The sequence below is a fragment of the Pelagimonas sp. genome, from assembly GCF_050633425.1.
Lineage (GTDB): Bacteria > Pseudomonadota > Alphaproteobacteria > Rhodobacterales > Rhodobacteraceae > Pelagimonas.
The window spans coordinates 168690-382103 of the sequence record NZ_JBOEGM010000012.1; the positions used below are offsets into that span (position 1 = coordinate 168690).

233 protein-coding genes, 3 tRNA genes, 2 pseudogenes and 3 riboswitches (1 of these 241 cut by a window edge) are annotated in these 213414 nt (G+C 55.6%); of the genes and pseudogenes, 97 read left to right on the forward strand and 141 right to left on the reverse strand.

The annotated features are described in order from the left end of the window. The 6 genes in view from dxs to ACRBB0_RS09955 are tightly spaced (at most 46 nt apart) and all read right to left on the reverse strand, a layout consistent with a single transcriptional unit that may run on beyond the window. Nucleotides 1-533 carry the beginning of a 1-deoxy-D-xylulose-5-phosphate synthase gene (dxs, locus tag ACRBB0_RS09930; RefSeq protein ID WP_431374279.1) on the reverse strand. 1393 nt of this gene lie to the left of the window's left edge, so the window shows 533 of its 1926 coding nt (coding positions 1-533); it begins with the start codon at nucleotides 531-533; its stop codon lies off the left edge, out of view. An 18-nt stretch (nucleotides 534-551) separates the two neighbouring features. Further along, nucleotides 552-1415, reverse strand: a complete 864-nt coding sequence (locus tag ACRBB0_RS09935; RefSeq protein ID WP_431374498.1) for a polyprenyl synthetase family protein — start codon at nucleotides 1413-1415, stop codon at nucleotides 552-554. 46 nt (nucleotides 1416-1461) lie between these two features. After that, nucleotides 1462-1704 carry an exodeoxyribonuclease VII small subunit gene (locus tag ACRBB0_RS09940; protein ID WP_431374280.1) on the reverse strand — a complete coding sequence of 81 codons (243 nt, stop codon included), beginning with the start codon at nucleotides 1702-1704 and terminating at the stop codon, nucleotides 1462-1464. Then, a complete protein-coding gene (locus tag ACRBB0_RS09945; RefSeq protein ID WP_431374281.1) occupies nucleotides 1701-2627 on the reverse strand; it encodes a histone deacetylase family protein in 927 nt (308 codons plus the stop codon). Before ACRBB0_RS09945 ends, ACRBB0_RS09940 begins: the two co-directional genes overlap by 4 nt. A gap of 39 nt (nucleotides 2628-2666) precedes the next feature. Continuing rightward, complete coding sequence (locus ACRBB0_RS09950; RefSeq protein ID WP_431374282.1) at nucleotides 2667-3368, reverse strand: response regulator; 702 nt, start codon at nucleotides 3366-3368, stop codon at nucleotides 2667-2669. Further along, nucleotides 3365-3868, reverse strand: a complete 504-nt coding sequence (locus tag ACRBB0_RS09955) for a MarR family winged helix-turn-helix transcriptional regulator (protein ID WP_431374283.1) — start codon at nucleotides 3866-3868, stop codon at nucleotides 3365-3367. The genes ACRBB0_RS09950 and ACRBB0_RS09955 overlap by 4 nt, the downstream gene beginning before the upstream one ends. A gap of 157 nt (nucleotides 3869-4025) precedes the next feature. On the opposite strand from ACRBB0_RS09955, the gene ACRBB0_RS09960 reads away from it, so the two are divergent. Then, nucleotides 4026-4898, forward strand: a complete 873-nt coding sequence (locus ACRBB0_RS09960; RefSeq protein WP_431374284.1) for a branched-chain amino acid aminotransferase — start codon at nucleotides 4026-4028, stop codon at nucleotides 4896-4898. A gap of 63 nt (nucleotides 4899-4961) precedes the next feature. Here ACRBB0_RS09960 and ACRBB0_RS09965 read toward each other — a convergent pair whose 3' ends face one another. The 8 genes and pseudogenes from ACRBB0_RS09965 to ribA all read right to left on the reverse strand — a co-directional run bounded on the left by ACRBB0_RS09965 (nucleotide 4962) and on the right by ribA (nucleotide 13030). Continuing rightward, a complete protein-coding gene (locus ACRBB0_RS09965) occupies nucleotides 4962-6206 on the reverse strand; it encodes a PAS domain-containing protein (RefSeq protein WP_431374285.1) in 1245 nt (414 codons plus the stop codon). 129 nt (nucleotides 6207-6335) lie between these two features. After that, nucleotides 6336-7181, reverse strand: a pseudogene (locus tag ACRBB0_RS09970) (ABC transporter permease); the annotation flags it as partial. Between the two features lie 14 nt (nucleotides 7182-7195). Then, nucleotides 7196-8467: an ABC transporter permease gene (locus tag ACRBB0_RS09975; RefSeq protein ID WP_431374286.1), complete on the reverse strand. Its 1272-nt coding sequence runs from the start codon at nucleotides 8465-8467 to the stop codon at nucleotides 7196-7198. A gap of 2 nt (nucleotides 8468-8469) precedes the next feature. Further along, nucleotides 8470-8763 carry a DUF1330 domain-containing protein gene (locus tag ACRBB0_RS09980; protein WP_431374287.1) on the reverse strand — a complete coding sequence of 98 codons (294 nt, stop codon included), beginning with the start codon at nucleotides 8761-8763 and terminating at the stop codon, nucleotides 8470-8472. 91 nt (nucleotides 8764-8854) lie between these two features. Then, entirely contained in the window at nucleotides 8855-9961 is a 1107-nt protein-coding gene (locus tag ACRBB0_RS09985; protein ID WP_431374288.1) for an extracellular solute-binding protein, read from the reverse strand. Between the two features lie 107 nt (nucleotides 9962-10068). Then, nucleotides 10069-11181: an ABC transporter ATP-binding protein gene (locus ACRBB0_RS09990; RefSeq protein ID WP_431374289.1), complete on the reverse strand. Its 1113-nt coding sequence runs from the start codon at nucleotides 11179-11181 to the stop codon at nucleotides 10069-10071. 225 nt (nucleotides 11182-11406) lie between these two features. Next, complete coding sequence (locus tag ACRBB0_RS09995; RefSeq protein ID WP_431374499.1) at nucleotides 11407-11913, reverse strand: L,D-transpeptidase family protein; 507 nt, start codon at nucleotides 11911-11913, stop codon at nucleotides 11407-11409. Between the two features lie 28 nt (nucleotides 11914-11941). Then, complete coding sequence (ribA, locus tag ACRBB0_RS10000) at nucleotides 11942-13030, reverse strand: GTP cyclohydrolase II (RefSeq protein ID WP_431374290.1); 1089 nt, start codon at nucleotides 13028-13030, stop codon at nucleotides 11942-11944. Between the two features lie 144 nt (nucleotides 13031-13174). Between ribA and ACRBB0_RS10005 the strand changes: the two genes are divergently transcribed. Beyond that, entirely contained in the window at nucleotides 13175-13861 is a 687-nt protein-coding gene (locus ACRBB0_RS10005; protein WP_431374291.1) for a response regulator transcription factor, read from the forward strand. Nucleotides 13862-14224: 363 nt separating this feature from the next. Here ACRBB0_RS10005 and ACRBB0_RS10010 read toward each other — a convergent pair whose 3' ends face one another. From ACRBB0_RS10010 to ACRBB0_RS10025, 4 genes are all read right to left on the reverse strand, one after another. Then, nucleotides 14225-14572 carry a YigZ family protein gene (locus ACRBB0_RS10010; protein WP_431374292.1) on the reverse strand — a complete coding sequence of 116 codons (348 nt, stop codon included), beginning with the start codon at nucleotides 14570-14572 and terminating at the stop codon, nucleotides 14225-14227. 170 nt (nucleotides 14573-14742) lie between these two features. After that, entirely contained in the window at nucleotides 14743-15255 is a 513-nt protein-coding gene (locus ACRBB0_RS10015; protein WP_431374293.1) for a helix-turn-helix transcriptional regulator, read from the reverse strand. A gap of 21 nt (nucleotides 15256-15276) precedes the next feature. Further along, nucleotides 15277-15579, reverse strand: a complete 303-nt coding sequence (locus ACRBB0_RS10020) for a PepSY domain-containing protein (protein WP_431374294.1) — start codon at nucleotides 15577-15579, stop codon at nucleotides 15277-15279. Between the two features lie 124 nt (nucleotides 15580-15703). Continuing rightward, entirely contained in the window at nucleotides 15704-16147 is a 444-nt protein-coding gene (locus ACRBB0_RS10025; RefSeq protein WP_431374295.1) for a MarR family winged helix-turn-helix transcriptional regulator, read from the reverse strand. 99 nt (nucleotides 16148-16246) lie between these two features. Here ACRBB0_RS10025 and ACRBB0_RS10030 point away from each other — a divergent pair, with 99 nt between their 5' ends. Then, the gene (locus tag ACRBB0_RS10030; protein ID WP_431374296.1) at nucleotides 16247-16675 is read left to right on the forward strand and encodes an organic hydroperoxide resistance protein; all 429 of its coding nucleotides are present in this window, start codon (nucleotides 16247-16249) and stop codon (nucleotides 16673-16675) included. 66 nt (nucleotides 16676-16741) lie between these two features. Here ACRBB0_RS10030 and pnp read toward each other — a convergent pair whose 3' ends face one another. Then, a complete protein-coding gene (gene pnp / locus ACRBB0_RS10035) occupies nucleotides 16742-18889 on the reverse strand; it encodes a polyribonucleotide nucleotidyltransferase (protein ID WP_431374297.1) in 2148 nt (715 codons plus the stop codon). A gap of 224 nt (nucleotides 18890-19113) precedes the next feature. On the opposite strand from pnp, the gene ACRBB0_RS10040 reads away from it, so the two are divergent. Both ACRBB0_RS10040 and ACRBB0_RS10045 read left to right on the forward strand, forming a co-directional pair. Then, a complete protein-coding gene (locus ACRBB0_RS10040; RefSeq protein ID WP_431374298.1) occupies nucleotides 19114-19341 on the forward strand; it encodes an N-(5'-phosphoribosyl)anthranilate isomerase in 228 nt (75 codons plus the stop codon). A 212-nt stretch (nucleotides 19342-19553) separates the two neighbouring features. Next, on the forward strand, nucleotides 19554-20801 hold the full coding sequence (locus ACRBB0_RS10045) for a cation:proton antiporter (RefSeq protein ID WP_431374299.1): 1248 nt from the start codon (nucleotides 19554-19556) through the stop codon (nucleotides 20799-20801). Between the two features lie 89 nt (nucleotides 20802-20890). Here ACRBB0_RS10045 and ACRBB0_RS10050 read toward each other — a convergent pair whose 3' ends face one another. The 3 genes from ACRBB0_RS10050 to ACRBB0_RS10060 form a co-directional block, all read right to left on the reverse strand. Beyond that, nucleotides 20891-21211 carry a hypothetical protein gene (locus ACRBB0_RS10050; RefSeq protein WP_431374300.1) on the reverse strand — a complete coding sequence of 107 codons (321 nt, stop codon included), beginning with the start codon at nucleotides 21209-21211 and terminating at the stop codon, nucleotides 20891-20893. Further along, nucleotides 21212-21574: a hypothetical protein gene (locus ACRBB0_RS10055; protein WP_431374301.1), complete on the reverse strand. Its 363-nt coding sequence runs from the start codon at nucleotides 21572-21574 to the stop codon at nucleotides 21212-21214. A gap of 201 nt (nucleotides 21575-21775) precedes the next feature. Continuing rightward, the gene (locus ACRBB0_RS10060) at nucleotides 21776-22432 is read right to left on the reverse strand and encodes a response regulator transcription factor (RefSeq protein ID WP_431374302.1); all 657 of its coding nucleotides are present in this window, start codon (nucleotides 22430-22432) and stop codon (nucleotides 21776-21778) included. A 117-nt stretch (nucleotides 22433-22549) separates the two neighbouring features. On the opposite strand from ACRBB0_RS10060, the gene ACRBB0_RS10065 reads away from it, so the two are divergent. Next, nucleotides 22550-24418 carry an MFS domain-containing histidine kinase gene (locus ACRBB0_RS10065; RefSeq protein ID WP_431374303.1) on the forward strand — a complete coding sequence of 623 codons (1869 nt, stop codon included), beginning with the start codon at nucleotides 22550-22552 and terminating at the stop codon, nucleotides 24416-24418. A 7-nt stretch (nucleotides 24419-24425) separates the two neighbouring features. Here the strand turns inward: ACRBB0_RS10065 and ACRBB0_RS10070 are convergent, their stop codons facing one another. The 3 genes from ACRBB0_RS10070 to ACRBB0_RS10080 form a co-directional block, all read right to left on the reverse strand. Next, nucleotides 24426-25328: a hypothetical protein gene (locus ACRBB0_RS10070; RefSeq protein ID WP_431374304.1), complete on the reverse strand. Its 903-nt coding sequence runs from the start codon at nucleotides 25326-25328 to the stop codon at nucleotides 24426-24428. Nucleotides 25329-25404: 76 nt separating this feature from the next. Beyond that, a complete protein-coding gene (locus tag ACRBB0_RS10075) occupies nucleotides 25405-26334 on the reverse strand; it encodes a hypothetical protein (protein ID WP_431374305.1) in 930 nt (309 codons plus the stop codon). Between the two features lie 37 nt (nucleotides 26335-26371). Further along, nucleotides 26372-26764 carry a hypothetical protein gene (locus ACRBB0_RS10080; protein WP_431374306.1) on the reverse strand — a complete coding sequence of 131 codons (393 nt, stop codon included), beginning with the start codon at nucleotides 26762-26764 and terminating at the stop codon, nucleotides 26372-26374. Nucleotides 26765-27049: 285 nt separating this feature from the next. On the opposite strand from ACRBB0_RS10080, the gene ACRBB0_RS10085 reads away from it, so the two are divergent. Then, nucleotides 27050-28957: a hypothetical protein gene (locus ACRBB0_RS10085; protein ID WP_431374307.1), complete on the forward strand. Its 1908-nt coding sequence runs from the start codon at nucleotides 27050-27052 to the stop codon at nucleotides 28955-28957. A gap of 463 nt (nucleotides 28958-29420) precedes the next feature. On the opposite strand, the gene ACRBB0_RS10090 is transcribed toward ACRBB0_RS10085, so the two are convergent. Then, nucleotides 29421-29496 (reverse strand) — tRNA-Lys (locus ACRBB0_RS10090). Nucleotides 29497-29631: 135 nt separating this feature from the next. On the opposite strand from ACRBB0_RS10090, the gene dapF reads away from it, so the two are divergent. The 3 genes from dapF (at nucleotide 29632) to ACRBB0_RS10105 (ending at nucleotide 32222) form a co-directional block, all read left to right on the forward strand. Continuing rightward, a complete protein-coding gene (gene dapF, locus ACRBB0_RS10095; protein ID WP_431374308.1) occupies nucleotides 29632-30477 on the forward strand; it encodes a diaminopimelate epimerase in 846 nt (281 codons plus the stop codon). Then, a complete protein-coding gene (gene mtaB / locus ACRBB0_RS10100; protein WP_431374309.1) occupies nucleotides 30474-31739 on the forward strand; it encodes a tRNA (N(6)-L-threonylcarbamoyladenosine(37)-C(2))-methylthiotransferase MtaB in 1266 nt (421 codons plus the stop codon). The genes dapF and mtaB overlap by 4 nt, the downstream gene beginning before the upstream one ends. 81 nt (nucleotides 31740-31820) lie before the next feature. Continuing rightward, nucleotides 31821-32222 carry a DUF1801 domain-containing protein gene (locus ACRBB0_RS10105; RefSeq protein WP_431374310.1) on the forward strand — a complete coding sequence of 134 codons (402 nt, stop codon included), beginning with the start codon at nucleotides 31821-31823 and terminating at the stop codon, nucleotides 32220-32222. Between the two features lie 7 nt (nucleotides 32223-32229). On the opposite strand, the gene ACRBB0_RS10110 is transcribed toward ACRBB0_RS10105, so the two are convergent. Beyond that, nucleotides 32230-32697: a 6,7-dimethyl-8-ribityllumazine synthase gene (locus tag ACRBB0_RS10110; RefSeq protein ID WP_431374500.1), complete on the reverse strand. Its 468-nt coding sequence runs from the start codon at nucleotides 32695-32697 to the stop codon at nucleotides 32230-32232. A gap of 43 nt (nucleotides 32698-32740) precedes the next feature. Beyond that, a riboswitch (FMN riboswitch) is annotated at nucleotides 32741-32883 on the reverse strand. An 81-nt stretch (nucleotides 32884-32964) separates the two neighbouring features. On the opposite strand from ACRBB0_RS10110, the gene ACRBB0_RS10115 reads away from it, so the two are divergent. Genes ACRBB0_RS10115 through ACRBB0_RS10125 form a run of 3 tightly spaced genes read left to right on the forward strand, consistent with a single transcriptional unit; the run spans nucleotide 32965 to nucleotide 35110 of the window. Continuing rightward, on the forward strand, nucleotides 32965-33660 hold the full coding sequence (locus tag ACRBB0_RS10115) for a CDP-alcohol phosphatidyltransferase family protein (protein ID WP_431374311.1): 696 nt from the start codon (nucleotides 32965-32967) through the stop codon (nucleotides 33658-33660). Nucleotides 33661-33708: 48 nt separating this feature from the next. Beyond that, nucleotides 33709-34149, forward strand: a complete 441-nt coding sequence (gene rpiB / locus ACRBB0_RS10120; protein WP_431374312.1) for a ribose 5-phosphate isomerase B — start codon at nucleotides 33709-33711, stop codon at nucleotides 34147-34149. A gap of 55 nt (nucleotides 34150-34204) precedes the next feature. Beyond that, nucleotides 34205-35110 (forward strand): hypothetical protein, encoded by a 906-nt coding sequence (locus tag ACRBB0_RS10125; RefSeq protein WP_431374313.1) that lies wholly within the window; start codon nucleotides 34205-34207, stop codon nucleotides 35108-35110. Nucleotides 35111-35179: 69 nt separating this feature from the next. Here the strand turns inward: ACRBB0_RS10125 and ACRBB0_RS10130 are convergent, their stop codons facing one another. Continuing rightward, nucleotides 35180-35425, reverse strand: a complete 246-nt coding sequence (locus ACRBB0_RS10130) for an accessory factor UbiK family protein (RefSeq protein ID WP_431374314.1) — start codon at nucleotides 35423-35425, stop codon at nucleotides 35180-35182. 196 nt (nucleotides 35426-35621) lie between these two features. Here ACRBB0_RS10130 and lgt point away from each other — a divergent pair, with 196 nt between their 5' ends. The 5 genes from lgt to ACRBB0_RS10155 all read left to right on the forward strand — a co-directional run bounded on the left by lgt (nucleotide 35622) and on the right by ACRBB0_RS10155 (nucleotide 39725). After that, the gene (gene lgt / locus ACRBB0_RS10135) at nucleotides 35622-36521 is read left to right on the forward strand and encodes a prolipoprotein diacylglyceryl transferase (RefSeq protein ID WP_431374315.1); all 900 of its coding nucleotides are present in this window, start codon (nucleotides 35622-35624) and stop codon (nucleotides 36519-36521) included. Next, entirely contained in the window at nucleotides 36518-37606 is a 1089-nt protein-coding gene (locus tag ACRBB0_RS10140; protein WP_431374316.1) for a class I SAM-dependent methyltransferase, read from the forward strand. The genes lgt and ACRBB0_RS10140 overlap by 4 nt, the downstream gene beginning before the upstream one ends. Beyond that, nucleotides 37603-38361, forward strand: a complete 759-nt coding sequence (pgeF, locus tag ACRBB0_RS10145) for a peptidoglycan editing factor PgeF (RefSeq protein WP_431374317.1) — start codon at nucleotides 37603-37605, stop codon at nucleotides 38359-38361. Before ACRBB0_RS10140 ends, pgeF begins: the two co-directional genes overlap by 4 nt. 144 nt (nucleotides 38362-38505) lie before the next feature. Further along, nucleotides 38506-38664, forward strand: coding sequence for a hypothetical protein (locus ACRBB0_RS10150; RefSeq protein ID WP_431374318.1), 159 nt, complete (start codon nucleotides 38506-38508; stop codon nucleotides 38662-38664). A gap of 368 nt (nucleotides 38665-39032) precedes the next feature. After that, nucleotides 39033-39725, forward strand: coding sequence for a Hint domain-containing protein (locus ACRBB0_RS10155; protein ID WP_431374319.1), 693 nt, complete (start codon nucleotides 39033-39035; stop codon nucleotides 39723-39725). A 60-nt stretch (nucleotides 39726-39785) separates the two neighbouring features. Here the strand turns inward: ACRBB0_RS10155 and ACRBB0_RS10160 are convergent, their stop codons facing one another. Then, nucleotides 39786-40790, reverse strand: a complete 1005-nt coding sequence (locus ACRBB0_RS10160) for a LysR family transcriptional regulator (RefSeq protein WP_431374320.1) — start codon at nucleotides 40788-40790, stop codon at nucleotides 39786-39788. Nucleotides 40791-40897: 107 nt separating this feature from the next. Between ACRBB0_RS10160 and ACRBB0_RS10165 the strand changes: the two genes are divergently transcribed. The 12 genes from ACRBB0_RS10165 (at nucleotide 40898) to ACRBB0_RS10220 (ending at nucleotide 52798) form a co-directional block, all read left to right on the forward strand. After that, nucleotides 40898-41815 (forward strand): ABC transporter permease, encoded by a 918-nt coding sequence (locus ACRBB0_RS10165; protein WP_431374321.1) that lies wholly within the window; start codon nucleotides 40898-40900, stop codon nucleotides 41813-41815. Further along, a complete protein-coding gene (locus ACRBB0_RS10170; protein ID WP_431374322.1) occupies nucleotides 41812-42654 on the forward strand; it encodes an ABC transporter permease in 843 nt (280 codons plus the stop codon). Before ACRBB0_RS10165 ends, ACRBB0_RS10170 begins: the two co-directional genes overlap by 4 nt. Before the next feature lie 25 nt (nucleotides 42655-42679). Continuing rightward, on the forward strand, nucleotides 42680-44254 hold the full coding sequence (locus ACRBB0_RS10175) for an ABC transporter substrate-binding protein (RefSeq protein WP_431374323.1): 1575 nt from the start codon (nucleotides 42680-42682) through the stop codon (nucleotides 44252-44254). A 21-nt stretch (nucleotides 44255-44275) separates the two neighbouring features. Beyond that, on the forward strand, nucleotides 44276-45070 hold the full coding sequence (locus ACRBB0_RS10180; protein ID WP_431374324.1) for a creatininase family protein: 795 nt from the start codon (nucleotides 44276-44278) through the stop codon (nucleotides 45068-45070). After that, nucleotides 45067-46716 (forward strand): ABC transporter ATP-binding protein, encoded by a 1650-nt coding sequence (locus ACRBB0_RS10185; RefSeq protein ID WP_431374325.1) that lies wholly within the window; start codon nucleotides 45067-45069, stop codon nucleotides 46714-46716. The genes ACRBB0_RS10180 and ACRBB0_RS10185 overlap by 4 nt, the downstream gene beginning before the upstream one ends. A gap of 39 nt (nucleotides 46717-46755) precedes the next feature. Further along, a complete protein-coding gene (locus ACRBB0_RS10190) occupies nucleotides 46756-47439 on the forward strand; it encodes an RraA family protein (RefSeq protein WP_431374326.1) in 684 nt (227 codons plus the stop codon). Then, nucleotides 47429-48997, forward strand: a complete 1569-nt coding sequence (locus ACRBB0_RS10195; RefSeq protein WP_431374327.1) for a gamma-glutamyltransferase — start codon at nucleotides 47429-47431, stop codon at nucleotides 48995-48997. Before ACRBB0_RS10190 ends, ACRBB0_RS10195 begins: the two co-directional genes overlap by 11 nt. Beyond that, nucleotides 48994-49866 carry an N-formylglutamate amidohydrolase gene (locus ACRBB0_RS10200; RefSeq protein WP_431374328.1) on the forward strand — a complete coding sequence of 291 codons (873 nt, stop codon included), beginning with the start codon at nucleotides 48994-48996 and terminating at the stop codon, nucleotides 49864-49866. Before ACRBB0_RS10195 ends, ACRBB0_RS10200 begins: the two co-directional genes overlap by 4 nt. A 347-nt stretch (nucleotides 49867-50213) precedes the next feature. Further along, nucleotides 50214-50834 (forward strand): hypothetical protein, encoded by a 621-nt coding sequence (locus ACRBB0_RS10205; RefSeq protein WP_431374329.1) that lies wholly within the window; start codon nucleotides 50214-50216, stop codon nucleotides 50832-50834. Nucleotides 50835-51051: 217 nt separating this feature from the next. Continuing rightward, complete coding sequence (locus ACRBB0_RS10210; protein WP_431374330.1) at nucleotides 51052-51321, forward strand: DUF6959 family protein; 270 nt, start codon at nucleotides 51052-51054, stop codon at nucleotides 51319-51321. Between the two features lie 298 nt (nucleotides 51322-51619). Continuing rightward, nucleotides 51620-51907, forward strand: a complete 288-nt coding sequence (locus tag ACRBB0_RS10215) for a hypothetical protein (protein ID WP_431374331.1) — start codon at nucleotides 51620-51622, stop codon at nucleotides 51905-51907. Between the two features lie 258 nt (nucleotides 51908-52165). Beyond that, nucleotides 52166-52798 (forward strand): tyrosine-type recombinase/integrase, encoded by a 633-nt coding sequence (locus ACRBB0_RS10220; protein ID WP_431374332.1) that lies wholly within the window; start codon nucleotides 52166-52168, stop codon nucleotides 52796-52798. Between the two features lie 90 nt (nucleotides 52799-52888). Here the strand turns inward: ACRBB0_RS10220 and ACRBB0_RS10225 are convergent, their stop codons facing one another. The 3 genes from ACRBB0_RS10225 to ACRBB0_RS10235 all read right to left on the reverse strand — a co-directional run bounded on the left by ACRBB0_RS10225 (nucleotide 52889) and on the right by ACRBB0_RS10235 (nucleotide 55388). Next, on the reverse strand, nucleotides 52889-53170 hold the full coding sequence (locus ACRBB0_RS10225; RefSeq protein ID WP_431374333.1) for a hypothetical protein: 282 nt from the start codon (nucleotides 53168-53170) through the stop codon (nucleotides 52889-52891). A gap of 843 nt (nucleotides 53171-54013) precedes the next feature. Then, entirely contained in the window at nucleotides 54014-54607 is a 594-nt protein-coding gene (locus ACRBB0_RS10230) for a DJ-1/PfpI family protein (RefSeq protein WP_431374334.1), read from the reverse strand. A gap of 49 nt (nucleotides 54608-54656) precedes the next feature. Continuing rightward, nucleotides 54657-55388, reverse strand: a complete 732-nt coding sequence (locus tag ACRBB0_RS10235; protein ID WP_431374335.1) for a GntR family transcriptional regulator — start codon at nucleotides 55386-55388, stop codon at nucleotides 54657-54659. Between the two features lie 314 nt (nucleotides 55389-55702). Then, nucleotides 55703-55822, forward strand: a riboswitch (TPP riboswitch). 119 nt (nucleotides 55823-55941) lie between these two features. Between ACRBB0_RS10235 and thiC the strand changes: the two genes are divergently transcribed. From thiC to ACRBB0_RS10270, 7 genes are all read left to right on the forward strand, one after another. Next, nucleotides 55942-57753 carry a phosphomethylpyrimidine synthase ThiC gene (thiC, locus tag ACRBB0_RS10240; RefSeq protein ID WP_431374336.1) on the forward strand — a complete coding sequence of 604 codons (1812 nt, stop codon included), beginning with the start codon at nucleotides 55942-55944 and terminating at the stop codon, nucleotides 57751-57753. Continuing rightward, nucleotides 57750-58718: an FAD-dependent oxidoreductase gene (locus tag ACRBB0_RS10245; protein WP_431374337.1), complete on the forward strand. Its 969-nt coding sequence runs from the start codon at nucleotides 57750-57752 to the stop codon at nucleotides 58716-58718. Before thiC ends, ACRBB0_RS10245 begins: the two co-directional genes overlap by 4 nt. Continuing rightward, nucleotides 58687-58884 carry a sulfur carrier protein ThiS gene (thiS, locus tag ACRBB0_RS10250; RefSeq protein WP_431374338.1) on the forward strand — a complete coding sequence of 66 codons (198 nt, stop codon included), beginning with the start codon at nucleotides 58687-58689 and terminating at the stop codon, nucleotides 58882-58884. Before ACRBB0_RS10245 ends, thiS begins: the two co-directional genes overlap by 32 nt. A gap of 3 nt (nucleotides 58885-58887) precedes the next feature. Further along, nucleotides 58888-59655, forward strand: a complete 768-nt coding sequence (locus ACRBB0_RS10255) for a thiazole synthase (RefSeq protein ID WP_431374339.1) — start codon at nucleotides 58888-58890, stop codon at nucleotides 59653-59655. Continuing rightward, on the forward strand, nucleotides 59655-60248 hold the full coding sequence (locus tag ACRBB0_RS10260) for a thiamine phosphate synthase (RefSeq protein WP_431374501.1): 594 nt from the start codon (nucleotides 59655-59657) through the stop codon (nucleotides 60246-60248). The genes ACRBB0_RS10255 and ACRBB0_RS10260 overlap by 1 nt, the downstream gene beginning before the upstream one ends. Then, nucleotides 60245-61204: a ThiF family adenylyltransferase gene (locus tag ACRBB0_RS10265; RefSeq protein WP_431374340.1), complete on the forward strand. Its 960-nt coding sequence runs from the start codon at nucleotides 60245-60247 to the stop codon at nucleotides 61202-61204. Before ACRBB0_RS10260 ends, ACRBB0_RS10265 begins: the two co-directional genes overlap by 4 nt. A gap of 72 nt (nucleotides 61205-61276) precedes the next feature. Next, nucleotides 61277-61864 (forward strand): hypothetical protein, encoded by a 588-nt coding sequence (locus tag ACRBB0_RS10270; protein WP_431374341.1) that lies wholly within the window; start codon nucleotides 61277-61279, stop codon nucleotides 61862-61864. A gap of 12 nt (nucleotides 61865-61876) precedes the next feature. Here the strand turns inward: ACRBB0_RS10270 and ACRBB0_RS10275 are convergent, their stop codons facing one another. Then, nucleotides 61877-62290 (reverse strand): universal stress protein, encoded by a 414-nt coding sequence (locus tag ACRBB0_RS10275; RefSeq protein ID WP_431374342.1) that lies wholly within the window; start codon nucleotides 62288-62290, stop codon nucleotides 61877-61879. A 261-nt stretch (nucleotides 62291-62551) separates the two neighbouring features. Here ACRBB0_RS10275 and ACRBB0_RS10280 point away from each other — a divergent pair, with 261 nt between their 5' ends. Further along, nucleotides 62552-63241 carry a winged helix-turn-helix transcriptional regulator gene (locus tag ACRBB0_RS10280; RefSeq protein WP_431374343.1) on the forward strand — a complete coding sequence of 230 codons (690 nt, stop codon included), beginning with the start codon at nucleotides 62552-62554 and terminating at the stop codon, nucleotides 63239-63241. Here ACRBB0_RS10280 and ACRBB0_RS10285 read toward each other — a convergent pair. Then, nucleotides 63238-63555 carry an antibiotic biosynthesis monooxygenase family protein gene (locus ACRBB0_RS10285; protein WP_431374344.1) on the reverse strand — a complete coding sequence of 106 codons (318 nt, stop codon included), beginning with the start codon at nucleotides 63553-63555 and terminating at the stop codon, nucleotides 63238-63240. The genes ACRBB0_RS10280 and ACRBB0_RS10285 overlap by 4 nt on opposite strands. A gap of 188 nt (nucleotides 63556-63743) precedes the next feature. On the opposite strand from ACRBB0_RS10285, the gene ACRBB0_RS10290 reads away from it, so the two are divergent. From ACRBB0_RS10290 to ACRBB0_RS10300, 3 genes are all read left to right on the forward strand, one after another. Next, complete coding sequence (locus ACRBB0_RS10290; RefSeq protein ID WP_431374345.1) at nucleotides 63744-64451, forward strand: DUF484 family protein; 708 nt, start codon at nucleotides 63744-63746, stop codon at nucleotides 64449-64451. Then, entirely contained in the window at nucleotides 64448-65392 is a 945-nt protein-coding gene (locus ACRBB0_RS10295) for a tyrosine recombinase XerC (RefSeq protein WP_431374346.1), read from the forward strand. The genes ACRBB0_RS10290 and ACRBB0_RS10295 overlap by 4 nt, the downstream gene beginning before the upstream one ends. A 90-nt stretch (nucleotides 65393-65482) precedes the next feature. Further along, nucleotides 65483-66088: a glutathione S-transferase gene (locus tag ACRBB0_RS10300; protein ID WP_431374347.1), complete on the forward strand. Its 606-nt coding sequence runs from the start codon at nucleotides 65483-65485 to the stop codon at nucleotides 66086-66088. A 78-nt stretch (nucleotides 66089-66166) separates the two neighbouring features. Here ACRBB0_RS10300 and ACRBB0_RS10305 read toward each other — a convergent pair whose 3' ends face one another. Further along, entirely contained in the window at nucleotides 66167-66883 is a 717-nt protein-coding gene (locus ACRBB0_RS10305) for an outer membrane protein (protein WP_431374348.1), read from the reverse strand. Nucleotides 66884-67101: 218 nt separating this feature from the next. Here ACRBB0_RS10305 and petA point away from each other — a divergent pair, with 218 nt between their 5' ends. From petA to ACRBB0_RS10320, 3 genes are read left to right on the forward strand one after another with little or no spacing between them, the layout of a single operon-like run. Then, a complete protein-coding gene (gene petA / locus ACRBB0_RS10310) occupies nucleotides 67102-67683 on the forward strand; it encodes a ubiquinol-cytochrome c reductase iron-sulfur subunit (protein ID WP_431374349.1) in 582 nt (193 codons plus the stop codon). Nucleotides 67684-67695: 12 nt separating this feature from the next. Next, on the forward strand, nucleotides 67696-69021 hold the full coding sequence (gene petB / locus ACRBB0_RS10315) for a cytochrome b (RefSeq protein WP_431374350.1): 1326 nt from the start codon (nucleotides 67696-67698) through the stop codon (nucleotides 69019-69021). A gap of 14 nt (nucleotides 69022-69035) precedes the next feature. Next, complete coding sequence (locus tag ACRBB0_RS10320) at nucleotides 69036-69833, forward strand: cytochrome c1 (RefSeq protein WP_431374351.1); 798 nt, start codon at nucleotides 69036-69038, stop codon at nucleotides 69831-69833. Nucleotides 69834-69893: 60 nt separating this feature from the next. On the opposite strand, the gene ACRBB0_RS10325 is transcribed toward ACRBB0_RS10320, so the two are convergent. Genes ACRBB0_RS10325 through ACRBB0_RS10335 form a run of 3 tightly spaced genes read right to left on the reverse strand, consistent with a single transcriptional unit; the run spans nucleotide 69894 to nucleotide 73070 of the window. Further along, a complete protein-coding gene (locus ACRBB0_RS10325; RefSeq protein ID WP_431374352.1) occupies nucleotides 69894-70595 on the reverse strand; it encodes a thiamine ABC transporter ATP-binding protein in 702 nt (233 codons plus the stop codon). Next, nucleotides 70582-72102 (reverse strand): thiamine/thiamine pyrophosphate ABC transporter permease ThiP, encoded by a 1521-nt coding sequence (locus ACRBB0_RS10330; RefSeq protein WP_431374353.1) that lies wholly within the window; start codon nucleotides 72100-72102, stop codon nucleotides 70582-70584. Before ACRBB0_RS10330 ends, ACRBB0_RS10325 begins: the two co-directional genes overlap by 14 nt. After that, complete coding sequence (locus tag ACRBB0_RS10335; protein ID WP_431374354.1) at nucleotides 72078-73070, reverse strand: thiamine ABC transporter substrate-binding protein; 993 nt, start codon at nucleotides 73068-73070, stop codon at nucleotides 72078-72080. The genes ACRBB0_RS10330 and ACRBB0_RS10335 overlap by 25 nt, the downstream gene beginning before the upstream one ends. A 46-nt stretch (nucleotides 73071-73116) precedes the next feature. Beyond that, nucleotides 73117-73216: riboswitch (TPP riboswitch) on the reverse strand. Between the two features lie 103 nt (nucleotides 73217-73319). On the opposite strand from ACRBB0_RS10335, the gene aroC reads away from it, so the two are divergent. Next, the gene (gene aroC / locus ACRBB0_RS10340; RefSeq protein WP_431374355.1) at nucleotides 73320-74426 is read left to right on the forward strand and encodes a chorismate synthase; all 1107 of its coding nucleotides are present in this window, start codon (nucleotides 73320-73322) and stop codon (nucleotides 74424-74426) included. Between the two features lie 3 nt (nucleotides 74427-74429). Here aroC and ACRBB0_RS10345 read toward each other — a convergent pair whose 3' ends face one another. Beyond that, entirely contained in the window at nucleotides 74430-76496 is a 2067-nt protein-coding gene (locus ACRBB0_RS10345) for a methyl-accepting chemotaxis protein (RefSeq protein ID WP_431374356.1), read from the reverse strand. Nucleotides 76497-76571: 75 nt separating this feature from the next. Then, nucleotides 76572-77474, reverse strand: coding sequence for a DMT family transporter (locus ACRBB0_RS10350; RefSeq protein WP_431374357.1), 903 nt, complete (start codon nucleotides 77472-77474; stop codon nucleotides 76572-76574). Nucleotides 77475-77611: 137 nt separating this feature from the next. Here ACRBB0_RS10350 and ACRBB0_RS10355 point away from each other — a divergent pair, with 137 nt between their 5' ends. Then, complete coding sequence (locus tag ACRBB0_RS10355; protein ID WP_431374358.1) at nucleotides 77612-78076, forward strand: YbjN domain-containing protein; 465 nt, start codon at nucleotides 77612-77614, stop codon at nucleotides 78074-78076. 121 nt (nucleotides 78077-78197) lie between these two features. On the opposite strand, the gene ACRBB0_RS10360 is transcribed toward ACRBB0_RS10355, so the two are convergent. The 3 genes from ACRBB0_RS10360 to ACRBB0_RS10370 all read right to left on the reverse strand — a co-directional run bounded on the left by ACRBB0_RS10360 (nucleotide 78198) and on the right by ACRBB0_RS10370 (nucleotide 80389). Continuing rightward, nucleotides 78198-79313: a site-specific DNA-methyltransferase gene (locus ACRBB0_RS10360; RefSeq protein WP_431374359.1), complete on the reverse strand. Its 1116-nt coding sequence runs from the start codon at nucleotides 79311-79313 to the stop codon at nucleotides 78198-78200. Nucleotides 79314-79417: 104 nt separating this feature from the next. Continuing rightward, on the reverse strand, nucleotides 79418-80029 hold the full coding sequence (rnhB, locus tag ACRBB0_RS10365; protein ID WP_431374360.1) for a ribonuclease HII: 612 nt from the start codon (nucleotides 80027-80029) through the stop codon (nucleotides 79418-79420). Between the two features lie 48 nt (nucleotides 80030-80077). After that, nucleotides 80078-80389 carry a hypothetical protein gene (locus ACRBB0_RS10370; protein WP_431374361.1) on the reverse strand — a complete coding sequence of 104 codons (312 nt, stop codon included), beginning with the start codon at nucleotides 80387-80389 and terminating at the stop codon, nucleotides 80078-80080. A 244-nt stretch (nucleotides 80390-80633) separates the two neighbouring features. Between ACRBB0_RS10370 and ACRBB0_RS10375 the strand changes: the two genes are divergently transcribed. Beyond that, nucleotides 80634-81341, forward strand: a complete 708-nt coding sequence (locus tag ACRBB0_RS10375; protein ID WP_431374362.1) for a DNA helicase — start codon at nucleotides 80634-80636, stop codon at nucleotides 81339-81341. Nucleotides 81342-81414: 73 nt separating this feature from the next. Here ACRBB0_RS10375 and groL read toward each other — a convergent pair whose 3' ends face one another. Continuing rightward, nucleotides 81415-83061 carry a chaperonin GroEL gene (gene groL, locus ACRBB0_RS10380; protein WP_431374363.1) on the reverse strand — a complete coding sequence of 549 codons (1647 nt, stop codon included), beginning with the start codon at nucleotides 83059-83061 and terminating at the stop codon, nucleotides 81415-81417. 69 nt (nucleotides 83062-83130) lie between these two features. After that, entirely contained in the window at nucleotides 83131-83418 is a 288-nt protein-coding gene (gene groES / locus ACRBB0_RS10385) for a co-chaperone GroES (RefSeq protein ID WP_097805481.1), read from the reverse strand. Between the two features lie 249 nt (nucleotides 83419-83667). Between groES and ACRBB0_RS10390 the strand changes: the two genes are divergently transcribed. Both ACRBB0_RS10390 and ACRBB0_RS10395 read left to right on the forward strand, forming a co-directional pair. Further along, the gene (locus ACRBB0_RS10390; RefSeq protein WP_431374364.1) at nucleotides 83668-84966 is read left to right on the forward strand and encodes a hypothetical protein; all 1299 of its coding nucleotides are present in this window, start codon (nucleotides 83668-83670) and stop codon (nucleotides 84964-84966) included. A gap of 59 nt (nucleotides 84967-85025) precedes the next feature. Next, the gene (locus ACRBB0_RS10395; RefSeq protein WP_431374365.1) at nucleotides 85026-85955 is read left to right on the forward strand and encodes an L-lactate dehydrogenase; all 930 of its coding nucleotides are present in this window, start codon (nucleotides 85026-85028) and stop codon (nucleotides 85953-85955) included. A gap of 15 nt (nucleotides 85956-85970) precedes the next feature. Here the strand turns inward: ACRBB0_RS10395 and ACRBB0_RS10400 are convergent, their stop codons facing one another. Together ACRBB0_RS10400 and ACRBB0_RS10405 are read right to left on the reverse strand one after the other, a co-directional pair. Next, nucleotides 85971-87248, reverse strand: coding sequence for a DEAD/DEAH box helicase (locus ACRBB0_RS10400; RefSeq protein ID WP_431374366.1), 1278 nt, complete (start codon nucleotides 87246-87248; stop codon nucleotides 85971-85973). Nucleotides 87249-87507: 259 nt separating this feature from the next. Beyond that, complete coding sequence (locus ACRBB0_RS10405) at nucleotides 87508-88179, reverse strand: DUF2161 domain-containing phosphodiesterase (RefSeq protein ID WP_431374367.1); 672 nt, start codon at nucleotides 88177-88179, stop codon at nucleotides 87508-87510. Nucleotides 88180-88251: 72 nt separating this feature from the next. Here ACRBB0_RS10405 and ACRBB0_RS10410 point away from each other — a divergent pair, with 72 nt between their 5' ends. Then, nucleotides 88252-89247: a TraB/GumN family protein gene (locus tag ACRBB0_RS10410; protein ID WP_431374368.1), complete on the forward strand. Its 996-nt coding sequence runs from the start codon at nucleotides 88252-88254 to the stop codon at nucleotides 89245-89247. A gap of 19 nt (nucleotides 89248-89266) precedes the next feature. Here the strand turns inward: ACRBB0_RS10410 and ACRBB0_RS10415 are convergent, their stop codons facing one another. From ACRBB0_RS10415 to ACRBB0_RS10445, 7 genes are all read right to left on the reverse strand, one after another. Further along, on the reverse strand, nucleotides 89267-91276 hold the full coding sequence (locus ACRBB0_RS10415) for a M3 family metallopeptidase (protein WP_431374369.1): 2010 nt from the start codon (nucleotides 91274-91276) through the stop codon (nucleotides 89267-89269). Between the two features lie 69 nt (nucleotides 91277-91345). After that, nucleotides 91346-92059 carry a hypothetical protein gene (locus tag ACRBB0_RS10420; protein WP_431374502.1) on the reverse strand — a complete coding sequence of 238 codons (714 nt, stop codon included), beginning with the start codon at nucleotides 92057-92059 and terminating at the stop codon, nucleotides 91346-91348. Nucleotides 92060-92085: 26 nt separating this feature from the next. After that, nucleotides 92086-93129 carry a HesA/MoeB/ThiF family protein gene (locus ACRBB0_RS10425; protein ID WP_431374370.1) on the reverse strand — a complete coding sequence of 348 codons (1044 nt, stop codon included), beginning with the start codon at nucleotides 93127-93129 and terminating at the stop codon, nucleotides 92086-92088. Next, nucleotides 93130-93585: a dUTP diphosphatase gene (dut, locus tag ACRBB0_RS10430; protein ID WP_431374371.1), complete on the reverse strand. Its 456-nt coding sequence runs from the start codon at nucleotides 93583-93585 to the stop codon at nucleotides 93130-93132. A gap of 33 nt (nucleotides 93586-93618) precedes the next feature. Continuing rightward, nucleotides 93619-94818, reverse strand: coding sequence for a bifunctional phosphopantothenoylcysteine decarboxylase/phosphopantothenate--cysteine ligase CoaBC (gene coaBC, locus ACRBB0_RS10435; protein WP_431374372.1), 1200 nt, complete (start codon nucleotides 94816-94818; stop codon nucleotides 93619-93621). Nucleotides 94819-94883: 65 nt separating this feature from the next. Continuing rightward, entirely contained in the window at nucleotides 94884-95654 is a 771-nt protein-coding gene (locus tag ACRBB0_RS10440; protein ID WP_431374373.1) for a ChaN family lipoprotein, read from the reverse strand. Further along, nucleotides 95651-96529: an RNA polymerase factor sigma-32 gene (locus ACRBB0_RS10445; protein WP_431374374.1), complete on the reverse strand. Its 879-nt coding sequence runs from the start codon at nucleotides 96527-96529 to the stop codon at nucleotides 95651-95653. Before ACRBB0_RS10445 ends, ACRBB0_RS10440 begins: the two co-directional genes overlap by 4 nt. 209 nt (nucleotides 96530-96738) lie before the next feature. On the opposite strand from ACRBB0_RS10445, the gene ACRBB0_RS10450 reads away from it, so the two are divergent. Together ACRBB0_RS10450 and ACRBB0_RS10455 are read left to right on the forward strand one after the other, a co-directional pair. After that, entirely contained in the window at nucleotides 96739-97605 is an 867-nt protein-coding gene (locus ACRBB0_RS10450; RefSeq protein WP_431374375.1) for a glutathione S-transferase family protein, read from the forward strand. An 82-nt stretch (nucleotides 97606-97687) separates the two neighbouring features. Further along, nucleotides 97688-99202 carry a YifB family Mg chelatase-like AAA ATPase gene (locus ACRBB0_RS10455; protein ID WP_431374376.1) on the forward strand — a complete coding sequence of 505 codons (1515 nt, stop codon included), beginning with the start codon at nucleotides 97688-97690 and terminating at the stop codon, nucleotides 99200-99202. Here the strand turns inward: ACRBB0_RS10455 and ACRBB0_RS10460 are convergent. The 4 genes from ACRBB0_RS10460 to rsmI all read right to left on the reverse strand — a co-directional run bounded on the left by ACRBB0_RS10460 (nucleotide 99172) and on the right by rsmI (nucleotide 102361). Continuing rightward, nucleotides 99172-100026, reverse strand: coding sequence for an alpha/beta hydrolase (locus tag ACRBB0_RS10460; protein WP_431374377.1), 855 nt, complete (start codon nucleotides 100024-100026; stop codon nucleotides 99172-99174). The genes ACRBB0_RS10455 and ACRBB0_RS10460 overlap by 31 nt on opposite strands. 41 nt (nucleotides 100027-100067) lie before the next feature. Next, nucleotides 100068-101003 (reverse strand): glutathione synthase, encoded by a 936-nt coding sequence (gshB, locus tag ACRBB0_RS10465; protein WP_431374378.1) that lies wholly within the window; start codon nucleotides 101001-101003, stop codon nucleotides 100068-100070. A 69-nt stretch (nucleotides 101004-101072) separates the two neighbouring features. Further along, entirely contained in the window at nucleotides 101073-101447 is a 375-nt protein-coding gene (locus ACRBB0_RS10470; protein WP_431374379.1) for a YraN family protein, read from the reverse strand. Then, the gene (gene rsmI / locus ACRBB0_RS10475; protein WP_431374380.1) at nucleotides 101444-102361 is read right to left on the reverse strand and encodes a 16S rRNA (cytidine(1402)-2'-O)-methyltransferase; all 918 of its coding nucleotides are present in this window, start codon (nucleotides 102359-102361) and stop codon (nucleotides 101444-101446) included. The genes ACRBB0_RS10470 and rsmI overlap by 4 nt, the downstream gene beginning before the upstream one ends. A gap of 89 nt (nucleotides 102362-102450) precedes the next feature. Here rsmI and ACRBB0_RS10480 point away from each other — a divergent pair, with 89 nt between their 5' ends. Together ACRBB0_RS10480 and ACRBB0_RS10485 are read left to right on the forward strand one after the other, a co-directional pair. Continuing rightward, a complete protein-coding gene (locus ACRBB0_RS10480; RefSeq protein ID WP_431374381.1) occupies nucleotides 102451-103647 on the forward strand; it encodes a penicillin-binding protein activator in 1197 nt (398 codons plus the stop codon). Further along, on the forward strand, nucleotides 103607-106420 hold the full coding sequence (locus tag ACRBB0_RS10485) for a [protein-PII] uridylyltransferase (RefSeq protein ID WP_431374382.1): 2814 nt from the start codon (nucleotides 103607-103609) through the stop codon (nucleotides 106418-106420). The genes ACRBB0_RS10480 and ACRBB0_RS10485 overlap by 41 nt, the downstream gene beginning before the upstream one ends. Before the next feature lie 413 nt (nucleotides 106421-106833). Here ACRBB0_RS10485 and ACRBB0_RS10490 read toward each other — a convergent pair whose 3' ends face one another. The 3 genes from ACRBB0_RS10490 to ACRBB0_RS10500 form a co-directional block, all read right to left on the reverse strand. Then, the gene (locus ACRBB0_RS10490; RefSeq protein ID WP_431374383.1) at nucleotides 106834-107868 is read right to left on the reverse strand and encodes a fatty acid desaturase; all 1035 of its coding nucleotides are present in this window, start codon (nucleotides 107866-107868) and stop codon (nucleotides 106834-106836) included. Between the two features lie 171 nt (nucleotides 107869-108039). Further along, nucleotides 108040-108777, reverse strand: coding sequence for a CDP-diacylglycerol--serine O-phosphatidyltransferase (pssA, locus tag ACRBB0_RS10495; RefSeq protein WP_431374384.1), 738 nt, complete (start codon nucleotides 108775-108777; stop codon nucleotides 108040-108042). 17 nt (nucleotides 108778-108794) lie between these two features. Next, nucleotides 108795-109463, reverse strand: a complete 669-nt coding sequence (locus ACRBB0_RS10500; protein WP_431374385.1) for a phosphatidylserine decarboxylase — start codon at nucleotides 109461-109463, stop codon at nucleotides 108795-108797. 173 nt (nucleotides 109464-109636) lie between these two features. Between ACRBB0_RS10500 and ACRBB0_RS10505 the strand changes: the two genes are divergently transcribed. Together ACRBB0_RS10505 and murJ are read left to right on the forward strand one after the other, a co-directional pair. Continuing rightward, a complete protein-coding gene (locus ACRBB0_RS10505; RefSeq protein WP_431374386.1) occupies nucleotides 109637-110398 on the forward strand; it encodes a hypothetical protein in 762 nt (253 codons plus the stop codon). 154 nt (nucleotides 110399-110552) lie between these two features. Next, entirely contained in the window at nucleotides 110553-112097 is a 1545-nt protein-coding gene (gene murJ / locus ACRBB0_RS10510; protein WP_431374387.1) for a murein biosynthesis integral membrane protein MurJ, read from the forward strand. A 4-nt stretch (nucleotides 112098-112101) separates the two neighbouring features. Here murJ and ACRBB0_RS10515 read toward each other — a convergent pair whose 3' ends face one another. After that, complete coding sequence (locus ACRBB0_RS10515; protein ID WP_431374388.1) at nucleotides 112102-112788, reverse strand: rhomboid family intramembrane serine protease; 687 nt, start codon at nucleotides 112786-112788, stop codon at nucleotides 112102-112104. Nucleotides 112789-112862: 74 nt separating this feature from the next. Between ACRBB0_RS10515 and trpS the strand changes: the two genes are divergently transcribed. Then, nucleotides 112863-113894, forward strand: coding sequence for a tryptophan--tRNA ligase (gene trpS / locus ACRBB0_RS10520; RefSeq protein WP_431374389.1), 1032 nt, complete (start codon nucleotides 112863-112865; stop codon nucleotides 113892-113894). A gap of 71 nt (nucleotides 113895-113965) precedes the next feature. Here the strand turns inward: trpS and ACRBB0_RS10525 are convergent, their stop codons facing one another. The 5 genes from ACRBB0_RS10525 to ruvC are packed head-to-tail and all read right to left on the reverse strand — an operon-like array spanning nucleotide 113966 to nucleotide 117124. Continuing rightward, a complete protein-coding gene (locus ACRBB0_RS10525) occupies nucleotides 113966-114610 on the reverse strand; it encodes a hypothetical protein (RefSeq protein WP_431374390.1) in 645 nt (214 codons plus the stop codon). Beyond that, nucleotides 114610-114903, reverse strand: coding sequence for a hypothetical protein (locus tag ACRBB0_RS10530; protein ID WP_431374391.1), 294 nt, complete (start codon nucleotides 114901-114903; stop codon nucleotides 114610-114612). The genes ACRBB0_RS10525 and ACRBB0_RS10530 overlap by 1 nt, the downstream gene beginning before the upstream one ends. A gap of 20 nt (nucleotides 114904-114923) precedes the next feature. Continuing rightward, on the reverse strand, nucleotides 114924-115952 hold the full coding sequence (gene ruvB, locus ACRBB0_RS10535) for a Holliday junction branch migration DNA helicase RuvB (RefSeq protein WP_431374392.1): 1029 nt from the start codon (nucleotides 115950-115952) through the stop codon (nucleotides 114924-114926). Between the two features lie 18 nt (nucleotides 115953-115970). Next, entirely contained in the window at nucleotides 115971-116639 is a 669-nt protein-coding gene (gene ruvA, locus ACRBB0_RS10540; RefSeq protein ID WP_431374393.1) for a Holliday junction branch migration protein RuvA, read from the reverse strand. Continuing rightward, on the reverse strand, nucleotides 116636-117124 hold the full coding sequence (gene ruvC / locus ACRBB0_RS10545; RefSeq protein WP_431374394.1) for a crossover junction endodeoxyribonuclease RuvC: 489 nt from the start codon (nucleotides 117122-117124) through the stop codon (nucleotides 116636-116638). Before ruvC ends, ruvA begins: the two co-directional genes overlap by 4 nt. Before the next feature lie 323 nt (nucleotides 117125-117447). On the opposite strand from ruvC, the gene ACRBB0_RS10550 reads away from it, so the two are divergent. Beyond that, the gene (locus ACRBB0_RS10550) at nucleotides 117448-117654 is read left to right on the forward strand and encodes a DUF1127 domain-containing protein (RefSeq protein ID WP_431374395.1); all 207 of its coding nucleotides are present in this window, start codon (nucleotides 117448-117450) and stop codon (nucleotides 117652-117654) included. Between the two features lie 131 nt (nucleotides 117655-117785). On the opposite strand, the gene ACRBB0_RS10555 is transcribed toward ACRBB0_RS10550, so the two are convergent. The 3 genes and pseudogenes from ACRBB0_RS10555 to ACRBB0_RS10565 all read right to left on the reverse strand — a co-directional run bounded on the left by ACRBB0_RS10555 (nucleotide 117786) and on the right by ACRBB0_RS10565 (nucleotide 120398). Next, nucleotides 117786-118130 carry a hypothetical protein gene (locus ACRBB0_RS10555; RefSeq protein ID WP_431374396.1) on the reverse strand — a complete coding sequence of 115 codons (345 nt, stop codon included), beginning with the start codon at nucleotides 118128-118130 and terminating at the stop codon, nucleotides 117786-117788. Nucleotides 118131-118234: 104 nt separating this feature from the next. Beyond that, on the reverse strand, nucleotides 118235-119107 hold the full coding sequence (locus ACRBB0_RS10560; RefSeq protein WP_431374397.1) for a 50S ribosomal protein L11 methyltransferase: 873 nt from the start codon (nucleotides 119105-119107) through the stop codon (nucleotides 118235-118237). Between the two features lie 62 nt (nucleotides 119108-119169). Next, a pseudogene (locus ACRBB0_RS10565) lies at nucleotides 119170-120398 on the reverse strand (MFS transporter). 185 nt (nucleotides 120399-120583) lie between these two features. On the opposite strand from ACRBB0_RS10565, the gene ACRBB0_RS10570 reads away from it, so the two are divergent. Further along, entirely contained in the window at nucleotides 120584-121645 is a 1062-nt protein-coding gene (locus ACRBB0_RS10570) for a YeeE/YedE family protein (protein WP_431374398.1), read from the forward strand. Between the two features lie 168 nt (nucleotides 121646-121813). On the opposite strand, the gene ACRBB0_RS10575 is transcribed toward ACRBB0_RS10570, so the two are convergent. Continuing rightward, the gene (locus tag ACRBB0_RS10575) at nucleotides 121814-122575 is read right to left on the reverse strand and encodes an ABC transporter permease (RefSeq protein WP_431374399.1); all 762 of its coding nucleotides are present in this window, start codon (nucleotides 122573-122575) and stop codon (nucleotides 121814-121816) included. Then, nucleotides 122572-123507, reverse strand: coding sequence for an ABC transporter ATP-binding protein (locus ACRBB0_RS10580; protein ID WP_431374400.1), 936 nt, complete (start codon nucleotides 123505-123507; stop codon nucleotides 122572-122574). Before ACRBB0_RS10580 ends, ACRBB0_RS10575 begins: the two co-directional genes overlap by 4 nt. A gap of 147 nt (nucleotides 123508-123654) precedes the next feature. Between ACRBB0_RS10580 and ACRBB0_RS10585 the strand changes: the two genes are divergently transcribed. Further along, nucleotides 123655-124632: a DMT family transporter gene (locus tag ACRBB0_RS10585; protein ID WP_431374401.1), complete on the forward strand. Its 978-nt coding sequence runs from the start codon at nucleotides 123655-123657 to the stop codon at nucleotides 124630-124632. 62 nt (nucleotides 124633-124694) lie between these two features. Here ACRBB0_RS10585 and hemE read toward each other — a convergent pair whose 3' ends face one another. Continuing rightward, entirely contained in the window at nucleotides 124695-125726 is a 1032-nt protein-coding gene (hemE, locus tag ACRBB0_RS10590) for a uroporphyrinogen decarboxylase (protein WP_431374402.1), read from the reverse strand. Nucleotides 125727-125824: 98 nt separating this feature from the next. Here hemE and hemC point away from each other — a divergent pair, with 98 nt between their 5' ends. Continuing rightward, nucleotides 125825-126781 (forward strand): hydroxymethylbilane synthase, encoded by a 957-nt coding sequence (gene hemC / locus ACRBB0_RS10595; protein ID WP_431374403.1) that lies wholly within the window; start codon nucleotides 125825-125827, stop codon nucleotides 126779-126781. A 115-nt stretch (nucleotides 126782-126896) separates the two neighbouring features. Here hemC and ACRBB0_RS10600 read toward each other — a convergent pair whose 3' ends face one another. Then, on the reverse strand, nucleotides 126897-127880 hold the full coding sequence (locus ACRBB0_RS10600; RefSeq protein ID WP_431374404.1) for an NAD(P)H-quinone oxidoreductase: 984 nt from the start codon (nucleotides 127878-127880) through the stop codon (nucleotides 126897-126899). Between the two features lie 69 nt (nucleotides 127881-127949). Beyond that, nucleotides 127950-128639 carry a COQ9 family protein gene (locus ACRBB0_RS10605; protein WP_431374405.1) on the reverse strand — a complete coding sequence of 230 codons (690 nt, stop codon included), beginning with the start codon at nucleotides 128637-128639 and terminating at the stop codon, nucleotides 127950-127952. 114 nt (nucleotides 128640-128753) lie between these two features. On the opposite strand from ACRBB0_RS10605, the gene rpsU reads away from it, so the two are divergent. Then, a complete protein-coding gene (gene rpsU / locus ACRBB0_RS10610; protein WP_049641104.1) occupies nucleotides 128754-128960 on the forward strand; it encodes a 30S ribosomal protein S21 in 207 nt (68 codons plus the stop codon). A 245-nt stretch (nucleotides 128961-129205) separates the two neighbouring features. Further along, on the forward strand, nucleotides 129206-130951 hold the full coding sequence (locus ACRBB0_RS10615) for an alpha/beta hydrolase (protein ID WP_431374406.1): 1746 nt from the start codon (nucleotides 129206-129208) through the stop codon (nucleotides 130949-130951). A gap of 23 nt (nucleotides 130952-130974) precedes the next feature. On the opposite strand, the gene ACRBB0_RS10620 is transcribed toward ACRBB0_RS10615, so the two are convergent. After that, on the reverse strand, nucleotides 130975-132411 hold the full coding sequence (locus ACRBB0_RS10620; protein WP_431374503.1) for a D-alanyl-D-alanine carboxypeptidase family protein: 1437 nt from the start codon (nucleotides 132409-132411) through the stop codon (nucleotides 130975-130977). Between the two features lie 262 nt (nucleotides 132412-132673). Continuing rightward, nucleotides 132674-133369, reverse strand: a complete 696-nt coding sequence (locus tag ACRBB0_RS10625) for an HAD family hydrolase (RefSeq protein WP_431374407.1) — start codon at nucleotides 133367-133369, stop codon at nucleotides 132674-132676. 138 nt (nucleotides 133370-133507) lie between these two features. Here ACRBB0_RS10625 and clpS point away from each other — a divergent pair, with 138 nt between their 5' ends. The 4 genes from clpS (at nucleotide 133508) to hemF (ending at nucleotide 136647) form a co-directional block, all read left to right on the forward strand. Continuing rightward, a complete protein-coding gene (clpS, locus tag ACRBB0_RS10630; protein WP_431374504.1) occupies nucleotides 133508-133834 on the forward strand; it encodes an ATP-dependent Clp protease adapter ClpS in 327 nt (108 codons plus the stop codon). Between the two features lie 27 nt (nucleotides 133835-133861). After that, nucleotides 133862-134842, forward strand: a complete 981-nt coding sequence (locus ACRBB0_RS10635; protein ID WP_431374408.1) for a methyltransferase — start codon at nucleotides 133862-133864, stop codon at nucleotides 134840-134842. A gap of 67 nt (nucleotides 134843-134909) precedes the next feature. Next, nucleotides 134910-135710 carry an SDR family NAD(P)-dependent oxidoreductase gene (locus ACRBB0_RS10640; RefSeq protein ID WP_431374409.1) on the forward strand — a complete coding sequence of 267 codons (801 nt, stop codon included), beginning with the start codon at nucleotides 134910-134912 and terminating at the stop codon, nucleotides 135708-135710. 46 nt (nucleotides 135711-135756) lie between these two features. Then, a complete protein-coding gene (gene hemF / locus ACRBB0_RS10645) occupies nucleotides 135757-136647 on the forward strand; it encodes an oxygen-dependent coproporphyrinogen oxidase (protein WP_431374410.1) in 891 nt (296 codons plus the stop codon). A gap of 28 nt (nucleotides 136648-136675) precedes the next feature. Here hemF and ACRBB0_RS10650 read toward each other — a convergent pair whose 3' ends face one another. Beyond that, entirely contained in the window at nucleotides 136676-137218 is a 543-nt protein-coding gene (locus tag ACRBB0_RS10650; RefSeq protein ID WP_431374411.1) for an rRNA large subunit pseudouridine synthase E, read from the reverse strand. Further along, nucleotides 137215-137667 (reverse strand): nucleoside deaminase, encoded by a 453-nt coding sequence (locus ACRBB0_RS10655; protein ID WP_431374412.1) that lies wholly within the window; start codon nucleotides 137665-137667, stop codon nucleotides 137215-137217. Before ACRBB0_RS10655 ends, ACRBB0_RS10650 begins: the two co-directional genes overlap by 4 nt. 75 nt (nucleotides 137668-137742) lie before the next feature. On the opposite strand from ACRBB0_RS10655, the gene ACRBB0_RS10660 reads away from it, so the two are divergent. The 7 genes from ACRBB0_RS10660 to ACRBB0_RS10690 all read left to right on the forward strand — a co-directional run bounded on the left by ACRBB0_RS10660 (nucleotide 137743) and on the right by ACRBB0_RS10690 (nucleotide 144379). Continuing rightward, on the forward strand, nucleotides 137743-138636 hold the full coding sequence (locus ACRBB0_RS10660) for a pseudouridine synthase (RefSeq protein ID WP_431374413.1): 894 nt from the start codon (nucleotides 137743-137745) through the stop codon (nucleotides 138634-138636). Between the two features lie 78 nt (nucleotides 138637-138714). Further along, nucleotides 138715-138909, forward strand: coding sequence for a hypothetical protein (locus tag ACRBB0_RS10665; protein WP_431374414.1), 195 nt, complete (start codon nucleotides 138715-138717; stop codon nucleotides 138907-138909). Between the two features lie 12 nt (nucleotides 138910-138921). Then, nucleotides 138922-139752 carry a hypothetical protein gene (locus ACRBB0_RS10670; RefSeq protein WP_431374415.1) on the forward strand — a complete coding sequence of 277 codons (831 nt, stop codon included), beginning with the start codon at nucleotides 138922-138924 and terminating at the stop codon, nucleotides 139750-139752. A gap of 187 nt (nucleotides 139753-139939) precedes the next feature. After that, on the forward strand, nucleotides 139940-140830 hold the full coding sequence (locus tag ACRBB0_RS10675; RefSeq protein ID WP_431374416.1) for a 5-bromo-4-chloroindolyl phosphate hydrolysis family protein: 891 nt from the start codon (nucleotides 139940-139942) through the stop codon (nucleotides 140828-140830). Nucleotides 140831-140856: 26 nt separating this feature from the next. Further along, the gene (locus ACRBB0_RS10680) at nucleotides 140857-142053 is read left to right on the forward strand and encodes a toxic anion resistance protein (protein WP_431374417.1); all 1197 of its coding nucleotides are present in this window, start codon (nucleotides 140857-140859) and stop codon (nucleotides 142051-142053) included. Between the two features lie 5 nt (nucleotides 142054-142058). Continuing rightward, nucleotides 142059-143036, forward strand: coding sequence for a DUF2927 domain-containing protein (locus ACRBB0_RS10685; protein WP_431374418.1), 978 nt, complete (start codon nucleotides 142059-142061; stop codon nucleotides 143034-143036). Between the two features lie 236 nt (nucleotides 143037-143272). After that, complete coding sequence (locus ACRBB0_RS10690) at nucleotides 143273-144379, forward strand: SPFH domain-containing protein (protein WP_431374419.1); 1107 nt, start codon at nucleotides 143273-143275, stop codon at nucleotides 144377-144379. Between the two features lie 3 nt (nucleotides 144380-144382). Here ACRBB0_RS10690 and ACRBB0_RS10695 read toward each other — a convergent pair whose 3' ends face one another. Further along, nucleotides 144383-144760 carry a CZB domain-containing protein gene (locus ACRBB0_RS10695; protein ID WP_431374420.1) on the reverse strand — a complete coding sequence of 126 codons (378 nt, stop codon included), beginning with the start codon at nucleotides 144758-144760 and terminating at the stop codon, nucleotides 144383-144385. A 74-nt stretch (nucleotides 144761-144834) separates the two neighbouring features. Here ACRBB0_RS10695 and ACRBB0_RS10700 point away from each other — a divergent pair, with 74 nt between their 5' ends. Together ACRBB0_RS10700 and dtd are read left to right on the forward strand one after the other, a co-directional pair. Next, a complete protein-coding gene (locus tag ACRBB0_RS10700; RefSeq protein WP_431374421.1) occupies nucleotides 144835-145956 on the forward strand; it encodes a TFIIB-type zinc finger domain-containing protein in 1122 nt (373 codons plus the stop codon). Nucleotides 145957-145966: 10 nt separating this feature from the next. Further along, nucleotides 145967-146410, forward strand: a complete 444-nt coding sequence (dtd, locus tag ACRBB0_RS10705) for a D-aminoacyl-tRNA deacylase (protein WP_431374422.1) — start codon at nucleotides 145967-145969, stop codon at nucleotides 146408-146410. Nucleotides 146411-146465: 55 nt separating this feature from the next. On the opposite strand, the gene ACRBB0_RS10710 is transcribed toward dtd, so the two are convergent. The 6 genes from ACRBB0_RS10710 to ACRBB0_RS10735 all read right to left on the reverse strand — a co-directional run bounded on the left by ACRBB0_RS10710 (nucleotide 146466) and on the right by ACRBB0_RS10735 (nucleotide 157354). Beyond that, nucleotides 146466-147647, reverse strand: a complete 1182-nt coding sequence (locus tag ACRBB0_RS10710) for an HlyD family type I secretion periplasmic adaptor subunit (protein ID WP_431374423.1) — start codon at nucleotides 147645-147647, stop codon at nucleotides 146466-146468. Further along, nucleotides 147647-149821, reverse strand: coding sequence for an ATP-binding cassette domain-containing protein (locus tag ACRBB0_RS10715; protein WP_431374505.1), 2175 nt, complete (start codon nucleotides 149819-149821; stop codon nucleotides 147647-147649). The genes ACRBB0_RS10710 and ACRBB0_RS10715 overlap by 1 nt, the downstream gene beginning before the upstream one ends. A gap of 44 nt (nucleotides 149822-149865) precedes the next feature. Further along, nucleotides 149866-151182 carry a TolC family protein gene (locus ACRBB0_RS10720; protein ID WP_431374424.1) on the reverse strand — a complete coding sequence of 439 codons (1317 nt, stop codon included), beginning with the start codon at nucleotides 151180-151182 and terminating at the stop codon, nucleotides 149866-149868. Nucleotides 151183-151273: 91 nt separating this feature from the next. Then, nucleotides 151274-155356, reverse strand: coding sequence for an Ig-like domain-containing protein (locus ACRBB0_RS10725; RefSeq protein WP_431374425.1), 4083 nt, complete (start codon nucleotides 155354-155356; stop codon nucleotides 151274-151276). Nucleotides 155357-155547: 191 nt separating this feature from the next. Continuing rightward, entirely contained in the window at nucleotides 155548-156639 is a 1092-nt protein-coding gene (locus tag ACRBB0_RS10730; RefSeq protein WP_431374426.1) for a Gfo/Idh/MocA family protein, read from the reverse strand. Between the two features lie 13 nt (nucleotides 156640-156652). Beyond that, nucleotides 156653-157354, reverse strand: a complete 702-nt coding sequence (locus ACRBB0_RS10735; protein WP_431374427.1) for a GntR family transcriptional regulator — start codon at nucleotides 157352-157354, stop codon at nucleotides 156653-156655. A gap of 85 nt (nucleotides 157355-157439) precedes the next feature. Here ACRBB0_RS10735 and ACRBB0_RS10740 point away from each other — a divergent pair, with 85 nt between their 5' ends. The 4 genes from ACRBB0_RS10740 (at nucleotide 157440) to ACRBB0_RS10755 (ending at nucleotide 161620) form a co-directional block, all read left to right on the forward strand. Then, on the forward strand, nucleotides 157440-158594 hold the full coding sequence (locus ACRBB0_RS10740; RefSeq protein WP_431374428.1) for an LLM class flavin-dependent oxidoreductase: 1155 nt from the start codon (nucleotides 157440-157442) through the stop codon (nucleotides 158592-158594). A 112-nt stretch (nucleotides 158595-158706) separates the two neighbouring features. Further along, nucleotides 158707-159594 (forward strand): aldo/keto reductase, encoded by an 888-nt coding sequence (locus ACRBB0_RS10745; protein ID WP_431374429.1) that lies wholly within the window; start codon nucleotides 158707-158709, stop codon nucleotides 159592-159594. A gap of 25 nt (nucleotides 159595-159619) precedes the next feature. Then, the gene (locus ACRBB0_RS10750; RefSeq protein ID WP_431374430.1) at nucleotides 159620-160117 is read left to right on the forward strand and encodes a flavin reductase family protein; all 498 of its coding nucleotides are present in this window, start codon (nucleotides 159620-159622) and stop codon (nucleotides 160115-160117) included. Nucleotides 160118-160300: 183 nt separating this feature from the next. Then, complete coding sequence (locus tag ACRBB0_RS10755; RefSeq protein ID WP_431374431.1) at nucleotides 160301-161620, forward strand: cytochrome-c peroxidase; 1320 nt, start codon at nucleotides 160301-160303, stop codon at nucleotides 161618-161620. Nucleotides 161621-161636: 16 nt separating this feature from the next. Here the strand turns inward: ACRBB0_RS10755 and ACRBB0_RS10760 are convergent, their stop codons facing one another. From ACRBB0_RS10760 to ACRBB0_RS10780, 5 genes are all read right to left on the reverse strand, one after another. Further along, the gene (locus ACRBB0_RS10760) at nucleotides 161637-162098 is read right to left on the reverse strand and encodes an NUDIX hydrolase (RefSeq protein WP_431374432.1); all 462 of its coding nucleotides are present in this window, start codon (nucleotides 162096-162098) and stop codon (nucleotides 161637-161639) included. Between the two features lie 271 nt (nucleotides 162099-162369). Then, nucleotides 162370-162446: transfer RNA gene (locus tag ACRBB0_RS10765), tRNA-Arg, on the reverse strand. 56 nt (nucleotides 162447-162502) lie between these two features. Continuing rightward, nucleotides 162503-163885 (reverse strand): sensor histidine kinase, encoded by a 1383-nt coding sequence (locus ACRBB0_RS10770; RefSeq protein ID WP_431374433.1) that lies wholly within the window; start codon nucleotides 163883-163885, stop codon nucleotides 162503-162505. A gap of 6 nt (nucleotides 163886-163891) precedes the next feature. Next, the gene (locus ACRBB0_RS10775; RefSeq protein ID WP_431374434.1) at nucleotides 163892-165310 is read right to left on the reverse strand and encodes a dihydrolipoyl dehydrogenase family protein; all 1419 of its coding nucleotides are present in this window, start codon (nucleotides 165308-165310) and stop codon (nucleotides 163892-163894) included. A gap of 2 nt (nucleotides 165311-165312) precedes the next feature. After that, nucleotides 165313-166044 (reverse strand): TVP38/TMEM64 family protein, encoded by a 732-nt coding sequence (locus tag ACRBB0_RS10780; RefSeq protein WP_431374506.1) that lies wholly within the window; start codon nucleotides 166042-166044, stop codon nucleotides 165313-165315. Nucleotides 166045-166331: 287 nt separating this feature from the next. Between ACRBB0_RS10780 and rpmH the strand changes: the two genes are divergently transcribed. From rpmH to yidD, 3 genes are read left to right on the forward strand one after another with little or no spacing between them, the layout of a single operon-like run. Beyond that, on the forward strand, nucleotides 166332-166466 hold the full coding sequence (gene rpmH / locus ACRBB0_RS10785; RefSeq protein WP_431374435.1) for a 50S ribosomal protein L34: 135 nt from the start codon (nucleotides 166332-166334) through the stop codon (nucleotides 166464-166466). A gap of 17 nt (nucleotides 166467-166483) precedes the next feature. Continuing rightward, nucleotides 166484-166882 (forward strand): ribonuclease P protein component, encoded by a 399-nt coding sequence (gene rnpA / locus ACRBB0_RS10790; protein WP_431374436.1) that lies wholly within the window; start codon nucleotides 166484-166486, stop codon nucleotides 166880-166882. Further along, nucleotides 166879-167115, forward strand: a complete 237-nt coding sequence (gene yidD, locus ACRBB0_RS10795; protein WP_431374437.1) for a membrane protein insertion efficiency factor YidD — start codon at nucleotides 166879-166881, stop codon at nucleotides 167113-167115. Before rnpA ends, yidD begins: the two co-directional genes overlap by 4 nt. A 7-nt stretch (nucleotides 167116-167122) precedes the next feature. Here yidD and ACRBB0_RS10800 read toward each other — a convergent pair whose 3' ends face one another. Further along, nucleotides 167123-167620 (reverse strand): plastocyanin/azurin family copper-binding protein, encoded by a 498-nt coding sequence (locus tag ACRBB0_RS10800; protein WP_431374438.1) that lies wholly within the window; start codon nucleotides 167618-167620, stop codon nucleotides 167123-167125. Between the two features lie 134 nt (nucleotides 167621-167754). On the opposite strand from ACRBB0_RS10800, the gene ttcA reads away from it, so the two are divergent. The 8 genes from ttcA (at nucleotide 167755) to ACRBB0_RS10840 (ending at nucleotide 175721) form a co-directional block, all read left to right on the forward strand. After that, nucleotides 167755-168615 (forward strand): tRNA 2-thiocytidine(32) synthetase TtcA, encoded by an 861-nt coding sequence (gene ttcA / locus ACRBB0_RS10805; RefSeq protein ID WP_431374439.1) that lies wholly within the window; start codon nucleotides 167755-167757, stop codon nucleotides 168613-168615. Between the two features lie 73 nt (nucleotides 168616-168688). Then, nucleotides 168689-170236: a putative bifunctional diguanylate cyclase/phosphodiesterase gene (locus ACRBB0_RS10810; RefSeq protein WP_431374440.1), complete on the forward strand. Its 1548-nt coding sequence runs from the start codon at nucleotides 168689-168691 to the stop codon at nucleotides 170234-170236. Between the two features lie 184 nt (nucleotides 170237-170420). After that, nucleotides 170421-172238 (forward strand): membrane protein insertase YidC, encoded by a 1818-nt coding sequence (gene yidC, locus ACRBB0_RS10815; protein ID WP_431374441.1) that lies wholly within the window; start codon nucleotides 170421-170423, stop codon nucleotides 172236-172238. Further along, a complete protein-coding gene (locus ACRBB0_RS10820) occupies nucleotides 172235-172978 on the forward strand; it encodes an MOSC domain-containing protein (RefSeq protein ID WP_431374442.1) in 744 nt (247 codons plus the stop codon). The genes yidC and ACRBB0_RS10820 overlap by 4 nt, the downstream gene beginning before the upstream one ends. Beyond that, nucleotides 172975-173631: a ribosome biogenesis GTP-binding protein YihA/YsxC gene (gene yihA / locus ACRBB0_RS10825; protein WP_431374443.1), complete on the forward strand. Its 657-nt coding sequence runs from the start codon at nucleotides 172975-172977 to the stop codon at nucleotides 173629-173631. Before ACRBB0_RS10820 ends, yihA begins: the two co-directional genes overlap by 4 nt. A 56-nt stretch (nucleotides 173632-173687) precedes the next feature. Continuing rightward, on the forward strand, nucleotides 173688-174575 hold the full coding sequence (gene argB / locus ACRBB0_RS10830; RefSeq protein ID WP_431374444.1) for an acetylglutamate kinase: 888 nt from the start codon (nucleotides 173688-173690) through the stop codon (nucleotides 174573-174575). Continuing rightward, a complete protein-coding gene (locus ACRBB0_RS10835; protein ID WP_431374445.1) occupies nucleotides 174572-175228 on the forward strand; it encodes a ferredoxin in 657 nt (218 codons plus the stop codon). Before argB ends, ACRBB0_RS10835 begins: the two co-directional genes overlap by 4 nt. 4 nt (nucleotides 175229-175232) lie before the next feature. Then, nucleotides 175233-175721, forward strand: coding sequence for a SixA phosphatase family protein (locus ACRBB0_RS10840; RefSeq protein WP_431374446.1), 489 nt, complete (start codon nucleotides 175233-175235; stop codon nucleotides 175719-175721). A 2-nt stretch (nucleotides 175722-175723) separates the two neighbouring features. Here ACRBB0_RS10840 and ACRBB0_RS10845 read toward each other — a convergent pair whose 3' ends face one another. From ACRBB0_RS10845 to rpsM, 13 genes are all read right to left on the reverse strand, one after another. Then, nucleotides 175724-176731 carry an amino acid ABC transporter substrate-binding protein gene (locus ACRBB0_RS10845; RefSeq protein ID WP_431374447.1) on the reverse strand — a complete coding sequence of 336 codons (1008 nt, stop codon included), beginning with the start codon at nucleotides 176729-176731 and terminating at the stop codon, nucleotides 175724-175726. A gap of 190 nt (nucleotides 176732-176921) precedes the next feature. Further along, a complete protein-coding gene (locus ACRBB0_RS10850) occupies nucleotides 176922-177638 on the reverse strand; it encodes an ATP12 family chaperone protein (protein WP_431374448.1) in 717 nt (238 codons plus the stop codon). Next, nucleotides 177635-178330 carry an HAD-IA family hydrolase gene (locus ACRBB0_RS10855; protein WP_431374449.1) on the reverse strand — a complete coding sequence of 232 codons (696 nt, stop codon included), beginning with the start codon at nucleotides 178328-178330 and terminating at the stop codon, nucleotides 177635-177637. The genes ACRBB0_RS10850 and ACRBB0_RS10855 overlap by 4 nt, the downstream gene beginning before the upstream one ends. Further along, nucleotides 178305-179360, reverse strand: coding sequence for an RluA family pseudouridine synthase (locus ACRBB0_RS10860; RefSeq protein ID WP_431374450.1), 1056 nt, complete (start codon nucleotides 179358-179360; stop codon nucleotides 178305-178307). The genes ACRBB0_RS10855 and ACRBB0_RS10860 overlap by 26 nt, the downstream gene beginning before the upstream one ends. Further along, nucleotides 179357-179734, reverse strand: coding sequence for a fluoride efflux transporter CrcB (gene crcB, locus ACRBB0_RS10865; protein ID WP_431374451.1), 378 nt, complete (start codon nucleotides 179732-179734; stop codon nucleotides 179357-179359). The genes ACRBB0_RS10860 and crcB overlap by 4 nt, the downstream gene beginning before the upstream one ends. A 30-nt stretch (nucleotides 179735-179764) precedes the next feature. Next, nucleotides 179765-180313, reverse strand: coding sequence for a hypothetical protein (locus ACRBB0_RS10870; RefSeq protein ID WP_431374452.1), 549 nt, complete (start codon nucleotides 180311-180313; stop codon nucleotides 179765-179767). Then, a complete protein-coding gene (locus tag ACRBB0_RS10875) occupies nucleotides 180310-181623 on the reverse strand; it encodes a replication-associated recombination protein A (protein WP_431374453.1) in 1314 nt (437 codons plus the stop codon). The genes ACRBB0_RS10870 and ACRBB0_RS10875 overlap by 4 nt, the downstream gene beginning before the upstream one ends. 2 nt (nucleotides 181624-181625) lie before the next feature. Continuing rightward, nucleotides 181626-182999 (reverse strand): trypsin-like peptidase domain-containing protein, encoded by a 1374-nt coding sequence (locus tag ACRBB0_RS10880; RefSeq protein ID WP_431374454.1) that lies wholly within the window; start codon nucleotides 182997-182999, stop codon nucleotides 181626-181628. Between the two features lie 151 nt (nucleotides 183000-183150). Continuing rightward, entirely contained in the window at nucleotides 183151-184221 is a 1071-nt protein-coding gene (locus tag ACRBB0_RS10885; RefSeq protein WP_431374455.1) for a 3-deoxy-7-phosphoheptulonate synthase, read from the reverse strand. A 359-nt stretch (nucleotides 184222-184580) separates the two neighbouring features. Further along, entirely contained in the window at nucleotides 184581-185000 is a 420-nt protein-coding gene (rplQ, locus tag ACRBB0_RS10890) for a 50S ribosomal protein L17 (protein ID WP_299925149.1), read from the reverse strand. Between the two features lie 146 nt (nucleotides 185001-185146). Beyond that, nucleotides 185147-186163, reverse strand: coding sequence for a DNA-directed RNA polymerase subunit alpha (locus ACRBB0_RS10895; protein WP_431374456.1), 1017 nt, complete (start codon nucleotides 186161-186163; stop codon nucleotides 185147-185149). Nucleotides 186164-186276: 113 nt separating this feature from the next. After that, nucleotides 186277-186669 carry a 30S ribosomal protein S11 gene (gene rpsK, locus ACRBB0_RS10900; RefSeq protein WP_431374457.1) on the reverse strand — a complete coding sequence of 131 codons (393 nt, stop codon included), beginning with the start codon at nucleotides 186667-186669 and terminating at the stop codon, nucleotides 186277-186279. A gap of 15 nt (nucleotides 186670-186684) precedes the next feature. Further along, nucleotides 186685-187053, reverse strand: coding sequence for a 30S ribosomal protein S13 (gene rpsM, locus ACRBB0_RS10905; RefSeq protein WP_099248478.1), 369 nt, complete (start codon nucleotides 187051-187053; stop codon nucleotides 186685-186687). A gap of 302 nt (nucleotides 187054-187355) precedes the next feature. On the opposite strand from rpsM, the gene ACRBB0_RS10910 reads away from it, so the two are divergent. Continuing rightward, nucleotides 187356-187754: a BLUF domain-containing protein gene (locus ACRBB0_RS10910; RefSeq protein ID WP_431374458.1), complete on the forward strand. Its 399-nt coding sequence runs from the start codon at nucleotides 187356-187358 to the stop codon at nucleotides 187752-187754. A gap of 250 nt (nucleotides 187755-188004) precedes the next feature. Here the strand turns inward: ACRBB0_RS10910 and ACRBB0_RS10915 are convergent, their stop codons facing one another. The 16 genes from ACRBB0_RS10915 to rpmC all read right to left on the reverse strand — a co-directional run bounded on the left by ACRBB0_RS10915 (nucleotide 188005) and on the right by rpmC (nucleotide 196761). Continuing rightward, entirely contained in the window at nucleotides 188005-188649 is a 645-nt protein-coding gene (locus ACRBB0_RS10915; protein ID WP_431374459.1) for an adenylate kinase, read from the reverse strand. Then, nucleotides 188646-190007, reverse strand: coding sequence for a preprotein translocase subunit SecY (gene secY, locus ACRBB0_RS10920; RefSeq protein WP_431374460.1), 1362 nt, complete (start codon nucleotides 190005-190007; stop codon nucleotides 188646-188648). The genes ACRBB0_RS10915 and secY overlap by 4 nt, the downstream gene beginning before the upstream one ends. 110 nt (nucleotides 190008-190117) lie before the next feature. Beyond that, complete coding sequence (gene rplO / locus ACRBB0_RS10925) at nucleotides 190118-190588, reverse strand: 50S ribosomal protein L15 (protein WP_431374461.1); 471 nt, start codon at nucleotides 190586-190588, stop codon at nucleotides 190118-190120. A gap of 388 nt (nucleotides 190589-190976) precedes the next feature. Next, nucleotides 190977-191192 (reverse strand): DUF1127 domain-containing protein, encoded by a 216-nt coding sequence (locus tag ACRBB0_RS10930; protein ID WP_431374462.1) that lies wholly within the window; start codon nucleotides 191190-191192, stop codon nucleotides 190977-190979. 705 nt (nucleotides 191193-191897) lie between these two features. Continuing rightward, on the reverse strand, nucleotides 191898-192275 hold the full coding sequence (locus ACRBB0_RS10935) for a COG4315 family predicted lipoprotein (RefSeq protein ID WP_431374463.1): 378 nt from the start codon (nucleotides 192273-192275) through the stop codon (nucleotides 191898-191900). A gap of 154 nt (nucleotides 192276-192429) precedes the next feature. Further along, a complete protein-coding gene (gene rpmD / locus ACRBB0_RS10940; protein WP_431374464.1) occupies nucleotides 192430-192618 on the reverse strand; it encodes a 50S ribosomal protein L30 in 189 nt (62 codons plus the stop codon). A gap of 3 nt (nucleotides 192619-192621) precedes the next feature. Further along, nucleotides 192622-193197 carry a 30S ribosomal protein S5 gene (gene rpsE, locus ACRBB0_RS10945; RefSeq protein ID WP_431374465.1) on the reverse strand — a complete coding sequence of 192 codons (576 nt, stop codon included), beginning with the start codon at nucleotides 193195-193197 and terminating at the stop codon, nucleotides 192622-192624. 152 nt (nucleotides 193198-193349) lie between these two features. Further along, entirely contained in the window at nucleotides 193350-193709 is a 360-nt protein-coding gene (gene rplR / locus ACRBB0_RS10950; RefSeq protein WP_431374466.1) for a 50S ribosomal protein L18, read from the reverse strand. Nucleotides 193710-193721: 12 nt separating this feature from the next. Continuing rightward, on the reverse strand, nucleotides 193722-194255 hold the full coding sequence (gene rplF / locus ACRBB0_RS10955; protein WP_431374467.1) for a 50S ribosomal protein L6: 534 nt from the start codon (nucleotides 194253-194255) through the stop codon (nucleotides 193722-193724). Nucleotides 194256-194265: 10 nt separating this feature from the next. Next, nucleotides 194266-194658 (reverse strand): 30S ribosomal protein S8, encoded by a 393-nt coding sequence (gene rpsH, locus ACRBB0_RS10960; RefSeq protein ID WP_431374468.1) that lies wholly within the window; start codon nucleotides 194656-194658, stop codon nucleotides 194266-194268. A 13-nt stretch (nucleotides 194659-194671) separates the two neighbouring features. Beyond that, nucleotides 194672-194977, reverse strand: a complete 306-nt coding sequence (gene rpsN, locus ACRBB0_RS10965) for a 30S ribosomal protein S14 (protein ID WP_097803760.1) — start codon at nucleotides 194975-194977, stop codon at nucleotides 194672-194674. A gap of 14 nt (nucleotides 194978-194991) precedes the next feature. After that, nucleotides 194992-195570 carry a 50S ribosomal protein L5 gene (gene rplE, locus ACRBB0_RS10970; protein ID WP_431374469.1) on the reverse strand — a complete coding sequence of 193 codons (579 nt, stop codon included), beginning with the start codon at nucleotides 195568-195570 and terminating at the stop codon, nucleotides 194992-194994. After that, on the reverse strand, nucleotides 195570-195875 hold the full coding sequence (gene rplX, locus ACRBB0_RS10975) for a 50S ribosomal protein L24 (RefSeq protein ID WP_431374470.1): 306 nt from the start codon (nucleotides 195873-195875) through the stop codon (nucleotides 195570-195572). The genes rplE and rplX overlap by 1 nt, the downstream gene beginning before the upstream one ends. Nucleotide 195876: 1 nt before the next feature. After that, entirely contained in the window at nucleotides 195877-196245 is a 369-nt protein-coding gene (gene rplN, locus ACRBB0_RS10980; protein WP_299925099.1) for a 50S ribosomal protein L14, read from the reverse strand. A gap of 75 nt (nucleotides 196246-196320) precedes the next feature. Next, nucleotides 196321-196551, reverse strand: coding sequence for a 30S ribosomal protein S17 (rpsQ, locus tag ACRBB0_RS10985; protein ID WP_431374471.1), 231 nt, complete (start codon nucleotides 196549-196551; stop codon nucleotides 196321-196323). Nucleotides 196552-196554: 3 nt separating this feature from the next. Continuing rightward, nucleotides 196555-196761, reverse strand: a complete 207-nt coding sequence (gene rpmC, locus ACRBB0_RS10990) for a 50S ribosomal protein L29 (protein WP_431374472.1) — start codon at nucleotides 196759-196761, stop codon at nucleotides 196555-196557. 278 nt (nucleotides 196762-197039) lie between these two features. On the opposite strand from rpmC, the gene ACRBB0_RS10995 reads away from it, so the two are divergent. Then, the gene (locus ACRBB0_RS10995; protein WP_431374473.1) at nucleotides 197040-197309 is read left to right on the forward strand and encodes a hypothetical protein; all 270 of its coding nucleotides are present in this window, start codon (nucleotides 197040-197042) and stop codon (nucleotides 197307-197309) included. Between the two features lie 26 nt (nucleotides 197310-197335). On the opposite strand, the gene ACRBB0_RS11000 is transcribed toward ACRBB0_RS10995, so the two are convergent. Both ACRBB0_RS11000 and ACRBB0_RS11005 read right to left on the reverse strand, forming a co-directional pair. Next, nucleotides 197336-198016, reverse strand: coding sequence for an HTTM domain-containing protein (locus tag ACRBB0_RS11000; RefSeq protein ID WP_431374474.1), 681 nt, complete (start codon nucleotides 198014-198016; stop codon nucleotides 197336-197338). After that, the gene (locus ACRBB0_RS11005; RefSeq protein ID WP_431374475.1) at nucleotides 198013-198468 is read right to left on the reverse strand and encodes a hypothetical protein; all 456 of its coding nucleotides are present in this window, start codon (nucleotides 198466-198468) and stop codon (nucleotides 198013-198015) included. The genes ACRBB0_RS11000 and ACRBB0_RS11005 overlap by 4 nt, the downstream gene beginning before the upstream one ends. A gap of 190 nt (nucleotides 198469-198658) precedes the next feature. On the opposite strand from ACRBB0_RS11005, the gene ACRBB0_RS11010 reads away from it, so the two are divergent. Both ACRBB0_RS11010 and ACRBB0_RS11015 read left to right on the forward strand, forming a co-directional pair. Continuing rightward, nucleotides 198659-198985 carry a hypothetical protein gene (locus ACRBB0_RS11010; protein WP_431374476.1) on the forward strand — a complete coding sequence of 109 codons (327 nt, stop codon included), beginning with the start codon at nucleotides 198659-198661 and terminating at the stop codon, nucleotides 198983-198985. Continuing rightward, nucleotides 198979-199659 carry a hypothetical protein gene (locus tag ACRBB0_RS11015; RefSeq protein WP_431374477.1) on the forward strand — a complete coding sequence of 227 codons (681 nt, stop codon included), beginning with the start codon at nucleotides 198979-198981 and terminating at the stop codon, nucleotides 199657-199659. Before ACRBB0_RS11010 ends, ACRBB0_RS11015 begins: the two co-directional genes overlap by 7 nt. 49 nt (nucleotides 199660-199708) lie before the next feature. Here ACRBB0_RS11015 and ACRBB0_RS11020 read toward each other — a convergent pair whose 3' ends face one another. The 14 genes from ACRBB0_RS11020 to ACRBB0_RS11085 form a co-directional block, all read right to left on the reverse strand. Continuing rightward, entirely contained in the window at nucleotides 199709-200383 is a 675-nt protein-coding gene (locus ACRBB0_RS11020) for a hypothetical protein (protein ID WP_431374478.1), read from the reverse strand. Beyond that, nucleotides 200370-200993, reverse strand: coding sequence for a TIGR02466 family protein (locus ACRBB0_RS11025; RefSeq protein ID WP_431374479.1), 624 nt, complete (start codon nucleotides 200991-200993; stop codon nucleotides 200370-200372). The genes ACRBB0_RS11020 and ACRBB0_RS11025 overlap by 14 nt, the downstream gene beginning before the upstream one ends. Before the next feature lie 71 nt (nucleotides 200994-201064). Next, a complete protein-coding gene (locus tag ACRBB0_RS11030) occupies nucleotides 201065-202051 on the reverse strand; it encodes a hypothetical protein (protein WP_431374480.1) in 987 nt (328 codons plus the stop codon). A gap of 96 nt (nucleotides 202052-202147) precedes the next feature. Continuing rightward, entirely contained in the window at nucleotides 202148-202813 is a 666-nt protein-coding gene (locus tag ACRBB0_RS11035; protein ID WP_431374481.1) for a hypothetical protein, read from the reverse strand. 98 nt (nucleotides 202814-202911) lie between these two features. Beyond that, nucleotides 202912-203361 (reverse strand): hypothetical protein, encoded by a 450-nt coding sequence (locus tag ACRBB0_RS11040; protein WP_431374482.1) that lies wholly within the window; start codon nucleotides 203359-203361, stop codon nucleotides 202912-202914. A gap of 70 nt (nucleotides 203362-203431) precedes the next feature. After that, entirely contained in the window at nucleotides 203432-203845 is a 414-nt protein-coding gene (gene rplP / locus ACRBB0_RS11045; protein WP_431374483.1) for a 50S ribosomal protein L16, read from the reverse strand. Between the two features lie 2 nt (nucleotides 203846-203847). After that, complete coding sequence (gene rpsC, locus ACRBB0_RS11050; RefSeq protein ID WP_431374484.1) at nucleotides 203848-204567, reverse strand: 30S ribosomal protein S3; 720 nt, start codon at nucleotides 204565-204567, stop codon at nucleotides 203848-203850. Then, nucleotides 204567-204947 (reverse strand): 50S ribosomal protein L22, encoded by a 381-nt coding sequence (rplV, locus tag ACRBB0_RS11055; protein ID WP_299925061.1) that lies wholly within the window; start codon nucleotides 204945-204947, stop codon nucleotides 204567-204569. The genes rpsC and rplV overlap by 1 nt, the downstream gene beginning before the upstream one ends. Nucleotides 204948-204950: 3 nt before the next feature. Next, entirely contained in the window at nucleotides 204951-205229 is a 279-nt protein-coding gene (rpsS, locus tag ACRBB0_RS11060) for a 30S ribosomal protein S19 (RefSeq protein ID WP_431374485.1), read from the reverse strand. A gap of 3 nt (nucleotides 205230-205232) precedes the next feature. Beyond that, the gene (rplB, locus tag ACRBB0_RS11065; protein WP_431374486.1) at nucleotides 205233-206075 is read right to left on the reverse strand and encodes a 50S ribosomal protein L2; all 843 of its coding nucleotides are present in this window, start codon (nucleotides 206073-206075) and stop codon (nucleotides 205233-205235) included. A 487-nt stretch (nucleotides 206076-206562) separates the two neighbouring features. Next, nucleotides 206563-207174 carry a sulfite oxidase heme-binding subunit YedZ gene (locus ACRBB0_RS11070; protein WP_431374487.1) on the reverse strand — a complete coding sequence of 204 codons (612 nt, stop codon included), beginning with the start codon at nucleotides 207172-207174 and terminating at the stop codon, nucleotides 206563-206565. Nucleotides 207175-207250: 76 nt separating this feature from the next. Beyond that, a complete protein-coding gene (locus ACRBB0_RS11075; RefSeq protein WP_431374488.1) occupies nucleotides 207251-207781 on the reverse strand; it encodes a cytochrome b in 531 nt (176 codons plus the stop codon). A gap of 9 nt (nucleotides 207782-207790) precedes the next feature. Beyond that, a complete protein-coding gene (locus ACRBB0_RS11080) occupies nucleotides 207791-208681 on the reverse strand; it encodes a VOC family protein (protein WP_431374489.1) in 891 nt (296 codons plus the stop codon). Nucleotides 208682-208755: 74 nt separating this feature from the next. Next, nucleotides 208756-209184, reverse strand: coding sequence for a DoxX family protein (locus ACRBB0_RS11085; protein WP_431374490.1), 429 nt, complete (start codon nucleotides 209182-209184; stop codon nucleotides 208756-208758). Nucleotides 209185-209309: 125 nt separating this feature from the next. On the opposite strand from ACRBB0_RS11085, the gene ACRBB0_RS11090 reads away from it, so the two are divergent. Together ACRBB0_RS11090 and ACRBB0_RS11095 are read left to right on the forward strand one after the other, a co-directional pair. Continuing rightward, nucleotides 209310-210206, forward strand: coding sequence for a LysR family transcriptional regulator (locus ACRBB0_RS11090; RefSeq protein ID WP_431374491.1), 897 nt, complete (start codon nucleotides 209310-209312; stop codon nucleotides 210204-210206). 103 nt (nucleotides 210207-210309) lie between these two features. Next, a complete protein-coding gene (locus ACRBB0_RS11095) occupies nucleotides 210310-210903 on the forward strand; it encodes a hypothetical protein (RefSeq protein ID WP_431374492.1) in 594 nt (197 codons plus the stop codon). Nucleotides 210904-210995: 92 nt separating this feature from the next. Here ACRBB0_RS11095 and nusG read toward each other — a convergent pair whose 3' ends face one another. The 4 genes from nusG to ACRBB0_RS11115 form a co-directional block, all read right to left on the reverse strand. After that, nucleotides 210996-211529 (reverse strand): transcription termination/antitermination protein NusG, encoded by a 534-nt coding sequence (gene nusG, locus ACRBB0_RS11100; protein ID WP_431374493.1) that lies wholly within the window; start codon nucleotides 211527-211529, stop codon nucleotides 210996-210998. A 190-nt stretch (nucleotides 211530-211719) separates the two neighbouring features. Then, nucleotides 211720-211917 (reverse strand): preprotein translocase subunit SecE, encoded by a 198-nt coding sequence (gene secE / locus ACRBB0_RS11105; RefSeq protein ID WP_431374494.1) that lies wholly within the window; start codon nucleotides 211915-211917, stop codon nucleotides 211720-211722. Nucleotides 211918-212018: 101 nt separating this feature from the next. Next, complete coding sequence (locus ACRBB0_RS11110) at nucleotides 212019-213050, reverse strand: AbrB family transcriptional regulator (RefSeq protein ID WP_431374495.1); 1032 nt, start codon at nucleotides 213048-213050, stop codon at nucleotides 212019-212021. Between the two features lie 146 nt (nucleotides 213051-213196). Then, nucleotides 213197-213272 (reverse strand) — tRNA-Trp (locus tag ACRBB0_RS11115). Nucleotides 213273-213414 lie beyond the last annotated feature (142 nt).

Genomic DNA, 213414 nt, shown 5'->3' on the forward strand with positions numbered 1-213414 from the left:
AACATACGTTTTTTCAGGTGACCGGCGTTGTTCATCGCCTCAAAGGCCATCCCGCCGGTCATCGCGCCATCACCGATGACGGCAATCGCATCACCATGCCCTGTCGCGCTATGCCCCCCCAAATCGGCGGCCACTTTGAACCCCAAAGCCGCGCTGATCGAGGTCGAACTATGCGCCGCGCCGAACGGATCATAGGGGCTTTCACTGCGCTTGGTGAAGCCCGAAATGCCGCCTTGTTGACGGATAGTGCCCATCTTTTCACGACGACCAGTCAGAATTTTATGCGGGTAACACTGGTGGGACACGTCCCAAATGATCTTGTCTTGCGGGGTGTCAAACACCGCGTGCAAAGCAACCGTTAGCTCAACAACCCCAAGGCCCGCGCCCAAATGCCCGCCGGTTTGGGACACTGTCGAAATCGTCTCGGCCCGCAATTCGTGCGCCAGACGGGTCAGTTCGGCATCAGAAAACTGTTTCAGATCGGCGGGTGTGTTCACCCGGTCCAAAAGCGGGGTTTCTGGCTTGGTCGACATAACGTCCTCCGGGGGCGGTTAGCTACGGCGGGAAATAACGAAACGAGCGGCCTCTCGCAAGCAATCGCCATTATCACCGTAAACAGATAGCGCATCACAGGCTTGGGTCACCAGCTCAGAAGCGCGGCGTTTCGCCCCGTCGAGACCAAGGTGCGAGACAAACGTGGCCTTACCGCGCCCCGCATCTTTACCCACGGCCTTGCCCATTTCGGCGGCATCCCCTTCGACATCCAAAACGTCGTCCCAGATTTGAAAGGCAAGGCCAAGGCAGTCGCCATAGATATCAAGCTGATGCCCGGCATCGCCTGCCATAGTCGGACCAACTTTGCAGGACCATTTGAGCAAAGCCCCGGTCTTTCCGGCCTGCAACTGCGTGATCTGGTCCAAAGACAAAGGTGTTTCAGCGGTTTCGGCCAAGATGTCCATTTCCTGACCGCCAACCATGCCACGGATGCCAGCCGCAACAGCTAATTGCTGCGACAAGATCAGCCGGTTTTCTGCTGAGGCTTGAACATGAAACACCAACTGAAACGCCAAAGCCTGCAATGCGTCACCCGCCAAAACAGCGGTGCTTTCGTTCCACTTTTTGTGCACAGTTGGTTTGCCACGGCGCAGATCGTCATCATCCATGCAAGGCATGTCATCATGGATCAACGAATAAGCATGCAACGCTTCGATCGCGCCAGCAGCCGGTGCCGCATCATAGCGATCAAAACCAAACAGGCGAGCGCTCTCAATAGACAAAAACGCCCGAAGCCCTTTGCCCCCATCCACCGCATAGCGCATTGCATCCGCGATTGGGCTATCCAGCCCAGACAGATGAAACAAAATCTGACCTTGGGCATATTCCGACGCATGGGCCAAAGCCTCAGGAAACGGCATGATGCCCTTGTCAGGGGTGCGGGTCACGGTGAAACTCTGCACTGAATCAGGACGCGTCTAGCGGCTTCAACCCCGCCGGGTTGCCATCACCATCCAGTGTGATCGCGGCAACTTTTTCTTCGGCTTCTTTGAGCTTCGCCTCGCAATGGGCGCGCAATTTGGCCCCGCGATCATAGAGGTTGATTGACGCCTCAAGCGCCACATCGCCGCGCTCTAATTGGCCAACCACCTGTTCCAACTCGGCCATGGCCTGTTCAAATGTCATCTCTGCAATCGCGTCGTCGCTCATGCGCCTGCCTCCATCAATGCCTCAACATGCGCCTTAGTTGACGCAGCGAGGGCCTGCAAATCATACCCACCCTCAAGAGTCGATACCACGCGGCCCTGTGCAGTTTCTTCGGCGATTTTGCACAGCTCTTGCGTAAGACGGCGGAAATCTTCGGTTGACCAGTTCAACTGCGCCAAGGGATCGTCCTGATGGGCGTCAAACCCGGCGGAAATGATCACGAGCTCAGGCGCAAATTCGCGCAATTTTGGAAAAACCTTAGCCTCATAGGCGGTCCACATTTCGGCCCCCGTGCTTTCAGGCGGCAGAGGGACATTTACGATTTGACCGTGTTTGCCACGTTCATTGCGATCCCCAGTGCCCGGCCAAAGTGGCATCTGTTGGCTGGTGATCAGCAAGGCGCGCTCTTCATCCCACAGCAAATCCTGTGTGCCATTGCCGTGATGCACGTCGAAATCAACAACCGCCACACGAGACAGACCATGATGATCCAACGCATATTTCGCCGCCAACGCCGCGTTGCCAAATAGGCAAAAACCCATCGGGGTCTGCTTTTCCGCGTGATGACCCGGCGGGCGAATTGCGCAAAATGCATTTTGCACCTCGCTGCCCAGCACCATATCCACCGCTTTGATCACCGCCCCCGCAGCGCGAAACGCAGCATTGACCGAGCCCGGTGACAGCCAGGTATCGGCATCCAATTGGGCGTGCCCGGCGACTGGTTGTGCAGCCTTTAATCGATCCAAATGAGATTGCGGATGAACCCGCAGCACATCAGCATCCAAAGCCAAAGGCGCAGCAACCCGTTGAACATCCAACCCCGCCAACGCGTGCAAAACATGTTCCAACCGGGCCACCTGCTCTGGGTGCCCGTCGGGTGTGACATGATCCAAACAATCGGCATGCGTGATCAATGCGGTCGTCATAGAGGCCCCCTGGGGTTTGGTCGTGGAAATGGCATAGCGTTAGTCAGGTGCCAGCATATAGCCAGCGCCCCGAACCGTCTGAAGGTAACGCGGCTGTTTCGGGTCCGCTTCAAGTTTGCGTCGCAACCGGGTGATCTGAACGTCAACCGCGCGTTCTTGAGCCTGCCCTTTGTCACGCCCAAGGTCTTCGACCAAATTAGCGCGGCTTACCGGCTCACCGGGGCGAGCCGAAAATATCCGCATCAACTGGCTCTCTGTTGCGGTCAGGCGAATAAGGTCTTCACCACGCCACATTTCGCCGCGTTCAATATCATATCGAATATCACCCAAAGTCAGAAGCTTGGGCGCGGCGTCATCCGAGGCCGGTTCAGGCATCCGACGCAAAATCGCATTGATCCTTAACAGCAATTCTTTGGGTTCAAACGGCTTGGCCAGATAGTCATCCGCGCCGGCTTCCAGCCCTTTAATTCGGTCTTCTGTCTCAGCCCGCGCCGTCAAAAGCAAAATCGGGGTGCCCGACGTTTCACGAATGCCGCGTGTCAGGCTGACCCCGTCCTCGCCCGGCATCATGACGTCCAACACGATCAAATCGAAATCAAGCCCTGCCAAAATGCGCCTAGCATGGGCGGCATCACGGGCTGCGCTGACCAAAAAGCCATTTCTAATCAGAAACTTCTGCAAAAGTGTGCGTATACGTTCATCGTCGTCGACGATCAACAAATGCGCGTCTAGTTCGCTCATGATCGGCCCTCCCTCAGACGTTGATACTGCCTGCGCATCTCAGGGTCCATCATCGACTCTAGCACTTTTCGAAAGCCCGCAACCGCTTCTGGCCCGGCTTGCTTATAGGCGGCACGCATCCGAGCGCGTTGTGCATCCGACAATTGTCGCTCCAATGCATTTCCCTCTTCTGTCAAATGCAAATGCCGCTCGCGCCGGTCGTTACGACCCACTTTGCTTTCGACCAGACCATCATCAATCATCGTGCGCAACACACGGTTCAGCGATTGTTTGGTTACGCCCAAAGTGTTGAGAAGGTTATTTACCGTGGTTCCCGGTGCCGCATGAATGAAATGCAACGCTCGGTGATGGGCGCGCCCATAGCTTAACCCTGCCAAAATGCGGTCAGGGTCTGCGGTAAACCCGCGATAAGCAAAGAACATCGCCTCTGCCCCCTGCCGCAATTGTTCATCTGTCAAGAAGAGAAGAGTCTCGCCACTGCTGCTATTGGGATCTGCCATTTTGGGCCTCTTTCGCTCTGTTTAGAGGCATTTTAAGTCAGCCTTGTTGACATTCCAAGAAGGAACTGTTAGCGAATCCCAGATTTTGCGCAACTTTATGTCCGAACTGGACCGAATGCACGCAACATTCTTAAATTTGAGCGCTAGGAGACACAAAATGGCTGATGGAGCATATGACGACCGCGATGGTAAAATCTGGCTGGATGGCGAGATGGTGGACTGGCGCGCTGCCAATGTGCATGTCCTGACGCACGGGCTGCACTATGCCAGTTCAGTGTTCGAAGGTGAACGCGCTTACAACGGAAAGATTTTCCTTTCGCGTGAACATTCGGAACGTCTGCATTTTTCCGCCGGTGAGCTGGACTTTGAGATTCCTTTCTCAGTCGATGAGATTGAAACGGCCAAGGCCGAAGTCTTGAAAGCAAACAGTTTGACCAACGCCTATGTACGTGCCGTTGCTTGGCGAGGTGCCGGGGAAGATATGGGTGTCGCGTCAGCACGCAATCCTGTCCGTCTGGCAATCGCGGCATGGGAATGGGGCAATTACTATGGTGATGCCAAGTTTAAAGGTGCCAAGCTGGACATCGCGAAGTGGAAGCGGCCGAGCCCAGACACCATTCCGGTTCACGCAAAAGCGGCTGGACTGTACATGATTTGCACCATCTCAAAACACGAGGCAGAGGCAAAGGGGTGCTCAGACGCTCTGTTCATGGATTACCGCGGATATGTTGCCGAAGCGACGGGAGCGAACATCTTCTTTGTCAAGGACGGTGAAGTTCACACGCCAAAGGCCGATGTTTTTCTCAACGGGTTGACCCGCCAAACTGTTATCAAAATGCTCGAAGAGAAGCAGGTAAAGGTGCATCAACGACACATTATGCCCGACGAACTGGATAGCTTTGAACAGTGCTGGCTGACCGGCACCGCTGCCGAGGTTACCCCTGTTGGTCAAATTGGCGAGTTCACTTTTGACGTTGGTGACCTGACCAAAGACATTGTCGATAGTTACGAAAAACTGGTCCGTAGCTGAACTGCTTATGAAATGCAAAGGGCGGGAGATTTCCCGCCCTTTTGTTTTGCCTGCATGCTCCGATTAGATCAGAGAGCGCAACATTGATGTGTTGCCTTGAATAACAGAATTCAGTTCAACAATGCGGGCCAAGCGCTGTTCGATTTCGTTCTGACAGTCATCCAACTGGTCAACAATACCTGACAGGGCCGTTCCAGAATTCGAGAGGGAGGCGCTTTCGATTTTGCACATCATCCGTGTTGAGCTAAGCCCGGTTACGTATCGCTTCATATCCAAGACACTGCGCCCAAACCGCTTGGCCTCATTTTCGACACTGCTCAACGCTTCCGCCGTCTGTTCAAGGTACTTCTCACGCAGCTTATCAAGCACTTTTGTTTCGGCTTCTCGGTCGATTTCTTCGGGAAAGTCATTCACGTTGTTGCGAAGAAGTTCGATCATCTCTTGCTCAAGAGCCATCGCAAAGCCAAGGAATTGCCCCTGCAAAATCGCGTCCCGGATGCGGGCAAAAACACAGGCATCCCCATCAACAAATGTCGAAACCCAGGTCGACATCTCTTCTAACATTTGACTGTAGTTTACCGAAATAGCGCTGATCGGTCCCCCAGCGTTTTCCAAGCGTGACGCGATAATTCGCATATTCATCGGAACGGTTCGAATGGCCTTGAAGGCTTCGGTCATCTCAGTCGTTTCGGTTTCAACCTGCGCAATCGCCCGTGACATGTCCAAAAAACGCTTTTGCAGTTGATCAATGGGCCGGCCCAAACTACGTGCGCGCATTTCAAACTCAGTGGCAATTGCCGCGGCTTGAAATGACGGATAAGTGCCAAGCCCGCGCTCGTTGAGTTTTTCCAATAGCAAATCGGCACTGGCTTGAGGGGACATTCCCTTTTCTTCTTCTGCCAGCATCTCTTGATAAATTTCGGTAACCGTCTGGAGCATATCCGAGCTTGGCTTGATCCGTGTCGAAATGTACCCGCCTTCGATCGGTGACATCAAAGCCAAGACCCAGTAAAAACGGCCGTCTTTACGCTTGTTTTTCACATAAGCGGCAACGGTGTTTCCGGCCTTTAGTTGTTCCCAAGCCAAATAGAAGAGGCCTTTGGGCATATCTGGATGGCGAACAATCTTGTGCGGGGCACTGCGGAGCTCATCCCATTCAAATCCTGCCACTCTCAGGAAGACGGAGTTGCCTGCTTCGATAACCCCACGGTCATCCGTCCGAGAATAGAATAACTCAGACAATTGGAATTGCGCCTCAGACGTCGTGGCCTTGGCCTCGGCAGCAAATTGTGGGTTCAGTTCTGTCATTGCAGGTTCCTCAGACACCGGGTTTCCCAGAACAATCGTCGCCAAGCCTTTCGAAAAAATGAAAACCGCAGCCCTGACTTCAGGACTGCGGCACATAAATTGTCGAAAATTGGATCGAAACCCCGTTATTTAGCCTGGACTCATGCCCCGTAACCGTTCTGAGCGGCGTCGTAAGAGTTCGACCGTTGTTAGCAAACAGATTGAAATCGCGACCAAAATCGTCGCCACAGCAAGAATTGTTGGGCTGATTTGCTCACGCAGTCCAATGAACATCTGCCACGGTAGGGTTTGTTGTTTTGCCGAGCCAACAAAAATCACCACAACCACTTCGTCAAAGGACGTAATAAAGGCGAACAAGCCACCTGAAATCACGCCGGGCAGAATCAAAGGCATTTGCACTCTGAAGAACGTGGTGACCGGGTCAGCGCCCATGTTGGCCGCGGCCCTTGTGAGCGAACGATCAAAGCCGACCAAAGTCGCCGTCACAGTGATAATCACAAAAGGAATACCCAAAGCGGCATGCGCTAGAACCACGCCAAAATAGGTCCCCTGAAGACCAATCCGGCTGTAGAAGAAATACATCCCAGCGGCGGAAATGATCAGTGGAACGATCATAGGTGAGATCAAAATCGCCATAATCGCACGCCGAAACGGAACATGCGGCTGGCTTAGACCGATCGCAGCCAAGGTGCCGAATCCAACCGACAAGATTGTCGCCATCGGTGCAATTTTCAGCGAGTTCCACAGCGCCGTTTGCCAATCCTCAGAGCCAAAGAAATCACGATAGTGTTTCAGGCTGAACCCCTCAGGATCAAGTCGGAGCATTTCCGGCGTGAATGTGAAGAAGTCCTGAGAGTTGAAGCTCAGAGGCATCACAATGATGATCGGTGTGATCAGGAAGGCAAAGATCAGCCCGCAAATCACCCGAAACGTATAGTACCAAACGCGCTGGGGCATCGTGGCATAAGGAGGAATTCCGCTCATATCTATTATCCCAGTTTCACGTTGTCGATGCCGACGATTTTGTCATAGGCCCAGTAGAGTAACAAAACGACCGCCAAGAGGATCGCGCCAAGTGCAGCCGCAAGGCCCCAGTTCAGCGAGGTCGAAATGTGGAAGGCGATCCGGTTGGAGATGAATGTCCCCTTGGTCCCGCCGACCAATGCCGGGGTGATGTAGTAACCAATCGCCAAGATGAAGACGAGGATCGACCCCGCGCCAATGCCCGGCACAGATTGCGGGAAATACACCCGCCAGAAGGCCGTCCAGTTCGTCGCACCGAGCGATTTAGCCGCACGTAGGTAGCTTGGGGGAATGGTCTGCATCACAGAATACATCGGCAGGATCATAAAGGGCAGCAAGATATGGGTCATAGCGACCACTGTCCCGAACTGGTTGTTGATCATCACAAGCCTGTTTTCATCGGCCACGAGACCTATCCAGACTAGGACATCGTTAATAACCCCCTGCTGTTGCAGCATGACTTTCCAAGCCGAAGTTCGCACCAAAAGCGATGTCCAGAATGGCAAAAGTACCAAGATCATCAGAAGGTTGGCTTTGCGCGCGGGTAAGTTGGCCAAAAGCCATGCAACCGGATAGCCCAACATGATGCAGCTCAGAGTGATCATCAGCGACATTTTCATCGTCCGGCCGAACAAAACCGCATAAATCTGTTCGTTTTCCGGGCGCATCTCAGCGCCATCCGGGCCGACGCGCATATCGACAGCGTTCAGGTAATAGCCTGCTGTGACAGGCGGCGAATAGGTTTGAATCGTGCGCCAGACCTGTGGATCTCCCCAGCCCTTGTGCATCTCCAAAAGCGTTTCTTTCCACGGGCCGTCGTTTTCTAGATCCCACTTCTTGGCCTTACGGCCAGCTTTGCGAAACAGCGACGAAACGCCAGGATTTTCGTAGTTCAGCCGGGTGCCGACGCGTGTGTGCGTCTTGGCTTTGGCAGCCTCTTGCAGGTCTGCAGCCATCGCGGCGTAAACCGCTTCATCCGGCAATTCACCGCCATCAGCATCCCAATCCGCCAGCGCGACCACCGTCCGTGGCAACGTTTCAGAAACGATGCTGTTTTCGACCGAGCGATACAGCATGTCGGCCACGGGAAGAATAAAGGTCAACAATACAAAGAGCAGCAGCGGAGCAATAAGCATCAACGCGCGCATCTTTTGGCGGCGCAACGCGCGGGCCAGTGATTTTTTCAGGGGAGTGCCGTCTGCTGCAAGCATCGGGCCAGAGTTGGATGTATCGCTCATGTTTATGCGCCCTCAACTACGTATATCAGGCTATCCGCTGTGCGACGACGAATGTCGGCAACTTGCTGATAATCCGGATCGTTATATGCCTCTAACGCTTTGGCATAGCTTTCGAATTCAATGACGACGTGGCGCTGTGTTGCTGGTGCGTCGCCTTCAACAGTCTGCGATTGCCCGCCCCGGACAACGAACTTCGCCCCAAAGCCTTCAAGGATTGGCGTGTCTTTGACGACATATTCCTGGTAGGCGTCCGGTTCTTTCACGGTGATATGGGCGATGATGTAGCCTTTGGGCATGCGATGCCTCCGTCTGGTCACTCACCCGGCAGCGCACCGCCGGGTGAAAGGATGTAAGGTGGGGTTCTACCCCACCACCCGAAATCGGGAATTACTTAGCCAGCCACGCCTGGAACTTCGCGTCCAGATCGTCACGGTTGTCTGCCCACCATTCGTAGTCATAGATGTGCACGTTCGACGCATTGGCTGGGTCGGTTGGCATATGTGGTGCCATTTCGATGCCCAATTCAGCGTGTTTACCAACCAGTGGTGCCGACGACTTACGCGCAGGACCGTAGGAGATGTACTTGGCCTGATCCGCAAGACGCTGAGTGTCGGTGGCGAACTTGAGGAAGTCCATCACGCGCGCTTTACGATCTGCTGGCAGGTTGGCAGGAACGATCCAGCCATCAAGGTCAAAGGACTGCATGTCCCAGAGCATACCAATCGGCTGGTTCTGCTCGGCGATTGCCGAGAACAGGCGACCGTTGAAGGTCGACCCCATGACAACTTCGCCATCCGCCAGAAGCTGAGGCGTTTCCGCGCCAGCGGTCCACCAAACAACCTGATCCTTGATGGTGTCGAGCTTGGCCAGGGCCTTGTCTACACCTTCAGGCGTGCCGAGCGTGTCATAGATGGCCGATTTTTCGACGCCATCACAGTACAGAGCCCATTCCATGTTGTCGATTGGGCGCTTCTGCAGAGCACGTTTGCCTGGATACGCGTCCATGTCGAAGATCGCGCAGATGTCGGTTGGGGCGTTGTCGCCAACCATGTCTGTACGATAGCCGAATGTGGTCGAGTAAACGATCTGAGGCGCAAAGCAATCGGAAACCAGCAGGTCGCCGAAGTCTTCAGACGCCGGTGTGCCATCGGGTGCGGCTGCCAGATCGGTGTCTGCGTCCAGCTCAACGGCCAGACCTTCGTCGCACAGGCGCATGGAGTCAGACGCTACGACGTCAACCAGATCCCAGGTTACGTTGCCGGTTTCGTCCATGGCGCGCAGCTTGGCGACCGCTTCGCCCGAGCTTTCGTCCCATGTGACTTTCAGGCCGGGGTTCGCGGCGAGGTATGGCTGAACATAGGCTTTGTCTTGGCTGGCTTGGTAAGAACCGCCCCAAGACACGAGTGTCATTTCCATTGCCATATCTTCAGCAACAACTGCGCCAGCAGTCACGGTCAAAGCCGTCGTTGCCAAAAGTGTTTTGGTGAGTTTCATTGGTTACTCCCTTAGTTACCCGTTTGATGAGTGGGGATCAGAGCACGGGCAGCTGGTCCAACCCCTCTACAAGACCCCGCGCCGCGAAGGGCACGAGGCTATTCCGCTTAGATGACGTCCGTCGCGTCGAGCGCGCGGCAGTCTTCTGGCAACCAGCCGATATCGATCATGGTGCCGGGTTCAAGCTTGTCCTGGTCAGGGGCGTTACGTGTCTTAATGATGAAATCATCATTCCCGGCCACCCGAAGGCGGGTGCGGAAAATGTCGCCCATGTAAATGAACTCAAGCACTTCTGCCTTGAGCGTATGTGCGCCCTCTTGCAGACGGTCTTTGTTGATTTCAACGCGCTCAGGGCGGATCGACACGCGGGTTTTCTCGCCCACGGTAGTCACGTTAACCGGCGTCGCATCAAGCATTTCGCCATCTTGCAAACGCACCACACAGGTATCGCCCTTGATCTCGGTCACAACGCCTTCAAGGGTGTTATTTTCACCGATGAACTGGGCGACAAAGCTGTTTTCAGGCTTTTCATAAAGCAGATCTGGTGGGGCAAGCTGTTGGATGCGGCCATCGTTGAACACGGCAACCCGATCCGACATCGTCAGCGCTTCGGTTTGGTCGTGTGTCACGTAAACCGTTGTAATTCCAAGTTCATGCGCAAGATGCGTGATCTCAAACTGCATCTTTTCCCGAAGCTGTTTGTCAAGCGCGCCCAGCGGCTCGTCCATCAACACAAGCTCGGGTTCGAACACCAGCGCGCGCGCCAAAGCGACACGCTGCTGCTGACCACCAGACAATTGCGCAGGACGGCGGCCGCCAAAGGCCCCCATCTCAACCATATCCAAAGCGCGTTTGATTTTCGCTTCACGATCGGATTTGCCCATCTTGCGAACTTCAAGCGGAAAGCTGAGGTTCTCGGCAATCGTCATGTGCGGGAAAAGCGCATAGTTTTGGAAAACCATGCCGATGCCGCGCTTGTGTGGTGGAATATTGTTGATGCTGATACCATCCAAAAGGATGTCACCATGGGTTGCGGTCTCGAACCCGGCGAGCATCATCAGACAAGTGGTTTTTCCAGAGCCAGATGGCCCAAGCATCGTCAGAAATTCGCCCTTGGGCATCGAGAGGTTTAAGTCTTTGACGACGAGCACTTCCCCGTCATAGCTCTTTTGCACGCGTTCAAATGCGACAAACGCGTCGCTGTTTCCCGAATCGGCCAAAGGCACACTCCCTATATATCCGCAGATTTTCTCTGCTGTCTTAGGGACAAACTAAACCCTGTCCGGGCAAGTGTTGCAACCAATTCAATGGAAAATGCCCGGACAAAAGGCGATTACAGGTCATGCGCGCAGATTTGCGGCACTTCACAGCCTATTTCGCCACATCACAGCGGCAAAACAGAACAAAATCCCAAATCCGAATCTCTCAGATCGAGTCAGATAGCGTTAACAAGCTGATCCGTTAGCCAAATTTTTAGGCACCACCAACGAAGTCCCCGGTGTTGCCTTGCGCGCGATCTGCTCTAAATGATCGGGGCGAAAAGCGATGCAACCTTCGGTCCCATAGCCTGGCCGACGCCAGCGATGCAAAAATATTGCCGATCCGCGCCCAGGCTCAGCATGGGGCCAATTCCAATCGGTCAACATAATCAGATCATATAAAGGGTCCGCTCGGCGCAAAGTTTCGTGGCTGGGCGTGTAAGGCGCGCGGACCAATTGATTATAGGCCGCATCCTGAACGTCATCTGACCACAGATCACCGGGACGAATGGGCAAAGCCCATGGGGCTGGCCGCGCCATACGGTCTGGCCGATACAACAGGCCAACAATACGATGTGTGCCGACGGGCGTGGCACCGTCGCCTTCGCGCTTGGCCATCGCAATTCCGCCCTTGCCGATGGAGCATGGCCACATCCGCCCTCGAAAGCGCAAACCTTGCCGTGTCAAAACCATTTTGGTCATGTCAGCCCCTCTCAGACCCTCAGAGCAAATGGCCGGATTTCGCGGCCTTCACTGCCAGATACTTCTCATTCTCAGGCGTCTCGCCGACTTTCAAGGGCACGCGCTCCGTTACGGAGACACCGCAGCGCTCCATCATCGCGATTTTCTTGGGGTTGTTGGTGAGCAAGCGCACCTCTTCAAACCCCATCTTCTGCAATATCTGGGCCCCGAGACGGAAATCGCGCTCGTCATCTTCGAACCCAAGTCGGTGATTGGCTTCGACCGTGTCAAACCCCTGATCCTGTAGGGCATAGGCGCGCATTTTGTTGGCAAGGCCAATCCCGCGCCCTTCTTGATTGAGATAGAGCAAGACCCCTGCCCCTTGGGCCCCCATCGCCGCCAAGGCCGCGTTAAGCTGCGGACCGCAATCGCATTTCAATGATCCCAACACATCGCCCGTGAAACAGGCGGAATGCAGGCGCGCCAGCACAGGTTTGGACCGATCAGGGCGACCGATTTCAACGGCGTAATGTTCCTCGCCACCATCTTCGGGTCGGAAAATATGCAATCGCCCGGCGTGGGCGGCCTGAAGCGGAACCCGCGCCGCAACGACATTATTGAGCGTCGCCAATTCAATCATATGCGGCGACGCGGCCTCGCCCGGTATCAGCGTCAGGTTCTCACGCGCCGACAGCGCCAGCGCCTCTTGAGTGTTTTGCACCAACACCGCAGGCAAAAGCCGCGCAGATTTCACCAAGGTGATCGCCAAACGCTGTAAATCGCAGCTGCCATCCCGCCGGGTTTGCAATGGCCCTTTCATCGGGACCCGCAGATCATCCGCCGGATCTGCCAGCGCCTGAACCCATTCCAGCGCTGCGCCGGCAGGCAAAATCACCCGCGCCACATCGCCATCATAGGCGCGCGCCTTGAGCGTTTCGGCCCGCCGCCCGGTCAGAACCAAATCGACGTCGCCTTGCGATTGCAACAGGTCAAAACGCGCGTCACCGGCGGTTTCAGCGGCCATGACAATCAGCGCCTGACCATATCCGGTCAAAACGACAGGCACACCCACGCGCAAATCGGCCCGCGCACGTGCCAAAATATCATTTAGCTCTGGTCCAAGCCCCAAGGCCCTGTCTCCTTGTAACAATTCGGGCCAAATCCTGAAACATTCACGCAGATCAGACACGAGCGCGTGAAGTGGTTGCAGCATTCCTTGCCGAGATGCCAAAATGATCACATCTGCCTCAAAAGGCAACACGGGAGCCCGTAAATGGCACAGCTAAAAAACATCCTTTTGGTCGACGATGATGACGATCTGCGCGAAGCCTTGGCCGAGCAGTTGATTATGACCGAGGATTTTGAAGTCTTTGAAGCCGACAATGGCACGAATGCCATGATGCGGGCCAAAGAACAGGTGTACGATCTGGTCATTCTGGATGTGGGCTTGCCCGACACTGATGGCCGAGAACTGTGCCGCTTGATGCGCAAACAAGGTGTCAAAGCGCCGATTTTGATGCTGACCGGACATGACACGGATGCCGATACCATTTTGGGTCTCGATGCCGGGGCCAATGACTATGTGACCAAACCATTCAAGTTCCCGGTCCTCTTGGCCCGCATCCGCGCCCAGCTTCGCCAACATGAACAGTCAGAGGACGCCGTGTTTACCGTCGGGCCGTATACCTTCAAACCGTCGATGAAGCTTTTGGTCACCGACGAAGATCGCAAGATTCGGTTGACGGAAAAAGAAACCAACATCCTCAAATTTCTCTATCGCTCAAGCGAAGGCGTGGTTCCTCGCGATACGCTGCTGCATGAAGTTTGGGGGTACAACGCCGGTGTCACCACCCACACGCTGGAAACCCACATCTACCGCTTGCGCCAAAAGATTGAGCTCGATCCCTCGAACGCCCGGTTGCTGGTCACCGAATCCGGGGGCTATCGTTTAGTAGCCTAATGTTAACACTTTTGACCTAACGTTAACCTAGTTGACCCAGATCAAAGCGGTGTGTGCAGTACATCTTTAGATAGGTCAGCATGAGTTCCCGTTGCATGTGCGGGTTACCACATGCACCTCCCTGTTGGACTAAGCCGGGCCTCGTGCCCGGCCTTTTTTTGTCTAAATGGGTAAGGGCTTCGCGCCTTTTGGTATGCTAAGGTGCGACACCGCTATGGCTTTGGCGTCTGCGTTTCTCGTCAGAACATCGCAACACGCACGTCTCATTAGGATCATCACAGTCCGAGCTGCACTCTTGAACACACCCGAACCAAACCGATCAAGCCTGCAATTACATGACAAAGGCGCGGACAGTGTCCCATCCTATGTATCGCTCAGGTATATGCGCACGGCGTCCTGAACATGGCGAAACCTGTCGCCGCCCAAATGTTTGCCGCCATACCAACGCGTCACCACGATGATGTGGTTGCGCAGATCTTCGCGTTCCAGCATTCGCAATATCACCATGCCAGCGCCGCTTTCACCATCATCGTTCTTGAGCGGGGCAATGTCTGTCAGGCAGGCCCAGGTGTTATGCGTCGCCTTGGCGAACTTCTTGCGACGTTTCAGCTCTTTGAGAAAGGCTTTGGCATCCGCCTCGTTTTGGCAAGGCCCGCCCGAGACAGCATACCGCGACCCGCGATCCGAAATGATGTTTTCAAGGACTTTCATCCTGATGTGGGTAATCGTGCAAAGCCCATCAAACAAGATCAAAACGATTTGGGGGCTTTGGCATCTCCAACCAAAGCCCCCGCGGCGCATCCCGTGAGTGTGCAAAAGGAACCGCAACCGATAGGCCCATTTGACATGTTAAAATTATATCTTCAGGGGTAAATGAAGCGTTAACTTCCCCCCTGGCTATCCGTCAGGATAGGGTCGGCCATCAACTCTTCGATGAACAGGCTTAGAAGTTGCAGGTGACCGCTAACGCCCGCCTTACGATACACGGCTGCGGATTGCGCTTTGATGGTCCCGTCTTTCGAACCCCGCAGCGCCGCCATATCAGCAACTGACAATCCCTTGATCGCCAACCGTGCAACATCTTCTTCGGACGGGGTTAACCCCCATTGCGCAAAATGTTCTTGCAAAACCGTCTCAAACGCGCCCGATGCGACCGCAACTTGCTGTTGAAGGCGCGCGTGACTGGCCATCACATGCCGCAATGCCATCGCTGTTACCCCCAAACCAACCGCAAGTCCCGCCGAAACCGCGTATTCAACGGCTTGTGCAAAGGGGCCATCCTGCACCGATTGCCCCCCTACAGCATCCGTCATTGCGTCGAAAACAAAGAAGGCGGTACAGGCGGCTTGAAACAGCAGCAGGGCCCAAAGCGTCACCGGGGAACGCAGCATCATGCGCTCCCCCAATCAACTGGTTTAGCTGTCGTCTTCGTCGTCGTCACCATCATCATCATCGTCGAGCTCCAGCGCAATCACAGCCCCGGTGGCCGGGTCCAATTCCGCTTCATACTCGGCACCATCAAGGATGTATTCAACCTCGATTTCACCATCGTCCAACTCAGTTTCGGTGACCTGCGCGCCTTGCGCCTCTAACCAGGCGCGGATGACCGCCTCTTGAGTGCCGACCTGATCTCCCAGTTGAAGCTGAGCATAGGCCAGCACGGGAACCGAGGCGATCATGGCGGACAGGCCGGCCAGTTTGAATGTTTCGAAAGTCATATAGGGTACTCCTGTTTGCAGTGATTTTCTGTGCCATCGCGGTTTTGCGATGAGTGGCATATGAGGCCCGGCTCAACATTCGCCATGTGCAAAAGGATTGAAAATCAGCGCATTGTACCAAGGTTTACGACTGATCTTTTGGGCTGCCCCTCAGGTTTTCCCGCAACCGAACGATTTGATCGCGCAATTGCGTGGCTTGGTCTTGGTCGAGATCGGTTTGTGCGAAAAAGCACTGGGCAACCTGCTTGGCCGCCGCCTGCATCTCGCGCCCGGCCTGTGTCAAACAAATGCGCACCACACGTTCATCCGTGGCACTGCGCTGCCGGGTCACTAACCCTTTGCTCTCCAGGCGCTTCAAAAGCGGTGTGAGCGTATTGGTTTCCAACATGACCTGCCGCCCCAATTGACCAACCGTCACATCGTCTTGGGACCAAAGGGCCATCAAGACAATGTATTGCGGATAGGTAAGCTTAAGCGGAGCCAACAAAGGCTTGTAAGCCTGCTGCATCGCCTGCGCCGACGAATACAAGGCAAAACAGATCATTTCCTGGGGGGAGAGGTTTTCCATAGCCTCAAAATAAATCGCGCGCGATATGATCGCAACCCTGTTGACTCAATTCCTCAAGTTGCTACTTATATCGCACGCGATATATTCAGGGGCGATACTATGACTGTAGATACAAAGTACTGGACAGATGCCTATGCCACCGGCGGTGGGCGCAATGGGCTGGCAGGGTTGGGAGACGGGGCGTTGACCGCCACGATGGCCTCTCCGGTTGAACTGGGCGGATCGGGCAAAGGTCGCAACCCCGAGGAATTCTTTGCCTTGGGCTATGCCGCTTGTTTTCTGGGCGCGATGCGTTTCGCGGCACAAAATGAGAAGCTTGGCGAGGTACCGGATGACACCAAAGTCACCGCACATGTCGGTGTTGGCCCGCGTAGCGACGGTGGGTTTGGCATTCAGGTGAAGCTAGAGGTCGCCATGCCGGGTGTTGAGGCCGCGATAGCGCAGACCATTGTGGATCGGGGCCACTTTATTTGCCCATATTCCAATGCGACCAAGGGCAATATCGACATCGAAACCACACTGGTTTGATGTGATCCATCTGACGAAAAAGGGCTCCCATCAGGGAGCCCTTTGACTATTAGAAAAGCGACAGAATTACTCTGCGTCGTCTTTCTGTTTCTTAGGCTCAGGAGCCTGCTCTTCGCCAGTGGCCTGATCAACCATTTTCATGGCCAAACGGACTTTGCCGCGATCGTCAAAGCCCAAAAGCTTAACGAAGACTTCCTGACCTTCTTTCAACACATCCGAAGGATGGTTCAGGCGGCGGTTTTCGATCTGAGACACGTGGACCAGGCCGTCACGCTTGCCAAAGAAGTTCACAAATGCGCCGAAGTCGACGATTTTGACAACTTTACCTTTGTAGATTGCACCTTCTTCTGGCTCAGCGACGATCGAGTGGATCATCTCATAGGCCTTCTTGATGCTCTCGCCGTCAGGCGATGCGATCTTGATGATGCCGTCATCGTTGATGTCAACTTTGGCACCCGACACTTCGACGATCTCACGGATCACTTTACCGCCTGACCCGATCACTTCACGGATCTTGTCGGTTGGAACCTGCATGGTTTCAATGCGTGGCGCGTGAACCGAGAACGAGCCCGCTTCGGTCAATGCATTGGCCATTTCGCCCAAGATGTGCAAACGACCCGCTTTGGCCTGAGCCAAGGCTTTGGACATGATTTCAGGTGTGATACCCGCAACCTTGATGTCCATCTGCAGTGATGTGATGCCGTTTTCGGTACCGGCCACTTTGAAGTCCATGTCGCCGAGGTGATCTTCGTCACCCAGGATGTCAGACAGGATCGCGTAATCGCCATCGTCTTCCAGAACCAGACCCATCGCAACACCAGCAACCGGCGCTTTGAGCGGAACACCCGCGTCCATCATGGACAGCGAGCCACCACAAACTGACGCCATCGAAGACGAGCCGTTGGATTCTGTGATCTCAGACACCAAGCGGATGGTGTAGGGGAAGTCGGTTGCCGCAGGCAGAACCGCCTGAAGCGCGCGCCAAGCCAGCTTGCCGTGGCCAATTTCGCGGCGGCCGGGGCCAGACACGCGGCCAACTTCACCAACCGAATAGGGAGGGAAGTTATAATGCAGCAGGAAGTTGGATTTGAAGTTGCCATGCAGCGCGTCGATGAACTGTTCGTCGTCACCGGTGCCCAGCGTGGTCACAACCAAACCCTGTGTTTCACCACGGGTGAAAAGAGCCGACCCATGGGTCCGTGGCAGCAAGCCAGTTTCCGATACAATCGGACGGATTTGATCCAACGCACGACCATCAATACGACGACCGTTTTTGACAACGTCACCGCGCAGCACAACCGATTCCAGCTTTTTCATCGCCGAACCGAGGTTCGCGTCTTCTAGCTGTTCTTCGGTCAGACCGGCAAGAATAGCGTCTTTGGCGGCGGACACAGCCGCAACACGCTCTTGCTTGTCAGTGTTGGCATAAGCGGCGCGCATGCCTTCTTCGCCAGCGGCTTTGACAACTTCGTAAAGCTCTGAATAGTCAGGCGCTTCGAATTCAAATGGCTCTTTGGCGCAGTCTTCGGCCAGATCAACGATCAGGTCGATAACCGGCTGGATCTGCTCGTGGGCGAAAACAACAGCCCCCAGCATCTCTTCTTCGGTCAGCTCATAGGCTTCGGATTCAACCATCATCACGGCGTCTTTGGTACCGGCGACAACAAGGTCAAGACGCTGCTCAGGGTTGTTGCGCAGCTGATCCATATCTTCGACTGTTGGGTTCAGAACGTATTCGCCCTCTTCGAAACCAACACGGGCACACGCGATTGGGCCACGGAATGGCGCGCCAGAGATGGTCAGAGCCGCAGAGGCCGCGATCATCGCAACAACGTCAGGGTCGTTAACAAGGTCGTGGCTCAGAACGGTACACATCACCAAAACTTCGTTTTTGAAGCCAGGGACAAACAGCGGGCGGATCGGACGGTCGATCAAACGGGCTGTCAGTGTTTCTTTTTCGGTCGGACGCGCTTCGCGCTTAAAAAAACCGCCAGGGATTTTACCGGCGGCATAGTATTTCTCTTGGTAGTGCACGGTCAGAGGAAAGAAATCCTGACCCGGCTTTTGTTTGCGAGCAAAAGTTACGTTCGCCATAACGCTGGTTTCACCCAGAGTTGCGATCACGGAACCATCCGCTTGACGGGCAACCTTGCCCGTTTCCAGTGTGAGCGTTTCTTCGCCCCACTGCATGCTCTTCTTCGTTTCTTTGAACATCATCGTATCCTAATTGGGAGCACTGCCGACCCCTGCCGGGGCTCCCGTTTTGCATGACGGCCCCATTGCCGCCGACCCCTTTTCATCTTACGTCACTGCGCGGGGGCCTGCGCGCTGCGTTCCAGATGTGGCTGCGCCATACAGGTTTTCAATGGGTTTGGGAAGGGAATAACGTCCATCGGTTGTTAGCCTGATCTTAACCCTGTTTGGCGTTTTCTCATCCGATGCAAGCCCGCGACCAGAGCCTTTCCCCTGACTGGATTGATCAGGTATTTTCCGCCAGAGCAGTGTCCAAGGGCGGTGTCGTGCGCCGTTCCGTGCTCTGGGTCGAGAACGAAATCGGCCGTGCCCGGTTTATCCAAGAAGTCGATGCGCGCGGATTTCACCTTTTGGAATGTGGCGGGCAATTCATTGTTGTCTGCAACAACGGTCCCATTCGTAAACTCGTCTAGACCTACTCTGGTAGAACCACGACTGAGGTCAGCGCTGATCGAATTTTCGCCGAAAATTCGCCGCCACAATGAGGAAGTACACCCGAACCTGCGAACAAACCTGAACATGGGCCTGAACATGGGCCAGAGCATGAGCTTGAGACCAAATTTCCCCTGCCAATACCTGCTGGGCGTGGTAACAGGCATTGGAAACTCAGATTTTCGGGACCGCTATGAATATTTTGCAGATTGCCTCTTTGCTAATTGTGCTCGCTGGTGTTTTCGGCACCGTCAACTACCTCTTTTTAAAACTGCCATCCGCGATTGGTATTTTGGTCGTCGCTTTGCTAGCTTCCATGGCCACCATGGGCTTTGATCTGGTCTTTCCCGGATGGGGAATTTCAGATCAAGTGCGAAGCGTTGTCCTGGGCATCGATTTCTCAGACGCCCTGTTGGAAGGCATGCTGGGGTTGCTGCTTTTTGCCGGGGCCTTGCACGTCAAGCTCTCCGATTTGAAAGCAGTGTGGCCGACAGTATTGTTGATGGCTACAATCGGTGTTGGCCTGTCCACTGCCATTGTTGGCTTTGGCTTTAGCTGGCTCACAGGCGCGCCCATTTTGATCGCCCTGGTTTTTGGCTCCTTGATCACTCCCACCGACCCCGTGGCCGTACTTGGCGTCCTCAAGGAAGCCAATATGCGCAAATCTTTGGAAACTCAGATTGCGGGCGAAAGCCTGTTCAATGACGGCGTCGCCTATGTCGTCTTCCTCGTTCTGGTTGGCCTGGCCTTTCCCGGCGATGCGCATCACGCCAGCGGAGCAAGCGCAGTGGTTTCGCTCTTCCTGCAAGAAGCGGTCGGAGGCGCGGTTTTGGGCATTGGTCTTGGTTGGCTGGTGTTTCGCATCATGCGCCTTGTTGATGATTATTCACTCGAAGTCCTGCTGACGCTAGGCTTGGCATTTGGCGGGTACGAACTGGCGATTTGGCTGCATGTCTCGGCCCCCATCGCGGCGGTTTGCGCAGGTTTGTTGATTGGCGACATCGGTGCCAAGCACGGCATGTCAGGCGAAACCCGCGAATATGTTGATAAATTTTGGGTACTGATTGACGAAATCCTGAACGCGGTTTTGTTCCTTTTGATCGGGATCGAGGTCTTCGCTGTCCAACTGGAACAAAGCTTCTTGCTCACCGGAGTTATGTCGATTGCCTTGGCATTGGTCGGGCGTTTGGCCGCGGTGGCGGTGCCCGTGCTGATGCTCAAGCCTTTCCGCACCTTTGGACCTGGTGTTATCCAGATCATGACATGGGGCGGTCTCAAGGGCGGTATTTCGGTTGCCTTGGCCTTGTCTCTCCCCGACAGCGAATGGAAGCCGCTAATCCTCACCACGACCTATGTGATTGTCGTCTTCTCGATTATCGTACAGGGTCTGACAGTTGCAAAATTGGCCAACAAAGTCGGGCGTGAACCCGACTTGGTCTAAGCCCAAAGCCGCGCAACTGCGCAGATCAACAAGAGCCCCTGTTTGCCAGCGATCAGACCTTCGCTGGCAATCCACCTCCAGCCCGGCGTTTATTGGGATCGATAATCCGTATCTGCGCTGCGCAACTCTTCGGGCGACGCGCGGCCATCTTTGTTTATATCAACGATGCCAAAGGCAAACCTATAAGCCCCAAACGTCCGAATGGTCATCGCAGTGGGTTGCCCCGCCTTCGCCATCGCTTTGACGAAAACGCGAAATTCAGGCAAGGTGAGCACCCCATCGCGATTGCCATCGGCCCGCACGAATGCGTTGATTTCCATGTCCGTAGCAGAGAACACCTGTGCGCGGGCGGCCACGACCGGCAGCGCACATAAGGCTGCGAAAAGTACAAAAGAAATATGTTTTGTCATTCATTGGCCTGACGTAATTGGAGCTGACGTAATTGGAGCGAACACTGTTGGGGCTGGGTCTTCAATCGGTGCCTCTTGGGCCCAGCGCAGGTAATAAACCTCCCCCAGTTTACCGCGCAAATCCACCGTGGCCAGCACGGAGATTGCGAAATCTCCTGTTGCGTCTTGGGACCAAAATACCAGCTTTTGCCGCATTGGGGCCAAGAATAGACACTCTGACATTCCACTGTCGACAACAACCGTTGGCGGGCCATTGGTGTGATTGCTTATGCCTTTGACCCAACGGCTTTTGACCGGATTTTGCAGACAAAGCTTGACGGTTTTGGCGGTGGTATATCCAGGTAGATGTGGCGCAAAACGCATATCTATCTGATCTCCATGAGCGCTGTGAAAAGACACCATGTCCCGGACCTGAGCCGCGCTGATTTGTGGTAATGCGCATATAACACAGGCCACCATAAGCCATCTGACGTTGAGCACGACGCGCTCCTTGTTTACCGAGTTTGGCAATCAAAGTAGGCAAACCTGTCGTCGAACGGCATGGGGTCGATCCCCCATTTTATGTCACAACTCAGACGCGGGATCCACCAAACCTTCGCGCAACGCATAGGCCATAAGTTGCGGCACCGAATGGACCCCAAGCTTTTGCATCATGCTGGTGCGGTGTTTGTCGACGGTCTTGGCGCTGATCCCCAAAATCTCGGCGATATCCTTGTTCGCATGGCCTGCCAGGATCATGTTCAACACTTGCCGTTCTCGTCCAGTCAGCTGGGGCGCAGCAGCTGTGTCTTTTAACGCATCGACGAAACGCTCTGCGATGTGGCGCTGGCCCCGCAGGATACCAGGTAAACGCCGGTAAAGCTCTGAATTGTCGTCACCTTTGGAAAACAGACCGTCAACGCCGCTCTCGATCAGCGCGCCGATCATGCCTTTGGCCGTCACGCCGGTTAACACGACAATCTTGGTGTTCGGGCTCCAACGTCTGACCTCAACCACGACCTCAACGCCACCGGCCAGCGGCATCTGAACATCAAGCAAGAGCAGGTCTGGCTTATGCTGTCGGGCCAAGGCAATCGCTTCCAGACCGTTTTCAGCCTCGCCCATGACATCAATGCCATCGGGTTCAATCTGGCCCGGGGTTTCTAGCGCCGAGCGCAAACCACTGCGCACTATTGCATGATCGTCCGCGACAACGGCATAGTATTTTCCACGCTCTTTCATTCAAGCAATTCCCCAAAAGGTCCTGCCAAAATGTGCCATGCCCATCGGTTGATACCCAGAGTTTTGGTAGGGATCGCGGTGATTTTTCTGTGGTGCGGGACCGTGCAGGCACAGTTGGTGACACTCGAACCCGGCCACACCGCAACGGATATGGTGCCAGAATTGCGGTATTGGGCGTCGCTTGACCCCGAAGTGAGCACAGCCATCACTGCCTTTCGCGACGGTCATTTTCGGCGGGAATGGCAGACAGTTTCCTATAGCACGCGCCATTCACCAGAGACCTGGACAGCGGTGGAAATCATAAATCAAAGCCCCGATGATGGTCGCGCTGGTGATCGGTTTGTTGTGACGATGGATGCCCCACTTGTCAGCGGAGTCAGGATATTTCTGGTCCGCCAAGGCGGGTTGACCGAGAACCTCACCGATTACTCGATCTTTGCGCCCTTTGATCCGGTGGATCACATCGTAACCCGTCTGCGCACCCCTGACTTTGTCCTAAAACCGGGGGAACAGGTCACTCTTCTCGCGCATGTCCAAACCGGACCGTTCCCCAGTTTCGGCATGGACATCCACAGCCCTGAACATCTGGCCCAAGCCTCGTTTCGGTGGGGTGTCCTGCTGACCGGATTTTATGCATTTGCGCTAAGCTGTCTGGTGTTTTTCTTTGGCTTTCAGGCCGCGATGCGCAGCGCAGTTGGCGTCTGGAACGCCGTGCTTTTTGCGGTTTTTCTGGCGGTTTTGGCGTTTGTGGATGGGTTGTTGTTTCGCACTCTTTATCCCCAACATCCCCAATATGCCTCTGCTATCGGGTTTGGCCTGCTCTTCGCCATGTCGGGGGCGGGGTTTTTGGTCGCCGGGGCCGGCATTGCCCGACTTGCCCCTCAATTGGCGCGTCGGGTGTCTGGATTGGCGCTCCTGTCCTTGGCCGGGTTTTGCCTCGCAATTTGGGTGCCGGGGCCAATTGTGGCCGTGTCGTCATACCTGTTGATCGGGCTGATGTTGGTCGCAAATGTCGTCTCTGCGCGCGGGTTTGCCCAAGACACCGTCGCCCCTCCGGTCGGTGCGATTTGGGTGTCGGGCCTGGCGGTTTTGGGGGCGATGATCGTCATCGGTTTGATGCTCAGCGGGCTTGGCGGGCGTTGGCTTGATGCGCCGAGCGCCATGCGGGTCGTGTTCGCCGCTTTGTTGCTGGCGACAATGACCTTTCTTAGCGCAAACGTCGTCGCCCTGCGCAGACGGCACCTAAGCGCGGTTGAGGCGCGGGTGGTGGCACTAGAAGCCGAAGCCCAGCGCGCCAATGAGCTTTTGGAATCGGAACGCAATTACGCCCAGGCGCGCGACTTGGCCGCCCAGCGTCAACGGCAACTGGCCACCGCCTCCCATGATTTGCGCCAACCGCTGATGTCGTTGCGCATGACCTTTGACAGTCTGGCCAAGGAGATGCAGCCCGAGGTGAAAACTCGGCTGAATGACGCGTTTGACTATTTGGGGGCCTTGGCCACGGGCTATGTGGACGACAGCGTGCCTGAGAGCGAGATGGAGACAGAGCCCGAGCAGCAAGAGAGTGAGCCCTACCCCTTGTCGGTGCCCCTCGGGACAGTCTTGCAAATGTTCGAAGGGGAGGCACAGGCAAAGGGGGTATCTCTTCGTGTGGTGACATGTGACGCCCTGACCACCGCCCCCCCTCTGGCGTTGATGCGGATCGTCACCAATCTGGTGTCCAACGCCATCAAATACACAGAGACAGGCGGCGTCTTGGTGGGGGTCCGCCATGGAAAACGGCTGCGAATTTGTGTGCTCGACACCGGCCCCGGCATGAGCGCAGAGGATATCGCGCAGTTTCGTCAGGCCTATTCCAAAGGCGGCTCGTCGCAGGGGCATGGTCTCGGGCTGGCGGTCTGTTTCGACCTCGCCCGAGAAAACAACATGGATCTCGAAGTCACGAGTGTCCGCGGCAAAGGCAGTTGTTTTTCCCTAACGCTTTAACGCCCCCCTAGGGGCAGTTGCTTTGGGAGACGCGGGTTTCACCGCGATAACACAGGTTCGCGGCCCCCAAGGCTGTCACCGCCCAAACATCGCCGCGCTGTTCCATCAACACCCGAAACGCGCGCCCTTCAACCGAGTCATCCGCCCAGCCCCGACTTAGGATCGTGGCCGACACCTTGGTTCCTAGCTGATGCATCGCAATCTCAATCCGAGCCCGCCCTTCTTCTCCGGCTTGTGTGTTGGGGAAATCCAAATCCAAATGCTCTGCGATCTCTCTTGGATCCTTGAGAGTGAGAGCAGGCGTATCAAGCGGCGCGAACCCCTCTAGTTCATAGTCTGCCCCCAACTGCTCAAGCAGCGATGCGCCTGCACTCTGGTCGGCGGGGTCCTGAGGTGGCCAAAGCCAGATGCGCTCTTCTGTTTCGATATCAACATATGCATCCAAGAGTTCGGGGCCAGCATGATTGATCTGATAACTATGGGAAATTTGACCGTCTGCGATGCCCGGCGCAATCCGTTGGCGTGTCGAAATCACCCGAAAACCCGCGTGAATTTCGGGCGAGGTCACCAAAGGCGTCGCAAATATACGCCCCCGATGAACGCGATAGGGTTTGCCACCGGTTTTTGTGTCTGGCTCTAGGGTAAATTCATGGGTTGGAAAGAACAGCGGGGTCAAATCGCCGTCGACCTCATAGACCATAACATAAACCAAATCGGCAAAGGTAGCGCGACAGCTGATTTGATGCAATTGCCCCTCGCCAAAGCTTTGACTTATGATGTCAGCCTTATCGCTGCATTCACTCGGGGCAATGGCTGAACGCAAAACCCTAAGCGCGTCGTCTTCGGCCGCCTGGGCTGCAACACCGGTCATTCCAGCCAGAACGACCAAGGATAAAGGGATCAAATTCATGAGACAGGTCCTTGAATAAAAGGTTAGGTAAAGGATCGGATGACAGTGGCCCTCTTTTTACCAAGAGGGCCGGGTTTTAGTTCCAGATTTTTGTCAGCGCATAGGTGAGTGCGCCGCCTCCGCCCACGCTGCCAATGCCCACCCCGAGTGAAAATCCCGAGAAGTCAAAGGGTTTGGCAGTGAACCACATATTGACACCAACGCCAGACCCGGCATCGAATTCGGCAATCGAGCCAAAGGCATGACCATCAATCCGGGTGTGACCGCTCCGATAAAACGAGAAGACAAGATCATTGCCCCCGCCAAAGTGGTAGCCACCAGACAGCGAGGTTGTGGTGTAAAGTTGCGGCGTGCCGGTGAAATCGAGATCCATCGCAAAGCCGGTTTCATGAGCCCCACCCGCAAAAAACGCGCCGCAGCTTTCGATCCCGACAGTCACGGTTTTGAAGCCCATCCGTTCAAGTGCATCAAAACTGTCGCGCAGATCGTCATTGTCGCGCAAAATCTTCTGAATGGCCCGGCCATCCTTGTCCTTGATCGCGCCGGCCAGCGCCCTGGCCTCGCGACCATCTGGCAGGGCACGGGTAATGTGCTTGGCGATCCGTGCAATTTCTGGCCCATGTTTTCGGCTCTCGGCAAGGATTTTCTCCTTTTTGCCGCCGCCAAACACACCGCCGACTGTATCCCCGACGGCATCACCGATTTTACCAATCACTGTGCTGCTGGTGGGGACGCAAATGCCTTTCTTAATCGAGAGGTTGGGTTTGCAGGCCTTGCCTTTTGAGATGATCTTGCAGGCTTTTTGCCCCTTGGACCCACAGGGTTTGCAATAGCCGCGCACCTCGCGCAGCCATGTGCCACATTCGGGGCCGGGTTTGTGCCAGGCGCAGGCCTTTTGCCCGTGCCCACCACAGCTTTTGGCTTGTGCCATCGACGCAGGCGCCATTGCCGCAGAGGCCAAACCAAGGGCCAGCACCATCAAGACGTTTTTGATATGAGATTTCATCGGTTTGTCCTTTGCTAATATGGGCGACTGGCGCGGTTTAGTCCCGCAGATCGACTTCGAAGGTGCGGTGGCGCTTGCATTCCTGAAATTCGGAAGACGCCCGTTTCACACCGCTCCATTTGTTGAAATGCTTGTTGTCGGTGCGTGTGCGGTACAAGATCGTGACCTGTGTCTGACGCTCATTTGCGTGTTCGAAATTGCGGGTTACGCTAAAGGATTGACCGGCGGGAATATCCTGATTGCGGATCGGTTCCGATTTCTTGCCGTAACCCGAAATCATGAAGTTTAGATCGATCACCTTGATCAACCCACCGGTCAGGTTTTCGGCAACGACGTACACGTCTTTGCAATTGCCACGGGCATGGCTTGGAGTGGCGACAGCCCCGGCAAGGGCGATAATGGCGGTGGCGAAAATTGTTTTAGCAATCATGGTCTTGGTCCTTATTTATGGTCTTGGTTGTGTGCCGGATCACATCAAAGCTCCGACGTTTGGATTGGGTTAGAATGGCTGTCGATCCGGGGTGTTTTGCCGTTCGACATCCACATCATGCCCAACCCGGACCGGCAGCGGGATCGGGGAAACACCCCATTTGACAACGGGGAAATTGGGGGAAATCCCCCAGTGCCTTGTCCTGCGATTTCGGGCTTAGTTAAGTCAGCAACCGCCCAATCGCGGCGGCCCGAAATTCAAACGTCATGTATAAGGAAAGAGCCCATGCGCCGTTCTAAAACCACATTTTCCGCCCTGTTGCTGATCACCACCTGCCTGTCAGGGTTCGCCAATGCCCAAGCCGCGCCAGAGATCACTCAGATCGAGCTCGGACAGGCCGGGATCGCCCGCTATACAATGAGCGCAGAAACAGACGGCAACGTGATAAGCTTCACCGTCCCCGAGGCCGCCTCAAGCGATGTATTGGCCTCACTGGTTGTCCGCGATCCGGCGGGTGGCGTTGTCGATCTGCAAACCGATACACCGGGATCAGCCGCAGCCGCTTTGCGCGAAACCGCCTTTGCCCATGGTGTGCCCCATGACACCGAACAGCTGCTGGTCGCACTCAGGGGAGAGCCTGTGACCCTCACAACCGCCACGACTAAAATCAGCGGGCAGGTGATGGGGCTGCGTCACTTTTTGGCTGTCGAAGATGGGGAAGCGGTTGATCGGGCGGCTGTGATCGTTTTATCCGAAAATGGTGTCGTCGAAACGGTGCTCACACCGGGTGTTCGGGTTGGCTTTTCCGAACAGATCGCAGAGCGTTTGGCCAAGGCATTGGATGCCGGCCAGGTGACCCGCGCCACCCGCAGCTTTGACCTCACACTTGAGGCCGATACCGCCCGCGCTGTTGATCTCTCCTATGTCACCGAGGCCGCTGCGTGGAAAAACTCGTGGCGCTTGTTGCTGGACGAAGGACGGTTACAAGGCTGGGCCACCTTTGAGAACGTTTCAGGCGCGGATTGGGACGATGTGCAGATGACATTGACCACCGGCTCGCCAGTGGCTTTTCAGCGTGACCTGATTGATCCACGCTTTGTCAGCCGCAGCAAAGATGACAGCCCGCGCCCCGAAGCGATCCAAGTCAAGGCAAGCCCAGCAGGAGTGGGGCTTTTGTCGATGCATAGTAGCCGTGCGCACAGTATCGCACCAAAGTCAGCCCCGGCATCCGGCAGCGCCGCCGCTGGAGATGCTTTGGATAGCAGTGGGATCTTGCGTTACAGCCTCCCTGAGGCGGTGGATCTCAAGGATGGTCGCACCGCAAACCTGATGTATCTTGACCTATCTATCGAACCGGAAATTCGCGGTCTTTATCGCCCGGCCGAGCGTCGCGGCACCATCCTTATGGCGGCCTCGATCACGTCTGATGAGGCGTTGGCTTCGGGCTTGGTATCGGTGCAAGATGAGAACGGTTTCGTCGGCGACGCGCCCTTTCTGGGCATGCAGGCCGGCCAATCAACCCTGCTGCCATTCGCGGCAGTAACCGGCAGTGATATCCTAACGGTTGAGGATCGCGGCATTCGGTTAAAGACGGTTGTGTATCAATCTGGCCGGTTGACCTTAGATTTCGAAGACACCCGCACCACAACATATACCGGTGCCTTGCCCGAAATGGCCGATTTGTTCACGGTTGAGCACCCAATGGGATTTGGCAAGTTGGATAGCGCCACAGGGGAATCTGAACAAATCAACGGCGCGTATCGGGTCACGGCGCCGGTTGAGGATGGCAAAGGCACGGTGACATTGGTTGAACGCAACTCATTTCAGAAATGGGTGCGTCTTGGTACAAGTGATTTTGGCACCATTCTGGCGGATATAGAATCGGGAAAAATTGAGCTGAGCGCGGAGCACCAAGCAGCCTTTGACAAGGCCAGCGCCCTCAAGGGGGATGTAGAAACCGTGCAGCGCGCAGCAGACGCTGCGAAGGCCCGCTACAAGGCCCTGGGCGAAGAGCAAAAGCGGCTGTTGGAAAACCTGAAAAGTGTCAACCAAGAGACCCTGCGTGACAGATATCTGACCGCGCTGGACAAAACCGAGACCGAGATCACCAAAAGCTTTGACGAAATGGATCGTCTCAAGTCGGAACTTCAAGGGTTTGAAAACACATTGCTGGCGATTTTTGCCGATATGTAAACCAAGCTGGATTGTCACCAATCCCGCCCGATGAAACGGCATTCCCTTTTGCGGGGGAGTGTCGTTTTCGCTTACCTGACTGCCGGGTTCACAATCGCTGATCCAAGATGCCCAGCCCAATACCCCCTCGTCAATAATAGTGCTGGTTATGCCCTAGGCATCACAACGCCCTGCACCAGTCTTGCCCGGCTGCGCCTCACCAGGCTCGCTCATAACTAGGAGTCGCCCTTGGCCCCGAACCGTCCGAATGGGTCGCTGCAAAAGAGGCCGTCAATGCTCTGTCGGCCGAAGGTCCGCCCTCATCACCCAATGTCCCTTCACACGCACCCAGGGCTAAGAAGGTTTCACCTAAACTGTTGAATGGGCATGTTTTTCGGAAACCGGCGCATTGGCATCAAACCCAGCGGCCAAAGCGCCAAGTTCCCTCAGCAAGGGACCTCGATCATCTAAGGTATAGAAAAAGTGGTGAGCCGTGCAGGATTCGAACCTGCGGCCAACTGATTAAAAGTCAGTTGCTCTACCAACTGAGCTAACGGCCCACTCTGTTGTGAGGGGCCTTCTAGAAATAAGGGGGGTTAGGGTCAACCCCGAAACACAACCTTTTTGAACCTTTTTCATTTTTCTTTGAAACCGCCTGTTCTGCGCAGCTTCCTTTTGGACGTCGATCTGCCTATATGCCCCCTATGACACAGCAGAATCCCCATACCAGCTTGCCTTTCATGAAAATGCACGGACTCGGAAACGACTTTGTCGTGATCGACGCCCGCGTTCGCACGCATGAGTTGTCCGCTAAGCTTGTGACCGCCATTGGCAATCGCCATTGCGGTGTGGGATTCGATCAGCTGGCCGAAATCACCCTGCGGGCGGGCACGCCGCATCTGACGTTTTATAACTCGGATGGTTCGACATCGGCGGCCTGTGGCAATGCCACCCGCTGTATTGCCCGTTACCTGATGGACGAATCTGGTGCGACCGACCTGACCTTGACCACAGATCGCGGAACTTTGCCGACGATAGATGCTGGCAATGGTCTGGTTTCGGTCAACATGGGCCATCCCCAGCTCAATTGGGATGAAATCCCGCTGGCCCAAGATGTCGACACGCTCGCGCTACCGATTGACGGTGCGCCCAGCGCCACCGGCATGGGCAACCCGCACTGCACCTTCTTTGTCCCGGATGCCGAGGCCATAAATCTCGCAGCGCGCGGCGCGGATATGGAACATCATCCGCTGTACCCTCAGCGCACCAATGTGCAATTCGCCAGCGTCGTCGGCAAAGACCACCTGCGCATGCGGGTCTGGGAGCGCGGTGTCGGTGTGACACTGGCCTCTGGCTCCTCGTCCTGTGCCACCGCCGTCTCGGCTGCGCGACGCGGCCTGACGGGCCGCTCTGTGCAAATTGATTTAGATGGCGGCACGCTCCACATTGATTGGAAAGACGACGGCGTTTGGATGACCGGCGGCACATCTTATGTCTTTGACGGGGCTTTCACCGCCAATTGGCTGAGGGCGAATTCATGACCTCAAACCACACGCCCCCCAAGTTCACCACGCTCGGCTGCCGGCTCAATGCCTATGAAACCGAAGCGATGAAGGATCTGGCCAAACAGGCCGGGGTCGACAATGCCGTGATCATCAACACCTGCGCCGTGACCCAAGAGGCGGTGCGCAAAGCCCGTCAGGAAATCCGCCGCCTGCGCCGCGAAAACCCGGACGCCAAAGTCATCGTGACAGGCTGCGCCGCGCAAATCGATCCCGACAGTTTCGCCGCGATGGAAGAGGTCGACACCGTCATCGGCAACACCGAAAAGATGTCGCCCGAGACCTGGAACGGCCTTGGCCCCAATTTCATCGGCGAATCTGAACCGGTGCAGGTGAATGACATCATGTCGGTTACTGAAACCGCCGGGCATTTGATTGACGGGTTTGGCACCCGATCCCGCGCCTATGTACAGGTGCAAAACGGCTGTGATCACCGCTGCACGTTTTGCATCATCCCCTATGGTCGCGGCAATTCGCGCTCTGTGCCCGCCGGTGTTGTGGTTGATCAGATCAAACGCCTTGTTCAGCAGGGTTACAACGAAGTTGTTCTCACCGGTGTCGATCTTACCTCATGGGGCGGCGATCTCCCCGGAGAACCGCGCCTTGGCGATCTTGTCATGCGTATTCTGCGCCTGACTGACGTGCCGCGCCTGCGCATCTCTTCGATTGATTCGATTGAAGCAGATGACAACCTCATGCTTGCCATCGCCTCCGAGCCACGCCTGATGCCGCATCTACATCTGTCGCTGCAACATGGCGACGATCTGATTCTTAAACGAATGAAGCGCCGCCACCTGCGCGATGACGCCATTCAATTCTGCGAAGACGCACGCAAGCTTCGCCCGGAAATCACCTTTGGAGCGGACATCATCGCAGGCTTTCCAACGGAAACCGACGCGCATTTCGAAAACTCGCTCAAGCTGGTCGATGACTGCGACCTCACATGGCTGCACGTCTTCCCCTACTCCGTGCGGGAAGGCACCCCGGCGGCCAAGATTCCCAACAAGGTCAACGGCAAACTGATCAAGGAACGCGCTGCCAAACTGCGCGCTGCGGGCGACAGTCGTGTGCAATCTCATTTGGCGGCGCAACTCGGGAAAACCCATCAGGTCTTGATGGAATCCGCCACAATGGGCCGAACTGAGCAATTCACCGAAGTACAGTTTGAGGCCGCGCAGCCTGTCGGCCAAATCGTCCGCGCCACCATTACCGGCACAAGAGGGACACAGCTGTTGGCCTAACCTAGGTCTCATACTGGTTAAAAGCTGTCTAAATCATGCCACCCCCTTGTCATGCCGCCCAACTGCAAACACTTTGGGCGCATGACCCAAGGTTTTCCCACGGCCCAAGTTGCCGCTGCATTCGATGCATTCCCAGCGGGGGTTCGCCCGGAACTCGTCGCGCTTAGGACGTTGATTTTGGACGTTGCGGCGGACACGCCGGGGGTTGGTGCGATCGAAGAAACCCTGAAATGGGGTCAGCCATCCTACCACACAGCCCAGACCAAATCGGGCACGCCGTTACGATTGGGCGTGCCAAAATCCGGGGGCTCTGGGCTATTTGTGCATTGCCAGACCCGATTGATTTCGGATTTTCAAGCGCAGTTTCCAAACGGTTTTCGATATGACGGCACCCGCGCTCTGTTGTTTGACCAAGGCGCGAAAGTGCCCAAAGCCCCTCTTGGGCTCTTTATCTCGCGCGCCTTGACCTATCATCAGCGTTGAACCGCGCTTACAGCTTGATCGCCTCGCGGGCTTTGATCACCGCCAAAGCCGCCTCAGCCGCCTCGCGCCCCTTGGTCACGAAATGATCGCGATAGATGCCAATGTGATGGTCCGTTGGCTGAAAATGATGTGGCGTCAAGGACACCGACAACACGGGCACCCCAGTATCCAAACCGGCCCTCATCAGCCCGTCCACCACCGCCTGGGCGACAAAATCGTGCCGGTAAATCCCGCCATCAACCACCAAAGCCGCACAAGCAACTGCGCCATAGCGCCCGCTTGCCGCCAAATCACGCGCGATGAGCGGCATTTCAAACGCTCCCGGCACATCCACAACATCAACCAGATCCGCGTCAATCACGTCGCAAAACCCGGCCAAGGCCTGATCCACAATATCCGCATGCCAAGCGGCCTTTACAAAAGCAAATCGGGTGTGTGTCATCGTTATCTCCTTCGTTTGGACACATCCACCCAAGGCGATCACGACCACAGGCGCGCAGCCATTGGCCACGTTCCTTGTCCGCTCTCTTCCATCCGGACTTTCACCGTCGGCTCCGGTTTCTCACCGGATCTGCTGACACCCGGCAAAACCGGGCCGCTCGCGGGCTCGCATATGCTGCATACCGCCGGTAGGGAATTTCACCCCGCCCTGAGAGTTGCCCACCTGTGCCACGTCACACTGCGCGCGACAAGGTGAAACTGCCTGTTTGCGCCGACCGACGATTTCGTTCATGACGGGGACATGACAGTTCAGACCCGCGCCCTCCTCGTTCACCTCTTCACCGCCACCGGTGCCGTTTTTGCCATGCTTGCGATGTTGGCAGCGGCCCGCGAAGAGTGGTCGTTGATGTTTTTGTGGCTGGTTGTGGCCTTTGCCGTCGATGGCGTCGACGGGCCCTTGGCGCGCAAATACAATGTCAAAACCAACGCACCGCGCTTTGACGGTGTGTTGCTTGACCTGATCATCGACTACCTGACCTACGTCTTCATTCCCGCCTTTGCCTTGTTCCAATCGGGCCTCTTGCCGGGGTGGACCGGATGGTTTGCAATCATCGTGATCACCTTTGCCAGCGCCATGTATTTCTGTGACAACCGCATGAAAACCGCCGATAACTCCTTCCAAGGCTTTCCCGGCTGTTGGAATATGCTGGTCATCGTGCTCTTTGCGCTCAGGCCTGATTTCTGGATCATCCTCGCGCTGGTCACTGTCTTGGCTGTCGCCATGTTCTTGCCACTGAAATTCATCCACCCCACCCGCACCATGCGCTGGCGCAACTTGTCTCTCCCCATGGCTCTGGCTTGGACCTTCTTTGCCGGCTGGGCGGCCTGGGTGGATTTTCATCCGCAAAGCTGGGCGCATTGGGGGCTCAATATCACCTCGATTTATCTACTGTTTGCGGGTATCGCTCAGCAAATCATCCCAGCCAAACCATCCTAGCCAAATCCTGATCCTCCCACCTGATCACCTGCCAAAACGGACACCACAATGACCGCCAACAAACGCATCGCCCTTTCTAGCGACCATGCCGCCATTGAGCTGCGCCAAACCATCGCCAACCACATCAAAGCCCAAGGCTGGGAACCCGTCGACATCGGCCCAACGACGCCCGAAAGCACCCACTACCCCAAGCACGGCCAAGCCGCCGCCGAGCTGGTGGCATCTGGTGACTGCGCGCTGGGCATTATCCTGTGTGGCACAGGCCAAGGCATCATGATGGCGGCAAACAAAGTGCCCGGCATTCGGTGCGGCGTGTGTTCCGACACTTTCTCTGCCGGTATGATCCGCGCCCATAACAACGCAAACATGTTGTCCATCGGTGCCCGTGTCGTCGGTGAAGGCCTTGCGCTTGATATTGTCGATGCCTATCTGGCCACCGAATTCGAAGGTGGCCGCCACGCCACGCGCGTGGATATGATCGAATCCTGACATGACCGGGGCTCCAAACGGGTCACCCTTCCCCTTTTTGACAACGGTGTGACTCATGGAGCTTTGGATAACGATCACGATCGCAGCGGCGTTTCTACAGAATCTGCGATCGACTTTGCAAAAGCACCTCAAAGGGGTCTTGGGTACAACAGGGGCAACCTTTGTCCGGTTTGGTTTCGGACTTCCTTTTGCGCTTTTGTACTGGTCTGTGCTGATCTGGGGTGTCGGCTATGACCTACCGGGCCTGTCCGCAACATTCGCGATTTGGCTGATTGTCGGTGCCCTCGCACAAATCTGCGCAACCTTTTTGTTGGTTCACCTGTTTTCGCTGCGCAACTTTGCGGTCGGAAATGCCTATTCCCGAACCGAACCGATGCAGACCGCAATCTTTGCGTTTGTCCTGTTTGGAACCCAGTTTTCCAGCGGAGCCATTGTCTCCATTTGCATCGCGGTTGTGGGGGTCATGCTCATTTCCGTTGCGCACACCAAGATAACCCTGCGCAATCTGCTGACCTCCATCACAAGCAAAAGCGCGCTCATTGGTCTCGGGGCGGGAACATTGTTTGGCCTGGCGGCTATTGGCTTTCAAACCGCCGCCCGCAGCGTCACGGCTGAGGCTTTTGTCGTTCAGGCCTCCACGACACTTGTCATCGGCATCACGTTTCAAACCGTGGTGATGCTCGTGTTCATGTCTGTCAAAGACCCCGGCGATCTGTTCAAAATGCGACAGGCTTGGAAGCCAGCCTTGGCCGTTGGCTTTGTCGGGGCAACAGCCACCTTTGGATGGTTCGCGGCTTTCACACTCCAACAAGCAGCGCTCGTCAAAGTTGTGGCTCAAATCGAGATGCTGTTTAGCTTCGGATCCAGCATCTTCATTTTCAAAGAGCGGATCAATCGCACGGAAATATTAGGTTGCCTGCTCATCGTCAGCAGCATCACCTGTTTGGTTCTACTGGCATAACGGCCTGACCACCCCAAAGCGGGATGGCGGGTGGGGTGATGTCCGCAGGACGAACGTCACCCTCCATACTTACTTAGACGCAGCCTCAAGCGCATCCAGACGCGCCTTAAGCGCTTCATTTTCTTCCCGCGCTTTTTGCGCCATCGCCCGAACAGCATCAAACTCTTCGCGCGTCACAAAATCGCGATCTGCCAACCAACGATCCATCATCGAACTCATGGCGTTTTCGGCTTCGGTCTTTGCCCCCTGCGCCACGCCCATGGCGTTGGTCATCAGCTGGCCAATATCTTCAAATACCTTGTTGCGGCTTTGCATAGGTCACTCCGGCGTTACATTCCTAGCGTTTCGCGAAATCCAAATGACACAGGCATCACGCAGCGCGTTGAAATCTCCGATTTCAGGCAGCGTTACGTGATTCAAGTTTTTCCGACACCGCTTTGCCCTATATATGGTGCGCAATTGGGCAAGTCACAAGCTTGACTTCCCCCCAAATCCAGAGGCAACAGGACGCATGTTGGCAGCAATCCCCTTCCCGCCCCTCTCGCCTGAGCTCTTTTCAATAGACCTCTTTGGCTTTCACATCGCACTACGCTGGTACGCGTTGGCCTATATCGCAGGCATTTTGCTTGGCTGGCGCTTTACCGTCATGACGGTCAAACGCGCGCGCCTATGGAAAGACGATCAGCCCCCAATGACCCCGGCCCAGATCGAAGATCTGCTCACCTGGATCATCCTTGGCGTAATTATCGGCGGGCGTCTGGGCTATGTGCTCTTCTACCAGCCCGGCTATTACCTCAGCCACCCCACCGAAATCTTGTTCATCTGGCAGGGCGGCATGGCCTTTCATGGTGGCTTCTTGGGCACCGTTGTTGCCGCTTGGATTTTTTGCGCCCGCAACAATATCCCCAAGCTGCCCACAGCTGATATGCTCGCCCTCGCCGCCCCGGCTGGTCTGTTCTTTGGCCGGATTGCCAATTTCATCAATGCCGAACTATGGGGCCGTCAAACCGATGTCGCATGGGGTGTGATCTTTCCCGGTGACCACGCGCAAAACTGCGGCCAACCGCTTGGCGAGCTTTGCGCCCGCCACCCGTCACAACTCTATGAAGCCGGGCTAGAAGGCCTCGCCCTTGGTCTTATTGTCCTGCTGCTGATCACACGCGGAGCCCTCAAAAAACCGGGCCTGCTCGCTGGAACTTTCTTTGCAGGCTATGGTGCCGCGCGTTTCTTTGTCGAATTCTTCCGCCAACCCGATGCGCAATTCCAGTCACCCGGCAACCCACTTGGCCTCGCCTACCACATTGATGGCTATGGACTCACCATGGGCCAAACCCTGACCCTGCCCATGATTGCAATCGGCATTTGGTTCATCCTGCGCGCCACACGGCATGCCTACAAGGTCGCCACATGAGCGCACTAAAAAACATCCTCGCGCGGCAAATAAGCCTCTCTGGCCCGATCACCCTGGCCGAGTATATGACCCAATGTTTACTGCATCCCGATCACGGCTACTACACCACGCGCGATCCGCTCGGCGCGGAGGGCGATTTCACCACCGCACCAGAAATCAGTCAGATGTTTGGCGAACTCATCGGCCTTTGCCTCGCACAATCCTGGATCGATCAAGGTGCGCCCAGCGCCTTTACCCTCGCTGAAATCGGCCCCGGACGTGGCACCCTTATGGCCGACATCCTGCGCGCCACCAGATCGGTGCCCGGCTTTCACGCCGCCGCCAATCTGCATCTGATCGAAGCCTCCCCCACCCTGCGCGCCGCGCAAAAACAGCGGCTGTGCGACCATAGCCCCACATGGCCCGACACCATCGCCGCTCTGCCCGAGGCCCCGCTTTTCCTTGTCGCCAACGAATTTTTTGACGCGCTGCCGATCCGGCAATTCACGCGTGATCCCAAAGGCTGGCGCGAAACCATGGTGGCCTTGGTCGACGACGCCTTGGTCGCGGGCCTCTCAGATCCGGCCCCGATCCAAGCACTTGACCATCGCCTCGACGATACCGAACCAGGCCAAATCGTCGAAACCTGCGCCCCTGCCGCACCGATCACCGCAGAGATCAGCCGCCGCATTGCTGCGCATGGCGGCGCGGCGCTGTTCTTTGATTATGGCGATTGGCAATCACGCGGTGATACGTTCCAAGCCCTGCAAAACCACAAACCTGTGGACCCGTTCGACAATCCCGGTCAGGCCGACCTGACTGCCCATGTGGATTTCGAAGCCATCGCCAAAGCGGCGATGAAGGCCACGACGGGCACCGCATCCGAAATCACCCACAGCACCCTCATCCCGCAGGGCGTGTTTCTCGAACGGCTCGGCATCACGGCCCGCGCCCAATCGCTTGCCAAAACATTGGACGGCCCGGCGCTTGAATCGCATATTTTGGCACATCGCCGCTTGACCCATCCGCAAGAAATGGGTTCGTTGTTCAAAACACTCGCGCTCTTTCCCAAGGGCGCTCCGCTGCCTCCGGGATACGATAAATGACGTTGGAAATCATCACCTCTGATGCTTTGGCCCCGTTTCGACACGGCTTCTTCACCCGCAAAGGCGGTGCCTCCTCTGGCGTGTTCGAAGGTCTCAATTGCGGGGTCGGATCGTCAGATCAGGCCGAGATCGTGGCCATCAACCGGGCCCGCGTCGCCGACGCTATGGAGGTGGCCATCACTGAATTGGCCTCGGTTCACCAAATCCATTCGCCCGATGTGCTTACCGTTTCACAAACACCCTTGCCAGACGACAAACCCAAGGCCGACGCCTTGGTGACCGCAACGCCCGGCGTGTCCCTGTCGATCCTGACTGCAGATTGCCAACCGGTTCTGTTTGCCGACGCTCAGGCCCAAGTGATTGGCGCGGCCCATGCTGGTTGGAAAGGCGCGCGCGATGGAGTGCTTGAGGCCACGATTGACGCCATGATCGCCCTTGGTGCAACGCGCGAAAACATCACGGCCGTGATTGGCCCCTCGATCAGCCAGCGCGCCTATGAAGTTGGACCCGAGTTTCTCGAAGATTTCCTGATGGAAGACCCAGATAACAGTCGCTTCTTTGCTGGTGGCACAGGGGATCGCGCCCAGTTTGATCTTCCCTCTTATGGTTTACACAAGCTGCGGTCCGCCGGGGTTGAGGCCGAATGGACCCGCCATTGCACCTATTCCGATCCAGAGCGCTTCTTCTCATATCGCCGCGCCACCCACGCGGGTGAGGCCGATTATGGCCGCTTGATTTCGACCATCCGCATCTGATGCGATCTATTCGGAAACAATAGAGCGACTGACGCGGTATTATCCCACCTTGGTCACATGTCTGCCCAAATCCGGGGTCAGTATCATTTGAAACAAAGGCGAATAAATCGCCTCAAATGACCCGAGCAGCCCCGGAGACGACCGATGAAGACCAAGATGAAAACCAACACCCGTTTCATCAAATCTATCGTGGCGACCGCCAAAGACACCAAAACCCAAATGCCATGGGAACGCGGTGCCACACGGACAGCCACCCTAGCCCGCCGCCGAGCGGCCCTTCAGGCCCAATTGCGCTCTGCCTGATTCTATTCAAATTGCCACGACATCGCCGCTCTAGACCTCCCCAGACCGGCAAATGTGGCAATTTCGTTGATGATTTCGTGACAATCTTTTCGATTCCGCGGGGATTGATCCCGCCGCTTGGGGCAAAAACGCCCTAATCTTGACGATCCCCTTCGATTGCGGCCTATTCGTGTTCAACGAAACGCGAAACGCAATCGTCCATTTGTCGTTGTTGGTGGGGGCCAGCACGAATGTGACCGACCTGAGTAAAGGGTGATCACATGTCCAGCCTCCGTCACGGCACCTCCAGTATGCAAACTGCTCTCTCCGCACCCATTCCTTCTGGGAATGCGCAACTGGACTCGCAACCTCAACGCGCAACCTCTCTCATGCGCAAATATGAGTGTGCGGCCCTCCTGCCTGACCTGACTGTCTCGTTTCGCCAACATGTGGCCCCTGCGTCCCCTCTGTTCGAAGACTGTGCCAGTGCCTTCGCCCGCGGCACTCTGATCCAAACCGTGCGCGGCCCTGTCGCCGTCGAAGATCTGCTGCCCGGCGATTACATTCAAACCGCCAATGGGGCAGAGCCCGTGACGTGGATCGGCTCGACCACCTATGTGCCCACCACCCTGTCGGGCCGCAATGACACCGCCACCTCGCTCAGCCATCTGACACGTATCACCAGCGATGCCTTTGGTCTTGGCAAGCCGGCCTTTGACCTGATGGTTGGCCCCGGTGCCCGCATGGTTGTGCGCCACGAAAAGCTGCGCGCGCTGCTGGGACAGGACGCGGTTCTTGCCCCGGTCCAAGATTACACCGATGGCGATCGTTTTCTGGAAATCACCCCGGCCGGCACCGTGCAAATGTACCACCTGATGGTGCGCGACCACACCACAATCACCGTTGGCGGCATTGAGATGGAAACCTACCATCCCGGCAAATCCATCGGTCAGGACCTCGGGCACAATATGCGTGCGCTGTTCCTGTCGATGTTCCCCAACCTCACCGACCTGAACGACTTTGGTCAAGTCAGCATGACGCGGTCCACCCGCAAGGTGATTGAACAATTGCTGGACAGTTAAGCAGACAAGCGCCCCATTTGGGGACCCCCAATCGCTCCCCCGGCCCCTGATCAAAGACCATCACAGGTTGATGTCATCCAGAGGTGTCGGAGGGGCCCGCCATAGTTCGGTGGAGGCACATGCCTGTGTTACAAGCGCTGCGAAGTCATCAAATTTCCGCCCGGCTGAGTGGTCGGGCCGGACCATAACCAGTTTTGCGGTCACCTCTGGCACGTTGATTTCGCGATAGACCACGTCTTGGCTGATCGACGAGCGGGTGCTTTCTGGCAACACGGCAATTCCAGCCCCGGATCCAACCAAACAAACGCCTCCGATTGTGTCCGTGAACTCGCCAATGATGTTCGGGGATACGTCGTGCTTCCGAATGGCCGCACGCAATGCAATGCTGTAATCCGTTCCCACGGTGTCCTTGAACAGTACCATTGGTTGCTGGTCCAGATCAGCCAATTCCAGTTTGGTTTTCTGGCAAAGTGGATGGTCCTTGTGAAGCGCCGCACAGAGGCCTTCTTCGCAGATCAATTCGGCCTTGAAAGACCCTGGTACACTGGCAGGCCGGATCAGCGCTATATCCAATTCTCCGGCTTCCATTTTGCGCAGTTGAAGGCCGGTTGTCATCCCGAAAACTTCAACGATTACAGCGGGGTACTTGCGACGAAACGCACGCAGGACAGACGGGAGTATATAGCTCGCGGCAATCCTGATCGCCCCAACCCGCAGCCGCCCGCCTTCTTCACTGCTGGCCGCACGGGCATGGCTGACGCCTTCGTCCAGAGTGGCCAAAATATCGTCGCAATATTCCAGAAATTTCGCCCCAGCCTCGGTCAGGGAAACCCGGCGCGTTGTGCGTTCAAACAGCCGCGTGCCAAGGCGGTCTTCCAACTGTTTGATCTGCTGGCTGTAGGGGGCTTGCGAGATGCCAATGATGTCGGCGGCCCGGCCAAAATGCAATTCGCGTGCGAGGGCCGCAAAGTATCTCAGATGGCGGATTTCGATATTGGCTTGCATGGTGTTCGCTCCGAAATTTTTGCGATCAGTCGCTGAGTCGAGGATGTGGTTCTCAGTCATTCATATCTAAAAACACATAATTTTATACCCACTACAACCTTTTTGCGTCTCAAAATTCTGCCTAGGCTCAAAGTCAACAAGATGAAATTGACCCTGGAGAAACGAATTTGGAGTTCTGGCTCACACGCACATTTCGGATGTCACTGACCCTTATTGTGGTGGTCACATTGACCTTTATCGTGCTGCGAACCTCGTATGATCCGGTGGTTGCCATGCTTGGCCCGGATGCTACGAATCGCGAAGTCGAGCTGTTTCGAACCCGCTGGAATCTCGATAAATCACTGATCGAACAGTATTTCACCTATGTCGCCAACGCACTGCGCGGCGACTTTGGGATTTCCTTTCGCGATGGTCGCCCAGTGTTTGACGTTATCGCCGAGCGGTTCCCCTACACCCTGTGGCTGGGCGCAGTGTCTTACATTTTCGCCATCCTGATCGGTCTGCCTGCGGGCATTCTGGCTGCCCTGTATCGCGGATCACTGTTTGACCGGGCGATCATGGTGATCTCGGTTGTTGGCTTTGCTCTGCCTAACTTTTTCCTGGGCATCCTGATGATCCTGTTGTTTTCACTGGTGTTGCAGGTGTTGCCCGCCTCCGGGGCAAGCTCTTGGGCGCATATCATCATGCCAGCCTTTGCGCTGGGGCTGACACTGGCCGGCATTCTGGCGCGGTTCACCCGCTCGGCGATGCTAGAGGTGCTGTCCAAAACCTACATGTTGGCGGCAGAAGCCAAGGGCATCAGCCCGACCCGCCGCGCAATCTTCCACGCCCTGCCAAACGCCGCCCTGTCGGTGATCACCATCATGGGGCTGATCCTTGGCAACTTGGTTGCGGGCACTGTTGTGGTGGAAACCGTCTTTGCTTGGCCGGGCATTGGTCGCCTGCTGATCAGCGCCATTTCTTCCAAAGATCTGGCGGTGGTGCAGGCGCTGGTCTTTGTCATCGCCGGTGCCATGGTGCTGATCAATTTGATCGTGGACCTGTCCTATCGCTTGCTTGACCCACGCACGAGGAAATCCGCATGACCCGGCGCATCAACCCCATCACCGCCATTGCCGCAGGCTTTCTCGTTATCGTTGCCATTCTGGCCATCCTTGGCCCCTATGCAGCGCCACATGACCCCTATAAACAACATCTTCTGGAGCGCTTAACCGGCCCGTCCTGGACCCAAGATGGCACGTCAGAATTCCTGCTGGGCACAGATCGGCTGGGCCGGGATTTGCTGTCGCGGTTGATTGTCGGGCTGCAAATGTCGGTCGGCGTCGCCCTCTTGGGGACGATCATTGGCGCAGTTGTCGGCACCGCAGTCGGCTTTATTTCTGGCCATTTTGAGGGTTGGATCGATGACATTCTGATGATGATCGTCGATATTCAACTCTCCCTGCCGTTCATCCTCATCGCCCTGACCTTGTTGGCCTTCTTTGGCAACTCGCTGCCGTTGTTCATCCTGCTGATGGGCATGTACGGCTGGGAAACATATGCCCGACTGAGCCGTGGTCTTGTGCTGTCGGCCAAACGACAGGCCTATTCCACCGCCATTGTCTCCCTTGGGGCGACCTCGGCCCGGCTGTATGGCCGCCACATCCTGCCCAATATCGCCAGCGCCTTGATTGTCCAGCTCACACTGACTGTGCCTGCGATCATCTTGTTGGAAACCTCGCTGAGCTTTCTAGGGCTTGGGGTCCAGCCGCCCGACACCAGCCTTGGCCAGATTCTGGGCGAAGGGCGCGATTACCTTGGCTCGGCCTGGTGGATCGCTGTGTTCCCCGGCTTTCTGATTTTCTGCATCACCCTGTCGGTGGGCGTCGTCGGTGACGCGCTCCGCGACAAGTTCGACCCGACGCTCAAAACGCGTCGCACTTAACCATAAAAACAGTGGAGGACTACCAATGATTACACGCCGCACACTACACAAGTACCTTCTGGGTACGACAGCAGTGGCCGTTTCGTCGGCCCCCCGAGCTCTGTTGGCGCAGGAACGTCCGGCTCTGCGCATCGCGGTTGATAACCTGTGGCGCACCATGTCGCCTATGAACGGCCTGTCGACCACCGCCAACCGGATCAACATCAACTTTTACGAGCCGTTCACCGAAGTTGATTGGTTCAACGATCCCACCGGCGCAACGGTGGCACCGAAACTGGCCGAAAGCTGGTCGCGCGATGGCAATGTCTGGCGCTTTAATATGCGTCAGGGTGTCAAATTCCATAACGGCGAAGAAATGACCGCCGAGGACGCCGCCTTTACCCTGTCCGAAGAACGCTATCGCGCAGACGATGCTTATGAGCCGCGCGGCGCTATCTATACCTCGAACTTTGTGCGCGTCGAAGCGGTTGACCGCTATGTGCTAGAAATCGAAACAGATTCCCCTGATCCGAACATGCCGCAAAAGCTGTCTGGCCCACAGGCCAAAGTCGTGCCCAAGGCGCATTACCTGGAGGTCGGCGAAGCCGCCTTTGGCCAGATGCCCGTTGGCACCGGCCCCTACAAAGTAACGCTGTTCCGCCCCGGCGAAGTCATGACGATGGACGCGTTTGACGACTATTGGGGGGCTCCCGCCCCGGCCGCCTCGCTGGAGTGGCGGATTGTGCCGGAATATGCTGGCCGGATCGCCGGTGTCGTTGCGGGCGACTATGATTTCGCCGTCAACGTCCCGTTTGATCAGCAGGAACAGGTGCGCGGCTATGGCAATGTCGAGCTGGTGAACACCACCGCGCCCAACTACGTGATGTTCGCCTTTAACACGCTGCCCGACCCGGTCGATAACCCGCTGGTCGATGTGCGCCTGCGCCATGCGATGATCCAGGGCGTTGATATGGATAGCATCGTCAAAGCTCTGTTCGGAGACGAAACGTTCTTCCCGACCATTCCGTTCAACTTCCCTGATTATGGCGATTTCTACGACCCCGATATGGTCGACCCGCATCCCTATGACCCTGCCGCCGCCCGCGCGCTGGTCGAGCAGACCGATTACGACGGGCAAGAGCTGCTGTGGCACATCACCCGCGGGTTCTATGACAATTATGAAACCGCCGCCGAGATCATGGTCGCCCAATGGGCCGAGATCGGGATCAATGTGAAAATGATGGTGGTCGATAACTTCTCGCTTGCCTATCAGCGTCCCTTCCACCTGTTGAACATGTCCAACGGCACGGCCTTTATTCCGGGCGACCCGTATCAGCCGCTCTGGCTTGACTGGAACCCCAAATCCACCCGTGCCACGCGTGATTGGAAGGTGCTGAAACCCACCGACAAGTTCATCGAGCTGGGCGAGAAATTCGTGAAGTCTGTTGAGTTTGAAGAACGTCGCGCCGCCTATCTGGCGCTGTCCAAAGAATGGCAGGACGTCACGCCGGGCATGTACATGTGGAAACGCCTGTTCAGCTTTGCCCATCGCACCGGCATCGAATGGGCACCGTCCTCGGGCGAGATGCGCATGTACGGCGATTACCTTCGCTTCACCTGATCCCGCAAAAGGCGCACCAAGATGACCCGATCCCACCGCTTAAGCGAACAAAGCTTTTTGGAGTTCCAAGAGGCCATGGCCGAAGATCCGGTCGTCTTGCTGCCCTTTGCCAGTCAGGAAGAACAAGGGCCACATGCCCCGATGGGCGACTACCGGTTAACCCGGAACGTCGCCGACCTGGCGGCGAAGCGGTCGGGGGCGATCGTCGCGCCGACCATTCCCTTTGGCTATGCCGATTTCTTTGGCGCTTTTGCCGGGGGAATCCAACTGCGCACCCAGACCTTCAAGTCTTTGGTCGAAGACGTTGCGACATCTTTTTTGGATCATGGCGTAAACCGTCTGATCATCGTCAACGGCCATACCACCAACAGTTTCCTGATCGACGAGGTGATGCGCAAATTGCAACGCGAACGCGGTGTTTACCTGACTTCGGTCGACATATGGCAATGCCTTGACGCCGCCACATGGCAGAAAATCCATGGGCCGAACGCGGCGGCGGCGCGGGGCCATGGGGCCGATCCGATGACCTCGGTTTATATGCATTTCTTTCCCGATCAAGTGAACCTTGACCGGGTGGAAAAGGCTCCGAATGGCACCGCCTTTGGCCTGCCCACGCGCGGCCCGCGCGGTGTCGGATTTGGCACCGGCACCATCAACATGCCCCTATCTGCCCGTGACGCCAATGAGACCGGCATCCTAAGCGGCGATCCCTCATTCTCCTCGGCAGAAAAGGGCGCGCAGATTGTCGAACATATCGTCGCTTTGCTGTCCGACTTTGTGGCGCATCTGAAAACCCAGGACCCCTGCCAGATATGAACGCTCTGCATCCAGATACCGCCTTCCCCATGCCTGAGACGCCCACCCCGCTTTTGCAGTGGGATGGACTGAGCGTGCCCCTGCCAAAAGGGGCTGACCGCGCGCATGCTGTGGAAAATCTGACCCTCAATTTGCACCGAAATGAGGTCCTGTGCCTTGTTGGCGAAAGCGGATCGGGCAAATCGGTCTCGGCGATGGCGACCATGGGGTTGCTCAAAGGTGAGATGGGCAAAACCAGCGGCGCCATCCGGTTCGACGGCCAAGATATGACACAGCTGAGCCCAGAAGCCCGGCGCAAACTAACCGGGTCAAAACTCTCGATGGTATTTCAAGAACCCATCGCCTCACTTAACCCATTCTATACCGTTGGCGCGCAGGTGTCAGAAACCATTCGCACGCACTCCAACCTGTCCAAAGCGGTTATTCGCGACAAGGTTCTGGCGCTATTCGAAGAGGTCCATCTGCCGAACCCGGAACAGATGTTCCGCGCCTATCCGCATGAACTGTCGGGTGGGCAATGCCAGCGTGTGATGATCGCCTCAGCGCTGGCGCTGGACCCGGCCGTTCTGATCGCGGACGAACCGACCACCGCGCTGGATGTCACGACACAGGCGCAAATCCTGTCGCTCATGCTGGCACTGCGCGACAACCACAAGACCGGCATTTTGTTCATCACCCATGATTTTGGCGTGGTTAGCGAAATCGCCGACCGTGTTGCCGTGATGCGCTATGGCCAATTGGTCGAGGTTGGCCCGCGTGAGCAAATCCTGACCGACCCACAGCACGACTATACCAAGGGCCTTTTGGCCGCCGTTCCCAAACTTGCCCCCCGCGCCGCGCGCCCGGTCAGCGGTGCACCGGTTCTTGCGGTCAACGATCTGGCAAAAACCTATCGCACCGGCGGATTCTTCAAAAAATCCCGCCGCGAGGTAAAGGCCATTGTCGGGGCCAACATCAAAATCCATCGCGGCGAAACCCTTGGGGTCGTTGGCGAAAGTGGTTCTGGCAAGACCACCTTGTCACAATGTATCACCCGCATGGTCGAGCCGAGCCACGGTGAGGTACACATCGCCGGGCAGGATTTTCTGGCCCTGAATGACAAAGATCTACGCGCCGCCCGGCGCAAGGTTCAGATCATCTTTCAAGACCCCTATACCGCGCTCGATCCGCGTCAGAAGGTGGGCGATGCCATCGCCGAAGGCCCGATCATTCACGGCACCAGCCTGCGCGAGGCCACCAAGATCAGCCACGACCTAATGACGGCCGTTGGCTTGGAGCCCAGCGCTATTGAGCGCTATCCGCATGAGTTCTCCGGCGGCCAGCGGCAACGGATTTGCATCGCCCGCGCATTGGCGCTGCAACCTGATCTTCTGATCGCCGACGAGAGTGTATCGGCGCTGGATGTGTCGGTGCAGGCGCAGATACTCGAACTGCTGGCAGATATTCAGCAAGAACGCCAATTTGCAATGCTGTTCGTCACCCATGATCTGCGCGTTGCCAGCCAGATTTGCGACCGGATTTGCGTCATGCAAAAGGGCAAAATCGTCGAAACCGGTGCCCCTGACCAGCTCTTCGAAAATGCGCAAGAACCCTATACCCGCGCGCTTTTGGCCGCTGTTCCCGGTGCCACGCGGGTCTTTGGCTAACGCCAGACCCATGTTGAGATTTTAAAGGATACCAGACCCTTGGTAAGTAAATATGTAGTCGCCGAGATGCCACCACCGTTGCCCACCGATCTGGTCGACGCACTGTCGGGCGTCGAATTGGCCACCATTGGCCATCTGCGACACCGCGGCTTTGTCGATCGCGGGATCGCGGCGATCAACCCGTGCCCCAAAACCCTTGTCGGCACCGCCGTCACTGTGAGCCTGCCAGCCTGCGACGGGGTCATGCTGCATTACGCATTGAACCACTTGCGCCCCGGCGATTTTCTGGTGGTCGATCGTCTTGGCGATGATCGTTACGCCTGTCTGGGCGGCGGTGTGGCATCGCGGATCGCCAAATCCGGCGCGGTTGGCGTGGCGGTCGATGGCCCCTGCACCGACCCAAAGGAGCTGGCCGAAGTGGATCTTGGAATCTGGGCGCGCGGAGTGACTGCATTGACCACACGCGTCACCGATATTGGCGGGGCCTTCAACGTGCCGGTGGCGATTGGCAACGTCCCGGCGTTGCCTGGCGATGTGGTGATGGCTGACAATACCGGCGTTATTGTCCTCCCCCGTGCCGAAGCCTCGGCCGTCGCGCGCGAGGCCATCGCGCGCGAGGCAGCAACAACTGCGTTCCTAAACCTAGCTCCGGCGGACCGGCCTCCGGCCCCTGCGATCGCAATCGTTGAACGCGCCCTGAAAGAGGTGGATCATGACGCCTGACATGTTGAACGCCGCCCGTGTCGAACGTTGGGAGCGCCGCAAGACCGCCGCGCGGTCCAGCAAAGGCATTGTCACCACTCAGCATTACGCTGCCTCGCAGGCCGGTGTGCAAGTGTTGGAAGAGGGCGGCAATGCCATCGACGCCGCCGTCACCGCCGCCTTTACCTTGCAGACCGCCGAACCTTGGATGTCAGGGCTCGGAGCTTGCGGCTATATGCTGGTGGCACTGCCGGACGGTCAGGTTGAAACCATCGAATTCACCGGTCGGTTGCCCGCCATCATCGACCCCGACACCTATGCCCCCGATCCCAGCGGCGCGTTATTCTTCAATGGCAACGCGATCTCGCGCGGTTACAACAATATACGCGGGTTCGCCTCGGCGGCGATCCCCGGATGTGTGCGGGGCTTTGCGACGGCTTTGACCCGCTTTGGCAGCATCTCTTTTGCCCGCGCGCTGACCCCGGCACTGGAACGTGCCCGTGCCGGAATGACCGTCGATTGGCACACCTCGCTGGCCATCGCCCTCGCCGAACAAGCGATCCGCCGCGATCCTGGCCTAAGCAGTGTCTTCCTGCCCAATGGGCATATTCCGCATCCCGGCCAGACCCTTGCGTTGCCCGCCCTTGCTGAAACCCTATCGCGGTTGGTCGCGAATGGACCCGATGAGTTCTATACCGGCCAAACCGCCACCGATCTGGTCGCCGACCTTGAGGCAGGCGGAAATGGCATCACGCTGGGTGATCTGGCCGCCTATCAACCTTTGAAATACCCCGCAAAATCCAGTGCCTTTGGCGATCATCAGCTGCACACTGCGGGCCACACAAGCGCCGGGGCGCGGTTGCATGAAACGATGCGCAAATTCCTAGGCTATCATGGGAACGGCCTCGTCTCACCCAGCTTCTTTACCGCAATGGCACGGGCCATTTCCGATGGGTTTGAGGACGCGGTGAAACCCGCCGTGCCCGCCGATAACGACACCACGGGCAGTACCACCCAGATCAATGCCGTCGACGCCGAAGGACGCTTTGTCGCCATCACCTTTACCCTGTTCAACCGCTTCGGGGCAGGTGCGCTGTCCCCCAAGACCGGGATCATGCTTAACAACGGCATGGCATGGTATGATCCACGCCCCGGTCGCACCACCTCGATGACACCGCAGGCCTATGCCCATTCCAACATGTGCCCTGCCATCGTCACCAAAGACGGCGCGCCAGTGCTGGCCGTTGGGGCGTCGGGGGCAAGCATGATTGTGCCTTCGGTGGCGCAATATATCGCCCTGCATCTCTGCGCCGGGCTTGATGTAGACGAGGCCGCACACCGCCCACGCCTTCACCGCGGGCCGGATGGCAGGATCGTCGCCGATGTGGACATGACTACCGATGAAATCGCCGCATTGCAGGCGATTGGCGAGGTAACACCAATGCAGACCACCGTGATGCCGCGGCCCTTTGGCTCACCCTCAATGATCGGGCGTGGCGCAGACGGCTTTGTCGGCATTCCCGACATTTCCTACCCAGCCGCCTTTGCCGCGGCCTGCGCCGATGGAGGCCCGAAATGACCCTTCCGCAAGACTTATTACAAGCGATCCCCGGCACGCTGCATGTGGTTGCTCCGCAAACGCCCATGGGTCCGCTGGTCTTTGACAGCCCCCATAGCGGCGTGACGCTGCCCAATGATTTCACCCCGGCGGTGGATGCGGCGACGGTCCGGCTGGCCACTGATACCTATGTGGACGAGCTGTTCTCGGGGGCGCCCGACATCGGCGCACCGCTGTTGGTTGCAGAGTTTCCGCGCAGCTATCTGGATGTGAATCGGGCGGTGGATGACGTGGATCTATCCATGATTGCAGGGGGTTGGCCCTATCCCGCGAGGCCCAGCCCGGCAGCAGAACGTGGCATGGGGTTGGCGTGGAAATACGCCTGGGGCGATACGTTAATGCACAACGGCCCGATATCGGTCGCCGAAATGACGCACCGCATCGACACCTATTGGCACCCCTATCACAACCGGCTCAAGGCGTTGCTTGACCATACCTATGCAACTCAGGGCCGGGTCTATCATGTCGATTGCCACTCCATGCCCGCCTATGGCCACGCGCTGTCGCCCGATCCAGCGGGGACAAGACGCGCCGATTTCGTCATCGGTGACCGTGACGGCACGAGCTGCGACCCGGCATTTGCACAATGTATCTGCGATGCCGCAACCGCCCTTGGCTACTCCGTCGCGCGTAACATCCCGTTCAAAGGCGCCGAATTGGTGCGCGCCTACAGCAACCCAGCCCAAAACCGCCACAGCGTTCAGATCGAGCTGAACCGAGCGCTATATATGGACGAAGTCACGCGGGAAAAGACCTCTGACTTCGCAACGCTGCAACGTGACCTAAGCAAAGTCATGCAATCCCTGAAGGATTTCGTTCTCAACACCTGAATGCCCCACAGACCGCCACGCTTTCGCGCCCAAGATCACCCGCTTGGTACAGGTTGCTACCATTAAACCAAAGGGAATGAACACCACGCCGACATCCAGCAAGCTTGATTGGGTAAAGTCAGGTTATTAGCGGACAGAGTTTTACCGAGACGTCCATCACAACATTCTAAAAGGACTACCACGGCTAAAACAATCGTCGTCATAGCCATTTTTTCGGGACGCTTTTTAATTTACCGGAGCGTATTAAATACACACCGGACGAAGTCCGCCCTCGGCTTACGTTATTTGTTTCAGAAGGGGATCAGCGATACCACCAATAGAAACTAAAATCCGACGGAGGCTCGATTGTGCGAAAGAAACGCGTCGCCTTGGGCGGCATTGCCATCTTTGCAGCCGCGGCCAGTCTGCCTGCATATAATTATTATGCTCTGTACCGATCGAAGACCGAAGCTTTCACCGAAATAAACTTCGGAAAGCAAGAGGTCTACATTATTGGGCAGCATGCCACATACATGGCGAAAAAGCTTCAAGAATATTCTAATTTTCACGGATTGGATTTGGTTGTTTTTGGCCCAGATGACGAGAATGAAGCAAACACGGTGCTCGTTTCGCTTTACTCCTTTGACGCTATGGATGAATTACCTGAACACTGGCAACGTTGTGGTGATACCTGCAACGAGGACACACCTGGAGAGTTATACGCCGCCTCTGTATCTAAAGTTGGGCTTTTGGCGAGAACGTGGAAGATCACCTACATCCAAATGAAGCCGTTCGCAGTCGGCGGCACGATTAAGGGCGAAGGTTTCACTTGTGTGATGCAGTTGATGGCATTGGAGGCAAAAACGTTGTTTCCTAATGTAAGTGAGGACGATTTTGACACCTGTCGAGATTTACTTTCCGATTCAGGCGGAACAACTTACCGTTACAACACGTCATTCAACCTGCTCGAAGCCGGAACTAGTTTCTGATCTTACGCTAAGTTAACTTTCGCCTGATGGCTGACCTCGACGGCAATTTTCGGCACCACGCACTTTTGCATTCAAAGCAGCAAATTGACGACTAACTTGCTGAAAACTAATTAATTTTAAGTTACAATGCCGGCTGAGCGGACTTGTCGCCCTTTACTCTATTGTCTCTACGTAGGATGCGTCTTAGTATTCAATTTGAGCGAGGGAAACAAATATTATGCGAGAAGAGCTGGTCGAAATCTACTCCGACACAACCAATGCAGCAGTTCTTAGACATCCTGAGCGAAAGTTCCCCGGAGTTCTCTTGCAGGGAGACACTCTGCATGGACTTTGCCAAAATTTTGATATTGCATTGAAAAAAATAGATCGCAGCAGTGCGGCGTATGAAGAACTGAATGAAATCAGGAACTCACTTTGGACATTGAAGAACAACTACAAGGCCGCCTTAGTAGAGCATGAATTACCCATGCCATTTTCCGAAGTTTGACTCTTTTAATCATCATGCAATGCGTCCGTCTAACTGGCTATAATTGGACACTTTGGGCTCAGACCAGTATCCGAAAAATTTGGCGAGTCAAAACGACGACTTTTTGTATCGAAGGGCGGCAGGGTAGACCAGAACTGTCGTTTATTACTGCAGTGCCAACGTCAGAATTTGAAAGCTTAGAAAATGCGTTCCTACCCCACCCTTAAATATGGCTTTGCAATTGGTTCCTGAACTGAAATGGTGTTATAGTTCCAACTGTTGAGCGCATGCAGGTCATTTTATTAAAGCTGAGGACATCATGACGCAATATCTTTCCGCAGCCATCGCAATTTTGGTTTTGTTCTGCACCAGCCCAGCAGTTGCTGATGACATCAAGCTGGATTGGAATTCGATTGAGTTGGGATTCTTTGAAAAGACTAACAATGAAGGAGCAACATTACATGGGATAGTGGTGTACGTTCCGGGTAGTCGCATTGCTTCTGAGGACGACTTCCTCACGATTGTTCCTGACTTTTGCAGTTCTCGTCTCAAAGACTTATTAGAGTTTTCGATGCAAATAGAGGATGCGCCCGAAGTTTCTTTCTGAAACTACAAATCGATTTCTATGGCCCGAAGGTTGGCGAAAACGAGACTTACGTTTCTCGATCCGCAACAATCGACTTAGTAGTTGGGCAGTGCTCTCTGTAAACGAGAAATTCTAAAAGCCGACTTTCGTGCTACCTGCAGCATCCGTAACTTTGGGCTCACTGCCGACATCAATTTAGGCGCAGCAACCTGTGATATCATGGCATGGTCAACATCGGGTTGTCGATGTGGGAGGGAGTGGTGGAGTGGAGGATCTCTCATGCAAACATCAAACTTACCCGCCATTCGCGCTCTGCGGCCTGCCTGGAACAAGGGGCGGATTGTTGGCCAGAAACGACCTCTAAAACCAAAACATGTTTGGGCGATAAGGGTTCGACTTGAACTCGCCGAGAACCATCGTGATCTGGCGCTATTCAATCTGGCCATCGACAGCAAGCTGCGCGGCTGTGATCTGGTCAAAATGAAAGTCGTCGATGTGATGGCATCCGGGCGGATCAAAGAACGTGCGTCAGTGCTGCAAAGCAAGACCCAGAAACCCGTACGTTTCGAGATTTCCGAAGGCACCAGAACCTCGCTCGAACGATGGATGCAAGAACCTCTTATGATCGGCTCGGAGTATCTTTGGCCTGGCCGTTTCCACGAACGCCTGCACATCTCGACGCGTCAGTATGCGCGGATTGTTCGCGACTGGGTCGTCTCTATCGGTTTGGAAGCCAGTGCATACGGCACACATTCGATGCGCCGCACGAAGGTGACGCAGATCTACAAGAAAACGGGCAACCTGCGCGCAGTCCAACTTTTGTTGGGGCACACCAAAATGGACAGCACCGTCAGATATCTTGGTGTTGAGCTTGAGGATGCTCTTGCCATCGCGGAAGCCATTGAAATCTAAAGCCGCGGGCCGTCTTCGCTGACGGCCCATCGTTGATGAAAACCAGAATTGATGACATTCCATGTCGGCCCCTAGGCCCCTCGTAAAGTCCTAGAAATCATCAAATTCCGGGACGTTTCCGAGCCTGACAAGAAAGTTAGGTGGTCCAACTTCGCCACTGTTTGGGTCTTCACTAATCATATAAGCATCAGCACCTGCGCACGCCTCGGACAAGGCTTCGCGTTCGGCTCTGTTTTGGGCTTCTGCTGCGTTTGAATATTGAAATTGCTTTCCAATCTTCAGGCCTGCTTGCCCGTTACGTCCGGACTTATGTTCCACATATGTCTGGCAGATATAGTGAACTTTTGTTGCGGCGTCGTCTGCTTGCGTCATTGGGAAGTCCTTTGAACGTGTTGTTGCACCATGGACGCTTGAATTATGTAAGCGACAAGAGTGCAATCGTTATTTGGCCGCTTTGGATAAACTTGCCCCATATCCTGACGTGATGGCTCTGTCAGAGTAGTGGACGCTTGTTGTTCGAGGCGCGCATCAAAGCCTTGCTGCGTCGATGCGCTGGCAAGCAATGCCAAGAATTACGCGCGCTGTCCTCGGCGCAGTTGACCCCGATGCTTAGCAACTCGACACTTGCTTTTGCGCCATCTCGCCAAGGCTGTGGGGCATGATCCCGTCACACCGATCACAGCCAGCTCTGTATTGTCGCGCGCGCGACAGACCCGGACGACATCATCTTCTTGGCTAAACATAGGTGTTCAGGTCAGGGGCACCCGCGCGTCATATCGGTTTAGCGCCAGTGTATCACGTCGCTCAAACACGGCTCATCGGCAGCATTGCCAAAGCCGCTACGTCAGCTGCCAAGTCCTTTGCAGATGCTTGATCGAGACCATGCTGCACCCTTATCTGGCCGCAAACCATGGTCAGTCCTGCCACCCCTCATCCATAGCAATTGGGTCCAGTGCGACAACATCGGAAATCTTCCAAAATATCAGAACCTTGCAAGGTGGGGGAGCCGTAGAATGTTCAAGACAAGAGAGCGTGGTCCGCTCTGGCAGGCGATGCGCCTTTGTCACAAACAGACCGAGAAGCAACCACATCCTGTATTGGTTATGGGGACAAGCCGTTATTTTACAACATCGGTCGGAATAGTTCGCGGTTTTGTGGTAAGACGGTCAGAGGAGCGGGATTTTCTTCGGCCGTTGGCACAAACACCTGCTGTGTTTATTTGGCAAACGGATCGTCATGACGATCCTTGTTCCAGATATATTCGCCCCATCCCGCAACTTTCTCGGCCGTCTCATCTCCGTGCATCAGAGCAATGGCTCCAAGCGCCATGTCCATGCCCGCAGACACGCCTGAGGATGTTATAAAGGGACCATCTTCGACCCATCGGGCTGAGTGGACCCAATCAACCTTTGGACCTTGTTGCGCAACCCAGTCAAACGCCAGTTTGTTGGTTGTGGCCTGACGCCCGTTCAACACCCCCGACCGCGCCAGCAACGCACTACCGGTACAAACCGACAGCGTGAATTCCGCTTGATCAGACGCCCTGCGTATCCAGTCCAGAAGCTTGGTATTGTGGACTTCGGCACGCGTACCTCGGCCGCCTGGAACAAACAGAATGTCGAAATCCGGTGTGGCGTTGAGATCATGCGTCGCATGGGCCGCCAGGGTTTGACCGCTCACAACCGCCCCCGTGGTTTCGGCAATCAGTTCCAGCTCAAATTGCTCGGGCAGCAATCCAAACATCTCCATTGGCCCAAACAAATCCAGAAGTTCAAACCCCGGAAAGATCAACGCCCCAATTTTGCGCATGTGAAAACCTCATCACCACCGACCATGAACGGGACCGAGCCCCTCGACCTCACTCTAGTTCAAACTCAAAATCTTGGGTGTATTCTGCTTTGAGAAAGCGACGAAAGCCATCGTGGAACTGTTTGCTGTGCTCATGTGCGAGCCGATCCGCGAGATTGACGTCTTGCGCGGAAATGGCTTCGATCAGGTCAAAGTGAGCTTGGGTGAGCAGATTATTTTTGTCCGATTGCCGAACGTAATCAATGTGCAAATGCAAAATCCGGCGGCCATCATCAAGAAGCCGTTCATAGGCTTTTGCCAAATACGGGTTCCGACCGGCAGCCGCAATTGCGGTGTGAAAATCCCGGTTGGTGGCGGAAATCAGGAAATGATCCTCGGCATCACAGGCGTCCTCAAACGCCAATGCAAGGCGCGTCATCGTGGATAAATCTTCATCGGTGCGATTCTTGGCGGCCAATCGCGTGTTGATCCGTTGCAAGAAATCCAAGGCCTCAACATAGCGCGGGAATTCCTCAAGCTTGACCGGCGCGACGAGGGTTGAGCGATTTGACAACATGTCGACCAAACCATCCGCAGACAAGCGCACCAGCGCCTCGCGAATCGGCGAGCGCGACATGACGAACCGCTCGGCCAGGCTGGTTTCATCCAGCGGCACACCAGGAGCCAGCTGCAACGTTAGAATTTCCTGCCGCAGGGTTTCATAAACATGTTTGGCCCCTGCCCCACGTGTAACCCGTGTGGAAGACTCTCTTTTGGGTTTGTCAGGAGCGGTCGTTCGCATCTTATTCTCGCATGTTTCAGTCACAGCCCAGTCGCCAGTTCATTTTTTGAGACTAGAGCCACGTCGACAACTTGTCGACCATCAGTTTGGCACTGCGGCAATGGAACCGACAAAACCCGAGGGTTTGATCGCGCTTCACCCATAGATTCATCCAACCCTCACCTTCACACACCCGGCAGATGAGCAAAAGCAATTTTGCCTGTCTTTCTCTCTTAGGTACAAGAAAACCCGAAAATGCATGAAAATTGATACTCAAGGCATCATTACCTCTAGAAGATTTCCTGTTGACCGATCTCAATGGCATCGGTTACTCAGCCCTTACGCAGGGGAGTTCCGCCAAAGGAACTGAGAGGCGGATCAGGGGAAACCCGGTGCCGCGACCCTTTGAACCTGACCCAGTTGATACTGGCGTAGGAAGCTAAGCGCGCACCAACGCGGGGGTCGCTCCTCTGAATTTGGGCGTTTGCTGACCAAGGGGGCCTGTACACCTCCTGTTTCCCAAGCCCTCATTCATCTGGTGTCTTTTTGAGTGGATCGCTTGAGGAGCACCGAAATGAACGTCCCTAATCCCAAGATCACCACAGGCGGATTGCCTGCGTCGCGCAAGATTTATGTGAGCGGCGAGATGCACCCTGATATCCGCGTGCCGATGCGCGAAATCGCAACGCACCCAACGGCGGGTGAAGCGCCGCTGCCGGTTTATGACAGCTCGGGCCCCTATACAGACCCTGAGGTTTTGACCGACATCAAACAGGGTCTGCCCCAATTGCGCCGCGCCTGGGTCGAGGCCCGTGGTGACGTCGAAGAATACGAAGGGCGCGAGATCACCTCGGCCGATAACGGGTTTGTAGAAGGTGACCGCCTGACACCCGAGTTTCCGGTAAAACCGCGCCCTTTGCGTGGCAAGGATGGGGCCGCGCCAACGCAGCTGGCCTATGCCCGTGCCGGGATCATCACACCGGAAATGGAATATATCGCAATCCGCGAAAACCAACTGCGCGAAACATCCCCCTGCCACCGCGATGGCAATGATTTTGGCGCAAATATCCCCGATTATGTGACGCCGGAATTTGTGCGTTCCGAGATCGAAGCGGGCCGGGCGATCATCCCAGCCAACATCAACCACACCGAGCTTGAGCCGATGATCATTGGCCGCAACTTCTTGGTCAAGATCAACGCCAATATGGGCACTTCGGCAGTATCGTCGAGCATGGAAGAAGAGGTCGACAAACTGGTCTGGTCGATCCGTTGGGGTGCCGATACGGTGATGGACCTGTCCACCGGCCGCAACATCCACAACACCCGTGAATGGATCATCCGCAACAGCCCTGTCCCCATCGGAACCGTGCCGATCTATCAGGCCTTGGAAAAGGTCAACGGCATTGCCGAAGATCTGACATGGGACGTGTTCCGCGATACGCTGATTGAGCAGGCAGAACAAGGCGTTGACTATTTTACCATCCACGCTGGCGTGCGCCTGCACATGGTGCCAATGACGGCAGCGCGCGTCACCGGAATCGTGTCGCGGGGCGGCTCGATCATGGCGAAATGGTGCCTGCATCATCACCGTGAAAGCTTCCTCTATGAGCATTTCGATGAAATCTGCGACATCTGCCGCAAATACGATGTGTCGTTCAGCTTGGGCGATGGTTTGCGCCCCGGTTCTATCGCAGATGCCAATGACGAAGCACAGTTTGCCGAGCTGGAAACACTGGGTGAGCTGACCAAGATTGCATGGGCCAAAGATTGTCAGGTGATGATCGAAGGCCCCGGCCACGTCGCCATGCACAAGATCAAGGAAAACATGGATAAGCAGCTGGAATGCTGCCACGAAGCGCCGTTTTACACGCTTGGGCCACTGACCACCGATATTGCGCCGGGCTATGACCACATCACAAGCGGCATTGGCGCGGCGATGATTGGTTGGTTTGGCTGTGCGATGCTGTGCTATGTCACGCCCAAGGAGCACCTTGGCTTGCCTGATCGGGATGACGTGAAAACCGGGGTGATCACCTATAAGATCGCGGCCCATGCCGCCGATTTGGCCAAGGGCCTGCCCGGTGCGCAGCGTCGGGATGATGCCCTAAGCCGGGCGCGGTTTGAATTCCGTTGGGAAGACCAGTTCAACCTGTCGCTTGACCCCGACACCGCGCGGGAATTCCACGACCAGACACTGCCCAAAGAGGCGCATAAGGTTGCGCATTTCTGCTCAATGTGTGGGCCAAAATTCTGTTCGATGAAGATCAGCCACGACATCCGGGCCGAAGCGCAAAAAGAGGGCATGGAGGCGATGGCCGCCAAGTTCCGTGAGGGCGGAAAGCTCTATGTGCCTGTTACCGAAGGTGAATTGGAACCGGGCGAATGATCACTATCGCCGGGGCCGGTGTTTCCGGCCTCGCCTGCGCTTATGAATTGGCAAAACGGGGGGCGGATGTGACGGTTTTTGAATCCGGCGCAGCCCCCGCCGACAACGCCTGTTCGTGGTTCGCAGGCGGCATGTTGGCCCCGTGGTGTGAAGGAGAAAGTGCCGAAGATGAGGTCGTACGCCTTGGCGCTGGTGCGCTAGAGTGGTGGCGTCACATCACCCCCGTGACCGAACGCGGCACGCTTGTCGTTGCGCCAAGCCGCGATCGGGCCGAGCTTGCGCGTTTTGCACGGCGCACCACACACCATGTTTTCTTGGCCCGTGATGAGATCGCGACCAAAGAACCCGCGCTTGAAGGGCGGTTCACCCAAGCGCTTTTCTTTGAGGATGAGGCGCATCTGAACCCACGCCAAGCGCTGATTGATCTGACCAAGGCCGTGCAGGATCTCGGGGTGTCCATTCGCTACAACAGCCCAGCCCCAGCGACGGTTGATGTGGATTGTCGCGGCATGGCCGCTGATCTGCCCGGTTTGCGACCGGTGCGCGGTGAAATGGTAATCGTTGACGCACCAGACGTAGAGCTAACTCGCACCGTCCGGTTTTTGCATCCGCGGATCCCGGTTTACATCGTGCCTCGGGGCGATGGGGTTTACATGATCGGGGCCACGATGATCGAAAGCTCATCCGCGCGTCCAATTACAGTGCGATCCTTGCTTGAACTGCTTGGCGCGGCCTTTGCCTTGCATCCCGGTTTTGGCGAAGCCTCGGTGATCGAGACCGGTGTCGGCCTGCGCCCCGCCTACGACGATAACATTCCACGGGTAACGCAAACTGGCCCCACAACTCATGTGAACGGGTTTTACCGCCACGGCTTCTTGCTTGCCCCAGCGATGGCAAAACGTCTTGCGACTCAATTTTTTCAGGAACCTGCTGATGTTGATCAAAGTGAATGCGAACCCTGTTGAGGTTCAAACCGACAGCCTGGCCGATGCCTTGGTTGAACTTGGCTACACCTCGCCCGCGATCGCAACGGCACTAAACGGGAGTTTCGTGTCCAAGGCCGCGCGGGCCAAAACCACACTCAAATCCGGCGATGCGCTTGAAGTGCTTGCGCCGATGCAAGGGGGCTAGGCCATGCAGTTTTACGGAACCGACATCACATCGCGGCTCTTGCTTGGCACGGCCCAGTACCCGTCGCCGAAAATCCTGAGCGCGGCCATTCGTGCAAGTGCGACCCAGATCGTGACCGTGTCGCTGCGCCGGGAAGGCGCGGACGGATCGGGCGAAGGGTTTTGGCAAAGTTTACGCGAACTTGACTGTCATATCCTGCCCAACACCGCCGGTTGTCATACTGCGCAAGAAGCGGTGACCACGGCACAGATGGCGCGCGAAGTGTTTGGGACCAATTGGATCAAACTTGAGGTCATCGGCCATTCCGACACCCTCCAACCGGATGTCTTTGGATTGGTCGAGGCGGCGCGGGTTTTGGCGCAAGACGGGTTTCAGGTCTTTCCCTATACAACCGATGATCTGGTGGTTGGCGAAAAGCTGGTCGATGCCGGATGTGAGGTGCTGATGCCCTGGGGCGCGCCGATTGGGTCGGGGCAAGGTTTGCGCAACCCGGATGCCTTGCGGGCGATGCGCGCGCATTTCCCCGATATTCCCTTGATCGTTGATGCCGGGATCGGGCGGCCGTCGGATGCGGCGCAGGCGATGGAACTCGGCATGGATGCAGTGCTGTTGAACACCGCAGTTGCCAAGGCTGGTGACCCGGTCGGCATGGCCGCCGCGATGCGCCAAGCGATTGATGCCGGACTTGCAGGGTTCATCGCAGACCCAATCGAGCCGCGCGATATGGCGGTGCCTTCGACCCCAATTCTGGGTATGGCGGAGTTGATATGATGGAACGGTTTTATCTGATTGTTGGGCATGTCTCGCAGCTTGAACTGTTGGTGCCCCAGGGTGCGAAACTGGTTCAATTGCGGATCAAGGAGGAGCCTGAGACAGAAATCCGACGGCAAATCACCCGTGCCCGCGATTTTTGCGCCGTTCACAAAGCGCAACTGGTGGTCAATGATTATTGGCAAGCGGCCTTGGACCTTCGATGTGATTTTGTGCATTTGGGTCAAGAGGATATGGACGATGCCGACTTTGCCGCCCTACGTCGCGCGGGGGTGAAATTTGGCCTATCGACCCATGATGAGAGCGAGCTTGATCGAGCGCTGTCGCATGACCCGGCCTATGTGGCGCTCGGGCCGGTCTATCCAACCCGGCTCAAGAAAATGAAATGGGGGCCACAGGGATTGGCGCGGGTCAGCGGATGGAAAAAAATCGCCGGAACGACACCATTGGTGGCGATTGGTGGTTTGACTCCAGAGCGTGCTGTAGCGGTGTTGGAGGCCGGGGCGGACAGCGCGGCAGTTGTGACCGATATTTTGCTGGACGATGATCCAGAGGCACGCACCCGCGCATGGGTCAAGGCCTGCGCATCATGAGCCGTTATGCCCGGCAGGAACTGGTGATTGGCACGCAAGCGCAGCGCGCTTTGGCGCAGGCCCATGTTCTGGTCGTTGGTGCAGGCGGGTTGGGATCGCCGGTGCTCCAGTATCTCTGCGGGGCTGGGGTCGGTGACATAACCATCGTGGATCATGACCACGTTGAAGAGAGCAATTTGCACCGGCAACCCCTTTATCGGCTTGAGGATATTGGACGGCCCAAAGCCATCGCGGCGTGTGAACATCTCCGGGCGGCCAATCCCTATCCGCGACTGCATCCGCAGGTCTATCGACTGTCGCCCACAACGGCAAAGATGGCGATTTCACAGGCCGACGTGGTGATTGATGCGGCGGATAGCTTTGCGGTGTCTTACATTTTGTCTGACCTGTGCTTGGCGGCGGGCCTTCCGCTGATCAGCGCTTCGGTTCTGGGGCAGACCGGATATGTCGGCGGGTATTGCGGCAGCGCCCCCTCGATCCGCGCGGTGTTTCCCGACCTGCCAAGCACGGCCGGGAGTTGCGCGCAAAACGGTGTGTTGGGTCCGGTTGTGGGAATGGTCGGCACAACACAGGCACAAATGGCGCTGGCCTATTTGAGCGGGCAAGATCCAACCCCGCTTGGCCGATTGCTCACCCTTGACGCCAAGAATTTCGGCTTTGGCGGGTTTGACTTTTCCGGTGCAGAAGAACCAGAGGCTGCCATTGGGTTTGTTGATGCCAGCGCATTGTCTCATGGCGATCAATTGATTGAATTGCGGTCCGAGCAAGAAAGCCCAACACCATTCGCCCCACAGGCGCGCCGGGTCTTGCCCCAAGACATTCAGACCACCCAGCTTGACCCGAACTCCCGCGTTGTTTTGGCCTGCCAAACGGGTCTGCGCGCATGGCATGCGGGGCAAGCGCTTCAGACAATGGGATTTGGCGATATCGCGCTATTTGCGCAATCCGCGTCGTAAACAGGAAACCATTTACGTCATTGGCTTTGGGCTGCTAGGCTTATGGCAAATCATTTTTGAACAGGTTTTCCCATGCTCTTTGCCCGCTGCCTTTGCCTTGCCCTTGTTCCCCTGCCCGTATTGGCGGACCCGTGCCATGACGAATTGGCCTATATTTTGGCCAAGCCGCTTTATGCAAACGTGCCCTATGAAGCCTCCGCCAGTGGTAAGATCGGCAATATGGCGTCGATCACACATCAGCTGTTTATGTCCGATACCCATTCGCTGATCACCACGATTGAACCAAAAGGCATGCCCGACACGTTATTTTATAATGGAGGCACCTATCATCCAGACGGTAATGGCGGTTGGAAGCTGCTTTATAGCACCGACCTTGACGCATATGTTAAAGGGCTTAAAACGACCCGCAAAGCCCAGTCGGAAAACATCCTAGAGGCCTATTGCGAACGCGTTGAGATAGATGGAAAAGCCTATGAAATAGTCAGCGGAACCATTGATATTGTTCCACCATGGCAAAGCCAGCTTGAGGTTGAATATATGATCGCCACCGACACCGGGCTGCCCAAGACTTTCATCTATGCCTATGAAATGAACGGGCAGCCGGCACTGTCACGTTTTGACTACACCGCCCGCCCGGATTTGGAGCTTCCGACACCTTAGGACGTCTCTCGACTATCTAAGAACATGCACCGCACAAGCCGCATGCCGCACAACTTGGCTTGCGGTTGAGCCAAGCAACAAGTCTTGCATACCCGGCCGATGCGACGCGATCACAATCAGGTCGCTGTCATTGTCCTTGGCCCAGTCAAGAATGGTGCGACCCGAATGACCTTCTACGACCAACCCAACGCCCCCGTCGACTTTGGCCGCCATACCTGCGACTTCGTCTTCGATGGCTTTGCGCACCTGATTGGAATAATCGGCAGGCAGATAGCTGATAGCGTATCCGGGAATTTGCTCCATCACGTGCAAAAACGTGATACGGGAACCGCTTTCGGCCAAGGCCTGAGCGATTTCAGTTGCGCCTTTGATTTTGGCGTCGTTGCCATCTTCGAATGCAACAGGAACCAGAATTCGTTTATACATCTGTTTGTCCTCCTGCGCCGATTTTGCCCGACACCCAGCACCCGCGCTTTGACACAGGTCAGTCCTGCACCGACAAATCAAATCCGCAATGGTGCCACATTTTTTCCATATTCCATGCCTACTCATAGGGTCAGCTGCAGAACGCAGTCACCTTGATCCATCTCGCAGTCAGAAGGCGCTGATCTGGATCCCGAACGCCATGTGTGTGGTTCCTTATGGACCACAACGGCCAAAGGGACCTCTGGAAACGGGAGGATTTACATGCGCTATTTGATTGCTGAAACAAGCTGGGACATGATGAGCCTGGCACAAGAAATTCTGGCCACTGGCACGCTATTGACGCGGACCGATCGGCCCGAGGACTTGACGCATTACCTGTCTGTCAATCTTTCGGATTTGTTGCTGATCGAAGCAGATCAACTCAACCTGAATGGGGTGACGTTGCGCGGGCTGCGCCGTGACGCCGGGCAGGTTCCAATCGTTTTGCTCGCCCCAGATGCGACATCAGAGCAACGCGCCGATTGGCTGTCCGAAGGGGCTGATGCGATCATCGACCCCTCTTGCGCACCGGCGGAAATCAACAGCTATTTGATGGCGATTGCACGTCGTGCCTTGGGCTGCCCGACACCGGTTTTGGAATTTGGCCCGCTGACCCTTGGGCTTAACAGTCGCAAGGCCCATATCAACGGATGCCCAGTCAAGCTTAGCCCTAAAATCTATGAAATGCTGGAATATATTGCCCTGCGCCCCGGCCAATTGGTCTCACGAGAAGCGTTGATGACCCATCTCTATGGGCTTGGCGATGAACCAGAAGGCCGGGTTTTTGACGTCTACGCCTGCAACATTCGCGCCTGCCTCAAGGCCACGCAAGGCGCTGTTGAGCTTGAGACCGTGCGCGGCATTGGGTTTCGATTGACGATGGCACATGACCCGGCCTCGGTGGCGGCCTAGAAGGTCGCGGCCACGTCGTATAGAACCGGTTCAAACGTGCGGCACAAGTCAGAGATGTGGCGATTGCGTTCGCGCATCTCGCTGCTGCGCAACATCGCCTGAAAATCTTCGCGGCGGTGCCATTGCGAATAATTGGCAATCCGGGTTTGCGCGTCGTTGACGTGCAGCCCTGCTGCGATGAACCCCGGCTGCTTTGAGATGAAATTGGCATAGGCATCGGTCAGTGCATCCAATAGATCCTGACAGGTGCCTGGGCTGGTTTCAAAGGTCGTAATGACGGTTTGGGCATCTGTGCCCGCTGAAATTTTTGGCATGGCTCTCTCCCTATATCTCTATAGTGACACGGATTTGGCGTCTGTCCAGCACTCAGAGCACGCAGATCGACCCGCTAAAACCTTGACAGCACCGGCGTTGCGGGGCCAAACAAGACGTAACCCGCGCCAAGATCGCCCCAAGGCGGCATATGCGCGACCCGAGCAATTGAGACACAGGCCGTACAACCATGAGCAGCACGCAGCGAATCGAGGATGCCCTCCGCGAAAACATCATCTCGCGTCCCGATATGATTTTGGACGACAAGGACTTGATGCATGCGCTGATTGCCGCAAATGAGCGGGCGATGGGTGGTAATATTATCGATCTGCGCGGCATCGCTATGGAGCGGCTGGAAACGCGGCTGGATCGGCTGGAAGACACGCATCGCTCAGTTATTGCGGCGGCCTACGAAAACCTAGCAGGCACCAACCAGATACACCGCGCAGTCTTGCGCCTGCTGGACCCGGTTGAATTTGAACCGTTCCTCCAGGATCTCGGTACGGAAGTCGCTCAGATTTTGCGGGTTGATATGATCAAACTGGTGCTGGAAACCGGTGCCGCAGACGGCGAAAACGTGGTGAAACGTGTTGGTGACGTTTTGTCGGTGTCAGAACCCGGTTTTGTCGAAGCATTTGTGGCAGCAGGTCGCGAAGCGCCGCTGAAACAAGTCACTCTCAGACAATTGGATCAGGGTGATGCCCGCATTTACGGTGAAAAAGCGGAGTGGATTCGCTCAGAAGCCTGTTTACGTCTGGACTTTGGCCCCGGCCGTCTGCCCGGTCTTTTGGTGATGGGTTCTGAAGATCCCCATATGTTCACCCCGCAACAAGGCACCGATTTGCTGGCATTCTTTGCTGGCGTTTTTGAGCGCACAATGCGCCGCTGGTTGTCGTGAGCCCGCAGGCCTCTCTGCTGATATCACCGGCAGCGCGGGATGCGCTGAAAACTTGGCTGGACAATGCCCGCGCTCTAAAAGGCGCGGCGGATAATACCATCACCGCCTATCAGACCGATGTGATGGATTTTATCGCCTTTTTGACGGCCCACCACGCAGAGCCGCAGGGCCTTGCCCCGCTGTCGCAGGTCACAACGTCAGACATGCGCAGTTGGATGGCGCACCTGCGCAGTGACGGCACTGCGTCGCGATCGGTTGCGCGCAAACTGTCGGCGGTGAAGAGCTTTTACCGCTGGCTGGCGGAACGCGAAGGGTTTGAACCCACTGCCGTCTTGCTGGCCCGTGCCCCAAAGTTTCAAAAGAAACTGCCCCGCCCCTTGGCCCAAGATGCCGCGCGCGCCATGATCGACACCGTTGCGGTGCAATCGCGCGAAGACTGGATCGGGGTGCGCGATGCCGCGGTGGTCACTCTGCTGTATGGCTGCGGCTTGCGCATTTCCGAAGCGCTTGGTCTCGTGGGGCGCGATGTGCCACTGGGCGAAGCGATGCGGATTATCGGTAAGGGCGGCAAGGAGCGTGTGGTTCCGGTTTTGCCCGTCGCGCGCGATGCGGTGGCCCGGTATATGGCCCAGTGCCCGTTTGATATTGGTCCCAGTGATGCGATTTTCCGCGGAGCACGCGGCGGGCCATTGAACCCGCGCTTGATCAGCAAAGTCACAGAACAGGCGCGTTTGCAGCTAGGTCTGCCCGCCACGGCGACACCGCATGCGATGCGCCACAGCTTTGCGACGCATCTGTTGTCTGCGGGCGGCGATTTGCGCGCGATCCAGGAATTGCTGGGCCATGCCTCCTTGTCGACCACCCAAGCTTATACGGCGGTGGATCAGGTCCATCTGATGAAGGTTTACGAAGCAACCCACCCAAAGGCAAAATCAGGTTGAGTTTTTAAGCTGAGCAATTGCTTTGCGGGCGCAAAGCCTTAGGTTGCGGTTTAGATCCCCTTCGGACGGGCCAGCACAGGACCTATTGATATGAAGCTTTTCCATTCTCCCGCCTCACCTTTTGTTCGCAAAGTCAGTGTTTTACTGCGCGAAACCGATCAATTGGACGCGGTCGAGCAAATCAACGTCCATACAACGCCAATGGCCACAGATGGCGAATTGAAGACCGCCAATCCCCTTGGAAAAATTCCGGCTTTGCTACGCCCAGATGCGCCGACCTTGTATGACAGCCGGGTGATTTGCCGTTTCTTAGACGCGCGTGTTGACGCCGGGCTCTACCCACAAGAGCGTTTGTGGGACACTCTGACGCTTGAAGCCACTGGCGATGGTATCATGGAGTGCGCCGTGTCCATGGTTTATGAAATGCGGTTCCGGGATGAAGCCATCGTTTCGCAAGAATGGCTTGCCAGCCAATGGGACAAGATCGAACGCGCGCTTGATGCCTTGAACACCCGCTGGATGAGCCACCTTTATGGCCCACTCGATATGGGGCATGTTTCAGTTGGCTGCGCGCTTGGCTATCTGGATTTCCGTCTTGGCGACCGTGATTGGCGCAAGGGTCGCGACGCACTGGCGGCCTGGGAAAAAGGGTTTTCGGAGCGCCCTGCGATGCAAGAGACCGCGCCACACGGCTAATCGCGTTCTTCCACAAAACGTCTTCCATAACAAAGGGGCGGAAAAACCCGCCCCTTTTAACGACGACACGCCGCAAAGTTAGAAACTGTAGGACACACCAATATTCAGCGCGTTTGTTTTGATGTCGGTTTTGAAACTTCCGCCGCCATCTAATTCAATGTCATTGCTGGAATAGGTGAACTGGTACTCGCCAAAGATCGAATAGCGGTCGTTCAACGCATAGCTGGCACCAGCCGTCAGACGCATCGCCGGGCCTGTCACCTGATAGCCAAAGGTCGTTGAGCCGGATTCGTCATGTTTTGCATCCACATGCGGGATCGCAACACCCAAGCCACCGCTGACATACGGGGTTATCGCGCCCCATTGATCAATCCAGCGCCGCGACATGTTGACCGTTACAATGTTCAAACCGTCTGTCAGCTCAAGGCGGGAAAAACCAAGCTTTTCCCGATCTTCAGGGACAGCGTAGACTTTGTTGTGCGAAAACTCGATGCCGTAGCCGATTTTGTCGTTCTTCCACCACGTGGCGCGCATACCGTAATAAGGAGGCATCTGATTAGATTTGCCTTCCCAACCCAGAAGCTCGTTGAAGCTTTCGCCGGGTGCTGGTGCCCCATCCGCGGAACTGAGCGCAGCATATTCACGTGCCGCAGTTGCGCCGCCTTCAGGAATCTCGCCTGTGGCGCGGCTATGAGGGGCCGTTTGCCATCCCGTGTAAAAGGACACTTCCACTTCTGCCAGCGCTGGGTTGACGGTCGCTCCAAGCAATGCCGCCGAAAGAATCAAATACCGCATCTTCGCTTCTCCAATGTCTGGGTCTCGACTTATGCCTGCCCCACCTGTCATGCAACCGCGACACATCCGCGCTTATTGCAAACTCGGGTCTTTGTGTTCTTTACGCCTCAAAGACCTGTCGCTAAACAACGCTCCGGAAACGCCGCCTCTTTCAAGCGGCTCTTTTTGTGTTGCGGTCGATTCTCTCGGCCCCGAGCAATAGCAATGGAGCAAACCTCGTGTCACACGCAGACGATCACGAAGGCACCCGCAGGGACTTTCTCTACTACGCCACAGCCGGCGCAGGAGCAGTCACCGCAGGTGCCGCCGCATGGCCCCTGGTCAACCAAATGAACCCTTCCGCAGATGTTTTGGCCTTGGCAAGCATTCGCGTCGATGTGTCCAGCATCGAGGTCGGCACACAGCTGACCGTTAAGTGGTTGGGAAAGCCGGTCTTTATCCGCCGCCGTACCGAAGCAGAAATCGCTGAGGCCGCTGAGGTTGATCTCGCGACACTCATCGACAATGACGCCCGTAACGCCAATGGCGTAGACGGTGCGGATGGCGAAGACAGCAACCGCTCGCTTGCCCCATTTGATGGCGGTGAAGACACAGGCGAATGGCTGGTGATGATGGGGGTTTGTACCCACCTTGGTTGTGTTCCGCTGGGCGATGGCGCTGGCGAATACAATGGCTGGTTCTGCCCCTGCCACGGCTCGCACTACGACACCTCTGGCCGGATTCGCAAAGGTCCTGCGCCTGAGAACCTGCCGGTCCCACCGGCGGCGTTTGTCGACGAATCAACAATTCTGCTGGGATAAGGAAACGCGCATATGTCCGGAATTCCGCACGACACATACGAGCCCAAAACGGGCATCGAAAAGTGGATACACAAGCGTTTGCCCGTCGTTGGGCTCGTTTATGACACCATTATGATCCCCACCCCCAAGAACCTGAACTGGTGGTGGATTTGGGGTATCGTTTTGGCCTACTGTCTGGTGCACATGATTGTCACCGGCATCATCCTTGCGATGCACTACACGCCGCATGTTGATCTGGCCTTCGCCTCGGTCGAACATATCACCCGTAACGTGAACGGCGGCTTTATGCTGCGTTATCTGCACGCTAACGGCGCGGCTTTGTTCTTCTTTGCTGTTTACATCCACATCTTCCGTGGCCTGTATTACGGTTCATACAAAGCTCCACGTGAAATCACATGGATCATCGGCATGCTGATCTTCCTGATGATGATGGGCGCAGGCTTTATGGGCTACGTTCTGCCTTGGGGACAGATGTCCTTCTGGGGTGCAACCGTTATCACTGGCCTGTTCGGCGCGATCCCATTTGTGGGCGAAGCGATCCAAACTTGGCTGCTGGGCGGGCCTGCTGTGGACAACGCCACACTGAACCGCTTCTTCTCGCTGCACTATCTCCTGCCGTTTGTGATTGCCGCGCTGGTTGTCGTCCACATCTGGGCCTTCCACACCACAGGCAACAACAACCCAACCGGTGTTGATGTCCGAACAGACAGCAAAGAGTCGGTCAAGAAAGACACGCTTCCGTTCTGGCCATACTTTGTCATCAAAGACCTGTTCGCGCTGGTTGTTGTTCTGGCGATCTTCTTCGCGGTTGTTGGCTTTATGCCAAACTATCTGGGTCACCCAGACAACTACATCGAAGCCAACCCGCTGGTGACACCTGCACACATCGTTCCAGAATGGTTCTTCCTGCCCTTCTATGCGATCTTGCGTGCCTTCACCTCTGAGGTTTGGGTTGTTCAGTTCGCATCCTTCATCACCGGTGGCATCATCGACGCCAAATTCTTTGGTGTTATCGCGATGTTCGCCGCGATTGCTGTGATGGCGCTGGCCCCTTGGCTCGACACGTCGTCGGTCCGTTCGGCCCGCTTCCGTCCGATGCTGAAATGGTGGTTCTGGCTTCTGGTTGTCGACTTTGTCGTGCTGATGTGGCTGGGTGCAATGCCCGCAGAAGAACCCTATGCGACCTTCTCATTGATCGCTTCGGCTTACTGGTTTGCCTATTTCTTGGTGATCCTGCCGCTGATGGGCGTGATCGAAAAGCCGCTGACCCCACCTGCGACCATCGAAGAAGATTTCAACAACATGTACGGCAAATCCGCCGATACCCCGGCTGAGTAAGAGGATCGTTAGAGATGTTTAAGAAACTCACCCTCTCGGCCCTCACGGCTCTGGTCATTGGCTCCGGTGGAGCCATGGCCGCAGGCGACGCGGGTCACATCGAGGATTTCGATTTCTCGTTTGAAGGCGCTTTTGGCACCTACGACCAGCACCAGCTGCAACGCGGGTTACAGATCTACACTGAGGTCTGCGCGTCGTGCCACGGTTTGAAATACGTGCCGTTCCGGACTTTGGGCGACCCCGGTGGTCCATCTTTCACCGAAGACGAAGTGCGCGCCTATGCGGAGCAGAACTTTGAAATCTTTGATGAAGGTCTGGATGATTTCCGGCCCGCCAAACCGGCGGATCACTTCCCGGCCAACACCGGCGCTGGTGCACCTGACTTGACCTTGATGGCCAAGGCGCGTGCCGGCTTCCACGGCCCTTACGGCCTTGGTATCAACCAGTTCTTCAAAGGTATTGGTGGCCCTGAGTATATCGCTTCGCTTCTGACCGGTTACACCGGCGAAGAAAAAGAAGAAGCGGGCACCACGCTCTATGAAAACACCGCCTTTCCAGGTGGCTGGATTTCAATGGCACCGCCACTTTATGGTGAAGACGTGGAATATGCCGATGGTCATTCCACCAGCCTGCACCACGAAGCGCAGGATATTGCCGCTTTCTTGATGTGGGCAGCTGAGCCTAAGATGATGGCCCGCAAACAGGCTGGCTTCACCGCCGTTCTGTTCCTTTCGGTCCTCGCGGTTCTGCTGTATCTGACCAACAAGCGTCTTTGGAAGCCGGTCAAATACGGTCGCAAAGACGAAGCGTAAACGCGTCTCAAATCACATAGAAAAGCCCCGCCAATCTGGCGGGGCTTTTTCTTTTAGGAGTCAATTTTCGCCAACATATTCTCGGTAAGCATCAGGCGGATTTGCGAAAAACGCCGCTGTCGCCACTGGCAAATGCACCACGCCATCCGCCACCAGAACAACGTCATCAGCAAAACTACGGGCGTCGCCGGGATCATGGGTCACCATGACGACCAAAGCCCCCAAACTGCTGGCGACATCGCGGACCAGTGCCAGCATTTCGGCCTTAAGCGCGGGACCAAGGGCGGAAAACGGCTCATCCAGTAAAATGACTGGCCGAGCCTGTAACATCACCCGCGCCAAAGCCGCCCGGCCTTGTTGCCCGCCCGAAAGAGTGCCGGGTTTACGATCGCTCATTCCCGCCAAGCCAACCCGTTTCAACGCACCCTCAATGCGCAATCGGTCTTGTGGCGATGCACGTCGACCTCCAGGCTTGAGTGCCAAAAGCAGATTGCGAAACACCGTCAAATGCGGAAACAAATTGCCATCTTGAAACAGGATCGACACAGGCCTTTTGTCCGGCGGCAAGGGCGTCAGATCAGCCCCGGCCCAGCCGACCGTGCCAGATTGCACGCCACGAAACCCCGAGATCACATCAAGCAAAGTCGACTTGCCTGCTCCCGAAGGGCCTAGCACTGCAACCCGCCGCCCCGGAGCCAGAGACAAGGTGCCGGTCAAACGAGTGCCATCCATAAGCACATCTAGGTTTTCAAGTGTCAGCACCCACGCGCCCCCCGCGATCAAACAGCCAGAACAATCCAAAACTCAGTATCAACAATAAAAGCGCCGCCCCTGCAGCCGCCTCCATCTGATAGGCTCCCATCAAACGATAGACTTGCAACGGTAAAGTCGCACGATCTGGATCAGCAAAGAGCGCAATGACCCCAAGGTCGCCCATCGCGAGCGCAGCAGTCAATCCGGCCGCAAAACCAAGCGGTCGCTTGAGGCGGGGCATCCAAACCAAGCGGAACCACGCCCAAGGCGTCATCCGTAACGTTGCCCGCAAGCGCCCAAAATCCTGATGGACGGCCTCGGCCTCTGGACGCAGGATACGCAGAGCAAAGGGCAAAGCCATCATCGCATTGACCAGCGTAGTAACAGGCAAGGCCATGCTGAACGGATTCACAAAGGGCCTCAGGATCAAAAACAAGCCTGTGCCAATCACCAAGGGAGACATTGCAATGGCCGCGACAGACAGCAGTTCGCCCTTGCGATTGGCAAGCGGCAAGGCCCATGCCATGCTCAGCGCTGTTGAGGTCAGCGCCACCAAGATTGAATGCTTGGCCGCAATCAACGTCCCCTGCCCGGCACCATCCAACAGGCCGGGCAAGCCTTTGAGCACAACCAGCGCCAGTGGGATCAATAAAAACGCGGCAGCGGCGAAAATCCAAGCGCTGTCCCAAAGTCTGGAAAAAACTGATTGGCCATCCCAGCGCGGAACGGAACGACCGCGGCCAACCCCAAAGCTCTGCGCCGGGGCCAAACGAAGCGCAATGACACCAGCAATTACAGCCAAACCCAGCTGCATAAGCGCAAGCATCGCAGCCCGTCCGAGATCAAAATCAAACCGCATAGATTGATAGATTGCCAGCTCGACCGTCGTCGCCCGTGGCCCGCCACCAAGCGTGAGGGCAACGGCAAAACTGGTCAGACAGATCACAAAAATGATGGCAAACGCCCCTGGCGCTATTCGTTTGATCAAGGGCCATTCTAAGGTCACGAATTGCCCCCAAGGGCTTAGACCCAAGGACGCCGAGAGCCGAAACCGTTCACTTGGGATCGACAGCCAAGCCTGCAAAAGCATCCGCGTCGCCAGCGGAAGGTTGAAAAACACATGCGCCAAAACCACGCCATGTAGCCCATAAATGTCCAACCTCGGGCCACCTAAAAAGGCCAAGGCAGTATTGAGCAAACCGTTTTGGCCAAAAACTGCGATCAAGCCCATGACCGCGACAATCACCGGCAAAATGAAGGGTGCTCCGAGCAAAGACACCAAAAGACCACGGCCCACAAACTGACGCCGCGCCAAGGCGCGTGCCACAGGAACGGCCAAAATGGTGGAAAAAACTCCCGACAAGGCGGCCTGCCAGACCGTGAATTGCAACGCTTCAAAGTCACCAGGCCGAAAGGATCCAAGCCCCTCGGCTCGGACGAGCACAGCCGCAATTGGCCCCAGCGTCAAAAGCGCCAGAGCCAATCCCGCAATTATTGAGAAAGCGCGCTGCGCCATGCCTCAATCGCTTGGTCACGCAAAGCTGCTGCTTCATCTTCGTTGTAGAACAAAACCTTTTCGGGCAGGTCTAATTCTTTGAATCCTTCAGGCCATTCCTCATGGGGAAGAGCCGCAGGAAACGACCAGTTTCCGGTCGCAATCATCCCCTGAAAATCGCGGCTCAGGACAAATTCCATGAATTGATCCGCCAGCTCCGGCTGGTCGGTGGTCGCGATTTTGGCAGCCAATTCAACCATGAAATAGTGACCTTCTGGGAAGATCGCCGCTTTTTTCGTAACATCCTCTTCCGCGATGATGTGGTAGGCTGGCGAGCTTGTGTAGGACAAAACCATATCAGCTTCGCCATCGGTAAACATACCGTAACTTTCTGACCATCCACGCGTCACAGTGACAATTTTCGGGGCGAGTTTTGACCAAGCCTCAGCCGCCTTGTCGCCATATACAGCGTTGACCCAAAGCACGAGCGCAAGACCAGAAACGGAGCTTCGCGGATCCTGAATCACCAACCGCAGATCATCTGGCGCGTTCAGCAGATCGTCAAAACTGGTCGGAGCCGCGTCGATTTTTGTGGTGTTATAGATAAATGCTGTGTGGCCGTAGTTAAACGGCAAAAACGTGTCATCTGTCCACTCAATCGGCAATGTCAAACCACCGAGTTCAACCGAATGCGGAGCGAAGAGGCCGGATTCACGGGCTTTTTTGGTGACGTCCGTGTTCAGTCCGATAACAATATCGGCCTCGGTTTTGTCGCCTTCGAGAAGCACGCGAGGGAGCAAATCACCGGGTTTAAACTGTAAATCACAGTCGCATTTGGCTTCGAACAACTCTTCGATTCTTGGGCCTGGGCCCCATTCGGAAACAAAGTAGTCGGGGGCATAAACTGTCAGCGCAGGGGTTTCCGCCAGCGCCATGCTGGCTGACAAACATCCTGCGGCAAAAGTGAAGGCCTTCATGGGCGTTTTCATGGGCTTCCTCCAAAATTGCGGCGAATGGGTTGGTGCAGACCGCTTTTGGCAAAGTCCCGACCTTCCCTCCGCCGGTGTTAACCGGTTCAGGTTCTACGGGTTCACATTTGCATCTCAGCCTGTGGCAGGCACCCCGAGGTGGCGGCGACGCTAGGAGGAAGGAGGGCAATGTGCAAGCGAAAATCCAGCGAATTCCCTTGAGGCTCTGGTCTCTCTGGCCTAGGAAACCATGTCAAAGGAGACCTGCAAATGAGCCTGAATACTTTTGGTCATCTCTTCCGCGTCACCACTTGGGGTGAAAGCCATGGGCCCGCCCTTGGAGCAACTGTCGACGGCTGCCCCCCTGGCGTCAATATTACCGAAGAGATGTTGCAGGTCTGGCTCGATCAGCGCAAGCCGGGACAAAACAAGTTTACAACACAGCGGCGCGAAGCTGATGCTGTTCGAATTTTGTCTGGCGTTTTTGAAGGCAAGACCACCGGTACGCCCATTCAATTGATGATCGAAAACACCGATCAGCGCTCCAAAGATTACTCCGAAATCTCGCAAAAGTTTCGCCCTGGCCATGCGGATATAACCTATTGGCAAAAATATGGAATTCGTGATTACCGAGGTGGCGGTCGTTCATCTGCACGGGAAACTGCCGCGCGGGTTGCGGCCGGTGGTCTTGCCAGAGCGGTATTGGCGCATCTTTTGCCTGGCGTGGAAATTAAAGGCTATATGGTTCAAATGGGTCCTCGCGGCATTGATCGCAACCGTTTCGATGAGACCGAAGTTTCGCAAAATCCATTCTGGTGCCCGGATGCCGTCGCCGCAAAAGACTGGGCGGATTACTTGGACGGGTTGCGAAAGTCTGGCGACAGCGTTGGGGCTGTTATTGAAGTGATAGCGCGCGGTGTGCCCGTCGGGCTTGGTGCGCCTATCTATGCGAAGTTAGACACCGATATTACTGCTGCAATGATGTCGATTAACGCGGTGAAGGCGGTGGAAATCGGTGACGGTATGGCAGCAGCGGCGCTGACCGGAACAGAAAATGCCGATGAAATCAGGATGGGGACAAATGGGCCGGAGTTTTCCTCAAACCATGCCGGCGGTATTTTGGGCGGAATTTCCAGTGGCCAAGAGATCATTACGCGGTTTGCCGTCAAACCAACATCGTCGATCCTGAACACGCGCAAGACTGTGACAATTGACGGTCAAGAGGCCGATATCGTTACCAAGGGGCGACATGACCCTTGCGTCGGAATTCGGGCCGTCCCTGTTGGAGAGGCCATGATGGCTTGTGTCTTGCTCGACCATTTGTTGTTACATCGCGGCCAAAACGAAGGCGAAGGGGGCCAAATCGGCCCCCAATGATCCCTAGAATTCTTTCCATTGGTCTGCATTTGCAGCCAAAGGCTGGTGCGGTTCCATAGGCACGGGATCGGGCTCAGGGAGATCATGTGCCCAGGTTTCAACTTCGGCATCTACTGGAGCACTATGTGTCGGCTGGTCTCCCCATGAGCTATTTGACGTGTCTTCAAAGGCTCCGTTTTCCGCATGCTTCTGACCGCTTGAACCCGACTTTTCCTCAATTTCGAAATCATTTTGTACAGTACGATGATTGACGTGATCATGTGACCGTTCATTGCTATGATCAGGAGTGTCAGACATTGCTTCAAACTGCACAGGTTCCGGCAACTCTAGAGCATCTGAAACGCCTGCAAATTTCTCCAATAGATCTGTCAAGCGAGACGCCTCCTGACTCAATTCTTGACTAGAGGTCGTTGCATCCCCAACCATCGCAGCGTTTTGTTGAGTGACCTTATCTAGTTCTGCGACGCCGACATTGATTTCTTGGACCGCGCTGGCCTGCTCCTTTGCCGAAATGGCTATCCCGGAAACCATTTCTGAAACAGAAGTCACACTCTCAACAATTTGCCCCAAGGTCAGAGATGTTTGCTGAACAAGTTTTTCGCCATCTTCCACCTGTGCGGTACTGTTGAGCACAAGCTCTTTGATCTCACTTGCAGATTCAGCGGCGCGTTGGGCCAGCCCCCGAACTTCGGATGCCACAACCGCAAAGCCTTTACCGGATTCGCCAGCCCGAGCAGCTTCTACTCCGGCATTCAGAGCCAGCAAATTTGTCTGGAATGCGATATCGTCAATAACACCGATGATTTGCGTAATCTGTTCGGACGATTTCGCAATTGAGCTCATTGCTTCCATAGCTTGCGTCATAACCTCGCCGCCTTCTTGTGCACGACGACGTCCTTCGACGACTTGCTCATCGGCTTCCTGGGCGCGAGTAGCAGCACCTTGAACACTTTCAGATAATTCATCCAATGCCGCCGCCGATTCTTCCAACGTCGCAGCCTGGACTTCGGCCCTGCGTGACATTTCATTAGACATATTCGACAATTCACAAGAATTGCCTTCGACGGTTTTCGCACTGTTTCGCAGCGATCCCACCAGTTCTTCCAAGGTTCCGGCCAATTCGTTGAAGTCTTCGCAGAGGTTTACATAGTCCTTGCCAAGATCATCCCAATCGTTGCTTGGAATACGGTCTTCTAGCTCACCGGATTTCAGGCTGCTCATCGCTTTGCCAAGCAAACCAAATAGATCGGCACGCCTGTCGTTCTCAGTTTTGACCCGCCTTGAGGCCTCGTGCCCTTTTGACAGTTTGCCACGCAACACGTCCAGCTGGCGCGCGATTTCCCCCACTTCGTCCTTGCGGTCCGTATCGGGGATCTCACTCTCGTAGTCTTTGGCGGCGATCAGTTTTACTGCAGAGACCGAACGTTGAATTGGATTGACCAACTGCCGCCCAAAGAGCAGAGACAAGATAAGGCCGCCCACCACCGACGCAATCAACCCACCAATAACGGCCATCGTGCTGGTGTCTACAACGCTCATCATATGCTCGCCCGTACTCTCAGCATTGGCTTGCATCGCAATGTGTTCTTCCATCAGGATGTCTAGATTTTTCTGCAAGGTAGGGATGACCCGATTGCGAAAATCCCGTGACCGTTCATGCCCCAATGCCTCTCGGATTTTTGGCACGCCTACATACAATTCATTCAGCTCACCGCGAACGACCGTCAAAACCTCATGGACAGGTCCATAAACCTCTGCATGGTTGGATTCATTGACTAACCCTTCCATAGCCGTATCGAGGCCGGCAATCGATGCCGCCAAGTTGTTTTCCAAATCGTCATAGGCCGTCGGCTCCCCCCGGTCGATCATCAGAACGCTTATCAGCGCCGACTGAGTACTGGAGTGCACTTCGGATATACTGATATCGAGGTCGAAAGCGTGACTTGAATCTGTGACCAACCCCCCGACACGCATGTTACTAACAAGCGATATTACCGCGCTGCCTATCATCAAGATCAGAAATGCGCCTGCAAAAGCAAACACTTGAGTGCGGATCGAAAACCTGCTCATTACTAATTCCCCATATCGGATGCAGTCAGTCAGCACCATGGGTAGAGGCAGGCAGTTAAAAAACCTTGGACACCTTCAGCTTTCCGTCGCAGAAGTATCTCGCATTTTCCGTATTTCAGACACCCGCGAGACTTGAACAGCCAAAATGCCGCCCGCGATGACCAAAACACCGAGGACGTCTGTTTTTTGCAGCGCTTCCCCCAACAACAAGGCCGCAAAGGCCACGCCTAGAAATGGGTTGAGAAAGTGGAATGTCGCGGCGCGAACCGCCCCAATCCGATTGACAAGCACAACCCAAAGCGAGGTTGCAGCCAGTCCGGGAACCAGCGTCGTATAGATAAACGCCATGATTAATTCGGTCGACCAGGTCACTTGGATCGTCTCGAACGACAAGGCAAATGGCCATAAAGCCACGCTGCCAACAAGCATTTGAAGACCGACAATCATCATGTAATTGCCACCCGACAACGCGCCGCGCAACGACATGGTCGCAACGGTTAACGCCAGAACCCCAATGATACAAAGCAAAACGCCGGTCAGATCGACACCGCTTTCCAATCGCGTTCCCATAATCAATGCGACCCCAGCAACGCCAGCAACCAACCCTAAAACCGCCAAAGGTTTTGGGGCGTCACGCAAAACCAACCAACCTGCCAAGGCCACCAAGAGAGGCATTGTAGACGCAATAATGGCGGCGAGCGACGCTTCGACCCATTGCATAGCGACGAAGTTCAACCCGAGGTAAAGCGCGTTTTGGCAAATCCCGAAAACGATCGTTGCGCGCCACTGCGCCGGGGTCAATTTCCACGTCTGCCCCAGCAAGCGCGCGATAATCACCGCGATCAATCCAGAAATAAAAAACCGCAACGCCAAAGCCGTTAAGGGTGGGGCCGAGGCGACGATAATCCGCGCGGACGTAAAGGCCGAAGACCACATCGCGGCAAAGATCAGGCCCATCAAGATTGCGCGCATATCCATACCACATTCTTATTGGGTCCATCTGAAATAGAAAAGCGCCTTTGGCAGGACAGGTTTACCGGAATTGCCGAATGAGGGTCGCATTGTTAGGCTCAGGACATCCATTGAACAAAACAACCCAATTGAGAGGTCACATCATGCGCAACATTCTGATTTCGGCAGGTTTTTTAATGCTCCCACTTGCTGCGTCCGCACAATCAATGGTGGATGCATCTGATGCAAATACACTTGCCAACCTGTTAAAGGCTGAGGGCTACCAAGTCGAGGTGACCACCGACAAGGTCGGTGACCCCCTGATCAAAGGGAAGCTGGACGGTACCAATTACGATTTGTTCTTTTATGACTGCACTGACAACGCCAACTGCCGCACTGTGCAGTTTCAGGTGGGGTATGACATGACCAACGGCATGTCTCTGCAACGCGCCAACCAATGGAATTCTGATATGCGCTATGCGACCGTCTATCTGGATGAGGAAATGGACCCGTTTTTGCAAATGGATCTCAACATCGACTATGGCGTGTCGACGACGAACTTCGTCGATAATTTTAAAATGTGGTCAAATGTGCTGGGTCAGTTCGAAGACTTTATCGACTGGAACTGACAAAAGACGAAAAATGCCCCGCCTGCCGAGCAAGCGGGGCCAGTTAGTGCCTGTGATATGTCACAAGGCACTGGCGGTGTTCTGAATTCTTACAAGTGTTTGATAGGGCGCAGGGGGCCGATTAATTCGGGCGCTCGTTCATTTCGGCCCGGATCTGCTGACGCAGGATATCAATCGGAACGGTTTTTCCGTCACGTTTGAAGCACCAATAAGTCCAACCATTACAGCTTGGCGCGCCCTCGAGCTTGGCACCGACCTGATGGATTGACCCTTTGATATCGTCGCCAATCAGAGTGCCATCAGCGCGTACTTTGGCTTTGTGCCGACCATTCATCGACCACAGCTGTTCGCCCGGACGTAGCATGCCCCGTTCAACCAATTGGCCAAAGGGAACGCGTGGTTCAGCACGTTTCGAGGTCGAAACCTGCAGCGCGTCTTTGTCGAATTTGCGGATGTCGTTAATGCGCTTGGTCGCAACCTTGCGGTAGGCTTCTTCGCGCTCAATTCCGATCCAATCGCGGCCCAGCATTTTCGCAACGGCACCCGTGGTGCCCGTGCCAAAAAACGGGTCCAGAACGACATCACCGGGGTTGGTCGACCCAACCAGAACACGGTGCAGAAGGCTGTGCGGTTTTTGCGTCGGATGGGCTTTGTCGCCATCCTCGTTTTTGATGCGCTCTCCGCCGTTACAGATCGGCAAAACCCAGTCGCTGCGCATTTGAATGCCTTCGTTCAGCGCCTTGAGCGCTTCGTAGTTGAAGGTGTATTTGCCAGCTTCGGATTTGGAGGCCCAAATCATCGTTTCATGGGCGTTGGTGAACCGTTTGCCACGGAAATTCGGCATTGGGTTCGACTTGCGCCAAACAACATCATTCAGGATCCAATAGCCTGCGTCTTGCATCTTGGCGCCGACCCGGAAAATGTTGTGATAAGAGCCGATTACCCAGATCGCCCCGTCGGGCTTGAGCAATCGGCGCGCCGCCTTGAGCCAGTCTTGGGTAAACTTATCGTAGGCGGCAAAACTGCTGAATTGATCCCAGTCGTCATCCACGGCATCGACCTTGGAATTGTCTGGGCGATGCAGCTCACCTTTGAGCTGCAAATTGTAAGGGGGATCCGCGAATATCAGATCAACAGAGTTCTCGGGGAGGCTATTCATAACCTCCACGCAGTCCCCTGCTAGAATCGAGTTGAGAGGGAGCGCATTCGCGCTCGTCATCTTGGTCATCTTCGTCATTCTCTGCCTCTGTCCCTGCCGCATTTTCGCGGTCGTTGGTTAAGAACAGAATGATTCATTGGTGATTCGCGGTCAAATTCTTTATTAAATCAGACCCTTACGATTTACTCTTGATACAAGATATTGTGCACCGGTTTGAAAGACCGTCTATGATGTGGGGTTACCCCAAGATTTTGCAGTGCAGATTTGTGACATTTTGTTGGGTAACCGGCGTTCTTTTCCCAACCATAACCTGGGTAGTGTTGCGCGATCTCAGTCATGACATTATCTCGCCATGTTTTGGCCACAATTGAGGCCGCGCCGATGGTTTGTGACAGGCTGTCCCCCTTGACGATTGCCGTCGCAGGGCAAGACAACCTTTTGGGCAACCGATTCCCATCGACAAGCAGGTGATCGGGACGAATCGGCAACCCTTCGACCGCGCGCTTCATCGCCAACATGCTGGCGTGCAGGATGTTGATCTCATCGATTTCCTGAACAGTCGCTTCGGCAATCGAATAGATCGCAGTTTCGCGAATAATGACATCCAAGGCTTCGCGTTTCTTGGCGGAGAGCTTCTTGGAGTCGTTTAGCCCCGCGGGTATGTTGTTAGGGTCAAGGATCACCGCACAGGCCACCACAGGCCCAGCCAGAGGGCCGCGTCCCACTTCGTCAACCCCTGCCAGCCGCAAACCGCGAGCATGGTAAGGCGCATCAATATTATCAGTCTGTGTCATAGGCCCAGAGAGCCGATCAGAGATCGCAAAGCAAGAGTTTACCGGGAATTAGGCCGCCTTCATGCGCTGTAAAACAACGGCAACCAAAGAGAGCACGGCCACTTGTTCCGTGGTCTCGCGCCCAGCGATACGTTCCGAGAGCTGCATTCGCTCTTCCAAGGACAGGGGGATCAATAGAGGTTCCGATGATCCGGTGGCAACTTCGTCGACCCAATCAACATCGTCCTTAAGAGCCTTCAAAAGAGACTGCCGAACAAGGTAACCCATTGGTAAATTTGCCGGTGAAATCGCCAGCAATTGTTTGCGCATCCCATCTGGCACGCTGACCATAAGGCCTTTTCTAAGATTGTGGCAGCTCATGTCTTCCCCCAGCCTGAAGATCCTAGGCAAGATAGGTTAACAGAATGCTTTCAATTGAAGAAGACGTAACAGGGCCTTGCGCCTTGTGTTTTTCGTGTCAAACTAGATATTGCGACGGCCTGCCCCGGGCCTCCTCCCCTTTGATTGGGAAAGTATTGATCATGCAGGGCATCGCACACCCATCCTTTGGATAGGTATCCGCAGAAAAGGGGCTGTGGGTTTTACCCGCGATCCGGAGGTTTCCATGGACCTATCATCCCCCATTTTCATTCTGAAACGTGCTGCCCGAAAAGAAGCCCGACTTAGGGGCATTCCTTTGCATCAATCGTTGACCGAAGCCGCCCGAAGAGAAGGCTTTTCCAACTGGTCCGAACTTGCCCGGACCTATGCCAAGACAACTCCGGCTATCAAAATACTGGAGAGCTTGCGGCGCGGAGAGCTGGTGCTATTGGCAGCCCGCCCCGGGCATGGGAAGACTTTGCATGCCTTGGACCTGCTGCTCTGCTCCCTGCGAAGAGGCAAGCAGGCTTGGTTCTTTTCCCTGGAATACTGTGATGCCGAAATCCTTGAGAGGGTCAAAGAATTGGACGGCATGGATCAGGTCGCAAAGCTGGCGGTCGACACCACCGACGACATTTGCGCCAGTTATATAGAAGCCGTCCTGATATCTGCCCAAGCAGGAAGTGTTGTGGTGATCGACTATTTGCAAATCATGGATCAACGCCGGCACCATCCCCCCTTGGCGGATCAGGTCGCCCACCTAAAAGCCTTGGCAAAAAAGCGCCAAATAACGGTGGTTGCGATATCCCAAGTGGATCGTGGCTTTGAGCAGTCTCGTAAGCGATTGCCCGATCTGAGTGACGTTCGGCTCCCAAATCCTGTCGATCTGACGCTTTTTGATAAGGCCTGTTTCATCCATGACGGACGGGTGCGTATCACCCCCCTGCCCTAAAATGACAAAGGCCCCCAAATTAGGGGGCCTTTGCTGTTCGGTATGTAAAGAGAATTTCCGTTGGAAACCCGTCTTACATCATGCCGCCCATGCCGCCCATGTCGGGCATGCCGCCGCCTGCTGGCATACCGCCGTCTTTCGACGGTTTGTCGGCAACCATGGCTTCGGTGGTGATCAGCAGGCCAGCAACCGAAGACGCATCTTCGAGAGCAGTCCGTGCAACTTTGGCAGGGTCGATAACGCCGAAGGCGAACATGTCACCATATTCTTCAGTCTGAGCGTTGAAGCCGAAGGATGTTTCGTCGGATTCGCGAACTTTGCCCGCAACAACCGCACCGTCAACACCAGCGTTTTCAGCGATCTGACGCAGAGGCGCTTCGAGAGCGCGACGCACGATGGCAATACCGGCGTTTTGGTCAGCGTTTGCGCCTTCCATGCCTTCGAGAGCTTTACCGGCTTGAACCAGAGCAACACCACCACCAACGATGACGCCTTCTTGAACAGCAGCGCGGGTTGCGTTCAGAGCATCGTCAACACGATCTTTACGCTCTTTAACTTCAACCTCGGTCATGCCGCCAACGCGGATAACGGCGACGCCGCCAGCCAGTTTCGCAACACGTTCCTGCAGCTTTTCACGGTCATAATCGGAAGATGTTTCTTCGATCTGAGCGCGGATCTGAGCAACACGTGCTTCGATCTCTGCTTTCTCGCCAGCGCCGTCAACAACAGTTGTCTCGTCTTTGGTGATCTGAACTTTCTTGGCGGTGCCAAGCATGTCCATGGTCACGGATTCGAGCTTCATGCCGAGATCTTCTGCAATCACTTGACCGCCTGTCAGGATCGCAATGTCCTGCAGCATGGCTTTGCGACGATCACCAAAGCCAGGGGCTTTGACAGCAGCAATTTTCAGGCCGCCGCGCAGTTTGTTAACAACCAGAGTTGCCAGCGCTTCGCCTTCAACGTCTTCAGCAATGATCAGCAGTGGCTTTTGCGACTGGATCACTTGCTCGAGCAGAGGAACCATTGGCTGCAGCGACGAGAGTTTCTTCTCGTGCAGCAGGATCAGGCAGTCTTCCAGCTCGGCAGTCATTTTGTCAGCGTTGGTGACAAAGTAAGGAGACAGGTAACCGCGGTCGAACTGCATGCCTTCAACAACATCGGTCTCGGTTTCGAGGCCTTTGTTTTCTTCGACGGTGATAACACCTTCGTTGCCAACACGCTGCATCGCGTCAGCAATTTGCTGGCCGATTGCGGCTTCGCCGTTGGCAGAGATTGTGCCAACCTGAGCAACTTCGTCGCTGTCTTTAACTTCGCGGGCCATGGACTTGATGCCATCGACAACTTTGGCTGTCGCCAGGTCGATACCGCGCTTGAGGTCCATTGGGTTCAGACCGGCAGCAACCTGCTTGAGGCCTTCTTTAACGATGGCCTGAGCCAGAACAGTTGCGGTTGTTGTACCGTCGCCTGCTTCGTCGTTGGTGCGCGATGCAACTTCTTTGACCATCTGTGCGCCCATGTTCTCGAACTTGTCTTCAAGCTCGATCTCTTTGGCAACAGAGACACCGTCTTTGGTGATGCGTGGTGCGCCGAACGATTTGTCCAGAACAACGTTACGGCCTTTTGGGCCCAGTGTTACTTTAACAGCATCTGCGAGGATGTTGACGCCTGCCAGCATGCGGTTACGGGCGTCGGTATCGAATTTCACGTCCTTAGCGGCCATGTGTATTCTCCTAAGAATTCATATAGTTGTTGGTCAGAAAGAATGGCCAATCGGCCATCAAGTCATCGTTCAGCCGATAATGCCGAGGATGTCGCTTTCTTTCATGATCAGCAGCTCTTCGCCGTCCAGAGTGATCTCTGTGCCGGACCATTTGCCAAACAGGATGGTGTCACCCTCTTTAACGTCCATTGCGATGCGGTCGCCGTCTTCGTCACGTGCGCCTGCGCCTACGGCAACAACTTTGCCTTCAGCGGGCTTTTCTTTTGCGCTTTCGGGGATGATCAGACCACCAGCGGTCTTTTCTTCGCCTTCCAGGCGGCGAACAACTACGCGATCGTGAAGCGGTGTAAATGCCATTCTTCGAGTCTCCTTGGCTCAAAGTTATCCTCTAAAGACCCCCTGCTGAGGGCCATTAGCACTCATCAGGTGCGAGTGCTAACGACGCATAGCTAGGCAGCGGATTGGAGTGAGTCAACATCTTGTGCAAAATTTTTGACTCTATTTGGGCGGTCTCGATGCAGACACCTGCCGGGCACAGATCATTGACTGGCGACGAATCAACTTTTGAGGGATTGTGGGTATATTGAAACAGGAAGGAATTGAAGAATGTCTCTCTGGAAAATTGTTGCTTGTCTTCTTCTAACTGCCGGGGTGGCAAAGGCCGAAGATACCTTTCTCGCTTTAAGTGACGTTCATTATGGGGTTCGCGCCATCTCTGGAAAATGGGGACATGGGAACGAAACCAGTTTGGTTTTGTGGCAGAACGCCCAAGCCAAAGCCATCGACCTCATTGCCAAGCAAGCACCCAAGTTCACCGTGTACCTTGGTGACATGCCCGCACATAGCGAACCCGAAGCGACGCGGAAACAGGAATTCACCACGGTTTTGGGCGGTTTGGCGCATATAGCGGGCCCCTCGCATCGCTTGTATTTCTTGCCCGGAAACAATGACACCAATGCCGGCGACTACTGCCAATTCACAGATAACACGGACGAAACCCCCTTCGCCTCCGCACATACCGGCAAATGGCCCGCGTTAAACGCGATGGACACATTGATTGATCGCTCGGGCTTGGCGCAAGGGTACTATTCCGCATACCCATTGGGTAAAAACGACACGTCATTGCGTTTGATCACGTTGAATACCGTGATGTTCAACGCGAATTACGGGCACGGTTTCCACTGGACCCCCTGCCAGCCATATATGACGGATGCCGAAATTCAGATGGCAGCCAGCATCCAACTCAGCTGGCTGGCCCAGCAGCTGGCAGATGCTCAGGCAAATAACGAACGCACGCTCATTGCGATGCATGTTCCGCCGGGGATGGATGGGCATGGCGGGGCACCTATGTGGAACCCTGACCTGACGTATCGCGACCCAAACCCCCCAAAGCTATTGTCGGCTGTATCAGCAAGCGCGCCCAAAGGCACGTCGGTTGAAACCATATTCAGTGAGGTGATCTCAGCCTATTCGGATCAAATCACCGGGATCTTGACGGCCCATACCCATCTGGACGACATGCGCCGTTTGTGGACCTGCAATGGTGACTTGGTGGGTTTGGCGATCGGAATCCCTGGAATCACCACCGACCATGGCAACAATCCAGCAATGAAACTGTTCAGTTATGACAGTCGCAAAAACATCACCGACGCCACGACCTATTATGCCAGCGAAACTACGGGCCATAATTGGGTCGATGCCAATCGCTATGGGTTTTCCAAAACCTACTGCCCGCCTTCACAGGATTGTGCGGGTATGGATCTGTTCTCGATCATATCCGCCTGGCCGAAGTCCCAGACCCAAAAACTGGCCAAACGCATGGAACAGGTGTTGAAAACCAAACGTAGCCCTGTCAGCGGGCGCTATTATGCACAGGCAATGGACGCTTATCCGCAATGTGATTAGGATCAACGACAGCGCTAACAACCCTTTCTATGACTGTGTCCACCTAAGGGGAGTACGCCATGAAAATTGGAATTGTAGGGGCCGGAATGGTCGGATCAGCCGCCGCCTTTTCCTGTGTCATGCGCGGGGCGGCATCGCGCATTGTATTGGTCGATCTCAACCCTGCCCGCGCCCGAGCTGAGGCCGAGGACATCGCCCATGCAGTGCCCTTTGCCCATGCTGTTCAGGTTGATGCAGGTGACTATGACGACCTGACGGGGGCCGGAGTGGTGATTCTGGCCTGCGGGGTTAGCCAACAACCCGGTGAAACGCGCCTGCAATTGCTGGACCGCAATGCTGAGGTGTTTCGGTCTGTCGTGGGCGAAGTCATGCGGGTGTGCCCGGATGCCATCCTATTGGTTGCCTCAAATCCAGTGGATATCATGGGCCAGATCACCCAACGCCTGTCTGGCTTGCCACCGGAACGGGTGATTGGATCGGGAACAATCCTAGATACAGCCCGATTTCGGTGGTTGTTGGGGCGTCATTTAGGCATCGCGCCACGGTCGGTGCATGGATATGTCCTTGGCGAACACGGTGATTCTGAAGTTCTGGCGTGGTCATCGGCGCGCGCCGGATCAGCCTCGGTTGCCAGTTTCGCGGCCCAAGTCGGCAATGCCATAACCGAAGATGTCCGACAAACAATTGACTACGGCGTCCGCCATGCTGCCTATACAATCATCGAGGGCAAAGGCGCGACGTGGTACGGCATCGGAGCCGGTTTGGCCCGCATCGTTTCGGCAATCACATCCGACGAACAGGCGGTTCTGACCGTTTCCTCGGTGTCCGATGTGTTGGGCGTGCGTGATGTGGCCTGTTCGGTGCCGCGTGTTGTCGGGGCACAAGGCATAAGCTCCGAACTGCTTCCCGACCTCTCAGACGAAGAAACCGAGGCCCTGAGAGCCTCGGCTGAAATGCTGAAAACAACGGTGGAGCAGGTGTCGCTCTGACCCTTGCCCTATCGGTTAACGGCGACCAGAGCGGCGACGTTTCTGACCACCCGATGGGCGACCATTGTTGTTGGCAGGCTTGCCCCCGCCGCGATGACCACCTCCACCACCACGGTTGCGACCACCGCCGCCACCACGCTGTTGTTTGGGCCGATCAACTGGCTCAGGCTCAACACCCGATGCAACCTCAATGTCGATCTTCATCAGCTTTTGAATTTGGCGCAACAAAAGCACCTCGTCGGCGGCACAAAATGCAATCGCCTGACCGTCACGGCCCGCTCGAGCGGTCCGGCCGATACGGTGAACATAATTCTCTGCTACTTCTGGCAAATCAAAGTTCACGACATAGGCAACGCCGGGAATGTCGATACCACGCGCCGCAACATCGGTGGCCACAAGGATGTTGATCTCACCAGCGCGAAACGCTTTGATTGCGCGATCCCGTTGACCTTGGCTTTTGTTCCCATGAATAGACGCGGCATTATAACCGTCGGCCACAAGACCTTTCATCAAACGTTCCGCACCATGTTTCGTACGCGAAAACACCAAGGTAAGAGCGTTCGGATCATCTGACAGAATTTCACGCAATTTGCGTGGCTTGCCCGCCTTTTCGACGAAATGCACGCATTGGGTCACTTTGTCTGCGGCTTTGCCGGGGGGTGAAACCTGAACCTTTTTAGGGTCATTCAGATAGGCACGGCTCAATTCTTCCATCTGCTTGGGCATCGTCGCCGAAAACAGCATGGTTTGACGGGGCGTGCCCAGCGCGGGCGCAATTTTGCGCAACGCATGGATAAAGCCCATATCGAGCATCTGATCCGCTTCGTCGAGGATCAGGTGCTTAACAGCCTTCAAATCCACAGCGCGACGGTCCATCAGGTCGATCAAACGGCCAGGGGTTGCCACAAGGATATGAGTGCCGCGGTTCAGAACCTGAATCTGTTTGTTGATCGACTGACCACCTACAACCGTTGTCACACGGATCGGGGTTTTGGTCGTCAAAACTTTCAGGTTATCTGCAATCTGGTTCACCAGTTCGCGCGTCGGTGCCAAGATAAGCGCCTGTGCGGTTTTAGGATCGGGTTTGCCATGCAGGCCCAAAAGATGGTTCACCAGAGGGAGACCAAACGCCAGAGTTTTACCAGTGCCGGTTTGGGCAAGGCCCATGATATCGTGACCTTCGAGCGCCAGCGGAACCGCTTGCGTCTGGATCGGAGTTGGTTTTTCAAAACCAGCCGCTTCGAGAGCAGCATTGAGAGCAGGCCGTAGGCCAAGTTCGCTAAATTCGAACAATAGGAAGTCCTTTTCAGCCCCACAAGGCACAGTGCCAGTGGAACACAGAAACACAGCCGCAACGTTTGCGACCGCATGAGGGTTGGCAAGACCTCGAGACAGCTGGGCGGTTCCCGCGCGGTCTGGTCTGTGCCTTTGCAACCCTGCGTGATTGGGAAACTGTATCTGGTGTCGCTGAGAGCTCTTGGCTCGGCATGCTCACGCGGCAGCGCAGCGACATCTGCCCAATGACGCGAAAACCCGTACGCGTCAAGACTCTTTAGCTTGGGTCCCAGCTATAGGCCCAGTGTTTGAGCCCCTCTACCCCGGCGGACGAGAGCTCATAAACACCGGTTTCAACCTTGTTGAACCAACCGTAGTGGTTGCTGCGCATTATTGTTGTGGCGTTAGTCACACCGGTGGCTTTGGCGACGTCCTTGCCCCGGCTCGCCCCAACTTCGGCCAGCATGGCAGCACATTTTAACGCATCTTGGCGATACCCTGTGACGATGCCATGTCGTGTTGCGCCCCCTTGGTTCGGATCACCGTCCAGCCGCTGAAATTCACGCAGCAATCGAGATTGGCGTTTCTTGTTTTTGCGCGGCGCATAAGGGCCGGGATCGCAATGCACTTCAACCGTTTGATCCACCCGCACCGTGATAAAGCCAAGCCCAAGCCGACGGCACATCGCAACGTTATCTTTGAGTGCCCGTTTGGCGGTTTTCCCTTTGGGCTTGGGAACCGCGATATAAACCGTGTCGGTAACCCCCAGCCGGGTAATCGCCTGGTGATAAAGCGACAGGGTGACACTCAGTTTCAGCTCAACAATGACGGGGGGTTCATCGGCGCGCATCGCAACGACATCCGCCGCCCCGACTTCGCCTTTGACCTCATAACCTTGCCGTTGCAACATCGCTTTTACTGGCTCGTAAAGATCGCTTTCCCGCCGCATATCCGCCTGTTTCTCTTGCCATTCCAATGCTCTCAGGGCTTAGTTTGCCCCAAACCCACTACCGGAGCCACCATGTTACGTCCGCTTGCCATTGTTTGTTCGATTTTTGCCCTAGCCACACCCGCATTTGCGACCTGCGGCGGCCAAGACCTTCGACACACCCTAAACGCTCAACAACAACAAGAGTTAGAGACCGCAGTCGCCAACACCCCATACGCCAATGGCAACCATTGGACCGCGACAAAAGGCGAGAAAAAGATCGTCCTGATCGGAACTATACATATTGGAGACCCCCGCTTGAGAGGCCCAGTTGAGCGTCTGAAACCCATCGTTCAATCGGCTGGCATGCTCTTGCTAGAAGCCAATGACGAGGACGAAGCCGACCTCAAAAAACGCTTGTCCTCAGACCCATCGATGTTCATGTTGCAAGACCAGTCGTTGATCGATCTCATGAGCAACGAAGATTGGCAAAAACTGGCTAAAACCGCAGAAGAACACGACATCCCCCCCTTTATGGCGGCGAAAATGCAGCCATGGTTCTTGTCACTGAGCCTTGCTGTTCCGCCCTGTATGATGTCGAAGCTAAAACAGAGCGCTGGCGGCTTGGATTCGCAACTGAACGACATCGCCAACGAAGCCCAAGTTCCGACGCAATCGCTCGAAAGCACCGACACCCTCTTTCAGATCTTCAAGCAGGAGCCGATGGAGGAACAGATTGATTTTATGATGGCTGGCTTGATGCCACGTCAGAGTTCCGAAGACGCCCTAGTCACCACCTTTTCGGCCTACTACTCCGAAAATATCGCCGAAGGGTGGCACATCAACCGCATTCTCACACCGGATCTGGTCGGGATGAGTTCTGAGGAGGCTGATGTCATTTTCGCCGAGCTCAATGTCGAGCTTTTGGAAAACCGCAACAAAGCTTGGATTCCAGTGATCTTGGACGCCGTGTCAGAATATGACGCCCCTATCGTTGCCGCCTTTGGTGCCGCGCATTTGATGGGCGAGAACGGGGTTTTGAATCTCTTGGCGCAACAAGGTTTCACCCTAGAGCGCCAAGAATTTTGATCGAACAGGTTGTTGGCGGCTAGGCCGCCAGCCCCCGCCCTTTGAGCAAAGCCTCAACCCCAGGCATACGCCCACGGAACGCCATATAAAGTGCTTCTGCGTCCTGCGATCCGCCTGCCGACAGGATGAATTTTTCCAGTTTGGCCGCCATATCCGCGTCAAACGCATCCCCAACCTCTTCAAAGGCTGCAAAGGCGTCGGCATCCATCACCTCGGACCACATATAGCTGTAATAGCCACTGCTATAGCCATCGCCAGAAAACACATGCGCAAAATGGGGCGTCGCATGGCGCATGCTGATGGCGCGCGGCATACCAATGCTTTCCAGAACCTCGGCCTGCTTTTGCATCACATCGGCTGGGGCTGCGCCTTCATGAAACGCCAGATCAACCAAAGCCGAAGCGACATATTCAACGGTCTGGAAGCCCATATCAAAATTGGCAGCCCCCAATACCTTGTCCAAGAGGTCTTTGGGCATCGATTCACCGGTTTCGGCGTGGGTCGCGAATTGCTCCAACACTTCAGGTACTTCCAGCCAATGTTCATAAAGCTGGCTCGGCAGTTCGACAAAGTCACGGGCCACGGATGTCCCCGAAATCATGTCATAGGTGACATTGGATAGCATCTGATGCAGCGCATGGCCAAATTCATGGAACAAGGTGCGCGCATCGTCATACGACAACAGCGCCGGATCGCCTTTGGCAAAGTTGCAGACATTGACCACAATCGGGATTTGCACATCGGGGAATTTGCGCTGCGAGCGGATCGCCGAGCACCACGCCCCAGAGCGTTTTGATCCGCGGGCAAAATAGTCGCCGATGAAGATCGCCACATGTTCGCCGTTTCTGGTCACTTCCCACGCGCGGGCGTCGGGATGATACAGCGGCACATCGAGCGGCGCGAACTCCAGACCAAACAGACGCGACGCGCAATCAAACGACGCTTCAATCATTCGATCCAATTGGAAAAACGGTTTGACCTCGGCCTCGTCCAAATCATGTTCCGCAACCCGACGCTTTTCCGCGTAGTAACGCCAATCCCAGGCCTCAAGCGGGCCTTCGATGCCGTCCGCACGTAGCATTTCTTCGAGGATTTTGGCATCGGTGTCGGCCTGTTGTTTCGCAGGGCCCCACACCGCCATGAGCAAATCACGCACTTTGTCAGGCGTTCCCGCCATTTCGGTTTCAAGCTTGTAGGCCGAGAAATCTGGATAGCCGAGCAGTTTGGCCCGTTCTTCACGCAGGCTGAGGGTCTCGGTAGCAATGCCGCGATTGTCGGTTTCGCCGCCATTGGCCCCGCGGGCCCCCCATGCTTGATAGGCCCGTTCCCGTAATGCGCGTTTGGGCGAAAACTGCAAGAACGGCACAATAACCGACCGTGACAGGGTCACAACCGGGCCGAGGCCCCGCTCTTCACCGGCGGCACGCATGGCGCTGATCGCGAAATCGGGCAGGCCTTCCAGATCAGCCTCGGACACTTCCATCACCCAATCACGTTCATCCGCCAAGAGGTTTTGCGTGAAGGACGTGCCAAGCACAGCCAGACGATTTTTCACGTCGGTCATCCGATCGCCGGCATCACCTTCAAGTGCGGCACCAGCCCGGACAAAATTGCGATGCAATAGCATCAGAACCCGTTGCTGTTCGTCCGACAAGTCCAAACCATCACGTGCATCCCATACGGTTTTGATCCGGTCAAACAATGCCTTGTTGGAATAAATCGCCGAACTATGCGCTGACAGTTTTGGCGAAAACTCCCGCATAAGAGCTTCGCGATCTTCGTTGCTATCGGCCCCCGAAATGTTGAAAAATACCGAGGCCACCTTGTCGAGAGCAGAGCCAGTCCGCATCAGCCCCTCGATTGTATTGGCAAATGACGGCGCGTCGGGATTATCGACGATTTGTTGCACCTCGGCCAAGTCTTGCTCCATGGCAGCATCAAAAGCCGGGGCAAAATCCGCATCTGAAATGTCATTGAACGGTGGTAGGCCAAACGGGGTGTCCCAGTTTTGCAGCAGCGGATTGGTCATGAGCGCATCTCCATCTCTTTGGTGGGAATCTAGGCGGTGCAACCAGTGGCTGCAATGGCTAGCGGCGTTTCAAAGCTGCAAATGCAAGTGATCGTCATGTCGCGCCGCCCGGCAGCCTTGGAAACGCATTTTGGAATGCGCCACCCCCAACCGTCTGGCCAAGTCGGGCTCAAGGAACAGCTTGCTCACGCGCGGATCAGACAACACGGCCTCAACCATGGTTTTGGTCCGCTCCGGTTCCAGGTCCCGGTCCGGCCACAACCCCTGCAACCACGGCAAAGACCAGCGCATCGTTGGCCAAACCTCGGGGCATTGCTCCTGCCCAAACTGTTCAAACGCCCAATACCCTATGGCAGATCTGGTTTTACCCACGGCGTATGCCCCGGCTTCATCGACGTAATAAAACGCCAGATCAAGCTTGTTGCCATCATCATGAGACACATGCGGCAAAAGCGGAAACCCATCCCAAAATGGTAAATTTCCGTCCAAATACAGCGTCACTGTTCCCGGGTGATTTTGGGCGACACTGTCCGCAACCTTTTGCGCGACCTGAGCCATCTGCGGCGAGACATAATTACGCATCGTTGCGCAGTAGAAAACTGACTGCGCCCGAAGGTTCGCATCAAAACAAGGCAAAGCCACGCGGCCAAATTGTGGAGCAAAAACGAGCGCTGCAGTAAAGAGCCCACAATAGGCCAAAACAAACGCCAATAGCCGCCTTTTGAAACCCAGTGCGATAAGCCACGCCACCCCACCAAGCTGGGTCAGCGCGGTTAGTAACATCACCCAAATCACATGGGAAACGAGGATTACCCCCCGCAACACGGGCAGTCTTGTCGCTTTTTCAGAGTAATCTTGCGCGTCTCGCCCCAAAGCGCGTCATAGATCAACATCTCGCCGCGCAACACCGCCCCAGCGCCGGAAATCAGTTTTACCGCCTCAACCGCCATCATAGACCCGACAACCCCGGGCAACGGCCCCAAAACCCCGGCTTCGGCACAGCTTGGGGCCAGTTCAGGAGCGGGCGCACTTGCGAAAATACATTTGTAGCACGGGCCATCGGTGGCCGGGTCAAAGACGCTCACCTGGCCTTCCCATTGGCTAAGCGCGCCTGAAATCAAAGGCTTGCCCTGTGACACAGCAACTTTATTCACAAGATAACGGGTGTCGAAATTATCCGTTCCATCAAGAACCAGATCGTAGTCGGCCATCAATTCTTCGGCCATTTCTGCGCTCAGACGACGCTGATATGGACGGACCTGTAGGTAGGGATTGATGGCCTTCATCCGTTTCTCGGCGGAAAACACCTTGGGTATATCTATGGCGTCGTCACTGTGGATCACCTGCCGCTGCAAATTCCCTGCATCGACAACATCGTCGTCAATGACCCCAATTGTACCAACCCCAGCCGCTGCGAGGTACAGCAAGACAGGCGAGCCAAGCCCCCCTGCACCGATCACCAACACTTTGGCTTCTTTCAGCTTTTTCTGCCCCGGCCCACCAAGCTCACGCAGCACGATATGACGGGCATAGCGCTGCAGCTCCCCCTGTTCAAAAAGGCTTGGCTCTTTGGTCATCGCGATCTCCTCGGCCTTGACGGCGGCTTTGGCCCGCAATTTAGACAATCCGATGCGATAGACCCAGACCAAGGCGGAAAGCCCCAACAGGATTAGCCAAAAAGCCGCAGTTTCCCCGGTGGCCATGCGCAGCGGATGCCCATCCGGCAAGACAAGATGCGAGAAGACGACCGCACCAAAAAGGAGGGCTAACAGTATCAATCGCAGCGATTTGGGCGCCTTGGTCAGATGCCCGACACCCCAGATCATTGCGGCCAAGGCCAAAACCAGGATCACTTAACGCCTCCCGGTCGAGCCAAACCCACCCGCGCCGCGTTGGGTTTCATCAAGCGTTTCGACCAGCTCAAACTTCGCTAAAACCACAGGCGCGACAATCATTTGAGCGATCCGGTCGCCATGGGCAATTTCAAAACGGTCTTGTCCGGCATTCATTACAATCACCCCCAGCGGGCCACGGTAATCACTGTCAATTGTTCCCGGACTATTGGGCAGTGTTATGCCGTGTTTTAGCGCCAGACCGCTGCGCGGTCGCAGTTGCACCTCATACCCGGACGGAATAGCGAGCCGCAGCCCCGTTGCGACCAAAGCCCGCGCGCCCGGTTGCAAAACCACGGTGCCACGGTCCGTGAAATTCGCGCGCAAATCAGCCCCCGCAGCCCCGGTCGAGGCATAGCTTGGGAGACCTAATGATTGATCCGCCCCGTCATCCCATGTCAGCTGAATAGCGACCATGCTTGCCCTCTCCTTTTGGCGATTACCCAGATGTTAGCCCTGGGCCAAAACAGCCGCGATCCGATCGGCAAGTGCCCGAGCAACCTCATCTTTCCCCATACGCGGCCAGTCTTCTGAGCCCTCTTTGGAAATCAGAACAACCGCGTTTTCAGACCCACCCATAATGCCGGTTTCTGGCGACACATCATTGGCGACAATCCAGTCACAGCCCTTGCGCTGACGTTTGGACGTTGCATTGGCCACCACATCATCGGTTTCGGCCGCAAATCCAACAACCAATCCCGGGCGGCCCTCTGTCATTTGTGAGATTTCTGCCAATATGTCAGGGTTCTCGGCGAATTCCAAAACCGGCAATCCACCTTTCGTTTTCTTGATTTTACTGTTGGACGCGCTGGCAACCCGCCAATCGGCCACTGCGGCGGCAAACACACCCGCATCTACCGGCAACGCCGCCAGAGCCGCTTCGCGCATTTCACGCGCCGTCTCAACTTCAACAATCTGAACCCCCGTCGGGCGCGGGGCCTCTGCCGGACCGGTGACAAAGATCACCTCGGCCCCCAATGCACGCAATGCATTGGCAATGGCAGTGCCTTGCGATCCTGATGAGCGGTTGGCGATATAACGCACAGGATCAATCGGTTCGTGGGTGGGGCCTGACGTGACCAAAACTTTGCGCCCCTTGAGAGGCCCGTCGGCAAAAACCGCTTGAATCGCTGCGACAATTTCCAATGGCTCAGACATGCGCCCCGGTCCGTATTCGCCACAGGCCATGTCGCCCTCATTTGGGCCGACCACTGTCACGCCGTCCGCCAGAAGCGTTGCCAAATTGCGTTGCGTCGCGGGATGATCCCACATTCGGACATTCATCGCAGGGGCGATCATCACGGGGGTGTCGGTCGCCATGAGCAAGGTTGTCGCCAAATCACTGGCCAAACCGCCCGCCATTTTCCCCATCAAATCCGCCGTAGCCGGGGCAACAAGCACCAAATCTGCAACACGGCTTAGTTGGATATGCCCCATTTCCGCTTCTTTGGTGAGATCAAAAAGGTCGCGATGCACCTCTTCGCCCGCCAGTGCCGACACCGACAAGGGGGTTACAAATTGCTCAGCGGCCCGGGTCATCACAGGGGTCACTGATGCGCCGCGCTCTCGCAATCGGCGGATCAGGTCGAGACATTTATAGGCGGCAATGCCGCCCCCGATAACCAAAAGAATTCGTTTGCCTGTCAGCATGGCCCCACCTGCCCGTCATTTGCCCAAGTGTTACGCCCGCTGCGCCCAAGTTTCAACGCGCGCACCTATTTAAAGGCCGCGCAAGGATCCTCGCGATCGACCGCGGGGCTAAATGTGATCTCATCGAAAACGCCACTTGGGTCGCCAGCGCCGTCTTCACCTTGCCCCAAGGCATAAATGTCCAAATCCGGGGTTAGGGCTGCTAGAATTGCCGGTGCCCCCCAGTCTTTGCGCGCATGACCGTTGCCAGTGATGACGACGATCGGACCACCCGTTTGCGAGATGGCCTGTGTCGCAGCACGTGCCAAAGCCGCGTCGCGCAACCGCTGCATGTCGACCATCATCGGCAGCATATTTTCAGGCAGTGCGTCGCAATGGGCTGACATTTGCATTGCTTCGCGCATGGCTTGTTGGCCCTCAGGCAATGCTTGATCTAATCCATAAACCGGCGCATCCGCGCCAAAAACGGCCTCAACCGGTTCTGACATAATGCGACGCGCATCTTCACGCGGGACGGCCCCACCAAAAATCATCGCCTCTTGGGCCGCCGCAAAAATGGGATAATACATCGCAAAATCGGGCCACCCCGAATTGCCCCAATCCAAGGCGCTTTCCAGCGCGGCTTGATCCCCCATCAACTCTGGGGTGACAATTGAAGCTTGGGCCGGGGTCAGCATTTCAAACACCAAAGCCTTGGGGACCGCGGCCTTTACACGCTCTGCTTGTTCTGCATGGTGACCGGGATTATCATGGGTTTCCCCCAAAAAGAGAACGTCCTGCGCCAACAAAGACGCAGGGTTCATCATAAGCGCAACAGCAATCAAAACTTGTTTCATAACAAGAATTGATGCACCTCGTCGGCGTTTTCTTCAAGGCTTTTGCGCATCTTACCCATGGCAGCGGCTTCGACCTGACGAATACGTTCTTTGGACAGCCCCAGCTCTTCACCAAGACTTTCAAGCGTGCGGGGCACATCCTGCAGCTTACGTTCGCGCAAGATATAGCGTTCACGCTCACTCAGCCGATCCATGGCCCCAATGATCCAATCGCGCATCTGTTCGGTGTCATGACGGTCGGCCACAATTTCGGCAGCCTGCGCCCCTTCATCCGCCAATGCATCAATCCATTCACGCCCCTCATCCTCAGTCGATTGGGTCGCGTTCAATGAGAAATCAGAGCCGGACAGCCGCCCTTCCATCATCTCGACATCGCGCAGAGGTACGCCAATTTCCGACGCGATTTTGTGGCGCAGTTGGTGCCCATCAAGTGGCTCACCGCTTGCAGTCGCTTCCCGTTCGATTTGAGCCTGAACACGTTTCATATTGAAAAACAAAGACTTTTGCGAACTGGTTGATCCGGTTCGCACCATCGACCAATTGCGCATCACGTAATCTTGGATCGATGCTTTGATCCACCAAATCGCGTAAGTTGAGAACCGAACCCCTCGATCTGGGTCGAATTTATCGGCCGCCTTCATAAGACCCAACCCAGCCTCCTGGATCAAATCATTCATCGGCGCACCATAGCGCCGAAACTTCGACGCTTGAGAAATTGCCAGACGCATATAGGCGTTTATCAACCGATGAAGCGCCTGTTCATCCCGGTTGTCACGCCAAGCGCGAGCTAGTTTTTGTTCCGTTTCAGCATCCAGCAACTCAGCCTTCATCGCTTTGCGAGGCAGTTGCCGGTCGTTCAATCCATCCAGTGCCATCGTAAACCCCCTAACGTTACGCGGTACATGTGCAATACGGTCTTGGGTGCCGTTTGGATTAGATGTGGGGCACATTTACCTTTGGACAACCCCGGAATGACGCAGCTGTGATCAATATTTCTGATTGCGGTCGGCACAATTCGGAATTTCTCTTTTGTTACGATTTGAGCAAACATCAAAAAAACCACCGGAATGTAGCAGGAGTTTACATGGCACATACTTTGATTATTGGCGATTACACCTATTCCAGCTGGTCTTTGCGCGGATGGTTGATGCTGCACCGTTTTGGCATTCCATTTCAACCAAAGCTTGTAGAATTCAACGTCGACAGTGTCGCAAATCAGCTTGCGCAACATGCCCCGGCCCGCACGGTTCCCACTTTGATCACCGATAGCGGTGATGTGGTTTGGGACAGCCTTGCCATTGCCGAAGAGTTGGCGACGCGTCACCCCGAGGCTGGAATTTGGCCCAAGGATGCAAGCCTGCGGTGTCTTGCCCGGAATTTAGCCGCCGAAATGCACTCAGGCTATTTTAGTCTGCGTGATGACTGCCCTATGAATCTTTCGGTGGCTTATGAAGGATTTACGCCATCGGAGGCTACGCAAACGGATCTGGCACGCATTGATCAGGTCTGGACACACGCGTTGGAGCGGTCAGGCGGCCCTTGGCTGTGCGGTGAATATTCAGCAGCGGATGCTTTCTTTGCACCGGTTGCGGCCCGGATCGCAGGCTATGGTCTTGATGTGAGCCCGGCATCCCAAACCTATGTCGCGGGTCACCTTGCCGATCCGGCGTTTCGCCGCTGGCGCGCCTTGGGCGAGGCCCGAGCCGTGGCGCTCCCTTGGTATGCGCGCGATTTTGATACCGTAGCGTGGCCAGGCCCAAAACCTTTGCCATCAGCAATTGTTGAAACTGGAAGCGCAGAAAATGCCTCCTGTCCCTATTCCGGCAAACCAGCGACGTTTCTGTTTGAAGTCAACGGGCGGACTTTTGGCGTATGCAACGCGACCTGCCGCGCCAAAACCGTCGCAGACCCCGAGGCCTGGCCAGAATTCATGGCCTTGCTGGGATCATGAAACCTTAACTCTTTCTCGCAGGCGTTAATACTTTTTCAACCATGAAGGCCCAATGCTTAGGCCCGGCTAGGGAGCGGGTTTCATGGTTGCACACGCCTATACAGTAGCGTTCGAAGGCGTCGAAGCGCGCCCGGTGGAAGTACAATGCGCCGTCACACCCGGCCTGCCAGCTTTTTCAATCGTTGGCCTGCCCAACAAGGCGGTCTCCGAAGCCCGCGACCGCGTGCGCACAGCCTTGGCGTCCTTGGCGATTGCGCTGCCCTCAAAACGTATCACAATTAACCTATCTCCTGCCGATTTGCCCAAAGAGGGGTCGCATTTTGATCTGCCGATCGCCCTTGGCTTATTGGCAGCCCTCGAGATCATTCCCAAGGACGCAGTGGCCCAAACCGTCGCCTTGGGCGAGCTCTCTTTAGACGGGGCTTTGGTCCCGGTTTTAGGGGCCTTACCCGCCGCGATGACCGCGGCCGAAGACGACCGCACCCTCTTATGCCCCCAAGCGTCGGGGCCCGAAGCCGCATGGGTGGACGCCTGCAAAGTCATCGGGGCCAAGACCTTGTTAGACGTGGTGAGGCATTTTTCGGGTCAAGCGGTTTTGGAGCCTGCTCGGGCCGGCGAGGTTCACACAGAAAAATCAATCAAAGACTTGCGCGATGTCAAAGGTCAGGAGCGCGCCAAACGAGGGCTAGAAATCGCCGCAGCCGGGCGTCATCACCTGTTTTTGGTCGGAGCACCGGGATCCGGGAAATCCATGTTATCGGCGTGCATGCCCGGCATTTTGCCTCCAATGTCGCCAATAGAGGCGCTTGAGACATCTATGATTCACTCGGTCGCCGGAATTTTGGAGGAAGGCGGTATTTCGCGCTCTCGCCCGTTTCGTCAACCACATCATACCGCCTCAATGGCCGCAATCATTGGCGGCGGACGCGGTGCAAAACCCGGCGAAGTCAGCATGGCCCACAATGGCGTGCTATTCCTTGACGAGTTTCCCGAGTTTCAACGACCGGTTTTGGAAACCCTTCGCCAACCCGTGGAAACCGGGGAAGTCATGGTCGCGCGGGCCAATGCCCATATCAATTACCCCTGCCGTTTCTTGCTTGTTGCCGCGGCAAACCCCTGTAAATGCGGGCATCTTTCCGATCCTGACCAAGCCTGCTCCCGTGCGCCGATCTGCGGAGAAGACTATCTGGGCCGCATCTCTGGCCCTCTGTTAGACCGCTTCGATTTACGTCTGGAAGTCCCACCCGTCCCGGTATCTGATATCAATTTACCGCCCACTGGAGACAGCTCAGAAACAGTCGCCAAACGCGTTGCAGAAGCGCGCGAGGTACAGCGAAAGCGCTTTGAAAACCACGACCGAATGCGCACAAACGCCGACGCCGAGGGTCAGGTTTTGGATGACATCGCAGAACTCGATGCCGAAAGCCGTGATTTGTTGCTGCGTGCCGCAGATCGGTTTCGACTATCCGCCCGCGGATATCACCGGGTATTGCGCGTCGCCCGCACCATCGCAGATCTCGATCAAAGTGCGGACATCCGTCGTCCGCACGTCGCCGAAGCGCTGTCCTATCGATTGGTATCGACCAAAGAATCCTGAGAAAATTGGGAAATCTGCCGCAAGCTTCGGCGCGCTTCTGGCACCCATCCATCCATCAAATGCCAAACATGCGGCGCATCCGGAAGCGTTTGCAGCGTCACCTCAGCGCCGAAACTTCGCAAATGGTCGGCCATACGCAGCGCATCATCGCGCAAGATTTCGGTTTCAGAGTGGTGGATAAGAACGGGCGGGCAATTCGGAAACTCGGCAAACAAGGGGGAAATACGCGGATCCGCGGCGTCAAACCCATCCAAGACAGCCTCGGCCAAGGCCCCAAACTGTTCCGCTGGCAAAACAACATCGCAGTCTTTGTTGGCCTCAAGGCTTTGTCCAGTTTGAGAAAAGTCGACGCAAGGTGACATGGAAAACACGGCAGCGGGTGCCTGGCCGCGCCTGCACAGTTCCGCCAGCAGCGCAAAGGCAATCCCGCCCCCAGCGGAATCCCCGCCCAAAACGATGTCTCGCGGGTAAAATCCTTGAGCCATCAACCGATCCCAAGCCGCCAATGCATCTTCAAAGGCAGCTGGGGCCGATGCCTCTTGAGCCAATCGGTAACGAGGCGCGCAGATTTCGACCTTAGCCAGTCGAGACAAACGGCCCAACATTGCCGAATACACCTGCGGGCTTCCAGCCACATACCCGCCGCCATGGAAAAACAGGATGGCCTTGCCGGTTTTACACCGGCCAGACGCAAACCAGTGTATTCCGCCATCTCGGACATAATGCCTCAGAAAGGGTGGTTTTCGGAACACCATACCAGCAATAAAATCAAGCGACTTGCGGGCATCATCCGGCCCGCCAGTCTTACGGAGCTGCGGCTTCACAACATGCCGCAGTACCTTATTGAGGTATCTGAGCTGCCAGCTCAGACGCATTTCGCTTCGATGGCCTGCCAAATCTTCTCGGCGACGTTGATGCCGTCGAACCTTTCGAGTTCCTGAATCCCGGTAGGCGACGTGACATTAATTTCGGTCAGATAATCGCCGATCACATCAATACCGACAAACACTTGCCCTTTGTCCCTCAATGTTGGGCCGATGGCCGCGCAAATTTCCATGTCCCGCGCGGTCAACTCAACCTTCTCAGGGCGTCCGCCAACATGCATATTTGAGCGAACTTCACCCTCTGCAGGCACCCGGTTGATTGCCCCCACAGGTTCGCCATCGACCAAGATCACGCGTTTATCACCAGCGGTTACCGCCGGTAAATATTTCTGCACAATCAGCGGTTCACGCGAAAACCCGGTAAACAACTCATGCAGTGACGACAGATTGCGGTCTTGTGCGTCCAATTTGAAAACACCTGCGCCGCCATTGCCATACAGGGGTTTCAAAATGACATCCCCGTGCCGCTCTTTGAAGGCGCGTATCGTCCGCAAATCGCGGGCAACGGTCGTCGGAGGAGTCAACTCAGGAAAATTCAAAACCAGCAGTTTTTCAGGATAGTTTCGAACCCAGAATGGATCATTCACCACCAATGTTTGACCTGCAAGCCGATCCAACAGGTGCGTAGTGGTGATGTAATGCATGTCAAACGGCGGGTCCTGCCGCAGCCAAATCACGTCATAGTCTGCCAAATCAACCACTTCTTCGGGTTGCAGTATCGCAGGTTCCCCGGCGACGCGCTGAACCGTCATCCGGTGCCCACGCGCGGTGATCCGCCCTTCTTCATAGGCCAGTTGATCGGGCCCGTAATAAAACAGCTCATGCCCACGGGACTGCGCCTCTTCGGCCAGTCGAAAACTGCTATCTGCGTTGATGTCGACACCCGCAATCGGGTCCATCTGAAAGGCGATTTTCATGGTTCTTCCCCAAAACTTCTTGCCATAGATGGCGCAAGCCTGCCTTGGGTTCAATGGCTGCGGTGTTTCTTAGTGACCAATCGCATTTTCAATCACACGAATATCACCGTGACTGTCGACCAAGGCCACGTCAAAACGCATGTCGGTTAGCGTCCCCAACGGTTGCCCGCCAACAAACTCTTGGGCAGTGACCTGCAAACGCAGTATTTGGCGATCACTCAACCGGTCTGCCGCTCTGCCGAAATTACGGCTTTTCTTGACTTCGATGAAAACGAACCCATCCCCATCGCTGGCAATCAGATCAATTTCGCCAGCCTGCCCGCGCCAACGCGTGGCGACAATTGGAAAACCGCGCCGTTCATAAACTTGGGCAACCTGATGCTCAGCCGCGACGCCGGCGTGAAACCCAACGCTCCCTTGAGATTTGCGCGCGGATCGGTTCATTCATCTTCCTTTTCCTGCGCCAATCGCATGGCAAGCTGATAGACTGGGCGGCGCTTGATCTCATGCTGACCTGACACCAAATCCGCCGCGTCACGAACGGACATTGTCTCAAGTGCCAAGGTTAACTCTTGCTCTATTAAGTCTTCGCTAACGGCTTCTTTTTCACCTTTGCTGATCAGCAGGACAATTTCGCCTTTAACCGAATTTTCAGCATAGAACGCGGCCAAATCAGCGAGGCTGCCGCGTCGGGTTTCCTCAAACTTTTTCGTCAACTCTCGGCAAACGGCGGCCTGGCGCCCTTCTCCCAAAACCAACCCCGCATCCTTGAGCGTCGCTGCAAGACGACGCGGCGATTCGTAGAATGCCAGCGTCGCTTGAAGCTCAGAAAGCTCCTTAAGAACACGTTTACGCGCACCCGATGCATTGGGCAAAAACCCTGCAAATAAAAACCGATCTGTTGGCAATCCCGCAAGGGTCAACGCGGTCACAACAGCCGAAGCACCAGGGGCCGATGTGACATAATACCCCTCTTCTTGGGCGGCGCGCGCCAAATCAAATCCGGGATCGGAGATCATCGGAGTCCCAGCTTCCGACGCATAGACGACCGAACTCCCAGCTTGCAACGCCCCCAAGAGACGCGGCCGCGCCCGCGCACCATTGTGGTCATGATAGGCAATCAGTGGCCGATCACCCAGCGCGATACCGTGGATTTCCATCAAACGTCGCAAGCTGCGGGTATCTTCTGCCGCCAAAACATCTGCATCGCGCAAAATATCCAAGGTCCGCAACGTGATGTCGCGAGCGTTTCCAATCGGGGTTGCCACCAAATAGAGACCGCCCGACAGGTTTTGACGCGCACCCGGTGGATTTTCCCCGCTAAATTCCGCGTCAATCTCCGCCTTGTCCGAATTCATTGCTGGACCCCTAATTCTGCTCGTTTATATTCGCGACCAAGCTCGCGCGGGCTGGACCCCGCGCATGACAACGAGGGAGTTCATCGTCCATGTTTGCTGTTTTATCCCCCCTACGCAAGGTGTTGCGCCCTGCAGCCGGTGTCGCCACCGCTCTTTTACTGGCAGCATGCGACCCGACCGGCATGCCGGGACTGGGTGGTAGCCCAGCCGATTCTGGTGGCCCTAAGATCGACCCGAAAAAACCGATTCAGGTGGCTTTGTTGGTTCCTGTGTCAGACGCGCAGGCAGGTGCCGTCGCCAAGAGCCTTGAACAAGCGGCACGCCTCGCTGTTCAAGAGCTAAGTGGCGCAGAGATTATTCTCAAAACCTATGACACAGCTGGTGCACCATCGACAGCGGCTGCGCAGGCTCAGCGCGCCGTTGATGAAGGCGCAAAGATCATCTTGGGCCCATTGCGGGCAGATGCGGTGAACGAGGCTGGGCGCGCAGTTGCGGATGAAGGCGTCAACGTTTTGGGGTTTTCCAACAACCCATCGATCGCTGGCGGCAATGTTTTCATCCTGGGCCCAACCTTTAACAACACAGCAAACCGCTTGATGAAACATGCCCGCAGCCAAGGCAAAAAAAGCGTCGTCATTGTGTATTCGGATGATGTTCCCGGGCAATTCGGCCGCTCGGCCATTGAACTGGCCGCTTCGGCGAACGGAATTCGCGTGGTTTCAGCCGAAGGATATACCCTGACTGTAGAAGGTGTAACCGCGACGGCCAAGGCCGCCGCAGCAGCTGTAAGAAGTGGTGAAGCCGATTCAATCTTTATCACAACGGATGCGACAAACGCCGCCATGCCGATGCTGCTCAACCAGCTTCCCAGCAATGGTATTGCGCCAAATCAGGTGCAATATGTTGGTTTAACCCGATTTGATGTGCGGCCAGATCTCTTTAGCCTGCCCGGTGCGACAGGTGTTTGGTTTGCGCTTCCTGACCAAGCCCAGCAAGAAGGCTTCAACGCGCGGTTTTCAGCGGCCTACGGGGCAACCCCGCATCCTTTGGCCGGGATCGCTTATGATGGCATCTCAGCCATTGGCGCCTTGGCCAAACAAGGGAGGGGCGACGCTTTGACCGGGAAAGCTTTGACGCGCAGCACTGGCTTTAGTGGCACGGGGGGTGTATTTCGCCTGAAAGCGGATGGCACCAATGAACGGGCGCTGTCTGTGGCAACGATCAAAGACAATCAGATGGTGATCCTTGACTCAGCCCCGAAAGCCTTCTCAGGCGCAGGATTCTAAGACCTCAGCCCCTACGGGGGCAGACCTGATGCCGGACAATCTTATCGCTCCGGCATCAGACATTTTTGACCTTCCGGCCATCCGTGCCGACTTGTTCGACAGTTTTCCTGACGGCGCGGAAGAAACCGAGATTCGCAAGATTACGGTGGCCAAACTGGCCGAAGCCCGCGACATCGGGCGCCAAGTGATCGCGGATGCTTTGGCGACTGACCCATTTGGTGCGCGCCGAACCACGCGGGCTTATACGTGGCTAACCGATGGCATGGTGCGCCTGACGTTCGAAGTTGCGACCAAACGTTTGCATGTTTTGAACAGCGCAACCGAAGGCGAGCGCCTATCGGTAATTGCCGTTGGCGGATACGGGCGCGGTGAAATGGCCCCGTTTTCTGACGTGGACCTGCTGTTTCTGACCCCCTACAAAATCACGCCCTGGGCAGAAAGCGTCATCGAATCGATGCTTTATATGCAATGGGACCTGAAAATGAAGGTCGGCCACAGCTCCCGAACGGTGAAAGATTGCATTCGTCTTGGTGGCGAAGACATGACCATTCGAACCGCCATGCTGGAACATCGTTACCTGATCGGTGACGCGCCTTTGGCCGACGAACTGGACAAGCGGCTGCTGAACGATCTGTTCAAAGGCTCTGAGCGGGAATTTGTCGAAGCAAAGCTGGCCGAACGCGATTCACGGCACGAGAAGCAAGGCCAGCGTTATATGGTTGAGCCGAACGTCAAAGAAGGAAAAGGCGGGTTGCGTGACCTGCAATCGCTATTCTGGATCACCAAATACGTACATCACACCGATGACACATCCGAGCTGGTGAGACTTGGGGTTTTCCACCCCGAAGAGTACGAGAAATTCGTTCAGGCCGAACGGTTTTTGTGGGCGGCGCGTTGTCATCTGCATTTGGCGGCAGGACGCCCGGTTGAGCAACTGGGCTTTGATATGCAAGTCGAAGTGGCCGAGCGGATGGGCTATACTGACAAACCTGGCCGCCGCGGTGTTGAATGGTTTATGCAAGACTATTTCCGACACGCCACCGCTGTTGGTGATCTGACACGGATTTTTCTGACGTCTTTGGAAGCGGACCACAAAAAGGCGGCTCCGCTGCTTGAGCGCCTCTTCAAACGTAGACCACGCGTGAAGGCTGGCTTTACAGTTGTTAACGGCCGCCTTGCCATCGCCGATGACAGCGATTTCTTGGCCGATAACCGCAATTTGCTTGGCTTATTTGGCGAAGCCCTTCGCACAGGTTTGTTGATTCACCCCGATGCGATGCGGTTGGTGACGGCCAATCTCAATTTGATCGACGATGAAATGCGCAACGACAAAGATGCGCAAAAGCAATTCCTCGACCTTTTGTTAAAACACGGCAACCCGGAACGCGCCCTGCGCCGGATGAATGAACTTGGGGTTTTATCAGCCTTTATTCCCGAGTTCGCGCCCATCGTCGCGATGATGCAATTCAACATGTATCACCATTACACCGTCGACGAGCACACGATTCAGGTGATCCAGCATCTCGCCAATATTGAGCGAGGCGAAGTCGGCGAAGAGCTGCCCGTTTCCACCGAGATCATCAAAGGCGGCATCAATCGCAAGGTTCTGTATACGGCTCTATTGCTGCACGATATTGGCAAGGGCCGTGACGAGGATCATTCCATTTTGGGTGCGAAAATCGCGCGCAAGGTCGCACCGCGTCTTGGTCTCAAACCCAAAGAAGCGACAACTGTTGAATGGCTTGTACGGCATCATTTACTCATGTCTGATATGGCGCAAAAACGCGATATTGCTGACCCGCGGACCGTACGTGATTTCGCCAAGGCCGTTCAGACGGTTGAGCGGTTGGATCTGCTCTGCGTGTTGACAGTTTGTGATATTCGCGGTGTTGGACCGAATACTTGGAACAACTGGAAAGCCGCGTTAATCCGCGCGCTCTATCGCCAAACCCGCCGCGCGTTAGAGGACGGAATGGAAGCCCTAAACCGCGAAAATCGCGGGACAGAAGCCAAAAAGCTGTTGCGGGCCAGCCTCCCGGATTGGTCAAGTACGGCCCTGCGCAAAGAGGCAGGTCGTCACTATCCGCCATATTGGCAAGGGCTCCACATCACAGCGCATCTGGTTTTTGCAACACTGCTGCGCGAGATTTCAGATGATGAAGTTAAGATTGATATTCATCCCGACGAAGACCGCGATGCAACGCGTGTTTGCTTTGCCATTGCCGATCATCCCGGCATTTTCTCACGGCTCGCGGGGGCATTGGCGCTGGTCGGGGCAAACGTCGTGGATGCGCGTACTTTCACCACCAAAGACGGCTACGCGACTGCTGCATTCTGGATTCAAGACGGGGATGGTGCCCCCTATGAGGCCGCTCGTATTCCGCGATTGAAAACGATGATCAGCAAAACCTTGATGGGGGAAGTTGTTCCACGCGAAGCGATCAAGTCTAAGGACAAGCTCAAGAAACGCGAACGGGCATTCAAAGTTCCGACGTCGATCACCTTTGATAATGATGGGTCCGAAATCTATACCATCATTGAAGTCGACACGCGTGACCGCCCCGGTTTGCTCTATGATTTGACCAGAACGATGGCCAGTTCCAACGTCTATATCGCCTCAGCGGTCATCGCGACCTATGGCGAACAGGTGGTTGATACGTTCTACGTGAAGGACATGTTCGGCCTGAAATTCTATTCTGAGAGCAAACAAAAGGCTCTTGAGAAAAAGCTGCGTGATGCCATCACGGCTGGGGTCAAACAGGCGAACAGCTAGGCCCCCCTTCTGCGTGGTTTGACCGATTATGCGTAGGTTCGTCATAGTAGTCGTCTTTTTCAGCGGTAATTGGCGCAAACTGGTGCACAGTCTGCTCCAATCCGTCATGCCCAAGGCATGCATTTGTCCTTGCTGCGTCCCGTATATGAATGGGGCCAGATACAGTGTTTGAAGTGCCCCTAGATGGGCTTGTCGAGAACATAGTCGTCGAAACGCCCGCCACCATTGGTGGCGCGACCTATCGCCAATCAAGACCGAGACATGCAGCTTCGGCCGCCCCAGTATCATGCTCGGTGTCATACTCGGCATCGCAATAGCCATGTGACCACAGTTGCCCCACTAGCGCTTGTGAACCGGGCACGACAAAGCCGGCCCTCGTTCAAAAGGACCGGCCCAAAAATGGGTTAAGCTCGTTATCCGTAAATCGCGCGGGCCTGTCTAAAAGACAAAAGACGCCGCGTCTTTTCATCCCAAAGGTGCAACCGGGCTGATGCAAAGCTTTCCCGGATAGTCATCCGGTTTGAGCTCGCCAGCTCAGCATGATCACGGAGCACTTCTGGCAGACGGTAAAACGGGATCCGGCTATAAAGATGATGTACATGGTGAATACCGATATTGGCGCTCAGCCACTGCAGCACCGACGGCAAAACATAGTAAGAACTGCCATGCAAAGCTGCATCGTGTAACTGCCAGTCTTCGTCCGCATCCCAATGGGCGTTTTCGAACTGATGCTGCACGTAGAACAACCACATCCCTGCTGTCGCGGCCATCAAAGTAGATGGTACGAAAATAATGAGAATGGGCGCCCAGCCGCCGGCCCAGTACATCACTGCCAGCGCAACAATCAGCGCTAGGTTGGTCAACATCGCGCTGATCCAATATTTCCCCATATTCATCAAGCCAAGCGGCAGGCGGTTTTGGAGAAAAAACAAATAGCTTGGGCCGAAGCCAAACAGGACGACAGGGTGCCGGTACAGACGGTACGATAGACGGCCAAACCAGCTTTCGGCTTGGTATTCAGCGACGGTCATCGTGTGAATGTCACCTATACCGCGACGACCAAGATTGCCCGCCGAACTGTGGTGGATCGAGTGCGTCCTGCGCCAAACGTCATAGGGGGTCAACGTCAAGACCCCAAGAACCCGGCCCAGCCAATCATTGGCGTGCCTGTTCGAAAAGAATGATCCGTGGCCACAATCATGTTGGATTGTGAACAATCGAACAAGAAAAACACCAGCAACCAAGGCCAGCACAAATGACACCCAATAGCTGATATCAAGTGCCCACCACGCCAAAGCCCAAAGAGCAATGTAAGGCAAGGCTGTCGCAGCCACCTCAAACCAGCTTTGCTGCCAGTTTGGGTCGCGATACCGCGAGAGTAGTTTCACCCAATCACGTGGGTCACGAGGTTCGGACTGCTCCGCCGAAGGATCTGATTGTCGGTCCATGCGCCTGTACTGTTGTCGTAGGTTTCAGCCTAGATACCGGATTGCAGAAGTATCGCAACGTCAATATCGTCTCAGGCGGATTATGATTGGGTTAATCACACCTAAAAAGCGGGAATTTGCCGTAAATCGTCCCCCGGCGGCATTGGGAAACACCTCGAATGAGGCGCGGCTCTAAGTTTTGCGTTCGACGAACCAAGCCCAAACGACCGTCGCAACATATGCGAGACACAACGTCATCAACGTCAGCCATGCGTAAGTCAACAGCGCCGCGAACACGATTGAAAGCCCGAAAAAGAAGTATTTCAGGCTGCTGCGCGATATTTTGGTCGCTTTAAAAGACCAGGTTGGAATTTGGCTAACCATCAATAGCCCCACAAGAATGATGTACAAACACAGTACCAACCCGGGCAGGCCGCCATCTTGTGGGAATGCAAACGACCAGTAAAGAGGCATCATCACCAAATAGGCCCCTGCTGGTGAGGGAACCCCCTCAAAAAACGCGCTGGAGCCTTCGTTTTCAGGCGATTTGTTGCTGACATTGAAGCGAGCCAGCCGCAGCACACAACACATGGCAAAAACCAAAGCGGCAAACCACCCGATTCCGCGCACATCCTGCAGAGCCCAAAAATACAATATTAGCGGTGGAGCAACACCGAAATTAAGGAAATCCGCCAGGGAGTCCAGCTCCGCGCCCATTTCGCTGTCGCTTCCCAATGCCCGCGCCAAGCGTCCGTCCAGCCCGTCCAAGACCCCGGCAACCAGAATCAGCTGAACAGCCAGCAAGTAGTTGTCCTGCGCCGCCATTCGGATCGCGGTCAGACCCGCACAAATTGCAGCAATCGTCAGCGCGTTGGGCAACAGCTGAATCAGCGAAAATTCGCGTTCTGGTTTTTCATTGGGCCGTGTCATGCGTGACTTGACCAGCCTCAAGCCTGTGCCGTCAAGTCGGCAAGAACGGTTTCACCAGCAATCATAGTCTGGCCAAGTTGCACCATCGGGTCGACACCGTCAGGCAAATATACGTCCAAACGTGAGCCAAAGCGGATCAGACCAAAACGCTCACCTGTCCGCAACTTGGCACCAGGCTCGACAAAGCAAACGATCCGACGCGCCACCAACCCTGCGATTTGCACAACGGCCAAATCTCGACCATCGGCCATTTCGATGCGCAGGCTGTTGCGCTCATTGTCTTTGCTGGCTTTGTCCAAAGAAGCGTTGAAAAACTTGCCAGGGCGGTAGGCTACCGCTTTGACCTCGCCTGCAATTGGAGCCCGATTCACGTGGCAATTGAACACGCTCATAAACACGCTCACACGGGTCAGGGGCGCATCGGCCATACCCAATTCAGCAGGCGGCACCGCTTTTTCAATGAGCGAAACAATTCCATCGGCGGGGCTAATGACCAAGCCTTCTTTTTGAGGCGTTACACGCACCGGGTCGCGGAAAAAATAATAACACCAGATGGTCAATCCGATGCCAATCCAGCCGAGCGGCTCCCAAATGAGTGACAGCACAAAGGTGATCGCCGCAAAAATAGCGACAAATTTTATGCCTTCGGGATGCATCGGCTTAATAAAGGTATCGCGCATACGCATGGCAGTCACTCTCCTGTGTGCTGGGTTCGTTGTGTCTTAAGTGCTTGGGCCCTGAACGCAAGGGGGCAGAGCGTCCCGATCTGTCGTTTCATGCCATCTTGCGCAATATTCGAAATCAGTTGTCAATAAATTTGCGTCATAACCCACGTTGATCAAAAACGACGAGGGGCAGAATGCACCGCTATATTTCGGCATTTTGGATTTTTGTGCTGTCCGGATTTGTGATGTCCGGCATTGGTTCGGCATCTTGGGCTGAGCAATTGCCAATGGCAGACCGCGCCAGCGTCTTTGGCAAACGGCAGCCGCTCTTTGCGACATCCGGTACCGCAGTCGCAGCACCGCACAATCGTAGCAGCTTATTCGCAGGCCAATCAGCCGGAAGCCTTTTGGCCCCTTACCCAGCCCGAGCCAAGCAAAAACCCACGTCTGCAAGGTTCAGCCTTGGGATGACATCGAACAGCCCATTGGCTCGAATCCGACATTTGATTGCCTCGGCCGAAGCCGGGAAAATGGGATACGACGCGGTTCAACATGCGGCAAAGCGTAAACCAAAAAAGCGCCCAACAGATATGACCGTTCAAGAGATTTACACTTGGATTGCCAATACGCCAGGCCAACAACACGCCATTGGTCGCTATCAGTTTATTCCCGCGACCTTACGCAGATTGGTCAAGAAACGGGGGGTGAGTCGCCACGCGGTTTTTGACAGGAAACTACAAGACGAATTGGCGGACGAGCTCTTGGCCGAAGCAGGCGTTCACAAAATGATGTCTGGAAATCTGACTCGCCGACAGTTTATGCATAATCTGGCCAAAATCTGGGCAGGTCTCCCAACATCATCGGGCGAATCCTATTACAAAGGCGTCGCAGGCAATAAAGCCACCATGAGTTGGGCGCATTTTGACAGCGAGATGCGGCGAATTTTTCCCAGCTAAGCAGCAGAACACCAGCGACCACTTCAAAGGCGGCAATATTCCTGTTTGAGGTCCTTCAACGCCAAGAAAACGGGGGGCCACCCACCGGGACCGCCAAACCGTTTACCCTGACGATCAAATCCGCTAGGCCTGCCACAATCAAAGGGCAGCGATCATGAAACCAATCAAACTGATTTCCGGCGTGATGACCGTCGGCTTTTGGACACTTATGAGCCGCGTTTTGGGGTTCGCGCGCGAAATCATGATTTTGAGCCTGATTGGCCCCGGCCCCGTGATGGATGCCTTTGTTGCAGCCTTTCGACTTCCGAATATGTTCCGACGCTTCTTTGCCGAAGGCGCATTTAACGCCGCCTTTGTGCCGATGTTTTCCAAGAAATACGAAGCCGACGAAGATCCCTTGGGCTTTGCGCGCAACGCGCTGAGCGGTCTGGCTTTCGTCTTGCTGATCCTGACCGGCATTGCGATGGTCTTCATGCCTGCGCTGGTTTACGCCACCGCGGGAGGATTGGCCGAAGACGGGCGGTTTGATCTGACCGTCGGATTTGGCCGCGTTGTTTTTCCCTACATCTTCTTTATTTCATTGGCAGCACTATTGTCCGGTGCCTTGAACGCCACTGGCCGTTTTGCCGCCGCAGCGGCCGCACCGGTCCTGCTCAATATCTTCTCGATTCTGGCCATGGCCACCGCCCATATTATCGGCGGCAATGTCATTATGTGGCTGGTCTGGACGGTCCCTTTTGCGGGTATTGCACAGCTTTCCTTGGTTTGGGTGGCGGCGGACCGTGCTGGGATCAAGCTCCGCCCCTCACGTCCCCGCTGGTCATCTGATATGAAAATGCTGGTTGTGACCGCTGTTCCTGCTGCCCTTGCGGGTGGCGTCATGCAGATCAACCTTTTGGTCGGGCAATGGGTCGCGTCCAGCTTTGATAATGCAATTTCATGGCTTTATTCTGCTGATCGCCTGTACCAGTTGCCTCTCGGTGTTGTCGGTATTGCGGTTGGAATTGTCCTACTTCCTGACCTGTCGCGCCGCCTTAAAGCCCAAGACGAAACCGGCGGACGCGAAGCATTTTCGCGGGCGGGTGAGTTGTCTTTGGCCCTGACGGTCCCGTCTGCCGTGGCCTTGATGGTCATCCCTCTGCCATTGGTTTCGGTTCTCTTTGAACGCGGGGCCACGTCCCGGTTGGACAGCGAAGCCATTGCCTTGGCCGTCGCTATTTACGGGCTTGGTTTGCCAAGTTTCGTACTCCAGAAAGTATTGCAGCCAGTTTATTTCGCCCGCCACGATACCAAAACGCCATTCCGTTACGCGGCTTGGGCCATGGTGATCAACGCAGTTTTGGCCTTTGGCCTCGCTCCGGTCATCGGATGGATTGCGCCTGCCATTGCGACCACCACAGCAGGATGGGTTATGGTCGGAATGCTGGCTTACGGCACCCGGCGCATGGGCCCGGTCGCCAGCTTTGACAGCCGTTTCTACGCGCGTATCTGGCGAATTTGCCTCGCTTCGGCAGTGATGGGGGCCGTACTCTGGACCAGCCACAGCATGCTCGCAACTTGGCTCTATTCCGACTACATCCGCTATCTCGCCCTGTTGGCACTCATTTGCATCGGTGCCGTAAGCTACGGCGTGTCTGGGCAAATGCTCGGGGCTTTTCGCGTGGCTGAGTTGCGCGGCATCGTCAAACGCCGCAAGTAACCGATCAATTCCTACGCACGAGATCCAGGAACCGAGACCAGCCGCCGGGAACCAAAAGGACCGTAATGGCGAAACCAGCTGCGAATCCAGCAAGTTCGGCAACCCATGAGTTGTCCCCGCCCAATAAGAGTGCGAACAGAAATTGCACCACCAAAAGCATGCCGATCAAGCGAAAGGCTGTAATTTGCGGTGCTCCCAGCGCGCCCAGCTTGGCCCACATAAAGTAGGTGAAGCCGCCAATAAGCCCGTATGCTGGTGGATAGGCTCCGATCAAAATACGCGGATCATCCAGAGCGACCCCATAGGCCAGCGCCCCGACGATTGACGTGCCAAAATAGATCACCACAAATTTCCAAGCGCCCAAAGCTTCGGCCACGATTTTGCCCATCGCCAACAGGATCACCATCGCAAATATGCCGTGGGTGAAATTGGCATGGACAAAGACGTAGGCGACAAATCGGATCACATGTTCGACTGGCCATTCACCCGTGGCTATCATCCATTCGAAAACTTTGTCCGAGAACCCAAACCGCTCCCATCCTTCGATTCGCCAGCCAACGGCAGACCGCCCACCGACTAGTCCGCGCTCGGCCAGGTTAAAGACCAATTCGACACCGGCCATGACCAGAAAAAGGGCCACCACCACCGGCGGCATCGGGTTCACGGGGCGTTCATTATGTGGGTGCGTCATTTCTGCTCTTTCTTGACGGGGCGTCGCACCATGGGTAAGCCAGCCGAGTTCATTATTCCAGACGGAGAAATCTCATGTCCGAGGGCGTCCAAACCCCTCCCGCTTTCACCAAACGCGTCTTTTCCGGAATTCAGCCTTCCGGTGGATTAACGCTTGGCAATTATCTCGGTGCGCTCAAGCGTTTTGCTGAGGTACAAGAACAAGATTACGAAACCGTTTTTTGCATGGTCGATCTGCATGCGATTACTGTCTGGCAAGACCCCGACAAGCTGGCCCATGCCACGCGTGAGCTATGCGCCGGTTTCATCGCTTCGGGTGTTGACCCCAAAAAGTCGGTCTTGTTCAATCAATCCCAAGTGGCCGAACACGCCCAATTGGCATGGATTTTCAACACCGTAGCGCGTATGGGCTGGATGCAGCGCATGACGCAGTGGAAAGACAAAGCCGGTAAAAACACGCAAAACGCGTCTTTGGGCCTGTTCGCGTATCCGGCACTGATGGCGGCGGATATCTTGCTGTATCATGCAACGCATGTGCCGGTCGGTGACGACCAGAAACAGCATGTCGAACTAACCCGCGACATCGCGGCGAAATTCAACCATGACTATAAGGTCGACTTCTTTCCGATCACAGAGCCTGTGATCGAGGGCGCCGCAACGCGGGTTATGTCTTTGCGTGATGGGTCGAAAAAGATGTCGAAATCCGACCCCTCGGATATGAGCCGCATCAATATGACCGACGATGCCGACGCAATTGCATCCAAAATTCGCAAGGCCCGTACCGACCCCGAAGGCTTGCCTTCGGAAGCGGAAGGTTTGAAGGATCGCCCAGAGGCACGTAATCTGGTCAACATCTATGCGGCATTGGCCAATCAGTCGGTTGACCAGGTGCTTGCCGATGTTGGCGGCAAACAGTTTTCGGAGTTCAAACCGATGCTGAGCGAATTGGCCGTGGCCAAGTTGTCGCCGATCTCGACCGAAATGGCGCGCTTGATGCGGGACCCGGCCGAAATTGATGCGATTTTGCGCGACGGTGCTGACCAAGCCCGTGCAATTGCTGCACCGGTTTTGGAGCGGACATACGAAATCGTTGGCATGGTTCGCTAACCAAATAAACGCGCCATTGGTTATTAAGGTCCATAACCAGTGGCGCGTTTTGCAGTGTCTAGGCTTGTGACTTATTTGCCAGCCGGGTCTGCACGTCCGGCAACAAGGCGCGCTGACAATCTCAAGGCGTGGCTTGGGTCTTGGGCAACCACCGGCATCACAGGATCATAGGCCGCCCGGATAATCGCCCCGATTTCAGGGTGCAAAACCACCTGATTGTTTTCGAGTTTGGCCAAAGGCGAGCGATTGGCAAAAGCCGTCTCGGACCACAACAAGAAGACTTGTGCGACTTGCGACAGCGCCAAATCTTCCGCCGCCTGTTCCGCCAAAGCTTGGTCCATGCGCAAGAAAACAAAGGCCGCCTGAATGGCCCCCGTATCGTCAAACCGAAACACTCGGTATTGATTGGCCCCCGTCTCACTCAGCCGTTTGACCATTGGTTCCAGCCCGTCGATCAACCGACCAAGATCCGGAACGCCCAGCAATTCATCCCACTCACGCAAAAAGAACATCATGACGTTTGAGCCAAGCTCAGGGTCCGTTTCGGCCATCTGGTGACCGGACAGCACACATAGGGCCTCAAAAGCCCCCTTAACGATGCTGAGGGAGTCATCTTCAACGCCAAAAACGATCGGCACAATCGGCCTTCCCCAGCGCGCGCAGAGGTAGGAACCATCGTTGCGAGTGAACAGCGTTTCTATGTCTTGCGGTGTCATCACGTCTCCTGCGGCAGATACCTGCCCCATTTGGTCATCAAAGCGTTGGCCGGGTTTACCCCTTCTCGGGCGGCCAAGACCAGCAGGAATCCGAACACATCGGCAATCTCGTTGGCCAAATCGTCATGCGTCCCGCTGCCCCGGCTTTCACCATGATATTGCAACCACGCGCCCATAAGTTCACCCATTTCCTCGCTCAGCTTCATCACTGCAAATCTGGCGTCATTAGGGGTTTCGAACCGCTGCGCATAAATATCAGAGATTTTAACTGACATCACAGTCAAGTCAGCCAAGCTTGGTTCCGGCGCGATGTTCATTTCTCAAACAAATCCGTTTGGCCAGGTGCCTTTGGCGCAGCCATCCCAAGATGCGTCCAAGCCTTTTGCGCCAGCATACGTCCGCGTGGCGTCCGTTGAATAAGACCCTGCTGCAGCAAATATGGCTCAACGACTTCTTCCAACGCATCACGGCTTTCGCTCAGCGCGGCTGACAGGGTTTCGATCCCAACGGGACCACCCGCATAGTTTTCCGCGATCAGCTTCAGATAACGACGATCAGCGCCATCGAGCCCCAGGCTATCAACCCCAAGCCGGGTCAATGAACTGTCCGCAAGCGCCTGTGTCACAACACCCCCGCCTTCGACGACGGCAAAATCAACCACCCGGCGCAAGAGCCGCCCGGCGATACGTGGTGTTCCGCGAGCACGGCGGGCGATTTCAAGCGCGCCATCGCCTTGCATGGTCACTCCAAGCTTGCGGGCATTGCCTGCGACAATCGTCTCTAGCTCGGGAATTTCGTAGAAATTCAGCCTCGTTGGAATGCCAAACCGGTCGCGCAAGGGCGTTGTTAGCAGGCCCAAACGTGTTGTGGCCCCCACAAGCGTAAAGGGCTGCAATTCGATCCGAACCGTCCGCGCTGCAGGGCCTTCACCGATGACAAGATCAAGCTCGTAATCTTCCATCGCGGGGTAAAGCACTTCTTCAACGGCTGCATTAAGACGGTGGATTTCGTCAATGAACAACACGTCGCGCGGTTCCAAATTGGTCAGGATCGCCGCCAAATCCCCCGCCTTGGCCAAGACGGGGCCAGATGTCATGCGAAAGCCAACGCCAAGTTCGCGTGCCATAATCTGCGCCAACGTGGTTTTGCCAAGGCCCGGTGGTCCGTGAAACAAGGTGTGGTCCATGGACTCGGCTCTTTGGCGTGCCGATTGGATGAACACCCGGAGATTTGCCCGCGCGTCGGCCTGCCCGATAAAATCATCAAGCATCTGCGGCCGCAATGCACGGTCACGGTCTTCTGGTAATTGTTCGGGGCGCAAGGAGGGATCTGGTTCAGTCATATAGAGTCTCTATGCGCCTCAGTTGGCAGGTGCGAGCAGTTTCAAAGCCGCCCGGATCAAAGTCGCAGTGTCTGCGTCGGGATCGTCACCGGCGGCCTGTGCAACCGCCCCTGCCGCTTCGCCGGGCGCATAGCCAAGGTTACCAAGCGCCGAAAGCGCCTCGGGTTGGGCAGATGCATTGGCGCGGGCTAGTTTGCGTTTGGGCGCAGGTTTTTGAGGTGCTTCGATCACGTCTTCGATGACATCATCCGCCACGGTTGGGGCTCCGCCGCTCATCGCCATAACGCTTGGGGCTTTGTCTTTCAGTTCAATGACAACCCGCTGCGCGGTTTTGGGACCGACCCCTTTGGCCACTTTGATCGAGTTCCAATCTTCAAGCGCAATGGCGCGGCTGACGCCATCGGCGCCCAATGCCCCGAGAATTGCCAGCGAGGCCTTGGCTCCGATGCCTTGAACCCCCATCAACAGCCGAAACCACTCCTTTTCCACCAGTGTCGGAAAACCAAACAGCTGCAGCAAATCTTCACGCACCAGAAGGTCAGTATATAAAGCCGCAGCTTCGCCCGCGCCGGGCAATGTCGCCAAAACCCGATCCGTACAATAGACGACATAACCCACGCCGCGCACGTCAATCAGAACGTGGTCCATGGCCTTGTATTCAATTCGCCCAGCAATCCGTCCAATCATGCCCGCACCTTCATTCTGTTTACGCTTTGGTGATGGGCGTGGCAGATCGCAATCGCCAGCGCATCCGCCGCATCCGGCCCCGCCAATTGCACCCCCGGCAACTGCATCTTCACCATATGTGCGATTTGGTTTTTGTCCGCATGGCCAACACCAACAACGGTCTTTTTCACACTATTGGGAGCGTATTCGCCAATGGGCAGCCCAAATTGCGCGGGCACCAGCAATGCGATACCGCGCGCTTGACCCAATTTCAGAGTACCAACGGCGTCTTTGTTAACGAAAGTTTTTTCGACCGCGGCGATGTCAGGGGTGAATTTATGCAGCACATCGGTCAATTGTTCATGCAATGAGAGCAATCGATTCGCCAATTCTGTCCCTGTTGAGTGGCAAACGCCGTTGCCAATATGCCTGAGTCGGCTTCCGTCGACCTCAATCACACCCCATCCGAGGTTCCGAAGACCCGGATCAATTCCCAAAACTCGCATTGCTGCCCGCTTATGTTGTTTTTTATACACGAGTAGCACGAAACGCGAACAAACGCCAAGGTTAATGCGTCATGTCACGTTTGCGACGCGCTCTATCCAATAGGCGACAGACGCCCCTGAAAACCGTCGCAAAGGAGTAGAAATACGACATATCCAGAGTCGTATTTTCACCTTTTATTGCCTGTTGTTAACTACGTTTCGCGCCATGCATAAACTGCATATAACCCATGCAAAAAACACGCCTTGTCGGAACCTCTTGCCCAAATTATGTGCGGTTTCAGAACGACAATACTTACTCCCAAACATACCCAAGGAGACTAGACATGGCCGCAATCGACCAGACCCGCCCCTTCGTAGCCGCTGGCTCCGCCAAAGGCTTCGGCACCTTCTTTGCGACTTTCGCAAGCGCGTTTGTCGCGTGGAAAGACGCACGTCAAACACGCCGCGCATTGGCGTCGCTCTCGGACCGTGAGCTTGATGACATCGGCCTGAACCGCGCTGACATCGACGTCATTTCTGGCCGTTACTAAGCCGTTTCAACCGTGTCCCATCTCCCCTTGGGGCGCGGTTTGATTGCGCAAGTTCACTCCCGAACCAGCCAGACAAAAAAGCCGCGCCTCCTGGATAGGAGCGCGGCTTCTTTTATGGCTGGCACCTTGGATCAGGTCACAAAGGGTGTCAGCGCCTCTGCGATCTTGGCGGTGATCGGGTCAATCTGCATCAAAAATGCACCAACTTTGTCCGACACTGTTCCAATGGCCAAAGCATCCACATGCCCTTGGTAAACACTCTCACCAAGCCAATAAAGCACAAAGCTTTTGAACGTGAACAAACCAACGATCGACATAACCAAAAAACGCAACGCGTAATTTCCGGTTTTGTTGTCCGGCACTTGGATGAACCGGCCGTCTTTGGTTTGTTTGTTGACGTAACCCCGCGCCATGCGGGTATGTTTTTTTCGTAACGCCTTCTGGCGGTTGTCAAATGACTGGAGGGAATCTTCCATGGCAGCCTCTAATGGTCCGGCCCCCACCGGATACCCTTTTGATACTGCCAAATTACGGCAAAAATTGGGCAAATGTGGCGAATTTTCCTTAAGTCAGGCGAAAATTAACCAGTTTTGCGGAGCGTTAGCGTCACCCATTCACCGATTGTGTCACGACGAACAAGGTTAACCCCGTTGGATTTATAAACCTCTACCACGTCATCGGCTTGACGGGTCAGGATGCCAGATAGGATCGCGTATCCGCCGGGCTGCAGCGCACGGGCCATATCCGGGGACAGGTCAATAAGTGGTTGTTTTAGGATATTGGCGAACACAAGGTCATAAGGTGCACGTTCCGCCAGCTTGGCATGGCCAAACCCGGCGGCCTCCACACAGACCACTTTGTCATTCAAGTTGTTGGCGGTGACGTTGGCTTCGGCGACTTCGACAGCAACCTCATCAATATCCGACACAATCACCGGGTCAGGCCAGATGCTCGCGGCCCCCATACCCAGAACCGCGGTGCCACAGCCGATATCGGCTACGTTTTTGCCGACGAACCCGTCGGATGCCAATCGGTCGAGCGCCTCAAGACAGCCCTGAGTAGTGCCGTGGTGCCCGGTTCCGAATGCCATCGCTGCTTCGATCAAAAGCGGCACGCTGTCGGCGGGCACTTTGTCCGCGTCGTGGCTGCCGTAAACAAAGAAACGACCCGCAACGACCGGCGTCAAATCGCGGCGCACCTTGTCGACCCAATCCGTATCGGGAACTTCGGAAACGACAAATGGATCCGCCCCAAAGGCTGCCGCAACCAATGTCAGCTCAATATCGTTCGGCTGTTCTAGGAAATAGCCCCCAACTTCCCAGGTTTCGCTTCCATCTTCGATCTCGAAAACGCCGATACCGGTGGGTTCGGGCTCCATGCTTTCAAGCGCAAGGCCCAGCGCCTCAGCAGCGTCTTTAGAGGGCAGTTTGGTAAAAGCGGTGAAGGTCGGCATGGGTCTCTCCGAATGCGGGTTCGCGCCCTCCTACACCATGCCCGCGCCCTGCACCAGCGCGCCTATTCAGCAGGAGCAGGAAGACCGCGCGCAAAAACGGTCTCATAGCCGGGTTCAGGATGGCGCGCGATCATCAACGCCAAGGCAAGGCTCATCGCCGCCATTGATGCCGCCAGTCCAAACACCGCCCCCGGTGAAATCAGCCACAAGTATCCAAGCAGCGCTGGCAGGAAGACCGCCGCGATATGATTGATCGTAAAGGCTACGGCCGCGGTTGGGGCAATGTCAGCCGGATCGGCAATCTTTTGGAAGTAGGTCTTGAGAGCCAAGGCCAACGCAAAAAACAAGTGATCAGTTACATAGAGAACCGAAGCGAGCAAAACGCCCCAGCCGAACCAATAGATGCCCCCATAGGCCAGAAAAACGCCGATCAACCCGACATATTCAAATATCAGGGTCCGCCGTTCACCAAACCGCGCGACAGCATGGCCAAAGACCGGTGCCAGGGCGATATTGGCAACGAGGTTGATCAAATAGAGGCTGGTAATTTGATGAACGTCAAAACCAAATCGTTCGACCATCATGAACCCTGCAAACACCACAAAGATCTGTCGGCGGGCCCCAGCCATGAATTGCAGAGCATAATAGAGCCAATAGCGGCGGCGCAGAATGAACTTTTTAACCTGTGGATTGGGGCTTTCGAACTGACGAAATCCAACAACGCAATAGGCCACGATCAACAGGGTCAGACCACCCGACGCCATAAAGACAGAGTTATAAGAGAGGCCCAGCCGCTCCCACGTCAGGACAATCACAATATACGCAACCAAAGTGGCGGCAGACCCTGCGGCGATTAGCCAACCAAGCGTTTTGGGTGCCTGATCCTTTGGGAGCCATTGTAATTGAAGGCTTTGATTGACGGTCTCGTAATAATGAAACCCGATAGAGCTAAACAGGGTGACAAACATGATGCCGCCAACACTGGGAAACCATGCGGTCACGCCGGTTGCGACCCCCAGCAAGGCCAGCGACAACATCGCCAAGACTTGTTCGCGCACAAACAGGATCACCAAGATCACGCCAACGGCAAGAAAGCCCGGAATTTCACGAACCGTGTGAAGCCATCCAATGTCAGAGCCGTCAAATTGCGCCACTTCGATGACAAAGTTGTTGAGAAGTGCCGACCACGTGGCAAAGGACAAAGGCATGGCCAAGGCCATCAAAACAAGAGCGTCACAGGGCGCTGCCAGATCGGCAATGCTTGGGCATCAGACAGGGATATGGATTTCATATCACGCGTCTACGCCTTCACGCCGGATTTGGCGAGTCTGGTAACGGTGCGCAGATGCAGAGGTCAGGCGTACCTACACACATTCAACAAAAACAAATAATAAAATGCGCATGCGTATGACATAGGTCAAGGCATCTACCGCCCCCTCACGGCACTTTTCGTCAAAGTCAGATAAGGAGCGACGCATGGACCTTGTTCCCTTGGTGGAAAACATCGGAGAAAGCCCGACGGCAGCGCTCTTTGGCTTGATAACCGGCATCATTTTCGGTGTGGCGGCCCAGCGGTCACGGTTTTGCCTGCGCGCGGCAACTGTGGAATTCGCCCGTGGCCGGATGGAAGACAAGGTCGCGGTCTGGCTTTTGACGTTCTCGACCGCCGTTGTCTGGGTTCAAGGGGCGCAGTTATTGGGCCTGATTGATACCGGTGAAGCGCGCATGATGGCCGTTCCCGGAAGCTGGTCAGGTGCAGTCGTCGGTGGATTGATTTTTGGTGCTGGCATGGTGTTGGCGCGCGGATGTTCGGGGCGGCTTTTGGTTTTGGCCGCAACTGGCAACATGCGATCCATCGTGTCGGGCCTGATCTTTGCCGTCGTCGCCCAGATGAGCCTGACCGGATGGCTCGCCCCAATACGTGATTCAATCGCATCCCTATGGGTGACATCGGGCGGACGCAACATGGATCTCATAGCCAGCGCCCATTTGCCCAAAGAAGCGGGCCTCATCCTGGGATTGCTGACCGCTTTGTTGGCGTTAGAGCTTTCGCGTCGCAACAAAATTGGTTTTTCGCGACTGGTATTCGCCTCGGGTGTCGGGTTCGCTGCTGCTGTTGGATACGGTCTGACATATGCCCTGTCGCAAGTCGCCTTTGACCCTGTGCAGATCGAAAGCCTGACGTTTACCGGACCCTCTGCCAACACGTTGATGTTCTTTCTTGATCGCAATTCGATACTAGAATTCGACATCGGCCTTGTGCCCGGAGTGGTTGTGGGTTCTTTCCTCTCGGCAATCCTGGCCAAAGAATTTCAGTTTCAGGCCTTTGAAGGGGCAGGTCCGATGCGCCGCGCGATGATCGGTGCTGTGATGATGGGGTTTGGCGGCATGCTTGCTGGCGGCTGTGCAATCGGTGCCGGTGTCAGCGGTGGCTCGATTTTTGCCGGAACGGCTTGGCTTGCGCTCTTTTGTATGTGGATCGGTGGCATGGTCACGGATGTGGCCATGGGCGGGCGTCGGGAAGCGGCCCCGATCTAAGATCATCGTATTCTGGCTGAGGTCGATAAATAGCCAAGACAGGCGCAAATCAACGGCCTTAAATGAGAGGGCAATCACAGGGCACGAGCAGCGTGGGTTTGGCAAAACAACGCGGCTTGCGGGACAGGAGCGGGGCGGTGAGGCCTTTCCGCTCCTGTTTCCTTTTGGTTATTGGCGAATGCGCCAGCCGGTTTTGAAGATCCACCAAATCGCCCCAAGGCACAACGCGGTAAAGCCACCAATGGCCAAAAGGCTCGTTGCGATTGGAACATCTGCGACGCCAAAGAAAGACCAGCGAAAGCCAGAGATCAGATAGACCACCGGGTTGAATTTGGTAATGACCTGCCACGCCGGCGGCAGCATCGAGATCGAGTAAAATGCCCCGCCCAAAAAGACCAACGGCGTCACAACCAGTAGTGGGATCAGCTGCAACTGTTCAAAGTTCTTGGCCCAAATCCCAATGATAAAACCGAACAGCGAAAAGCTGATACAGGTCAGAATCATAAACAAGATCATCGCCACCGGATGCGCGATTTGCAGATCAACAAACAAGGCCGAAGTCGCGAGGATCACAACGCCAATGAACATCGCTTTGGTCGCTGCGGCTCCCACATAACCAAGGACAATTTCCAGAAAATTCACCGGCGCGGAGAGGAGTTCAAAAATTGTGCCGATGAATTTCGGAAAATAGATTCCAAAAGACGCATTAGAGAGCGCTTGGGTCATCACGGACAGCATAATCAGGCCCGGTACGATAAAGGCCCCGTAACTGACCCCTTCGACCTGGTCGATCCGCGACCCAATCGCCGTGCCGAACACGACGAAATAAAGCGACGTCGAGATAACCGGCGAAATGAAACTTTGTGCCAAGGTGCGAAAGAACCGCGCCATTTCAAAGCGGTAGATTGATACAACGGCTTGCCAGTTCATGCGACGCCCTCCTCTTGGCCGTGGACCAGACCGACAAAAATATCCTCAAGCGAGCTTTGAACCGTATTCACATCGCAAACCTTGAGCCCCGCATCAGGCAGAGCCGCCATCAAGCGACCAATCCCGGTGCGATCTGCTTTTGCATCAAAGGTATAAATCAGGGTGCGCCCCTCATCCGCCAGTTTTAGATCATATTGAGCCAACGCCTCGGGCACGGCATCCAACGCCTCAGTGATCTCAACCCGTAGTTCTTTTTGGCCCATACGCGCCAAAAGAGCCTCTTTTTCCTCGACCAAGAGAATTTCGCCGCCATTGATGACGCCAATGCGGTCGGCAATGGCCTCAGCCTCTTCGATATAATGCGTGGTCAGAATGATCGTGACGCCATCGCGTTTGAGCTCTTGGACCGTTTCCCACATGTCGCGGCGCAATTCGACGTCAACACCTGCAGTTGGCTCATCAAGAAAGAGCACCCGCGGTTCATGGCTGAGCGCTTTTGCAATCAGCACCCGGCGCTTCATACCCCCGGACAGTTCCATCACCTTGGCATCGCGTTTGTCCCAAAGGGACAGTTTGCGCAACACCTGCTCGACAAAGGCATCGTCACGCGGCTTGCCAAACAATCCCCGTGAAAACCGAACCGAATTCAGAACCTTTTCAAAAGGCTCAAGATTGATCTCTTGTGGAACCAATCCGATCAGGTTTCGCGCTTCGCGGAAGTTCTTGACGACATCGTTGCCGCCGACTGTAATCGTCCCGTCTGTCGGCAACGTAATTCCACAGACCGCCGAAATCAGGGTCGTCTTACCGGCACCGTTCGGGCCGAGCAGAGCCAAAATCTCGCCTTCCTCAATATCAAGCGACACCCCTTTAAGCGCTTCAAAGCCACCCTCATACACTTTCCGCAACTCGCGGATATTCACCATCGCCATTCTCGGTCCCCCGTTTGCGCTCGCCGTAAACTAGTTGTGATCCCCGCAAACGCAATTGTTCAATCTTGCACATCACCCATGCATTCAAATACCCCGTATGTCGCAAACAGACTGGACCGCGCGATTTTGCCCAGATAGGGCTGCGGTATGACATCCGAAAAACTCAACCGCCCCGCGATGGGGATTATGTTCATCTTGATGGGTGTCGCGGCAATTTCCGTTAATGACCTATTGGTCAAGATGCTGTCCGGAGGCTATCCGCTGCATCAAACCATTTGGGTGCGTTCCTTTGTGGGGCTGATGTTTTCCCTAGTGTTTTTGTATCTCGAAGGCGGGGTCAAGATGTTGCGTACATCGACCCCCGGCATTCATGCCTTACGCGGGATCTTGATCGTGTTCGCCAACATGACATTCTATGCCGCCGTTGCCGTTATGCCATTGGGCCAGGCCACAGCGCTGTTTTTTGTCGCGCCTTTGTTCATCACGCTCTTGTCGATCCCCTTATTGGGGGAGCCGGTCGGACCACTTCGCTTGGGCGCTGTGGTCGTCGGATTGATTGGCGTCATTATCGTTCAACAACCTTGGAGCGACGAAGGAACGGTCTCACGGTGGGTGCTCTTCTTGCCGGTCATCGCGGCCTTTCTGTATGCATTCACCCAAGTTTTGACCCGCAAGTTGGGTGTCTCAACCCCAGCGTCCGCCTTAGCTGTCTACATTCAATCGACATTTCTGATCGTATCCAGCGGCTTCTTCCTGATCGCTGGCGATGGAAGGTTTGCAGAAGGTGTAGACAATGAAAGCGTGACGTTTTTGCTGCGCGCCTGGCGCTGGCCTGAGGCCCAAGATGTACCAGTGTTCTTGGGTCTCGGGTTGTGCTCCGGGGGCATCGGCTATTGCCTCAGCGCCGCTTACCGATCGGCCAATGCGGCAACCATCGCCCCGTTTGAATATATCGGCCTGCCGTTGGCTCTCTTCTGGGGCTGGTTGGCGTTTGGCGAATGGCCGGATGCGGCGATGTGGCTAGGCTGTGCGCTGATCATCGCGGCCGGCCTGTTCGTTTTCCTGCGCGAACAGTTCAAAAACCGCCCCCAGCCCGGGCGTCGCGGACGATGGGGGCGTCGTTAGAACGCAACCACGCGTCTGGCCCCAAAATCCGTATAGGAATTTTGCAGCGCCAGCCGGATCGCTTAGACCTTGCCGCGAACTGCGTCGATCATGAGCTGCACATTCTCAGGATCCGCATCCGGTGTAATGCCGTGACCCAAGTTAAAGATATGCGGCCCACCTGACAGAGCTTTGACAATACGCTTGGTCTCATCAACCAGAGTTTGCCCACCCGTCACCATGTGACTGCTGGCGAGGTTGCCTTGGACACAGCCGCTGGTTTGCACATGTTTCGCGGCCCATTCAGCCGTCACACTGTCATCAAGAGCCACACAATCGGCACCTGTTGCCTCATGGAACCCGATGTATTTATCACCCGCCTGACGTGGAAACGCGATGACCGGAAGGTCGGGAAAACGTGATTTGAGCTCTCCGGTGATGATACGCGCCGGTTCTTTGGCATAACGATCAAAGTCATCGCCTTTCAGCGACCCAGCCCAACTGTCAAAGAGCTTCACAACCTCGGCCCCGGCCTTCACCTGCTCAGTCAGGTAATCGATGGTCGATTCAGTCAAACGGTCGATGACTTTCTCAAACAGCGCCCGGTTCTCCTCTTTAAGAGCATGGGCTGGCCCTTGATCCTTGGTGCCTTTCCCCGCAATCATATAGGTGGCCACCGTCCAGGGTGCGCCCGCAAAACCGATCAGAGTCGTCTCCTCAGGAAGCTCTTTACGCAAAAGCCGCACAGTCTCATAGATCGGGTTGAGCGTGTCGTGGATCATCTCACCACGCCCCAGCTTGTCAAAATCCGCGTCCGAACCGATGGTCGACAAACGGGGACCTTCGCCAGTGACGAACCAAAGGTCCATACCAAGCGCTTGAGGCAACAACAGAATGTCGGCAAACAAGATCGCCGCATCAAAACCGTAACGGCGGATGGGCTGGAGTGTCACCTCAGCCGCGAGTTCGGAATTATAGCACAGCGACAGGAAATCCCCTGCCTGCGCGCGGGTCGCTTTGTACTCCGGCAGATAGCGCCCCGCCTGCCGCATCATCCAGATCGGCGGTGTTGGCAATGTCTCTCCGGCAAGCGCACGCAAAATGGTTTTGGTCATGGGGCACCCTTCCTCTTTGCCCTCTCGTCCCGCGCCTGAGACAGGATGTCAAGCGCAGCCCATTGTCACCCCGCCCCTGCAGCGCTAAAGCTTGCGCCATGACACACAAGCCCACAGCAGATGCCCCGCTCAAAATCGGCACCCGCGGTTCCCCGCTGGCGCTGGCTCAGGCCCATGAAACCCGGTCTCGTTTGATGGCGGCGTTTGATCTGCCTGAGGATGCGTTCGAAATCGTGGTGATCAAAACCACTGGCGATGATCGCAGCTTGATTGACGCGGATCGCCCGCTTAAGGAAATCGGTAACAAGGGCCTGTTCACCAAAGAAATCGAAGATGCCATGCTAAATGGCGACATCGACATCGCCGTGCATTCGATGAAGGACATGCCGACTCAACAGCCCGATGGCCTGATCCTCAACACCTATTTGCCGCGCGAAGACACCCGCGACGCGTTCATTTGCCCAGCGCATGATAGCCTGAACGACCTGCCCCAAGGAGCGGTTGTTGGCACCTCGTCTCTGCGCCGCCGTGCCCAGCTGTTGGCCCGCCGACCCGATCTTGAGGTTGTCGAATTTCGCGGAAATGTCCAAACCCGTCTTAAAAAGCTGAATGAGGGTGTGGCTGTTGCGACTTTCCTCGCTATGGCTGGTCTTAACCGTATGTCCATGACCGACGTTCCACGCTCGGCCATCGAACCCAACGACATGCTGCCTGCGGTGGCCCAAGGCGCGATCGGTATCGAACGCCGCAGCGATGACACCCGCATGGAACTGATGCTGGCCAAAATACACGACACCGATACGGGCATCCGTCTCGCGGCGGAACGTGCGTTTTTGGCAGAGTTGGATGGCTCCTGCGAAACACCCATCGCAGCTTTGGCCGAACTCGACGGTGGCACAATGCGGCTGCGCGGCGAAATCTTGCGTCCAGATGGAAGCAAGTCCTATGCGGGCGAAATCAGCGGCAAAGCCTTTGACGGACCAGAGCTTGGCCGCAAACTGGCCAAGGATCTTATGGCTCAGGCAGGCCCCGGTTTCTTTGACTGGAAAGCCTAAAGGCATACAAAGCTTTGGATGAATCGCGGTGCCGACAGGCTTGCATCATCAAAAGCGCGCGGTAGCGCATAATGTAACAGCGGCCCCTCGCGATAAACGCCAGGGGCCGTTTGTCCTAGCTGATCTTCAAAACGATCTTGCCAATATGCCCAGAGCTTTCCATCCGCGCATGGGCTTTGGAGGCGTCCTCAAATGGAAACTCTGAATCCATCACAGGTGCCACTTTCCCTGCGTCCAGCATCGGCCAAACCTGTTCACGCAATGCCTCCGCAATCCGGGCCTTTGCCAGATCGCTTTGTGGCCGCAACGTGCTTCCCGTAATCGTCAGCCGTCGTGTCATCACTTGTGCAAAATTCAGCTCCACCTTCGGGCCTTGTAAAAACGCGATTTGCACCAAACGGCCATCATCCGCCAAAGCTTTGACATTGAGCGGCAAATACGGCCCGCCGACCATATCCAGAATAAGATCCGCCCCGCCTTCCGCGCGGAGAACCTCAACAAAATCCTCGTCGCGGTAGTTGATCGCCCGTTCGGCCCCCAACGCCAAACAGGCCTGACATTTCTCATCCGATCCCGCAGTCACAAAAACCCGCGCGCCAAATTGCGAGGCCAGCTGGATCGCGGTTGTCCCGATCCCGCTTGATCCACCGTGGATCAAAAACCGCTCTCCCGCCTTCAAACCGCCGCGCTGAAACACATTGGAAAAGACAGTAAAAAACGTTTCCGGAAGGCAAGCCGCCTCTTTCAATCCCAGCCCTTTCGGCACTGGCAAACAATGCGCCGCTGGTGTTGCAACGTATTCGGCATATCCGCCGCCCGGCAACAAGGCACACACCTGATCCCCAACTGCGGGCCACGCGACACCGCTTCCAACCGCAACAACTTCACCCGATGCCTCTAGCCCCGGCAAATCAGACGCACCTGCGGGCGGATTATACATGCCGGCTCGTTGTAGGGCATCCGGGCGGTTCACCCCGGCATAGGCCACTTTGATCACAACGTGCCCGGCAGCGGCTTCGGGCATTGGCCGGTCGCAAGGCTTCAAAACCTCGGGTCCACCATGTTCGGTGATCTCAATTGCGCGCATGGTTTGTGTCATCACAGGGCTCCTTTTCGGCTCCCTCTGTTGGTATCACCCGTGCCGCCCTGTGCAAGTGGTGCGCATGTTTTAGAACGGTCGTCCGCCCGGAACATTGCGCGGTCCGCGGTCCGGGGCTTTGACCTGTTCAAACAGCTTGCCCAACCCCGTCATCACCTCACCAATCACTGGCGCTTTGCGCATCGCGGCTTTGGTTTTCTCAAACTGCATGACGTTCTCGATCCGGCGATCAAGAAACTCCCATGTGGCACTATGCCCCTCGGATTGATCGCCCAACCAGTACAAAACCACCGAAGAATAGACCGCAGATAGCGTCGCGCGCTTGGAATACCAGTTCAAGTCGCGAGACGAATCGCCCATGGCCGACCAGATCCGATCCGACGTGCCCCAGATCAGTTTCGCCCCATCCGCCGCATTTTGCGGCAAGGCAAACAGGGTTGTCCCGCGCTGAACCAATTCGCGATCATCCACCGCCTCGATACGAGCGCGCACGGCGAAGGTGACTTTGTCGCGAATGCGCATATTGTCAAATCCTGCCTGCTCCATACGCGCAACCATCGCGTCATCACCACGCTGATGATACAGTATAGCAAGGTCGAGAGCCCCCCGAGGGCACAGCCCCCGTGCCACTGTCGCATCTAGACCGCTGTCTCGAATCGCTGCGACAAACGTCTCCTCGTTCCAGCCGTCAAACGGCACATGGATGAGCGCAGCATCCAGCAAAGCATCAATCGGGTTGGCAGTGATTTGGTCTGTCATGTCACAGGTTCCTTGGGCAATCGCGGTAAGACTAGACAAATATTAAGCTGCTTGCTATAGGCCGGGTTCCTGCAAATCCTTGCAACACAAACTTAGAAAGGTGGTGAAAACCACATGCAGGTCAGTGTTCGTGACAACAATGTCGATCAGGCGCTCCGCGCTCTGAAGAAAAAGCTGCAGCGCGAAGGCGTGTTCCGCGAAATGAAGCTTCGTCAACATTTCGAGAAACCCTCCGAGAAAAAAGCGCGCGAGAAGGCCGAGGCCATCCGCCGTGCCCGCAAGTTGGCTCGTAAAAAGGCTCAACGCGAAGGCATGATGTAAGCAGTTCTTGTTTACACTGTAAAAGTTAGACGACCCCCGAAGGCCCTGGCTTTCGGGGGTTTGTCATTTATACCGGCGGCTCTACATACCGGCGGCTCTACCTGCAGCTTTTGCAAACCGCCGCGACCACACCATCCAAATGAGGCCACAAGGTAGGGCATCCCCCCCCTTGTCATCGGACCGGACTGCGGTGAAAATCACGCGTGAATGACTTTCTAGAGATGGGTTCAAGGATGGGATTGGCCATGCAAACGCGCTTGTGGTTCTTGATTGCGACATTTGGTCTGGCTCTTGCCTTGTCTGGCCAACCCGTTGTTGCACAGGACATTTCGCGTGTGGTGAATATTGATCGGCTGGCGCAAGTTGACCCACTGAACGCCCTGCGAGAAACCGATGTGGCCCTGCGTGACCCACGGGTTGTCGGAACGCCGCCCGACATTCGGATTCTGTTAGACTTGTTACAATTGCGTGCCGAGTTGCTCGAACAGCTTGGCCAAACGATGGCGGCTGGTGATGCTTGGGCGTCTGTTGCGCGAACCCGCGCCTTTTCCCGCAGCCATTTGCGACAGGACCCCGTGCCTGACTTCAAAAAAGCCGCTGCCCTGTATGAGCAAGAGCGTGCCTTGGGGCGGGCGCGAAGTGTGATCGAAGCGGCGATTGCCGCAGAGCAGGAAACCGGTCTCGAAGACGAAACCCTGCTTGGCCTTTACGAACATCTTGAGCGTCTCGCCTCTTTGGATAATGACCCGAAGGCCGCAGATATGGCGGCCGCGGCGCGCGAAGCTCTGACGGCCCCCACCTTTGAAGCACGCACGCAAGACCCCAAAACCGGGTTTCGCGTCGTGGATGTATATTACGCTACCGATCGTGCCCGCACAGGTGACCCCGCTCCAACTCAGTTCTATGGCAGCGAGCGCAACACTCATCTGGAATTGGGTGTCGCCACCGTCACCATTCCAGAATCTCACATCGCAGGAACGGTTGAACGACCGTCTGTCTGGCGTCTGGAATTTGGCCCCTCGCCGACCAAACATATATTGTTAAAGTCTGTCGAACCGGTGGACGTCACATCCTTCTTTGGCCGTTTGCAGGGCGAATTTGCGGACACTTCGAAACGCGACCTTTTTGTTTACATTCACGGTTTCAACCACAGCTTTGAATATGCCGCCCAGCGCGCTGCGCAGATAACATTTGATATGGGAAATGCGGCTGTCCCCGTCCTGTTCTCCTGGCCATCGCGCAATCGCACGGCCGGTTATTTCGCAGATGCCGCCGTTGTGCGCCTTTCGGGACGACGTCTCGCTGTTTTCTTGGAGGATCTTGTCCAGCAATCAGGTGCGCAAACTATTCACGTTTTGGCCCATTCCATGGGGTCACGCGCGTTGACCGATGCATTGGAAATAATGGCGCTCAAACGGGGGGCAAAACCTCAAGATGCGCCGATCTTTGGACAGGTCATGTTTGCGGCCCCCGATGTCGACACCGATCTTTTCGGGGCAATGGCGCGCGTTTTCAAGCCTTTAGCGAAACGTATGACATTGTACGCCTCCTCAACGGATTGGGCTTTGGTCTCGTCTCATAAATTGCACGGCGCGTCGCCTCGGGCTGGGCTGGGCGGTGATCTTTTGCTGTCGGCAGATGGGCTTGATAGCATTGATATGACGGCCATGGGCGAAGATATGTTGGCCCACAACTATTTTTCCAACGACAGCTCTGCCCTCGCGGATATGGCGACCTTGTTCTGGCAAGATGCGTCACCCGAACAGCGCTGTGGCTTGCAGGTCCGCGGGGAAAGCTCGCAATCCGTATGGGACTATCGAACTGGACAATGCCCGACCAACGAAATGATCAGCGTCTTTTCAAACTTGAAGCAACACAACATCAGCAAAAGCGAAGAGGCCCGCAAACTGGTGGTCGAACTGGTTCCCGACCAAGGACGGACCGAATTTATCCTATCCCTGATCGAACGTATTTTGACGGATAGTCGTTGATCCGCTGATAACCGATCTGATGATCAACCTGGGCCGATCATAAAGCACGTGACCTGACGAGCCTGAAGGCGTTTGCATGCAAGCTCCGCCGTGTCACGGGATAAGCCCATGAAGTTCGCGTCAAAACCACGTTTGCCTTTGATAACCTTGCGCAACGATCCGTCCAAAGTGGCGGTTTCCGTCAAAGCGGTCTTCAGCAAGACTTTTTCGGCAGCAAACCGGCTTGGATATCGGCCAATATTGATGCCCCAATGTCGACCACCAGACGTGGACAGACGCGTAACGACTTCGGCTTTTCGCGATGGCGTGGCGACGTCACGCGGAGCGGCTGCGGCCACTGCGACATTGGCGGGACGAACCATCGGTTTGACAGATGCAGCCGGGGCCACTCCCGTTTGGGTGGGAGCAGCGGTCGCAACATTCTGAACTTGTTTGAGCATGTTTTCGATGTCGTCTTGCACACCAGCCACCATGAGCGTCGTATCAGGAACCTGAACGCGCCGCGCTTGCGGACGCAGGCTTCGGGTGACCGCAGCAGATGCAACGCGAACTGACTTTGCGCCTTGATCGGGTTTCGCAACAGGCGCAGGCGCTTCAGCGACCACGGTCTGCTTTTTGCCGGACCCTCTATAGGGCGGCTTGCGTGGGGCACGGAACGACACACGCGTCGGCGCGCGCTTGAACCCAAGATCCAGCAATTCAGCGACTTTGGCGTTCCGCGTGGCAGTTGATCGCCCACCGAACACGGTGGCAATCACACGTTCACGACCACGTTCTGCCGATGCAACAAGGTTAAATCCCGCAGCACGGGTGTACCCAGTTTTGATACCATCCGCGCCGCGATAACTGCTGAGCAATCGGCGGTTAGTATGGGCAACCTGCCGCACACCCGCATCAGCGGTTTTGCGCGAAAACAGGTTATAATACATGGGGTAATCATAGATAACGTGCCGACCAAGGATCGACATGTCGCGCGCAGTGGACAAATGCCCGTTTTCGGTCAGACCATGCGCATTGCGAAAGGATGTTCGCGTCATGCCCAGCGCCTTTGCGGTGCGGTTCATCCGACGGGCAAAGGCCGCCTCCGATCCCTCGATGGCTTCGCCAATCGCAGTTGCCGCATCGTTGGCCGATTTCACCGCGGCAGCCCGCACCAAGTAGCGCAGTTTGATTTTTTGCCCCGCTCGCAACCCGAGTTTCGACGGAGGCTCCGACGCCGCATGAGATGAGATTTTGACCAGCGTGTCCATGCTGATTTCGCCGTTCTGCACCGCCTCAAAGGCGATGTAGAGTGTCATCATTTTGGTCAAGGATGCCGGGTGCAGCCGTGTATCCGCATTGCGCGCATGCAAGACTTTGCCAGAGCGCGCGTCCATCACCAAAGCTGCGTAAGGGGCAGCCATAGCGCTGAGCGGCACCAATAGCGCCAACCAAATAAATGTGAATATGTACAGGCCCATACGGCCCGATTGCCTGCGACGTCCCGTCACGATCTCTGCCTTTTACTGCCTCGTCGCCCCCGATTTTTCGGTGGGCTATTATTGTTATGTCTCTGACTTTAGCATGAAAATCACATTCAGAAAAGCCTGCAATCCATTGATTTTTCGTAACTTTATGTTAACCCCGCCTTCAACATCTTGCGGTACAGGCGCATCGTGCCCCTAGACCGGCCATTAAGGCGCAATTGTGGCAAATTAAGGCTAAATTGTGGCAGGGATTCTATCACTGCAATTTGGCAACCAAAGCCGACAATTCCGACAGGTCCTGCAACGCGTGATACCGTGATGATTTGGGCGGTTCGGCATGTTCCAAATCCCATCCAAGATCATGCGGAACGAACACCCCCCAGCTTCCGGCCTCAATCGCAGGTCGAACATCGGACTTCATCGAATTGCCGATCATCATCGCCGCTGAAACCCCGCCGTCCATTCTTCCAAATATCCGTTCATAGGTTGCCGGAAGCTTGTCAGACACGATTTCGACGGCGTCAAACAACTCGCCCAACCCGGATTGCGCCAGTTTGCGTTCCTGGTGCAAAAGATCACCCTTGGTGATCAGCACCAGATGATGACTTTGCGACACGGCCTCAACCGCTTCACGCGCATGAGGTAGAATCTCCATCGGATGATCCAGCATATCACGCCCGGCATCCAAGAGTTGCGAAATCACAGAGGCCGGCACCTTGCCTTTCGTGACTTCAATTGCGGTTTCAATCATCGACAAGGTAAATCCTTTGACCCCAAAGCCATAGTGACCAATGTTTCGCCGCTCAGCCTCAAGAAGGCGGGCATCGAGGTGATCCGCCTCTACGTAGTCACGCAAAAGCTCTGCGAATCGTTGTTGGGTCAAATTGAAAAACCGCTCATTATGCCAAAGCGTATCATCCGCATCGAAGCCAATTGTGCGTAATTTCTTCACCTTTCACCTCCTTGCATTCGCGCGCCCCCTTTTCGTCGCGGCCAGACAGGTTATATAACCGGGCTAACCGCACGAAGGTAAAGCACACTGCTCATGACAAACACTCTGACATTCCCGATGAATGCCCAGAATTTCACCATGACCGGCCAGAACGGCCCGGGTGATGATGACGGTGATGCAGGCATTGCGGTTCAGACCCGCCCAAAAACCAAACGCCCGCCGCTATATAAGGTGTTGTTGTTAAACGATGACTACACCCCGATGGAGTTTGTCGTCCATGTTTTGGAGCGCTTTTTTGGCATGACTCACGCGCAGGCATTTGAAGTCATGCTGACAGTTCACAAAAAGGGTGTCGCGGTGGTCGGCGTGTTTTCGCATGAGATAGCCGAAACAAAAGTCAGTCAGGTGATGGATTTTGCCCATCAGAATCAGCACCCGCTGCAATGCACCATGGAAAAGGAATAGGCCCGCGCGGGTCGTTCTGAGATGAGCATGGATCGCCTCACATTTGCCGTGACAAATGCCGGACTTGCCTTGCCTGCGGGAAAAGTTGGTCTGTTTGGTGCCTTATCGGCCGACGGGCTTGGCCCGCTGGACCCGGCTCAGGTCGACGTCATTCAGAGCTTTCACCCCGAATTCACCACATGGGAAAAACGCCTTACGACAAAGCCAAGCGCCGATGGGCCCTATGCGGTGGCCATCGTAACGCTGCCGCGTGTTCGGGAATTGGCGCAGGACAGAATCGCCAGGGCTGCCCAGGCAACACCCGGCGGATTGATCATCGTCAATGGCGCGAAAACCGACGGGATTGAACCGATTGCCAAGGCGCTGAAAGGCAAAGTCACTTTGCTTGGAAATGTCTCCAAGGCGCATGGCCGCTGCGTTTGGTTCATGGCGGATGATGCGCTTGCCGACTGGCTGCGCCCCGACATGTCCCGCAACGTCGAAGGCGACTTCACCGCGCCCGGTGTGTTTTCCGCCGCCGGTGCTGATCCGGCCTCAAAGGCATTGGCAGCGGCGTTGCCGGAATCGCTCAAGGGCCGGTTCGCGGATTTGGGGGCCGGTTGGGGCTGGCTTTCGCGCGAGATTCTCAAGCGTGATGGTGTCAAAGAGCTGCATTTGGTTGAGGCTGACTTGGCCGCGCTCAACTGCGCAAAGGAAAATGTCGACGACCCCCGCGCGGTCTTTCATTGGCACGATGCCACCACTTGGAAAGCGCCCGGCGCGCTTGATGGCATTATAATGAACCCGCCGTTTCACACGGGGCGCAAAGGCGAACCAAGTCTGGGACAGGCCTTTATCACAAGCGCCGCCCGTCTTTTGGCACCGCATGGTCAGGTTTGGATGGTCGCCAATCGCCACCTGCCCTATGAGACCACATTGGAAACCAGTTTTCGCGACGTTGCTGAAATCGCAGGCACCTCTAAGTTCAAAGTCCTGCATGCATCCCGTCCCTCTCGCACACGGCGATAAGTTCGGATAACGTCCCCCTGCAATGGTGCCCGAAAAGGCACGCTAAATAGGTGAAGGAGTCTCACTTATGGGTTTTTCCATCGAAGGTAAAACGGCCATTGTTACTGGCTCTGCTAACGGCGTCGGGTTGGCGATTGCCCGTCATTTTGTCGACAAAGGCGCGAATGTCATGTTCGCTGACATGGACGAAGACAGCCTTGTCAAAGAATGCGGTGTCGCCCCGGAAGAGGGGAACATGCGCTACTTCGCCGGGGATTTGCGCGAACGCTTGACCATGGCCAACCTGTTGTCTGCAACATTGGATGCCTTTGATCGCGTCGATATCTTGGTGAATGGATCGCGGCAAACAATGCAATCATCGCCGCTGGATTTTGACGATGGGTCCGTTGAACAGATGCTATCGCAAAACCTGATGACCTCGCTCAGGCTGAGCCAACTGGTGGCCAAGCGGATGATCAAACAGGCCGACGGGCAGGAAGAAGGGCAAGTTGGGTCGATTATCAACCTGTCCTCCATCGCGGCGCGGCGCACCCATCCTGAATTGCTTGGTTACTCGGTGTCCTGTGCGGCGCTGGATCAAATGACGCGGTCGATGGCTGTAGCCCTTGCCCCTGAGCGTATCCGCGTCAACGCTGTTGCCTTTGGCTCGGTGATGTCGGCAAGCCTGCGCGGCATTCTCAAGGAACACAAATCCTATCGCAGCGATATTGAACAACACACGCCGTTGGGCCGCATTGCCGCGCCCGAAGAATTGGCCGAAGCTGTTCAGTTCCTGGCCTGCGAAGGGTCCAGTTTTGTCACTGGGCAGATCATGACCATCGATGGTGGTCGCACCCTGCTAGATCCTGTCGCAGCCCCTGCGCATTGATGCCCCATCCGGCTCGGGTTAGACAGCAGACGACAGGGAGTACACTATGACCGACGTTTTTGCCGACGAGAAAACCCGCGCCAGCAATTGGTTCCGCAGTTTGCGCGATGAAATCGTGTCAGCCTTTGAAGGGCTGGAAGACAGCCACGCGCAGGGGCCATTCTCGGATCAACCTGCGGGCCGGTTTGAAGTGACCGAAACAACACGCCATTCGGATGACGGATCAGATGCAGGTGGCGGGTTGATGAGCGTCATGCGCGGCGGTCGCGTTTTCGAAAAGGTTGGGGTCAATGTCTCGGCGGTGTTTGGAACCCTTGGGACTGCCGCCCAAAAATCAATGGCTGCGCGCGGTGTTCCCGGCATTGAAAAAGACCCACGCTTTTGGGCCTCGGGCATCAGTTTGGTTGCCCATATGCAAAACCCACACTGCCCTGCTGTGCATATGAACACCCGGATGTTCTGGACCCCAAATGCGTGGTGGTTTGGCGGAGGGTCAGATTTGAACCCCTGCCTGGAATATGACGAAGACACTGCGCATTTTCACGACACGCAAAAATCCCATCTCGATCCGCATGGCGACACGCTCTACCCAGAATTGAAGGCATGGGCGGATGAATATTTCTATATCCCGCATCGCAACCGCGCGCGTGGGGTTGGCGGCATCTTTATGGACGACCGCAACACAGGTGACTGGGAGGCGGATTTTGCCCTGACCCAAGACATCGGTCGCGCGTTTTTGCCCGCCTATGTTCCCTTGGTTGAAAAACGCCGCACAGCTGCGTTTGGAGAATCGGAAAAAAATGCCCAGTTGGTGCATCGTGGGCTCTATGCCGAATACAATCTGGTTTATGATCGTGGCACCAAGTTTGGCTTGGCTACTGGCCATGATGCGAATGCGGTTTTGATGAGCTTGCCACCAATGGCAAAATGGGTTTGAGATCAGAAAAACCAGCCCAAAGACACGGCTAAAGCTTGCGCCATTCGCCTGAACTCAACCCGTCTAACCCCCATTCGCCAACCGACCAACGCACCAACCGCAAACACGGCAGCCCAACATGGGCTGTCATACGCCGCACTTGACGGTTGCGCCCTTCGGTGATGGTAAGACTGATCCATGCATCTGGCACAGTTTTGCGAAACCGCACCGGTGGATTGCGCGGCCATAGGTCAGGTCTGTCTATCAGCGCCGCCTTGGCTGGTCTGGTCATCCCGTCCTTTAGCTCAACCCCTTTGCGCAAGGCCTGAAGCTGATCCGGCGAAGGTGTCCCTTCTACTTGAGCCAAATAGGTCTTGGGTTTCTTAAACCTCGGGTGGGCAATTTTGGCCTGCAAACGGCCATCATCAGTCAGGACCATGAGCCCTTCGCTATCGCGATCCAAGCGACCAGCCGGATAGACGCCCGGAACATCTATGTAATTGGACAGGGTTTCGCGCGGGCTGCCTTCGGTGCCTTTGTCCGTAAACTGCGACAGAACACCAAACGGTTTGTTGAACAAAATCAATGTCATCCGCGCCGCTCCGCAAAGAAGGATTTTAAAATTCCGGCAGCATCCTCAGATGCGATACCATCATAGACCTCAGGCGTGTGATGGCATTGCGGGTGCGCATACACCCGCGCGCCCTGGGCGACTCCGCCCGACTTTGGGTCTCCGGCACCGTAATACAGCCTCCGAATACGGGCGAATGAAATTGCCGCAGCACACATAGGGCATGGTTCAAGCGTCACATATAAATCATGGTCTGGCAGGCGTTCCACGCCCAACGCGGCACAGGCATCGCGAATGGCCAAAACCTCGGCATGGGCGGTCGGATCGTTAAGCTCGCGGGTCCGATTGCCAGCTCGGGCGACAATCGCGCCAGAGGCATCGACGATCACCGCGCCAACCGGCACTTCGCCACGCGTCGCGGCGGCGCGGGCTTCGGACAGTGCAATTTCCATATGGCTTCGAAAGGTCATGACGCCCTATAGCCTCTGACCGTCAAATGGGCTAGTCGTGTTGCCTTGTTCCCTATTCGCCAGAGATCGCAAGACATGACAGCTTCTGAAACACCCAAAGGTGATCGCATCGCCAAGGTCATCGCCCGCGCCGGTATTGCCAGCCGACGTGACGCTGAAAAGATGATCGAAGCTGGACTGGTTGAGGTCAACGGCGAGGTGATCAAGCGCGCCGCACTCAATGTGACCGAGGCTGATGTCATTGTCGTGGATGGGACCGAATTGGCCGAACCAGAAGAACCGCGCCTGTGGCTGTATCACAAACCCACCGGGCTTGTGACCACCAACAAAGATGAACAGGGCCGCCCGACGATCTATGACGATCTTCCCGAAGACTTACCGCGTGTAATGAGCGTTGGTCGTCTTGACCTCAACTCCGAAGGGTTGCTGTTGCTGACCAATGACGGTGAGGTCAAACGCAAACTGGAGCTGCCTTCAACCGGGTGGTTGCGGCGGTATCGTGTACGGGTGAATGGCCGCCCAACTGATGAGGTCTTGGAGCCATTGCGCAAGGGGATTGTTGTTGATGGCCAACGGTTCCAGCCGATGACGGTCACAATTGATCGCCAACAAGGGGCCAATGCCTGGCTGACTGTCGGCCTGCGCGAAGGTAAGAACCGCGAAATTCGCCGCGCGATGAACGACATCGGATTGTTTGTGAACCGGCTGATCCGCATTTCATATGGGCCGTTTCAATTGGGTCAGGTCAAACAGGGCGACGTCGAAGAGGTGCGCCGTAAAATTGTGCGCGATCAGTTGGGCTTGGCCACGGAACAACCGGTCGGAACCGCCAAGCGCGCTGTGTCGCGCACCCGCAAACCGGGTATCGGTGCCAAACCCAAGGCGGTCCGACCAAACACCAAAAGGCCAAAGCCAACCGGACACAGACCAACCGGTGCCAAGCCAACTGGTCCCAAGCGCGGCCGTTAACCCACGGTTAACGTTTCTCGAATTTACCCGCGTCCTGCCCAGATTTTGCCCCGATTGGCGCGCAAGCATGAACGTATGATGACCACGTTTCTTGCTCTTGCGACTCTTGTTGCCACGGTGTTCCTGATCCTAGCCAATCTTCGGATGGTTGCGCGGGATACCTTTGACGCTTTGGCCAACTCGACTATGCGCGCCCATTCTGAAGGGCAGCTTTTGCCGCGCATCGCCTTCGCCGCCCTTTGGGTGATGATTTTCGCATTAAGCTGTTTCTAGCCGGAGGGGCCAATGCGCAATCTAAGACAGCACCATCCGCTCCCAGACGTTCCGGGTTTTGACTCAGGTCTCAATGTCATGTTTCTCGCGGCCTTCCCGCTTGTGCTTTGGTTGTTTCAAGGCTCACTGAGCGGCATCGCCACGGCCTTGTTTGAAATGGGTCTGTTTTCTTTGGCCTTGCGCCTGATCTCGCGTGGTCAAGAGCTGCAACGCGTCTATGACATGTCCCAGGTCGCCAAATCTCCCAGACTGCCACGCAAAATAATCGGTTCAGTGTTGATTGGAATCGTTGTTTTGGTTCTGGCCGGGCACCACTTCCCAACCTTTGCAGCCCCGCTATTGATCTGTGTTGTTGCAACCGGCCTCAGCCTGATGGCCTTTGGGATTGACCCAATGACCGACAAAGGTCTGGACAATCCAGACCTTCTGAACCGATTAGCCGCTGAACAAGCTTGGAATGCGACGGATGAGTCGCTCACGGCGATTACGGATCGTATTGCGCAGCTTGACGATGCCGATTTGACCCTAAAATCCGAGGCCACCCGTGCCATGGTCATTCGCTTGATGCGCAGTTTTGGCACTGCCCCCCGCGATTTGGCCCGCATCGGCAACTTGGTTCGGAAATTCACGGATATTCTACAAGCTGAAACGATCCGCCTCGAATCAGCTTGGCACAGCGATGACTATCTGTTGGCCCGCAAGCGATTTGTTCTAAAGCTGACGGTTCTGGCCCAAAGCTTTGAAGCACACGCCAGAGAGGGCAGTGAACGCAGTGGTCGTGATGCCTTTGACCTCGAAGCTGACCTTCTGTTGGACCGGATGCCGCATGAATCGGCGGCGTGATTCCAGTCTGACGCCCATTCCACCCAGTTCCCCCTAGCAAGCTCACCAATTTGTGCCTAAGTTACAAGGCGAAACCAGACAAAACCGGGGGGTTCCATGTCCGGAAGCGGCTTGCAAAAGCTAAGTTACACTTTGTTGATCGTCCTTTTATTCGGCTTGGCCTCTGGCTGGCTGGGAGGGCTTTGATTTGGCTCAACGCTTTGGTGGGCAATTTAGCCCCGACGACAATTCCGACGATCCGATAGATACGGCCCCGCGCTCCGGGGCTTATCACAAGGCGCAGGTTAACCCTGTTGGCGCGCGATCAAACGTGATGTTTTTACCGCCGATCGTCCTTGCGGCCACATCCATCAACGACGGGGCCATTGGCATGGCGGTTGGCCTTGCGGGCGCTGGGGTGTTGATCCTCGGCGCATGGTTGTTGCGCGAAGGATTGGGGGCCGAGGCCGCCTTTAATGAACGCAAAGTCGCCAGACGCCCCGGTTTTCCGCGAAAAATTGCAGCCGCTGTTTTGACCGGACTTGGTGCAGGTATCGCGGCCTATAGCTCTGAACCCGGCATCATTGCGCCACTGATTTTCGGAGCTGCGGCGGGGGCCCTTCACATCGGTGCCTTTGGCATTGATCCGATGAAAGACAAGGGCATGGAAGGCATCGATACCTTCCAGCAAGATCGCGTGGCCCGCGTCGTAGACGAAGCCGAAGCGCATCTCGATGCGATGGCCGACGCCGTGAAACGTGCCGGTGACCGTCAGGTCGAGGCCCGCGTTGAACGCTTTCAGATCAAAGTGCGCGAAATGATCCGCACCGTCGAAGAGGATCCGCGTGATTTGACCGCTGCCAAGAAATTCCTGGGCGTCTACTTGATGGGTGCCCGCGATGCTGCGGTTAAATTTTCCGATATTTATGATCGCAGCCAAGACCGTCAGGCGCGCAGCGATTTCATGATGCTTTTGACCGACCTTGAGGAAAGTTTCGGCAAAAAGACCGAAAAGCTTCTTTTGGATAACAACGCCGATCTGGCGGTGGAAATTGATGTGCTGCGCGAACGTTTGCAGCGCGAAGGTGTACGCCTGTAACAGGCGGAAATTAAACGGGGGATCCCATGTCTGAGAATGTTCGTAAGCAAGCCGAAGAGGCGCTGGCCTTGGTCGATGAAGTAAACGCCGTGATTTTGCCGGAGCCCGGCGAGGCAAACGCGATTGTTCCATTGGCCGAAGCGGCACCTGAAGTGGGTGAAGAAATTCGCACCCGCATGGATGAAATCGACATGGGTGACACCAATTCGATCGTGTCCTTTGGCTCGGCTGCGCAGGCAGAACTGCAAGAAATTTCTCAGGCGATGCTAACCGACGTGCGCAACAAGGATGTTGGCCCGGCTGGCGATGGTCTGCGCGATATGGTGACAACCATTCGCGGGTTTTCGGTGTCAGAGCTGGACGTGCGCCGTGAGCGGTCGTGGTGGGAAAAACTACTGGGACGCGCTGCGCCTTTTGCAAAGTTCACCGCTCGTTTTGAGACTGTTCAAGGCCAGATCGACAAGATTACTGACAGCCTGCTCAAGCATGAGCATACATTGCTCAAAGACATCAAATCGCTAGACTTGCTCTATGAAAAAACGTTGCAGTTCTATGATGAACTGGCGTTGTATATTGCCGCGGGCGAAGAAAAGCTCAAAGAGCTGGACGAAAAAGACATTCCCGCAAAAGAGGCCGAAGTTCAGGCTGCGGCGGAAAATGATCAGGTTATGGTTGCTCAGGAACTGCGTGACCTAAGAGCCGCGCGCGACGATCTTGAGCGTCGGACACACGATCTGAAACTGACTCGTCAGGTGACGATGCAAAGCCTGCCATCCATCCGTTTGGTTCAGGAAAACGACAAGTCGCTGGTGACCAAGATCAATTCGACATTGGTCAACACCGTACCACTTTGGGAAACCCAGCTGGCGCAGGCGGTTACCATTCAACGCTCTGCCCAAGCCGCCGTTGCCGTACGTGAAGCCAACGACCTGACCAATGAATTGCTGACCTCAAACGCCGCCAACCTTCGCGAGAGCAACAAGATGATCCGCACAGAAATGGAACGGGGTGTCTTTGACATTGAAGCCGTGAAACAGGCCAACGCAGATCTCATCGGCACCATTCAGGAAAGCCTGCAGATCGCCGACGAAGGCAAAGAGCGTCGTGCCAAAGCCGAAGCTGAGCTCAAGAAAATGGAAGCGGAACTCCGCGATACATTGGCCTCGGCCAAAGCCCGCAAAGATGGTGTTGGCGACAACGCTGCAACTGCGGTTCCGGCCTAAAACACTTGCGTGGGCGTAGGTTCCGACTCGCCTCAGCGGCATTGATTGGCGTCACGGTCCTATTGGGCTGTGACGTCTCTACACTTGCGCCCCGCAAAACAACCGTGACTCCAGAAGTGCGACCCGCCGGGTTGGTCCCACCCCCGACACCAATTGCGGTGCCAGCCCCGCCTAAAACCCGGTCAGCGGCCAGCAAGGGGCTTTCTGATTACTACGCTCGCGTCCAAAATGATCTGTTGGTCCGCGGGTTATTACGGACAGACGGCGGCGGCCCAGATACCGTTTTCACTGACACAATGCTGGTTCGCAATTTCGAGCAAATTGCGTTGGCCGAAGAATATGAACGCGGGGCCGGATTGAAACCCTCGTCGGGATCGCCGAGCGCTGTCAAAAAATGGACAAAACCGATCCGAATGGTCACCGAATTTGGTGCCGGCGTCCCAAAAGACCAAATTGCAGAAGATCAGGCACGCGTTGAGGCCTATGCCGCACGCTTGGCGCGGATCACCGGCCATCCGATTCAGATGAACGCCAATGACCCCAATTTCCATGTTCTGTTCATGTCCGAAGACGACAAAACTAAAATCGCGCCTCGTATCAAGCAACTGGTCCCAGATGTCACCCCCTCGGCTTTAACAGTTTTTGACGATCTGCCACGGTCAATCCACTGTCTGGTTGTTGCCTTTTCCGACACGCCCAATGGCTATGATTACGGGCAGGCCATTGCCATCATTCGCTCAGAGCACCCGGATCTTTTGCGCCGTTCTTGCATACATGAAGAGATCGCGCAGGGCCTGGGTTTGGGAAATGATGACCCCCGCGCACGCCCATCCATTTTCAACGATGACGATGAATTCGCGCTTTTGACACAACATGATGAGATGCTGTTAAAAATTCTCTACGATCCGCGCCTGAGACCCGGTATGTCACGCGAGCAGGCCCGTCACATTGTTGTCGAACGGGCCACCGCGCTGGTTCCGTAGCCGATCAGGGCCGCGACCGGTCAACGCACTGTGAGACGAAACTGGCCTTTGAGACATGGTTTTCGGACCAATTCCAATCTTGTGTGCAGGAGGCACAGGCCCGTGTCGGCCCATCCCAGGCCAAACTGGCACTGTAATCAGCCTTTTCCCCCGCGATCACACACAGGTGGAGGTGGAAACCAAAGGCCCGAATGGTTATCTTTACCTTATCAACGACCCAAAAGGGACCGAGTTTAATGGGCATTTTTGATTTTCTTTCCGGCCAGTTTATCGATGTCATCCATTGGGTGGACGATACGCGCGACACGATGGTTTACAGATTTGAACGCGAAGGGCACGAGATCAAATACGGGGCCAAGCTGACTGTTCGCGAAGGTCAAGCGGCCGTTTTCATTCACGAAGGCCAATTGGCCGACGTTTTTACCCCTGGGCTGTATATGTTGGAAACCAACAACATGCCCATCATGACATCGCTGCAACATTGGGATCACGGCTTTAGCTCTCCGTTCAAATCCGAGATCTATTTCGTCAACACCAACCGTTTCACGGACCTGAAATGGGGAACAAAAAACCCGATTATGTTGCGTGACCCAGAATTTGGGCCGACGCGCATTCGGGCCTTTGGATCATACTCGGTAAAGGTGGCTGACCCAGCGCTGTTCCTGAAAGAGATCGTTGGCACCGATGGTGAATTCACCATGGACGAGATCAGCTTTCAGATTCGCAACATCATTGTTCAAGAATTCAGCCAATCCATCACCAAGTCGGGCATCCCGGTTTTGGACATGGCCGCGAATACCGGCGACGTTGGCAAACTGATTGCTCAGGCCATTGGCCCAACAATCGCTCAATACGGGCTGGAGCTTCCTGAGCTATACATCGAAAATATCTCGCTCCCTCCCGAAGTTGAAAAAGCGATGGATACCCGCACCTCGCGTGGGATCACAGGCAACCTTGATGATCACATGAAATACAAAGCTGCCGAAGCCATGGGCAAAGGCGGAGCGATTGATCAATCCATGGGCATGGGGTTCGGAGCCGGTATGGGCATGAATATGGCCGGTCAGATGGCGGGCACCATGGCACCGGGCGGTCAACACCAGCCTGCGGGCATGGCACCTCCGCCCCCACCGGTTGAGCATGTCTGGCACTTGGCCGTTAACGGTCAAACAACCGGCCCATTTTCGAAGGCCGATCTGGGTCGCATGACGACCACAGGCGAGTTGAGCCGCGAAACCCATGTTTGGACCGCAGGCCAAGACGGCTGGAAGAAAGCCGGCGACGTGCAGGAACTAGCACAACTATTCACAGTTATGCCGCCGCCGCCTCCGCCAATGGGCTAAAGCTTAGGATTGGGCCAGCCTACGCAGGCTGATAAGCGCAGTTTTCAAGGCGTCTGTCGCCTTGGAATAGGCAGGCCCATCCAATTCATCGCTAGCGGTACTTTGGTTGCCGCGTTCAACCATTTCAGCGATGCGCCCCGCTTCTTTGTGAAAATGTGAATGCGCTTTTGCAACGGCTTGAAATTCCTGTAGGCCCATCAGCTCCGAGTTCTTTCGGGAGCCTGATATCCAAAGCCCCAACCCACACTGATCGTCACACGCAATGTCTTTGGCCGGTTTTGGCAATTGTCCAGTTTGTACAGCGTGACGCAACCGCACCTTCCACTGGCTATGCGCAACCAACGCCTTGCCAACATTTTCTTCAATCTCGGGTTTGTTCATAACAAGGACTCCCTCTTCGAATCTTATGGGCGTAACATGCGGCAAATACTGTTTATCGAAGATTAAGAGCTCATATGTCTGAATTTTCCGACCCGTCCGTGCCGGACACACCAAAAGAAGAACATCGATTTCCTTGCGATCAATGTGGAGCTGATTTTCGATTTGATCCCGATGCCGGTGAAATGGTCTGTGACTTTTGCGGAAATACCGCGGAAGTCGCTGAAACGGGTCCTTGGCAAGGCGGCATTCGTGAACTGGATTTTAAGGCCGCCATCAACAACTTGCTCCCTTTGCAGGAACTCGAAGAAACCCGCGTGTCACAATGTCCGAATTGCGCGGCGCAAGTTGAATTCGACCCCGATCTTCACGCATCAGAATGCCCCTTTTGCGCAACCCCAGTTGTCACCGACACGGGCGAACACCGACACATTAAACCCAAAGGCGTGCTGCCCTTTGGATTGGATGAAGACACCGCGCACGACGCCATGACGGATTGGCTCGGCAAGCTGTGGTTTGCCCCCAACGGGTTGCAAGAATACGCCCGAAAAGGGCGGAAAATGAACGGCATTTATGTCCCGTATTGGACATATGACGCTGATACCAAATCGTCTTATTCGGGCGAGCGCGGAACGATTTATTATGAAACGCGCACTGTCACTCGGGGCGGCGAAACCCGACAGGAACGGGTTCAAAAAATCCGCTGGTCTCCGGTATCGGGTCGAGTAGCGCGGTTCTTTGACGATGTTTTGATCCTTGCCTCAAAAGCGCTGCCCAAGAAATACACCGATGCCTTGGAGCCATGGGATTTAAGTGCAATGGAGCCCTACCGCCCTGAATTTCTGGCAGGATTTCGGGCCGAAGGGTACCAAGTTGATCTTGATGAAGGCTTTGATGAGGCCCGCATCATCATGGATCGGCAAATTCGTCGCGATGTGAAATTCGACATAGGAGGCGATCGCCAACGTATCCACGGGCTCAACACTCAAGTGTCTGATATCACGTTCAAACATGTGCTTTTACCGGTTTGGATGGCGGCCTACAAATACCGTGGCAAGAGCTATCGCTTTGTCGTAAATGGGCGTACCGGCCGTGTCAAAGGCGAGCGGCCCTGGTCCGCTTGGAAGATAACCTTTGCCGTCGTTTTGGGGCTGATCCTTGCGGCCGGTGTCGGTTATGTCGTCGCGATGAATCAATAAGGGACAGACTATGCGGGCATTATTACAACGGGTTTCAGAGGCCCGCGTCGATGTTGATGATGAAACAATCGGAGAAATTGGACCCGGACTTTTGATCTTGATCTGCGCAATGCAGGGTGACACCGAGGCACAGGCGGACAAGCTCGCTGCCAAGATCGCCAAGCTGCGCATTTTCAAGGATAATGACGGGCGGATGAACCGGTCGGTCAAAGATATTGGCGGTAGCGTTTTGGTGGTGAGCCAGTTCACGCTGGCCGCCGACACGTCGCGCGGCAATCGCCCAGGCTTTTCCGCCGCAGCCCCGCCTGCGCAAGGCGAAGCACTGTATGACTATTTCGCAGCCCAGGTAAAAGCCCAAGGACTGCCTGTCGCCACGGGTCGATTTGGGGCCGACATGAAAGTCAGCCTTTTAAACGACGGTCCGGTGACAATCTGGATGGACAGCGAGGCGTGAGTGACCAAAACCCGCACATGGGTTTTGCGATGTTCGTCGGCGAAATTTGGGAGGCTTATGGCTCCCGGAACGCCTCACGCGATTTATACAACGGTTTGAGCAGATACTGCAAAACGGTCTTTTCTCCGGTGTGCAACTCGGCCTGCGCCTGCATCCCCGGGCGTATTTCCATCGCGGCCTGACGGTCAGTCATTGATGACATATCGACCCGGATCGACACCTTATAATGCGCTTCGGATTCAGGGCGACGCTCGTCTTTAAACGTATCCGCCGAAATCACATCAACCCGGCCTTTGAGGGTGCCATAGATTGTGTAATCATACGCCGTTAGCTTGATTGTCGTTTCCTGACCAGGGCGGATATTGGCGATATTTTCAGGTTTCACCTGCGCCTCGACAAACAGCTCTTCATCCACCGGTATAATCTGCAAAATCTCTTCGCCCGGACGCACAACTCCGCCAATGGTCGTCACACTGAGATTGTTGACGATCCCATGCATCGGCGATGTCAGAACGGTCCGGTTCAACTGGTCTTGCGAAGCCTTGAGGTTTTGCTGCAACGTGGACAGCTCTTTCAACGTGTCCGAGTATTCCTCAGCCCGAGCCAATTCTGTTTGCGTAACAATCTCATCATAGAGCTTCTTAGCATCCGCTTGCGCCTTTCGGGCGCGGGTCACTTCGATCAGCGCAACAACCTTTTTCTTCAAAAGGTTTTCCATCAGATCAAGCTCGCTTTGAGCTTGGGTCAAAACACTCCGGGCACCTGAGCTGCGGCTCATGAAATCGGTGTGGCGCGCAAACAAAAGCGCCTTTTCCGAGGCCACCATTTGCGGTGAGCGCATCGCCAAAGAAGCGGGGACGTCAAAGCTCGACGCCCCCGCCAGTTCGGCCTCGAGCCGCAGGCGGCGGATCTCGAGGGCGGTGATTTGATCACTCAGGTCATCGACCGAGCTTTTGAATTGTGTGCCATGCAAGCGCGCAAGCACATCGCCCCGCAAAACTTCATCACCTTCCTTGACCAACAGCTCCGACAGGATGCCGCCTTCAAGGTTTTGGATGATCTGCGGACGAGACGAGGAAATGATCTCTCCCTCGGCCCGGACGATTTCGTCGACCCAAGCAAAGGAAGCCCAGATCACAAAAGCCCAAACCGAAATGGCGCAAAGCCAGATTGTCATTGATGGACCGTTCATGTCCTTAGACAATTGCGCGGCAAGATTGGTTGAAGATACAGCCATTATGCAGCCCCCTGTCCGGCCGTGCGCAGATGATCAAGCACCTGATCACGCGGCCCATCAATCGCCAATCGACCATTGGCCAAAATCATCGTCCGCGAGGCCAAAGACAAGATCGGCACACGGTGTGTTGCGATCACGGCTGTCCGTCCTTGCAACCAACTCTCCAGTCGTGAAATCAACGTCTTTTCAAGGGTCTGATCAAGCGCCGCCGTTGGTTCATCCAACAAGCAAACATCAGGATCCTGCAGCCAAAGCCGCGCCCAGCCAATGCTTTGGCGCTGACCAACCGACAAACCTTCACCGCCATCCCTGATTTCAAGGTCAAGGCCCTTGGGGTGAGACTTCACAAACTGCCCAAGCCCGGCGAAATCCAGAGCTTCAAACAAGCGTTCGTCATTCCGCTCCATCATGTTGAGGTTGAGATTGTCGCGAAGGGTTCCGTGGAACAAACGCACATCCTGCCCCAGATACCCAATGGTCCGACGCAGGTCGCGCGGCTCAATCTGGGACATTTCTGTACCGTCAATCAAAAGCTTGCCCGACGTCGGTGCATAAAGCCCGGTCAGCATTTTGAGCAACGTCGATTTGCCCGATCCGTTTGCCCCCAAAATGGCCAAGACCTGACCCTTCTGGATTTTCAACGCTTGCAAATCCAAAACCGGCGCACCTTCGGGATCATAGTGATAGCTTGCGTCGCGCAGCTCGTATTCACCACTTAACTTTTCGCGACGCAGATAGGTGCGTTCGGTCGAGCGGTCACAATCCACATGGGCAATCGCATCCAGACCATCCAATGCGCTTTTGACATTGCCCCACCGGGCCATAATGCCCGACAGCTGGGTCAAAGGGGCCAGTGTGCGCGATGACAAAATGCCGACGGCAATGATTGACCCAACGGTGAAGTCACCGGCGAAAACAAGATAGGTCCCGGTGATGACCGCCCCCACATAGGTCGCCTGTTGAACACCTTGGCTCCAAAACGTCAGGGACGCTGCCAATTTGCGTTGCTCCGAGGATTTCAGAGCCTGAACGGCTGTCAGCTCTTCCCAGGTTCGGGCAAAACGATCTTCGGCGCGCTGAGTTTTGATTGTATCAAGCTCAACCACCACCTCTTGCAAGAGCCGCGATTGTTTCGACGAAGCCCCCTGCATTTCTTGGGTCAAGCGGATCATCTTTTTCTGCATCAAAAAGCCAGGAACGACCATCAGGATGCCGCCGGCAATCAGAATCCAGACAACGGAACCCGCGATAGACCAAACCAGCACCAGAAAGACAAAGATAAACGGTATATCCGCCAAAGCTCCGACGGTTGAGGCGGTAAAGAATTCACGAACCGAGCCAAATTCCCGCATGGCTGAGAACAGTTGCGACGGTGATCGGCCAACCAAATCGGATCGCATGCCAAGCAAACGATCCATCAAGGTCTTTTGCACGCCAAGTTCGATCTGGCGCCCTGCACCGTCCAACAATTGCGACCGCGCAACCTTGAGAAACGCTTCAAGCAACAACGCCAGACCAGCCCCAGCGGCCAGCACCCAAAGCGTTGCTTCGGATTGATGCGGGATCACCCGATCATAAACCTGCAAGGAAAACAGGGCGACCGAGACCGCCAATAAGTTGGCCACAAATGAGCCGAGCGCAACCTCGCCGAAATGGCGGCGGAAGCGGCTGAAATGACCCCAAAACCAATGGCTGTCATCCGCAATTTTCGCATGGGTTTCTGACAACACCTGAACAGGCGCTTCGGCCCGAACCAATCGGCCAGAGAAATAAGGCCCAAATTCGGCGATCGCGACCTCGGACCGGCGGTCTGTTCCGCTCTCATCGTAGATCGTCAAACCACCGTCTTGCTGCCCAAGCACCAGCACTGTTTGCCCATTGGACATCAGCGCAATCGCAGGCCAAAGCGTCGGCACCAAGCTATCGGGTTCTTCCAACTCGGCAATCATGCCCGCGGCTTCAAGCCCGGCCTTTAGCGCGACCTCATCATAGCTGTCATCGCATCCTGCTTCACGCACCAGCGCTTCCAGGATGTCATGTTGGCGCGCCTCGACACCCATTCGACTTGCCAGCGTCAGGATCATGTCGGCACGCGATAGCGCTTTTTCTGAGTACCGGGATTTGCGGCCAAGACCGCCGCCTATCCCGTTTCCTGCAGGTACGGCGCGCAGCATCGCGTCTTTGGCGCGATCTGCCATGCGGAGGATCTGAGGGGAGGTCAAATCTGCGCCCCTTCGGCCAGACCACCACGCAAACGAGCCAGTTCAAGCTCAGCGCGGGCCGCTTTGTATTTCAGGTCAATCTCGCGGGCAAGCGCGACAATATAGGTCTCATACACACCAACTACATCCATTACTTGTCTTTGACCGCCATCATATTGCGCCTGGAACAGATCCAGGTTTTCTTTGGCCTGTTTCGAAAGCGTCGCGGCCTCAATGGCTTGGCGCCGAAACGCATCAAGCTGCCGGGACTGAGCTGCGATGTCACGCGCAGCATCCTCTCGGGCTTCGACAACCCGGCGCGCGGCTGTTTCCTTGACCACTTCCAACGCTTCAAATTCCGCCATCGTTCCAAGGCTGAACAGGGTATCCGTCGTGACTTCGACCCCCATAGACGTGGCGCTTTGGCCGCCAGATGCGTTGGCCGACAAGCCGGGCAAGTGACCGGCACGGCTAATCTTGGCTTCGGCGATGGTGCGTTCCTGTTCACCTCGGGCCCGCAAAACGCCTAGGGCTTCGGCAGTGCTATCGGCCCGCAATCCGCCAATTCCGCGCAAGTCATTCAAGTTGCGCGAAGACATGGCGTTGAGTTCGGCCATGGCGGTCACTGTTGCTTCTTGGGCTTCGCTTGAGCGCGCTCGCATGGATGAAATCTTTTGCTTCAGCACGTTAAGGTCTGACATATCCGAAATGCCGCCATCAACACGCTGCTGCATGACCCATTCAAATTGGCTCATGTCTTGGATTTCAATCGCAAGTCGGCGGCTTTTGTCACGGTTGTGCTCAGCTTCAAGATACAGCGAAAGCGCTTCGTGCACCCGTTGATTGCCGTCCTCAACCAGCGTCACCGCCGCAAGCTCAACATTGGCTTTGGCAAGGTCACGCTCGGCCTTTTTGCGACCATTGTCAAAAATGACCTGATTGATCACCAGATCAGCGACAAAATCGCCAAGCGAGTTCAAAGAGACCCGCGGTCCTATCGACGGTAGCCAATTATACTTGGCCGCCTGCTCACGCAGCCTTGCGACGCGCAGTTCAGCCTCGGCCACCCGGGCGTCTGACGCGATCACCGCATCGGCAACGCGGCTATAAGGGGTCCCGGAAATCAAAACCGCCTGCCTACCCTGAAGCTCTCGGATAATCTCCGAGGCGTCCGAGGCGCGGACAACCGCCTTTTTGGGTTTGCTCGCCGGGGCACTGGCTTGTGGCTCAGCCCCCTTGAAGCGAGAGACAACGCCCTCACCCATATCTTTCATGCATCCGGGCAGCATCGCGACAGCGATGATCAAGCCCAGGCTCCGCCTGCTCATACTCATGGTCGTGCCCCCGTATCGGCGCGATTATAGTTATAATTTTTTCGGGATCTGGGGCCCGGTTCAGCCGGGCCTCCAGACGTTTTACTGGTACTTAAACGACGCCAGTCGACACATTGGTGATGTCGTCGTCAATCAACAGAGTTGCATCCCCCAGGGTGAAGACATTGTATGTCTCGCCGCCTTCGGTATGCGTGCCAGAGGCCTGCGCCCCGGTGATCGTCACGCTGTCATCAACCCCACCATGCACCACAAGGGTATCGGTGTTGGAGGACAGAGCTGTTAGTTGATCTTCGGTGATCGTCAGGTGGCTGTCTTCGGCAAACTGCAGATCAATCGTTTCAATGTTGAAGCTCGACAATGTCGAGGCCAAGGCATCGGTCATCGTCACTTCGGACGTCGCCAGATCATCGGTCACCAGATATGAGCTCGACACGTTGCCAGCGGCATCTGTCGAAGTCAGAACCAGTTGCGACCCATCCGGCACAGCGTCTGCAAAGCTGTGGAAGGTCAAATCCAACGCATCCACATCGACCTGGCTTTCCAAGGCAACATCGACAACTGTCGGCGCGGCTCCTTCGGCCCCAAGAACACGTCCGATTTCAACGTCATTTTCGCTGATCTCGGTTCGGATCTGATCGACGCCTTCGTGGTTCCGGCCATAGCCTTCCCACGCCAATTCATTTGGCGCTTCGGTGTCAACATTGATCGTTTCGGTCACGGAGCGTGTGTTGCCAGCTGGGTCAGTCGCGTCGATTGTCGCGGTCTGAGGACCAGTGCCGGGGAGGATTGAACTCGGTGGAATATCCACAGTCCAATTGCCGCTCGCGTCAACGGTGGCTGTATGCTGGACACCGCCAAAGGTGACAATAACGGAAGACCCGATTTCGACCTGACCCGACATTGCAAACCCTTGCGCGGCTTCTGCGGCATTGACCACATCATCGCTTGTGGTTGGCGCTGCGGACACGTCCAAGGTGTTAACAACAGTGTCGATGTCAAAGCTTGTGGTGGTCTCGTCGGTGTTGCCCGCCGCGTCTGTTGTTTTGATCAGCGCGGTTTGGTCGGCGTGCTCGCCTGCCGGAATTTCGCTGGCAGTGAAATCAACGCTCCAATTGCCGCTTGAATCAACGGTTGCGACGCGGCTCACGCCGTTAAACACCACAGTTACCGAACCGCCGGGCTCGGTTGTACCCGCCAAAGAAAAGCCGTTAGATGCTTCGTCGGCATTGATGACATTGTCGCCTTCAACCGGGTTCACACTCACGCCAAAGTTCAGAACTTCGGTATCAACCTCAACGCTATCTGTCCGTGTCAGCGTGTTGCCAGCGCTGTCGGTGATTGTCGCTGTGATGTCAGCCGTATATGTGCCTGCCGCAATTTCGCTGGCTGCGAAGGGAGCGGTCCAGATGCCGCTGGCATCGGTTTGCACCGTGTGAGTAACACCGTTCATGGTCACATCAACCGATTGGAATGGTGTTGATGTCCCAGTCAGGACAACACCGTCCGATGCTTCGGCAAAGTTCACCAGATCATCGCCTTCGACAGGAGCCGGGGAGATGGTCAAAAGACCCGCATCGGTATCCAGACGAACTTGTTGAGTGATCGTGTCAGAGTTGCCAGCCAGATCGGTCGACACGGCGGTCATGGTCACGGTCTGCTCGCCGCTTGGCAATTGTGCTGCGGTAAAGGTCGCCGACCAGCTGCCATTTGCGGCAACTGTCGCCGGAACTGTCACACCACCCAAGGTCACCTGAACGGTGCCGCCTGGTTCTGTTGTGCCGGTCATGGTCAGCCCTTGTGAGGCTTCTTGGGCGTTGATCACACCATCTGCACCGCCAGGTGTTGAGGTGAAGTCAAAGTTGCGCACCAAAGTATCGACATCCACTGCGCCCGTCGCGGTCGCTGTGTTGCCTGCCATATCCGTCGCAACCGCAGTTACGTCCAACGTGGTCTCGCCTGTTGGAATGTCCGAAGCTGCAAAGTTTGCGGTCCAGCTGCCATTTGCGCCAACCACAGCCGAGTGGGTAACCCCGCCCATAGTGACTTGCACCGACGCGCCAGGCTCGGCCTGACCTGTCAGAACAACGCCATCTGCATGCTCAGCCGCGTTAACAACACCGTCGCCTTCGACGTTGTCTGTAACCACAGACACGTTGGTTTCGGTGTCGATGTTGATCGAGCCAGAAGCCGTTGCCACGTTGCCCGCCGCGTCTGTTGAAACAGCCGTCACGTCCAGAGTTGTGGTCCCCGTTGGCACATTGGCCGCAGGGATTGTCACGCTCCAACCGCCAGATGCATCTACAACCGTGTTGAGAACCGTACCGCCTACGGTCACGGCGATGGCTGCGCCAGCCTCACCAACACCGTTCAGAACAACGCCATCAGCGCGTTCAACTGCGTTGACGGTCCCGTCACCTTCAACACTTCCAGTCGCAATCGCGACGTCGTTTTGCGTGTCGATATTGATGCCACCAGACGCGGTCGAAATGTTACCGGCCAAATCGGTCGATGTCACAGACACGTCCGCGACGGTTGTCCCGGCAGGCAAGAAGCCCGCACCAATATCAACCGACCAAGACCCGTCATCGCCAACTGTTGTTGTCCAGGTGTTGCCGTCAATTGCGACTTCAATCGAAGCCCCGGCTTCGCCCGTACCGCCAACTGTCACCGTGCCGCCATGCTCAACAGCATTCACAGTGCCGTCAATCGCGACACTGGATGTGTCCACGGTCACGCCGGCTTCGGTGTCGACATTAAACGAATGCGACATGGTCACAACGTTGCCTGACAGATCGGTGGAAACGATTTGAGCAGTGGTGCTGTAGGTGCCTTCGGCCAGCATTGTGCTATCGAACGTCACGCTCCAATTGCCATCGCCATCGGCGGTGACCGTCTGGGTTTGACCTTCGATTGTTACGTCAATGGAAGAACCAGCTTGGCTGGTGCCCGTCAGGGTGACACCGGCGGCATAGTCGCCAGCGTTGATCAAATCGTCGCCAGTCAAAGGACCATTGGTCAACGTGATTTCGTTGATGGTATCGATTTGAATTTGTTCATTAATGACGGTCGAGTTACCAAAACCATCCATTGCCGTGATCACAACATCCTGTGTGTATTCACCTGCAGGCAGAACCAATCCGTCAAACGTAAAGGTCCATGTCCCTTCGTCACCAACGGTTACCGTCTCGGTGTATTCGCCGATTGTGACGGTCAACGTTGACCCTGCTTCCGCAGTTCCCGAAAGCTCAACGCCGTCGGAATGATCTTCACCGTTAAACAGATCGCCAAGCGATACAGTCCCCTCGGTGACTTCAAGAGCCGGAGGCGTGGTGTCGATTTCAAACGAAGGACCATCCAAATCGGTGACGTCCCCATTTGGGTTTGTCACAGAAACTGGAATATCGGTATAGACGCCGTCGTCGGGGAAATCTTCGCCCTCAAACACAGCTTCCCAAGTGCCATCGTCATCAATTTCGGTGGTGACCACTTCATCGCCGATCGTGACAACCACGTCCGATCCAGGTTCGCCTGTCCCCGTGATTGTGATCGATGGATCGTCGCCGCCGCCAATGTCAAAGCTGCCATCTGGATCGTCAACAGTCGGAACAATCGGACCGCTTCCGCCGCCTCCATCTCCGCCACCGCCAACAGCACCAACCAAAGCTGCCGCGCCCAGACCAGCGGCTCCAAGGCCACCCATTCCAACGCCCGCTGCGCCGAGCAAACCTGCGCCAAGCATAGACACTTCTTCGCCGTCGGGATCATATGGCAAGGTGCCATCCAGCGCGACCTGAGGATCATCGACAAAGATCAACTCATCGGTCGGGCTCCATTTGCCCCATGTCTCTGTCGGACCATATTGCGCAAATAATGCGCCGCCGTCCGCTTCGACAAAACTCACTTGGTTCAGTTCACCGCCTGAACTCAGGAACAGCCTGCTTTCGGCACCATCGTCCGAAAAATACCCCTCAAGAACGATAACCCGGCCATCGGCCAAGGTGATCAACAGATCATCTGCAGCGCGGTCATACCCGCGCAGCTCAGATCTACTTAAGTTAAGGGAAATGTCCTGCCCGCCTTGGGCGTTGACAAGGAAATCCTCATCTCCACCACCAACAGAACCACGCTCAATCGCACCCGAACGGGTACGCACCACGAAATCGATCGCGCTCATGATAACACCGCTTTACCTCTGTGTGGCCGGTTTTTTTTGTGGCCACTTATTTTGCTCTGCCCCGCTTTTAACGCAATTTCGTGAAACGCGCTAGACGGAATATTGGAGAGGTAGCAAAATCTTGGGGTTAAGCAACGAATCAGCACGAATTAGGCCACAAATTGTGGCAAAAAGGCGGCATCTTCCTTATCTCAAAGGTTAATAACTGCCCCGGTCGTTGCCGATTTTTGCGCTGCGTGCCCGATACGAACAGCCCAAGCCCCATCATCAAGGGTCACTTCAACAGGTTTTTCACCACGCACCACCGCGAGAAAATTCTGGTGCTGATAAAATGTTGACCCGTTGTGATCGCCCGCCTCGAGCAACGCTTCCTCAACAGGAATATCAAGCGAGACCGGCCCTTTGGGGGCACGTGGGCTTACGATGACTTGTGACGTAGGTGGCGCGCCTAAATCTTCAGGCCAAAACCGCCCCGGACCCGGCACCAAGGCTTCAATTTTGCCCTGGGGGCCTACGGCAGACAGCTCTTCTTGAAAGCGTGATCCATCAGCGAACATGCACAGTTCAAGCATCGCGCGCGCGCCGTTCGCAAAATCTACGATGACATAGCCATTGTCCCAAATATCAGGAGCCTGGCCATCATAGGATTCATCCAGATGGTTCACCGACTGCCCAGCGCTCGCCATCACTCGTACCGGATCAGATCCAAGCGCCACACGCATCAAATCAAAGAAGTGACAGCATTTTTCAACAAGCGTCCCGCCCGTTTTGACATTAAAGCGGTTCCAATCACCCACTTTGGGCAAGAAGGGAAAGCGATGTTCACGGATGGTGAGCATCTTCACCCCGCCTGTTGCGCCCTGGAGTTCCTGCAGAAACTTGGCCACCGGCGGCATATACCGGTATTCCATCGCAACCCAGATCGGCGCAGGGTACTTATCCTTGATCGCCTCGATCCGCTCTGCGTCTTTAGGGTCCGTATATAATGGCTTCTCCATCAAGAGCGGCAACGGCCGGGTCAGCGCGATTTCTTCGAGCTGCTCAACATGAAGGTAGTTGGGGCTAACAACCAACAAACAATCTAGGGTCTCATCCGCCAGCAGCTCCTGAACGGTTCCGTAGAACACAGCCTCAGGCGCGGTCGCCTTGGACTTAGCGGCCATGCCCGCATCCGGCTCAAAAATAGCATGCACCCGCGCGCCATCAAGCAGCGCGATATTGCGCAAATGTTCCTGCCCCATCATGCCGCAGCCAATGACACCGTAGTTGATGATCTTAGTCATAGTTATCCCAGTCTTATTTCAGTCGCGACACGTAGGTGGCCACGTTTGTATCTATCCAGCCGCGCGAAACTTCGGCGCGGTTTCCGTCCGTTGCAAGGCTGACACGGGTCGCCAACACCGTCGGCGTCCCCGCCGCAAGCCCATATTCTGGTGGGGTCCAGTCCGGCACAGCCGCGACCGTAAACCGATCTTCCGCCGATGTAATCCAGAGACCAAGCTTTTCGCGATAGTACAGGTAGAGCGATTCAGACAAATCTGACGCTGTTACCTCATCAGCATAAGCCGCATCCAACCAAATTTCCTCGACCACCGCTGGTTTGCCATTCAGGCGACGCAACCTTCGAATCCGATGCGCCTCGTCGCTCTCTCCGAATGCGGGCAAGTCATCTGGTTTGATCACTCGATCAACCGACAGCAATTCCGCCGTTGGCAAACCGCCCCCCTCAAGCAGCTCTACCCGAAAGAAGGTGTAGACAGATTGCACATCACTTTGGCGGCGCACATAGTTCCCCGACCCTTGAATGCGTTCAAGCATGCCCTTTTTTGTCAGGTCAGCCAAAGACTTGCGCAATGTCCCGACAGAAGTTCCAAGCTGCAAAGCATAGTCGCGTTCGGGCGGCAATCGTTCGCCTTCGGCCAGGCGACCAGCATTGATTTCTCGGATCAGCATTTCGCTAATCTGCAGGTAAAGCGGCAGGGAATGGCGGTCTCTCATCGTCTCAAATTCCAAAATTGATCCACCATTGATTTACCCAATATCGAGTGCTACGCAAGTGAAAATGCATGGGAGGTGCACCTAAATGACAATCGTACCCATTACGTCGCGCGACCTGGACGCAGTCGAAGTTTCCTGGTTCGCCGCGCTTTGCTCAGACGACTACGAATTCCTTGGTGTGCCGGATGGCAAACTGCGGTCAAGTTGGTCACATTGTTCAAACCTCGTCAAAGAAGCCGAGGCACAAGGATTTCGCAACATCCTGTGCCCGTCGTCTTATCAAGTTGGTCAGGACACGCTCAGCTTTGTCGCCGGTTGCGCACCGATCACCGACAAGATCAACATGCTGGCTGCAGTCCGTTGCGGTGAGATGCAGCCGATCATGCTAGCCCGGACCATCGCGACTCTTGATCACATGCTGGAGGGCCGCCTGACCGTCAACATCATTTCCTCGGATTTCCCCGGTGAAAAGGACGAGAGCAAATTTCGCTATCAACGGTCACGCGAAGTGGTCGAAATTCTGAAAAAGGCCTGGACGCAGGACAAGATCGTTCATCAGGGCCAAGTATACAACTTCTCTGACTTGGGCATTGATCCTGTTGTGCCATACCAAACAGGTGGACCGCTGCTGTATTTCGGCGGTTATAGCCCCGACGCGCTCGATCTTTGTGGTGAGCATTGTGACGTCTACCTGATGTGGCCGGAACCCAAAGAACAGCTCGCCGAGCGTATGAAAGCCGTAAATGCCGTGGCTGAAAAATTCGGCCGCACCTTGGATTACGGTCTGCGGGTCCATTGCATCGTTCGTGACACCGAAGCCGAAGCCCGCGAATACGCCCAGCATATCATGTCGAAACTGGACGATGACACGGGCACAGAAATCCGGGATCGCGCATTGGATTCCACCTCTCTTGGTGTGTCGCATCAGGCCAAAAACCGGGATCTGGCCGACATGGAGGGCTTTGTTGAGCCAAACCTGTGGACAGGTATTGGACGGGCGCGTTCTGGCTGTGGTGCCGCTTTGGTAGGGTCAACCGATCAAGTTTTGAGCAAGCTGGAAGACTATCAGAGGATGGGCATGCGTGCCTTTATCTTGTCGGGCTATCCTCACATGGCTGAATGCAAGCATTTTGGTCAAAAGGTGCTGCCACAAATGAAAACCTGCTCGCTGCCACATGCCTATGGTCGCGTCCCAAGTGACGCGCCGCACACACCTCTGGCGGCCGGCATGCGCCGCTAAACACACACCGGCATCGCGCCCTGTTGTACCCAGCAGGGCAAAGCGATATCGGGCATATACGTTTCGAAGAAACACGACCAATGACTGCCGCTTTGGCATGACGGAGACCAAAATGGACCGTATCAAACTTAACGACACGCTAGAGATGAGCCGCCTAGTCTATGGCATGTGGCGCATTGGCGACGACACAGACACCAGCATCGCGCATATCCAAAACAAGGTCTCCGCCTGTCTTGATCAGGGCATCACAACCATGGATCAAGCCGATATCTATGGCGGCTACGCGGCCGAGGAAATTCTTGGCAACGCCCTAACGCCTGAACTGCGCAACCAAATCGAGATTGTCACCAAATGTGATATCGTCGCGCCTATGGGCCGCTATGCTGATGTGTCGGTAAAGTATTATGACACCAGCCGCGCCCATATCTTCGCCTCGGTTGAGCATTCCTTGCGCCTGATGAAGATCGACCACATTGATCTCTTGCTCATCCATCGACCTGATCCATTGATGGACCACAATGAGACCGGTGCGGCACTGGATGAAGTTGTCGCAAGCGGCAAAGCCCGCGCCGTTGGCGTTTCCAACTTCCGCCCCTATGATTGGGATTTGCTGCAGTCTGGTATGAAAACCAAGCTGGTCACCAACCAAATCGAAATGAGCCTCATGTGCCACACGCCGTTTACGAACGGTGATCTCGCGCATTTGCAACGTCTTGGGGTTCCCCCTATGGCCTGGTCCCCGCTAGGAGGGGGCGCATTGTTTCACAGCAGCAATACTGGTCTGCGGGAGAAACTGACTAAGATCGGAGCCGCACAAGGCGTTGACGAGGCCGCCGTCGCCGTGGCGTGGCTTTTGGCACACCCTGCCAGCATTCTGCCGGTCCTGGGCACCAACAATCTGGACCGGATCAAGCAGATCGGTGATGCTGCCAAGGTAGAGATGGACCGTCAAACGTGGTTTGCGCTTTATACCGAAGCGCTTGGCCACGAAGTCGCCTAAGCCAAAGAGAGCAAAAGACGTGACGATGCAAACGACCCGCTTTGACCCAGCCCAATCAGACCCGCGCGCCTTTCGGGATGCGCTTGGGCGGTTTGCGACCGGGATAACCGTGATCACCTGTGCGACCCCAACAGGGCCAATCGGAATTACGGCGAACAGTTTTGCCAGCGTGTCCTTGGATCCGGCCCTTGTCCTGTGGTCGCCAGCCAAAAATTCGTCACGCTACCCGTTTTTTATGGCGGCTGAGCATTTCGCCATTCACGTCATTGCCGATGACCAACAAGGTATTTGCCAAGGCTTCGCCCGCGCAGGTGATGCCTTTGGGGGCATAGATTGGAAGACAAGCCCGCGTGGCGTGCCCCTGATCAACCACTGCTTGTCACGGTTTGAATGCAAAACACATGCCACTCATGACGGCGGAGATCATTCGATTGTTGTCGGCCAAGTGATTGAGGTTGAGACCAGAACGGGCGCGCCATTGATGTTCTTTGGAGGGCAATACGGCGCGTTCGATCCCCTATAACGCGATTCGACCATTACCTATGAAATTCGCGACAATAGCCGCAATTCAGGTGGAATTGTTGACTTTTAGCATGAGTAACCCTTTGCCAAACAAGTAATATTTACCCCACTTGCCAGCTCACAAAACTTTGGACACTCTGTAGAAATTACGAGATAACATTTTTGTGATCAACCGGGGTGCCCCATGCGGACTCTTATTAAGCACTTGGCGTCGACCATCGCCACCAGCCTTGTTTTCATCAGCCCTATTGCCGGGCAGGCTGCTGCCGACACCATGACCAAGACCGACTTTATCAATTTTGACCCAAAGCAGGCTGGGCTAGGCCAGCTGCTGTTTTACGACAAAGTCCTGTCGGGAAATCAAAACATCAGCTGCGGCACCTGTCATCACCACACTCTGGGCGGCACCGACGGGATTAGCCTCGGTATTGGCGAGGGCGGCGTAGGGCTTGGCCCCAATCGCACACCCGGCGAAGGTGTCACGAAAATCTCAGCACGGATACCACGCAATGCCCCGGCGCTTTGGAACCTTGGGCACCGCGATGTTCGCACACTGTTTCACGATGGCCGGGTTGAAAGAACCGATGCCAAGGGCGCGCGTTTTGACACCCCGGCCAAGGCAAGGTTACCGCATGGCCTCAACTCCATCCTCGCGGCCCAAGCGTTGTTTCCCATGAGCTCCGACGCCGAAATGGCCGGTCTGCCATCCGAAAACCCAGTTGGCGCGGCTTTCCATGAACGGATCGACAAGGGCTGGGCGGCAGTGACAGACCGCATCCGCGATATACCGGGATATGAAGCAGAATTCGTTGCGGCCTTTCCTCATGTGACCTCAGCCGGCGATATCACCATTGTTGAAATCGCCAATGCACTGGCCGCCTTCATCGGCACCGAATGGCAAAGCTTTGACAGCCCCTACGATGCCTATCTGACCGCTGGAACGCCCCTGCCCGAAGCAGCTGAGCGGGGCCGCCAGCTCTTCTTTGAGGACGCAGGTTGCGCGCAATGTCACAATGGACCGCTGTTTTCCGACCAGGAATTCCATTCCGTCGGCGTTCCCGCCTTTGGGCCGGGCCGCGTTGACGGGTTGCGTGACATTGGCCGGATGGAAACCACCGGCGATCCAGATGACGCGTATAAATTTCGCACCCCGTCGTTGCGAAACATCGCCCTTACGGGGCCTTATGGGCACAACGGGGCGTTTCCAACCCTAAACGCCATGATCCGCCACATGGCAAATCCCGAAGGATCAAATGCCAATTGGCAACCGGACATGGCGGGCTTGCCGCGGATTGCCTGGCTGCAAAACGCTGATTTCAAAATAGTAAGCGATCAGGACGAAACCGCGCGCATTTTGGCAAGCCTTGATGTCGGGAAAGTAACGCTCAGCGACGGTGACATTGCTGACCTAGAAGCCTTCTTGAACGCGCTAACCGGGGAAACAGCCCTCAATCTGCCGATGGGACGACCCGAGACTGTTCCAAGTGGTTTGCCCATCGACTAAGGGCAGGACCCCAAGGTTAAGACGCTTTTTTAAGCAACTCGCGGATAACAGGCTGTTTGCGTGGCTTGCGCTCCAGCGACTGCAGCATTTGCGCCAGCTTTTTTTCACGCACCCGGCGGGCGGCGGCTTTGGGTGAAAACCATTTGCGTGTCCGCTGCTTGCGTTCTTTCCAGTCGGGTTTCAGCTTATCGACAATCATCGGATAAACACGCACAACACATGGCAACGCTTTTCCGCTGTCCAAGATCTTGTCGTACTTATAAGTCCCGATCATTTCACGGCTGATACGCCCCTTGATCCCCGCCTCTTCCAGCGCCTCGATCGAGGCCGCTTTCCAGGGCTTGGTATTGTCCATTTCCCAACCTTTGGGAACAATCCAGCGCCCGGTCCCACGTGAGGTGACCATCAAAACTTTCAGGTTGCCCTTTTTATCCCAACGCATGGGCAAAGCGGCAATCTGCTCACCTTTCTTGGCCATTTGTCTCTCATCCTCATCCGCGCGCGCCGTATATAGCGCTTAGACTTCAGAATTTGTAGACCGAAAGGCTGGAAATTTCGAAGATCACACTTCAGTCGCCACTATGTTTAGCGCCCCACTAGGGCCTTGCTACTGAATATAGCGCTAACTGGCATCCATTTTTCCATTCTCGAAACAAAAATGTCATAAAAGTTTCACGTCATAAACATCATTAAAGGACGCGCAAAATCACCGTCCCCACGGGGAGAAAACTTTCTAAGTTTTGGTGAAGTGGCGGACCGAGGAGGATTCGAACCCCCGACCCCCTGATTCGTAGTCAGGTACTCTATCCAGCTGAGCTATCGGTCCGTGAGGGCTGGATTTAGAGTTAGTCGGGCAGGAGCGCAAGAGGCAATTTCAACTTTTTACGTCAATTTTCCCATTGGCAGGCGAATGGTGAAAACTGTGCCGCTCTCATCGCTGCTCTCAAGGCTCAATTCACCCCCATGTCCCCGGATCAGCTCAGACACGATGGCAAGGCCGAGACCTGAGCCGCCTTTGCGCACCCCGCCTTGGAATGCCTGAAATAAATGTTCCTTGGCCTTGGGCGGAAGACCTGGCCCCGTGTCCGAGACCCGAATGATCCAATCACTGTCCATTGCTATCGCTTGAACCGCAATTTCGCCGGGCTGACCGCTCGCAATTATGGCCTGACGGGCATTGCGGACCAAATTGCCCACCGCGCGATAGAGTTGCTCAGGATCGCCGCGCACCATCATCCCGGCCGGAATATCTTCGGACACACTGATTTCGTTTTCGCCAATGGCAAGACGTTCGGCATCAATCACCTCACACACCAGCGCTGCCAAATTGAAATGCGTCAGGCTTGGGGCTGGCTCTTCAGCGCGACCAAAAGCCAAGGTGTTTTCACACAAGGTGACAGCCCGCGTGATAGAATTCACCAATTTGGGGGCCATGCGTTTGACAATCGGGTCTTCGGACATCTCAATCCGATCTGTAAACAACTGCGCCGCCGTCAGGATATTGCGAAGGTCATGGCTAACCCGCGCGACAGCGCCGCCCAGCTGCGCCAAGCGATCCTTTTGCTTGAGCGCATGTGTGAGCTGAGTTTGCAGGCTGTGCAGAGCATCCTCCGCCTCGCGTAACTCACGCACACTGGCCGACGGATCAATGATCTGGCGGGCATCTTCGGGAGCCGCTGAATAGGACTTCATATGCCCCACAACACCTTTGATCGGCTTGACCAACAAGACACGAACGGCAAGGAACAGCAAAAACGCCGTGATAACCGAGATCACGGCCGACAGGACCAGAATATTCAGCCCATAATCGATCATCGCATCGCGAAGCCCATCGGTCTCCATGGTGATTTCGATCTGCTGGCCCGCGTCCAACGACGGGTTGCCAATCACCCGGATCACCTCAGGATCAGGTTCCGCCAGCCGCATCATTGCATCTCGTATCAACGGCATAGGCCGCGCGCCGCGCAAGTCAAAGCTGGCGGTGATTTCAGCGGGCATTGGCGACGACAGCATCAATTCGCTGACCTCATCACGCCGCAGCGCCACGTTAAAGACACCGGCGTTTTTCAACAGCTCGGCTTCAAGCTCTTCGGACAGCATATCATCCGCCAAAAGCGCAAGGGACGCGATCTGCGCCCTCTCAAGCCGGGTGATCAGATAATCTTCGCGGAATCGCGCGACCGACGGGACAAAGATCATAACCTCGGCCAACATCACAAAGACGGTGGTCAAGATAAGGAAACGGCCTGAGAGAGAATTCAGCATCAGTTGTTACGGCAGCCAGCGTTGCACAAATCGGACGACCTTTTTGACGGTGTCATTTTCGAACAATCTAGGTGAGAAATACGCCCCTGCCACCCGCTTGTTCATTTCGGCCACGGTTGGATAGGGCGCGACCATGTTCGACACTGCGCTCATTTTGAGCCCATTGGCAATGGCAAGCGACCAAGTGGCGATCAACTCGCCCGCCTGATAACCGGCAATGGAAGCGCCAATCGGTTTGCCCTTCACCACCATAACCTTGATCAACCCTTTGGTCTTTCGTTCAGCAATGGCGCGGTCATTATGGTGGTAGTGGAAGCGCGCGACCTCAAGCTTGTCACCGTATTCCTCACGCGCCTGCGCTTCGGTCAGACCGACCTGGGACAGCTCGGGTTGGGTATAGGTCGCCCACGGAATATGTTTGGTGCTGGCTTTGGCAGGCAGACCAAACAAAGCCGAACGGATAATAATGCCCGCATGATACCCGGCAACATGGGTGAATTGCAGCCCGCCCGCCGCGTCACCGATGGCATAGACCTTCTTATTGGTCGTGCGCAGGCTATCATCCACCTTGATACCCGTCCGGGTCGTTTCGATTCCCGCCTTATCCAGCCCCAGCTTGTCGACATTGGCCTTACGACCCACTGCCATCAAAAGATGCGTGCCCTTAAAGACCCGGCCATCCTGGACCTCAACTTCGATCGCGCCCGCTTTGCCACGAATTTCCTTGGCCAATGCATCTTCGGCGATCTCAATGCCTTCGCCCCGCAGGTTCTCCAAGACGATCTCGGCCATTTCTGGGTCATCCTTGCCCAGCGCCTTCATCCCTTCGATCACAGTCACCTCAGAACCAAGCCGCCGATGTGCCTGCGCCATCTCCATCCCAATGGGCCCACCGCCGATGACCAGAAGGTGCGCGGGCTTGTCACGCAATTCCCAAAGCGTTTCATTGGTCAGAAACGGCACGCTATCCAAACCGGGAATCGGTGGCACAAAGGGCGATGACCCTGTCGAAACCACAACGCGACGCGCTTGGATCCGATAGGGGCCGGCCTCAACTTCGCTGGGGGAAATAAAGCGCCCATATTCTCGGATCACCCGCACACCAAAGCTTTCGAACCGCTCTTGGCTGTCGACAGGTTCAATCGTAGCGATCACGTCGTTCACGTGATCTTTGGCAGCGGCGTAATCAACGTCCGGCACCACATTGGCCACACCGAAATCCTGTGCATGGGTCATTTCAAACGCGGCCTTGCCGCTGGCGATCAGCGCCTTGGACGGCACGCAGCCGTAATTCAGGCAATCGCCGCCCATCTTGTGCCCTTCAAGAAGGACAACATCCGCCCCCATCTGAGCAGCGCCCGCCGCCGTTGACAGCCCGCCAGACCCGGCTCCGATGATCAATAAATCAGTTTTAATCGTTTCCATAATCACAGGTCCTTTTTGCCGCGAACGGCCTTGATAACGATGGGCAAGGCAGACAGGGCAGCCAAGCCAAGGATGGGCCCAATGATATGTGGCTCAAAGATAATGCCGAGATCGGGGGTTTCGCCGCGGGCAAAGACTTCGCCCAGACCGGCACCAACCGATGTATAAACCACCGTTCCGGGGATGATGCCCAAGAAGGTTGAGACAAAAAAGCGGTACAAAGGCACTTCAAGGAACGCCGGAATAAGATTGGCGAGGAAGAAAGGAACCGCAGGAACCAGCCGAATCAGAAATAACATCGACCACTGGTTTTCGTCGATTCCGTCTTTGATCTGCTTTACCTTACCCTCCGAATTCTCAAGCTTGGCCCCCAAACGTGCGCCCAGCCCCCAGCGCGCCGCAAGAAAGATGACCGTGGCCCCAATGGTGGCCGCCATGACATTGACCATCGACCCGGTCAGCGTGCCAAACAAGAACCCACCGGTCAGCGTCGCGGCCGATGCTCCGGGCAGTGAAAATGCAACAATGGCAACATAGGCGACCATAAAGATGCCAAGTGTCAGCACAAAATGACTATCCCGGAATGCCAATAAAGCCTCGCGATTGTCACGCAGCGCTTCAAAGCTCAGATAATCACGCAATGTAACCGCCCCAATAAGCGCGACCGCGGCGATTCCAATCAAAGGGAGATATCTTCTAAAGGTGTTTGGGGGCGTTTGCGTCATGTCGCTCATATCTTTGGGGCTTTCTGTTGTCGCGGTTATGCAGCAAACATGCGCACGAATGACAGCCAACAACAGCATCCTCACATCCCGTTGATCGAGAGTTATCGCCAACGTGAGAATTCGCAGTTAATATTGCCAGACTGAAACATTCAAAGGCCAATTTCGGGTTAAAATGTTGCAACAACATCCCGATTGGCGTTTGACATACCCCCATGACCTGCCTATAGCACGGACTTCAATTAGCACTGGTCTGGCGAATCCGCGCCCCATAGACCAAGGATATCGGAGTAGCCGCTATGAAACGTACTTTTCAGCCGTCGAACCTCGTTCGCAAGCGCCGTCACGGTTTCCGTTCGCGCATGGCCACCAAAGCTGGCCGCAAGATTATTAACGCCCGTCGTGCACGTGGCCGCAAGAGCCTGAGCGCGTAACTCCCGGCGCTTCGCATATGGCGAAGCTCGATGAGCGACTTCAAAAGGCCGCCTCGGTTGATCCGCAGGCGGCTCTTTTGCCATTTGTCGTGCTCACCAAACGTAGCGATTTCCTAAAAGCGGCGCGTGCCAAACGTGCCCCCTGCCCAGCGTTTCTGGTGCAGGCCCGAAAGCGTTCAGAGGGTGAGGCCGATGGGATTCGGGTCGGTTACACCTGCTCCAAAAAGGTCGGCAATGCCGTGGCCCGCAACCGCGCCAAGCGCCGTTTGCGCGAGATTGCCCGTGCAGTTTTGCCCAGCGATGGCCGCGATGGTTATGACTATGTTTTGATTGGGCGGGCTGAAAAGACCGCGACCCATGATATTCTCGCTATGCAGGCCGACCTACAGCGCGCCCTTCGCAAGTTGCATACATGACACCGCTAGCCCATATCGCAGCCCTGCCCGTCCGCGCCTATCGCCTGTTATTCTCGCCTTGGGTTGGTCATGGCTGCCGTTATCATCCGACGTGTTCGGCCTACGCCCTCGAAGCGCTTGAAAAACATGGCGGCATCAAGGGCACTTGGCTGACGATCAAACGCATTGGCCGCTGTCAGCCTTGGGGCGGCAGCGGTATTGATAATGTCCCGCCCTCCAAAGACGAAGAGTGACCCAGTTTTAGCGGCGATCTAAATGCTCTTGCCAGATCGCCAAAAACGCTGCCTTTTCGCGCGGTCGGGCTTTCATCGTCGAGACAGGCTCTTCAATGCTAGCAACCTCAGACACATCGCCAACAATCACCAACATAGCCATCCCATATTGGCCATGTCGTTTGCAGCGAAACCCAAAAACACCGGCTTGATCAAACCGAACTTCGGCGCGTTTCTGATTTGAAATCGCCACCAGCTCTTTGCCTTCGGGCCACAGCGGCACAGCAGAATGCACCGTATGTTCACCACGACTGTTTAAAAAGACAACGGCGTCGCCGGGGTCCAGATAGACAATCGCCGGATCAAACCGAAACATACCCGTGGCCGCGGTCGCGCTGGGGTCGGTGATTTGCGTGATCTCTATATTATGGCCCGCATCCATGTCAGCCATGTCAACGATCTTGTCTTTCGCCTGTGCGCCACTGGCAAACAACGCCACGCATAGAATCATCATGAAACGCTGCATATCCGCCCTCTTTGATCTGAGTGTTTCAATCGGGTTTAGGTGCAATTCCCGATGCCCAACTTGATCTGACCCCGAAAAACCAGAATCAGCCGCAGAATTCTTGCACCAGCCGCACAAAGCGCTAAACAACGCCCATGTTTGACAATGCCGATGATATTCACCCGCTCTTTTACGGTGCCCCCAAAAGCACCGAGTTCAAGAAACTGCGCAAGCGCATCGTCCAGAACGTGCGCGAGGCGATTGATCAATATGGCATGATCGAAGACGGGGCCAAATGGCTGGTTTGTCTGTCCGGGGGCAAAGACAGCTACACCCTTTTGGCGATATTGCACGAGCTGAAATGGCGCGGGTTGTTGCCGGTCGAACTCGTTGCCTGCAATCTGGATCAGGGGCAGCCGGGCTTTCCCGCTACGGTTCTGCCTGAATTCCTTGAGAAAATGGGCGTCCCGCACAGGATTGAATACCAAGACACCTATTCGATTGTGATGGATAAAATCCCGCAGGGCCGCACCTTTTGCGCCCTGTGTTCACGTCTCCGGCGCGGCAATCTGTATAGGATCGCGCGCGAAGAAGGCTGCTCGGCGGTGGTTCTGGGCCATCATCGCGATGATATTCTCGAAACGTTCTTTATGAACCTGTTTCACGGCGGGCGTTTGGCGACCATGCCGCCCAAGCTGCTCAACGAAGAGGGCGATGTTTTTGTCTACAGGCCGCTTGCTCATGTGGCCGAAGCGGATTGCGAACGATTCGCCACCGCGATGAATTACCCCATTATTCCTTGCGATCTATGTGGTTCACAGGATGGACTACAACGCCAACAGGTTAAAAAAATCCTTGATGGCTGGGAGAAAAACAGCCCCGGACGCCGCAATGTAATGTTCAAAGCCCTTATGAACATACGTCCTTCGCACATGTTAGACCCCAAACTCTTTGATTTCGCGGGTTTGATGCGTGAATCCGCCAATCAGGCAGAAGTAGAGAATTCGAACGAATAGTTGGTCACGCGTTAAGGGCCGAGTTACGGATTGCGTCTAGCTTCCCAGTGTAAGACTCGGGAAAGGATACGCAATGAAGGCGGCCCTCAGCGCTCAATTCGACAAAATGCGTTTGGTTCTACATCGTGGATTAAACGGTCCTCAGGCATTGGCATTTCTGCCTGCGCTTGCCTTGGCTGCCTTTTGGCTCGGGGGTGAAACCTTTTTGATAGGCGTCGCTCTTGGCTTGCCTGCCATAATCCTTTTGACAGGCAATTTTTCGGTGCCGAACACCAGCGCCAACGAAACGGCCGCATTTTCGGACGTCGTCAATTCGATAACCGCCAATAAGATGGCCGACGCATCCCTATCCCAGGCCCGCGCCGTAAGTTTGGCCTCAGCCTGTATTTTGGTCGAAGTCGATGGGTTGGATGAAATCGCGCAACGCGGTGGCGATTCGGCCGCAGAATCCATGCGCGATCTTACATTGAACCGCCTGCGCAACACGTTGCGCCGCGATGACCGCGCCGTTCGGATGAGCGACAGTCGTTTTCTTATACTACTGGCTCCGTCGATTCGCTTGGACCTCGAAGCGCTGTTGCAACTCGCCACGCGCCTGCAAACATCGGTTGAAGAACCCGCATCCCTCGAAAGCTCCATGCGCTACCTCTCAGCCTCTATCGGCTTTTGCGGAAGCCCTAGGCTGCCTGACGAAGCCACTGGAACGCAAATGCTTGAAGCAACTCAAGTGGCACTGAACGAAGCGATTAAAAACGGCCCCTCAGCTATTCGGGCATGGTCTGAAAACATGCGCGCAGCGCATAAGGAGCAGCAAAACCTGCGAACCGAGGTGGATCGCGCACTTGCAAATGGTCAAATTCAACCTTGGTTCCAGCCGCAGATCTGCACTTCCACCGGCAATATCAGCGGTGTTGAGGCTTTGGCCCGCTGGATCCATCCTGAACGCGGCATCGTCCCTCCCGCGCAATTCCTACGCGTGTTAGAAGACGCAGGCCGTATGGAACGCTTGGGCGAAGTGATTTTACAACATAGCCTAACCGCTCTGCGCAGTTGGGACCAAGCCGGGTTGGATATCCCACGTGTGAGCGTCAACTTCTCCGATTCCGAACTGCGCGAACCAAATCTTGTGCAAAAAATCCAATGGGAGCTCGACCGCTTCGGGCTAACTCCACCCCGTTTGGGAATCGAAGTTCTGGAAACAGTCATCGCAGGGTCACCCGAAGGAATCGTTGCTCGCAACATCGTCCAACTCGGTGAACTTGGATGCCACATAGATCTTGATGATTTTGGCACAGGCCACGCCTCGATTACCGCCTTACGCAAATTCAAAGTGCATAGGCTGAAAATCGACCGCAGTTTTGTCACCCGCGTCGACAGAGACGAAGATCAGCACCGCATGCTGGCCGCAGTTCTCGGGATGGCTGATCGCTTGGGCTTGGAAACTCTGGCCGAGGGTGTCGAAAGCGTTGGTGAACATGCCTTACTTTCGCAACTCGGATGTGATCATGTTCAGGGATTTGGCATCGCAAGGCCAATGCCCGCAGACCAGTTGGTCGATTGGACCAAGGAGCACGCAAGCCGAATTGAAGGCGCTCAACGGCTTGGGCGTGGCGCAAGTTAAACCGACCAGTCATACCTAACAGCGGCTCACCCAATCAAACACTCAGGCAAAAGCAGGGGCAAATGCGCCGGTAAATACGCGGGATTGCGCAGTATCCGGCCTGAAACAGCGAATCCACTTGACCTTTGGGGCGCGGAGCGGTTGAACGCTCCGGTGACTTAGAACGGATAAGGCAGCGCCCCCTATGGACGAGCAAAACAAGAACCTGTTTCTTGCAACCGCACTCAGCTTTGTAGTTATTTTGGTTTGGTTTGTCCTGTTTCCTCCTCCCGAGGAACCGCCAGTTGACCCCAATGCTCCCGTCATTGCCGAAGGCGACGTGCCGACGAATAACGACTTAGCAGCAGCTCCAACTGCTGCCCCCGGCAGCGCCCCCGCACAAACAGCGGAAAGCGCCGACACCGTCGAATCTCCTCGTGTTTCGTTGAATACAGATCGCCTAGAGGGTTCTATCTCTCTGATCGGTGGCCGGATTGATGACCTGCGCCTCAAAGATTACCGCGTAACGAATGACGATGATTCTGACATTGTCCAAATGCTGGACCCGGCGGGAAGCGAAAACCCATATTACGCACTGTACGGATGGGCACCGGGAGCCGGTCTCACCTTGGATGATGTGCCTGGCGCAAACACCCAGTGGCAAGTCGAGACCGGCGACACTCTGACCCAATCATCTCCCATTATTCTGCGCTGGGATAGCCCGGCAGGACTGACTTTCCGCCGGACAATCGCAATCGACCAAGACTACATGTTTTCGATCAACCAATCGGTCGAAAACAATGCAGACGCAGCCGTCTCGCTTGCGCCCTACGGTATTCTGGCCCGCAAAGGTGAACCGACCGATCTGAAAAACTTCTTCGTTCTACACGAAGGTGTCGTTGCGATGGCGGATGGCACGCTTTCGGAAATTGACTATGGCGATATGCCCGATTTCAACATCGTTCCAAGCGAAGGTGCACGAGCCGAAGTTACACAGGTTACTGAAAACGGCTGGATCGGCTTTACCGACCATTATTGGATGGCCACACTGATCCCCGAGCCCGGCACAGCCTATAAGCAGGTCGCCAAATATGATGATCGTCGCGACATTTACCAAACGGAAACCGTACTGACGACAATCCAAGTCGCTCCTGGTGAATCGCAAAACGCAAACACCCAACTGTTTGCTGGTGCCAAAGAATGGGAAACCATTCGCGAGTATGAAAACGGTGGCGTTCAAGGTTTCCTTGATTCGATTGATTGGGGTTGGTTCTTCTTCCTGACCAAACCGATTTTTGAAGTTCTGCATTGGTTGAACGCAGCCATCGGCAATATGGGCTGGGCGATCATTGGCCTGACCCTTGGGATCAAAGCGTTGCTCTTCCCGTTGGCCTATAAGTCATACGTTTCGATGGCCAAGATGAAAGAGCTTCAACCAGAGATGGAGAAGATCAAGGAGCGCACTGGCGATGATCGCGAGAAACTCCAGAAAGAGATGATGGCGCTCTACAAAAAGGAAAAGGTAAATCCTGCCGCAGGTTGTTTGCCGATCCTCTTGCAGATCCCGATTTTCTTCTCTCTTTACAAGGTGATCTTCGTTACGCTTGAGCTTCGTCACGCCGCGTTCTTTGGCCCTTTCCAAGATCTCTCAGCCCCGGATCCTACTTCGCTCTTTAACCTGTTCGGTGTATTCCCTTGGGCCTCACCCGAACCGGGTTCGATCATGGCTCTGGTCTTCATCGGTATTTTGCCATTGCTGCTCGGCATTTCCATGTGGCTACAACAAAAACTGAACCCGGCACCCACGGATCCAACTCAAGCGATGATCTTCGCATGGATGCCATGGGTCTTCATGTTCATGTTGGGTAGTTTTGCAAGCGGGCTTGTGGTGTATTGGATCGCGAACAACACGATCACTTTCACACAGCAGTACCTGATCATGCGCAGCCAAGGCTTCAAGCCAGACATTCTGGGCAACATCAAGGGCAGCTTCAAAAAAGCCACCAAGCCCGAGGAAAAATGACCCTAACCCTTGCTGAAATCTGGCGGTTCCCAATCAAAAGCCATGGTTGGGAGCCGCTTTCGTTTGCGGAGCTGACTGTTGGGAAAACCCTGCCGTGGGATCGCGCGTGGGCCGTTGCGCATGAGGCATCTGATGCCGATGGCAGCAAATGGGTGCCATGTAGCCAGTTTTCGCGCGGTGCCAAAGCCCCTGGTTTGGCGGCTATTTCTGCCAAATTGAACGAAAACACTGGCCAAGTGACCCTTTCCCACCCAGAACGTGACGACCTGACCTTCTCCCCTGACACCGAGGGGGAAAAGCTCATCGCTTGGGCCGGCGGTTTCATTCCTGAAAATCGTGCGCAATCTTCTTACGTCGTGCGTGGGCAAGATTTAGGTTTCACCGACTGTCATTTCCAATCCATAACTTTGGGCAACGCATCATCGCATCGCGCCGTTGAACAGCGCGTTGGACACCCCTTGTCGATCCATCGCTGGCGCTGCAATCTTTGGATTGATGGCATGGCCCCGTGGGAAGAGTTCGATTGGGTGGGCCATCAGGTTCAAATCGGCGAAGCAATTCTAGAGGTGGTTGAGCGCACAGAGCGCTGTCTGGCCACACATAACAACCCCGAAACCGGACACCGTGACGACAATATTCTTGGGGCCTTGGACAGCTGGGGACATCGCGATTTCTCCGTCCAGACCAGGGTTGTTCAATCCGGCCAAATCCGGCAGGGCGATAAGGTACAAAGACTGTGACAGACCAACTTCCCTTCCCTCTCGTAGATGAACCCGAAGCTAATGTGATCGAGGCCGCGCGCGTTTTATTTGCGGGCGAAGTCGAGTTCCTCAAAGGTGTCGTCGCCATGGATGGCTTGCCGCCGGATGACCGCGCCGAAGTGTGTTTCGCTGGGCGCTCAAACGTCGGAAAATCCAGCCTGATCAATGCGCTCACCGGGCGCAAGGGCATTGCCCGGGCGTCCAACACCCCCGGCCGAACCCAGGAAATCAACTACTTCACGCTCGCGCAGGATCATTACCTCGTCGATTTGCCCGGCTACGGCTTTGCCAACGCACCGGTTGCAGTTGTCGCCAAATGGCAGAATCTGCTCAAGAATTATCTCGCTGGACGAGCCAGCTTGCGGCGGGCCTTTGTTCTGGTTGATTTCCGCCATGGCGTGAAGCCCGTCGACGAAGAAATCATGACTCTGCTCGACCGGTCCGCCGTGACGTTTCAGGTGGTTTTGACCAAAGCCGACAAAGTCAAAGACAAGGATTACGATAAAACCTTGGCGCAGGTCCGCAGCGCTTTGTCCAAGCATCCCGCCGCTTACCCCGAATTGGTGCTCACCAGCAGCGAAAAAGGCGACGGGATCGCAACTTTGCGCGCTATCATTGCCGGACTGGCCTAGTATTCAGTGGCAAGACTTGGCAAAACCAATGCCAGCCTGACGCTTTAGGACAGATCATGAGAACGCAGAATATGACCAGCAACTGGATTGAAACCGCCCGCACTCTTTCCGAAGCCCTGCCATATCTGCAACGATATACCGGCGCGGTTGTGGTGGTGAAATTTGGCGGCAATGCCATGGGTGATGACGAGGCCATGGCGCAATTTGCCCGTGACATCGTATTGATGCGCCAAGTGGGGGTGAACCCCGTTGTTGTGCATGGCGGTGGCCCGATGATCAACGATCTGCTGGGCCGTTTGAACATCGAATCACATTTTGTTCGCGGCAAGCGGGTGACCGACGCGGCCACCGTTGAAGTGGTTGAAATGGTCCTGACCGGTCAGGTTAACAAACGGATCGTCCAAGCCATTATGGGCGAAGGTGGTCGCGCTGTTGGTCTGTCTGGCAAAGACGATAATCTCATGGTTTGCGAACCTGACGACCCGGAATTGGGCTTTGTTGGCCGCCCCACCGAAATGAACGCGCAGGTCTTGCAAGACCTGTTCGCCGCCGGAATTATCCCGGTTGTGGCCCCCGTCGGCACCGGTGCCGACGGCCAAGACACGTATAATGTCAACGGCGACACTGCGGCGGGTGCTATTGCAGGTGCGCTCAAGGCCGATCGCCTGTTGCTCTTGACCGATGTTGCCGGGGTCAAAGATGCTTCTGGCGAAGTTGTCACCGAAATGACCCCAGCCGACGTGCGCCGTATGACCGAAGAGGGCGTGATCGCAGGTGGCATGATCCCCAAGACCGAAACCGCGCTCAAGGCCATTGATCAAGGTGTGCGCGGCGTGGTCATCATCGACGGCCGCACAGAAAACGCGTGTTTGCTTGAACTGTTCACCGAACATGGCTCCGGCTCGATGATCCGCCCGGCTGATCTTCCCCCTTTGGCGGAATGACATCTCTGGATGAGCTGAACCAACAGGCAAGGTCACGAGGCCTTGCCATTCGCGGTGTTGTCCATCCAAATCGAGACGAGACCTTGCCTGCCGGGACTAAATCCGTAGTTCTGTTAGGCCCGGATGAGCCACAATTTTGGGGTATTTTCACCCAATCGCCTGAATTTAAAGATGGTCATCACAACCCCATGGACCGCTGGTCCAAGCGTGTTGCGACACCTCTTGCTGAACAGTGGAACGGGCATGCGCTTTTCCCCTCTGACGGACCTCCCTACCCACCGTTTCTTGGCTGGGCTGCCGGCACTGGCGCTACTTGGACGTCGCCGGTTGAGTTGCTGGTGCACGTCGATGCGGGTCTGTTCATCAGCTATCGCTGCGCTTTGGCCTTACCGGTCAAATTGCACAGCACCAAGCAATCAGACAAACCTTGCCTAGCCTGCAAGCAACCCTGCAAAACCGCCTGCCCCGTCAAAGCCATCGCACCCGGCCAACCTTATGATGTTGTGCGCTGTAAATCCCATATGCGAAGCCCCCAAGGGGCGGATTGCCGCGAAAACGGCTGTTTGGTACGACGCGCCTGCCCGGTTGCGATAAATTTCCGCCGAATATCTGAACAGTCCGCTTTCCACATGGCTGCGTTTCTGAAAAACTGACGCCATGAAACGTCTAATTTTGATGCGCCACGCCAAGTCCGATTGGACCCTTGGCCAAGATGATCACGAACGCCCTTTAAACAAACGCGGCCAAGTCTCTGCCGCTGCGTTAGGGGATTGGCTGCGTGCCAAGGGCTATTGTCCTGATCAGGTTCTGTGTTCTAGTGCGATGCGCACACGTCAGACCCTTCAAGAGCTGCAGTTAACCGCCGAAACCCGGTTCGAATCGTCCCTATATTTGGCCGATCCTGCCGTCATGCTCGACACGCTGAGTACGGCACAGGGCGGCACTGTTCTTGTCATCGCCCATAATCCCGGTATCGCGATGCTGGCTCAGGGGATGGTGCGCGAAACACTTCCCCACCCTCGGTTCCAAGATTTCCCTACCGGAGCAACGCTGGTTGCGGATTTTGAGTGCGAGAGTTGGGACAAGGTTGAGCCCGGCAAAGGCCAGGCTCAAGACTTTGTTATTCCAAGAGAGCTAACCGAATAAGATTACCGAAACGGCGGGCTATACAGCAAGCCACCATCGGTCCATTGCGCGTTTAACCCCCGCGACAAACCAATAGGTGTGTTCTCACCGATGTTCTTTTCGAACAGTTCACCATAGTTACCCTCGGCGCGAATGGCGTTCACCGCCCAGTCAGGCGACAGCCCAAGCATCTCGCCCAAAATACCCTCAGTTCCGAGCAAACGGTTGATCTCAGGATTATTGGTTCCCTCAAGCAGCTCATCGACATTGGCTGATGTGACACCCAATTCTTCGGCGGCAATCAAGGCGTTCAACGTCCAACGCACCACATCGCCCCACTCATTGTCGTCATGACGAACAACTGGGCCCAATGGCTCTTTTGAGATGATTTCAGGCAGCAAGACATGATCACCCGGAGCCTCAAATGTCGCCCTGATCGCGGCAAGACCCGAGGCATCGGTTGAGTACACATCGCATGCCCCTTCCAGATACAGGGTTTGGGCTTCTGCGGTCGATTCGATGGGAATCGCATCATATTCGATATTGTTGCGCTCAAAGAACTCCGACAGGTTCGGGCCTGTCGTTGTGTCAGTCTGTACGCAAACGGCCTTACCGTTCAGTTCCTTCGCCGAGGAAATGCCCGACGCCTTGGGCACCATAAAGCCCTGACCGTCGTAGTAATTGATCCCTGCGAATTCGAGTTTCAGATCAACATCAGCCGACATGCTCCAGGTCGTGTTACGTGCCAACATATCTATTTCGCCCGACAACAGTGCGGTGAAGCGTGATTTATTGGTGGTTGGAACAAATTCTACTGCATTCGGGTCACCCAGAATCGCGGCTGCAACGGCGCGGCAAAGCCCGATGTCAAAGCCGTTCCAGTCTTCATTCGCGTCTTGTGACGCAAAGCCAACCAGACCGGAATTTACCCCGCATCTGAGCACGCCATGCGCTTTGACGTCGTCTAATGTGCCTGCCTCTGCGGCCCCCGCGGCACCCAAGAGCGCGCCAAGGAGTACTAAATTCCGCATATTTCCCTCTTCTCAGGTTTATGCCTCGAAACAACGAGAAGCCCTTGTACGCGGGCCTTGTGTACCAATATCGGGGTGTCCCTTCCCTGCACCTCAGAGTTTGGGCGATTTCACGCTCAAACGTCAAGGTAAGATGCCACCCAAGGCCCTGTTTACGGGCGCCTATACCGATGATTCTGGATAGTGCGTGCTAGCTTGCTTGACTGGCAAGCTGATAAAACTGATCAGCAAAGACCAATTCGCCTTTCTTGCGGTTGGCCAGCGCCGTGGCTTCGTCATCCTCGCCCCATTGTTCCTCTTGCCAAGTCTCGTCCAAGCGCGACAGATCCCACAGGGTTTCGGCGCTATGTAGCCGGTAAGTCGCTGCAAATCCAAGGATTAACGAGCCCGTCATAGACACAAGGTCGTGAAATGCGGCCAATTGAAAAGATGTAAATTGATGCACCTTTTTGGTCAATGTCTCCAATGCGGCGCGGTCTTGTGGCGCATGCATGATTCCAGCTCGCGTTTCTAAACGTGCGCCCAGCGTTTCCGCCGCCCAATCCAGAACCGGATCCCACTTTTCGGCCTGACGCGCCGCCAATTCCGCCGGGCTATCCGCGCGATAACACAACAAATCCGTATCGCCATAGGCCGCAAGCATATCCGCCACTTCGGCAAATTGGGTCGCCACCTTGTCCAAGGCGGAATTTGACATGCGGGTGAACGGCATGGTCGCGGGATCAACTTTGTCTTCCTGCGCATCCCATTCGGCGGCAATCGCCTCAGCGAGGCCCCGTGTGGGAACAACAAGCGGTGTTTTCGCGGGGGTTTTGATCGTCCGACCATCCAGCGTAACCGCAAAACCGTCAGCAGTTTCAACGACCTCAGCGGCCTTCCAGAACCGTTTGGGTGCCCAATCGCTCATTCGAAACCTCCCAGGAGTTGCTCGATATTTTGTTCTATGGCGCCCGCGTCGTGGACCAAAATATCCGCCTGTGCAAGGGCTTCCTCTGTATGATAGCCCCAGCTGACACCGATTGATTTAAACCCGGCAGCCTTGGCCATATCCATGTCAAAACTGGTGTCGCCAATCATCACCGCATGCTCAATTTCAACGCCACTTTCGCGCAGCGCCGCCTGTAACATCGACGGATGTGGTTTAGACGGGTGATCATCGGCAACCTGCGTTGTGACGAACTGCACCGGCAAATCCAGCCCCGCCAGCAAAGCCGTTAATCCCCGGCGTGATTTGCCGGTCGCGATGCCCAAAAGCAGGTTGTCATACCGCCCCAAACGCTCAAACATATACGCAATTCCCGGATAAAGGGGCGCATGCCCCACGCTGCGGCGTAGATCGGCGTAGCTGTCTTTATAGGTGTCAACCATCTGATCCCGAAGGCTTTCCTCAGCATCCGGGACCAAGCGTGCCATCGCTTGTGGCAAGGACAATCCGACAATCGATAACACCTGTGCCTTGGCTGGCAAGGCCAGACCCACGCTGTCAAAAGCAGCCGTCATTGACGCCAATATGTCGCCCTGACTGTCGACCAGCGTGCCGTCGACATCAAAGACCGCCAGTTTCAGCGTCATGTCACAGCCCTTCAAACGGGTCGTCATCCGCAAAACTTTCTTCCCAGCCCAGCGTGTCCCAACTATGGGCCATATGTTCAGGAAGCGGTGCCTTGACTGTGATTTCCTTACGGGTGATCGGGTGAACAAAGCTCATTGAACGCGCATGCAAATGCAGTTTCTTCGAAATTGCACCGCCCAATTGTGCGCCCCAACCGTCGCCCAAATTCTCCTGACCCGAGCCACCGTATTTGCCGTCGCCAATAATAGGGTGGCCAATTTCGGCCATATGCACACGTAGCTGGTGGGTCCGCCCGGTGATCGGCTCCATCGCGACCCACGCAGCGCGCGACGCCACCCGGTATAGTGTCGCATAGAGCGTATGCGCCCTCTTTGCGCCTGGCGTGCTGTCCATATCTCGAGGATGCACGGCGACCATCTTTTCGCCACCACCCGTCGGGCCATGTCCCGGTGCCTTGACCAGACCGTACCGGATTTCACCCAAATATGGCACAGGCACCCCGCCTACCAAGGCCCAGTAAATCTTGCGAGTTTCCTTGTGGCGGATCGCATCCGTCAGCCCCTTAGCCACCTCACGGGATCGCGCCAGCAACAATACACCAGACGTATCTTTGTCGAGCCGGTGCACAAGTCGCGGCTTTTCATCTTTGCCAAAGCACAACGCTTCTGACAGCCCATCCACATGGCGCGACTGCTTGCTCCCGCCTTGGGTGGCCAGACCGGGTGGCTTGTTCAGCGCGATAATATGATCGTCTTTCCAAAGCACACAGCTCTGGATCATCTTTGCATCCGCTTCAGACACCCGCGGTTGTTGTGGCCGCGCCGCCTGTTGCGCCTGAACTTGCTCGGCATCTGGCAACGGCGGAATACGTACCGATTGCCCGACCTCTAGACGCGTCGACGCTTTGACACGCCCGCCATCAACCCGCAGATCACCTTTGCGGCACATCTTTTCAATCCGGCCTTGGGCAACATGCGGAAACTTGCGCTTGAACCAACGATCAAGGCGCTGATCGCCATCGCCGGGGGCAACGGTAAGGGTCTGAACACGGCTCATGTGGCAAAGCTCCGGGCAAGAAGAAGGCCGGCAAACAGCGCGGCGATTGAAAGAACAACAGAGGCCAGCACATAGCCTGCCGCCAGCCCGACGTCACCCCTTTCATAAAGGGTCGCTGCGTCGAGCGAAAATGCCGAAAACGTTGTGAACCCGCCAAGCAGGCCCGTCATCAACAAGGGCGCAAATCGATTCCCCGACAGATGCGCCAGCATCACAACGATCACACCCATCGAAAACGATCCGGCAATGTTAACGATCAGTGTTCCCCACGGAAACCCGATCCCCAGCCAGCGCACTGCGCCCACTCCGGTCAGATAGCGCAAAACAGCACCGATTGCGCCACCAAGCGCCACTTGAACAAGGGTGAAAGTCATAGAGGTCTGTTGCCCGCCCCCCCGCCAGAGTCAAGGCATCTTAGGGTATTGCGCCGATTTGGCCGCCTCTTTAAGCGTTTTCAGGAATTCATTGATGGCTCGAAACAGGGCTGCATCATCCAACGCATCCAGCGCCGTCTCGGTCCATGGCTCTGGCGGATGCAATTGCCCCATGAAGGCCAGCCGCATTTGATGTTGCGCATCACTAAGAGGCAATCGCCCGACCAATTCCAACAGCTCATAAAACCGATGGATTTCTCTCAAGATCCGAAACGCCTCAATCATGCGCGGTGTCAGTGTCGGATCAGCGCGCCAATCGCCACCATGAAACACCTCTTGCGTCACCCTTTGACCGGCCCCAAGACAATCAAACTTGAGACATCCCCCAAACCCTTTGGCCACACGGTTGGCGTGAATAACGCAGGTCATATGGCCGCTGAGATGTACGCATCCAACCCCAGCCGGTTTGTCGATCGAAAAATCCGGCCCCGGTTCAAATTCAAACACCATACAGCACAGCGCGGCGCATTGCGCGCAATCAGATTTCAGGTTTGGGCCATGTAAATCTGTTTCGCTCACACCACACCTTCACGCCGGGCGCGTAGTTTCGCAAAGTAAGCAACACGCTTACCTAGTTCACGTTCAAATCCGCGCTCAACCGGCGCGTAATAGGCCTGTCGCCCCATCTCCTCAGGGAAATAATCCTGCCCCGAAAACCCATCTTCGGCATCGTGGTCATAAGCATAGCCCGCACCATACCCCTGATCCTTCATCAACCGAGTCGGCGCGTTCAAGATATGCTTGGGCGGGGTCAGAGACCCGGTCTTTTTGGCCGCTGCGCGCGCCGCCTTATAGGCCACATAAACCCCGTTGGATTTCGGCGCGAGCGCAATATAGACAAGGGCCTGCGCCAGCGCCAACTCCCCCTCGGGCGAGCCAAGCCGCTCATATGTTTCCCAACTTTGCAAACACACCGATTGCGCCTGTGGATCGGCCAAACCGATGTCTTCAACCGCCATTCGGGTGATCCGACGCGCCAAAAATCGCGGGTCTTCACCGGCATCCAGCATTCGGGCAAACCAATACAGCGCCGCATCGGGATCTGATCCACGCACCGATTTGTGCAAGGCCGAGATCAGGTTGTAATGCCCGTCCCCTGACTTGTCGTATTGCGCCGCGCGTTTCATCAAACGGGTCTTGAGCGCGTCGACATCCAATGGTGCCGTCACCTTCCATGACATCACTTGCTCAATCAGGTTCAGCAACGCGCGCCCGTCACCATCCGCCATTTCGATCAGCGCAGGCCGCGCGCCCTCGTCTATCGGCAACTTGCGGTCCAGCTCTCCTTCGGCCCGCTGCGCCAGCAGTTCCAAATCGTCCGGTCCAAGCCGCTCCAACACCAAAACCTGCGACCGGCTCAACAAAGCGGCGTTCAGTTCAAAGGACGGGTTTTCGGTTGTAGCCCCGACCAAAAGGATGGTCCCATCCTCCATATGCGGCAAAAACCCATCTTGTTGGGCTTTGTTGAAACGGTGGATTTCGTCGACAAACAACAGCGTCCCCTGCCCGGTTTTGCGCCGCAGTTTCGCCGCTTCGAAAACTTTGCGCAGGTCAGGAACCCCGGTGAAAATGGCACTGATCTGGACAAAATTCAGATCGGTAGCATCCGCCAGCAGGCGCGCGATTGTGGTCTTGCCCACACCCGGCGGCCCCCAGAAGATGATCGAGCCAAGCGTGCCCGCCTCAAGCATCACCCCAAGCGGGGCCTCAGGGCCCAAAACCTGTGGTTGCCCGATCACATCCGACAAAACTTGAGGACGCAGCCGATCAGCCAAAGGCCGCGGTGCAGTGTCAGGAACTGTGTCCGATGTGTCAAAGAGATCAGCCAAGATCAAATCCGAAATTTAAGCGTCAGCCGACGGTTACCACGCAATGCATCAATGCGCACGCGCCTCCCGGATTTTCTCAGCAACTGACCAACATCAGACGGCGCTTTCACCTCTTTACCATTCACTCCAAGGATCAGATCACCGCGCTTCAACCCGATTTTCGCCCCAGATCGCCCCGGTGACAACACGATGATTCCATCGCCATCACCCGACAGCCCCAGTTCAGCCAAAACCGCCGGGTTGACCCGCGCCAGAGTTAACCCCTCGAGAACCTCTCGGGATGAAAGTGTAACCTGCCCACGAGGGGGATTTTCGGGCGGCGCAATCATCGCGACTTCGGCCTCTTTGGCGCGCCCCTTGGACACATATGAAATCTGGGCATAGGCCCCAATGCTGCGCACTGACATGCGAAACAGCATTTCCGCAGGCGTGTTCACAGGCTCTCCATCAACGCCAAGCACAACATCACCGGGTACCAGCCCTGCGGTTGCAAACGGGCTAATTGGGTGCAAATCGGCGATCAAAACCCCACCCGGGGCCTTTAAACCCAATCCATCGGACAAATCCGCATCAACCGGCTGGCCCGTCATCCCGGCCCAGGGTCTGATAAACTGATCCTTGCCGTCGCGGGCCTGACCCACAAATGTCGCAACCAGGGCCGACGGAATTGCAAAGCCGATCCCGTTCGAGCCGCCCGACCGCGTCAGGATCGACGTGTTCACCCCAATCAGCCGACCGTTGATATCAATCAACGCGCCCCCTGAATTGCCCGGATTGATCGGTGCGTCGGTCTGAATAAAATACCCGCGCGCATTGCCCGTCGCGGTGCCCGAGCGTGCCAAACCCGACACGATCCCCGACGACACCGTTTGGCCCACCCCAAACGGGTTGCCAATCGCCAAAACCAGCTCGCCAACTTCAACCGTATCGCTATCGCGCAGGCTTAGATGTGGCATGTTCTCAGCGTCGCGCAGCTTCAAAATCGCCAAATCCGCCTCTTCGTCGCCCAACATGACATCCGCCACATATTCGCGCCGGTCATTCAAAACCACGCGAATATCCGTCGCCATGCCCACAACGTGGTAGTTCGAAACAACAATCCCGTCATTCGACAAAATCACACCAGAGCCAAGCGAATTGTGCACCCGAGGACGTTTCTGAAAGTCACGGAAAAGATTGTTGAAAAATGGATCATCCGCAAAGGGGCTGCGTTGCTCGACCACCCGCCGGGCATAAATATTGACCACCGCAGGCGCGGCCTCTTTGACCAATGGGGCAAAGCCGAGACTGATTTCACCTTGGTTTTGCGGGATGCGGGTCTCGGCCCAAAGCGGGGCCGCGAGAACGCTCAAAAGCAGACAAACACGCAGAAACATAAGAGTCCTTTCGTCAAATGCTGTCTTGATATGCGGTTGCGCAGGCGCAAATGCAAGTTTCCCGACCGTATCAGCGGGCCACCGCCAAAACAGGAAAAGCCCGGCACACAGGCCGAGCTTCCCAGGGAGTGACACGTCATAGGAGGTGTGATCAGCCTGCTTTGCGGGTCAGAACGCTGCGGCGCTGGCGCACATCATCCGACAACTCGCGCAGGCAATCCTGTGTTTGCGCCCAATCAATGCAGCCATCGGTGATCGACTGACCGTAAACCAGTGGTGCCGAGCCGAGTTTTTGCGCACCGCCCACAAGGTTGCTTTCGATCATAACGCCCATGATTCGGTGATCACCGCGGGCAATTTGGCCGCCGACATTGGCCAAAACCTCTGGCTGGCGCTCTGGTAGTTTGCCGCTATTGGCATGGCTCGCGTCGATCATAACCTGCGGGCGAACGCCGTCTTTTTCGGCCTTGTGGCACAGCGTATCAACCGACGCTTCGTCGTAGTTTGTCCCCTCGCCACCGCGCAAAATCACGTGGCAATCCGGGTTGCCATGGGTGCCGACAATTGCAGCCTGTCCGCTTTCGCTGAGACCCATGAAATGGTGTTCTTGCGCCGAGGATCGTACTGCGTCCAAAGCGATCTGGATATTGCCGCGCGTGCCATTCTTGAAACCAACCGGGCAGCTCAGGCCCGACGCCATTTCACGGTGGATTTGGCTTTCGGTGGTGCGCGCGCCAATGGCGGCCCAGCTCACCAAATCAGCCACGTATTGCGGCACGGCCGTGTCAAGGAATTCGGTCCCAACAGGCAGACCCATCTCGTTGATTTCCAGCAGCAAATCACGTGCCGCATGCAGGCCCTCATTGATCGCGAAGGAGCCGTCCAGATGTGGATCGTTGATCAACCCTTTCCAGCCCCCAATGGTGCGCGGTTTTTCAAAGTACACGCGCATCACGATCTCAAGCGAGTCGGCGCATTCCACCCGCAACGCTTGCAACTTGCGGGCATAATCTAGCGCGGCCTCTGGATCGTGAATGGAACAGGGACCGGTCACCGCAATAACGCGATCATCCTCGCTCTTGAGGATCCGCTGGATCGCATTCCGTCCGGCTTGGACCGTTTGCGATGCGGCATCCGTCATCGGCAATTGCGCCCGCAATGCAGCAGGGGTGGTGAGTTCTTGCATCTGGGTGACGCGAAGGTTCTGGGTGGCGATGGGCATGGGCTTCTTCCTGAATGGGATGCCCCCGGAGCTGGATACAAAAAAACCGCCCTCGGGGGCGGTCGGTGGTATCTCGTTTCAGCGTTTTGTCAGAACGCGCAAACCCCTCCGTCCGCCTTATGGCTCGGATAATAAAAGTACCAAAATGTTGCGTACGATTGGGTCATGCGCCAAACGTTAGCCGCCTCTTCTAAAACTGTCACCCCCCAAATTGAAAAATTATTTATAATAAAAACCGAGTGTTAGGGCGAGCGCGAAAACGGGGCACCCGGGAGTCACCAGAAAAACATCACCTCACCACAAAGAAAAAGGCCCCACCCAAACGGGTGAGGCCTTTGGAATTCTCGGTCGAGAAAAGCTTACTCGTCAGCGGCTTCAGCAGCTTCGAGGCGGGCTTTGTCCGCTGCGCCTTTTGCGTCAACGTCACGGTCAACCAGTTCGATGATCGCCATAGGCGCCATGTCACCGTAACGGAAGCCAGCTTTCAGAACACGGCAATAGCCGCCCGAACGCTCGGCGTAACGTGGGCCAAGAACGGCGAACAATTTCGCAACGTCTTTGTCTTCTTTGAGCTGAGCAGCTGCCTGACGGCGCGCATGCAGATCGCCGCGCTTGCCCAGGGTGATCAGCTTGTCGATGACGCGCTTGAGTTCTTTTGCCTTAGGCAAAGTGGTTTTGATTTGCTCATGTTCGATGAGCGAGCCTGCCATGTTCGAGAACAGCGCTTTACGGTGTTCGTGTGTACGATTAAGGCGGCGGTATCCACGCTTGTGACGCATATGTCTTACTCCAGAATGTGCCCTCTACGGGCTGTTTTGCTTTGTCTGGCTGGCGATGCGTGTCACCAGCTCTCCTTGGGGCCTAGGCCCAGTACCGGGCGACACGGGGCCGCCCAGATGTAGGGTGGGGTTTGACCCCACCAAACTTAAAAGTTGTCTTCGAGCTTCTTGGCCAGATCTTCGATGTTGTCTGGTGGCCAGTCTTCGACGTCCATGCCGAGGTGCAGCCCCATACCCGACAGCACTTCTTTGATCTCGTTCAAAGATTTGCGGCCAAAGTTCGGTGTGCGCAGCATTTCTGCTTCGGTCTTCTGAATCAGATCGCCAATATACACTATATTGTCGTTCTTCAGGCAGTTTGCAGACCGGACAGACAGTTCCAGCTCGTCCACTTTCTTGAGCAGAAGTGGGTTGAACTCGAGACCATCGTCGTCGTCTTGACGCTGAGCCGACTCAGGCTCTTCGAAGTTGACGAAGATCGACAGCTGATCCTGCAGGATGCGTGCGGCAAATGCCACGGCATCTTCAGGGCTGATTGAACCGTCGGTTTCGACCTTCATTGTGAGCTTGTCATAGTCCAGAACCTGACCTTCACGGGTTGGCTGAACGTCATAGGCGACTTTCTTAACCGGTGAATAGATCGCGTCGATTGGGATCAGACCAATAGGTGCGTCTTCTGGCTTGTTCTTGTCCGCAGACACATAGCCTTTACCGGTGTTCACGGTGAATTCCATGTACACTTCGGCACCTTCGTCCACGTGACAGATCACGTGATCGCGGTTCAGGATTTCAATGCCTGCGCTCTCGGTGATGTCGCCAGCGGTAACAACGCCCGGACCTTTTGCAGTGACCGACAGACGCTTGGGGCCTTCGGCCTCCATACGGATCGAAACACCTTTGAGGTTCAGGATGATGTCTGTGACGTCTTCGCGAACACCGTCAACCGACGAGAATTCGTGCAATACGTTGTCGATCTGAACGCTTGTGATGGCCGCACCTTGAAGGCTCGACATCAAAACGCGGCGCAGCGCGTTGCCCAGTGTCAGACCAAAACCACGCTCAAGCGGTTCTGCGACGACTGTCGCTTTGCGTGCGGGATCGTTGCCGGGTTTGATTTCAAGCTGTGTTGGCTTGATCAGTTCGGCCCAGTTCTTATGGATCATGCAAGTCCCTCCATACCAGTCTAGTCCCCATGTCCGTAGGTCTAGACGCCCGAGGTTTCAAAACGGCATATTGGGGCCAGACAAATGCCCAGCCCCAATACTATAGCAATTGCTTAAACGCGGCGGCGCTTTGGTGGGCGGCAGCCGTTGTGGGCGATTGGTGTAACATCACGGATCGAAGTGATGTTGAAACCAACTGCAGCCAGAGCGCGCAGCGCCGATTCACGACCCGAACCTGGGCCCTGAACTTCAACTTCAAGTGTCTTAACACCGTGCTCTTGGGCTTTTTTGCCTGCATCTTCTGCAGCCAGCTGAGCAGCATAAGGAGTCGATTTGCGCGACCCTTTGAAGCCCATGGCACCAGCAGAGGACCAAGAGATTGCGTTACCCTGAACGTCAGAGATCAGGATTTTGGTGTTGTTGAAGGTCGAGTTCACATGCGCAACGCCAGCTGCGATGTTCTTGGAGACCTTTTTCTTGCCTGTGCGGCGAGGATCACGTGCCATAGTAGTGCGTCTCCCTTACTTCTTCTTGCCAGCAATGGCCTTTGCGGGGCCTTTGCGGGTACGAGCGTTGGTGTGAGTACGCTGACCGCGCACAGGGAGGTTACGGCGGTGACGCAGACCACGATAGCAGCCGAGGTCCATCAAACGCTTCACGTTCATGGTCACTTCACGGCGCAGGTCGCCTTCTACGGTGTAGTTCGCATCGATGTGCTCACGGATGGCCAGAACTTCGGCATCGCTAAGCTCATTTACGCGGCGAGTGGCGTCGATGCCTACCGCTTCGATGATGGCAGCAGCCGAAGTGTGGCCAATACCTGTGATATATGTGAGTGCGATAGGCACCCGCTTGTTGGTCGGGATGTTAACGCCGGCAATACGTGCCAATGTGCATCTTCCTTTTTGTTGCGAGTCCGTAAAACCGGGCCCTTTTTTCACAACATGAGGCCCGAGGCAAAAGCCGCCGGGCCGTAGCTGATCAGGTGATCTGCGCCATGGGTGCGACCCACATTGCATATGTGATTCTCATAGTGAGATGTGGGTGGGTATGAAGTTTCTTGAGCCTCGTCAAGGGCGATCTGTCACTCGGTCAAAATCGCCCGCGAAAATCTCTTCTCAAACACACCGCGAAATGCCAAACTTCACTCTACCCACTTTTTGTAAGCCCGTTTCAATGGTGAGAGGATACGATGCTGACACAGATTTTGTACACGAGCCGATCCACTTATCCACGGGGCAATTTGACTGACTTGGAGATTCTGCGAACCGCGATGCGGTCCAATGAAAACGACGGCATCACAGGCGCATTGCTACGCGACCACCGCCGGTTTTTCCAAATCCTCGAAGGTGAACAAGAAACGGTTTTGTCTTTGGTTCGGCGAATCCAACAAGATCGACGCCATTTTGACATGAGCATTCTGGTTCAACGCAGCATTCAGGACCGAACCTTTGGAGAATGGTCCATGGGCTATGGCGAAATTGACGTCGGTACTATTGGCGCTCTGGAGAGCATCAATCTGGCGCGCACGGACGCCCTGGACATGATATTGGCTACGGTCCTGCCATTTGTTGAGACCCCAGCTCTCTAACGAGCGGCTTTGGAGTTGCCCTTGCGTGACGCGTTGATGGGCAACACAGGCAAGCCAATCTCCAACCCTCCAATCGACTGCCCCCCATTGGGCTCGGCAGACAACAGGTAAACTGGTCATTCAGCCTCGTCAAAACAAACAACGCGCCGCCCAGAAGGCAGCGCGCTATATGTCATCACGGTTTCTGATGGTTGATCACAGGATCAAAACCGATGGCAGGGCCCGCATTCAGCGGACCCCGTCCCCAAAATCACGCGTCCAATTTCTCGGCAATCGCCGCCTTGATCTCGTTGATCTCACCAAGGCCATCCACTCGGCAATGCTGACGCAAGGCGTAGTAGTAGCCGATCAACGGCGCGGTCTGCTTGTAGTATTCCATCAAACGGGTGCGCAGGCTGTCTTCGTTATCGTCAGCCCGGCGTTTGAAGTCAGACGCGCCACAGTTGGTGCATTTCTCATCTTCTGGGATCGGCTTGGTGATGTCGTTATAGACCTCACCACAGCTCCCACAGGTGGAACGCGCAGTGATGCGCTTGACCAATGCTTCGTCCTGAACGCGCAGCTCAACCACGAGATCAAGCTTCTGCCCCATCTCTGCCAGCAATTCAGACAGAGCATCCGCCTGTTTGAGTGTGCGCGGGAAGCCGTCAAAAATGAAACCGTTGGCTTTGACCGTCTGCAGCTGTTCCCGAATCAGACCGATCACGATCTCATCTGTCACCAGCTGGCCTTTGGCCATCACCTCGGCCACTTTCAGGCCCATCTCGGTGCCACTGTCTTTGGCCGCTCTTAGCATGTCGCCAGTCGAGAGCTGGACCATGCCACGCTCTTCTACCAACAGACGTGCTTGTGTGCCTTTACCTGCCCCAGGGGGCCCCAAAAGAATAATGTTCATCGACGCGCCGGCCCCTTCCGCTTGCGAGCCTTACCTTTACCGCGAAGCTGCGACTTCTGAATAAGACCTTCGTACTGATGTGCTAACAGGTGGCTCTGCACTTGTTGAATGGTATCCATTGTCACACTTACGACAATAAGCACCGACGTACCGCCAAAATAGAACGGAATCGCAAACTGTGCCCGCAGGATTTCCGGAAGCAAACACACTGCCGCAAGATAAGCTGACCCAACAACAAGTAGGCGATTGACCACATATTCAAGATAATCAGCCGTCTTTTTGCCCGGCTTGATGCCCGGAACAAAGCCGTTCTGATTTTTGAGGTTGTCGGCCACATCGTCCGGTTTGAACGACACGTTGAAGGTGTAGAAATACGCAAAGAACACGATCATCGAGGCAAAGAACAACAAATAGAGCGGCTGCCCGGGACCAAAGTAGGCCAAGATCGTCGACATGATCGGCCCAGAATCAGAGCCCGAGAACGTGCTCACTGTCACCGGCAGCAACAGCAAAGAGCTGGCAAAGATCGCCGGGATAACGCCCGCTGGGTTCACTTTGAGCGGCAGATGGCTGTTTTGCGCTTCGGTCATCTTCATGCCCACCTGACGGCGGGGATATTGGATGGCAATCTTACGGAGCGCGCGCTCCATGAAGACCACAAAGGCGATCACCGCAACGACCATCAGCATAACACCAACAATCACTGCCGGGCTAATTGCACCCGAACGACCCGAGGCAAAGAACTGCGCCAAGGCGGCGGGAACTTCGGCGATAATGCCAACGAAAATGATAAGGGAGATTCCGTTACCGATGCCGCGCGCGGTGATTTGCTCACCCAGCCACATCAGGAACATGGTGCCACCAACAAGGGTGATCACACAGGCCGCGCGGAAATACCACCCCGGATCGGTGACCAGATCGCCCGCTTCAAGCGACGCAGCAAGCCCATAGGCCTGGAACGTTGCCAAGACCACCGTCCCGAAACGGGTATATTGGTTGATCTTTTTGCGGCCTTGTTCGCCCTCTTTTTTCAGTTGCTCAAGCTTTGGCACCATGGCCGTTAGCAACTGAATAATAATCGAGGCGGAAATATAGGGCATGATGCCAAGGGCAAAGATGCCCATGCGGCCCAATGCGCCCCCTGTAAACATCGACACAATGCCTGCAATCCCTTGCCCGGCTTGATCGACAAATTCCTGCAACGCGGCGCCATCAATACCCGGAACCGGGATGAATGTGCCGAGGCGGTAAACGATCAAAAGGCCAAGCGTAAAGAGAATGCGATTGCGCAGGTCGGTTGCTTTGCCCAGTGCCGCCCAACTTGTGTTAGCGGCCATTTGCTCTGCTGCGGATACCATGCGGGTCTCTCTTGTCAGACAAACGCCGCCCAGAGCGTCTTCCTGCTCGGGCGGCGTTGATGGAAAACTAGGAAGGTATGTAAGCGGCAGATGCGCCGCTCACAAGGCGTTTATTCCGCCGCTGCCGCTTTCGTGACTGTCAGCGCACCGCCTTTTGCTTCAACAGCCGCAATTGCAGACTTGGAAGCACCGGTCACATTGATAGTCAAAGCAGCAGTTACGTCGCCTTTTGCCAGAACGCGGATGCCGTCCAGCTTGCGGCGGACCAGACCCGAAGACACCAGTGTATCTTCGTTGATCTCACCTGCGGTCAATTTGCCCGCGTCGACGAATTTCTGGATCAGGCCCAGGTTTACAACGGCATAGGCCAGGCGGTTTGGCTTGTTAAAGCCACGCTTTGGCAGACGTTGGTACAAAGGCATTTGGCCGCCTTCGTAGCCATTGATGGCCACACCCGAACGCGATTTTTGACCCTTGATACCACGGCCACCGGTTTTACCCATGCCCGAACCGGCACCACGGCCAATACGCTTGCGGCGTTTTGTTGCGCCTTCGTTGTCGCGAAGTTCATTCAGTTTCATGTCGCTTCTCCTTAGCCGGAAGCGCCCCCGAAGCGATCTTGGGACGTACACGGCGTTTCTTGTTGATTCTTTTGCGGCCATTGGCCACCGGGGGCGTATAGACGTCCGCCGCTACCCTTGCAAGCGTTTGGTGGTCCCAACATGTCTTTGTCTCTTCCGGAAGGTGTTCTGTCCAGGCCGGGCATGGACCGCTCTTCCAAGCAGCCTTGGCGCTATTGCAAAACGTTGTGAACGGGGAAAAGACCGTTGCGATGGGGCGGGCAACACTGGCCACTGGAATGATTTCGAAATCACGGGCAAAAAATAAAGCAGGGACAAAATGCAAAACGCCCCCGAAAATCGAGGACGTTTGCGAATTTCGATCAGTCAACGCGTCAGCGCGAGGCTGTTAGACCTGCGCGGCTGAGTTTGCCGCGATGTTGTGGAAGTCGGCCCGGCTCAGGCCCATGTCATCCAACTCACGGTCATTAAGCTTCGAAAGCTCAGCGAAAACTCTGTTATAGGCGGCACGCTGTGCCAAATAGTGCTGCGTCGCGGCAACCATGGTGTTGAACCAAGCGATTGGGGCGACTGTTGCTGGGGCGGTGTGGGCGATATGTGCCATGGTATTTGTCCTTTCGAGGGGCTCGGGCGTATTCCCGAAGCGCTGTTAAATTGTCTTCATGTCCTCTTCCTGTCCCTGATATAGAAGGTACAGGTTGCGCTAACAATTTCCAAAAAGGTCAACCCGCCATGCATTTTCTGCAATGCAGCAAAATTTACGCTTTGCTAAATCAGGTTGTCCTGAAACCCTGTGGCAATTGATGCCCGCTCTCGACGCGCAAATGGGGGCCACCAGCACAGACAGCCACTCTCTGCCCGGTTGACCGCTCAACCGGTCCTGATCGTATTGAAACTCGCTCAATTCACGATCCCAAACTCAGATTTCTGAACTTTATGATGATGGCTTCACCAAGTCGGCGCACTGGCGATAAAACAGGTCCAATCGGGATGCCAAGCCCGTCTGCGGCCTCAGCGTTACTCAACCTGCCGAACACCACGAGCTGGTGCGCCTGCCGCTAAAGATATGGAAGCATTGGAGCAAGGATCGCTCGAAACAGTCCTGGACCGGATCGTCGGAGAGAAAGAAGTCACGGGTCACCGAAAGAGAGTAGCGCCACAAATACGGCGAAGCCCCGGTTCTCTCGGAATACATCCGGGCGCTTTTTTGGATCGGTCGCGCGCGTGATCAAAACCTGGTCAGAAACCGGCCCCCAAAATCTGGAAGCCGGCAAAGAAACTACACTGCCACCTGAGGCGGCACCTGCCCTTATGGGCGTGCGATGTGCCAAACGCCTTGGACACCGTCGCCGGTGACATCGCCCGGCTTTTTGTCACGGACCCAAAGATAGAGCGGTTGATCATTATATGTCACCTGCTGAGCCCCGTTCTTGCGTGCCACGGTTGCAAACCCATCGCCAAGCTTTGCCCCCTCTTCCAACAACAAGGGTGGCCAGGCCTTGGCGCATTGGCCGTAGCACTTGGAGTCACCGTCGGTGTCCTTGTCAAACGTGTATAATGTCATCTCATGGCCATCGATCAGATAGCCCGCATCGGATGTCTTCACCATTGCACCGGAATGCCCATCGGCAAAAACGGCGGTGGTGGTCAAAGTAAGGGCAGCGGCAAGTGTCATAAAACGTGTCATGGTGTCTCCATCAATGTCGCCTGCAACACGCAGGTATAATAGATACGCACCAGACGCGGTTTTATTCCCTCAACGAGCAAAAAAGGACAAAAAAAGACGCCCCCGGAAAAACCGAAGGGCGTCAATTCTGAAGCACAATTCCTTGGAAGCGGAATTAGCCCTTTTCTTCGATGATTTCGACAAGATGCGGGATCTTGTTAACCATGCCACGAACCGAAGGCGTATCTTCGAGTTCACGGGTACGGTTCATCTTGTTCAGGCCCAGACCGATCAGGGTCTCGCGCTGAACTGCAGGGCGACGGATCGGAGAGCCAATCTGTTTTACGACGATGGTTTTAGCCATGGATTAAGCCTCCTCAGTAGCAGCTTCGGCTGCAGGTGCTTCGTCACGCTTGGGCAGGATATCAGCAACCTTTTTGCCACGACGCTGTGCGACGTTGCGAGGTGACTGTTCTTTGCCCAGACCGTTCAAAGTGGCGCGGATCATGTTGTAAGGGTTCTGCGAACCGATCGACTTAGCAACAACGTCCTGAACACCCAGCATTTCGAACACGGCACGCATTGGCCCACCGGCGATGATACCAGTACCCGTTGGAGCTGTGCGCATAACCACTTTACCAGCGCCGTGACGGCCCTCAATGTCGTGGTGCAAGGTGCGGCCCTCTTTCAGAGGTACGCGGACCATCTGACGTTTGGCTTGCTCAGTCGCCTTGCGGATCGCCTCAGGTACTTCTTTCGCTTTACCTTTGCCGAAGCCGACGCGGCCTTTTTGGTCGCCAACAACAACAAGCGCAGCGAAGCCAAAGCGTTTACCGCCTTTAACTGTTTTCGATACGCGGTTGATCGCGACTAGGCGATCTGCAAATTCCGGTGCTTCGTCACGGTCGCGACGGTTGCCCCGGCGGTTATCACGTTCTGCCATTTGGCATCCCTTTAATTCTTGGCGTTTCCGCCGTTTCACAATCCAAGTGAACCACGAAGGTGACCCCCGGATCATCGAGACGTTCCCGTCTGCAAAATAAGGTGGGGAATATCCCCACCCTANNTAGGGTGGGGATATTCCCCACCACTGCCTTAGATCTTCAAACCACCTTCACGCGCAGCTTCGGCCAGAGCCTTCACTTTGCCGTGGAACAAGAAACCACCGCGGTCGAAATAGGCTTCTTCGACGCCAGCGGCTTTTGCGCGCTCTGCGATCAAAGCGCCAACCTTGGTTGCGGCTTCTACGTTGTTCTTGCCAACAAGACCCAGGCTTGGCTCCAGTGTCGATGCAGCTGCCAAAGTGCGGCCTGCCACGTCGTCGATGAGCTGAACACTGATGTTCTTGTTTGAGCGGTGAACCGAAAGACGAACGCGACCAGCGTTGACCTTGCGGAGTTTGTTCCGGACGCGCATGCGGCGCTTCTGGAACAGTACACGTTTGCTGTTTGCCATTGCTGTGCGTCCTTACTTCTTCTTGCCTTCTTTGCGGAAGATGAATTCGCCCTTGTAGCGAATACCCTTCCCCTTATAGGGCTCGGGGCGGCGCCAATCGCGGATTTTCGCCGCAACTTCACCAACCTGCTGTTTGTCGTGACCTTCGATCGCGACTTCGGTTGGCTTGGCACACACGATGCTGATCCCATCAGGGATCGCAAAGTCCACGTCATGCGAATAGCCAAGGTTCAGCTTCAGGACTTTGCCCTGAACAGCTGCACGATAACCAACGCCGTGGATCTCAAGCTCTTTCTTAAAGGTGTTCTGCACACCGTGGACCAAGTTGGCCACAACTGTGCGGGACATACCCCATTGCTGACGCGCGCGCTTAGATTTGCCACGCGGTGCAACTGTTACGGCATTATCTTCCACGGTGATTGTAACATCATCGGTGGCTGTGAAGGTTTGGGTGCCCTTAGGGCCCTTTACTTCAACAACCTGACCCGAAACAGATGCAGACACACCAGAGGGCAGCTCAACCGGTTTTTTCCCAATACGAGACATAGAGCCCTCCTTAGAAGACGGTGCAGAGCACTTCGCCGCCAACATTGGCTGCGCGTGCATTTGCATCCGACATCACACCTTGTGGGGTGGAGACAATCGAGACACCCAGACCCTGACGGACCTGTGGGATCTCCTTAACGCCCATGTAAACGCGGCGGCCGGGTTTGGAAACGCGGGCCAGTTCGCGAATGACAGGTTCGCCATCATAGTACTTCAGGCTGATTTCGAAGGTCGGGTGACCTGCGCTATCCGTGCCAGCTTCGTAGCCGCGGATGTAGCCTTCGGACGCCAAAACATCCAGAACGCGTCCGCGCTGCTTGGAAGCTGGGGTCATAACGGTGGATTTACCACGCATCTGCGAGTTGCGGATACGAGTAAGCATATCGCCGATAGGATCGTTCATATTCTACTCTCCCTTACCAGCTTGACTTGACCATACCGGGCAGCATGCCGGTCGAACCGAGTTCGCGAAGTGCGATACGGCTGACTTTGAGCTTACGGTAATAGGCATGTGGACGACCGGTCAGCTGGCAACGATTGTGCAAGCGTGTGGCCGACGAGTTGCGCGGCAATTTCGCCAGTTTCAGACGCGCTTTGAAACGCTCTTCCATCGGCTTGGATTCGTCGTTCGCGATTTCTTTAAGCTCGGCGCGCTTAGCAGCATATTTAGCCACCAGACGCTCGCGCTTTTTCTCGCGTTCGATCATGGATTTCTTCGCCATGTCTCTGCTTCCCCTTACGCGTTGAACGGCATGTTGAAATGCTTCAACAGCGCTTTGGCCTGTGCATCAGCGGTGTGTTCGCCGCTTTGTTGCGCAGTGGTGGTGATGATGATGTCCATACCCCAGACTTCGTCGACTTTGTCGAAATCAATCTCAGGGAAGACGATGTGTTCCTTCAGGCCCATGGCAAAGTTGCCACGACCGTCAAACGAAGGTTTCACACCACGGAAGTCACGAATACGAGGCATCGCGATGGTTGTCAGGCGATCAAGGAATTCGAACATACGGTCGCCACGCAGGGTGACCTTGGTGCCGATGATCATGCCTTCACGCAGACGGAACGGCGCGTGGCTGTGCTTTGCCTTGGTGCCGACGGCCTGTTGACCTGCGATTGTTGTGAGATCTTCGATCGCCGATTTGGCTTTCTTGGAGTCACGAACAGCTTCCGCACCACAACCAATGTTCAGAACGATTTTTTCCAGACCAGGGATCTGCATGTCGTTCTTGTAGCCAAACTCTTCTTTCATAGCTTGGCGGATGGTTTCGCGGTACTGCACCTTGAGGCGCGGTGTATAGTTGGCTTGGTCCAGCATTAGATCACGTCTCCCGTGGTCTTGGCGAAGCGTACTTTCTTGCCGTCTTCCACGCGGAAGCCAACACGAGACGCTTTGCCGTTTGCATCGACGATTGCCAGGTTAGACAGCTGGATCGGCAGAGCCTTAGGAAGGCGGCCGCCCTGAGCAGTCTGGCTCTGGCGTGTGTGACGGATCGCAATGTTCACGCCGTCAACAATGGCTTTGCCAGCGGATGGATTCACCGAAGTGATCTCGCCAGTTTTGCCTTTGTCTTTGCCAGCCAGAACGATGACCTTGTCACCCTTTTTCAACTTAGCAGCCATCTTACAGCACCTCCGGGGCGAGTGAGATGATCTTCATGAAGTTCTTTGCGCGCAGTTCACGAACAACTGGGCCAAAGATACGTGTGCCAACCGGCTCACCTGCTGTGTTCAAGATCACAGCGGCGTTGCGGTCAAAGCGGATGGCTGTGCCATCTTCACGACGAACTTCTTTTGCGGTGCGTACGACGACGGCCTTACGGACGTCACCCTTTTTAACGCGACCACGTGGAATGGCCTCTTTCACCGATACGACGATGATATCGCCGACCGATGCATAGCGACGATGCGAGCCGCCGAGGACCTTGATGCACTGAACTTTCCGGGCACCGGAGTTGTCAGCCACATCCAGATTGGTCTGCATCTGGATCATATAGTTTCTCCCGACCTATGGGGGCTGTTCTCGTTAGCTCCCCCAGGGTTTCGATGAATGCCAAAAGGCTCTGGCTTAGTCAGCCAGAACCTCCCAACGTTTCGTTTTCGACTTAGGTGCACATTCGATGATGCGAACCATATCGCCTACTGCGAACTTTTCCGCCTCATCATGAGCGCGGTATTTCTTGGAACGACGCACGGTCTTTTGCATGACTGGGTGCTTAAAACGACGCTCAACCGAAACTGTAACAGTCTGGGTGTTGGCAGTGGAGGTCACGGTGCCTGTAAGGATACGCTTGGGCATGTGTTACGCCTCCGCTGCGGCAGCGGCCGCTTTTTCGTTCAAAATGGTGTTCACACGCGCAACGTCACGGCGAACCTGACGCATACGAGCGGTATTCTCGAGCTGGCCTGAGGCCTGCTGAAAGCGCAAGTTAAACGCTTCCTTTTTGAGCTGGACGAGCTCGTCCCGGAGTTGATCCGGGGTCTTGTCCTTAAGTTCCTGGGCGTTCATTCGCCATTTCCTTTTGTTTTCACCAGAGAGCCCCGATCAATTTTGTCCGGGTCACCCTAAATCTGGTGAGGTTTTCGACTTCTCGAAACAGCCACGCGCAAGGCGCACTGATTCCGTGAATCCGTGCATGAAGGGTGCCTATACGCCCGCCAAGGGATTCTGGCAAGGCCCTTTTGGGCGCTTTCAACCCGCAACTGCGATCCACCGGAAATTAACAGGAATTTCCATAGATTTATGGCCGATTTGGGCGTTGGGCGCTTTTGTGATACACTGTCGTCATGAGACTCTCCACAGCCATATTATCGGCCATCATCCTGACCCTATCGTGCATGCCCGTTACGGCACAGGATCAAGCCACCAAACCCTGCTATTGCATCAACCGCGATGGCGAGCGGGTGGAATTGGGCCAAATCGCCTGTTTGCGCGTTGGTGACACGTCGTTTATGGCACGCTGCTCCATGTCTTTGAACGTTCTGACCTGGCGCAAAGTTGCGGATGGCTGTCTGAGTTCCAACATCAGCATTCCCGCGCAACCCACCGCGCTTTAGTCCAATCTGCGCGGGGTGAGCGCGCCCTAAACCATGATCCGATCCTGAAACCAGATCAGCGACGGATAGGCGCAGAGCCAAATCCAGAAAAACCGGTTCAATCCAAACAAACACGCATTCGCCAAATGGAACGCCCCCGCAATCAATAGGCCAAGGTAGAGAGCGTAGGGATGCAAAAGCACGAGCGGAAACGCCACCTCAAACCCCATCACCGCCCATGACATCAGGCACAACAGTTTTGGCCGCGTTGCCCATCCGCGCAAATTTTCGGACACCGGATAGGCCGAAAACCGAAACACATCTTGCAAGGCTTCTCCGCGACGCCAGTCACCCTTGATAATTTTGATATAGCCGGAAACGAAATACGACAGCACCAATTGCAGCGCCAGATAGGCCATCGCCGTATCCTGCCAACGGGGATCAGGCGCCAAGTGATAGGCGCTTAAACAGGCAAGGATCAGCATCGTCATCTTGTCTGATCCGCCATTATACGGCCCATCAAACCGATGCAGCAGGACAATCCCATATAGGAACAGCATCCAAACCGCCCAATCCTGATACACGCCGGCAATCATCATCACACAGGGGAGCAGACGCGGCATCACCAGCCAACGCACCCGCCGATCGGCCAAAAACTCCAGCGTTTGCTGAGCGACCGCAAGGCCGACCATCACCGATGTCAGCCAAACAACCTCCGAAAGGATCATGGCGTGCTCATCTCAACAGGTGGATCAATAGGAAACTCCGGGCTTTCATAATCCAGAAACCGGACAAGCTCCTCACCCTCGCGCTGAACAAAGATCACCCGATACGCAAACGATCCGGTTTGCTGCCCGCCCGCCCGCTGCGAAACAGGAGCCAAAGACGCGCGCACCATATGTGCCAATTCGTCCTTGGAATGTTGCGTCGGCGTATCTGCCAATCGCTCGGCCAAGCTTACCATATATAACTGTTGATTTCGGCGCGGGTTCCAGACCAAGCGGCGCAACATCCGCACCACGCTCACGCGTGCCGGAATGGGCCGCGCCTCGGCCCACTCGGTGGTCTGCCCATCGCGTATCTCCCTCACCTCAATCCGAGGTGACGCCGCAACCGTTTTGAAAAACCGCCAAGACGGCAGCAGAACCGGCAATAATAAGAAAACAGTTTTTAACAGCACAGTCAGCCCATTCTTCGCCTGTCAACACACGCACCCTAACCGCTGGCGATTACCAAATTGTTTCCTAAACCATAGACTGACCGACCCGCTGACGCCGACTAACGTCACTCCAACATTTAGTCAGGGGTTTTTGAGATGAGTGCAGCCATTATTGGAATGTTGCTTTTGGGCATGCTGGTAGCCGGTCTTTATGGGTGTGGATGATGATGACGACAGTAGCGACACGTCATCCGATCCTGAAACTCCCGAAACCCCAGAAGATTCAATCATAACCACCCTCGACACTCCCTCATATGTGGGCACAGATGGTAACGACACCACCGATCTCGACGCCAGACCCGACGGGTTTAACGACGTATCGCTGGATGCCGGTGACGGCGATGATCTGTTAGATCTGTCTGATAACGTCGCATTAAACGCGAGAGACACCTATGAAAACGCGCTGTGGAACGACAGCACCGTTGACGGTGGCCAGGGGATGACACCATCAGTATCGCGGGCGATTCCACCTTGGTAAACGGCGGCGCAGGCGACGATAGCATCACCGGACATGATCTCGGGACAAGCACCATCGAAGCTGGTGACGGCAATGACTGGGTTTCATTCAACTCAGTTTCAACCGGACCAACCTATGCCTATGGAGGCGACGGCGACGATACCCTGTCTGGCGGAGGTGCTGGTGGTCTTTTTGGTGAGGCTGGCAATGACCGGCTTGAGGTATATGGACCGGGCGATAGCGGTGCCGGGTTTTTCATTGGTGCCCATGGTGGCGACGGCGAAGATACCCTTGCCTATTCCGCATCAGCGATTGCAGAACCAAGCTTTGGCGACACGCCGCAAACGCTTTATGGCGAGGCAGATGCCGATACGTTTGAGATCACAACAGACGAAGGCAGCGACCGCTACGACGACAGTGTCGTACAAACAGATGGTTCACTTCGGCTGGGTGTTGTGAACATCGGCGATTTCGAACCGGGTGTCGATAATATCGAGGTCGATCTTGAGGTCCAAACCGATGGCTACGCCCCCGCATCGGCCCGTATTGACGGCACCGATCTGATCATTCGCTACGAACATGCCAGCGAACCGGTCCGCGATCTGGTTGTGCACACCAATAGCGCGGACCTGAGTTGGGATGACATCAGTTTTGTCGGCGAGCATCACCCCGGCACGCTCCAACCCGTCGTCTAACCGGCCCGCTCTGAACCACGCTTACCCTCGAACGGTGGCAACCTGCCCCCTAGTCAAATCGCGATGTCATCAATCGTTGCAAGTGCCCGCCGGAAATCGCATCCGGGTGGACCACACCAATTTGCGCAGGCATTTCGGGCAGGTCCAGTATCTTGGCCAGCGCAAATCTATGGGCGCCGCCGCCGCTGCGCAAACAGCTCCCGTCGCGGGTGACATGTATGAGTATCCCGCCGTGTTCACGGCGAAACCGTTCGGGCAATTCCGACCTGAGAAGCAATCGCCCCTTGGCTTGGGTGGCTTCGAACAGCCGATCAAGAGCCGCATATCTGCGTTCAAGGTCGGCCCGGTTCGCGCATCCATCGGGCCTCTGACCCGAGTCGATCTCCGCCAACAACCGCTTAAAAATCGGTGTTTGGCTCCAAGCGGCACCGTCAATCCACCGCATTCGACAGCTGACAAATTTGGGAGAGTCGGTCACCTCTTGGCCCCGGTGCAAATCCCAATCACCCCGACGCACATAGCCGCTATATTGACGCCGAAACCATGTGCTGCCCGGCCGGGTTTTTAGCTGGTGCGTGACGTCGCGCGGCGGCACAAAAATCGGAGCATCTGACAGCGGCGTGGCATGCCCATATCGTAGGCTCAGCCAGATATCGCGCAGGAACTTGCGCGGCACCTGCGCCTGAATTTGGCGCAGGATCGTTGGACGTTCACCGCCAGGCATAGTTGAAGCTCACGCTCACCCGGTTGTCTTCGTCGGCCATATTCAATCCAACTTCGTGGCGCAGCCAGCTTTCCCACAGCAAAACATCACCGACCTCAGGCTTTGCATAGTAAAACGTCTTGAGGTCATCACGTGCGCTTTTGCGACGGGGCGGGGCCGCCATCATCATCGGAAGCCGTGGGTCCTCAAGCTTCAAAGACGCCGCCCCATCAGGCATGGCCACATAGGTGGTGCCAGAAATCACCGAATGAGGATGGATGTGATTGGAATGCGTGCCGCCCGGAGGCAGGATATTGATCCAGATATCTTCGAGCGTCACCTCGCGCCCGCCCAGATCAAAATCCAGCTCTTCAATAAACGCCGCGACATGCAAATCCAGCGCTTTGACCAGCGTGTCAAAAATCGGAAATCTCCACGGCAGATCGGTCAACGACGCATAGGAGGTGTAGCCCGGATAACCTTCCTTCTCGCACCATTCTTGGCCCGCATCATCGTCATTGGCGATGGAATAACAGGAGTTTTCCAGCTCATCAGGGTCAATTGCCTCTCCAAGCTCGGACAGCCGGGCGTGGTACAGGCGGGTGGCAAAAAGCGATTTTATGTCGGACATCTGGGGTTTCCCAACGGTTGGTAAGGGCTGCCAAGGCCCTACCCGCAGAACCCCGTCACTTCAAGCCGACCTTACGCCGCAATCGGCTCAAGAACAGAACGCTCGGCCCCAATCAACGTCACCTGGTCCCATGTCAGTCCCTCGGTCTCAACCCGGATCAACACTTCACGGTCCAGCTGAGCACCCGAGGTGTTTTCGTACCGTACAACAATGCCGTCATCCGTCATGCGAACGGACCCCAGAGCATAGTCGTCATGAACCGAATCGACCCGCAATTCGATGGTTTCGGTCTCAGGGTCAAAGTCATCGAATCGCGCGGCTTCAACTTGCCAAGCTGTGCGATCAACAGTCTCAAGAACATCCCAGTCGGAACCGTCCGGCGCACGCTCCCCCTCGTCCAATTGCACAACAAAATGATCGGACCCGGAACCGCCTTCTACGGTCCAAACATCCGTCATTGTTATGCCTTCGTCAAACTCGGTTAACGCTTCAACGGTTAGCGTGTCATCTCCATCTCCGCCCGTGACATCGGTGGTGTAACCGGTTCCCAAAAACCCGCGTCCAATGCCCAGAATTTCATCATCTCCGGCACCGCCATTCACCTGCACATTCGGCGACAGGTTCACATCAATGGTGTCATTCCCTGCCCCACCGTCGATTGACATGATTTCGCCGTAGGTTTCCTCGGCATCAATCAAGTCATCCCCTTCACCGCCCAGAATTGTCGCTCCGATGAACGGCCCGGTCACGGTGTCATCACCCTCACCAAGGTCAATGACAATGTCCGCCAGCGGCCCAAGGTAGGGTTCTCCCTCAGAGGCGTTTTGATCAATCAGGTCTGCACCTGCACCAAGCGATATCGAACTGATCGCACCATCGTACACGCTGTCCCGTGTCAGGATGTCATCGCCATCGGTGCCGACCAAGTTGCGCTCTTCGTCAAGCGGGAAATCAGGTTCAGACACGTCGTCTGAGCTTTCGTCACTGTCCGAGCCAGTATCAATTATGGTCGCCAACAGGCCAATGGAAAGAAGTCCTAACACAACTGCGGTCAACATAGCTTTTCCTAACATACGCAAATATGCGGATGATTGTGCAGGCCAAAGCCAACCTAGGCAAGATATCGTTTTGTAAACAATCGAAAGCTGATCGACCTAGACGTAAATCAGCCCCGACGGGCTAAGGAAAACGGCATGGGCGAGGTCGTCCCCTTGGGCGAAGGCACGCGGCCTATCCAAACCCGGCTGTTTTGGGCGGGTCGCCGGATCAGCCTTAAGGCACAAGTTCGCGCCATTGTCGAACGTCAACGCCAATGAAATCGGCCCCATCTCTGCCTGAGTGATAACCGCCCCTTGCAGTCGCTCCAAAAACGCCCGGTCATCTGCGTCCACGATCCAGGGGCGCGGCTCACCCGCGTCGTATCCCTCATCCTGCACAATGCGTCCGTCCAGATGCAGCCAGTTGCCCGCACCCCGGATCGGCAGGATCAGCCAACCTTGGGGCAATTCAAGCCCAAAGAACTCACAGCTTCCCATGCCATAAAACCCAAGGCTGACCGAGGCGTCCGAAACACGCTCTCCGATCAACCGGTCGGGATCAACCGGCACTGGGTGTAACGGCACCGTGGCAAAATCATCTTCGTCATCCGGGTCTCCATCGGGATCAGGAATGCGAAACGCACCGGGCACAATCGGCGACACCGCCATCGAGCCGTAAAAACTGCGCAACTCATTTGCGACAAGCTTTTGCGCCAAGGGGTTCCCCCGCTTGGCCGCGTTCGACACCAAAACGCTGATTTTTCCCTTGATGAACTCAAGCATGACCACTCCACAGCCGTAGTGACGGCAATTTACGCAATGTTAACCAATTGTATACTCGCGCTTTTGGGGGAGGTGCCGACGACCAAAAGCCGACTGCGTCAAAACACATGGATGTCTTGAAGGACAAGATATTCCGCCTCAGGCCGTCGCAACAATAAGAACTCCGCCGTCAAATCTGACCACTTGCCGTTTAGCGGCAGGTCATACTGAACAACGGCGACATGCCCGTCCTGTCCGACTGGCTCCCAAATTCGACTGACGTCCTTGTTGAATGGGGTCTCAGTTGCCTGATGCCGCGGTGTCACGGAAAACGGCCCGTCTGGATGTGGATCAGGAAGCCCATAACCAGCAATCACTTCCTGCATCAGCTGGGGTGTCCAACTCTGTTCTGGATGATGGGCTGACAGGCAAAAGGCATCCTCGAACCGATCCTCGGCAATCAGGCCGATCCAGTCCTCAACAACCACCAAAACATCGTTATCTGACGCCGCGAGGGGCAAGCGGCGCGCCGTTTCAAAACCAAAGAAGCACATGCGCGCACTGTACAAAGAAAAACCCCCGCCGCAACTCTGCGCCGGGGGTCAATTTTGCGGTAGGGTGGGGTTTTACCCCACCACTTTACCAATCCTCGCGAACAACAACGCGGGTTTTCACCGGCAGTTTCATCGCGGCAAGACGCAGGGCTTCACGTGCGACTTCGTCGGTAACACCGTCGATTTCGAACATGACGCGGCCCGGCTTCACTTTGCAGGCCCAACGGTCAACCGAACCTTTACCTTTACCCATACGAACTTCGATAGGCTTGGCAGTGATCGGCGTGTCAGGATAGATGCGGATCCACACCTTACCTTGACGCTTCATGTGACGCGTCATGGCACGGCGAGCGGCTTCGATCTGACGTGCAGTAACACGCTCAGGCTCAAGAGCCTTCAGACCATAGGTGCCGAAATCAACACCGGAACCGCCTTTTGCAAGGCCCTTGATCCGGCCTTTGTGCATCTTGCGGAATTTAGTACGCTTTGGCTGAAGCATAGTTACCCCCGATTATCACGACGGCCGCCAGCACCACGAGGGGCCGGACCGTCTTGAACTTCTTGCGACTTGCGATCGCGCGCCGCTGGATCATGCTCCATGATCTCGCCTTTGAAGATCCAAACTTTGATCCCGATGATACCATAGGGAGTCATAGCTTTGACCTGGGCGTGATCGATGTCAGCACGCAGCGTGTGGAGAGGCACTCGGCCTTCGCGGTACCATTCAGTACGCGCGATTTCTGCACCGCCAAGGCGGCCAGCAACGTTCACACGGATGCCCAAGGCACCCATACGCATGGCGTTCTGAACCGAACGTTTCATGGCGCGGCGGAACGAAACACGACGCTCGAGCTGCTGAGCAATGCTCTCGCCAACAAGCTGGGCGTCCAGCTCGGGCTTGCGCACTTCAACGATGTTCAGGTGCACTTCGCTGTCGGTCATTGCCGCCAGTTTCTTGCGCAGAACTTCGATGTCAGCACCTTTTTTGCCGATGATCACACCCGGACGCGCGGTGTGTACAGACACACGGCACTTCTTGTGAGGGCGTTCAATGATCACGCGGGCAATACCGGCCTGCTTGCACTCTTTGTGGATGAAATCGCGGATCGCGATGTCTTCCAACAGCAGATCACCATAGTCTTTGGTGTCAGCGTACCAACGGCTGTCCCAGGTGCGGTTCACCTGCAGACGCATACCGATCGGGTTTGTTTTATTACCCATTAGGCTTGCTCCTCAACCTGACGCACCTTGATGGTGAGTTCCGAGAACGGCTTGTTGATACGACCGAAACGACCACGTGCCCGCGGACGACCGCGCTTCATGATCAGGTTCTTACCAACATAGGCTTCTGCGACGATCAGCTCGTCAACATCAAGACCGTGGTTGTTCTCAGCGTTTGCAATGGCGGACTGCAGGCACTTTTTCACGTCTTCGGCGATCCGCTTCTTAGAGAAGGTCAGATCGGTCAAAGCGCGATCAACTTTCTTGCCACGGATAAGACCGGCAACAAGGTTGAGCTTCTGCGGCGAGGTGCGCAACATGCGCAGCTTGGCCATCGCTTCGTTGTCCGCCACGCGGCGGGGATTTTTATCCTTGCCCATGGCTTATTTCCTTTTGGCTTTTTTGTCGGCCGCGTGACCATAGTAGGTACGCGTTGGTGAATATTCACCGAACTTCTGACCAATCATGTCCTCAGTGACGTTCACTGGGATATGCTTGTGACCGTTATAAACGGCAAATGTCAGACCGACGAATTGCGGCAGGATTGTCGAACGACGCGACCAGATTTTGATAACTTCGTTCTTGCCCGAGTCGCGTGCTTTTTCGGCCTTTTTCAGGACGTAAGCATCGACAAAGGGGCCTTTCCAAACAGAGCGAGACATTAATTAGCGTCCCTTCTTCTTGGCGTGGCGCGAGCGGATGATCAGCTTTTGCGACGCTTTGTTGGTATTGCGGGTACGCTTGCCTTTGGTTGGCTTGCCCCAAGGTGTTACCGGATGGCGACCACCCGATGTACGACCTTCACCACCACCGTGCGGGTGATCGATTGGGTTCATAACGACACCACGAACACTTGGGCGGATGCCCTTGTGACGCATACGGCCGGCTTTACCAAAGTTCTGGTTGGAGTTGTCGGGATTGGACACGGCACCAACGGTGGCCATGCATTCCTGACGGACCAGGCGAAGTTCACCCGAGCTCAGACGGATCTGGGCGTAGCCACCGTCGCGACCTACGAACTGGGCATATGTCCCGGCTGCACGTGCGATCTGACCACCTTTACCAGGCTTCAGCTCAATGTTGTGAACAATCGTACCGATTGGCATACCGCTGAACGGCATTGCGTTACCGGGCTTGATGTCGGCCTTGGCGCTGGCAATGATGCGGTCGCCAATGGCGAGACGCTGAGGTGCCAGGATATAGGCCTGCTCGCCATCGTCATACTGAACGAGTGCGATGAAAGCGGTCCGGTTAGGGTCATATTCGATGCGGGCCACGGTGGCCGATACGTCGAATTTGTTCCGCTTGAAATCTACGATACGGTAGAGGCGCTTGGCCCCACCACCGCGGCGACGCGATGTAATACGTCCGGTGTTGTTACGACCGCCCGACTTTGTCAGACCCTCAGTAAGGGCTTTGACAGGACGACCTTTCCACAGCTCCGAACGGTCGATCAGAACCAGCCCACGCTGGCCTGGCGTCGTCGGCTTATACGACTTTAATGCCATGCTTTCTGACTTCCGTTTATTGACGGGAATTCCCGTCTATGGATGAGGCACGAGGCCCCGGAGTATAGGGCCCCGAAGGTCCCAGATGAAAAGTTCTTGCGAACAACAGCAAAGCCCCGGAACGAATCCGGGGCCTGGCCGATGGGGTCATTTACGAGATCGCACCCAAAGCGTCAAGCACCAACCACCGCTGTCTGAGCAATTTGGGCAATAAGGAAAGGGCGATGCGGAAATCGACAAGCCCAACCACAGACTGGCCCACAGACGAGCCCCTCTCAGACGGGCCCACAGACGGGGCACATGCCCGGCCCGCTGACAAGGTTGCTGCATGGAACGCAGGTTCGGCCCGCAAATGCCGCCAATGCGCGACAGGCCAACCTGATACTGAACACCCGCGACACTCCTATTCCCAACAGGCCTGCACCAACCACAAGATGATCTCGTTCAGAAACGTCCGTCAACGGGCCATCAACAGATATGTCAGCCCTTAAGACACCGCGGCCCGTTTGCGCGGACGCAAGTACCAGTACCAAACTCGATAAGCTTCCAGAGCGATCAGCGGACCAAAATGGATCAAAGCCGGTGCCGCGCCATTCCAATTATGCAACGCCGCCCAATGAACCAAGGTCAACACAGCCGCGGCGTAGGTCCAACGCTGCAACCATTTCCACCACGTCCCCATCTTGCGCACAAAATAGTCCATCGACGTCAGCGCCAATGGCACAAAAATCAAGAACGCAATCCAGCCTGTCCAGATGTAAAGGCGCGGCAACTCGTCCACAACCGTGGTCAGCGATGCTTTGTCCAGCAGATAGAAAATCGTATGCAGCAAAGCGTACCCAAAAGATGCGACCCCCAGATACCTGCGATTGCGCTTTAACCATTGCGGCCCACGCCAGCCCTTGAGCAGCATTGTCAGCGGCGTGGCCATCATCAAGATAATCAACAAACGCGCAGAGGTTTCACCAGAGGGATGCACAAGCTGGTGAAAAATTCTCGGATCGGTCGATGTCAGCGCGGTGACGCTCATCATGATCCCAAGGGAGGCCAGCACAAGCCAAAGCAAATACGGGGATGTCGCGGAAAAGAAGCGTTGCATGTTGTGATCCAAACTAAAGCATATTTGACTGATACGCTTGGGCCACGCGTTTCCGTCGCGGCCCAAACCGATTTTTTTACTTTTTCAGCGCAGGTATCATTCGCTGCAACGTTCCGTCTTTGCGGACAAACTGGTTGAACAGGGCCGCCGCAGCATGGGCCGCAATCAGGGCAAACAGCAAAATGTTCAAAAACCAATGAACCTTGCCCAAATCAGCGACGCCGTTCCATGTCAGGCCCCCGGTGATCACCATTGCCAGAAGCGCTGCATATAGTGCGCGGTGCATCCACGTGGCGATCTTGGCTTGCATCTCGGGCGTTCCTGGCGCGTGAGTTCCGGGCGCGTGAATTCCGGGCGCGTGAGCCGGAGCACCATAGCGAGAACGCAGATAAAGCCTTGCCAAAACAGCGAGCAAGATCGTGGTCCCAAAGCCGACATGGACCCACGCCATGGTCGCATCACCACTGGCTGGCGTGCCGCCGGTCTGTATGGCCTCGACAGTCCGCTTGATCGGTTCATTGAAGAGCCATTGCACCCAAATGGCCGCAAAGACGACCCAATGCAGAATGATCTGTGCAGGACGATATGCTTGGGGAACAGGTGTCATGGGTTTCTCCTAATTTCTCGCGCGCAGGGTGACCGCGACCCCGGCGAGGTCAACGCCGCGCAGCACATCCCCGTCTTCCCGCAGATGCGGTGACTTATGCGGCGCGGCACCGTGGGTTATCAGTTCGTACTGCACCAAGCCGGCCATATCCTTGGGCTTCGGCGGGCGATTTGGCCCCGCCCAGATGTTCATCGCCAAGCGATGCGTGTTCGGGGCACCCGCCCCCATATCGGCAAAGCCCCAGTTGTCCAGCGTCAGGTGGCGCTCAAACCCAAGGGTTTCAAACCAGTCCAAAGCGGGTTCAAGCGCGGCGACTTTGAAGTGCAAATGCGCGAGATAGCTGTCATCGGCCAGAGGCGCCATCAGGTCAGCCCCCTGAGCATGATCAAGTTCAGCGGCAACATCCAAGGGCCCGCGCCCACTGTGTGGCTGGCCGTCAACATCATACAAAATCAACCCTTTGGACAAATCTCCAAACCGGCCGAACCGTTCCGGTGTTTCAAACGTGATTTCAATTTCGAGACCGTCGGGATCCTTTAGATATAGCGATTTCGCCATCAGATGATCTGTTGGGCCGACCGGAATATCCAGATGGATCAATCGGGCGAGCATCCGAGAGAATTCAGCCTGGCTCCTGACGCCAAGCGCCACATGGTACATGCCGGTATAGGCGGGCGCGACCGGCGCGCTGGCCCCGGCATGCAGCACAAACAGCGTTTTGTCTTTTGTGCCCAACGCGACACCAGATGTCGCATGATCGCGCTCAACAAGACCCAGCGCGGATGACCAGAACGCAACGGCACGCGCAAGGTCAGTCACCTGAAGTTCAACGACACCCCACGATAAACGGTCGAACTGTGGGGCAGGTGTTGCGGTCGGAACGAGGGATAAGTTGGTCATTTGAACCTGTCGTGGATGATGAAATAGAAAAGTACGCCCCGCCGTTGGTCGACGGGGCGCAGTCGGGAGTAAACTTACCCGCGTGGCGTGATCGGTGCCTTGCGGCTACGGCCCCAGATCACAAAAATCGCCAATGCAAACAGCACCACATTCATCGGAACGACTTCAAATTCCCCGCGTGAGATATGCAGGCCAGCGGCCAAAACCATGATCACGGCCAAGCCAGCTGCGGCCAGCTTTGTGAGCTGTGGCATGATGCGCGTCGCGGCAGGCAGGATCAGGCCGATCGCGCCCAGCACCTCTGCTGTCCCGATAAAACGGATCAGGGCCACAGGCGCGTTTTCCGCCCAAAGCATCCCCATCGCCACCATATCCGCAGGGGCCGACGTCAGTTTCATGAACCCTGCCATCAAAAACATCGCGGCCAAAAGCGCCTGAGCCGCCCAAAGTCCAATGGTCCAGCCTTTGCTGGTCGTTTGCATATTTGTATCAATCGTTGTCATGTCGGTCACTTTCCTCAAGCCACACAGCGTGGCGGTGTGTTGTGTCTGACACCCTGTTTAAAGATTTCCTCAAAGCGGATCATTACTGTAGTAGTTGATGCATCATTCACTGTGAGTTAATGAACATGGACACTCTTCGTAGCCTGCGCGTTCTGGCCGAGGTCGCAGAACTCAAAAGTTTTTCCGCTGTCGCAGAGCGCATGGGCCTCTCGCCCGCGATGACAAGCAAACACGTCCAGCACATTGAGGCGCGCGTCGGGGCACGGCTGCTGAACCGCAACAGCCGCAATGTCAGCCTGACGGAAGCGGGGGCGCAATATTTGCTGACGGTCCGTCCCTTGCTCGAAGGTCTGATGGAGGCGGAAACCCAACTGCGCACAGACACCCTCTCTCCGCGGGGCACTCTGCGGATTTCGATGCCGGTGTGGATGTCAAACCCCGCCTTTGCAAAAATCCTTACAACCTATCATCAAGAAAACCCTCATGTGACGTTTGAAGTCGATCTAAGCGGTCGTAAAATCAATATGGTCGAGGAAGGCGTCGATTTGGCGCTGCGCGTTGCGTTCAAACTGGATGACGGGCTCATTGCCCGCAAACTGAACGAGGTGACGTTCCAGATGGTGGCAGCCCCGGCCTTTCTAAAGCGGTTCGGATATCCGCAAACGCCCGATGACCTCAGCGATGCGCCACTGCTGGCTTATTCCAAGGTTGCCTCTGACGGGCGTGTCAAATTTGGCGGCGCTGACGGTCTTGACGCCAAGCTGCGACCGGTGATGGTCAGCGCCAATGAAACCCTCCTGCACAGCGCCGCGCTGGCGGGAATGGGCTTTGTCATGCTGCCCAATTGGGTCACCCAAGACGATCTGGCCTCTGGGGCGCTCGAAGTCGTTTTGCCTGACGTCACTTGGCCCAAACTGCACATCCACGCGATCTATGCCGATCGCAGCTATCTTCCCGCCAAGGTGCGCAGCTTTTTGGATTTTCTGGCGGGGCCAAAGGGGTTGACCACCGCTTTGCCCTAACCCGATAATCGAACGCAACGCGCGCATGTTTCGCATCCAACAGCCGCGTGAACCTGCTGGCTTGAATCCAAATCCGCAGACCAAAAAGGCGGCATCATAAACAATGACGCCGAATGGCTCTCCTCTTCAATTCAACTTTTACAAAGCCCTGTCTGGTTCCCTTTTCAAAGTGGAGCTTAAAGACCGAGACAAGAAACCATCCGCTGGCCTGCATCCTTTTCGCACACAAGACCCGGCCATCCGGCGTCTCGGTATATTGGTTTTGAACCTGCAATGTTGTGATACGCAGGCGCAGCAAAACATTGTCCGGCGATTGGGTAACTTCTCATTCTATGGCACCCAGGACCATGTCGCACGGCCACCTGAACTCTGGCGCGCTATCGACCCAGATGGTCGGGGCACAATAACGCCCCTGCCAACGCGTCTCATAGCTACACGATCCAATGACTTTCACGTGCAAATGTCAGCGTCTGAGGCGGGGTTTGAGCTTGCGGTGTTGCCCCACAATCTCGCGGTGCAGTCGATCAAACAACAGCGCGCCAATACGCCCGCGCCGCCCATCCAACCCGCCCGACTTGTTATCCATCCAGACATCAAAAGCACATTGGCAATCCGCGTTGTCTCCGACGCCATCCTAAAGGTCTTTTCGACGCAAAAGCCAAGCGCAGCCCTTCGTAAATCTTGCCCACCTTCGTAAATCTTACTCAAGCGCAAGCCCCACCCGTCCTGTCGGAAAACAAAAAACGCCCCGCAAAAGCGAGGCGTTCAAAATCGGCCTGTTCGGGCTGATCAGAGCTCTTTGGAAACCTGCGTAAAGTCCAATTCGACCGGCGTTTCGCGACCAAAGATCGACACCGATACCTTGAGCTTTTGCGCATCGTCGTCCACGCCTTCGACCATACCGTCGAAACCTTCGAACGGGCCGTCGGTGACTTTGACTTTTTCACCGGTTTCAAAGCGAATTTCGATACGTGGGGATTCGTCGCTCTCTTGGACGCGCCCGATCATGGCGTCGACTTCGGCGTCACGCATTGGCATTGGGCGCCCCTGTGGGCCTAGGAACCCAGTGACCCGGTTGATCGAATTGACCAGATGATAGCCTTGGTCGGACATTTCCATGTGGACCAGAACGTAACCGGGCATAAAGCGACGCTCAGTTGTCACCTTCTTGCCGCGACGCACCTCGATCACCTCTTCGGTAGGCACCAGAACTTCGTCGATCTGGTCGTGGAGCTCTTGCTCTTCAACCGCCGTCCGGATCTGCTCCGCAATCTTCTTCTCAAAGTTTGAGAGAACACTGACCGAATACCACCGCTTTGCCATCTGGGACTGCCCTTATGTCTCGTGTCGGGGGTACATTCAGCACCCCAAATGAAAACCGGCGCGCGACTCATCGCACGCCCGTAAGAAAGTGACGTTGCACATACCTGTGCAATGCCGGAGTTTCAAGTCTGCAATCTGCTGATTTACCGCGCCGCCGACGGGTGGCCAACACGGATCAACGCGATTGGGGTCACGCGACCCAGGACAATCCAAATTGCAGACCGCCCTTAATCGCAAGGTCGATCAGGGCAAAGAACACCGCGAACAGTGCTGCCATGATGAACACCATGATCGTGGTCAGCATCACTTCACGACGCGTCGGCCAAACGATCTTGGAGACTTCGGCACGCACCTGCTGGATAAACTGAAGGGGATTCGTGGTGGCCATTGGCTCTCATTCCATTTCTCGAGTTTCGTCGCAGATAGACGAGCGCGCCGGTGATTTCAAGCTCTGCGCGACGGTCTCTCACAATATTGCAACACAAATACCTAACGACCAAGCGCGCGTTTGGCCCAGATCGGCATGATCAGCGACAAGACAAACAGCCGTGACAGGTGGTGCGCCGCCACAAAAGCCGGATCCATCCCAAGCAAAATCGCAATGGCCGCCATGCCCTCGACTCCGCCGGGCACAAAAGCCACGATGAGAAGAGGCACCGACAGGCCCAACGCCCATGCAGAAAACGCCACGCATAATAATGTTACGGCAAAGCCAACCGCCGTCACCCCTACACCGCCCAACAGCGCGCTACGCAGGTCTCGCCCGGTCACGCCTGAGAACCGGCTGCCGATCAAAGCCCCCATCGCGATCATCGCCGCCGTTTGAAGCGCCCAAGGCAATCCACCTGGTGTCAGTTCAAACATATGCCCGGCTGCGCTCACCACCATGCCGGCCAGCAAAAAGGCCGCTGGGAAATGTAGACGTTTGAAAATGAGACCAACGCCCACGGCCGCAGCGCATAACACCGCCAGATACCACAGTTTCAGATCGGGCACCGGAGTCAGCCCCGGAAGGCTATCACCAAACCCCCATGTCACCGCCACCGGGACCACCAATGTAATAAACAGAACGCGGGTGCTTTGGATGATCGCAATCGGGGGAATCTTGACGTCTCGTTCTGCAGCTATGCCCAAGACGAAGCTCAAATGCCCCGGCGTTGCCGCCAAGGTTGCCGTGGTATCGTCATAGGCCAGACGCGCGCGCAAAAACCACCGCGACAAGAGCAGGGTCGCCACGACACTCAGGCACAGAATACCAATCGTTGCCGGCCATTTTGTCGCCGCCTGAAGGGTCTGTGATGTCGCCCCCGAGCCAATATTGATCCCGATTACAATAAAGAGCAGGTCACGCCACTGCGCTGGCAGATCCATGCGCGCACCCATCAAACATATAATGGACACAGCAAGTGACGATCCGGTCAGAGCGGCTGCAGGAAATCCGATGAGCGAAAACACATATGCGCCGATCCCCCCTGCCAAAAGGCAAAGCAAAGTTCCGACTGTCTTGCTCTCAATTGTCATGCGACCTCATCATGCAATTGCATACAATGGTATACCAGATAGTTTCAAAGTGGAATGGCTTACCGCTCCAAGAAAGCTACTTTAAAAACACACACGCCAATCGGCGCGGCATCCGCGCTTAGAATGGACCGTAATGTCGAAAGACGTGGCAGGGGCACCAGGGCTCGAACCCGGGACCTACGGTTTTGGAGACCGTCGCTCTACCAACTGAGCTATACCCCTAAGGCCGGGTTGTGGGGTACGACATGGCTTGGCTGAAATCAAGAGGTCAATCGCATGAATTTCGTCAAAAGTACCAAGTTTTATGTCACAGGCTCACAAAACAGCGCACGGGCGTTCACACAAAACGGAACGCACTGAAACA

Bases quoted from the DNA above. Each gene is read 5' to 3' on its own strand.
- ACRBB0_RS09935 (WP_431374498.1), bottom strand. From the start codon at position 1,415: ATGCCGTTTCCTGAGGCTTTGGCCCATGCGTCGGAATATGCCCAAGGT.
- ACRBB0_RS09940 (WP_431374280.1), bottom strand. From the start codon at position 1,704: ATGAGCGACGACGCGATTGCAGAGATGACATTTGAACAGGCCATGGCC.
- ACRBB0_RS09945 (WP_431374281.1), bottom strand. From the start codon at position 2,627: ATGACGACCGCATTGATCACGCATGCCGATTGTTTGGATCATGTCACA.
- ACRBB0_RS09950 (WP_431374282.1), bottom strand. From the start codon at position 3,368: ATGAGCGAACTAGACGCGCATTTGTTGATCGTCGACGACGATGAACGT.
- ACRBB0_RS09955 (WP_431374283.1), bottom strand. From the start codon at position 3,868: ATGGCAGATCCCAATAGCAGCAGTGGCGAGACTCTTCTCTTCTTGACA.
- ACRBB0_RS09960 (WP_431374284.1), top strand. From the start codon at position 4,026: ATGGCTGATGGAGCATATGACGACCGCGATGGTAAAATCTGGCTGGAT.
- ACRBB0_RS09965 (WP_431374285.1), bottom strand. From the start codon at position 6,206: ATGACAGAACTGAACCCACAATTTGCTGCCGAGGCCAAGGCCACGACG.
- ACRBB0_RS09975 (WP_431374286.1), bottom strand. From the start codon at position 8,467: ATGAGCGATACATCCAACTCTGGCCCGATGCTTGCAGCAGACGGCACT.
- ACRBB0_RS09980 (WP_431374287.1), bottom strand. From the start codon at position 8,763: ATGCCCAAAGGCTACATCATCGCCCATATCACCGTGAAAGAACCGGAC.
- ACRBB0_RS09985 (WP_431374288.1), bottom strand. From the start codon at position 9,961: ATGAAACTCACCAAAACACTTTTGGCAACGACGGCTTTGACCGTGACT.
- ACRBB0_RS09995 (WP_431374499.1), bottom strand. From the start codon at position 11,913: ATGGTTTTGACACGGCAAGGTTTGCGCTTTCGAGGGCGGATGTGGCCA.
- ACRBB0_RS10005 (WP_431374291.1), top strand. From the start codon at position 13,175: ATGGCACAGCTAAAAAACATCCTTTTGGTCGACGATGATGACGATCTG.
- ACRBB0_RS10010 (WP_431374292.1), bottom strand. From the start codon at position 14,572: ATGAAAGTCCTTGAAAACATCATTTCGGATCGCGGGTCGCGGTATGCT.
- ACRBB0_RS10015 (WP_431374293.1), bottom strand. From the start codon at position 15,255: ATGATGCTGCGTTCCCCGGTGACGCTTTGGGCCCTGCTGCTGTTTCAA.
- ACRBB0_RS10020 (WP_431374294.1), bottom strand. From the start codon at position 15,579: ATGACTTTCGAAACATTCAAACTGGCCGGCCTGTCCGCCATGATCGCC.
- ACRBB0_RS10025 (WP_431374295.1), bottom strand. From the start codon at position 16,147: ATGGAAAACCTCTCCCCCCAGGAAATGATCTGTTTTGCCTTGTATTCG.
- ACRBB0_RS10030 (WP_431374296.1), top strand. From the start codon at position 16,247: ATGACTGTAGATACAAAGTACTGGACAGATGCCTATGCCACCGGCGGT.
- pnp (WP_431374297.1), bottom strand. From the start codon at position 18,889: ATGTTCAAAGAAACGAAGAAGAGCATGCAGTGGGGCGAAGAAACGCTC.
- ACRBB0_RS10040 (WP_431374298.1), top strand. From the start codon at position 19,114: ATGCAAGCCCGCGACCAGAGCCTTTCCCCTGACTGGATTGATCAGGTA.
- ACRBB0_RS10045 (WP_431374299.1), top strand. From the start codon at position 19,554: ATGAATATTTTGCAGATTGCCTCTTTGCTAATTGTGCTCGCTGGTGTT.
- ACRBB0_RS10050 (WP_431374300.1), bottom strand. From the start codon at position 21,211: ATGACAAAACATATTTCTTTTGTACTTTTCGCAGCCTTATGTGCGCTG.
- ACRBB0_RS10055 (WP_431374301.1), bottom strand. From the start codon at position 21,574: ATGCGTTTTGCGCCACATCTACCTGGATATACCACCGCCAAAACCGTC.
- ACRBB0_RS10060 (WP_431374302.1), bottom strand. From the start codon at position 22,432: ATGAAAGAGCGTGGAAAATACTATGCCGTTGTCGCGGACGATCATGCA.
- ACRBB0_RS10070 (WP_431374304.1), bottom strand. From the start codon at position 25,328: ATGAATTTGATCCCTTTATCCTTGGTCGTTCTGGCTGGAATGACCGGT.
- ACRBB0_RS10075 (WP_431374305.1), bottom strand. From the start codon at position 26,334: ATGAAATCTCATATCAAAAACGTCTTGATGGTGCTGGCCCTTGGTTTG.
- ACRBB0_RS10080 (WP_431374306.1), bottom strand. From the start codon at position 26,764: ATGATTGCTAAAACAATTTTCGCCACCGCCATTATCGCCCTTGCCGGG.
- ACRBB0_RS10085 (WP_431374307.1), top strand. From the start codon at position 27,050: ATGCGCCGTTCTAAAACCACATTTTCCGCCCTGTTGCTGATCACCACC.
- dapF (WP_431374308.1), top strand. From the start codon at position 29,632: ATGCCCCCTATGACACAGCAGAATCCCCATACCAGCTTGCCTTTCATG.
- mtaB (WP_431374309.1), top strand. From the start codon at position 30,474: ATGACCTCAAACCACACGCCCCCCAAGTTCACCACGCTCGGCTGCCGG.
- ACRBB0_RS10105 (WP_431374310.1), top strand. From the start codon at position 31,821: ATGACCCAAGGTTTTCCCACGGCCCAAGTTGCCGCTGCATTCGATGCA.
- ACRBB0_RS10115 (WP_431374311.1), top strand. From the start codon at position 32,965: ATGACAGTTCAGACCCGCGCCCTCCTCGTTCACCTCTTCACCGCCACC.
- rpiB (WP_431374312.1), top strand. From the start codon at position 33,709: ATGACCGCCAACAAACGCATCGCCCTTTCTAGCGACCATGCCGCCATT.
- ACRBB0_RS10125 (WP_431374313.1), top strand. From the start codon at position 34,205: ATGGAGCTTTGGATAACGATCACGATCGCAGCGGCGTTTCTACAGAAT.
- ACRBB0_RS10130 (WP_431374314.1), bottom strand. From the start codon at position 35,425: ATGCAAAGCCGCAACAAGGTATTTGAAGATATTGGCCAGCTGATGACC.
- lgt (WP_431374315.1), top strand. From the start codon at position 35,622: ATGTTGGCAGCAATCCCCTTCCCGCCCCTCTCGCCTGAGCTCTTTTCA.
- ACRBB0_RS10140 (WP_431374316.1), top strand. From the start codon at position 36,518: ATGAGCGCACTAAAAAACATCCTCGCGCGGCAAATAAGCCTCTCTGGC.
- pgeF (WP_431374317.1), top strand. From the start codon at position 37,603: ATGACGTTGGAAATCATCACCTCTGATGCTTTGGCCCCGTTTCGACAC.
- ACRBB0_RS10150 (WP_431374318.1), top strand. From the start codon at position 38,506: ATGAAGACCAAGATGAAAACCAACACCCGTTTCATCAAATCTATCGTG.
- ACRBB0_RS10155 (WP_431374319.1), top strand. From the start codon at position 39,033: ATGCGCAAATATGAGTGTGCGGCCCTCCTGCCTGACCTGACTGTCTCG.
- ACRBB0_RS10160 (WP_431374320.1), bottom strand. From the start codon at position 40,790: ATGACTGAGAACCACATCCTCGACTCAGCGACTGATCGCAAAAATTTC.
- ACRBB0_RS10170 (WP_431374322.1), top strand. From the start codon at position 41,812: ATGACCCGGCGCATCAACCCCATCACCGCCATTGCCGCAGGCTTTCTC.
- ACRBB0_RS10175 (WP_431374323.1), top strand. From the start codon at position 42,680: ATGATTACACGCCGCACACTACACAAGTACCTTCTGGGTACGACAGCA.
- ACRBB0_RS10180 (WP_431374324.1), top strand. From the start codon at position 44,276: ATGACCCGATCCCACCGCTTAAGCGAACAAAGCTTTTTGGAGTTCCAA.
- ACRBB0_RS10185 (WP_431374325.1), top strand. From the start codon at position 45,067: ATGAACGCTCTGCATCCAGATACCGCCTTCCCCATGCCTGAGACGCCC.
- ACRBB0_RS10195 (WP_431374327.1), top strand. From the start codon at position 47,429: ATGACGCCTGACATGTTGAACGCCGCCCGTGTCGAACGTTGGGAGCGC.
- ACRBB0_RS10200 (WP_431374328.1), top strand. From the start codon at position 48,994: ATGACCCTTCCGCAAGACTTATTACAAGCGATCCCCGGCACGCTGCAT.
- ACRBB0_RS10210 (WP_431374330.1), top strand. From the start codon at position 51,052: ATGCGAGAAGAGCTGGTCGAAATCTACTCCGACACAACCAATGCAGCA.
- ACRBB0_RS10215 (WP_431374331.1), top strand. From the start codon at position 51,620: ATGACGCAATATCTTTCCGCAGCCATCGCAATTTTGGTTTTGTTCTGC.
- ACRBB0_RS10220 (WP_431374332.1), top strand. From the start codon at position 52,166: ATGCAAACATCAAACTTACCCGCCATTCGCGCTCTGCGGCCTGCCTGG.
- ACRBB0_RS10225 (WP_431374333.1), bottom strand. From the start codon at position 53,170: ATGACGCAAGCAGACGACGCCGCAACAAAAGTTCACTATATCTGCCAG.
- ACRBB0_RS10230 (WP_431374334.1), bottom strand. From the start codon at position 54,607: ATGCGCAAAATTGGGGCGTTGATCTTTCCGGGGTTTGAACTTCTGGAT.
- ACRBB0_RS10235 (WP_431374335.1), bottom strand. From the start codon at position 55,388: ATGCGAACGACCGCTCCTGACAAACCCAAAAGAGAGTCTTCCACACGG.
- thiC (WP_431374336.1), top strand. From the start codon at position 55,942: ATGAACGTCCCTAATCCCAAGATCACCACAGGCGGATTGCCTGCGTCG.
- ACRBB0_RS10245 (WP_431374337.1), top strand. From the start codon at position 57,750: ATGATCACTATCGCCGGGGCCGGTGTTTCCGGCCTCGCCTGCGCTTAT.
- thiS (WP_431374338.1), top strand. From the start codon at position 58,687: ATGTTGATCAAAGTGAATGCGAACCCTGTTGAGGTTCAAACCGACAGC.
- ACRBB0_RS10255 (WP_431374339.1), top strand. From the start codon at position 58,888: ATGCAGTTTTACGGAACCGACATCACATCGCGGCTCTTGCTTGGCACG.
- ACRBB0_RS10260 (WP_431374501.1), top strand. From the start codon at position 59,655: ATGGAACGGTTTTATCTGATTGTTGGGCATGTCTCGCAGCTTGAACTG.
- ACRBB0_RS10265 (WP_431374340.1), top strand. From the start codon at position 60,245: ATGAGCCGTTATGCCCGGCAGGAACTGGTGATTGGCACGCAAGCGCAG.
- ACRBB0_RS10270 (WP_431374341.1), top strand. From the start codon at position 61,277: ATGCTCTTTGCCCGCTGCCTTTGCCTTGCCCTTGTTCCCCTGCCCGTA.
- ACRBB0_RS10275 (WP_431374342.1), bottom strand. From the start codon at position 62,290: ATGTATAAACGAATTCTGGTTCCTGTTGCATTCGAAGATGGCAACGAC.
- ACRBB0_RS10280 (WP_431374343.1), top strand. From the start codon at position 62,552: ATGCGCTATTTGATTGCTGAAACAAGCTGGGACATGATGAGCCTGGCA.
- ACRBB0_RS10285 (WP_431374344.1), bottom strand. From the start codon at position 63,555: ATGCCAAAAATTTCAGCGGGCACAGATGCCCAAACCGTCATTACGACC.
- ACRBB0_RS10290 (WP_431374345.1), top strand. From the start codon at position 63,744: ATGAGCAGCACGCAGCGAATCGAGGATGCCCTCCGCGAAAACATCATC.
- ACRBB0_RS10300 (WP_431374347.1), top strand. From the start codon at position 65,483: ATGAAGCTTTTCCATTCTCCCGCCTCACCTTTTGTTCGCAAAGTCAGT.
- ACRBB0_RS10305 (WP_431374348.1), bottom strand. From the start codon at position 66,883: ATGCGGTATTTGATTCTTTCGGCGGCATTGCTTGGAGCGACCGTCAAC.
- petB (WP_431374350.1), top strand. From the start codon at position 67,696: ATGTCCGGAATTCCGCACGACACATACGAGCCCAAAACGGGCATCGAA.
- ACRBB0_RS10320 (WP_431374351.1), top strand. From the start codon at position 69,036: ATGTTTAAGAAACTCACCCTCTCGGCCCTCACGGCTCTGGTCATTGGC.
- ACRBB0_RS10330 (WP_431374353.1), bottom strand. From the start codon at position 72,102: ATGGCGCAGCGCGCTTTCTCAATAATTGCGGGATTGGCTCTGGCGCTT.
- ACRBB0_RS10335 (WP_431374354.1), bottom strand. From the start codon at position 73,070: ATGAAAACGCCCATGAAGGCCTTCACTTTTGCCGCAGGATGTTTGTCA.
- aroC (WP_431374355.1), top strand. From the start codon at position 73,320: ATGAGCCTGAATACTTTTGGTCATCTCTTCCGCGTCACCACTTGGGGT.
- ACRBB0_RS10345 (WP_431374356.1), bottom strand. From the start codon at position 76,496: ATGAGCAGGTTTTCGATCCGCACTCAAGTGTTTGCTTTTGCAGGCGCA.
- ACRBB0_RS10350 (WP_431374357.1), bottom strand. From the start codon at position 77,474: ATGGATATGCGCGCAATCTTGATGGGCCTGATCTTTGCCGCGATGTGG.
- ACRBB0_RS10355 (WP_431374358.1), top strand. From the start codon at position 77,612: ATGCGCAACATTCTGATTTCGGCAGGTTTTTTAATGCTCCCACTTGCT.
- ACRBB0_RS10360 (WP_431374359.1), bottom strand. From the start codon at position 79,313: ATGACGAAGATGACCAAGATGACGAGCGCGAATGCGCTCCCTCTCAAC.
- rnhB (WP_431374360.1), bottom strand. From the start codon at position 80,029: ATGACACAGACTGATAATATTGATGCGCCTTACCATGCTCGCGGTTTG.
- ACRBB0_RS10370 (WP_431374361.1), bottom strand. From the start codon at position 80,389: ATGAGCTGCCACAATCTTAGAAAAGGCCTTATGGTCAGCGTGCCAGAT.
- ACRBB0_RS10375 (WP_431374362.1), top strand. From the start codon at position 80,634: ATGGACCTATCATCCCCCATTTTCATTCTGAAACGTGCTGCCCGAAAA.
- groL (WP_431374363.1), bottom strand. From the start codon at position 83,061: ATGGCCGCTAAGGACGTGAAATTCGATACCGACGCCCGTAACCGCATG.
- groES (WP_097805481.1), bottom strand. From the start codon at position 83,418: ATGGCATTTACACCGCTTCACGATCGCGTAGTTGTTCGCCGCCTGGAA.
- ACRBB0_RS10390 (WP_431374364.1), top strand. From the start codon at position 83,668: ATGTCTCTCTGGAAAATTGTTGCTTGTCTTCTTCTAACTGCCGGGGTG.
- ACRBB0_RS10395 (WP_431374365.1), top strand. From the start codon at position 85,026: ATGAAAATTGGAATTGTAGGGGCCGGAATGGTCGGATCAGCCGCCGCC.
- ACRBB0_RS10405 (WP_431374367.1), bottom strand. From the start codon at position 88,179: ATGCGGCGGGAAAGCGATCTTTACGAGCCAGTAAAAGCGATGTTGCAA.
- ACRBB0_RS10410 (WP_431374368.1), top strand. From the start codon at position 88,252: ATGTTACGTCCGCTTGCCATTGTTTGTTCGATTTTTGCCCTAGCCACA.
- ACRBB0_RS10415 (WP_431374369.1), bottom strand. From the start codon at position 91,276: ATGACCAATCCGCTGCTGCAAAACTGGGACACCCCGTTTGGCCTACCA.
- ACRBB0_RS10420 (WP_431374502.1), bottom strand. From the start codon at position 92,059: ATGTTACTAACCGCGCTGACCCAGCTTGGTGGGGTGGCGTGGCTTATC.
- dut (WP_431374371.1), bottom strand. From the start codon at position 93,585: ATGGTCGCTATTCAGCTGACATGGGATGACGGGGCGGATCAATCATTA.
- coaBC (WP_431374372.1), bottom strand. From the start codon at position 94,818: ATGCTGACAGGCAAACGAATTCTTTTGGTTATCGGGGGCGGCATTGCC.
- ACRBB0_RS10440 (WP_431374373.1), bottom strand. From the start codon at position 95,654: ATGAAACAAGTTTTGATTGCTGTTGCGCTTATGATGAACCCTGCGTCT.
- ACRBB0_RS10445 (WP_431374374.1), bottom strand. From the start codon at position 96,529: ATGGCACTGGATGGATTGAACGACCGGCAACTGCCTCGCAAAGCGATG.
- ACRBB0_RS10450 (WP_431374375.1), top strand. From the start codon at position 96,739: ATGGCACATACTTTGATTATTGGCGATTACACCTATTCCAGCTGGTCT.
- ACRBB0_RS10455 (WP_431374376.1), top strand. From the start codon at position 97,688: ATGGTTGCACACGCCTATACAGTAGCGTTCGAAGGCGTCGAAGCGCGC.
- gshB (WP_431374378.1), bottom strand. From the start codon at position 101,003: ATGAAAATCGCCTTTCAGATGGACCCGATTGCGGGTGTCGACATCAAC.
- ACRBB0_RS10470 (WP_431374379.1), bottom strand. From the start codon at position 101,447: ATGAACCGATCCGCGCGCAAATCTCAAGGGAGCGTTGGGTTTCACGCC.
- rsmI (WP_431374380.1), bottom strand. From the start codon at position 102,361: ATGAATTCGGACAAGGCGGAGATTGACGCGGAATTTAGCGGGGAAAAT.
- ACRBB0_RS10480 (WP_431374381.1), top strand. From the start codon at position 102,451: ATGTTTGCTGTTTTATCCCCCCTACGCAAGGTGTTGCGCCCTGCAGCC.
- ACRBB0_RS10490 (WP_431374383.1), bottom strand. From the start codon at position 107,868: ATGGACCGACAATCAGATCCTTCGGCGGAGCAGTCCGAACCTCGTGAC.
- pssA (WP_431374384.1), bottom strand. From the start codon at position 108,777: ATGACACGGCCCAATGAAAAACCAGAACGCGAATTTTCGCTGATTCAG.
- ACRBB0_RS10500 (WP_431374385.1), bottom strand. From the start codon at position 109,463: ATGCGTATGCGCGATACCTTTATTAAGCCGATGCATCCCGAAGGCATA.
- ACRBB0_RS10505 (WP_431374386.1), top strand. From the start codon at position 109,637: ATGCACCGCTATATTTCGGCATTTTGGATTTTTGTGCTGTCCGGATTT.
- murJ (WP_431374387.1), top strand. From the start codon at position 110,553: ATGAAACCAATCAAACTGATTTCCGGCGTGATGACCGTCGGCTTTTGG.
- ACRBB0_RS10515 (WP_431374388.1), bottom strand. From the start codon at position 112,788: ATGACGCACCCACATAATGAACGCCCCGTGAACCCGATGCCGCCGGTG.
- trpS (WP_431374389.1), top strand. From the start codon at position 112,863: ATGTCCGAGGGCGTCCAAACCCCTCCCGCTTTCACCAAACGCGTCTTT.
- ACRBB0_RS10525 (WP_431374390.1), bottom strand. From the start codon at position 114,610: ATGACACCGCAAGACATAGAAACGCTGTTCACTCGCAACGATGGTTCC.
- ruvB (WP_431374392.1), bottom strand. From the start codon at position 115,952: ATGACTGAACCAGATCCCTCCTTGCGCCCCGAACAATTACCAGAAGAC.
- ruvA (WP_431374393.1), bottom strand. From the start codon at position 116,639: ATGATTGGACGGATTGCTGGGCGAATTGAATACAAGGCCATGGACCAC.
- ruvC (WP_431374394.1), bottom strand. From the start codon at position 117,124: ATGCGAGTTTTGGGAATTGATCCGGGTCTTCGGAACCTCGGATGGGGT.
- ACRBB0_RS10550 (WP_431374395.1), top strand. From the start codon at position 117,448: ATGGCCGCAATCGACCAGACCCGCCCCTTCGTAGCCGCTGGCTCCGCC.
- ACRBB0_RS10555 (WP_431374396.1), bottom strand. From the start codon at position 118,130: ATGGAAGATTCCCTCCAGTCATTTGACAACCGCCAGAAGGCGTTACGA.
- ACRBB0_RS10560 (WP_431374397.1), bottom strand. From the start codon at position 119,107: ATGCCGACCTTCACCGCTTTTACCAAACTGCCCTCTAAAGACGCTGCT.
- ACRBB0_RS10570 (WP_431374398.1), top strand. From the start codon at position 120,584: ATGGACCTTGTTCCCTTGGTGGAAAACATCGGAGAAAGCCCGACGGCA.
- ACRBB0_RS10575 (WP_431374399.1), bottom strand. From the start codon at position 122,575: ATGAACTGGCAAGCCGTTGTATCAATCTACCGCTTTGAAATGGCGCGG.
- ACRBB0_RS10580 (WP_431374400.1), bottom strand. From the start codon at position 123,507: ATGGCGATGGTGAATATCCGCGAGTTGCGGAAAGTGTATGAGGGTGGC.
- ACRBB0_RS10585 (WP_431374401.1), top strand. From the start codon at position 123,655: ATGACATCCGAAAAACTCAACCGCCCCGCGATGGGGATTATGTTCATC.
- hemE (WP_431374402.1), bottom strand. From the start codon at position 125,726: ATGACCAAAACCATTTTGCGTGCGCTTGCCGGAGAGACATTGCCAACA.
- hemC (WP_431374403.1), top strand. From the start codon at position 125,825: ATGACACACAAGCCCACAGCAGATGCCCCGCTCAAAATCGGCACCCGC.
- ACRBB0_RS10600 (WP_431374404.1), bottom strand. From the start codon at position 127,880: ATGACACAAACCATGCGCGCAATTGAGATCACCGAACATGGTGGACCC.
- ACRBB0_RS10605 (WP_431374405.1), bottom strand. From the start codon at position 128,639: ATGACAGACCAAATCACTGCCAACCCGATTGATGCTTTGCTGGATGCT.
- rpsU (WP_049641104.1), top strand. From the start codon at position 128,754: ATGCAGGTCAGTGTTCGTGACAACAATGTCGATCAGGCGCTCCGCGCT.
- ACRBB0_RS10615 (WP_431374406.1), top strand. From the start codon at position 129,206: ATGCAAACGCGCTTGTGGTTCTTGATTGCGACATTTGGTCTGGCTCTT.
- ACRBB0_RS10620 (WP_431374503.1), bottom strand. From the start codon at position 132,411: ATGGGCCTGTACATATTCACATTTATTTGGTTGGCGCTATTGGTGCCG.
- clpS (WP_431374504.1), top strand. From the start codon at position 133,508: ATGACCGGCCAGAACGGCCCGGGTGATGATGACGGTGATGCAGGCATT.
- ACRBB0_RS10635 (WP_431374408.1), top strand. From the start codon at position 133,862: ATGGATCGCCTCACATTTGCCGTGACAAATGCCGGACTTGCCTTGCCT.
- ACRBB0_RS10640 (WP_431374409.1), top strand. From the start codon at position 134,910: ATGGGTTTTTCCATCGAAGGTAAAACGGCCATTGTTACTGGCTCTGCT.
- hemF (WP_431374410.1), top strand. From the start codon at position 135,757: ATGACCGACGTTTTTGCCGACGAGAAAACCCGCGCCAGCAATTGGTTC.
- ACRBB0_RS10650 (WP_431374411.1), bottom strand. From the start codon at position 137,218: ATGACATTGATTTTGTTCAACAAACCGTTTGGTGTTCTGTCGCAGTTT.
- ACRBB0_RS10655 (WP_431374412.1), bottom strand. From the start codon at position 137,667: ATGACCTTTCGAAGCCATATGGAAATTGCACTGTCCGAAGCCCGCGCC.
- ACRBB0_RS10660 (WP_431374413.1), top strand. From the start codon at position 137,743: ATGACAGCTTCTGAAACACCCAAAGGTGATCGCATCGCCAAGGTCATC.
- ACRBB0_RS10665 (WP_431374414.1), top strand. From the start codon at position 138,715: ATGACCACGTTTCTTGCTCTTGCGACTCTTGTTGCCACGGTGTTCCTG.
- ACRBB0_RS10670 (WP_431374415.1), top strand. From the start codon at position 138,922: ATGCGCAATCTAAGACAGCACCATCCGCTCCCAGACGTTCCGGGTTTT.
- ACRBB0_RS10680 (WP_431374417.1), top strand. From the start codon at position 140,857: ATGTCTGAGAATGTTCGTAAGCAAGCCGAAGAGGCGCTGGCCTTGGTC.
- ACRBB0_RS10690 (WP_431374419.1), top strand. From the start codon at position 143,273: ATGGGCATTTTTGATTTTCTTTCCGGCCAGTTTATCGATGTCATCCAT.
- ACRBB0_RS10695 (WP_431374420.1), bottom strand. From the start codon at position 144,760: ATGAACAAACCCGAGATTGAAGAAAATGTTGGCAAGGCGTTGGTTGCG.
- ACRBB0_RS10700 (WP_431374421.1), top strand. From the start codon at position 144,835: ATGTCTGAATTTTCCGACCCGTCCGTGCCGGACACACCAAAAGAAGAA.
- dtd (WP_431374422.1), top strand. From the start codon at position 145,967: ATGCGGGCATTATTACAACGGGTTTCAGAGGCCCGCGTCGATGTTGAT.
- ACRBB0_RS10710 (WP_431374423.1), bottom strand. From the start codon at position 147,647: ATGGCTGTATCTTCAACCAATCTTGCCGCGCAATTGTCTAAGGACATG.
- ACRBB0_RS10715 (WP_431374505.1), bottom strand. From the start codon at position 149,821: ATGCTGCGCGCCGTACCTGCAGGAAACGGGATAGGCGGCGGTCTTGGC.
- ACRBB0_RS10720 (WP_431374424.1), bottom strand. From the start codon at position 151,182: ATGAGTATGAGCAGGCGGAGCCTGGGCTTGATCATCGCTGTCGCGATG.
- ACRBB0_RS10725 (WP_431374425.1), bottom strand. From the start codon at position 155,356: ATGAGCGCGATCGATTTCGTGGTGCGTACCCGTTCGGGTGCGATTGAG.
- ACRBB0_RS10730 (WP_431374426.1), bottom strand. From the start codon at position 156,639: ATGACTAAGATCATCAACTACGGTGTCATTGGCTGCGGCATGATGGGG.
- ACRBB0_RS10735 (WP_431374427.1), bottom strand. From the start codon at position 157,354: ATGAGAGACCGCCATTCCCTGCCGCTTTACCTGCAGATTAGCGAAATG.
- ACRBB0_RS10740 (WP_431374428.1), top strand. From the start codon at position 157,440: ATGACAATCGTACCCATTACGTCGCGCGACCTGGACGCAGTCGAAGTT.
- ACRBB0_RS10745 (WP_431374429.1), top strand. From the start codon at position 158,707: ATGGACCGTATCAAACTTAACGACACGCTAGAGATGAGCCGCCTAGTC.
- ACRBB0_RS10750 (WP_431374430.1), top strand. From the start codon at position 159,620: ATGCAAACGACCCGCTTTGACCCAGCCCAATCAGACCCGCGCGCCTTT.
- ACRBB0_RS10755 (WP_431374431.1), top strand. From the start codon at position 160,301: ATGCGGACTCTTATTAAGCACTTGGCGTCGACCATCGCCACCAGCCTT.
- ACRBB0_RS10760 (WP_431374432.1), bottom strand. From the start codon at position 162,098: ATGGCCAAGAAAGGTGAGCAGATTGCCGCTTTGCCCATGCGTTGGGAT.
- ACRBB0_RS10770 (WP_431374433.1), bottom strand. From the start codon at position 163,885: ATGCTGAATTCTCTCTCAGGCCGTTTCCTTATCTTGACCACCGTCTTT.
- ACRBB0_RS10775 (WP_431374434.1), bottom strand. From the start codon at position 165,310: ATGGAAACGATTAAAACTGATTTATTGATCATCGGAGCCGGGTCTGGC.
- ACRBB0_RS10780 (WP_431374506.1), bottom strand. From the start codon at position 166,044: ATGAGCGACATGACGCAAACGCCCCCAAACACCTTTAGAAGATATCTC.
- rpmH (WP_431374435.1), top strand. From the start codon at position 166,332: ATGAAACGTACTTTTCAGCCGTCGAACCTCGTTCGCAAGCGCCGTCAC.
- rnpA (WP_431374436.1), top strand. From the start codon at position 166,484: ATGGCGAAGCTCGATGAGCGACTTCAAAAGGCCGCCTCGGTTGATCCG.
- yidD (WP_431374437.1), top strand. From the start codon at position 166,879: ATGACACCGCTAGCCCATATCGCAGCCCTGCCCGTCCGCGCCTATCGC.
- ACRBB0_RS10800 (WP_431374438.1), bottom strand. From the start codon at position 167,620: ATGCAGCGTTTCATGATGATTCTATGCGTGGCGTTGTTTGCCAGTGGC.
- ttcA (WP_431374439.1), top strand. From the start codon at position 167,755: ATGTTTGACAATGCCGATGATATTCACCCGCTCTTTTACGGTGCCCCC.
- ACRBB0_RS10810 (WP_431374440.1), top strand. From the start codon at position 168,689: ATGAAGGCGGCCCTCAGCGCTCAATTCGACAAAATGCGTTTGGTTCTA.
- yidC (WP_431374441.1), top strand. From the start codon at position 170,421: ATGGACGAGCAAAACAAGAACCTGTTTCTTGCAACCGCACTCAGCTTT.
- ACRBB0_RS10820 (WP_431374442.1), top strand. From the start codon at position 172,235: ATGACCCTAACCCTTGCTGAAATCTGGCGGTTCCCAATCAAAAGCCAT.
- argB (WP_431374444.1), top strand. From the start codon at position 173,688: ATGAGAACGCAGAATATGACCAGCAACTGGATTGAAACCGCCCGCACT.
- ACRBB0_RS10835 (WP_431374445.1), top strand. From the start codon at position 174,572: ATGACATCTCTGGATGAGCTGAACCAACAGGCAAGGTCACGAGGCCTT.
- ACRBB0_RS10840 (WP_431374446.1), top strand. From the start codon at position 175,233: ATGAAACGTCTAATTTTGATGCGCCACGCCAAGTCCGATTGGACCCTT.
- ACRBB0_RS10845 (WP_431374447.1), bottom strand. From the start codon at position 176,731: ATGCGGAATTTAGTACTCCTTGGCGCGCTCTTGGGTGCCGCGGGGGCC.
- ACRBB0_RS10850 (WP_431374448.1), bottom strand. From the start codon at position 177,638: ATGAGCGATTGGGCACCCAAACGGTTCTGGAAGGCCGCTGAGGTCGTT.
- ACRBB0_RS10855 (WP_431374449.1), bottom strand. From the start codon at position 178,330: ATGACGACCCGTTTGAAGGGCTGTGACATGACGCTGAAACTGGCGGTC.
- ACRBB0_RS10860 (WP_431374450.1), bottom strand. From the start codon at position 179,360: ATGAGCCGTGTTCAGACCCTTACCGTTGCCCCCGGCGATGGCGATCAG.
- crcB (WP_431374451.1), bottom strand. From the start codon at position 179,734: ATGACTTTCACCCTTGTTCAAGTGGCGCTTGGTGGCGCAATCGGTGCT.
- ACRBB0_RS10880 (WP_431374454.1), bottom strand. From the start codon at position 182,999: ATGTTTCTGCGTGTTTGTCTGCTTTTGAGCGTTCTCGCGGCCCCGCTT.
- ACRBB0_RS10885 (WP_431374455.1), bottom strand. From the start codon at position 184,221: ATGCCCATCGCCACCCAGAACCTTCGCGTCACCCAGATGCAAGAACTC.
- rplQ (WP_299925149.1), bottom strand. From the start codon at position 185,000: ATGCGTCACAAGCGTGGATACCGCCGCCTTAATCGTACACACGAACAC.
- ACRBB0_RS10895 (WP_431374456.1), bottom strand. From the start codon at position 186,163: ATGATCCATAAGAACTGGGCCGAACTGATCAAGCCAACACAGCTTGAA.
- rpsK (WP_431374457.1), bottom strand. From the start codon at position 186,669: ATGGCACGTGATCCTCGCCGCACAGGCAAGAAAAAGGTCTCCAAGAAC.
- ACRBB0_RS10910 (WP_431374458.1), top strand. From the start codon at position 187,356: ATGCTGACACAGATTTTGTACACGAGCCGATCCACTTATCCACGGGGC.
- ACRBB0_RS10915 (WP_431374459.1), bottom strand. From the start codon at position 188,649: ATGAACATTATTCTTTTGGGGCCCCCTGGGGCAGGTAAAGGCACACAA.
- secY (WP_431374460.1), bottom strand. From the start codon at position 190,007: ATGGTATCCGCAGCAGAGCAAATGGCCGCTAACACAAGTTGGGCGGCA.
- rplO (WP_431374461.1), bottom strand. From the start codon at position 190,588: ATGAAACTGAATGAACTTCGCGACAACGAAGGCGCAACAAAACGCCGC.
- ACRBB0_RS10930 (WP_431374462.1), bottom strand. From the start codon at position 191,192: ATGGCACATATCGCCCACACCGCCCCAGCAACAGTCGCCCCAATCGCT.
- ACRBB0_RS10935 (WP_431374463.1), bottom strand. From the start codon at position 192,275: ATGACACGTTTTATGACACTTGCCGCTGCCCTTACTTTGACCACCACC.
- rpmD (WP_431374464.1), bottom strand. From the start codon at position 192,618: ATGGCTAAAACCATCGTCGTAAAACAGATTGGCTCTCCGATCCGTCGC.
- rpsE (WP_431374465.1), bottom strand. From the start codon at position 193,197: ATGGCAGAACGTGATAACCGCCGGGGCAACCGTCGCGACCGTGACGAA.
- rplR (WP_431374466.1), bottom strand. From the start codon at position 193,709: ATGGCAAACAGCAAACGTGTACTGTTCCAGAAGCGCCGCATGCGCGTC.
- rplF (WP_431374467.1), bottom strand. From the start codon at position 194,255: ATGTCTCGTATTGGGAAAAAACCGGTTGAGCTGCCCTCTGGTGTGTCT.
- rpsH (WP_431374468.1), bottom strand. From the start codon at position 194,658: ATGAACGATCCTATCGGCGATATGCTTACTCGTATCCGCAACTCGCAG.
- rpsN (WP_097803760.1), bottom strand. From the start codon at position 194,977: ATGGCGAAGAAATCCATGATCGAACGCGAGAAAAAGCGCGAGCGTCTG.
- rplE (WP_431374469.1), bottom strand. From the start codon at position 195,570: ATGCTGGACCAAGCCAACTATACACCGCGCCTCAAGGTGCAGTACCGC.
- rplX (WP_431374470.1), bottom strand. From the start codon at position 195,875: ATGGCTGCTAAGTTGAAAAAGGGTGACAAGGTCATCGTTCTGGCTGGC.
- rplN (WP_299925099.1), bottom strand. From the start codon at position 196,245: ATGATCCAGATGCAGACCAATCTGGATGTGGCTGACAACTCCGGTGCC.
- rpsQ (WP_431374471.1), bottom strand. From the start codon at position 196,551: ATGCCCAAGCGTATCCTTACAGGCACCGTGACCTCCACTGCCAACACC.
- rpmC (WP_431374472.1), bottom strand. From the start codon at position 196,761: ATGAACGCCCAGGAACTTAAGGACAAGACCCCGGATCAACTCCGGGAC.
- ACRBB0_RS10995 (WP_431374473.1), top strand. From the start codon at position 197,040: ATGAGACTCTCCACAGCCATATTATCGGCCATCATCCTGACCCTATCG.
- ACRBB0_RS11000 (WP_431374474.1), bottom strand. From the start codon at position 198,016: ATGATCCTTTCGGAGGTTGTTTGGCTGACATCGGTGATGGTCGGCCTT.
- ACRBB0_RS11010 (WP_431374476.1), top strand. From the start codon at position 198,659: ATGGGTGTGGATGATGATGACGACAGTAGCGACACGTCATCCGATCCT.
- ACRBB0_RS11020 (WP_431374478.1), bottom strand. From the start codon at position 200,383: ATGCCTGGCGGTGAACGTCCAACGATCCTGCGCCAAATTCAGGCGCAG.
- ACRBB0_RS11025 (WP_431374479.1), bottom strand. From the start codon at position 200,993: ATGTCCGACATAAAATCGCTTTTTGCCACCCGCCTGTACCACGCCCGG.
- ACRBB0_RS11030 (WP_431374480.1), bottom strand. From the start codon at position 202,051: ATGTTGACCGCAGTTGTGTTAGGACTTCTTTCCATTGGCCTGTTGGCG.
- ACRBB0_RS11035 (WP_431374481.1), bottom strand. From the start codon at position 202,813: ATGCTTGAGTTCATCAAGGGAAAAATCAGCGTTTTGGTGTCGAACGCG.
- rplP (WP_431374483.1), bottom strand. From the start codon at position 203,845: ATGCTTCAGCCAAAGCGTACTAAATTCCGCAAGATGCACAAAGGCCGG.
- rpsC (WP_431374484.1), bottom strand. From the start codon at position 204,567: ATGGGTAATAAAACAAACCCGATCGGTATGCGTCTGCAGGTGAACCGC.
- rplV (WP_299925061.1), bottom strand. From the start codon at position 204,947: ATGGGCAAGGATAAAAATCCCCGCCGCGTGGCGGACAACGAAGCGATG.
- rpsS (WP_431374485.1), bottom strand. From the start codon at position 205,229: ATGTCTCGCTCTGTTTGGAAAGGCCCCTTTGTCGATGCTTACGTCCTG.
- rplB (WP_431374486.1), bottom strand. From the start codon at position 206,075: ATGGCATTAAAGTCGTATAAGCCGACGACGCCAGGCCAGCGTGGGCTG.
- ACRBB0_RS11070 (WP_431374487.1), bottom strand. From the start codon at position 207,174: ATGCAACGCTTCTTTTCCGCGACATCCCCGTATTTGCTTTGGCTTGTG.
- ACRBB0_RS11075 (WP_431374488.1), bottom strand. From the start codon at position 207,781: ATGACACCTGTTCCCCAAGCATATCGTCCTGCACAGATCATTCTGCAT.
- ACRBB0_RS11080 (WP_431374489.1), bottom strand. From the start codon at position 208,681: ATGACCAACTTATCCCTCGTTCCGACCGCAACACCTGCCCCACAGTTC.
- ACRBB0_RS11085 (WP_431374490.1), bottom strand. From the start codon at position 209,184: ATGACAACGATTGATACAAATATGCAAACGACCAGCAAAGGCTGGACC.
- ACRBB0_RS11090 (WP_431374491.1), top strand. From the start codon at position 209,310: ATGGACACTCTTCGTAGCCTGCGCGTTCTGGCCGAGGTCGCAGAACTC.
- ACRBB0_RS11095 (WP_431374492.1), top strand. From the start codon at position 210,310: ATGACGCCGAATGGCTCTCCTCTTCAATTCAACTTTTACAAAGCCCTG.
- nusG (WP_431374493.1), bottom strand. From the start codon at position 211,529: ATGGCAAAGCGGTGGTATTCGGTCAGTGTTCTCTCAAACTTTGAGAAG.
- secE (WP_431374494.1), bottom strand. From the start codon at position 211,917: ATGGCCACCACGAATCCCCTTCAGTTTATCCAGCAGGTGCGTGCCGAA.
- ACRBB0_RS11110 (WP_431374495.1), bottom strand. From the start codon at position 213,050: ATGACAATTGAGAGCAAGACAGTCGGAACTTTGCTTTGCCTTTTGGCA.